The organism is Halomonas sp. 328 (genome assembly GCF_015645095.1).
GTDB lineage: Bacteria > Pseudomonadota > Gammaproteobacteria > Pseudomonadales > Halomonadaceae > Bisbaumannia.
The window spans coordinates 1-186,640 of sequence record NZ_JADOTW010000002.1 but is presented as its reverse complement, the minus strand read 5'-3'; the positions used below and the strand labels follow the sequence as shown (position 1 = coordinate 186,640).

The window sequence follows — 186,640 nt, the reverse complement described above, 5'->3', positions numbered from 1 at the left end:
CTGCGGGCGATATCGCTCGGCACAGCCGAGCTCCCACAAAAACCGCGGTGGCGGCTTGAGGGGCAACATGGAGGCTCACACTCTAGGTTAGGTGGCCTCTGCCACGGGGCGTGGCGCTGGGGGTGTAGGAGTTCGGGTTCCCCCGAACGATTGGGCGACGCAGTCGCCCTTGGTGGCAGCCAAGGCCTTCCAGATCGCCCTGCGGGCGATATCGCTCGGCACAGCCGAGCTCCCACAAAAACCGCGGTGGCGGCTTGAGGGGCAACATGGAGGCTCCCACTCTAGGTTAGGTGGCCTCTGCCACGGGGCGTGGCGCTGGGGTTGTGGGAGTTCGGGTTCCCCCGAACGATTGGGCGACGCAGTCGCCCTTGGTGGCAGCCAAGGCCTTCCAGATCGCCCTGCGGGCGATATCGCTCGGAACCGGGACGCCGGACCGCCGAGCTCCCACAATGGTGGAGACAAACTCCCACAGCAGGACCAGTTGAATCTGGTCTAATCAGGAGGTGCCATGGATCGGCCACCCCATAGTCATTCCCTCCGCAAGGGCCGCCACTCTGTTCCCGGCCAATGGTATCTGGTGACCTTTGCCACCCAAGAGCGCCAGCCGATATTCCTCGACCCTCCTGCGGCCCACCTGGCCTGCCAATCCTTCTATGCCGAGAGCGTCAGCCGAGAGGCCAGCACGTTAAGCTTCGTGGTAATGCCTGACCATGTTCACTGGCTACTTCGCCTCGACGGCCAGCTATCCGAGGCGGTACGAATCTACAAGGCCAGGGTCTCCGCCGGGCTGGGGCAGAAGATCTGGCAACCCGGCTTTCATGACCGGGCGCTGCGCCGTGAAGCGGATCTCAAGCCCGCCGCCCGCTACCTGGTGGCGAACCCCATCCGTGCAGGCCTGGTCGAGTATATCGGCGACTACCCCTACTGGGATGCCATCTGGCTTTGAACTATGCCAGCCGGGATAGCCCCTGGGACTGGGAGAGCCTCTGGTGCTAGGAGAAACTCTGGTGCTGGGAGAAACTCTGGGGTTGTGGGAGTCAGGCTGTGCCGGACGATTGGAGGCCGAAGGACTCCCAAGCGACAAGCGCCAAGGTAAATCGCACTGCTGGGGCGCCTTCGGCGCCATTCGCTCGGAACCGGGACGCCGGACCGCCGAACTCCCACAACATCAGTGGCAATCCCCGTCCCCGGCCCATTCCCGCCATTACCTCAACAGCCAGGAGAGCACCAGCAGCAGCAGCAGGATGCCGGCGACGCCTTGCCAGAAGCGGGCGGGCTCGCCGAGCAGGCCGCCATCGTCGCCCTCGTCGCCGTCGCGGCGGGGTTCGCGCAGCATCACCAGGAATTCGGAGAGGCGCCGGTAGCGCAGGGCGCGCTGGGGGTCGAGGGCGCGGCGCAGGGCGTCGTCGAGGGCCGGGTCGATCTCCGGATTGGCGGTGCGGGCACTGCGGTAGCTGAGCTTCTCCAGGTCGGTGTGGCTGCGCAGCTGGTTGGGAGCCAGGGCATAGGGCAGGCCGCCGGTGAGCAGCCAGTAGATGGTCGAGGCCAGGGCGTACTGGTCGCTGCGCCGGCCGACGTCGGTGTCCAGGGCGTACTCGGGGGCGCTGTGCTCGGAGAGCCCCACCTGGCGGGCCAGCTCCCGGGAGTTGCGGTGGCCGTCGCCCTCGCGCAGGCGGCAGGCGCTGAAGTCGGCCAGCACCACCTGGCCGTGGGGGTCGATCAGGATATTGTCCGGGTGGATGCGCTGGTGCAGCAGGTCACGATGGTGCAGGGCCTGCACCGCCTTGCCCAGTTGGCGGGCGATATCCAGGCGCTGGGAGAGGCTCGCCTGGGGATGGCGTCGCGCCCAGTCGGTGAGGGTCTCGCCGTTGACCAGGGCCATCAGGTAGTAGAGATGGCGGCGCGGCCGGGAGGGCTCCACCACCCGGGCCACGAAGGGCGACTTGACCCGCTCCACCACCCACTGCTGGAGCAGGAAGTGCTCCAGGTAGGCGTTGCGGCTGGAGAGCTCGGGGCTGGGTGCCTTGAGCACCATCTGGCGCTGGCTGGCCTGGTCGCGGACCCGATAGACCCGCGACTGGGCGGTGCGCGACAGCACCGCCTCCACTTCCAGGCCGTCGAGGCGGTCGCCGGGGGAGAGCTCCGGCGGCACCGGCAGGTCGCCATAGACCTTGCCGGGGTGGTCGGTGGTGGCCTCGGGCAGGGCGTCGATGCGCACCAGCTGGAAGCAGAACTGGTCGCCGCCGTAGCCGCGCTCCTGGGCGCGTTCGCTGGCGGCCTGGGCGAGGCGCTCGCAGGCGGCGTCCAGGTCGCTGACGTCGGCACGAATCAGCCGCACATAGTCGGAGGGCATCAGGGTGCCGCGCACCGCCTGGGTGGTAAAGAGGAAGATATCGCCCTGCTTGAGGGGCACCTGCAGGTAGTCGATCTCGATGCTGGGGTCCATGCCCAGGGCCCGGGAAGCGTAGCGGTAGCCCCCCAGGTCGGTGATATGGTCCCGGGAGAGCTGCTCGAACTCGGCGCCGCGCAGCAGGAAGACCAGGGTGTCTCCCATATGGAAGAGGTGCGCCTCGCGCCCCTGGTAGACCATGGCCGAGAGCGAGGAGACGTAGCTGCCGTCCTTGACGTGCTGGCTCTGGGCATAGCACCAGGCGTTCAGCGAGCGCAGCACGCGGATGGCGGAGTACTTGACGCTCCAGTGATCCGGGGTGGAGAAGTAGTCGGCCACCAGGCCACGCACGCTGAGGTCGCCCGCCTGCTTGGCGATGGCGTTGCGAGAGCTGGAATCGCTGATCACCGCCAGGGCCCCCTTGGCCTCCAGCAGGCCGGCATCGGGCACGCGCAACGACATGGAGCTGCGGTGATACCGCCGCTCCGGTGCCACGAAGGCCTGCCCCACGCTGAGCGATAATTGACGATCCAACGGCTCTCTCCTTATTCCCTCGATGCGTCCCCTTTCCCGGGCCGGGAAGGCGGCCCCATCATACACCTTTGGTCGGCACCTCGGCCTGTCAACCAAAGGGGTAGGCCCTGCCATGGTCGGATTGGTAATCGGCGCCGTGGCTTCGTATAATTCGGCGGTTTTCTCTGGCCCCTTCAATCCGCCCACGCAAGGATTCGAGAATGAGCTTCAGCAAGATCCCCGCCGGCAAGGAACTTCCCAACGACGTCTATGTGGCCATCGAGATTCCGGCCCAGCATGCGCCGATCAAGTACGAGATCGACAAGGACCTGGACGCCCTGGTCGTGGATCGCTTCATGGCCACGCCGATGTTCTACCCGGCCAACTACGGTTACATCCCCAACACCCTGGCCGACGACGGCGACCCCCTGGACGCCCTGGTGGTCACCCCGCATCCGGTGCAGCCGGGCAGCGTGATTCGCGCGCGTCCCGTCGGCATCCTCAACATGACCGACGAGGCCGGCGAGGACGCCAAGCTGGTCTGCGTGCCCCACGGCAAGCTGACCACCCTGTATGACGACGTCCAGGAAGTGACCGACCTGCCGGAGCTGCTGCGCCAGCAGATCGCCCACTTCTTCGAGAACTACAAGGACCTCGAGAAGGGCAAGTGGGTCAAGGTGGAATCCTGGGAAGGCGCCGACGCCGCCCGCAAGGCCATCGAAAAGGCCGCCGCCGCCCACGAGAAGGCGTAACGCCCTTGGTGGCACCAGGATCGCCCTTCGGGCGATATCGCTCGGCACAGCCGAGCTCCCACAGTAGCCTGCCGGGTGACCACTGGTTTTGTGGGAGTTCGGGTTCCCCGGACGATTGGGCGACGAAGTCGCCCCTGGGTACCGGCCAGGATCGCCCTGCGGACAAACAAGGGCCGCCCCATTGGGGCGGCCCTTGGCGTTTGGGGGCCTCAGGCTTCCGTCGCGTCCTCGGCTTCGGGCTCGCCGCTTTCTTCCGGGGCCGGCTCGGCGGGCGTCTCCTCGGGCAGCGGCATTGCCTCCTTGGGGGCCGCCTCTTCTTCCGGTACGGCCGCTTCTTCCGTCACCGCCGGTGCGTCCGGCACGGGTGCCTCGACCGGGGCCTCGGGCGCCTCCACCGCCGGGTCGGCGGGGCGCCAGGCCGGCACGCTGACGCCCTCGATGCGGTCCGCCAGTCGACTGGCCAGGTCGCGGGCGCGCACCGTGTAGTTGGCCATCACCAGGGAGTGGTTGGCGAAGATGCCGAAACCGGAGCCGTTGAGCACCAGCGGGCTCCACAGGCGACGCTGGGTCATCTCCAGCTCGCCGATCAGCCGGGTCAGCAGGCCCTGGGCCTCGGCGGCGGCCAGCAGGTCGGCGTAGTCGCGCTCCACGGCGCGCAGGAAGTGCAGCAGCGCCCAGGCCTGGCCACGGGCCTCGAAGAAGTAGTCGTCGACCCGGTACCAGGGGGTCGGGGCGGGCAGCTCGTCCGGGTCGATGGCCAGGTCGCGCAGGGCCTCGCGCTCGCCGACGCTGGCGGAGAGACGCTGGCTCAGGTCATCCAGGCGCACGGCGATGCGCTCCAGCCACAACGCCAGGCCGTCGCCGTCGTCGGCGAAGGCGGCCTCGCCACTGCCCAGCGCCAGCAGATGCTCGCCCAGGGCCTCGACGGCCGCTTCCAGGCGGGTCTCGGTGGCGGGGTAGAGCCAATCGCGACTCTCCCCCATCAGCTGCTCCAGCGCGGTCTCCAGTGGGGCCACCCCCTGCTTCTCGAAGGTGGGCAGCCACTGGGCCAGCTCCCGGGACTGGCGTAGCACGCCATATTCCCAGTTGGGCATGTTGTCGAGCCACAACCCCGGGGGGAAGATGTCGTTGCGCAGGTAGCCGCCGGGCTTCTGGTAGAGGGTCTCCACCACGCCGATCAGGGTCGCGGTGGTCACCGCGCCCCGCGCCGCCGGGCTGGTCGCCGCCTCGGGGTGTTCCGCGGCCACCCGCACCCGCTCGCTGGCCGTGGCCTGTTCCACGTCGAAGGGGGCGGGCTCGCGGCTCCACCAGATGCCCATTGCCAGGGTCACCAGCAGATAGAGCACCAGCAGGACCACCAGGGGCTTCCAGATCCAGCCATACTCGGGACGCTCCAGGGGGCTGGCGCGCCCGGCAACCGCCTTACGCTTACCGAACAGGGGCATGTGTCGACTTCCTTGACTCGCGAAATGGGCGGCACCGCTGCGACGGCGCCGGATGCTGAGTTATAGTAGCAGGCGTCACCCCGGGGTCGAGAGCGCCACCTTGTCCGTCATGCCAACGCCATCGATGCCGGGTGGGGAACTCCACCCTTACCTCAGGGTCGCAGAGGGGCCCAAGCCCCCTGCCTGCAAGGATTTTTTCGAGTCATGATGCGTCGCCTGCTGCCCTCCCTGCTGTTGCTGATGCTGGCCCTGGTGGCCGGCAGCGCCCAGGCCCAATGGTTCTCCTCCGCCCGGGAGAGCGATTTCCTGCCGGTCCACGAGGCCTTCCAGGCCAGTGCCTGGCACGACGACCAGACCCTCTATGTGGGCTTCACCGCCGCCGAGGAGTACTACCTCTACCGCCATCGCTTCGCCGTGGAGAGCGACACCGCGGCCCTGGGCGAGCCCGTCCTGCCCCCCGGCGAGCCGATGAGCGACGAGTTCCTGGGCGACGTCAATGTGTTCTTCGACCGGGTGGTCTTCGAGGTGCCCCTGGAGGCGCCGGTCACTGGCGAACTGCCCTTTACCCTGAGCTTCCAGGGCTGCGCCCTGGCCGGCCTCTGCTACCCGCCGGAGCGCCTGGAGATGACCGCCCTGCCCGGCTCGGCGCCCCCCGCCTTCGCCGACTGGACGGCCGATGGCGACGGCTCGGCCGCCATGTCGGCGGCGGCGGCACCCAGCGGCGTGCAGAGCGCCGACGGCCGTTTCAGCGAGCTGATGGCCAGCGCCAGCCTGCCCCTGGCCCTGGGGCTCTTCTTCCTCGCCGGCCTGGGGCTGACCTTCACGCCCTGCGTGCTGCCGATGATCCCCATCCTGTCGTCGATCATCGTCGGCCAGAACCCGGGGCGCGGCCGCGCCTTCGCGCTCTCCGCCAGCTATGTGGCCGGCATGGCCGCTACCTATGCCCTGGTGGGGGTGCTGATGGGGCTGTTCGGGGCCGGCCTCAACCTGCAGGCGCGGCTGCAGTCGGCGCCGGTGCTGATCACCTTCGCCGCCCTCTTCGTGGGCTTCGCCCTGGCCATGTTCGGGGTCTTCAACCTGCGCATGGCGCCCGCTTTGGCCGGCCGTATCGAGGCCTGGCAGGCCCGCGCCCAGCGCAGCGGCCCCGCCGGCCTGGCGCTGGCCGGCGCCCTCTCGGTGCTGGTGGTCTCGCCCTGCGTCTCGGCGCCTTTGGCCGGCGCCCTGGTGTTCATCTCCACCACCGGCGATGCGGTGATGGGCGGCGCCGCCCTGCTGGCCCTGGCTCTGGGCATGGGGGTGCCGCTGCTGCTGGTGGGCACCTTCGGCACCACCCTGATGCCGCGCAGCGGCGCCTGGATGGAGGGAGTCAAGATCGCCTTCGGCCTGCTGCTGCTGGGGGTGGCCATCTGGCTGATCGAGCGACTGCTGCCGGGCCCCCTGGCGCTGCTGCTGTGGGCGGCCCTGGCGGTGGCGGCGGCGTTGGCCCTGGGCGCCCTGCGCCTGAATAGCCGGGGCTGGGGCCAGCTGCGCCAGGGGGCCGGCATCCTGCTGCTGGCCTGGGGCCTGGCCCTGGTGCTGGGCGCCGCCCAGGGCGGTAGCGACCCGCTGCGCCCCCTGGCGCTGAACGCGCCCCGGGACGGGGGCGTCACCACTGCCAGCCAGCCGGACGCCGTGGTGAATGACCTGGTCGGCCTGGAGCAGGCCCTGGCCAGCGCCGGCAACACGCCGGTGTTCGTCGACTTCACCGCCGACTGGTGCATCTCCTGCAAGCAGATGGAACGCAACGTCTATCCCGCCGCGGAGGTGGCCGAACCCCTCTCGGCCTTCCGGCGCGTTCAGGTGGACGTCACCGAGAGCAACGGCGCCAGCCGCGAGCTGCTGGGGCACTTCGAGCTGTTCGGCCCACCCAGCCTGCTGTTCTTCGCCGGCGGCGAGGAGATTCGCGAGGCACGTATCCAGGGTGAGGTGAAGCGCGGCGAGTTCGCCGGTCATCTCAACCAGCTGCTAACCTGGCTGGAGGGCCGGCGGGGGTAAATGGGGCGAGGCTGCCACCGGGGTGGTAGGTGCCGCACCACCGGTCAACCGCGAACAACCACCCAGTTAACTGCCATCGTCGCCAAACAACCGTTTAAATTCGCGTTTCTGCGGATATCCTAGACAACCTGGTCGTTTTTCGGCAAACTCCGCCAACACGCCTTTTGGCGCGGCAATCGGCGGCAATTTGCTAAACTTTGCCTCGATCCGAACCGTTTTCTCGCAGGTTGACAGCGCCGCTGCGCAGCCTGCCTCAAGCCCTCTCACTACTCCGTTACGAGCGAGACAACCGCATGGATATCCGTAAGGTCAAGAAGCTGATCGAGCTGCTGGAAGAGTCCAATATCAGCGAGATCGAGATCCAGGAAGGCGAGGAGTCCGTCCGCATCAGCCGCCACCCCAATGGCGTGGCCTACCAACCCGCCCCGCAACCCGCGGCCTATGCGCCGCAGGCGCCGGCACCTGCCGCTCCCGCCGCCCCGGCCCCCAGCGAGCCGGCCGCCCCGGCCGCTCCCACCGGCCACACCGTCAACTCGCCCATGGTGGGCACCTTCTACCGTGCCCCGGCACCGGGCGCCAAGCCCTTCGCCGAAGTGGGCCAGACGGTGCGCAAGGGCGAGGCGGTGTGCATCGTCGAAGCGATGAAGATGATGAACCAGATCGAAGCCGACAAGGACGGCGTCATCGAGGCCATTCTGGTGGAAGACGGCGAGCCGGTCGAGTTCGATCAGCCGATGCTGGTCATCGCCTGAGGCCGCGGCCTCGACGCTCTCAACTGACACCACACTACGGGCGGATAACAGATGTTGGACAAGGTACTCATCGCCAACCGCGGCGAGATCGCCCTGCGCGTCCTGCGTGCCTGCAAGGAGCTGGGCATCAAGACCGTGGCGGTGCACTCCAAGGCCGACCAGGAGCTGATGCATGTGCGCCTGGCCGATGAAGCGGTATGCATCGGCCCGGCCCCCTCGGCCCAGTCTTACCTCAATATTCCGGCGCTGATCAGCGCCGCCGAGGTCACCGACGCCAGCGCCATTCACCCCGGCTATGGCTTCCTCTCCGAGAACGCCAACTTCGCCGAGCAGGTGGAGCGTTCCGGCTTCGTCTTCATCGGGCCGCGGGCCGAGACCATTCGCCTGATGGGCGACAAGGTCAGCGCCATCGAGGCGATGAAGAAGGCCGGCGTCCCCACGGTACCCGGTTCCGATGGCCCCCTGCCGGAAGACGAGGCCGAGGTGCTGGCCATCGCCCGGCGCATCGGCTATCCGGTGATCATCAAGGCGGCCGCCGGTGGCGGCGGGCGCGGCATGCGCGTGGTGCATACCGAGGCGCACCTGCTCTCCTCGGTGAGCATCACCCAGACCGAGGCCGCCGCGGCCTTCGGCGACGGCACCGTCTACATGGAGAAGTTCCTCCAGGAGCCGCGCCATGTGGAGGTGCAGGTGCTGGCCGACGGCCAGGGCAACGCCATTCACCTCTATGATCGCGACTGCTCCCTGCAGCGCCGTCACCAGAAGGTGCTGGAGGAGGCCCCCGCGCCGGGCCTCGACCCGGAAGCCCGGGCCCAGGTGCTGGAGGCGTGTCGCCAGGCGTGCCTGACCATCAACTACCGGGGCGCCGGCACCTTCGAGTTCCTCTACGAGAAGGGCCAGTTCTTCTTTATCGAGATGAACACCCGGGTCCAGGTGGAGCATCCGGTCACCGAGCAGGTCACCGGGGTGGATATCGTCAAGGAGCAGCTGCGCATCGCCGCCGGCTTGCCGCTGTCGATCCGCCAGGAGGACGTCAAGCTCAACGGCCACGCCTTCGAGTGCCGGATCAACGCCGAGGATTCCCGCACCTTCATGCCCTCCCCGGGCAAGGTGAGCCTCTACCACCCGCCAGGTGGCCTGGGGGTACGCATGGATTCCCACCTCTACACCGGCTATACGGTACCGCCCCACTACGACTCCCTGATCGGCAAGCTGATCACCTGGGGCGAGGACCGCACCGCGGCCCTGACGCGCATGCGCAATGCCCTGGACGAGTTGCTGGTGGAAGGCATCAAGACCAACACCGACCTGCACAAGGACCTGGTGCGCGACACCCATTTCCAGCAGGGTGGCGTCAATATCCACTACCTGGAGAAGAAGCTGGGTCTCTGATCACGGACTCGGTCGTGTCGACGGGATGGCCCTGGGCCATCCCGTTCGTCGTTTGGGCGCCGTGGCGCCCCTCCCGTATCAACAGGAGACACTGTCATGCCCTGGCTACAACTCAAGGCACGCATCGCCCCGGAACAGGCCGAGACCCTGGAGGAGCTGCTGCTCGCCGAGGGCGCCTCGGCCATCACCCTCCAGGATGCCCATGACGACCCGGTCTTCGAACCGGAACGGGGCACCACGCCGCTGTGGAACGAGACGGTATTGACCGGCCTCTATGACGACCTGGAGGGCATCGACGCCATGCTCGAGCGGGTGCGCCAGGCCTGGAGCCTGGAGGTGCCCGACGAACCCTGCCCGGAGGTGGAGTTCGAGCTGCTCGCCGACCGGGACTGGGAACGGGAGTGGATGGACGGCTTCACGCCGCTGAAGATGGGCCAGCGGCTGTGGATCGTGCCGAGCTGGCACGAGGCCCCGGAACCCGAGGCGGTCAACCTGCTGCTCGACCCGGGCCTGGCCTTCGGCACCGGCACCCACCCCACCACGGCGCTCTGCCTGGAGTGGCTGGACGGGCTGGCACTGGCCGGTGGCCTGGAAGCCCGGGCGGTGCTCGACGTGGGCTGCGGCTCCGGCATCCTGGCCATTGCCGCCCTGAAGCTGGGCGCCAGCCGCGCCGTGGGCACCGATATCGACCCCCAGGCGCTGCAGGCCAGCCGCGACAACGCCGAACGCAACGCCATCGCCGAAGAGCGCCTGATGCTCTGCTACCCGGAGCAGCTCGAGGAGGGCCCCTTCCCGGTGGTGGTGGCCAATATCCTCGCCGGCCCGCTGGTGGAACTGGCCCCCACGATCGCCGGCCAGGTGGCTTCCGGCGGGCAGTTGGTGCTCTCCGGCATCCTCGCCCAGCAGGCCGAGGAGGTGCTGGCCGCCTACGAGGCCCAGGGCCTGGTGATGGAACCGCCGGTGGAGCGGGAAGGCTGGGTACGCCTGGAAGGGCGGCGGCCGGCCTGAAGCGCCCTACGGGCGAATCGCCGAAGCGTCGGACCGGCGCCATCCGCGCTCCCACAATAGGTTGGGTGGTCACAGGCTTTGTCGTGGCCACTGGGGTTGTGGGAGCTTGGGTCCCCCGAGCGATTAGGCGACGAAGTCGCCCTTGGGTGCCGACCGGGATCGCCCTGCGGGCGATATCGCCGAAGCGTCGGACCGGCGCCATCCGCGCTCCCACGGAAACCGGGGAATGCCAATTGCCACCTTCACCCGGGGGCGCCGGCTGGGTATCATAGGCCCCCCTTGAACCGAGCCCCTGTTTTCATGCCCATGAGCCCTGCCCCCTCCCTGCCCGCTATCGGTCCCCACCGGCTGACCAGCCGGGCGATCCTGGCGCCCATGGCCGGGGTCACCGACCGCCCCTTCCGGGCGCTGTGCCGGCGCCTCGGCGCCGGCCTGGTGGTGGGCGAGATGGTCACCTCGGACCCCAGCCTGTGGCATACCCGCAAGTCGCGGCTGCGCATGGACCATCGTGGCGAGCCGGGGCCGCGCAGCGTGCAGATCGCCGGCGGCGATGCCGCCATGCTCGCCGAGGCGGCCCGCCTCAATGCCGAGCGGGGCGCCGAGATCATCGACATCAATATGGGCTGCCCGGCCAAGAAGGTGTGCAACAAGGCCGCGGGCTCGGCGCTGCTGCGCGACGAAGCGCTGGTGGCCGAGATCCTCGAGGCGGTGGTGGCCGCGGTGGACATTCCGGTGACCCTGAAGATCCGTACCGGCTGGTGCGCCGAGAGCAACAACGGGGTGCGGGTGGCCCGCCTCGCCGAGGCCGCCGGCATCCAGGCCCTGGCGGTACATGGCCGCCACCGCCAGCAGCGCTACCAGGGCCAGGCGGAGTACGACACCATCGCCGAGATCAAGTCACGGGTGGCGATTCCGGTCTTCGCCAACGGCGATATCGACTCCGCCACCAAGGCCGCCGAGGTTCTCGACTATACTGGGGCGGATGCGGTGATGGTGGGCCGCGGCGCCCAGGGCAACCCCTGGATCTTCCGCGAGATCGACCACTACCTGGCCCATGGCCAGGAGAGCGCGCCACCGAGCGCCGCCGAGCGCCAGCAGCTGCTCGGCGAGCACCTTGGCGCCTTGCATGACTTCTATGGCGAGGTGATGGGAGTACGCATCGCCCGCAAGCATCTGGGCTGGTATCTGGAGCGCCATGAGCCGGATGACGCCAAGTCCCTGAAGGCGGCCTTCAACCGCCTCGAGACGCCGGGCGCCCAGCACCACTTCGTGAATGAACTCTTCGGCCTCGAGGGCTTGCCCTCGGCCGCCAATGGAACCAGTGCAGCATGACCAGCAGGCAAGCAACGACGCCCGATAATGCGACACGTACGGATCAGGAATCCATGAGCTTCTCCGCCATCGATGGCCGCCCCGCCACGGCGCCCCCCGAGGGGCAGCCCCCGGCGCCGGAACGCCCCCTGCGCGAGGCCGTGGACCTGGCGATGCGCCGCTACTTCGCCCATCTCGATGGCGAGTCGGTCACCGGCCTCTATGCCATGGTGCTCGACGAAGTGGAGGCCCCACTGCTGGCCGCGGTGATGGAGCACGTGAACGGCAACCAGACCCGCGCCTCCGAACTGCTCGGCCTCAATCGCGGCACCCTGCGCAAGAAACTCAAGCAGCACGCCCTGATCTGACCCCTTTTCCTGCGAAGGGAGCCCAATGCGGCTCCCTTCGCTCGTTTTCCAGCCAACTCCGAGAGTGCAAGTCCATGGCCCAATCCGCCTCCCCCTCCGCTCCCTCCACCCTGCCGGTGCGCCGCGCCCTGCTCAGCGTCTCCGACAAGACCGGCATCGTCGACTTCGCCCGTGGCCTGGTCGAGCGTGGCGTGGCGCTGCTCTCCACCGGCGGCACCTTCAAGCTGCTGCGTGACAACGAGATCCCGGTCACCGAGGTATCGGCCCACACCGGCTTCCCCGAGATCATGGACGGCCGGGTCAAGACCCTGCATCCCAAGATCCATGGCGGCATCCTGGGTCGCCGCGGCCAGGACGACGCGGTGATGGCGGAGCACGGCATCGATCCCATCGACATGGTGGTGGTCAACCTCTACCCCTTCGCCCAGACCGTGGCCAAGCCCGACTGCACCCTGGAGGACGCCATCGAGAACATCGATATCGGCGGCCCGACCATGGTTCGCGCCTGCGCCAAGAACCACGCCCATACCGGCATCGTGGTGGATGCCGGCGACTACGCCCGGGTGCTGGCCGACATGGACGCCAATAACGGCGCGGTGAGCCTCGCGACCCGCTTCGACCTGGCGGTCAAGGCCTTCGAGCATACCGCCGGCTACGACGCCGCCATCGCCAACTACCTGGGCCAGCGCGTGGAAGGCGGCGAGGAAGGCTACCCGCGCACCTACAGCGTGCAGTACCGCAAGAAGCAGGCCATGCGCTACGGGGAGAACCCCCACCAGCAGGCCGCCTTCTATGTGGAAGACGACGCCAGCGAGCCCGGCGTGGCTACCGCCCGGAGCCTGCAGGGCAAGGCGCTCTCCTTCAACAACGTGGCCGACACCGACGCCGCCTTCGAGTGCGTCAAGGCCTTCGAGGAGCCGGCCTGCGTGATCGTCAAGCACGCCAACCCCTGCGGCGTGGCCCTCGGCGAAACGCCCCTGGCGGCCTACGAGAAGGCCTTCGCCACCGACCCCACCAGCGCCTTCGGTGGCATCATCGCCTTCAACCGGCCGCTGGATGCCGACACCGCCCGGGCGATCATCGACCGCCAGTTCGTCGAGGTGATCATCGCCCCCGGGGTCGCCGATGCCGCGCGCGAGATCGTCGCCGAGAAGCAGAACGTGCGCCTGCTCGACGTGGCCGCCCACTGGGGCAATACCGCCCTCGCCGCCCACGACTTCAAGCGCGTCAACGGCGGCCTGCTGGTGCAGGATCGCGACCAGGGCATGGTGGAGCGCGACGAGTTGAAGGTGGTGACCCAGCGCGCCCCCAGCGAGCAGGAGCTGCGCGACCTGATGTTCGCCTGGAAGGTGGCCAAGTTCGTCAAGTCCAACGCCATCGTCTACGTCAAGGCCGGCCAGACCATCGGCGTGGGCGCCGGCCAGATGAGCCGCGTCTACTCCGCCAAGATTGCCGGCATCAAGGCCGCCGACGAGGGCCTCTCGGTGCCCGGCTCGGTGATGGCCAGTGACGCCTTCTTCCCCTTCCGCGACGGCATCGACGCCGCGGCCGCGGCAGGCATCACCGCGGTGATCCAGCCCGGTGGTTCCATGCGCGACCAGGAAGTGATCGACGCCGCCAACGAGGCCGGCATTGCCATGGTGTTTACCGGGATGCGCCACTTCCGCCACTAAAGCTGGAAGCTGGAAGCTGGATAGCCGCTTAATGTGAATCGCCCCCATGGCAAGCCATGGGGGCGATTTTTCTTCCAGCCAGCTCACCTTCGTCGGGTGCGCTCGCAGGCTCGCTTACCCGACCTACAACAAGACACCCCCACCGGCAGAACCGGCGGGGGTGTTTTTTCTTCCAGCTTCCAGCTTAAGGCTTCGAGCTCCCGGCGCAGCCGGGCGGCGTTTACCGGCTGGGGTCGATCTCGGTGATGTTCAGGGTGGCGTCGCGCAGCTCGTTGTTACCCCAGACCCCGACCCAGATGTTGTACATGCCACTCTGCGCCTTGGGGAAACTGACCATGGGGTTGAGACCGATGGCGTCGTCATTGCAGTACCAGCGCCCGTCCGGGGCGTTGATCACCAGGGTGGTGTCGGCCCGCGACTCCACATGGATATAGAGCGGCAGGCTCCCGGCCGTGTAGTAGAGATCCACGTCCGGGGCCCCGGCATGCACGTAACCGGTACAGCCACTGCCCAGGCTGGAGGTGACCTGGGTGCTGCCCCCGGCGGAAAGACTGACCCGGTGCGGGTCGGGCATGAAGCCGGCGCTCAGGCTGACCGAGCCATAGGTGGGGTTCGCCTGCCAGTTCAGGTCGTTGGCCTGGGCGGACGCCCCGGCCAGCATCAAAGCGGAGAGGGCCAGACCCCCGATCAGGCCCCGCTTCCCTTGAATCATCGACATTCCATTCTCCCTTTCGCGCCCTGCGACTGGCGCCTTGTCGTTCTGGAGGCGTCGTCCAACGCCTCGTTTATTGTATCCATCCCGCCTTGCCGCGGGACCCGACCCATGATTGATGAAATCGCCGTCGCAGGCAAATATTCCTTGGGAAAGGTCGCCCCCGGCTCAGCCGGCGGAGGGCGGTTCCGCCAGGGAGTCGAGCAGGGCCACCACCGCCTCGGGGGCGAAGTGATATTCCTGCATCAGGGCCTCGAGGCGCTCTTCGAAGCGCCGCTCGTTCTCCTGCTTGCGCTGGGACTGCGCCGAGGCCACCGGCGGCCCGGTGGGAATATCCAGGCGGTGATTGGGGTCATCGAGTTGCTGCAGGGCCTGGGCAAAGGCGTCGTCGAGCTCACGAAACTTGCGCAATTTTTCGCGCTCATCCATGGCGTTGGGTTTCTTTTGCTGTTTCATTCGCGTCTATCGGTGACCGTCGGAAATTCGTAACCCATGGCGCTGGAGTTTGCGCACCACACTGGGCTGACTGATACCCAGGCGCTCGGCCATGGCATAAGTACTCGGCAACTGCGTACACAGCTCGGCCAGGATCTCGCGTTCGAAGCGGGCGAGCGCCTGCTTGAGGCCTTCGCCGTCGGCGAGCCCGGCCGCCCCGGGATCCGGGGAAGAGGAAGCGTCGGCTAGTATAGCGTCTTCCGGGGCTCGGCTGGAACGTTGCGGGGCCAGTGCCCCGGCCTCGATCATCTCGCCGGGCGCCGAGAGCCAGGCCCGCTCCAGCCAGTTCTCCAGCTCGCGTACATTACCCGGCCAGTCGTGCCCCATCAACTCCTGCCAGACCCCGGGAGCCAGCAGCTTGTCGCGTCCGTAGCGCCGATTGAGGCGACCCAGCTGCAGCTCCACCAGGCCGGGGATATCCTCGGGACGCTCGCGCAGCGGCGGCAGGGTGACCGGGATCACATTGAGACGATAGTAGAGGTCGAGGCGGAAGCGCCCCTCCTCCACCCGCTGCCCCAGGTCCTGGTTGGTGGCCACCACCAGTCGGAAGTCGACCCGCCGCGCCCGGGTATCGCCGAGCCGGGTCAGGCTGCCGTCCTGGATCACCTTGAGCAGCTTGGTCTGCATGGCCAGGGGCAACTCGCCGATCTCGTCGAGGAAGAGGGTGCCACCCTGGGCCTGCTCCATCAGCCCCGCCTTGCCCTGGCGGGCGGCGCCACTGAAGGCCCCCGGCTGGTAGCCGAACATCTCCGACTCGAACAGGCTCTCGGGGATGGCCCCGCAGTTGACGTCGATGAAGGGGCCCTCGCGACGACGGCTCCAGCGGTGCAACTGGCGGGCGAAGGCGGTCTTGCCGACCCCGGACTCGCCGAGCATCAGCACGCTGGCGTCGGTGGGGGCGACCCGCTTGAGCAGCAGGGCGATCTCGTGCATCAGCTCGCTGCGAAAGCAGAGTTCGCCCTGGGCCTCGACCGATGTCGGGTCGTCGCCCAGGGAGGCCGCGGCGCTGCGCTTGAGGTGCTCGCTGAAACGCCGTTGCAGCAGTTGGTACTCCTCCTGGAGCCACTGCAGGTCGGTGAGATCCATGGAGCGGCTGATAATGCGCTCCAGCCGACCCTCGACAAACACCGGGTAGGCCTGGGCGATCACCCGGCGTCCGGTGCTGGTGGTCTGCATCACCTGGGCCGGCTTGCCGCTGCGCATCACCTCGAGACTCACCGAAGGCGTCAGGATTCCCTCCGCCTCGAGGCGCTGGACGGTGGTGGCGCAGAGCGCCTCCCGGGACATGCCATAGACCGCCGCGGCCCCGGGACTGACGTCCAGCACCCGGCCCCGGCCATCGACGATAAAGATATGGTCGTTGGCGTTCTCTACCAGGGTAGCGAGTACCCGGGCCTCGATATCGCTCATGCGCCCCTCGCGATTCATTATTGTATCGATCATGCATTTTTGCATCAGAGCGGGGGTCTCAGCAATGTAAAAATGCATCACTTACTTGGAAACCGCCGCCAAATCATGGGCGTACAATCTGGCACGCTTCGTGCAAGAAGCAGAGGGAAGCCATTGCCAGCGTCCCCTTGAGGAGTTTCCATGAGCGAGTTCAACCAGCCCCTGGGCGGTAACGAGATGCCCCGCTTCGGCGGCCCGGCCACCATGATGCGCCTGCCCACCCAGGCCGACGCCAAGGGCCTGGATGCGGCCTTTATCGGCGTGCCCCTGGATATCGGTACCTCCAACCGTCCCGGCGCCCGCCTGGGGCCGCGCCAGATCCGCGACGAGTCGCGCATGCTGCGCCCCTACAACATGGCCACTCGCGCCGCCCCCTTCGATAGCCTGCAGGTGGCGGACATCGGCGACGTGCCGGTCAACACCTTCAACCTGCCGAAGAACCTCGAGATCATCGACGCCTTCTACCAGGAGGTGCTGAGCCACGGCGCCACGCCCCTGACGATGGGCGGCGATCACACCTTCACCCTGCCGATCCTGCGCGCCATCGCCCGCCAGCATGGCCCGGTGGGGCTGATCCATATCGATGCCCACGCCGACGTCAATGACCATATGTTCGGCGAATCCATCGCCCACGGCACGCCGATCCGCCGCGCCCAGGAGGAGGGCCTGCTGGACAGCCAGCGGGTGGTGCAGATCGGCCTGCGTGGCACCGGCTACGCCGCCGACGACTTCGACTGGTGCCGGCGCCAGGGCTTCCGGGTGGTGACCGCCGAGCAGTGCTGGCACAAGTCCCTGGAGCCGCTGATGGCCGAGGTCCGCGAACAGATGGGCGATGGCCCCGTCTATATCAGTTTCGATATCGATGGCCTCGACCCCTCGGTGGCGCCGGGCACCGGCACCGTGGAGATGGGCGGCCTGACCGCGGCCCAGGGCCTGGAGATCGTGCGTGGTGCCTGGGGCCTGAACGTGGTGGGTGGCGACCTGATGGAGGTGGCGCCCCCCTACGACCCCAGCGGCAACACCGCCCTGATGGGTGCGACCCTGCTCTACGAGATGCTCTGCGTGCTGCCCGGCGTGATGCGCCGCGACTGATCCCGGTCACCGGGCCGCATGGCAGCCCCCATGCGGTCCCTCGGCCCGCCAGAGGACGGCGGGCCGACCCCCGGTGACCCACACCGTTCACTAAAACAATCCATGGGGTAACCAACGATGTCCTCCACCCTCGATACCGACGCCACCGCCCGTCCCGGCCTGAGTCGGCGCGGCCTGATGAAATTCCTGATTCCCTCGCTGTTCGGGGTCAGCCTCTTCCTGATTCCCTTCTCGGTGGGCGACACCGTCAATATCGGCATGGGCCTGATGGCCAAGGGCCTCCAGGACCTGCTCAGCGGCTGGCTGCCGGCCATCGCCACCGCCGTGCTCTGCCTCTCGGTCGTGGTCACCCTGCTGGTCAAGCTGACCCGTCCCGCCTGGGCCAGCCAGGGCCTCTGGAACGAGATGTTCGACGTCGGTCCGGTGTGGTTTGCGATGCGCATCCTCGGCGCCGCCTTCGCCGCCATGACCTTCTTCCAGGTGGGCCCGGGCTTTATCATCGCCGGCCACACCGGCGGCGTGATGCTCAACGACCTGGCGCCGGTGCTGCTGACCTTCTTCTTCTTCGCCGCCCTGCTGTTGCCCTTCCTGGTCGACTTCGGCTTCATGGAGTTCATCGGCAGCCTGGTACGCAAGCCCTTCCGAGTGATCTTCCGCCTGCCCGGGCGCAGCGCCATCGATGCCACCGCCTCCTGGATGGGCTCCGGCACCGTCGGGGTGCTGATCACCTCCCAACAGTACGAGAAGGGTTTCTACAATCGCCGCGAGGCGGCAGTGATCGCCACCAACTTCTCCATCGTTTCCATCGCCTTCAGCCTGCTGATCACCAGCTTCGTCGACCTCAACCATATGTTCGTGCAGTTCTACCTGACGGTGGTGGTCTCGGGGCTGATCGCCGCCATCATCGTGCCGCGCCTGCCGCCGCTGTCACGCAAGCCCGACACCTACTATGAGCCGGTGGGCTGCCAGCTGGCCGAGAAGCGCACCGCCGACATGGGCGTCTTCCGCTACAGCCTGACCCGCGCCGTGGAGCGTGCCGAGAAGGCCCCGGGCGCCCGGGAGCTGGTCCGCAACGCCCTGTTCAACGTGGCGGATATCTTCCTGGCCCTGCTGCCCCTGGTGGTGGCCATCGGCACCCTGGCGCTGATCCTCGCCGAGTTCACGCCGATCTTCACCTGGCTCTCCTACCCCATGGTGCCGGTGCTCGAGCTGCTGCGCATTCCCGAGGCCGAGGCCGCCGCCCCGGCGACCCTGGTGGGCTTCGCCGACATGTTCCTGCCGGCGGTACTGGCCACCAGCATCGAGAGCGAGCTGACCCGCTTCGTGGTGGCCTGCCTGTCGCTGACCCAGTTGATCTATATGTCGGAGATCGGCGCCCTGCTGCTCAAGTCGAAGATCCCCCTCAAGCTGTGGGAGCTGTTCGCGATCTTCCTGCTGCGCACCGCCATCACTCTGCCGATCATCGCCTTTATGGCCCATACCTTCTTCTTCTGAGATCACGCCAGGGCCCGGCCTATTCCGGTCGGGCCCCGTGATACGAGGGCTTCCCCATGACCTGTGCCGACCTCCTGATTCGCCTGCTCGGCGAGCGCTACGGCGTCGATACCCTCTTCGGTATCCCCGGCGTGCATACCGTCGAGCTCTACCGCGGCCTCGAGGGCCGCGAGATCCGCCACGTCACCCCGCGCCACGAACAGGGCGCCGGCTTCATGGCCGACGGCTACGCCCGGGCCACCGGCAAGCCCGGGGTCTGCTTGATCATCACCGGCCCCGGCATGACCAACATCGCCACCGCCATGGGCCAGGCGCTGGCCGACTCCATTCCCATGCTGGTGATCTCCAGCGTCAACCGCCGCGACACCCTGGGCCGCGGCCAGGGCCGCTTGCACGAGTTGCCCAGCCAGCAACAGCTGATGGCAGGGGTGGCGCGCTTCAGCCATACCCTGCTCGACCCGAACGCCCTGCCCGAGGTGCTGGCCCGGGCCTTCGCGGTCTTCGACGGCGAGCGTCCCGGCCCGGTGCATCTCGAGATCCCCATCGACCTGTTCGCCGCCGAGGTCACCGAACCGCCCTCCTTCGCCCGGCCGTTGCTCTACCCGGCGGCCCCGGATGCCGAGGGCCTGGCCACCGCCGCCACCTGGCTCAAGCTCGCCGAGCGCCCCCTGGTGCTGCTCGGCGGCGGCTGCGTGGCCGCCCCGGAGGCCGCCCGGGAGCTGGTGACTCGCCTGGATGCCCCCACCGCCACCACGATCAATGCCAAGGGGCTCCTGGGCGCTGACCATCCCCTGGATATCGGCGCCAATACCGCCCTGCCCCCGGTGCGCGAGCTGGCCCGCCACGCCGATGTCATCCTGGCCATCGGCACCGAGCTCGGCGAGACCGATTACGACGTGGTCTTCGATGACGGCTTCGCGCTGACCGGCAAGCTGATTCGCATCGACCTGGACGCCCAGCAGCTGGTGCGCAACCAGTCGCTGGCCCTCGGCCTGGTATCGGATGCCGGCCGCGCCCTGGAAGGACTGCTGGCCCATGTGGCGGCGCCGCTGTGCAAGGATGGCGTGGCCCGGGCCGCCGCCGTGCGCGAGGCCCTGGATCTGGAGCAGGACCCGGCGCTGGCGCCCTTCGTGCCGCTCTGCGCCACCCTCCAGGCGGCCCTGCCCGAGGCGCTGTGGGTCGGCGACTCCACCGCCCCGGTGTATGCCGCCAACCACCTGCTGTCGCTGCCGGCCCCGCGGCGCTACTTCAACGCCTCCACCGGTTACGGCACCCTCGGCTATGGCCTGCCGGCGGCACTCGGCGCCCAGCTCGGTTGCCCCGACCAGCCGGTGATCGCCCTGGTCGGCGACGGCGGGGTGATGTTCACCCTCGCCGAGCTCGCCACCGCCGTGGAGGAGCGCCTGCCGGTGGTGATCCTGCTGTGGCACAACGCCGGCTACGAGGAGATCCGCCGCTACATGGACGCCCACGGCGTCGAGCGCCTCGGCGTGGATATCCAGGCCCCGGACTTCCCGACCCTGGCCCAGGGCTTCGGCTGCCTGGCCACCCGGGTCGGCGATCCCGCCGAGCTCGCCCGAGCCCTGGCGGCCCGCCCCCTGGATGGCCCCCTGCTGATCGAGGTGGACGCCCACGCCTGGCAGCGGGCCCTGAGTGCCTAAGGAGTCATGATGCAACGTCTCGACCAGCAATTTATCGATAACCGCTGGGTGGCCTCCCGGGGCGAGCGCCGCCTGCCGGTGGTCAACCCCACCACGGAGGCCGTGATCGCCGAGGTCACCGCCGGCCACCCGGACGACGTGGAGGCCGCGGTGGCCGCGGCACGCCGCGCCCTGCCCGCCTGGCAGGCGCGCTCCGGGGCCGAGCGGGCGGTCTATCTGGAGGGCTTCGCCGAGGCCCTGACGCGGCGTCGCGAGACGCTGACGCGCCTCTCCAGCACCAATAACGGCAAGGTGCTGGCGGAGGCCGGCATCGACCTGGACGATGCCATCGCCTGCTACCGCTACTACGCCGAGGAGGCGCGCCGCCTGGACGCGCGCCAGGGCCAGGTGGTGCCGCTGGAGATGGCCGGCGTCGAGGCGCGCTGCCACCTGGACCCGGTGGGTGTGGTGGGACTGATCACCCCCTGGAACTTCCCGCTGGTGACCAGCGCCTGGAAGCTCGCCCCGGCGCTGGCCGCCGGCTGTACCGCGGTGCTCAAGCCCTCCGAGGTGACCCCGCTGCCGGAGCAGGTGCTGGCCGAGATCGCCCTGGAAGTGGGCCTGCCCCCCGGGGTGCTCAATCTGCTGCATGGGGATGGCGAAGGCATCGGCGCCCCGCTCTCCGCTCACCCCGGCATCGACAAGGTCTCCTTCACCGGCAGCAACCGGGTCGGCGAGGCGGTGATGCGCGCCGCCGCCGCCGGTACCAAGGGGGTCTCCCTGGAGCTCGGCGGCAAGTCACCGATCCTGGTGATGGAGGACGCGGACCCCGAGCAGGCCGCCGACTGGGTGATGGCCGGCATCTACTTCAATGCCGGCCAGATCTGCTCGGCCACCTCACGACTGCTGGTTCACGAGGCCGTGGCCGAGCCCCTCTACGCGGCCCTGGCGGCGCGCATCGACGCCCTGGTGCTGGGCGACCCCCTGGCCGAGGACAGCGCCATGGGCCCCCTGACCAGCGCCCGCCAGCGTGACGCCGTGCTGGGGTATCTGGCCATCGCCGACCAGGAGGGGCTGAATGCCGTGCGCGACGGTCGCCGCCGAGAGGTGCCCTCCCCCGGCTTCTTCCTGGCGCCGAGCCTCTACCGGGACGTGCCGGTGGAAAGCCGCCTGTGGCAGGAAGAGATCTTCGGCCCGGTGCTCTGCGGGCGCAGCGTGGCCGACGACGAGGAGGCCATCGCACTGGCCAATGCCAGCGACTTCGGCCTGGCCGCCACGGTGATCTGTCAGGACAAGCAACGTGCCGCGGCCATCGCCCGACGCCTGCAGGCCGGCACCACCTGGATCAACAGCGAACAGCTGGTCCTGCCCCAGACCAGTTGGGGTGGGTTCAAGCGCAGCGGCATCGGTCGCGAACTGGGCCCCTGGGGGCTCGCCGCCTACCTGGAAGTCAAACACTGCCTGATACCGGAGTAATCGTTGCGATGCACGTTAGGCACTCTGACGTGTCTGCCTTGAGACCGCTTAGGCGGTCTCTTTTTTTATGGGAAAAAGGTGGGCATATAAAATGCAATCGCCCCGCACAGGGCGGGGCGATCAATGCTCAACTGGCGTATCCCAGCGACTTGGCGATTAGCCTTCGACGCGAACCAGCCAGGACTCGACGGTGTCGTTACCATGGGCCTCTTTCCAGGCCTTGAGGGTCTTGTGGTTACCGCCGCGAGTCTCGACCACTTCACCGGTGGTGGGGTTCTTGTAGATCTTCAGCTTGCGCTTGCGGCGACCACCGGCGGAAGCGCTGGCGGCCGGCGCGGCGGCAGCCTTGGCAGCCGGCTTGGGATCGAGGAGTTCGATCACTTCCTTGGCGCTCTTGTTGAACTCCTGCATCAGGGCCTCGAGCTTGTCCTTGAACTCGAGTTCCGCCTTGAGACGCGGGTCATTCTGCAGTTTATCGAGCTGCTCCTGGAGTGCCTTGAGCTGCTGTTCCTGCTGGAGGTATTCATTAATCAGGGACATGAACTTTCCTTATAAGGGGAGTTTTCGGGATGTGGCGGCCATTAATACCGCATAGCGGCCCCTTTGCCAAGTCTCGCTTTAGTTTTTATAGCATAATCCGGGAGTCTTGAAAAATGCTTCCGCGATAACCAAGGCGGGAGCCAATTAGGCGATGGACGAATCGCGCGCCACCACTTCGTGTGAATAACGACGAATCCCCGAGCCAGCATTTTCAACGCTTATTTACATCGCATCATACGCGACTCGCCGAGGCACCCTGGCAACGCCGGACGCCTTCACCCATGCCAGGCATGACGCCATCGCACCAATGGTGTTAACCTTTTTGTTTTATCGGGTTAACAAAGAGGTCCTTATGTCAGCGTCCCCCCTCTGGCACCCCTATGCCCAGATGCAGACCCAGCCGTTGCCACCGACGGTGGTCGGAGGCCAGGGCGCCCACTTCACCCTGGCCGGTGGCGAGCGGCTGCTGGACGCCACCTGTTCCTGGTGGTGCATGATCCATGGCTATGGCCACCCGCGCCTGGTCAGGGCCATTCAGCAACAGGCCGAGACCCTCTGCCATGTGATGCTCGGCGGCCTGAGCCATGAGCCGGCCCAGCGCCTGGCGGAGGCCCTGGTCCGCATCACGCCGTCGGGGCTCGACCATGTGTTCTTCTCCGACAGCGGCTCGGTGGGCATGGAAGTGGCCATGAAGATGGCGGTGCAGTACCAGGTACTCGAGGGACGCCCGGAAAAGCATCGCATGCTGTCGCTGATGCGCGCCTATCACGGCGATACCAGTGGCTGCATGGCGGTCTGCGATCCCGAGGAGGGGATGCATTCGCTGTTCGCCGGCTTCCTGCCCAGGCACCCCTTCGCCCCGGCCCCCACCGCTCCCTACGACGCCCCCCGGGAGGCGGTGGAAGCGGATATCCGGGCGCTGCGAGCGACCCTGGAGGCCCACCACCACGAGGTGGCGGCGCTACTGATGGAGCCCCTGCTCCAGGCCGCCGGCGGCCTCAACATGACCTCGCCCCACTACCTGAGGGCGGCCAGGGAGCTGTGCGACGAGTTCGACGTGCTGCTGGTCTTCGACGAGGTGGCCACCGGCTTCGGCCGTACCGGGCGGATGTTCGCCGCCGACCATGCCGGGGTAACCCCGGACATCATGGTACTTTCCAAGGGACTGACCGGTGGCTACCTGGGCCATGCGGCGACCCTGGCCAGTGGCCGCGTCTATGACGCCTTCCTCAGCGAGGATCCGAATCACGCCTTTATGCACGGGCCGACCTTTATGGGCAACCCGCTCGCCTGCCGGGTGGCCCTGGAAAGCCTGGCGGTCTTCGAGGAGGAGGATTACCTGGGCAAGATCGCCGATCTCAACGCCATCCTGCGCGAGGAGCTGCTCGATGACGCAGCGCTCAGCGCGCATCCGGCGATCAACGAGGTGCGTGTACTGGGGGCCACGGCGGTCATCGAGGTCCAGGAGGCGGCGAGCCTCCAGGGTGTCCAGGCCTTCGCCCGGGAGCGGGGCGTCTGGCTGCGCCCCTTCGGCCGCTGGCTCTATACCATGCCGGCCTATGTCACCACGGCGGCGGAGATGCGCCGCATCACCGGCGCGATGAAGGGCTGGTTTCTGGAGCGGTAAATGAGGAAGGGCGCCACTCGGCGCCCTTCTCGATGACTCGCTTAAAAGAGCCGGTTCAGGCCGTTCATGGCCGCTACCCGATAGGCCTCGGCCATGGTCGGGTAGTTGAAGGTGGTGCTGACGAAGTACTTGAGGCTGTTGGCCTCGCCCTTCTGCTGCATGATCGCCTGGCCGATATGCACGATCTCCGAGGCCTGGTCGCCAAAGCAGTGGATGCCGAGGATCTCCAGCGTCTCGCGGTGGAAGAGGATCTTCAGCATGCCCACGGTATCGCCGGTGATCTGGGCCCGGGCGGTGTCCTTGAAGAAGGCCTGGGCCACCTCGTAGGGCACCTTGGCCTGGGTCAGCTCGCGCTCGGTCTTGCCCACCGAGCTGATCTCGGGAATGGTGTAGATGCCCGTGGGCACGTCGTCCACTACCCGGAAAGACTGCTCCAGCAGGTCGTCGCTGGCGTTCTTGCCCTGGTCATAGGCGGCGCTGGCCAGGCTCGGCCAGCCGATCACGTCGCCCACCGCATAGATATGCGGAATGGCGGTGCGATAGTGCTCATCCACCGCCAGCTGTCCGCGACCATTGGCCTCCAGGCCGATGCTTTCGAGGCCCAGCTCGTCGGTGTTGCCGGTGCGGCCGTTGGCCCACAGGAAGGCGTCGGCACGCAGCTTCTTGCCTGACTGTAGCTCCACGGTGACCCCGGACTCGTCCCCCTCGATCCTGGCATAGTCCTCGTTATGGCGCACCAGCACGCCATGGTGGCGCAGATGGTAGGAGAGCGCGTCGGAGATCTCGTCGTCCAGGAAGGAGAGCAGGCGGTCGCGGGAATCGATCAGGTCCACCTTGACGCCCAGGCCGGAGAAGATGGAGGCGTATTCGCTGCCGATCACCCCGGCGCCGAAGATGATCAGGGTCCGCGGCGTATGATTGAGCCCGAGGATGGTATCGGAGCAGTAGATCCGCGGGTGCCGGAAGTCGACATCCGCCGGCCGATAGGGGCGCGAGCCGGTGGCGATCACCACCTTCTGGGCATGCAACTCCTCGACGCCCTCGTGATCGTCGCGCACCATCAGGGTGTGCTCGTCCTTGAAACGCGCCACCCCGAAGTAGAGATCGACCCGGTTGCGAGCATAGAAGTTGGTGCGCATCGCCACCTGCTGGTCGATGGTGCGCTGGGAGCGGGCCAGCACCTTGGGAAAGGAGAACCAGCGCGGCTCGCCGATATCCCGGAACATGCGGTTGGTATTGAACGCCATGATCTGCCGAACCTGGTGGCGCAGCGCCTTGGAGGGGATGGTGCCGCGATGGGTGCAGTTGCCCCCTACCGCCGACTGCTTCTCCACCACCGCCACCCGCTTGCCGTGCTTGGCGGCGTTGATGGCGGCGCTCTCCCCCGCCGGACCGGTACCGATTACCACCACGTCGTAGCTATGGACTGCCATGGGTCGTTGGTTCTCCTAAATGGGGGACAGACCCCCATTTCGAATCATTGAAGATGGAAAGAAAAGAAATGGGGGTCTGTCCCCCATTTCCCTAGCGCTTGGTGGCGTCATAGCCCAGGTCGGCGCCGCGGCTCTCGTCGCTGCGACGGCGGGCGCCGGCCTGACGCTTGCGATTCTCTTCCTCACAGACCTCGTCCTTGCCGCCGCAGATATCGCAGCCCTCCTTGAGGCCCAGCTGGTTGAGACCGCCGCAGGAGCCGGCAATGGGCTTGCGACCGAGGATCACGCCGATGGCCATGGCGGCCATCAGCAGCAGCATGAAACCGAATACCAGAACCCAGATCATCATGGGGTGCGTCTCCTATTCTGTCGTCGGACCAAGGCGCGCGGCCATGGCCTCACTGAGTCTTTCACCCGTGGGACTTGTGACAACCCAGGCCCCGGGATGGCTCAGGCCATCGACCCCTGCGGCCCGGCCCCGCCAGGCGAGCGCCAGGGCCGCGAGGGCGCCATCGGCCACCACACTGAGTCGATGGGGCCCATCGGGCTCATGCCAGACCAGGCTGACCAGGGCCTCGTCCTCGAGGGTGAGGCGACGGTCTTCTCCCGGCAGGGCCACGGGCCAGGCACCACGCCCCCGTCGAATGCCGCCGACCTCCACCAGGAAGGTCTCGACCCCTTCCGCGAGCAGTCGCTCGTGGAGGCGATCGACCAGCCAGGCATGCCCCAGCACCGGGGGCCAGGGGGGCGGCGGGCGCGCCCCGGGCAGGCGCCTGGCGCCCTGCCAGCGAGCCTGCGCCTCGACGAAGCGGCTCCAGGCGGCCGCCTGTCGGGCCAATTCACTCTCGATGGCGACCCCTAGCCGGGGCGTATCGAGATCGCCATGGAGAGTGAGATGGTAACCGGTATCGAACACCACGCCTTGCAGGCGCTGTTCGGGAAGGGGACGACCACAGGCGGCAAGCAGCAGGGCCACCGCCAGCAGCCCCCCCAATAACGACAGGGCCGGCCCACGCCGGACCAGCCCTGTCGTCTCTTGGGCAGAGCCCTCGATCATCCGCCGAAGTCGTCGAGCAGGATGTTCTCGGGTTCGACCCCCAGGTCCAGCAGCATCTTGATCACCGAGGCGTTCATCATGGGCGGACCGCACATGTAGTACTCGCAATCCTCGGGCGCCGGGTGATCCTTGAGGTAGTTCTCGTAGAGCACATTATGGATAAAGCCGGTGGGGCCTTCCCAGTTGTCCTCGGGGAGCGGATCCGACAACGCCAGGTGCCACTCGAAGTTGTCGAACTCCTCGGCCAGCTGGTCGTACTCGTCGTTGTAGAAGGTCTCGCGCCAGGAGCGCGCACCGTACCAGAACGAGATCTTGCGCTTGGACTTGAGGCGCTTGAGCTGGTCGAAGATATGGCTGCGCATCGGCGCCATGCCGGCACCACCGCCGACGAAGACCATCTCGGCATCGGTGTCCCTGGCGAAGAACTCGCCGAAGGGCCCCATCACGGTCACCTTGTCACCCGGCTTCATGTTGAAGACATAGGTGGACATGATGCCCGGCGGGTGGTTGGTGCCGGGAGGCGGTGTGGCGATCCGGATATTGAACTTGAGAATGCCCTTCTCTTCCGGGTAGTTCGCCATGGAGTAGGCGCGGATGGTCTCCTCGGTGTTCTTGTGGGAGATCTTGAACAGATCGAACTTCTCCCAGTCACCGCGGTACTCCTCCTCGATATCGAAGTCGGAGAACTTGATATCGTAGGGGGGCGCCACCAGCTGCACGTAACCACCGGCGCGGAAGTCGACGTTCTCGCCCTCGGGGAGCTTGAGGTTGAGCTCCTTGATAAAGGTGGCCACGTTGGGGTTGGCGATGACCTCGCACTCCCACTTCTTGACGCCGAAGACCTCTTCCGGCACCTCGACCTTCATGTCCTGCTTCACCGGCACCTGACAGGAGAGCCGCCAGCCCTCCTTCTTCTCGCGCATGGTGAAGTGGGACTCCTCGGTGGGCAGGATGGCGCCACCGCCATCCTCCACGCGGCACTTGCACTGGGCGCAGGAGCCGCCGCCGCCACAGGCGGAAGAGAGGAAGATGCCATTGGCGGCCAGGGTATCGAGCAGCTTGCCCCCGGCCTGGGTGGTGATGGTGTGTTCGGGGTCGCCATTGACCTCGATCTGGACATCACCGGTACTGACGAGCTTGCTGCGCGCGGCCAGGATCACCCCAGTCAGACTGATGACGACCAAGGTGAACATGAACACACCGAGCAAGATGACTGTTGTATCAACCATGTCGGTTTCCTATTGCTAGTCGTTGCCTGATCGGTCGCTTACAGGGAGATCCCGGAGAAGGACATGAAGCCCAGGGACATCAGACCCACGGTGATGAAGGTGATGCCCAGGCCCTGCAGTCCGCCCGGCACGTCGCTGTACTTGAGCTTCTCGCGCAGCCCCGCCAGGGCGGTGATGGCGAGCGCCCAGCCAACCCCGGAGCCCAGGCCATAGACCACGGACTCGCCGAAGTTGTAGTTACGCTCGACCATGAACAGCACGCCACCGAGGATGGCGCAGTTCACGGTGATCAGCGGCAGGAAGACGCCGAGGGCGTTGTAGAGCACCGGTACGTACTTGTCGAGGAACATCTCGAGGATCTGCACCAGGGCGGCGATCACGCCGATGTAGCTGAGCAGGCCCAGGAACGACAGGTCGATATTCTCGGCCCCGCTGATGCCGGTCCAGGTGAGCGCCCCTTCGGCCAGCAGGCCGTTGTAGATGACGTTGTTCACCGGCACGGCAATGGTCAGTACCACGATGACCGCGATGCCCAGGCCGAAGGCCGCGGAGACCTTCTTGGACACGGCCAGGAAGGTACACATGCCGAGGAAGAAGGCCAGGGCCAGGTTCTCGACGAAGACCGAGGCCACGAACAGGCTGATATAGTGTTCCATTTACACGGCCTCCTTCGGTTCGGTGTTGTGCTTCATCTTGAACTCGTTGTCCTCGACCTGCTCCGGATTGAGCGAACGGATCGCCCAGATGGTCAGCCCGATGATGAAGAACGCCGACGGCGGCAGCAGCAGCAGGCCGTTGGGCACGTACCAGCCCCCATCCTGCACCGGTTGCAGCACGGTGAAGCCGAACACGCTGCCGGAACCGAACAGCTCACGGAAGAAGCCGACGATCATCAGGATCACGCCATAGCCCAGGCCGTTGCCGACACCGTCGAGGAACGACAGCCCCGGGCTGTTCTGCATGGCGAAACCTTCCGCCCGGCCCATGATGATGCAGTTGGTGATGATCAGGCCGACGAACACCGAGAGCTGCTTGGACATCTCGTAGGCGAACGCCTTGAGGATCTGATCCACCACGATCACCAGGGAGGCGATGATGGTCATCTGCACGATGATTCGAATCGACGACGGAATGTGGTTCCGGATCAGCGACACGAACAGGTTGGAGAAGGCACAGACGAAGATGACCGCCAGGGTCATCACCAGCGAGACGCTCATGCTGGTGGTTACCGCCAGCGCCGAACAGATACCCAGTACCTGCAGGGCGATGGGGTTATTCTTGAACAAGGGCGTCGTCATGACGCCTTTCGGAGTGGTATCCGCCATGATCAGGCTCCTTCCGCTTCGAGTTCGACGTCGGCTTGCTCGGCGTCGCCCTGGTCCACGCCGGCACGGAACTTGGCCAGGTACTCACCGAAGCCTTCCGGGCTCAGCCAGAACTGCAGCATGTTGGTGACGCCATTGGCGGTGAGGGTCGCGCCGGAGAGGCCATCGACCTCATGCTCGCCGCTGCCACTGCCCTTGGCCACGCGAATGGCTGGGGTCAGGCTGCCTTCTTCGTCGAAGACCCGCTTGCCTTCCCACTGGGCCTGCCAGCGCGGGTTGTTCACCTCGGCACCCAGACCCGGGGTCTCGCTGTGCTCGTAGTAGGTGATGCCCACGATGGTGTTGCCGTCGCCTTCCACGGAGAGGAAGCCGCGCATCAGGCCCCACAGCCCCTGGCCACGGATGGGCAGGATGATCTGCTCGGGCTGGTCGGGATCGCCCACCAGGTAGACGGTGGCGAAGTTCTCGACGCGGGACAGGCCGGCCGGATCACGCTCGCCGGACAGGGTCCGCGAGGCCGCCGGATCACGCCGCGCCTCGAAGCCGTCGAAGGTCGCCGGGTCGTGCTGATCGGAGTACTCGCCGGTGCGCAGGTCGACGACCCGCGGGGTGATCCCGCCGAAGGCCGCTTCCACATCCATGCCGGGCTCATAGAGATTGGCCACGTTGAGGATGTTGGTCTTGCGGTCCAGTTCCTGGTTGAGCTGCTGCATGGGCCGCAGGGCTACCGCCGCGGTGGAGACGATCACCGAGCAGACGATGCACAGCGCGAACGCGACCGTCAGGATCTTCTTGATGCTGTTATTGCTGGTTGCCGCCATCAGGCACTCTCCTCGGCCACGGCGCCGGTACGTTGCAGACGACGCTTGATATTGGCCTGGACAAAGAAATGGTCGATCAGCGGGGCGAACAGGTTAGCGAAGAGGATCGCCAGCATGATGCCCTCGGGGAAGGCCGGGTTCACCACACGGATCAGCACGGTCATGATGCCGATCAGCACGCCGAACAGCAGGCGTCCCTGGTTGGTCATGGAGGCCGACACCGGGTCGGTGGCCATGAACACCATGCCGAAGGCGAAGCCGCCCACCACCAGGTGCCAGTACCAGGGCATGGCGAACATGGGGTTGGTGTCGGAGCCGATCAGGTTGAAGAGCGCACTGGTGGCCACCATGCCGAGGAAGACCCCGAGCATGATTCGCCAGGAGGCGATCTTGGTCCATAGCAAGACCGCGGCCCCGATGAAGATCGCCAGGGTCGAGACCTCGCCCACCGAGCCCGGCATGAAGCCGATGAAGGCATCCCACCAGCTGTACTGGCTGGACAGGGCCGCCATGCCGTCCTGGAAGGCGATGGAGAGCGCGGTGGCGCCGGTAAAGCCGTCGGCGGCCACCCAGACCGCGTCCCCGGAGATCTGCGCCGGGTAGGCGAAGTAGAGGAAGGCACGGCCGGTCAGCGCCGGGTTGAGGAAGTTCTTGCCGGTACCGCCGAAGATCTCCTTGCCGATCACCACGCCGAAGGTGATGCCGAGCGCCACCTGCCACAGGGGAATGGTGGCCGGCAGGATCAGGGCATAGAGCACGGAGGTGACGAAGAAGCCCTCGTTGACCTCGTGACCGCGCTTGACGGCGAAGAGCACTTCCCAGAAGCCACCCACGGCGAAGGTCACCAGGTAGATGGGCAGGAAGTAGGTCGCGCCGAGCACGAAGTTGGACCACAGGCTGCCGGCATCATGACCGCCGGCCAGGGTCATCAGGATGGCTTCGCGCCAGCCGCCCATGGAGGCGTAGCCGTCGGCGATGGCCAGGTTGGCCTGCCAGCCCGCCGCCCACATGCCGAAGAACATGGCCGGGAAGGTGCACAGCCACACCGTGATCATGATGCGCTTGAGGTCGATGCCGTCACGCACATGAGCGGTGGTCTTGGCCACGCTGGGCGGGGAGTAGAAGATGGTGTCCACCGCCTCGTAGAGGGGATAGTACTTCTCGTACTTGCCGCCCTTGTGGAAGTGCGGCTCGAGGTTGTCGAGTGTCTGTCGGATACCCATCATCAAGCCTCTTTCTCGATCGTGGTGAGGTTATCGCGCAGGATGGGACCGTATTCGTACTTGCCGGGGCACACATAGGTGCACAGGGCGAGGTCCTCTTCATCGAGCTCCAGACAACCGAGCTGCATGCCGACTTCGATGTCACCGACGATCAGCGTGCGCAGCAGTTGGGTGGGCAGGATATCCAGCGGCATCACCTGCTCGTAGGCACCCACCGGCACCATGGCCCGTTCGGAGCCGTTGGTGGAGGTGGTCGGCGCGTAGTCCTTGAGCCCCAGGAACTTGGACAGGTAGATGCCCATCACCGAATGGCGATTGGCGCCCAGTGACATCCAGCCCATGAAGACGCGCTTGTTGCCCTCTTCGAGGAGGCTGACCTGGTTGTGGAAGCGACCCAGGTAGCGCAGGCTGCCCTCGGCGGTGAAGCCGGAGAAGACCGAGCCGGAGATCACGCGGCTACCTTCCGGATCGACCACCTCGCCGGCCAGCAGTTCCTCGGTGCTGGCCCCGACGCGGGTACGCAGCAGCCGCGGCTTCTCGGCGCGGGGACCACCCACGGCGACCACTCGAGCGGTGTCCAGCTTGCCTTCCGCGAACAGCTTGCCGAAAGCGATCACGTCCTGATAGCCGATATGCCAGACCCGCTTGTGCAGGCTGACCGGCGACAGGTAGTGGATATGGGTCCCCACCAGGCCGGCGGGATGAGGGCCGGCGAAGCTTTCCACCTGGACACCGGCGACATCGCTACCCGGCACCTTGGCACCCGGTGCCGTGCACAGATAGACCTTGCCTTCGGTCAGGCGCTTCAGCACCTTGAGCCCCTGCTCGAAGGCCTCCGGCTGCTCGTTGATGATCAGCGCCGGATCGCCGCTCAGCGGGTGGGTATCGATGGCGGTGACGAAGATATCCGCCGGCACGGCATCCAGTGCCGGGGTACGCGAGAAGGGCCGGGTCCGCAGTGCGGTCCACAGGCCGGCGGCATTGAGCTGCTCGACCACCGCCTCACGATCCAGGCGCTCCAGGGCCTCGGCCCCGTGCGCGGTGAAGGCTTCCGCCTCCTCGCTGCCCTCGTCGACCTTGATCACCACCGAGAGCAGGCGACGCTTCTCGCCGCGATTGATGGCGATCACTTCCCCGGCCGCCGGCGCGGTGAAGCGGATGCCGTCGATCTTCTTGTCGGTGAAGAGCAGCTGGCCCAGCTTGACTCTGTCCCCCTCCCGGACCTCCATGGTCGGCTTCATGCCGACATAGTCGGTGCCCAGGACTGCCACGTGACGCACCGGCCGCGCATCCTCGATACGCTGCTCGGGCGCCCCCGTGATGGGGAGATCCAGGCCTCGTTTGACTTCGATCATAGTCTCGCCCAGTTTCGGATCTGATGTTCAGGAAAGGGGTTCGGCAGACGTGCATGACACCGGATAGCCGGGCATTGCGCCCCACCCGGTCCTAGCCACGGCTTACGAATTCTTTTCTTATCAGAAGGTTAGCAGTTCGGCCCGAACGTGGCAGGCCGTCCCAAAAACGCGAGCATTATAAAGAGATATACGTCGAAAGGCCACATGCCCTAAGTCGCAAATAGGCGGCATCGGGTCGTCGCCGATGCGGAGAAGAGGCGGGAAAGGCAGTCGCCCCGAACGGGGCGACCGGAGGCTGCGACTTTAGTCGCAGCCCTGGCGCATCAGGGGGATACCATCGCGGGGCGCGTCAATCGCGGCGCTCACGATGCCCATGAGTCACGGTTCGCTTCAATCACGGTCCTTGGGGAAGACCAGGAAGCTGACGTTGGACATGTGCTGCAGGATGCGCACCACCTGGCAGCTGTAGCCGAACTCGTTGTCGTACCAGGCGTAGACCACGGCATTGTTGCCGTCGACGATGGTCGCCTTGGCGTCGACGATACCGGCGTGGCGGTTGCCGACGAAGTCGGAGGAGACGACTTCCGGGGAGTCGACATAGTCGATCTGCTTCTGCATCGGCGAGTGCAGGGCCATGCGACGCAGGTAGTCGTTGAGGGCCTCGGCGTCGGTTTCCTGGTGCAGGCGCAGGTTGAGGATCGCCATGGAGACGTTGGGGGTCGGCACGCGGATGGCGTTGCCGGTCAGCTTGCCGGCCAGCTCCGGCAGCGCCTTGGCCACGGCCTTGGCGGCACCGGTCTCGGTCAACACCATGTTGAGCGGCGCGCTGCGGCCACGGCGATCGCCCTTGTGGTAGTTGTCGATCAGGTTCTGGTCGTTGGTGTAGGCGTGGACGGTCTCCACGTGGCCATGCTCGACGCCATAGTGGTCGTTGAGGGCCTTGAGCACCGGCACGATGGCATTGGTGGTGCAGGAGGCGGCGGAGACGATGCGGTCATCGGCGGTGATATCGCCGTGGTTGACGCCATAGACGATGTTCTTGATGTCGCCCTTGCCCGGGGCGGTCAGCAGCGCCTTGGCGGCGCCCTTGCAGGCCAGGTGCTGACTCAGGCCATCCTCGTCGCGCCAGATGCCGGTGTTGTCCACCACGATGGCGTTGTCGATGCCGTAGGCGGTGTAGTCGATCTCGCTGGGCGAGTCGGCGTAGATCACCTTGATGACGTTGCCGTTGGCGGTGATGGTACGGGCTTCCTCATCGACACTGAGGGTGCCGGAGAAGGGCCCATGCACGGAGTCGCGACGCAGCAGGCTGGCACGCTTCTCCAGGTCCTTGGCGATATCGCCACGACCACGCACCACGATGGCCCGCAGGCGCAGCATATTGCCGCCACCGGCCTTCTCGATCAGGATGCGTGCCAGCAGGCGACCGATGCGCCCGAAGCCGTAGAGCACCACGTCCTTGGGTTCGCCGGTGCTGCCGTTGCCGCCATGGCCATCGACGATCTCGGCCAGCTCACGCTTGAGGAAGGCCACCACGTCGGTCTCGCCGGAATGCTTGAAGGCCACCGCCAGCTTGCCGATGTCGACGTGGGCCGGCCCCAGGTTGAGGTCGACCATGGCCTTGACCAGCGGGTAGGTATCCTGGACGCTGAGCTCGGTGCCCTCGACCTTCTTGACGAAGCGGTGATCCTTGAGGATGCGGATCACGCTCTGGTTGATCAGCGAGCGCCCGAACAGCGAGGAGACGATATTGTACTGGCGATAGAGCTTGCCCAGCAGCGGGATCATCTCCTCGGCAAGGGCTTCGTTGCTCTGCCATTCCTCAAAGACGGTGTCGAGCTTTTGCTGAGTCACGGGGGCCTCTCTTGGTTACGGCTTGGGGGCATCGGCGGCGCGCCTGATCGCTGGCACGCCGCGAAACTGGCACGAACTCGCGTGCATAAACTTTTGTTATTATCCCGGGCCAACGGCAATGCAGCAATTGCTGGATGGTCGCAGCCGTTGTAGGGCAATTACAGAAACCGCCCCTTGACTACAAGCGTGATATCGGCGTGCCACCGCCTTCCTGGCTGTCGACACCTTCTCAACCCGGACCGGACCGACACGACCCATGGCCCACTTCTCGCCCCTCGATCCGCCCCAGCCCAGCGGGGCCCGCGACACCCTCTACTGGCAGGCCCCCCAGGGCAGCGCCCAGGCCCTGGCCCTGGCGCGACTGGCCGACGCGGCCCCGCTGTTGGTGATTACCGCCGACACCGCCGCGGCCCAACGCCTGGAGGAGGAGCTCGGTTTCTTCGCCGAGGTGCCGGTGATGCCCTTCCCGGACTGGGAGATCCTGCCCTACGACGCCTTCTCACCCCACCAGGACATCGTCTCGGCCCGGCTGCGCACCCTGCGCCGGCTGCAGCAGGTCGAACAGGGCATCGTGGTGGTGTCGATCAACACCCTGATGCAGCGCCTGCCGCCCAGCGACTATGTGGCCGGACGGGTGCTGAGCCTCGAGGTGGGTCAGCGACTCGACCGGGAAGGTTTCCGGGAGACCCTCTCCCGGGCCGGGTACCGGGCGGTGGAGACCGTCTATGAGCCGGGCGAATATGCCCTGCGCGGCGCCCTGATCGATCTCTTCCCGATGGGCAGCGAGGCACCGCTGCGCATCGACCTCTTCGATGACGAGATCGACACCCTGCGCCACTTCGACCCGGACACCCAGCGCAGCCAGGAGAAGATCGATGCCGTGGAGCTGCTGCCGGCCCACGAATACGCCCTGACGCGGAGCGCCATCGCCTGCTTCCGGGAAGGCTTCGAGACGCTGTTCGACGTGGACCCGCGCCAGTGTCCGCTCTACGTGGATGCCCTCAAGGGCATCCCCTCCCCCGGCCTGGAGCAGTACCTGCCGCTGTTCTTCGAGGAAACCGCGAGCCTCTTCGACCACCTGGCCGAGGGCACCCGCGTCGCCCTGCTGCCCCAGGTGTTCGAGGCCGCCGAGCACCACTGGGCGGCCATCGAGAGTCGCTTCGAGAACCTCGGCGTCGACCCCAGCCGCCCCTTGCTGCCCCCCCATCGCGCCTTTATCCCGGTGGCCGAGCTGTTTGCCGCCATCAAGGCGCGGCCCCGGGTCGCCCTGGTGGAGGACGACGCCCACCCGCACGCCCGGACGGCAATGACCCAGGCGCTCCCCGGCGTGGCCATCGATAATCGCGCCCAGCACCCCCTGGCCGCCCTGACCCGCTTCCTCGACGACCAGGCCGGCACGCGGGTCTTGCTGGTGGCGGAATCCCGGGGCCGTCGCGAGGCCCTGGAGGAGCTGCTGGCCCCGCTGCACCTGACGCTGCCGCACCTGGCGGGCTGGCGGGGCTTCCTGGAGGCGGAGAGCCGCCTGGCGATCACCGAAGGCGGGCTGGCCAGCGGCCTCTGGCTCGACGAGGGCATCGCCGTGCTCACCGAGACCGAGCTGTTCGGTGAGGTGGTGCGCCAGAGCCGGCGCCGCGAGAAGGCCACCGACGACAACGAGCTGGCGGTGCGCCACCTGGCGGAGCTCAAGCCCGGCGCCCCGGTGGTCCACCAGACCCATGGCGTGGGTCGCTACCTGGGCCTGGAGACCCTGGAAGCCGGCGGCCAGGCCGCGGAGTTCCTGGCCCTCGAGTATGCCGATGGCGCCCGGCTCTATGTGCCGGTGGACAGCCTGCACCTGATCGCCCGCTATGCGGGGGCCAGCGACGAGGGGGCCCCGCTGCACCGGCTGGGCTCCGAGCAGTGGGAGAAGGCACGCCGCAAGGCCGCCGAGAAGATTCGCGACACCGCCGCCGAACTGCTCGATGTCTACGCGCGCCGTGAGGCCCGGGAGGGCTTCGCCTGCGACTTCCCCGCCGAGGAGTATGCCCGCTTCGCCGCCAGCTTCCCCTTCGAGGAGACCCCGGACCAGCGCGAGGCGATCCGCTCGGTGATCGGCGACATGACCTCGCCGCGCCCCATGGACCGGGTGGTATGCGGCGACGTGGGCTTCGGCAAGACCGAGGTGGCCATGCGCGCCGCCTTCCTGGCGGTGCATTCGGGCCGCCAGGTGGTGGTGCTGGTGCCCACCACCCTGCTGGCCCAGCAACACTTCGAGAATTTCCGCGACCGCTTCGCCGACACCGCGGTGCAGGTGGAACTGATCTCGCGCTTCACCGGCGGCAAGGGCCAGGCCGAGGCCCTGGCACGCATCCAGGAAGGCCGCGCCGATATCGTCATCGGCACCCACAAGCTGCTCGCCAAGTCGATGAAACTGCCCAAGATGGGGCTGCTGATCATCGACGAGGAGCATCGCTTCGGGGTCGCCCAGAAGGAGCGCCTGAAGAGCCTGCGCGCCGAGGTGGATATCCTCACCCTGACCGCCACGCCGATCCCGCGCACCCTGAACATGGCCATGAGCGGGATCCGCGATCTCTCCATCATCGCCACCCCGCCGGCACGGCGGCTGTCGGTGAAGACCTTCGTTCAGCAGCGTAACGAACCGGTGATCAAGGAGGCCCTGCTGCGGGAGATCCTGCGCGGCGGCCAAGTCTACTTCCTCCACAACGAGGTCAAGACCATCGAGAGCGCCGCCGAGAAGGTCCGCGAGCTGGTACCGGAGGCGCGGGTCGCGGTGGCCCATGGCCAACTGCCGGAGCGCTCCCTGGAACGGGTGATGTCGGATTTCTACCACAAGCGCTTCAATGTGCTGGTCTGCTCCACCATCATCGAGACCGGCATCGACGTGCCCACCGCCAATACCATCGTCATCGAGCGCGCCGACAAGTTCGGCCTGGCCCAGCTGCATCAGCTGCGCGGCCGGGTCGGCCGCAGCCACCACCAGGCCTACGCCTACCTGCTGACCCCGCCGCCCAAGGCGATGACCCGCGATGCCCTCAAGCGCCTGGAGGCGATCGGCGCCGCCGAGGACCTGGGCGCCGGCTTCACCCTGGCCAGCCACGACATGGAGATCCGCGGCGCCGGCGAGCTGCTCGGTGACGAACAGAGCGGCCAGATGGAGACCATCGGCTATAGTTTGTATATGCAGATGCTCGACCGGGCGGTGAAGGCGATCAAGGCGGGCAAGACACCCAATATCGAGGCCCCCCTGGACGATGGCGTCGAGGTGAGCCTCAACCTGCCGGCGCTGATCCCCGACGACTACATGGCAGATGTGCAGCAGCGGCTGATCATGTATAAACGCATTGCCAGCGCCGCGGACGAGGCCGAGCTCAAGGAGCTGCGGGTGGAGTTGATCGACCGCTTCGGCCTGCTGCCGGCGCCACTCAAGACGCTGCTGCGTCAGACGACCCTGCGCCAGCGGGCCGAGCGGCTGGGCATTCGCCGCCTGGAGGCGGGCGCGACCCGCGGGCGGGTGATCTTCGCCCCGGAGACCCGGGTCGACCCCATGACCCTGGTGGGGCTGATCCAGCGCGATCCGCGCCACTATCGCCTGGAAGGCGCCGACACCCTGCGCTTCGAGGCGGCCATGGAAGACGAAGCGGCCCGCTTCGCCGCGCTGGAGAGCCTGCTCGAGACGCTGAATCGCAAGTCACAAGCCGCATAACCCGGGGCGGCCAGGAAGGCTGCCCATGATGGCAAAGCATAGGAATTGACCATGAGACCGTTATACCGGGGCCTTGCCCCCCTCTCCCTCTCCCTGGCGCTGGTCGTGCCCGCCCTCGCCTGGGCCGATGAGCTGCCCCGCGGGCACTACGCCCTTCCCGAACAGGGCGATGTGATCGGCGAGGTGCGCACCATCACCGCCGCCGAAGAGGACACCCTGCTGGATATCGCCCGGCGCCATAACCTCGGCTTCGACGAGATCCAGCGCGCCAACCCGGAGGTCAGCCTGTGGTATCCCGGCGAGGGCACCGAAGTGGTGCTGCCGTCCCGGTTCGTGCTGCCGGATGCCCCCCGGGAAGGCATCGTCATCAACCTCTCGGAGCTGCGCCTCTACTACTATCCGGCCAATGATCCGGGTCGCGTCGAAACCTACCCGATCAGCGTGGGCCGTGACGGCTTCGCCACCCCGGTGGGCGTGACCCGCACCACCGTCAAGGTCAAGGACCCGGCCTGGTCGCCGCCCCGCTCCATGCGCGAGGAGGCCGCCGCCCGGGGCGAGCCGGCCCCGTCCATCGTGCCGCCGGGGCCCGACAACCCCCTGGGACGCCATGCCATCCTGCTGGGCCTGCCCAGCTACCTGATCCATGGCACCAACCAGCCGGACGGCGTCGGCATGCGGGTCAGCCGCGGCTGCATCCGCATGTTCCCGGAGGATATCGAGAGCCTCTACGAGCGCGTGCCCAACGGCACCCGGGTCAATATCATCGACCAGCCCTTCAAGGCGGGCTGGGATGGCGACACCCTGATGGTGCAGGCCTATCCGGCCCTGGAGGAGAACGAGGCGAGCTTCGAGCCGGTGCTCAATGCCCTGGAGGTGCTGAGCCGCGCCTTCGGCGACGAGGAGCCGCCCGTCGACTATGCACAGCTGCGCCAGGCGGTGGAACAGCCCAGCGGCCAGCCGGTTGCCGTGCTCAGGGAGGCCGAAGCGGTGCCCGCGCTTCCCGAAGCGGAACCCAGCCTGGAGGGGATCTACGAGGTCGTGGAAGTGGCCTTCCACTGATCTGCCCGGCCCCATCCATCGGCCCCGCCTCGGCGGGGCCGAATCATTCAGGGTGGCGCTCCCCCTCAACGGGTCAGGGAGTCGGCCTGACGCCGCAGCAGCGACTCCAATGGCTCGGCGTCGCCCAGCAGGGGGCCACTGCCCCACTGATAGCCCAAGCCACGCACACTGCTCAACCGATCGGCATTGTCGAGGCCGGTCACGATGACCCTGACGCCCAGCATCACCGCCGTCTCGCGAATCCCCTTGAGCAGCAACAGCGCCCGTTGATTGGCGGGCAGGCCCCGCGCCAGCTCCCCGGGCAGCCGCAGCACGGTGATGGGCAGGCGCAGCAGGGCCAGCAGCTCGACCCCCTCCTGGTCCCCGTCGATGGAGAGCCCCACCCCCAGCTCACGCAGCCGGTGCAGGCTCTGCAGGGCCACATCACTGGGCGGTAACGCCAGCTCATCCACGCAAAGCTCGACGCTGCCGAGCGGCACACCCCGCTCCTCGCAGCGCGCCTCCAGCCAATCGCTGAAGAGCGGCGACTCCAGGTGCTGGGCGCTGATCGGGAAACTCCAGCTCAACCCCGGCCCCGGCGACTGTTCGCTCAACTGGCGCAGGCCGACGCTGAGCAGGTAGCGCTCGACCCCGAGGATGTCCTGGTTCATACGGGCCAGGGGACGCCAGGTAGCCGGCGCGATGACGCCCCAGCGGGGGTGCCGCCACTCGAGCTGAAAACTGCCACCGGCGAGTTGCCGATTGCCCAGCCGATAGAAGGGAGTCACCCGAACCTGGAACTGCTCCGCGGCATGCCGGACGCCACGGCCAAGCTCGTCGAGCAGGGCCGCCTGCTGGCTGGCCGCGTCCAGCTCACCGGGGCGAAACCAGCAGGGGCGACGCTCTCCCTCACGCAATACCCGATCCGCCGCACAGGCCGCCGCCTGCAGCAGGCCTGGCGGGCTATCCCCCTCCCCCAGGCTCTCGACCACCCCGAGTCGCGGCAGCAGCAGATGCCGCTCGCCGCCCAGCTCGATGCTGTCGTTGAGCCCCCGCTGCAAACGCTCCATGAACAGCCGTGCCTGGGGCCCGTCGGTAAAGAAGGTCATTACCGCGAAGGCGCCGCCCTCGAGGCGGGCCAGATAGGCCTGCCCCCCCACCAGCTTGCGCAGGCGCTGGGCCAGGGCGGGCAGGAGTCGGTTCGCCAGGGTAAGGTCTTCGGACGCCTCCAGCTGGGCCAGTCGATCGAAGCCGATCCAGCACAGCTGGAAGCGGTAGTCCTGCTCGAGGTAGCGGTTCATGCGCGCCGCCAGGGCCGGCCACTCGGGGAGCCGGGTGCGTTCATCCAGTTGCAGCTGGCGTCGGCGTCGACGACGTCGCACTTCTGCCCAGCCGGCCGCGAGCAACAGCACCAGGGCCAGTACCCCGGCCCCCACCGCCACGCCGACGAACCAGCCACCCCGACGCTGGCGCTCCGCCAGGGCCTCGCTCATGCCGAAGATGGCAACCCCCTGACCGGCGGCCCGTTGGCGCTGGGTGTAGTGAACACGAGGCGTGGCGGGAGCGGCGAGGACGCTGCCCCCCTCCTCGTCCAGGGCGTCCAGCAGTTGGCCGGCCGCCGCCGCTGCGTCGACGATGATGCCACCGAGACAGCCGGCCTCCAGCCAGGCCGGATCCAGGCACCAGAGGCGCCATCCCTGACGGCGCAGTACCTCGGCGCGGCGTCGTACCTCGGGCGAGGGAGGCGCGACCAGGAAGCCCACATCGCGCACGACGTCGCCGGAAGCCAGGCGCCGCTCGGCCCAGGGCAAGGCATCACGACTCAACGTCTCCCAGCGCAACCGGTGGCCGGCCCGCTCCAGGCTCCCGGCCACGGATGCCGAGAGTGTTGTCGCGGCGGCCTCGCTCTCGACCCACAGCGCCAGCGGCGCCTGCTCCAGATGAGCCACCCAGGCGAGGCCGCGCCGTAGTGCCGGCCCCAGGTCGACCCGGGGAATACCCCGCTCGGCGAGCCAGTCGTGATGCTCGGGATCGAAGGCCCCATAAGCCACCACGTCCGTCGCCCCTAAGGTATCGGCATGGCGCCGATAGAAGGCCACCGCGGGATCATGCAGCAGGACAAGCCTCGGGGACGGCATGCCGCGGGCCAACGCCAGGGTCTGCTCCGCCGGCAGGCCCCGCCCCCCCTGGTGACGCAGGTAGGCCACTTCCGCATGATGGCCACTCGCCTCGATCTCGTCGATCAGCGCCTGTACCAGGGGAGCATCCTGGCGATGCCCGGGACTGCCCGGGGCGATCACCAGGGTCTGGTGAGCAGCCAGGGCCTGACCGGCTCCGCCGAGGAGCAGCCAAAATGCCAGCGACGAGAGCAGGCGCCTGAAGCTCATAGGCGGATACTCGAAGTGGAGGTGATCGTATCCAGATGAGGAATGGAGAAGGGAATACCGGGAAGCTTCAGTTGGGGAAGCGATAGATCATCGATCTTGATCTGCAGGCATACCTCCAGCACGCGGCCTATCAACGCCGGTGATCCATTGCATAGATCGGCCAACTCCCCGGCCCCAACGCCTCGCTCAAGCAGAACTTCTTCGATCACACCCTCGATATCATCGATATCGGGTAGCCCACCCTCATCGCGCTCTAGCGAGACCACCGCCCGGGCCGCTTCGGCACTGACACTGTGCAGATTCTGCATCCCTACGAAGATAATGCTGTAGCTGACGATGGCATAAAAGATCATCAAAAACAGCGGAAAAACAATCACGAATTCGATCGCCACTGCCCCGTCCTGCTTGCCACGCCCCGTGATCTTTTTCATAGCACCAGCTCCGCTCCACCAACGCTACCGGGTTGAAAATCGATAATGCGGACGTCCGCTTCTCCAACACTTAGGCCAAGAAGGGAGAAAATGGGAGAGATAACAGAATCGACCAGATCAGATATCACTGGAGAAAGGGCATCGATTAACTCTTCAGCACTAACATCAATCTCAATAAACCAGACTTTGACTTTCAAATCAACATCACCCAACGAAGAGACCAGCGCATCTGCAAGGTCGCCACCATTGTTCGCTGAGGTAAAGGCAACCTCCTTGACACCAGCCCCTCCACCATAATCCCAGCCCACCGACGCCGGAGAGGGTGTCATTTCATAACCTGACCAGCTATCTACTTCACCCTCATCCATCCATGAAGCCAGTGACGAAGAGCTAGATAAAAGAGAAAGTCCGACATTTATTCTTGTTCCAACCGGCTGGTGATAGGCAGCCACCTCCAAATCTGCCTCCTGTTCCGAATAATCCACCCGGGCGTTGTCTACGCCCGCCCTTGCTCCGCCAGCAACAGCCTCGATCATCAAGTCCACCGTTGCTAGAGCGGATATTCCAATGCTTGTCGCTAGACCAAGCTTTACCTGGCCGGTTGACGCCTCGGTGACCCACTCGCCATCGCAGTCATAGAGACTGCCATTCGAACATCCAATCGGACCTACCGCAATTTGTGGGGGTTCAATAACTCGAAGCTCGGCCGACACTCCACCTAAACCTCCAAGGCTAACCCCAAGGTCTTCGACATTAATAAAGGCACCATCACCGACAAAAGCCATCACCTCCAGCAATGAGGCAAGACTGACCTGGGCATTCAATGCCTCGCTGCTTGCAGTCGGATCCAAAGCAACAATATCCGCCAATTCAACTTCAGACAAACCAAGGCCAACGAATTGGTTCAATGCATCCTGAAAAAGGCTAACAGACAAGCCAATGGCATTATCATCACCTCTAACGACAGCATCCAGCTGCTCAAGGCTAGCCAGCTCACTTAACTTGAGAGCAACGCCCTGGAGCAAACCATCTCCGGTCCCAACATCGGCCGCCAGATCAATCAGATCAAGCAGTGAAATTGAGGTATTGGCCAACCCCTGATATCCGGCGGCATCCAGCCTAAAATCCTCTCCAAATAACGCACCTAGCAGCCCATCGCCCTCCGTGGAGAGCAGCCGCGAACCAATCGAAAAAGAAACGATATCCTCTCGAGGCTTTTGTTGAGCCGTGGCCTGCGCAACCAAAGGCACATCATCGCTTCCCATCAAGGCGGGAATCAGGCTTGCCGAGGTTTTTAAGGACACGGTGACCTGAATCGCCTGGCGAGCGGCCACACCACTGAGTTCCCCGGAGAGGGTTTCACATGAAATAATCCCATTTTCGACAGGGTGAAACTCTCGCCTATTGTTTCTTAGGCATAGGCCACCGCCCTGCGCACCAACAATATACGAATCTTTGCCCTCGCCACTGATGACGACACTGCGGCTGGCGCCTGAATTGTTCGCTACTGCATCGACTGCCGCGGCCGTCAGTTCATCGTCGGTGAGATGGGCGATCGAAAGCTCGGAGCGTCCAGCCACCTCCAGCGCCGCCAGATCGGCGATACGTTGGAGATTCCGCTTCTCCATATAGAGCCGTCCGGTATCCAGGGCCAAGGCGATACAACTGATCATCAGCAGCAACACGAAGGCCGCCATCAAACCGATGGCCCCGCGCTGGCGACGGGGGCCCGCTTCCCTGCGGTAGAAGCTCATGGTCGTGTCCCGTTACTGACCGGAGAAGCGGGTATCGATATAGCGCTCGGGAATCGGGTGGGAGAAGCTCTCCACATAGCGCCGATAGATGCGCGCCTGGACATCCCCCGAGACGTGCTGGCGGTGCGGCGAGGCGAGTTGCTGGCTGCGCTGCAGTTCCAGCATGCCCTGTACCGAACGGGAACCGGCGGTCACGCGCGGCGCCGACTCCTGACTCCGCCCGTGGGATTCGCCCCGGGAATCCGCGGTCGTCCCCTGAGCCAGTGCCGAGCCGCCCAGCCCCAGGCCGAGCATCACCAGACAGGAGGCGGAAATCTTGATGAATCCATTCATATGAGCAACCCCTTGCGTACGCTGTTGCGTATCGTCAGTCATTGGTTTCCATCTGGCGCAGCTGCGCCAGCAGGGCGCCATCCACGCCATAGCGACGCGCCATGCGCTGGGCCTCGTCCGGACGCCCCTCCTGCATCAGGCTGAGCACCAGGTTGGTGGCCGCATTGCGCTGGCCTTCATCGAGCTCGAGAGCGGTCAGGAACTGCCGACGCGCCCCGGGATGATCGCCGCCCAGCAGCAGCAGATAGCCCAGGTCATTGCGGATCCGGGCATCCGCGGGTCGACGGTCGCGAGCCTGCTGCATCAGCGACAGGGCCTCGTCGAGGACGCCGCGGTTGGCCGCGTTCAGGGCCAGCCCCCGATAGGCATCCGCCGCCAGGCAGGTACGGCGCAACTCCTCGTAGACCCGGTCCGCCAGGGCGCGCTCGTCGATGCGCCGCAGCGCCTCGGCCCGCAGCAGCTTGGCATCCGGATAGTCGAAACCGTAGGTATCGAGATAGGCCAGGGCGGCCCGAGGACGCTCGTCATCGAGCTGTTGGCGAATCATCGCCAGTTGGACACCCACCTCGCCGCCATAACGCTCGCCGCAGGAGCCCCGTGCCTCCTGGCGTGACTCGTTGGGCGTGCGGGCGTCCGAGACCAGCGTGGTGGTGGTGGTGCAGCCCCCCAGCAGCAGCGCCACGGCGAGGGGCAATAGGCGAGAAAGGTAGCGTCGTTTGCACATCTTTTTTAGTTCCCCAGGGCGTCGAATAGCCCACCCAGATTGACCACCGCCGGCCCGGCCAGCACGATCAGCAGCGCCGGAAAGAGAAACAGCATCATCACCAGCGACATCTTGCCGGAGAGCTTGGTGACCACCTCCTGGATACGGGTGCGACGGCGGTCCCGAATCAGGGCGCTGAGCGTCATCAGCGACTGGCGCGCCCCGCCCCCGGAGGCCGATACCTGGGCCAACAGCTTGAGCAGGTCCTGGAGCCCCTCGCAACACTGCACCTCCGCCAACGCCTCCAGGACCTCCTCCCGGGCCTGGCCGGCCTCGATGCGCTGCAAGGCCAGGCGCAGCTCGCGCACCGATTCCGGGGCGATGGGCGCCAGGTTGATGATCAGGCTTCGCAATACCCCTTCCAGGGTCATGCCGGCATCCCAGAGCATGCGAGTGACCTGGACCACCATCTCCACCTCCTCCTCGAGGCGAGCGGTGCGCCGGGCCCGGGCGGCCTTGATCCACCACCACCCCATGACGCCGGCCAACAGGCCGAAGGCGATGCCACTGAGGGCGACCCGCACCCCGGGCTGCCCCTGCTGCCAGCCGTAGAGGGAACCACAGGCCACCGCCCCCAGCACCACCAGGAGTACCGCCCCCATGACCTGTACCTGGGCGCGCGTGCCGATGAATCCCGCCTGGCGCAGGAGCAGCGCCAGCTCGGCCAACCAGGGCCGCCGGCTGGCCTGCTTGCGCCACAGGCTGCGCCCTCCCCCCAGCAGACGCGACTCCAGATACGCATGATGGCGCTGCATGGCGTGCTGTCCGGCCGCGTCCGGCATCGCCTCCCGCTCCTCTTCATGGGGGCTCCAACTCGGCTCCAGCCGCTCCTCATGCGACTGGGCCAGTTCACGGCGTGCCGCCAACCAGCAGATCCAGGCCGCGAGAATCAGGGTCAAGGCCCCCAGTATCAGAAACAGTCCCATCCGCGTACCCCTGCTTTTATTACGGCGCCTGTCTCGACGCTCTATCAATGACTACTATCAATGACTAGACGGAGCGCAACATCCGCCAGAGGGTGAAACAGCCCCCCAGCTCCAGCCCCAGGGCGATCCACAGGGCCATCTGGCCGCCGGGACTCTCCAGCATGGGGGCCAGGAACTCCGGATTGCTGGCCAGCATGAAGCCGGCCAGGGCCACCGGCATCCCGGCCAGCACGACGGCCGTGACCCGGGTCTCGCCGGTCAGGGCCTTGAGCTCTCGACGCCCCCGCTCCTGCTGCCGCAGCAACTCGACGAAGCTGCCGAGGATCTCCTTGAGGCTGCCCCCATGCACCTGATTGACCTCCACCGCCGTGGCCAGCAGGTCGAACTCGTGGATCTTGAGCAGCTGTGACTCGCGCTGCAGGCCTTCGTGGAGCTCCATGCCCAGGTCCCGACGCACGGCAATCCGGCTCAGGGCATCCCGCAGCGGCATGGGCACGCGCTCCACATTGCGGCGGAAGGCGATTTCCAGGGTGGCGCCGACCCCGATTTCACGCACCACCTGCTCCATGAAGTTGGGCAACTGGTCGCGGATCTTCTGCCGCAGGTACTGAGCCCGCAGGCCGAGCCCGAGGTTGATCACCACCAGTCCACCCAGCACCAGGAGCGCGCCGAGGCGATGGCCGAACATCAGCAGGACCCCGACGATGATCAACAGCAGCAGGCCACCCAGTAGGATCAAGCCGCGATCACCGAGATGAACCCCCGATGCCAGCAGGTGGTCCAGCACCACTTCCTTGAGGGAATCGCGGGGCAGGCGTCGCCGGCGGCTCGGCAAGGATTCGCTACCCAGGGTCTTGTCGCTCTGACGTTCGGCGCTCTTCCACAGTAGCCAGGCGGCCGCCAGCAGCAGCGCCATGGTGATCCCCCACAACTGCCAGGGAGTCATAGCGGCTCCTCGATCCGCTTGTACCAGTCGATCTCCAGGCCCACCTCACGGTCATCCCGGTGGTAGAGGCGCTTCAGGGCCACCTGACCCGCCTGGAGGCCCTGGATCTGCTGTACCTCCACCACATGGCGGTGGCCGCTGGCGTCCCGGGTGATATGCACCACCAGGTCCAGGGCCGTGGCGATGATCTGGTTGACCAGGCCATCGGTGCCCTCGAAGCCCGCCAGGCGCACCATCATCTGTAGGCGGACCAGGGCATCCCGAGCCGAGTTGGCATGCACCGTGCTCATCGAGCCCAGGTGGCCGGTGTTCATGGCCTGTAGCATATCCAGGGCCTCGTCGCTCCGGCTCTCGCCGAGGATGACCCGGTCGGGCCGCATGCGCAGAGCATTCTTGACCAGCTGCCGGGCGGTCACCTCGCCCTCCCCCTCGCTGTTGGGCGCCCGTGTCTCGAGGCGGACCACATGGCTGTTGCCGAGTTGCAGTTCGGCGGCATCCTCGATGGTCACCACCCGCTCGTGATGGGGGATCTCGCGACTGAGGATATTCAACAGGGTGGTCTTGCCGGACCCGGTGGCGCCGCTGATCAGGATATTGCGGCGCTCCCTCACCGCCTGCTGCAGCATCGCCATCAGCGGGGCGGTCAGGGCATCGCTGGCGATCAGGTCCTCGGCGGTCAGCGCCTCGCGGCGGAACTTGCGGATCGAGACGCAGGGGCCATCGAGGGCCAGCGGCGGGATGATCACGTTGACCCGGGAACCATCCGGCAGGCGCGCATCGACCATGGGGCTCGACTCATCCAGGCGCCGCCCCAGTGGCGCCAGCATGCGCCGCACCACGCGCAGCACATGGGCATCATTGAGGAAGCGCTCCGGCACCTGGCTCAGGATGCCATCCCGTTCCACGAAGATGCGTCTTGGGCCATTGATCAGGATATCGGAGATGCCGTCATCCCGGAGCAGCGGCTGCAGGGGACCGAAGCCGGTCAGCTCGTGCAGCACTTCCCGGGTCAAGGGCTCCAGGGCCTGGGGCAAGAGCCTGAGCTGCCGGGCATCGAGGTACTCGCGCACCATGCCCTCGACACGCATCAGCATCACCGTGGGCTCGTCGTCCAGCAGGCCGTTATCGTCCTCGAGACGCTCGACCACCGCCCGATGCAGATCATTCTTGAGGGCGGGGTCGTTGGCATCCACCAGGGTGCGCTGCGCCTCACCGCGACCTCGCTGAAATTGCTTTATCGGCATATCGAAGCCCCGTTAGCGTGAGAAGCCGACCTCGCCGAGACGCTCGATTTCCCGGGCATCCTGCGGATCGAAGAGCAGCTCGAGGAAGGTGGGATCGTAGCGGCGCAGGGTATCGCCGGGCAGGTCCTCGAAGGTGGTTCCCGCCGCCATCGGCGCCACCAGGTGCGGCGTGACGATCATGATCAGTTCCTTCTCGTCGCGCTCGAAGCGGGTCGAGCGGAAGAAGGCGCCGAGTACCGGGATATCGCCGAGCCCGGGGATCTTGTCGACGTTCTGCAGGGTGTTGTTGCTGACCAGGCCGCTGATGATAAAGCTCTCGCCATTGCCCAACTGGATGGTGGTGTCGGTACGACGCACGTTGAGCGCCGGCACCTGGACCCCACCGGACTGGATGCTGCGGGTAAAGTCGAGTTCGCTGACCTCCGGGGCCACCTTGAGCATGATGCGATTCTCGTCGAGCACCGTGGGGGTCAGTTGCAGGCGAATCCCGAACTCCTTGAACTCCACCATCACCTCGCCATCGCGGCTACGCGCCGGGAAGGGGAACTCGCCGCCGGCCAGGAAGGTGGCGCTCTGTCCGGAGAGGGTCACCAGGCTGGGCTCGGCCAGGGTATAGGCGAAGCCGTTGCGGTTGAGTGCGCTGATGGCGCCGAGAATGCCGCGATTGGCATTGCCGCTGATAATGGAGAAGCCATCGGTCATGGGCGCCACCAGGCTGCCGTCATTGATAAAGGCCGTGGCGCTGCCGGTATTGCCGATGGCGAACTGGGTATTGCCACCGTTATCGCGTCCCAGGAAGAAGCCGGCGGACTGCAGGCGACGGCGGTTGACCTCGATCACGCGGATATCGGCCTGTACCTGCAGGGGCCCCACCTGGCGGCTGGCATCCACCAGCGGCTGGTCCTCGAAGCGCTCTCGGGCCTGGGCATGGCGATCCAGGCTCGCCGTGTCGCCGATCATCCGCGGCACGCCGGAGGCCTGGCTGAGCTGATACTCCCCCTCCAGCCCCAGGGCGGCACTGGGTGCGACCTCGAGGCGATAGAGACGCGGCTCGTTGGCCCCCTCGAACCAGACCCTCAGCGAGGTCGCGCCGGTAGCCAGACCAGTGATCAACAGCTCACGGTCGCTGGCCAGTTGCGCGCTGGCGATCTGTCCCGAGCCGATGGCGGTGCGCGCCACGACCCGGGGCAGATGCAGCCGCTGCTGATCCCCCACCACCAGGCCGACGATCCGGTCACTGGGAGGCGTCACATCCGCCTGGGCAACCAGGGCGACCAGCAGGGTCGCGAGCAGGAAAATCAGGCGGGAGAAAGCAGCATATGCCGTCGAACTAGACATGCATTGACATCCTATAGGCATGAATTGATGCCGAAAAAATCATCGGGATGGATCAGTGCCCGGGCACCTGCACGACCCGGGTCTCGCCGCCCACGTGCTGGATCACCTGGCGCCCGCCGTTGGTGCGGGAGCGTGGCGCTCGTGACGGCGCCGCCGCGGGCTCACGCTCGGCCTCGCCATCGATCCGGGTCAACTCCCGGAACAGCACGACGGGGCCCAACGCCTCGGTCTCGGTCGCGGCTTCCAGGGAGGCACGCCTCAGCCCGGGCAGCCCCTCGGGCAAGCGCCCATTGTCGACCCCGGACGCCAGGCCCTCGGCCCGTTCGCTGGCACCGATCACTGCCAGGCGCAGACGACCGGTGGTCTCCGCCAGCAGCAGCCGGGGGGCCTGCTCCTCGTCCAGGGCCAGTACCGCGGTACGCCCGCTACGCTGCGGCCCCCGGTCATTATCGGCCGGCATGCCGCGCAGTTCGGCACCGAAGCTCAGCACTTCCACGTCGCGGAACAGCCGGCGCGCCAGTTGGGCGCGCTCCGAATCGTTGGTCTGGGCATAGTAGAAGACATCGACACGATCCCCCGGGGCGATAAAGCCACCGCCGCCGATCACCTCATCGATGCTCACCGCCAGGGCACGCTTGCCGGGGGGCACCGCCTCGGCCAACAGCCCGCCGAGGGTGAAGTGCTCGGGACGCAGGATATCGCCGGGGGCCAGGGGGCGGGTCAGCACCCGCCCCTCCACCTCGGAGAGGTCGGCGAAGCTCTCCGCCACCGCCACCGGGTAGTCGACACGGCGCAGCAACGGATCCCCCGCCTCGGGACGCGCCTCGAGGCGGGTACCGATCTCGAGGCGCTTGGCGGCAGTCAGGACGGGAAAGCCGGGGGTAACCGCCTCCTGGGAAGGCGCCTCCACCACCGGGGCCGGCTCCATGGCCGGCGGGAGATCACGGGTCAGCTGCCAACCGGCGAAGGCCAGGCCGATGGCAATCGCCACCAACACGGCGGCGATACCCTTAAGCAGATTGGGGGACATACGCAATTCCCTGCGAAGGATTTATTTTTATTACTCGATAGCCTCTTTCAACTCAGTAAAAATTCCACTGATCGCCGTACTAATCGGGTCAATAAAAACGACAATAGCAATTACAATCATTGCCGCAATCACCACATACTCGATGGCGCTAGCCCCCCGCTGCTTACGGAATTTCGGGCGATTAAGCCGCATGGCCACGGCGCCGCGTTGCGTTAGTTCGGTGCTCTTCTCGATCAGCTTGTTCATGGTTATCACTCCCTGCGTTAACCAATGCCCCTTGTTATCGAGGCTTTTACTTTCTCGGCCACCCTAAGGTGGTGCTTTACACGACGCTCCGCCAGGCCGAAGTGAAACGAAGCGTCAACGTAGCCCGGCGAGGCACCGCCGGGCCATCCTCACTAGCCGCCCAGGTTCCAGCTGATCCGGGCATTGATGCGACCGTCGCGGCTGTCGGTATCCAGGTCCCGGTCACCGATGGGCTGGGCATACTCGATGCCCAGGCGGTAGAGGCTGCCCTGACTCAGCTCGACCCCCGCCACCGCCGAGGCGATCTCATGCTCGGTATCCCGCTCGTTGAAGCGCGTGCGAGCACCATCCACCAGCAGGTAGGGTTCCACCGAGCCGATCCAGTCGCCGGCCACCGGCTGCAGATAACGCAGCTCGATCTCGCCGGCGATGCCGTAGTCGCCTTCCGCCTGGCTATCACCATAGCCGCGACCGAAGCGGTTGCCGCCATAGTTGCCCTGCTCCGGCGATGGCAGGGTATCATTGGACCAGAAACCGGCGACCCGGCTGGTCAGCCGCCAGCGAGGCGCCAACTGCTCCACCCAGCGGGCCTGGCTGCCCAGGCGGGTAAAGTGCAGCTCCTCCGGCTGATTGACCGAGGTGACAGCGCTACTCAGACGATTGCGATTACCGCCCAGGTCGACCCCCTGGCGAAGATCACCGCGCCACTCGAGGAGGCGCTCCTGACTGGCCCGCTGGATACGGGTATTGAGCTCCAGGGCAGAGAAATTGAGGCGACGCTCGAGCAGGGCCTGTTCTTCCTCGATGAACAGCGACCGCTGGTGGTGGTGGTCCACCTGCCCCCCCAGGAACCACTGGAACTGACGGGACAGGTGCAAGGGGTAGTCGAGCCCGACACGATAGCGCTCGGTGACCTTCTCCTCGCGGGCCTGCTGGTTGCCCAGCAGGCTGACGCCGGTCGCCTCCTCGGTCTCGAAGCGACTGGCCGCCAGGCTCAGGCGCAGGCCATCGGTGCCCAGTTCCTGCTGGTACTCGGCGGCATAGAACTCGTCGTCGCTATCGATGGGCAACAGGGCCGCCAGCGACAAGCGCTCGGCGTAACGGGTATTGGATTGCAGCGTGAGGTTGGCCAGCACCTGGAAGTCATCTTCATCACCGCCCTGCAGTGACAGGCCGCCATCCAGGGCCCGCATGCCGCGCTCCTCCACCCGCAGGGTAGTACCGCCACTCGGCGTGCGCGGCACCGGCGCATTGATCGCCAGCTGCGCCCCGGGAATGCGCTCCATCAGGGCGGTATAGCGCTCGAAGGTAGCCCGGGTCAGCGGGCGTTCATCGACGATGCGCTCGGCGAGGCGCTGCACGCGGCTGGCCACGGAGGCCTTGTCGATGGCGATCTCGGTTCGGGCGATATAGCCCTCGACCACCACCACGGTGACGACGCCATTGCGAAAGTTATTATCCGGCAGGTAGGCATAAGAGAGCGGGTAGCCCGCCTCCTGGTAGCGCCGTGTGATCGCTTCGACGGCATCGATCAGCTCGCCTACCGACACGCGCTGGCCCAGCATGGGACTCATGCCACTGGCGAGATCGTCGAGCTCGAAGACGGTGCCGCCACGGAAGTCGAGATGGGACACCGGCACCTGGGTCTCGCGACTGATGGCCCCTGCCACCTGCGGCAGGGAGACCTGCGTCGCGCTGCGCCGGGCCTCGGCGTCGCGCATCTGCTCCAGGCCGGGCACCTGAGTCGGCTGGTTTTCATCCACCAGTGACGGGGAGTCACTGCCATGGGCCGTGAAGGCCAGCCCCATCAGGCCGGCCGCCGTGAGGGCGAGAAGCGGAGATCGTGCTGAATTGGCAGCGCTTCGTTGCGCTAGCCCCTTGATTGCGTTCATATATCCTTTCCCTGGACCAGTGGCGCTCTTCGGCACCTACTATAATTATTCTTCGTCTCGATTGTAAGTTAGCTCTACCAAAGAATAGCGACTCACACCAGTCTAAGCATTAAAGAAACGTTAATTCATTCACCCTGAATTCAGGACCCGTGGGCACCGGCGGGCAATTCACCCTCCGGTGCCCAGGACGTCTTACTGGTCGCTGCCGCTGGTCGAACCACCCAGCAGGCCACCGGTCAGGCCATCCACGGTGCCGAGCACGCCACCGAGCAGACCATCGCCGCCACCGAGCAGACCGCCTTCCTCGCTGCCGCCAAGCAGGCCACCGGTCAGGCCGTCCACGGTGCCGGTCACTCCGCCCAGCAGACCACCATCGCTACCGAGCAGGCCGCCTTCGCCACCCAGCAGGCCGCCTTCGCCGCCCAGCAGGCCACCGGTCAGGCCATCCACGGCGCCGGTCACTCCGCCCAGCAGACCACCATCGCCACCGAGCAGACCGCCTTCGCCGCCCAGCAGGCCACCGGTCAGGCCGTCCACGGTACCGGTCACTCCGCCCAGCAGACCACCATCGCTACCGAGCAGACCACCATCGCCTCCCAGCAGGCCACCGGTCAGGCCGTCCACGGTACCGGTCACTCCGCCCAGCAGACCACCATCGCCACCGAGCAGACCGCCTTCGCCGCCCAGCAGACCACCATCACCACCGAGCAGACCACCCTCACCGCCCAGCAGCCCATCACCCAAGAGGCCGCCGTCACCGCCAAGCAGGCCTCCATCCAGCAACCCAGACGCTTCCCCGGTCGTCAGCAGGCCACCCGTGTCGGCCACCAGCTGCCCTACGCCACCCAGGGTCCCCCCGAGCCCCCCCAGCAGCGGATCCTTGCCGCCCAGGGTATCGCCCAGCATGACCACGACACCGCCTACTTCGTTAAGCAGGTCATTGGCCACCGGACCGACCACCAGGGCATCCCCAAGCTGCTGGGTCGTCCCCTCCACGGAGAGCAGCACCGGACGCACCACTCCCGTCAGCTCAGAAGTCAGGCCGGCCAGGTGACCATTCTCATCGGTGAGGGTCAGCGTCAGGGAGTCACCAAGGACAGAGACCGTGCCCCCCAGGTCCCCCACCGTCTTGCCGAGGGTGGACACCAGCCCCGTGGCTTCATCCACTTGCATCAAGACAGGCAGGGTATTGAGCGCAGTCACGGTATCCCCCAGGGCCCCCACGGCCCGACCGGTATCGCCCAGGGTACCGGTAACGCCGCCCAGGGTGGTGCCCAGGGCATTGTCATTGGTGGCATAACTGCCCAACCCATCCCGCAAGCCGCTGGCCAGGCTATTCACCCCGGTACCGAGGTGCACCAGGACTTCCCCGGTGCCATCGGTCACCGCACCGACCAACGGCAATTCCTGCTGGCTGATCCCTTCGCCGAGCACGGTCACGGTACCGCCGACCCCTTCGCTGGCATCGGCGGTGTCCTGAACCATCATTTCCAGCACGGTCAGGCCAGCCTGATCGCCATCGTCGCCGCCGCCGTTGTCGCCGCCGTTGTCACCGCCGTTGTCGCCGCCGTTGTCGCCGCCGTTGTCGCCGCCGTTGTCGCCGCCGTTGTCGCCGCCGTTGTCGCCGCCGTTGTCACCGCCGTTGTCGCCGCCGTTGTCGCCGCCGTTGTCGCCGCCGTTGTCGCCGCCGTTGTCGCCGCCGTTGTCGCCGCCGTTATCACCGCCGTTATCGCCGCCGTTGTCACCGCCGTTATCGCCGCCGTTATCGCCGCCGTTATCGCCGCCGTTGTCACCGCCGTTGTCGCCGCCGTTGTCACCGCCGTTATCGCCGCCGTTGTCACCGCCGTTATCGCCCCCATCAGAAATACCACTACCACCCGAGGGCAGCGTCAGGGTCGAACTCCCGCTGCAGCCAGCCATGGAAATAGCAGCGACGAGCACGGCCAGGGGAAATAGACGAGTTCCTTTCATATTCATGGCACTTTTCCTTTGAATGATATCCCTATTCTTCGCCGGACAAATCACGAGCCCGACCTAACACAATCACAAATTATCGTTAATTATTCTCTTGAAGAAAAATCAGAGATCTCCTACAAACGGTAGCGGCAACCGCCTAAGCGCATTACCGCCAATAGACTGACAGTGGCAAGGCATCTCACGACAGGCTATCGAAGGCGCTTCGCCGGAGAAGAGGGATCAGTTCGGAAGAGACAAAAGAAGCGGTGGCGGAATAACTCCGCCACCGCCCCTATTACTGCTGCCCCCCGAGCAGCCCCCCACCAAGCAGGCCACCACCAAGCAGGCCGCCACCGAGCAAGCCGCCTTCCACACTTCCTTCGGCACCTCCTTCCACGCCACCGCTCACACTACCGGTAACGCCGCCCAGCAGACCGCCGGTCAGGCCATCCACGGTGCCGGTGACACCACCCAGCAGGCCGCCGTCGCCGCCGAGCAGGCCACTCTCACCGCCCAGCAGGCCGCCGGTCAGGCCATCCACGGTGCCGGTGACACCACCCAGCAGGCCGCCGTCGCCGCCGAGCAGGCCACTCTCACCGCCCAGCAGGCCGCCAGTCAGGCCATCCACGGTACCGGTGACACCACCCAGTAGACCGCCGTTGCCGCCCAGCAGGCCGCCAGTCAGGCCATCCACGGCGCCGCCATCACTTCCGACCAGCCCGCCCAGCAGGCCATCATTTCCACCGAGCAGGCCACCCTCACCGCCCAGCAGACCGCCGGTCAGGCCATCCACGGTACCGGTGACACCACCCAGCAAGCCAGCATCACCGCCCAGCAGGCCACCCTCGCCGCCCAGCAGGCCGCCTGTCAGACCGCCCTCGCCGTCGAGCAGTCCAGCGGTCAAGCCGCCGAGCAGGCCACCGTCGTTGCCCAGGAGACCACCGATCAGCCCGGCCTCACTGCCCAGCAGACCGCCATCACCGCCAAGCAGCCCATCGAGCAGCCCTCCTCCCAGAAGATCGCCGCCCTCGCCACCAGTCAGCAGCCCACCGAGATCACCCACCAGGTTACCGGCCCCGGTTACCGTGCCACCCAGGCCGGCGAGCCGCGGATCCTTGCCACCCAGGGCACCACCGAGACCGACGACGACACCACCCACCTGGCCAAGCAGGTCATTGGCTACCGGCCCCACGATCAGGGCATCCCCCAGGTGTTGAGTCGTGCCTTCCACGGAAACCAGTACCGGACGAACTACCGCGCTCAGCTCGCTGGTCAAACCGGCCAGATGGCCATCGTCATCGGTCAGAGTCAGGGTCAATACATCACCGACGCTGGTGACGGTTGCCCCCAGATCACCAACGGTCTTGCCCAAGGTAGTGACCAGGCCGGTGGCCGCATCGACCTGCATCAGCACCGGCAGCTCATTGAGCCCCTCGACGGTACTTCCCAGGGCGCCCACGGCCCGGCCGGTATCGGAGACGGTACCGGTGGCACCGGCCAGGGTCGTCCCCAGGGCATTGTCATTCTCGGTAAAGCTGCCCAGGCCGTCTCTCAGGCCCGTGGAGAGGCTGTTGACGCCATCCCCCAGATGTACCAGCACCTGCCCCGTTCCATCGGTGACCCCACCGATCAGGGGTACCTCCTGCTGACTCAAGCCTTCGCCGAGCACCACGACGGTATCACCCAGCCCCTGAGTCACATCACCGGTATCTTGGACGACCTGCTCGACGCTACCACCGGCCACCTGGCCGTTATCGCCGCCGTTGCCGTTATCGCCGCCATTGCCATTGTCGCCGCCGTTGCCCCCGCCATTGTCGCCATTGCCGGCGCTATCGTTGCCGCCTCCCGGAACGGTCAGGGAGGTGCTGCCGCTACAACCGGCAAGGGAGATGGCGGCGACCAGGGCGGCCAGAGGAAGAAGACGAATTCCCTTCGTACGCATAACACTATCCTCACAGTTTCATTATTGGGATGACTTCTGTGAATTAAGCGTATGCCGACACCGCGCCAGTCAGAAAGGCACGGGACAAGAAGTTGAGACATGGCTTACACGCCACGGAGAGGAGGGATTACATCATCCCTCGCCATCAGGTCATGGAATTCTTCTCGTTTTAACTATCCAATAGAAACAAATAACTTGCTTTGCAGTTCCAGCAATTTTACCGCCACTCTCAAGCCTCTTGATCATGGCACTCACCGGCCGCCGAAAATAACATCGAAGTAAATAAAAAGAGATGAATAGGCGCCGAGCATCTTGAAAAAACAAACTCAGGGATCCTATTGTGCTCGATAACAAGGCGAGTTCCGAGATTCGTGCTGCCGAACTCTGGCTGGACGACACCACGACCCAAGCGCGCAGCATCGCCGAGCTGGCCACTTACCTGGGCTATTCCGAGTCGCATATCCGGCGCCACTTTCTCCGCTGCTTCGGCATGGGACCGGCCCGCTATCGCAACACCCTTCGCCTGGAGCGGGCGGCCAGCCTGCTGCTTCGCACCTCCAGGCGAGTCATCGATATCGCCGAAAGCTGCGGCTTTCGCAGCCATGCCATCTTCAGCCGCGCCTTTCATCACCACTTCGGCACCAGCCCCACCCGGTTTCGTCGCCGCCATGGCCGTCCCACCATCCTTCCGAAGGCATCGCGCCTTGACGTCCGCGTCACGACATGCCCGACCATATCCCTGTGGTCCATACGCCATTACGGGTATCCCGCACCACAGTCGCTACCCCAGCTGTGGGAGCGCCACCGAAGCCACCACGCCTGGGGCATGCGCCCCCTCCCGGACGGCATTGCCCTTCTGCTCCCGGATGACCCCGCCATTACCCCGAGGCATCGTCAACGCATCGACATCGGGTTCCAGGGCACCACGGCCTGGCCCCCGAGCCCCTACCACCGGCGCCTCACCTGCCCGGAGACCCTGGCCGCCTCGCTGACCTTCGATGACCTGTCGCTCTTGCCCAGCCTGCATGCCTACCTGCTCGACCATTGGCTGCCCGACCAGTCGCTGGACTATACTGCCGCCCCCGCGCGCGTCATCCGAGACGAGCGGCATCAGCGCTTCGATCTGCTCTTGCCGCTCGGACAGGGCAGCCCCTGATTCATCAGGGCCATACATAAAACAGGGCCCCCGGCCGAAGCCGGGGGCCCTGATCAGACAAGATGCCTGAAGCAACGCACCGGGATGCCAGTGCCCTGCTGGTACAAGCATTACTTGTACATGGAGCGCTCGAACATGCGGTTCATCTCTTCGCGGTTCTGCTGAGACATCTGCAGGGCCGCTTGAGCGTCACGCTGAGCCTGGTTGGCGGTGTTCTGCGCCTGGGTGGCGATGCTGCGAGCCTCGGCTGCGTCGGCCTGAGCGGACTCGGCAGTCATGCGCACTTCTTCCAGGGCGCTGGTGGATGCACAGCCGGCCAGGATGGCCAGGGAGGCTGCAGCAGCGGTCAGCTTCAGAGTGCTCTTGAGGGTCATAACGTTCTCCTTGAGGGTCTTCCTTGGTTTAGCCCGGGTCGGACAAGGTCCAATCCCTTGGGCAGGTCTGCTTGCCACCGAAGCGAGCCGTCTCGCCTTCCACTTCGGCCAGCGTGACCGCAACGGCCAAGCCGTCTTAGTCAAACGCTGTTTTATTATAGACGTAGTGCCTTTGTCTACTACAGAAGTTCTTGGTTTCACGATCCTTAGCCTAGCGGATCACCACCCGTGTGCCAATGTCGACCAGTTGCGACAGGCGCTCGATCTGCTCATTGGTCACCGCCACGCACCCCTGGGTCCAGTGGAACTGCCGGTGAACATCGGGATCCCCCTGTCCCAAGCCATGAATGCCGATATAGCCCCCCAGGATGGTGTCCTGGGGCGGACGGCCATGGCGTCGCAAATAGGCGAAATAGTCATCATATTCCGCCTGACTCATCACCCCGGCGTTCAGGGCGTCCCGGGCATGCCAGGGGGTCGGGTAGTCGAGCCCCATGAAGATATGGAAGGGGCTCTCGAAGTTGAAGCGATCGATACGAAACTCCCCGGTCGGCGTGCGACGATCGCCCCGGGTGCGGATGGGTGCCGCACCAGCGCGACCCAGGGAGACCGGCTGCATCCGTTCCAGCTCCCGGTGCCCGCGGTAGACATAGAGGGTGGAGCTGCGGTCATCCACCAGCAGCCATAGCTCGTTGTCATGGCGTGGCGCGAAACGCTCCTCCAGATCGACCAGATTGGCCTGTGCCAGGGAAGCGGCAAGAGTGAACAACAAGGTGACGCCCAAGCAAGAAAAGAGGTGACGCATCCTGATATCTCGATCAATGACCCAATACCCGAGCCCCCATGGCCGGGCCGACGACTCGCCTATCCTACCACCCCGGTGGCTCGGGTCACGCCTCTTTACACGCCCCGAACCGCGTGCGCGTCAACGTGGTGTCAACACCTGGCGACCACCGATCCGACGGGCTGATTGCTCCCCGAATACGACAGCGCCTCCGTCGCCGGGACAAGGGCGTCGGAGGCGCGACCACAAGGGGCGATCAATGCAGGGTGGCGGGCATCTCGTCGGACGCCTCTTCGCCCTCTTCCATCAGATGACTGCGCGAGAGCGCATGGTCGATCATCTCCTGGGCCACCTCGAAACGGGCACGGCGCAGCAGCTCGGCGGCCTCCTCGGAGAAGCGGATCCTCACCAGAGGCTCGCCCTCTCCCTCAGCGCTGCGCAGCACGATCTCGCCATCGGCGAGCTCGACGATTTCCAGGACTGCGGTCTCGGACACCCGAACCTCCTCGATTCAATGGCAATAGAAAGCGGCCATGGCAAGTTCCATGGCCGCTATCGTCAATGGCTAGCCTAACATCGTGGCCCGGCAGCGGCCAGCGGCAATCGCCCCGGGCCAAGGGGGTAGCCTCGGCTCAGCCGAACAGGCCCTGGCTCCTCAGGTAGTCGTCGTAGCTGCCGCTGAAGTCGGTGATGCCCGCCTCGCTCATGTCGAGGATACGGGTGGCCAGGGAGGAGACGAACTCCCGGTCGTGACTGACGAAGATCAGGGTCCCCGGGTAGTGCTCCAGGGCCAGGTTGAGGGCCTCGATGGACTCCATGTCCAGGTGGTTGGTGGGCTCGTCCATCAGCAGCACATTGGGGCGGGTCAGGGTCAGCTTGCCGAACAGCATGCGCCCCTGCTCGCCCCCTGAGATCACCTTGACCGACTTGCCGATATCGTCGCTGGAGAAGAGCATGCGCCCCAGCGCCCCGCGAATCACCTGCTCGCCGCCATCGGTCCACTGGGCCATCCACTCGAAGAGGGTGGCGTCATGGGCAAAGTCGGCGGCGTGGTCCTGGGCGAAATGACCGAGTTCGGCGCTGTCGGTCCACTTCACGCTGCCGGCCAGCGGCGAAAGCTCCCCGGCCAGGGTCCTGAGCAGGGTGGTCTTGCCGATGCCGTTGGGACCGATGATAGCGATGCGCTCGCCGGCCTCGACGGTCATGCCGAAGCGCTCGAACAGCGGCGCCTCGCCGGGGTAGCCCTGGGTGACCCCCTCCACATTGACCGCGTTGCGGTGGATCTTGCGGGCCTGCTCGAAGCGGATAAAGGGGCTGACCCGGCTCGACGGCTTGATCTCCTCGAGCTTGATCTTGTCAATCTGGCGCGCCCGGGAGGTGGCCTGCTTGGCCTTGGAGGCGTTGGCCGAGAAGCGACTGACGAACTGCTGCAGCTCGGCGATCTGCGCCTTCTTCTTGGCGTTGTCGGCGTGCTGGCGCTCGCGGGCGGCGGTGGCCGCGGTCATGTAGTCGTCGTAGTTGCCCGGGAACAGCTTGATCTCGCCGTAGTCCAGGTCCGCCATATGGGTGCAGACGCTATTCAGGAAGTGGCGGTCGTGGGAAATGATGATCATGGTGCTGTTGCGCGCGGTCAGCACCCCCTCCAGCCAGCGGATGGTGTTGATGTCCAGGTGGTTGGTGGGCTCGTCGAGCAGCAGCACATCGGGGTCGGCGAACAGCGCCTGGGCCAGCAGCACGCGCAGCTTCCAGCCCGGCGCCACCTCGCTCATGGGGCCCGAGTGCTGTTCCAGCGGAATCCCCAGCCCCAGCAGCAGTTCCCCGGCGCGAGCCTCGGCGGTATAGCCGTCGAGCTCGGCGAAGCGCACCTCCAGGTCGGCCACCGCCATGCCATCTTCCTCGCTCATCTCGGGCAGCGCATAGATGCGCTCCCGCTCGGCGGCCACCTGGGCGAGCTCGGCGTTGCCCATGATCACGGTGTCGATGACCCGCTCGTTCTCGTAGGCGAACTGATCCTGGCGCAGCTTGCCGAGCCGGGCCCCCGACTCGACCATCACCTGGCCCGAGGAGGGCTCCAGGTCGCCACCGAGGATCTTCATGAAGGTGGACTTGCCGCAGCCGTTGGCGCCGATCAGGCCGTAGCGATGGCCATTGCCGAACTTGATGGAGACGTTCTCGAACAGGGGCTTGGCCCCGAACTGCATGGTGATATTGGCGGTGGAGATCAAGGATAAGGGTCCGGTCGGTACATAGAAGAGGCGCGATTGTACCGGTTATGGCCGCCCGACACACCGGGGCCCTGCACCGTCGCCCGGTGGCGGGCGACGGTGCCTAGGGGTCAGGCCCGCTCGAAAGACACGCCCATCAGCAGTGAATAGAGCACCGGCACCACGCAGAGGGTAATCAACGCCGCCGCCCACAGGCCGAAGATGATGGCGATCGCCATGGGGGCCCAGAGGAGCCCGCCGCCCAGCCACAGGGGCAGCAGGCCACCGCTGGTGGTCAGGGTCGACATGACCACCGGGCGCAGGCGCCGCCGCCCCGCCTCCAGGATCGCCTCCTGGGGCGATCCCTGCCGGCGTTCCAGGTCGATGCGATCGATCAGCACGATGGCGTTGTTGATGACGATGCCGGCCAGCGACACCACCCCGAGGAAGGTCATGATGCCGAAGTGGGAGCCGGTGATCGTCAGGCCCAGGATCACGCCGATCAATGACAGCGGAATGGTCGCCAGGATGATCAGCGGCCGGCGCAGGGAGTTGAACTGCACCACCAGCAACAGCAGGATCACCATGGCGCCAATCGGCAGCTTCTCGGCAATGGAGTCGGTGGCCACCCGAGAGGACTCCACCTCGCCGCCAAACTCGAAGAAGACCCCGTTCGGCCACCGGGCCTGCTCGGCCTCGAGCCAGGGGCGCAGCTCCGCGGCCACGCCGGCAGCGGTCACCCCTGGCGCCAGCTCCGCCTCCACCGAGATCGTGCGAAAGCGATCCCGGCGCAGGATGCGTGCCGGCCCCCAGTCGAGTTCGACCTCGGCCACCTGGGCCAGGGGCACCCCTACCCCACCACCGGCGGGCAGCACGGTCACCCCCTCCAGGTCATCCGGGGTGCGCGCTTCGCCGCGCTCGTTACGCAGCTGAATCGGCACCAGGGTATCGCCATCCCGGAAGGTGCCCACGGTGAGCCCGGAGAGTGCCGTCTGCAGGCTCAGGGCCACGTCCCGCTCGGTGACGCCGGCACGCAGCGCCCGGGCCGGATCGACCTCGATGCGCAGCCGCTTGGTCCAGTCACCCCAGTCGTCGCGCACCTGGCGGGTGCCCGGCACCTCGACCAGCCGCTGACGCACCTCCTCGGCGATACGCCTCAAGGTCTGCTCATCCTGACCGGAAATGCGCACCGCGAGCGGCACCGTCACCGGCGGGCCGAAGCTGGTCGCCTTGACGCTGGCCTGCAGGTCGGGAAAGCGCTCCACGAGCCAGCCATCCAGCCGCTCGATCACCTCCTCCACCGCCTGCCAGCGATTGGCTTGCAGCAGCATGAAAGCGTATTCGGGGCTCGGCGGCTCGGGGGCGTGATTGATGATATAGCGATCGCCGCCGAAGCCGATAAAGCTGCCCCAGCGCTCGACCCCGTCCCGCGCCCAGCCACCCTGGCCATCGCCCTCGGCGGCAAGCGCCTCGCCCAGGAACGCCTCGATCTCCTCCACCACCGCCTGGGTACGCTCGATGGGCGCCGAGAAGGGCAGGCGCAGCTCCACGGTGACGATGGTGCGTTCCGCCTGGGGGAAGAAGATCTTCGGCAGCGGCCCGAAGCCGAGCCAGGCCAGCCCCAGCAGCGCCCCCACCCCCAGCAGGGTCAAGGCCCGGTGGCGCAAGAGCGCGAGCAGCAGCCGGCGATAGCCCCCATAGACCCGCTCGCTCAGCCGCGCCGCCAGCCCCGGGGGCGCGGCCTCGGCGGCCTCGTCCCCGGCGGGCTTGACGCGAATAAAGGCCACGCAGAGCAGCGGAATCATGGTCAGCGAGAGCAGCCAGGAGGAGAGCAGCGTGATGGTCACCACCTGGAAGAGCGAGCGGGTGTACTCCCCCACGTCGGAGACCGCCAAAAACTGGGGCAGGAAGGCCGCCGCCGTGGTCAAGGAGGCGGTCAGCAGGGGGAAGCGCAGCTGCCGGGCGGAGTCCAGGGCGGCCTGGCGCACCGTCTTGCCCTCCCGGGCCGCCACCTGGATCGACTCCACCATGACGATGGCGTTATCCACCAGCATCCCCAGGGCAATGATCAGGGCCCCCAGGGACACCTGATCGAGGCCAATATCGAAGAGCCCCATCAGGGCCAGGCAGGCCAGTATCGCCGAGGGCACCAGGCTCGCCACGATCAGCCCGGTACGCAGCCCCAGGAAGAGCAGCATCACCACACAGACCAGGGCCACCGCCTGGAGCAGGTTGATCAGGAACTCGTTGATGCGCTCCTCGACCCGATCCGGCTGATTGGCCAGCACCTCGAAGGTGAGCCCCAGGGGCAGCTCCCGCTCGAAGCGCGCGACCGTCGCCTCGACCTGCTCGCCGAGGCCGAGAATATTGCCCCCTTCGCGCATGGCGATGGCAATGGCCAGCCCCTGGACGCCCCCGGCGTGATAGCGGGTCATGGGCGGATCCGCATACCCGTGGCGCACTTCCATCAGCGACCCCAGCGGCACCAGGGTGCCATCGGGCAGCGGCAGCAGGGCCTGACGAATGTCATCGAGTCGGGTGAAGTTGCCGGTGGGCTCGAGCACCAGGCGCTCGTCGCCGGTGCGGATCGCCCCGCCAGGCAGCACGATATTGCGGGCGGCGAGCAGCTGCGCCAGCCCCTGGGGGGAGACGCCGAGCTCCGCCAGCCGCGCCTCGCGGTAGTCGAGGAAGATCCGCTCCTCGGCGTAGCCATGAATAGTGACCTTGGCCACATCATCGAGCCTCAGCAGGCGGTCGCGCAGGTCATCGGCGACCGCCTTGAGCTCCGCCGGCTCAAAGCCCTCGCCAGTCAGCGAGAGCATGATGCCAAAGACATCGCCGAACTCGTCGTTGATGATCGGCGCCATGGCCTCATCGGGGAGCCGGCCGCGGGTATCCCCCACCTTGCGACGCAGCTTGTCCCAACCGGCCTGGACATCCCGAACCTCCGGGCGCAGCTCCACGCGGATAATCGAGACCCCGGCCCGGGAGGTACTCTCCACATGGTCGAGCTCCGGCATCTCCATGATGGCGGCCTCCAGCGGGTCGGTGACCAGCTGTTCGACCCGCTCCGGGGTGGCCCCGGGCAGGTAGGTGACCACCTGGGCCACCCGCACTGTTACCGCCGGATCCTCGGCCCGGGAGAGGGAGAAGTAGCTGATCACCGCCCCCAGCAGCACCACCAGAAGCCCGGCGATGGTCACCCGGTTGTAGCGCAGTGCCGCTTCGGTCAGGCTCACGGCGCCACCTCCCCACCGTCCGCGTCCTCGATCAGGCGAACCCGCAGGCCGTCATGGAGCCGGCTCATGCCCGCCACGATCAGCGCCTCGCCGGCGGCGAGGCCCTCGGTCACCGCCAGACGCTCCCCCCGACGCTCTCCCAGGGTGACCGGGCGCCGCCGCACCCAGGCCTCCCCGGCGGCCTCCCGCGAGGCCTCGGCCACATAGACGAAATGGCCATCCAGGTCCCGCTGCACCGCCACCATCGGCACCCAGAGCCCGGCCCGGGCCGCCACCGGCACCCCCAGCTCGGCGGACATCCCCGGGCGCAGCCGTGACCGGCTGGCCTCGGGCAACTCGCCCAGGGTCACCCGCAACGGCCAAGTGGCCTGACGCGGATCTACCGGCAGGCCGATCTCGGAGACCAGCCCGCTCAGGGTCAACTCGAGCAGTGGCAGATGCACCCGCACCGGAGCGCCTGGCACCACCCCATCGAGCAGATCCTCGGAGAGGGCGGCACGCACCTCCAGCTCATCCCCACAGGCGAGCACCAGCACCGGCTGGCCCGGAGCGACGTTCTCGCCGGCCTCCACCAGGCGGCTGGCCACTCGGCACTCGCCGGGGGCCTCCAGGCGAGCGAAGGCCAGCTGGCGCTCGGCCAGGGCCAGGGCATCACGCCCGCTCTGGCGCTGGGCCCGGGCCGTCTCCACCTGGGCCCGGGCGGCATCCAGATCCCGCGCCGGGGCGCTGCCCGCCTCATAGAGTCGGCGGGCACGCTGCCACTGGGCCTCCGCATTGGCCGCCGCCGCCTCGGCACCGGCCAGGGCCGCCCGGGCCCGATCACGCTGCAGGCGCAAGTCGGTCGCATCCAGGCGCGCCAGCGGCTGCCCAGGGGCGACCGTCTCCCCCACCGCCACCTGATACGCCTCGAGCTGGCCCGCCACACGAAAGCTGAGTCGCCGGTTGGCGGCGGCCTCCAGCCGGGCGGGAAGCTCACGCTCGGCCACGGCGCCATTCTCCTCCAGGATCAGGGTTCGCACCGGGCGCAGGGGCGCCTCCTCCAGCGGCTCGTCGCCACACCCCGCCAGCACCAGGGCCAGCAGTGCCACACAGGCGCCGCGCATCCTCATCGGTTCTCTCCTTGAGTGTCGCGCCAAGAGGCGCCTCCCAGCAGGCGCTCACGCGCCTCTGCCTCCATGGGCCCCGGGGTCATTCCCAGGGCCCGCTGTAAATGCACCAGGGCCTGCAGGGCCTGCCACCGGGCCTCCGCCGCCGCCAACCCCGCCTGACGAGCGCTGGTGCGGGCATCCAGCAGGGCGACCTGGGAGAGCGCCCCTTCGCGCCAGCCGGCTTCGGCCAGTCGCAGCGCCGTCTCGGCATGGGCCTGGGCATCCTCACGCAGGGCGATACGCCGCCAGGCCGCCGCCAGCTCGACGCTCGATGCCCGCAGCCGGGCCTCCAGGCCCAGGCGCGCCTCGGCATCCTCCAGGGCGACCTGGGTCAGGCGTGCCGCGGCGCGATCCTGCTCGATGCGACGCTGCCCCCCGGCATAGAGCGGCAGCCGCGCGGAGACACCGAGGCTCCATTGATCCTGCCCGGTCTCAGGCAGCCGGATGCCCAGGGCCTCGGCCTGCCCCACTACTCCCTGTACCTGAGGGTGGCTGGACTCCCAGGGGGCCCGCTCACCCTCACCGTCCCGGGCCAGCTCCGTGGTGTAGCGCGCCTCGAGACCCACCTGGGGCAGCCAGAAGGCGCGACGCCGAGAGCTCAGCTCGCGCTGTGCCGCTCGGCGCAAGGCCCCCAGGGCCTCGAGTTCCCGAGACGCCGCCAGGGCCTCGCCGACCAGGCGATCCTGCCAGGCGGCGAGGCTCGCGGGAGAGTCCAGCACCGCCGCGAAACGCGCGTCGCCGCCCAGCCACTCGGGGCGATCGAGGTCCGGTGCCGCCGGCGCCAGGGGGGCGTCGGGGTCACGCCCCAGTTGCCGATTCAGGACCAGCTGCAGGCGGGCCTGATCGGCCTGTACCCGCTCGAGGCGCTCTCGAGCCTGAGCCAGCTCCGCCTCGAAACGCGCCACCTCGCCCTGGCCCAGGGCGCCGGCCGCCGCGCTGCGCTGGGCCTGATCCCGCAGCGCCCGGGCCAAGCCCAGGTCCGCCTCGAGCACCTCATGGCTGGCGTCGAGGCGCAGCAGGGAAAGAAAGTCGCGGGCCACCTGGAGGGCCAGGTCCAGGCTCTCCGCCTCGAGCTCCGCCCGGCGGGCCCGGTCGAGCTGCTCGGCAATGGCGATGGCGGCCAGGGCAGGCTCGGAAAAGAGCAGCTGCTCGAGCACCGCACCGCCGCTGACCCGGCGCTCGGGCTCCTGGCCCAGGGCCGACCGGGCCCGGGTGTCGTCGATCACCCGGCCGGTGGCCTCTAGATAGAGACTGGGACGATAACGGGCGCCAGCCAGGGCCCCCTCGTAGGCCGCCACCGCCACCTCCTGGCGGGACGCCGCCAGCCCCAGGTTATCGGTCAGGGCCAGGGCCACGGCATGATCCAGGCCCAGCCCTTTATGCGCCTGGCCGCCCCTGGCCTCCACCAGGTGCGCCTCGCTCAACAGGGAGAAACTCGGCGCCCAATCGAGGACGGCGGCGGTATCGAGGTTCAGCCAGATGCGCCCCAACACGGGGCGAGAGTCGAGGGGCTCGGGGCGTCGGCCGCTGGCCAGGTCATCCAGGCGCAGCGCCAAACGGCGCAGGTAGGCCGGGTGATCCAGGGCCCCGGGGGAGGAAAGCAAGGCGCCATGGGTCACCTGGCGGGCATCGGTCAGGGCCAGGGCGGCCACCCCCGCGTCCCGCAACTGGGCAAAGAGCCGTCGTTGGGCGACATCGTCATGGCCCGGCAAGGCCAATACCAGGGCGACCTGAGCCCCCGCCAGGGTGGCATCGGGCAAGCCCGCGCCATCGGCGAGGGCAACGGGAGAGAGGCTCTTGTCCTGGGCGACGGCCTGGGCCGCCAGGGCGGCATGGGCCGCCTCCAGGGTATCGGCGGGGCCGATCAGCAGCACCCGGGAGGCCGTGGCCAGGGGCGGCAATGTCCAGGGGGCGCTAGCCGTGAGGAAGTCCGGGGTTTCCAGAGCCTCCAGCCCAGGGAGGCTGACGCCGCCAGGGGCTGCGACCAGGCGCGACGGCTGGCGGCCCGCCGCCAGCCGCTCGAGCTCCTGGCCGAGGGCGGGAAAGTCCGCCTCACCGCCGGGTAGCAGCCGCGGCGACACGGCAAGCGACGCCGCCAGGGCCAGGGAAGGCGCCAGCAGCACCAGCAGGGGAAGGATGAACAGACGCGTCCATGCGGTGACGTTCATAACGCTCGGCCGGTTGCTAAGAGACCCGACCGATTATAAGGAGACGCCAACGGGAATAAACAGTTGTTTTAATTTTTCCGGCGGCTTACCACTCTTGACTGGTCTCGCGTAGGGCGGGCAGCAGCGCCTTGAACGCCTTGAGACAGCCGGCGAGCTCCTGGGCCAGGGGCACCCCGGCGCTGACCGCGATCAGTTGGCTGGACGCCTCCCGGCGGGCCGCCCCTTCGACCCCATGCAGGGCCTCGAGGCGTGCCAGGAGCCGCGCCAGCCAGCTATCGGGGGCCTCGGCCAGGGCACGCAGCTGGGCCAGCTCCGCCACCGGGGCCGCGTCGGCACCGAGCAGCGCCCGCCAGTCGTGGTGGGGAAGGCGGGCATGCTCGGTGACCTCCCGAAGCAGCGAGTTCAGCGCCAGCTCCAGGGTCACCAGGGCGCCCTCCTCCAAGGCACGGCGCCGGGCATCGCCATGCTCATCGGCCGCGGCCGGCGGCTGCGTCAGCAGCAGTTCGGCCTGATAGAGCAATTGATTGGTACGTCCCGCTGGGGTCATTGACTTGTCACTCCCGATAAAAGGTTCATCACACTTTGGCGTGAACCCTATCGTGGGAGCGCGGCGATCCGGCGTCCCGGTTCGGCCGGCCCGACGCCTCGGCGATATCGCCCGAAGGGCGATCAAGGCGCCTGACGGCGCCAATCGTTCGGTCGAGCCGAACTCCCACAATAGCAAGCTGGAGCCTTCTCAGGCCGTGGCTTCACGCTGATCTGCGAAGAACCCAATAAAAACGGCCTTGCCGCGCTTTTCGGCCAGGGTCATTTGCGCTTGTCCTCTACCTGCCACTTGCCTCCTTCGAAGGTCGCCTTCCAGCCGCTGGCCTTGCCGTTCTCCTCGGTCATCACGTACTGGCTCTTGGTCTTGCGCGAGAAGCGGATCTGCGCCGGGCGACCATCCGGGTCCTCGCTGGGGGCCTTGAGCAGGAAGTGGTACTTCTCGGGGAGCGCCTCGGCATGGGCCTTGAGCTCGCTGACCAGCGGCGGGCGAGTCTCGCGATTCTTGGGGAACTGGCTGGCGGCCAGGAAGAGGCCACTGGCGCCGTCGCGCAGCACATAGTGGTCATCGACCTTCTGGCAGGCCAGCTCCGGCATGGGGATGGGATCCATCTTCGGCGGCGCCACCTCGCCGCTCTTGAGCAGCTTGCGGGTGTTCTTGCACTCGCTGTTGGTGCAACCGAAGTACTTGCCGAAGCGCCCGCTCTTGAGCTGCATTTCCGAGCCGCACTTGTCGCACTCGATCACCGGCCCCTCATAGCCCTTGATGCGGAACTTGCCCTGCTCCACCTCGTAGCCGTCGCAGTCCGGGCTATTGCCGCAGATATGCAGCTTGCGGGTCTCGTCGATCAGGTAGCTGTCCATGGCGGTGCCGCACTTGGGGCAGCGGTGCTTGGCACGCAGCGCCTCGGTTTCGGCCTCCTCGTCGGCGTCGGCGGCCACCGCCTCCTCGCCGGGAATCAGGTCGATGGTGGTCTTGCAGCGCTCCTTGGGTGGCAGGTTATAGCCGGAGCAACCCAGGAAGACCCCGGTGGAAGCGGTGCGGATCTGCATCTTGCGGCCGCAGCTGGGGCAGTCGATATCGGTGGGCACCGGCTGGTTGGGACGCATGCCATCGTCGCTCTCGGCCCGCTCCAGCTGACGCTTGAAGTCGGCATAGAAGGCGTCCAGCAGCTCTCGCCAGTTGCGCTCACCCTCGGCCACCTGGTCGAGGCTATCCTCCATCCGCGCGGTAAAGGAGAAATCCATCAGGTCGCGGAAGGACTCGGCCAGGCGATCGGTGACGATATCGCCGAGCTTCTCGGCGTAGAAGCGGCGGTTCTCCAGCTTGACGTAGCCGCGCTCCTGGATGGTGGAGATGATTGCCGCATAGGTGGAGGGACGACCGATGCCGCGCTTCTCCAGCTCGCGCACCAGGCTCGCCTCGGTGAAGCGCGCCGGGGGCTTGGTGAAGTGCTGCAGGGGGTCCAGGCTCACCAGCTCCAGCGGCGTGCCCTCGGCCAGGTCCGGCAGCGACTGGTCCTCCTGCTTGCCGGCGGGCTTCATGACCCGGGTATAGCCGTCGAACTTGAGCACCCGCCCCTTGGCCTTGAGCTCATAGCCCTGGGTCTCGACGGTCAGGGTGCTGGAGAGGTACTCCGCCGGGGTCATCTGGCAGGCCACGAACTGGCGCCAGATCAGCTCGTAGAGCCGCTCGGCGTCGCGCTCCATGCCGGCCAGGTCGCTGGCCTTGCGGGTCACCTCGGAGGGACGGATCGCCTCGTGGGCCTCCTGGGCGCCCTCCTTGCTGGAGTAGCGGTTGGGCGACTCGGGCAGGTAGCGTGCCCCGAACTCCTCGGCAATATAGTCGCGGGCACTGGCCACCGCATCCTGGGAGAGGTTGGTGGAGTCGGTCCGCATATAGGTGATATAGCCCGCCTCGTAGAGGCGCTGGGCCAGGGTCATGGTCTTCTTCACCGAGAAGCCCAGTCGCCCGCTGGCGGCCTGCTGCAGGGTCGAGGTAATAAAGGGGGCATTGGGCTTGGAGCGGGTCGGCTTGTCTTCCCGACCGGTGATCGCCAGGCTCGCCGTTTTCAGCGCGGCGATGCGCTTCAGGGTCTCCGTCTCGGAGGTGGGACGGAAGGTCTTGCCGTCCTGGCGCACCAGCTCGAAGCGGATCGGCGCCTGGCCGGCGGCGGCCAGGTCGGCATGCACGTCCCAGAACTCCTCCGGGACGAAGGCGCGGATCTCCCGCTCCCGCTCGACGATCAGGCGCACCGCCACCGACTGCACGCGCCCGGCGGAGAGGCCCCGGGCCACCTTGTTCCAGAGCAGTGGCGAGACCATGAAGCCCACCACCCGATCGAGGAAGCGCCGCGCCTGCTGGGCCTCGACGCGCTCCATCTGCAGCTTGCCGGGGTCCTTGAAGGCCTCCTGGATAGCGTTCTTGGTGATCTCGTTGAACACCACCCGCTTGTAGCGGGACGCGTCGCCACCGATGGTCTCCTTGAGGTGCCAGGCGATGGCCTCCCCCTCGCGATCCAAATCGGTCGCGAGGTAGACGGCATCGGCCTTCTCGGCCTGTTTCTTGAGCTCGGCGACCACCTTCTCCTTGCCGGGCAGTATCTCATAATGGGCCTCCCAGCCGTGCTCCGGGTCGATGCCCATGCGCCGAATCAGCTGATCCCAGGCCTTGCGCTTCTTGTAGGCAGCCTTCTCCTCCGGCGACATCTTGCGGGTCGCCGCCGCCTGGCGGGCGCGCTCCTTGGGATCCGTGGCACCCTTGCCGGAGCCGCTGGTCGGCAGGTCACGAATATGCCCCACGCTCGACTTAACGACGAAATCGTTGCCGAGATACTTATTGATCGTCTTGGCCTTGGCCGGTGACTCGACGATGACCAGTGACTTGCCCATAGTGCTCCACTTTCTATGTGCCCGAGACCGAAGGGTCCCGGCATCGATCCCTCGCCGAAGGGCTCTTCGACGGAAAAATGCGCTTACCCTACCCCAGCCGGCCCCTTCACGCCAGGCCCGCCGCTTTCTGAACCTAGCCCTCGACTCCGGGCCAGGCAAGCGGTGGGCGGCGTCATCTCGCCGTCATGAATTCGTTACAAACTCCCTCGACATGAACTCGAGAGGCCCTTTTCACCAGGCGTCGAGCATGGTCTACTGTGATGTAGTAAAATCACTACATCACAATCATCGAGAACAACGGAGGTCCCGGCCATCGCGCCAAGGCCTCATTCCACGCTGATTCCAGAGGAGTCCTACCATGTCGATCGCCCATTCCCCCCTGCGCCGCACCAAGATCGTCGCCACCCTGGGTCCCGCCAGCGACCGGGAAGGCGTCCTCGAGGCGATGATCCAGGCCGGCGTCGACGTGGTGCGCCTCAACTTCTCCCACGGCACCGCCGAGGATCACCGCCGCCGCCTGCAGGCGGTGCGCGAGATCGCCGACCGTCTGGGCAAGAGCGTCGCCGCCCTCGGCGACCTCCAGGGCCCCAAGATCCGCATCGCCCGCTTCAGCGAGGGTGCCGTGACCCTCGACGAGGGCCAGGCCTTCGTCCTCGACATGGCCATGGACACCGAGGCGGGCACCGCCGAGCGGGTCGGCTGCGACTACAAGGCCCTGGCCGAGGACGTATCGGTTGGCGACGTCCTGCTCCTCGACGACGGCCGCCTGGTGCTGGAAGTGACCCGCATCGACGGCCCCGAGGTGCACACCACCGTCAGCGTCGGCGGGCGCCTGTCCAATAACAAGGGCATCAACAAGCAGGGCGGCGGCCTCTCCGCCGCGGCCCTCACCGACAAGGACAAGGCCGACCTCAAGACCGCCATCGATATCGGCGTCGACTACCTGGCGGTGTCCTTTCCGCGCAGCGCCGCCGACATGCAGGAGGCCCGCGAACTGCTCGGCGAGGCCGGCAAGGAGATCGGCCTGGTGGCCAAGGTGGAGCGCGCCGAGGCGGTGGCCGACCCGGAGACCCTGGACGGCATCATCCGCGCCTCCGAGGCGGTGATGGTGGCCCGCGGCGACCTGGGGGTGGAGATCGGCGACGCCCAGCTGATCGGCGTGCAGAAGCGCATCATCAGCCGCGCCCGCAAGCTCAACCGGGCGGTGATCACCGCGACCCAGATGATGGAGTCGATGATCAGCGCGCCCCTGCCCACCCGCGCCGAGGTGTTCGACGTGGCCAATGCGGTGCTCGACGGCACCGACGCGGTGATGCTCTCCGCCGAGACCGCCGCCGGCGACTACCCGGTGGAGACCATCGAGGCGATGGATCGCCTGTGCCTGGGCGCCGAGCGCGAGCGCACCGCCCAGGAGTCGGGCCACCGCATCCACGAGGGCTTCTCGAAGATCGACGAGACGGTGGCCCTGTCGGCCATGTATGCCGCCAACCACCTGGCCGGGGTGGCCGCCATCGCCTGCATGACGTCCACCGGTTACACGCCGCTGATCGCCTCGCGCATCCGCTCCGGCCTGCCCATCGTCGGCCTGGCCCACAGTCCCATCGCCCAGCGGCGCATGGCCCTCTATCGGGGCGTGGTCTCGGTGCTCTTCGACACCCGCGCCATGGAGGCCACCGAACTCAATGCCCGCGCCCTGGACGAGCTCCAGGCCCGCGGCATCGCCGGTCCCGGCGATCAGGTGATCCTTACCCGCGGCGACCATATGAACGCCCACGGCGGCACCAATACCCTGAAGATCCTGTCAGTCCAGTAAGCGAGCGAGAGGAGGTCCCATGAGCGAATCCCGTCCCCGCCAGGTGCACCGCCGCCGGCTACCCGAACGCAAGCGCATCGCCCTGATCGCCCACGACGGCAAGAAGGAGGAGCTGCTGGCCTGGGCCGGGCGCTGGCGCGACACCCTGGCCCAACATGAGCTCTTGGGCACCGGCACCACCGCCCGCCGGGTCGCCGAGCGGCTGGACCTCGAGGTCGAAGGCGTCATGAGCGGCCCCCTGGGGGGCGACCAGCAGATCGGCGCGCGCATCACCGAGCAGCGCCTGGACCTGCTGGTGTTCTTCTGGGACCCCTTCGCCCCCCAGCCCCACGACCCGGACGTCAAGGCACTGCTGCGCCTGGCGGCGCTGTGGAACGTGCCGGTGGCCTGCAATATGGCCAGCGCCGACTTCCTGCTGAGCTCACCGCGGCTAGCCGAGGCGGTCGATATCGAGATTCCCGATGCCGACGGCTGGATCAGCTCGCGAAGCTAAGGAACGCCCGCCACGGCGGCGTAACGCAATACGAAGGGCGCCCAGTGGCGCCCTTCGCTGGTTTCACGGCAGCCATACCGTCGAATCACGCCTCGGCGACGATCTCCACCAGCACCTCCCCCGGGGTGACCCGGTCGCCCTTGGCCACATGCACCGCCTCGACCCGCCCGGCCAGACGCGCATGCACCTCGGTCTCCATCTTCATCGCCTCGGTGATCAGGATCGCCTGCCCCTCCTCGACCCGCTGACCGACGCCCACCAACACCTCGACGATGGTCCCCGGCATGGCGGTGGTCACATGCCCCGCGCCGGAGGCTCGGGCGCGGGGCGCGGCGGTCGGCGCCGGCTGACTGGCCCGGGGCTCGAAGATCACCGCCTCGGGCATGCCGTCCAGGCTCAGGTAGACCTGGCGGCGCCCGCCCACGTCGCGCCCCACCCCGGTGATCTGCACCTCGTAGGATTCGCCGTGCACATCGATCACGAAGTCGGTGGGCGGTGCCTCCGCTACCGGGCGACGTGCCGCGCCCCCCTCCTCCAGCGGCTCGGGCACCAGGCTGCCCTCCCGGCGCCCGACCAGGAAGTCGCGGCCGATATCGGGAAAGAGGGCGAAGGTGAGCAGGTCCTCCTCGGACTCGGCCAGGTCACCGATGGCCTCCCGCAATCGCGGCAGCTCGGGGGGCAACTGATCCGCCGGGCGGCCCTGAGCCACGGGCTGGTTGCCCACGGCGCGGCTGCGCAGGGCCTCGTCCACCGGCCCCGGCGCCCGCCCATAGCCTCCCAGCAGGTAGCGCTTCACCTCGTTGGTGATCGCCCTGTAGCGCTCACCGCTGAGCACGTTCATCACCGCCTGGCTGGCGACGATCTGGGAATTGGGCGTCACCAGCGGCGGATAGCCCAGCTCGGCGCGCACCCGGGGGATCTCCTCGAACACCTCCTGGATCCGCGACAGGGCATTCTGCTCGCGCAGCTGGTTGGCCAGGTTGGACATCATGCCGCCGGGGATCTGGTTGAGCTGCACACCGATATCCTCCCGGGTGAACTCGCTCTCGAAGCGGGCATATTGGGCGCGCGCCTCGCGCAGGGCATCACCGACCCGGCGAATCGCCGCCAGATCCAGACCGGTGTCCTGGGGCGTGCCCTGCAGGGCCGCTACCAGCGCCTCGCTGGCCGGGTGACTGGTGCCACCGGCGAAGGCGCCGCTGCAGGTATCCAGGTGGCGACAGCCGGCCTCCACCGCCTTGAGGTGACACATGGCGGCGAGCCCCGAGGTGGCGTGGGTATGCAGGTGCACCGGCACCTCCAGGGCATCGACCAGGGCCGCCACCAGCTCGTAGGTGGCGTAGGGGGTGAGCAGCCCCGCCATGTCCTTGATGGCGATGGAGTCGGCGCCCATGGCCACCAGTTGCTTGGCATCCGCGACGAAGCTGGCCCGATCGTGGACCGGGCTCACCGTGTAGCAGAGCGCCGCCTGGGCATGCTTGCCGCTGGCCTTGACCGCGGCCAGGGGCACCTCCAGGTTGCGGAAGTCGTTCAGGGAGTCGAAGAGGCGGAAGATATCGATGCCCCCCGCCGCGGCCCGGGCCACGAAGGCCTCCACCACGTCGTCGGCATAGTGGCGATAGCCCACCAGGTTCTGGCCCCGCAGCAGCATCTGCAATGGCGTCCTGGGCAGCGCCGCCTTCAAGCGGTGCAGCCGCTCCCAGGGATCCTCCTTGAGAAAGCGCACGCAGGCATCGAAGGTCGCCCCGCCCCACACCTCCAGGGCGTGGTAACCGATGGCATCCAGTTCGGGACAGGCCGGCAGCATGTCCTCGGTGCGCAGGCGGGTGGCAATCAGCGACTGGTGGCCGTCGCGCAGCACCACTTCGGTGAGCCGTACCGGGTCGTTCGATTCACTCATTCTCTGTAGGTCCTTAGAGGCCGGCATGGGCGGCGATGGCGGCGGCGATCACCAGGGCCACCTCCTCCGGATGGCGTTTGCTCGAGTAGTCGAGCAGCTCCGGGTGGGCGGCCAGGAAGCCGGTGTCGAAGTGCCCTTCGCGCAGCGCCGGGTGACGCAGTATCTCTTCGTAATAGGCCGCCGTGGTCTTGATGCCCTGTAGGCGCATGTCATCCAGGGCGCGTACCGCCCGATTGAGGGTCTCCTCCCAGGTCATGCCCCAGACGATCAGCTTCAGGCAGAGGGTATCGAAGTGGGGCGGCACCCGGTAGCCGGTATGGATGGCGGTGTCGACCCGCACCCCGGGGCCGCCGGGGGCATAGTAGCGGGTGATGCGCCCGAAGGAGGGCAGGAAGTCGTTCTTGGGGTCCTCGGCATTGATGCGGCACTGGATGGCATAGCCGTGGTGGCGGATATCCTCCTGGCGGAAGGCCAGCTTGTGGCCGGCGGCGAGGCGGATCTGCTCGCGGACGATATCCACCCCGGTGACCGCCTCGGTGACGGTGTGCTCCACCTGGATGCGCGGGTTCATCTCCATGAAATAGATCTCGTTGCCACGCACCAGAAATTCCACGGTGCCGGCGTTCTCGAAGCCCACCGCGGTGGCCGCCTGGATCGCCAGCTCGCCCATGTAGGCCCGCTGCTCCGGGGTCAGCCGCGGACTGGGGGCCACCTCGATCAGCTTGCGATTACGCCGCTGCAACGAACAGTCCCGCTCGAAGAGGTGGATCACCCCACCATGCCGGTCGGCGAGCACCTGCACCTCGATATGCTGGGCCGCGGCGATGCACTTCTCCAGGTAGAGCTCGGTCTCGCCGCTCTCCTCGGGCAGGGTTTCCCAGGCCCGGGTCAGCTGGACGGCGTCATCACAGCGGCGCAGGCCGCGTCCGCCGCCGCCGCGCAGGGTCTTGAGCATCACCGGGTAACCCAGGCCATCGGCCAGCGCCCGGGCCTCGTCGAGGCCGGTCAGGGCCGCCATGGCACCGGGGGTGATGGGGATACCGGCGCCATGCATGACGCCCCGCGCCGCCACCTTGTCGCCGAGGGCGGCAATGGCCTCGCTGTCGGGCCCGATGAAGACGATGCCCGCCTCGGTGCAGATTCGGGCGAACTCGGCATTCTCGGCCAGGAAGCCGTAACCGGGGTGGATGGCGTCACAGCCGGTCTCCCGGGCCAGGTCCACCAGGCGCCGCGGATCCAGGTAGCCGGCCAGGGGGTCGTCGCCGACGAAGTAGGCCTCGTCGGCGCGCTTCACGTGCAGGGCGAAGCGGTCCGGCTCGGTATAGATGGCCACCGAGCGAATGCCCATCTCGGCACAGGCCCGCTCGATGCGCACTGCGATCTCGCCGCGATTGGCAATCAACAACTTCGTGAACACGAGGCCTCCAGGGTTGCGTCCATGACGGGCATGGGGAAGACTGTGCCCGCGGCCAGGCCGAGTCCAGGGCCCCGGCCCAACCCTTTAACCTAGCCGGGCCGGAACCAATAGAAAAGCCGTATTTTTTTTGCCAACCTATAAGTCAGGACTTATAGCTAGCGGAAGCGCAACCATGTCACGTCCCAGTCTGCTCAACCGCCTGACCTTTCGTCAGCTGCAGGTGTTCCAGGCGGTCTACCGCCAGCAGTCCTATTCCCGCGCGGCGGAGCAGCTCGGCTTGACGCAACCGGCGGTCAGCGCCCAGATTCGCCAGCTCGAGCAGGTGCTGGAACAACCGCTGTTCAAGTATGCCGGCAAGACCCTGCATATCCTGCCCGCCGCCGACGCCCTCTCGGCCTCGGTACAGGCGATCTTCGGCCAGGTCTCGAGCCTGCAGATGGAGCTCTCGGAGCTGGCCGGCACCATTCGCGGCGAGCTCAACCTGGCGGCGGTCTCCACCGCCCAGTATGTGGTGCCGCATATCCTGGCGCGCTTTCGCGCCCGCTACCCGGAGGTTCAGGTACGGCTGCGGGTGTGCAACCGCGGCCAGGCCCTGGAGCGCCTGGCGGAGCGCCGCGACGACCTGGTGATCATGGGCATGGTGCCCAGCGACCCCAACCTGGCCTTTATGCCGATCCTCGACAACGAGCTGATACCGGTGGTCTGGCCGGGCCACCCCCTGCTCGCCGCCAAGGCACCGACCCTCGACGATTTCGCCCACCACTATGTGCTGATGCGCGAACCGGGCTCCGGGGCACGCACGGCCTTCGAGGAGTTCGCCGCCCGGGAGCGGGTCTCGCTCTCGCATACCATCGAGCTGGGCACCAACGAGGCGATCAAGCAGGGGGTCATGGCGCACCTGGGAGTGGCGGTGCTGCCGCGCCTGGCGGTGCAGCTGGAGATCGCCTCGGGACTGCTCGCCTCACCGCGCCTGCCGGGCTTCCCGCTGCGCCGCTCCTGGTGCACGGTACACCCCAAGGACAGGCCCCCCTCCCCGGTCACCGAACTCTTCCTGCGCTTCGTGCGGGAGATCCTGCCGGAGCTCAACACCCATTTCCAGGCCCCCCTGACGCCCATGCCGGGCCACGACGTCGCCTGCCTGCCGCTGAAATCCTGATGCGCCTTAGAGGGTGTTTACAAATGTCACGAGCGATGGCCAGGTAAGGCGAAATCAGTCGAAAAAGCGGAGTTTACGAGGGGGTAAATGAGCATTTTGAGACTGATTTCAACGCCGCATGGCCTAGCGCAGTAGTTTGTAAACACCCTCTTATCGTGGACGCCTAAGTGGCCGGCCTGTGCCAGTTCGGCGCGGCTGTGGTAAATTACCGGCCTGCAATCCATCGGGTCACCGGCCCGCCCAGCTTGGTCCCACCCCGGGCGACCAGCGGCGCAGCGCCCGGCCCTGGCAGCCGCCCAGCGGAGGAGCTCACCCCTTATGAACGACGACACCTCGAAACCGATCTCCAGCGGCGCCAAGTTCCGCACCGAGCACGGCTTCACCGCCATCAAGGACGGCATCAAGCAGCGCCGCCAGGAGGGCGAGGGCCCCGACCTGGGGCGCAAGCCCAAGTGGCTGCGCGCCCAGATCCCCGGCGGCGAGCGTTTCGAGGCGGTCAAACGCAACGTCAGCGAGCACCGCCTGAGCACCGTCTGCGCCGAGTCCCACTGCCCCAACATGGGCGAGTGCTGGAGCAATGGCACGGCGACCATCATGCTGATGGGCTCGGTATGTACCCGCGCCTGCCGCTTCTGCGCCGTGGACACCGGCAACCCCAAGGGCTGGCTGGACGCCGAGGAACCGGCCAATACCGCCGAGTCAGTGGAACTGATGGGGCTGCGCTATATCGTGCTGACCTCGGTGGATCGCGACGACCTGGAGGACGGTGGCGCCTCCCACTATGCGGCCTGTATCCGTGCCATCAAGGCCAACACCCCCGAGGTGGTGGTGGAAGCCTTGACCCCGGACTTCGACGGCGTCCACGCCGCCATCGAGCAGGTGGTGGACTCGGGCCTGGAGGTCTTCGCCCAGAACGTCGAGACCGTGGAACGCCTCACCGAGCGGGTCCGCGATCCCCGCGCCGGCTACCGCAAGACCCTGGACGTGCTGGCCCATGCCAAGCGCCACAAGCCCGAGGTACTCACCAAGACCAGCCTGATGCTGGGTCTCGGCGAGACCGAGGAGGAGATCCTCGCCACCTTCGACGACCTGCGAGAGATCGGCGTGGATATCGTTACCCTGGGCCAGTACCTGCGCCCGACCCGCAACCACCTGCCGGTGGAGCGCTACGTCACCCCCGAGGAGTTCGAGCGCTACCGCCGGATCGGCCTGGAGAAGGGCTTTATGGAGGTGGCCTCGGGCCCGCTGGTGCGCTCCAGCTACCGCGCCGACCGGGTGTTCGAGAAAAACAACCTGGGCCTGGCCGCCCCCGCCGAGGTACCCGGGCAGACCCCCGATCCCAATCGGATCGAGGCGGTCAACGTGGGGTAACGCTGGAAGCTGGAAGCTGGAAGCTGGAAGCTGGAAGATAGCCTGAGCTGAATATGGCCAGTGACAAGGAAAGTCCTTGTCACTGGCTTTTTTCGATCTGGCAAGGGCCTAGGCGGAGTCCAGGGTCCTGCCCAGTTCGCTGGCCAGACAAAAGGCCAGGCGCTCCCCCACCGTCGCCACGTCCGGACAGTCGTCCACCAGATCCGCCAGGCGGGTCATGGCCATGCCGGCGTAACCGCAGGGGTTGATGCGCTGGAAGGGCGAGAGATCGCCGTCGACGTTCAGCGCCACGCCGTGGAAACTGCTGCCGCGGCGGATCCTCAGCCCCAGGGAGGCGATCTTGTCATCGCCCACATAGACGCCGGGGGCATCGGGGCGCGCCCGGGCCTCGACGCCCAGCTCGGCGAGCAGGGCAATCACCGCCTGCTCCAGGGCCGTCACCAGGTCGCGCACGCCGAGGCCGGCGCGACGCACATCGATCAACGGATAGAGCACCACCTGTCCCGGCCCGTGATAGGTGACCTGGCCACCCCGATCACTCTGCACCACGGGAATGTCCCCGGGCATCAGCAGATGCTCGGGCTTGCCCGCCCGCCCCTGGGTAAAGACCGGGTCGTGCTCCACCAGCCAGAACTGGTCGGGGGTCTCGGCGTCGCGCCGGTCGGTGAAGTCGCGCATCGCCTGCCACACCGGCTCATAGGGGCGTCGGCCGAGGCGATGAAATTCGATGGACGGCAGCAGGGCCGGAGTGGACGCCATCACACCACCATATGCACGCGGCCGGTGGCCTTGAGGGCGGTGAACAGGCGCTGCAGGTGGGCCTCGCCTTCGGCGGTGATGGTCAGGCGCACCGACTGGAAGCGGCCGTTGCGGCTGTCCACCACCTGAATGCTGGTGCGGTCGAAGCCCGGTGCATGGGTCTCGACGATGGCCACCACGGTCGCGCGAAAGTCGTCGGCGGCGTCGCCGACGATCTTCAGCGGGTAGTCACAGGGGAATTCGACCTTGGGACGCGCCGCGCCGCCAGGGGCCTGGCGCAGGTCACGCAGGGAGTTGTCGCTCATGAGGAATACTCGACGCAAGTCATGTCCGAGTATTCTACTCAACCTATCCCCTGCCACCAAGGGAGCGTTGAGGCAGGGCTATCGCAGTTAACACGCTTTCACGGGGCTAACCTGAGGACAGGCCATCGCGGGGCGCTGTGAACCCCTCCCTGGGCGCTACCGATGCCATCCCTGGCATAGGACCCCCGCTCCGGCCTGTCCCCAGCGCCCCTTAGCCATTTCCATCGGGGGCGGTGGGGCTCAGGAACTCAAGGATCAGCTAAAGAAACCGCTGATAAACTGGCGAATGGCGTCCAGCAGGCGCTTGAACAAGCCGCCCTGCTCCACCGGCTCCAGGGCCACCAGGGGGCGTTCGGCCACCACCTCGTCGCCCAGTACCACCTGGAGAGTACCGACCCGCTCGCCGGCGGCCACCGGGGCATTGATGGCGTCGGGCAGGCTCAGCCGGGCATTGAGGCCCTCGTTGCGCGCACGGGGCACGGTGGCCCACAGCGCGCCGTCGACACCCAGGCTCAGCTCATCCACCTCGCCACCCCAGATGCGCGGGGTAGCGACGACCTCATCCTCCTCATACACCTTGAGGGTCTCGTAATAGCGGAAGCCGTAGCTGAGCAGCTTCTGGGTCTCCTGGGCCCGTGCCTCTTCGGAGGCGGTGCCCATCACCACCGAGATCAGCCGCATGCCATCACGCTCGGCGGAAGCGACCAGGCAGTAGCCGGCCTCGCTGGTGTGGCCGGTCTTGAGGCCATCCACCGAAGGATCGCGCCACAGCAGGCGATTGCGATTGGGCTGACGAATGCCGTTATAGGTGAAGTAGCGCTCCGAGTAGACCGCGTAGTGCTCGGGGTAGTCGTTGATGATGTAGCGGGAGAGCAGCGCCATGTCTCGGGCCGAAGAGTAGTGATCGGCATCCGGCAGGCCGGTGGCATTGACGAAGTTGGTGTTGTGCATGCCCAGGCGGGTAGCGTGCTGGTTCATCAGGTCGGCGAAGGGACGCTCGCCACCGGCCAGGTGCTCGGCCACGGCGACGCTGGCATCGTTGCCGGACTGGATGATGATGCCGTAGAGCAGATCATGGATGGAGACCTGGGTCCCCACCTCGACGAACATCTTCGAGCCCCCGGTGCGCCAGGCGCGCTCGCTGATGGTCACCGGATCCTCCATGGCGATATTGCCCTGATCGAGCTCCCGCTCCACCAGGTAGGCGGTCATCAGCTTGGTGAGGCTGGCCGGCGGCAGGCGCTCGTCGGCGTTGTGCTCCACCAGCACCTCGCCGCTGTTGGCATCCATCAGGATCCAGGAGCTGGCGGCCAGTTGGGGCGGGGCCGGAATCATGGTCTGGGGCGTCGGCTGCTGGGCCTGGGCCGACAGGCTCAGGGTAGCGACACAGAGCAACAGGGTGCCGAGCAGGCGCCGCAGCGGCAAACGAAGTGACAACTGGCTCATAGGGCGATATCTCATCGATAAATACATGGGGAAGACAATCGTTACTCTTGGCGAATCAGCAGGGTCTGGGCGAAGCCGGCCCGACGCAGGGCATCGCGCAGCGGGTCGAGGCGCCCGGCATCGGCCACCGGCCCCACCTGGACCCGGTGGATGCCGGCCTGGCTCTCCACCCGCACCGGGTGCCCCAGCTCGGCCTCGAGGCGGGCCTTGAGTTCCTGGGCATTGCCCGACGAGCCAAGGGCGGCCACCTGCAGAAAGAGAGGCTCGCCGGGCACCGCCTGCTCACCTGACGGGGCCTGGGTCGCCGGGGCAGGCTCGACCGATGCGCTCGCTGGGCGGGGCTCGGTCGGGCCGCGCTCGGTCGGCGTCGCCCGGGGCGCGGTCGACTGGCCATTCCGGGCCAACCACTCCTCGGGGTCGATGGCCTCCACCGTGACCCGGCCGGTACCGGCGTCGAGGATCCCCAGGCGCGCCGCGGCGGCATAGGAGAGATCGATCTCGCGATCCTCATGGAAGGGGCCGCGATCATTGATTCGCACGATCACCGACTGGCCATTGACCTGGCTGGTGACCCGGGCATAGGTGGGCAGCGGCAGCGAGCGGTGGGCGGCGCTCATCTTGTACATGTCGTAGATTTCGCCATTGGAGGTGGCGTAGCCGTGAAACTTCTCCCCATACCAGGAAGCGATACCGGAGCGTCGATAGCCTCGGGCGTCATCCAGCACCCGATAGCTCTGGCCCCACACCTGATAGGGGGAGCGATTGCCGCCCCGGGAACGAGGTTCGATCCGCGGCACCGCATCCGGCACATCGGAGACGTCCGGGGGCAACTCCGGATAGGCATCGCTGGCCCGGGCGTAGCGTCCGGTGGCGGTCTCGGTGGCACTCGCCGCGGCGTCGCCGGGCGCCGGGGCACTGCTGCCCCCCCCGCCACTGGCACAGCCCGCCAGCAGTGCCGCGATCGCCAGCAGGCTCAGGGGAGTGACCTTCATGCGTCCTCCTCCCGGGCCGCGGCGATGGCCTCGGCCAGCTCGGTGACCGCCATGGCATAGAGATGGCTATGGTTGTAGCGGGTGATCACATAGAAGTTATGGTGCCCCAGGCGATAGCGGTAATGGATATCGCCGGCCTCATCCTGGTAGTCCAGGGCCAGGGGAATCACCCGGGCGTCCTCGTCGTAGGCACCATTCATCGGCCCGATCCCAACCGAAGCGAGGCGACCCAGCTCGGCATAGGGAGGCCGGGTCCGGTTGAAGTCGATACCATCCGGGAGCGCTTCCGGTCCCTCGGCGTCGGCGTAGATCGGCTCGCCCGGGCGCCAGCGGTGCTCGGCGAAGTAGTTGGCGACGCTGCCGATGGCATCGACCGGGTTGAACCAGAGGTCGCGAATGCCATCGCCGTCGAAGTCCACCGCATAGGCGCGATAACTGGTGGGAATGAATTGGGGGTAACCCATGGCACCGGCATAGGACCCCATCATCTCGCCGGGCTCGACGCCCTGCTCATGGGTGATCTCCAGGAAGGCGGCCAGCTCGCCGCGGAAGAAGTCGCCGCGCCGTGGATGGTGGAAGGCCAGGGTCGCCAGGGAATCGAGCACCCGGTGGCGCCCCTTGAACTGGCCGAAGCGGGTCTCGACGCCGATGATGGCGGCGATGACCTCCGGGGGCACGCCGAACTCCGACTCGGCGCGGGCGAAGGCCTCATGATGGGCGTCGATAAAGTCGACCCCTTCGGCGACCCGCTCCGGCTGCATGAAGATGGCACGGTACTCGTCCCAGCGCAGGCGACGCTCGGCGGCGCCGGCCATGGCATCCAGCACGCTCTGCTGGAAGACCGCGGCCCGCAATTGCTCGTTGAGCCACTCTGCCGGAATCTCCCGGGCGCTCAGCTCCGCCACCAGCGCCGCCACCCCGTCGTGCTCGGCGGGATCGAAGTCGGCGGCCTGGGCCGGTAGCATCACTCCCAGCCCCAGGCTCAACAGCCAGGCCGAGCCGGCTTTCACTCGCTTCATCGTCTCTCCTCTCCCTGGTATGCCGCCACTATCTGGGCAGTAGCCGACGGTGGGCCTGAATGGCCATGAGAATACCGAAACCGGCCAGCAAGGTCACGCTGGAGGTACCGCCATAGCTGACCAGTGGCAGGGGCACCCCGACCACCGGCAGGATCCCGCTGACCATGCCCACGTTGACGAACACATAGATAAAGAAGGTCAGCACGATACTGCCGGCCAGCAGGCGTCCGAAGCTGTCCTGGGCGGTGTTGGCCAGCCATAGGCCGCGACCGATGATCAGCAGGTAGAGCACCAGCACCGTCAGCATGCCCACCAGGCCGAACTCCTCGCCCAGCACCGCGACGATAAAGTCGGTGTGGCGCTCGGGCAGGAATTCCAGCTGCGACTGGGTGCCCCCGAGCCAGCCCTTGCCGGTGAGGCCGCCGCTACCGATGGCGGTGGTCGACTGGATGATGTTCCAGCCCGCGCCCAGCGGATCGCTCTCCGGATTGAGGAAGGTCAGCACCCGCTGGCGCTGGTAGTTGTGCATGTTCATCCACAGCAGCGGCAAGGCGGCGGCGGCCAACGCCCCCATGGCCAGGATAAAGCGCCAGGAGAGTCCCGCCAGCAGGATCACGAAGACGCCCGAGCAGGCCACCAGCAAGGAGGTGCCCAGGTCCGGCTGGCGGGCGATCAGCAACACCGGCAGCGCCAGCAGGACGCCACACACCAGCAGGTCTTGCCAGCGCGGCGGCAGCGGACGGCGGCACAGGTAGGCGGCCACCATCATCGGCATGGCCAGTTTCATCAGCTCCGACGGCTGGAAACGCATCACCCCGGGGATTACCAGCCAGCGCTTGGCGCCCATGCCGATATCCCCCATGATCTCCACGGCGATCAGCATCAGGAGTCCGCCGCCATAGACCACGGGCGCCCAGCGCATCAGGCTGGCCGGCGACAGCCGCGCCAGCAGCAGCATCACCACCAGGGCGGCGACGAAGCGGGTCGCCTGGGCCTGGACCACCGGCAGGCGCTGGCCGCTGGCACTGAAGAGCACCATCAGGCCACCCCCCATCAGCACCAGCAACAACGCCAGCAGCCAGGGGTCCAGGTGCAACCGGGTCCACACCGACTTGCGTCGCGAGATACCACTCTGCGGGGGACGCACCGGACGCGAACGCCACGGCGCCAGCTGTTCGAATCGATTCATATCAGTTTCCGGCCACCCTGCCGTTGTCGCTCTCGATACGCTCGCGCAACTCCTCCACCTCGGGGGCCTCCTCCTCCAGCAACCAGGCGTCGGTCATGGCGCGGGCCAGGTGCGCCGCATGGGTACTCCCGCCGCCGGCGTTCTCGACGATCACCGAGACCGCGATCCGCGGCTCCTCCAGGGGCGCGAAGGCCATGAAGAGGGCGTGGTCACGCAGCCGCTCGGCGAGTTCCTCGGCGTTGTAACGCTGATCCTGCCCCAGGGAGAAGACCTGGGCGGTCCCCGACTTGCCCCCCATGCGGTACTCCAGGCCGACGCCGGTGCGGCGTGCCGTGCCCTCATGGCCGGTCAGCACCTTTTCCATGCCGGAGAAGACCCGGTCCCACCACTGGTCATTCTCGAGGTGAACCGATTCCGGTGCGGGGGCCATGACCACCGGCTCGTCCCCCACCGCCCGGGCCAGGTGCGGCGTGATCCACTCACCACGGTTGGCCAGCACGGCGGTGGCGGTGGCCAGCTGCAGGGGCGTGACCATCCAGTAGCCCTGGCCGATGCCCACCGAGAGGGTCTCGCCGGGGTACCAGGGCTGGTTGAAGCGTCCCCGCTTCCACTCCCGGGAGGGCATCAGGGCAGCGCTCTCGCCGAAGACGTCGTGCCCGACCCGCTGGCCGAAGCCGAAGCGCGTCATGTGCATATGCAGGCGATCGATCCCCAGCTCATGGGCCAACTGGTAGTAGTAGGTGTTGTTGGAGACGGCGATGGAACGCTCCATGTCGACCCGCCCATGCCCCCAGCGCAGCCAGTTGCGGTAGCGCCGGGTATCATTGGGCAACTGGTAGTAGCCGGGGTCACGCACCACGGTATCCGGGGTGATCACCCCTTCCGCCAGGCCAGCCAGGGCCAGGAAGGGCTTGATGGTAGAGCCCGGCGGGTACTGGCCACGGATGGCGCGATTGAACAGCGGCAGGTCGATATCGTCCTGCAATGCCCGGTAGGAAGCGGTATCGATACCGGTGACGAACTGGTTGCTGTCGAAACCGGGGGCGGAGACCATGGCGAGGATCTCGCCACTGGCCGGCTCGATGGCAACGATGGAGCCACGGCGACCATCGAGCAGTTCATAGGCCAGGGTCTGCAGTTCCTTGTCGAGGGTCAGGGTCAGGTTCTGCCCGGGCACCGGGTCACTCCGCCCCAACTCCCGCAATACCCGCCCTCGGGCATTGGTCTCCACCTGACGCAGCCCCGCCTGGCCATGCAGCAGGCTCTCGTACTGGCGTTCCACCCCGGTCTTGCCGATGAAGTGGGTGCCCGCGTAGTTGCCGGTGTCCAGGGTCTGCAGCTCTTCGGCATTGATGCGCCCCACATAGCCCAGGGCGTGGGCCATGATCTCGGCATCCGGGTAGTAGCGCAGCAGTTGCGCCTCTACCTCGACGCCGGGCAGGCGGTGGCGATTGACCGCCAGGCGAGCGATCTGCACTTCGTCCAGGTCACTCATCAGCAGCGCCGGCTGGAAGGGCCGCTGACGCTGTCGGGAGCGCTCGCGGAAGGCCTCCACTTCATCCTCCGGCAACTCGAGCAACTCCACCAACAGCGCCAGTGTCGCCTCCAGGTCCTCGACCCGCTCGCGCACCAGGGTCAGGTTGTAGGTGGGGCGATTCTCGGCCAGCAGCACGCCGTTGCGGTCATAGATCAGCCCACGGGTCGGAGGCAGCGGTTCGACCCGCACCCGGTTCTTCTCCGAGCGGGTGATATAGACCTCGTGCTGCACCACCTGCAGGTAGGCCAGGCGACCCATCAGGGTGGCGGTCAGGGCCACCACCAGGAAGGCCGCCAGCAGCGAGCGCCAGCGGAAGATGCGCACTTCCTGCTCGGGGTTCTTCAGCGCCTGGCGAGAATTACGCATGAATAAGGCTCGGCGACATGAACTCGCTCAACGGTGATAGGGGTGGCCGACCAGCAGGGTCCAGGCCCGGTAGAGCTGCTCGGCGAGCAGGATGCGCACCAGGGGGTGCGGCAGGGTCAGCGGCGACAGCGACCAGCGCTGGTCGGCACTCGCGGAGAGTCCCGGTTCCAGGCCGTCGGGGCCACCCACCAGCAGAGCCACGTCGCGGCCCTCCAGGCGCCACCCCTCAGCCTCCCGGGCCAGCTGCTCGGTGCTCCAGGGCTTGCCTCCCACCTCGAGCGCCACCCGGTGCTCGTTGCCCCTGAGGCGCTCGCGAATGCGTTCCGCCTCCTGGGCCACGGCCCGGGCCGGGTCGCTGTTCTTGCCCCGGGCGCCCGGAGCGATCTCGACGATCTCCAGGGCGAAGTCCCGCGGCAGGCGCTTGCGATACTCGGCCACCCCGGCCTCCACCCAGGCGGGCATGCGATTGCCCACCGCCACCAGCTTGATCTTCACACCGCGCCCCCGCGGCGCTCCCCGTCGGCGGGCAGGTCGGCCCAGAGTCGCTCCAGGTCGTAGAGGCGACGGGTCTCCGGCAACATCACGTGCACCACCAGGTCACCCAGGTCCACCAGCACCCAGTCGTCTCCGGCACGGCCCTCGGTACCCAGGGGCTGGAGCCCCGCGGCCTTGGCCTTTTCCACCACGTTATTGGCCAGCGCCGCCACATGGCGGTTGGAGGTGCCGCTGGCCACCAGCATCAGGTCGGTGACACTGGTCAGGTTGGAGACATCCAGCAGGGTGATGTCCTGGGCCTTGAGCTCTTCCAGGGCATCCACCACCAGGGTCTTGAGGGAGTCGATATGCATAGCGCCTCGTGTCATGACAGGAGTCTAAAACGCCATTCTATCGCGTCTCGCCGTCGGGAGCAGCGCCATCGCCACGATAAAGGCCACGGGATTCAATATGCCGGCGTACCGGTTCGGGCAGCAGGTAGCGCACCGAACGCCCCTCGGCCAGGCGGCGACGGATGCCGGTGGCGGAGATCGCCAGCCGGGTCGGTAGCGACAGACGCAATAGCCGGCCGCGGGACGCCGCCATCAGGGCCGCGACGGAGGTCACCTCGCGACCGGCCAGCAGGGCCCGCAGCGGTGGCGGCAAGGGAGCATCGTGGTCGGGGCGCTCGATCACCACCACATGGGCCTGGGCGAAGAGCCCCTCGGGGTCTCGCCACTCGGCCAGCTTGAGGAAGGCGTCGTGGCCCACCGCCATGATCAACCGAGCCCGCTCGCCGAGTTCGGCGCGCAGGCTGGCCAGGGTATCCACCGAATAGGAGGGGCCGTCGCGGCGCAGCTCGCGGTCGTCGGCCACCAGCCCCGGCGTGTCGCCGATGCCCAGGCGCAGCATGGCCAGGCGCTCGCGGCTTGAGACCCCGGGGGCGGCGCGATGGGGGGGCAGATGAGCCGGGATCATCTGCACGCGATCGAGACCCAGCACCTCGCGCAGCTCCACGGCGCTGCGCAGATGCCCCAGATGCACCGGATCGAAGGTGCCGCCCAGCATGGCCACCGCCGGGGCGGCGGTCGGATCACCCTCAGCCACGGATATGGCCATCCCCCAGCACCACGTACTTGCGGGTGGTCAGCCCCTCCAGCCCCACCGGGCCCCGGGCATGCAGCTTGTCGGTGGAGATGCCGATCTCCGCGCCCAGGCCATACTCGAAGCCATCGGCGAAGCGGGTAGACGCATTGACCATCACCGAGCTGGAATCGACCTCGGCGAGGAAGCGCCGTGCCAGGCCATAGTTCTCGGTGACGATGGCATCGGTGTGGTGGGAACCGTAGCGATCGATATGCGCCATGGCCTCGTCGACGCCATCCACCACGCGGATCGCCAGGACCGGGGCCAGGTACTCGGCGGCCCAGTCCGCCTCCTCGGCGGCCACCAGTTGGTCGGCGATGGCGCGGCTGCGCTCGCAGCCGCGCAGCTCCACGCCATGGTCGGCATAGGCGGTCACCAGTTGGGGCAGCAGGACCTCGGCGATGGGCGCGTCCAGCAGCAGGGTTTCCATGGTGTTGCAGGTACCATAGCGCTGGGTCTTGGCATTGACGGCGATGGCCAGGGCCTTGTCGAGATCGGCGCTGGCGTCCACATAGACGTGGCAGACCCCGTCCAGGTGCTTGATCACCGGCACCCGCGCCTCGGCGGAGATGCGGGCGATCAGCGACTTGCCGCCGCGGGGAATGATCACGTCGACGAACTCCGGCATGGCGATCAAGCGGCCCACCGCGGCGCGATCCGTGGTGGCCACCACCTGCACGGCGGCGTCCGGCAGGCCGGCCTCGGCCAGGCCGGCGCGCAGGCAGGCGGCGATGGCGGCATTGCTGTCACGGGCCTCGGAACCACCGCGCAGGATGCAGGCGTTGCCCGACTTGAGACACAGGCTGGCCGCTTCCACCGTGACGTTGGGCCGGGATTCATAGATGATACCGATCACCCCCAGGGGCACCCGCATCTGCCCCACCTGGATGCCGCTGGGCCGGGCGCGCAGGCCATCGATCTCGCCCACCGGGTCGGGCAGGGCCGCGACCTGCCGCAGGCCCTCGATCATGGCGTCCAGACGCGCCTCATCGAGGGCCAGGCGATCGAGCAGGGCCGCGTCCAGGCCGTTCTCGCGCCCCCGGGCCAGGTCACGGGCATTGGCTTCCAGCAGGCGCTCCCGGGCCCCGTCGAGGTGGCGGGCAATGGCCTCGAGGGCGGCATTCTTGCGTCCGGTGGTTTCGCTGCGCATCCGGGCGGCGGCCTGGCGGGCGGCCTGACCGAGCTCGGTCATGTAGGCGTCGACATCGTTGATTTCGGCGTCGAGCACCGCGACTTCGTTGACCTGGGGGGCGTGACGTGACATGCCTTTGGGTATCTCCTGAAAAGGGGACGAGATAACGATCTCCCGCAGGGCCGGGGACGTATCGATAATCATCAAGCAGGGAACCAATATAAGTCACCATGGATAGCAAGTACAAAGCCCGACTCTTCCGCACCACCCTGGTCGGGGGTGCCCTGTTGCTTGGCTGGCAGGCGAGCCTGGCCAATGACACGACCGCGACGGTGCTGCTCGGCCTCGGCGGCCTCTGGCTGCTGGCCACCAGCCTGCTCCAGGAGCAGAGCCTGCGCTGGCCGGCATTGCTGCCCTGGCAACTGGTGCCTGGCAGCCTGCTGGCGGCCCTGCTGTGGGTCGACCCCGGCCGCTACGGTGCCTGGCTATGGCTGTGGGCGATCCTGGTGATGCTGCCCCAGCCCGCCTGGCTGCTACCGGTACAGGGCGGGCTGGCAGCGCTCAGCTGGTGGCGGATCCAGCAGGACCTGATCCCCGAGCAGGGCCTGCTGGTGGGCCTGCTGCTGGGGGCCGTGGTGCTGCTGGGCCTGGGCCGCGCCCTCTACCTGCGCCCGCTGTGGCAGGGCGTCAGTCGACGTCAGCGCCTGCTGCCCGGGGCCCGGCTCTGGACCCGGCCGCAACTGGTGCGTGATCTCTACCGGGAGCGACTGCGCTGCGAACGCAAGGATTACCATGCCGAACTGCTATTGCTGCATACCAAGGCCCGCCACTGCTGGCCCCTGGCACGCTGGCTGGTGGCCCAACTGGAACCGGACGAGAACGTCTATCGGCTCGACCGACGCACCCTGGCCACCCTGCTGATCAGCCGCGATGCCGGGGAGGGCGAGCGGCGGCGCAACGCCCTGCTCGAGACACTCTCCTGGCCGCTCAAGGCGCGCGCCATCGATCTCGGCGGCCGCCATGTCCTGAGCCTGGAGCAACGCGCCCTGGCACGCCAGGCCGAGGCGCTGGTGATCCTGTCCCCACCGAAGGCCGTCGATCATGCCTAGCCTCCTGCCCGAGGAAGAGAAACTCTGGCCCTCGCGCCTCTTCGCCCTGGTCTATGCCGCCGGCGCGGTACTGATGGCCGGTTATGCCCTGTGGCACTACCTGATGGGGGACTATGGCCTGATCCCCCTGCCAGCGCTGCTCAGCCTGCTGCTGGTGGGCGCTACCCTGTTGCGCCTGAGCCACCACCCCCAGCGTTACCTCTCGGCCTATCTGGTGCTGATCAGCGCCTACCTGCTGATCGCCGTGGAGGTCGCCAAGCTGGAGGGGGGCGCCGGCCTGTGGCTCGGCCTGCCACCGGTACTGGCCTTCCTGGTGTTGCCGCCGGCCTCGGCCATCCTGCTCAATGTCCTGCTGGGTGGCCTGTGGCTGGTGCTGCTGGTCAACCCGGAGCAGGCCGGCGACCTGGCCATGGCCTATCTGGTGCTGACCCTGCTGGGCGCCCTGGCCGGCGGCGAGCAGGCCCGCCAGCGTGAGTTGCTGGAGGCCACGCGTCCCCACGATGACGAATGCGAGGCGCTACGTGCCAGCGCCATTCGCGAATGCCTGGCCCAGGAGTTCTACCGCGCCCGGCGACTCGATCATCGCCTCAGCGTCCTGGTCATCCACCTGCCGCAGCTGGATAACCCGGGGGACGCCTTCGGCGGCCTGACTCGCCGGGAGTGCTTGCAACGCTTTACCGAGGTCACGCAACATAGCTGCCGCGCCCCGGATCAGTTGGGTCGCCTGAGCGATTCCCTGTTCTGGCTGCTGCTGCCGGATACCGGCCAGAATGGCGCCCTGATGGTGCGCCAGCGCCTGCTGGATGCCCTGGAGCGGATCACCCTGCCCGACGGGGCGGGCCTCTCCCTGCGAATGGCCCTGTGTGCCCCCCACGACACGGAGAGCCTGGCCACCTTCGAGCAACGCCTGGAGCTCAAGGCGCATCTGCTGATGGAGTCGACCACTTGAACCTTGCCGACTGGCTCTACCAACTCACCCCCTCCCCCGGGCTTCTGCTGCTGATCATCGGCACCATCGCCCTGCTGGAGAGCCTGGCCCTGGTGGGCCTGATCGTTCCCGGGGTGGTGCTGATCACCGCCGCCGCCTCCCTGGCCGGCCATATGGCGTTGCCGGCGCCCTGGATATTGCTGGCCGCCTTCATCGGCGCGGTGATCGGTGACGCCTTGAGCTTCGCCCTGGGCTATACCCAACGTGAACGGGTGCCGCGCCTGTGGCCCTTCAATCGCCACCCGGAGTGGCTGGCCCGAGGCGCGCGCTTCTTCCAGCGCTATGGCGCCCTGTCGGTGGTCTTCGCGCGCTTCGTCGGGCCGGTGCGCCCCGTCGTGCCGCTGATCGCCGGCATCCTGCATATGTCGCCCTGGGCCTTCGCCTGGGCCAACCTGGTCTCGGCCCTGCTCTGGGCCCCGGCCTATGTGCTGCCCGGCTATCTGCTCGGGCGTACCTGGCAACAACTGCTGATGATTCCCCCCGGGACCCAGCAGTGGCTGCTGTGGCTGGCCATCATCGTGGCGGGGGCAGCGCTCGGCTTCAGCTGGCTGCGCCATCAACTGGCCCGGGAGGGGCGCCTCTATCGGGGGCTCGCCCGCCTGGCCCGGGGCAGCAGCGGCCGGCGGCGGCTCTGGCAACTGATGCGCGCCCCGCATCCCCGTGGCGAAGTCCCCCTGGCCTCCCTCAGCCTGCTGATGGTCAGTCTGGTGGCACTCTGCCTGTGGAGTCTCTGGGTGCTGGAGGCCCGTGGCCCCCTGCCCATGGACAGCGAGATCCACGCCCTCTTCGCCGCCCTCGACTGGCCCTGGCTCGAGAAGACGGGGCAGTGGCTGGCCCGGGTCGGCGACGCCTACGGCATCCTGGCCCTGGCCCTGCCCTGGCTGCTGTGGCTGCTCTGGGCCCGGCATCTGTCTGCCTTCCTGCACCTGGCCCTGGGGTTGGGTGGCATCGCCGTCGCCAACACCCTCTTCAAGCACTTGGGCGGCCGTGCCCGTCCCGAGACTCCGGACTACCTGAGCGGTTCCCTGGCCTACCCCAGCGCCCATACCTCCACCGCCGTGGTGCTGTTCGGCCTGGCTGCCGCCTTCGCCGCCCAGGAGTTACCGCCCCGGCACCGCGCCTGGCTCTACTGGCTGGCGATCCTCGCCTGCGTGCCCATGGCCCTGTCACGGCTGGCCATCGGCGTGCACTGGGCCAGCGACCTGGTGGGCGGCGCCCTGCTGGGGCTGGTGGCCTGCGCCCTGGTGCGGCTGAGCTACCAGCGCTTCTCCCACCGCCCCCTCTCTCCGGCGCCCTGGCCGGCGCTGGTGATCCTCTCGCTAGTATTGCTGGCAGCCAGGCTGGCCTGGCTGCCGCCCACGTAAGCTGGAAGCTGGAAGCTGGAAGCTGGAAAACAGCCTGTCCCCGCCACCTCCGGGGTCAAGGGTTTTCTTCTAGCTTCCAGCTTATGGCTTAAAGCTACGGACGCAGTCCGGGAGCCGGCTTAGCCCAGTGCCAGCCAGGCACCCACGCCGATCATCAGCACCCCGGCCAGGCGGTTGAGCAGACGCACCTTGCCGCGCTCGCCCAGCAGGCGCCGGGCGCCGCGCCCGCCGCTGGCATAGAGCAGCAGGCAGGCGAACTCGATGGCCAGGATCATCGCCACCAGCACCGCCAGCTGCGGCCCCAGGGGGCGCCCGGCATCCAGGAAGGGGGGCAGCAGGGCGACGAAGAAGGCCCAGCCCTTGGGGTTGGCCACGGCGGTGACCAGCCCCTGGGCGAAGAGCTGGCGGCGCGAGGCCCGCGGAGCCGACACCTCACCGGTGGGAATCGCCATCCGCCCCCGGGAGCGCCATAGCTGCATGCCCAGATAGGCCAGGTAGGCGCCACCCAGCCACTTGAAGAGAGCGAAGGCCTCGGGATAGCGCAGCATCAGGGTCGCCACCCCGGCGCCGGCGGCGACCGCCACCAGCCCCACCCCCAGCAGCTCGCCGGCCATCATCCACAGGGTGCGTTTGACCCCCTGGGTCATGCCCAGCACCATGGCCAGGGTCATGCACAGCCCCGGGGTCAACGACACGAAAAAGAACGTCGGCACGAACACCGACAGCTGAGTTAGACCGATCATCGCCACCTCCCTGTCAAATTAACCCGGCCGAACCCCGCGGTCGCTGCCCGGCGCTTCCAGATTCCACTCCCTGGCACCGGGCTCACGGCGACGCCGGGTCCCCCCAGCGGGGCATGAGCCGGTGCTCGATGCCCAGCTGGTTGAGGATCCGCGCCACGATGAAGTCGATCAGGTCTTCCACCGTCCTGGGCTGGTGGTAAAAGCCCGGTGCCGCCGGCAGGATCACCGCCCCCAGGCGGGTCAGGCCGAGCATATGTTCGAGATGGATCGCCGAGAGCGGTGCCTCCCGGGGCACCAGGATCAACTGGCGACGCTCCTTGAGGGCCACGTCGGCGGCGCGCTCGATCAGATTATTGCTGGCCCCCGTGGCCACCGCCGAGAGGGTGCCCGTGGAGCAGGGGCAGATCACCATCGCCGAGGGCGCCCCGGAACCGGAGGCGACCGGCGCCATCCAGTCCTCCCGGGCGAAGCAGCGGATCTGCCCGGAAGCGGCGCCCGACCGCTCGCTCAGCGCCTCGGCCAGGCGCTCGGGCTGAGCCGGCAACCGGACCTCGGTCTCGGTGCTGATCACCAGGTGAGCGGCCTTGGAAATCATCACCCAGACCTCGCGATTGGCCGCCACCAGGGCCTCGATCAGGCGCAGGCCATACTGGGCACCGGAGGCGCCGGTCAGGGCCACGGTGACCGGCGGACCGAAAGCAGGCTCAACCATGGGCCACCTCCAGGGCGGCCAGCAGCTTGTCGTGAATGCCGCCGAAGCCGCCGTTGGACATCACCACGATGCGATCGCCGGGACGCGCCTCGGCCACCAGGGCACGGACCAGGGTCTCGATCTCCGCCTCGATGCGCGCCGGCACCGGGCTGGCGGCCACGACTTCGTCCAGCGACCAGTCGAGCCCCGCCGGCTGGTACCACCAGACCGCATCGGCCTCGGCAACGCTGTCGCCGAGGCGGGCCCGGAGGCTGCCCAGGCGCATGGTATTGGAGCGCGGCTCGATCACCGCCAGCAGGCGTCCCTCGCCGCCGGCGGCCCTGAGCCCGCCCAGGGTGGCGGCGATGGCGGTGGGGTGATGGGCGAAATCATCGATCACCCGGATACCGCCCACCTCGCCGCGCAGTTCCTGGCGCCGCCGCGGGGTCTCGAAGCGCGACAGGGCCGCCGCGCCGCGGGCCAGGTCCAGGCCGCACTCGTGGGCCGCGGCCAACGCCGCCAGGGCATTGCGGGCGTTGTACTCGCCCGTCAGCGACCACTCCACCACGGCATCTTCCTCGCCATGAATCACCCGGAAGCGGCTGGCATCCGGATGCTCGAGCACCAGCCGCCAGTCGCTGGCCGCCTCGGCACCGAAGCGCACCACCGGGCTCCAGCTCCCCATCGCCAGCACCCGCGCCAGGGCCGGGGCGTTATCGGCCACCAGCAGCCGCCCCTTGCCGGGGACGGTACGCACCAGGTGGTGGAACTGCCGCTCGATGGCGGCCAGGTCGGGGAAGATATCCGCGTGGTCATACTCCAGGTTGCCCAGCACGGCGATCGCGGGACGGTAGTGAACGAACTTGGAGCGCTTGTCGAAGAAGGCGGTATCGTATTCGTCGGCCTCGACCACGAAGGGTGCGCCTGGGGCGCCGAGTCGCGCCGAGACGCCGAAGTTGCGTGGCACGCCGCCGATCAGGAACCCCGGGGAGAGACCGGCGCTCTCCAGCAGCCAGGCGGTCAGGCTCGCAGTGGTGGTCTTGCCGTGAGTGCCCGCCACGGCGATCACCCGACGCCCGGGCAGGACATGCTCGGCCAGCCACTGGGGGCCGGAGACATAGGGCAGGCTGGCATTCAGCACCGCCTCCACCTCCGGGTTGCCCCGGGACAGGGCGTTGCCGATCACCACCAGGTCCGGCGCCGGCGTGAGATTCTCTTCCGCGTAGCCCTCCTGCAGGGTGATTCCCGCCGCCGCGAGCTGGGTGCTCATGGGCGGGTAGACGTTGGCGTCGGAACCGCTGACGTCATGTCCCAGCTCTCGCGCCAGCAGGGCCAGACTGCCCATGAAGGTGCCACAGATTCCGATGATATGCAGATGCATCCCGAGCCTCCTTGACGATGGCGGGAGACTAGCATGGGCCCGAAATCGCCACCAGCGAGGCAGTCGACCCCGCACGTCAATGGCCGAGGGGCGCTGGGGACAGGTCGGAGCGGGGGTTTTTTGCCAGGGATGGCAAAAGTAGCGCCCAGGGAGGGGGTCACAGCGCCCCGCGACGGCCTATCCCCAGGGTAGCCCCGAGCCCTTATGCACTGAGCATGCTGGCTGCAGTCGCCCTCCGCCGACCCAGTCTGCGGATGCAGCCAACGCCACTTTCGACTAAGATAGGCCCCCGACTTTACCCCCTTATGACGATCAGCCCCCAGGAGCGAAGCTGCCCCCATGGCCACGCACAATGCCTTCTATGCCCAGTCCGGTGGCGTCACCGCCGTTATCAACGCCAGCGCCTGTGGCGTGATCGAGGCCTGCCGCCGCCACGACGACCGCATCGGCAAGGTCTACGCCGGACACAACGGCATCATCGGCGCCCTCACCGAGGACCTGATCGACGTGTCCCAGGAGTCCGACGAGGCCATCGCGGCGCTGCGCCATACCCCCGGCGGCGCCTTCGGCTCCTGCCGCTACAAGCTCAAGGATATCGAGACCCACCGCGCCCAGTACGAGCGCCTGATCGAGGTCTTCAAGGCCCACGATATCCGCTACTTCTTCTATAACGGCGGCGGCGACAGCGCCGACACCTGCCTCAAGGTCTCCCAGCTTTCCGAGAAACTCGGCTACCCGCTGACCGCCATCCACGTGCCCAAGACCGTGGACAACGACCTGCCGATCACCGACAACTCCCCCGGCTTCGGCAGCGTGGCCAAGTACATCGCCACCTCCACCCGGGAGGCGGCCCTGGATATCGCCTCCATGTGCGCCACCTCCACCAAGGTGTTCGTCCTCGAGGTGATGGGGCGCCACGCCGGCTGGATCGCCGCTGCCGGCGCCCTGGCCGGCAACGGCGAGGGCGAACCGCCCCACCTGGTGATCTTCCCCGAGGTGGCCTTCGACCGGGAGGCGGTGATGGCCCGGGTCGACGAGGCGGTGCACAAGTACGGCTACTGCGTGATCGTGGTCTCCGAGGGCGCCCACTACGGCGACGGCACCTTCCTCGCCGACTCCGGCAACACCGACGCCTTCGGTCACCGCCAGCTGGGCGGCGTGGCGCCGACGCTCGCCGGCATGATCAAGCAGGACCTGGGCTACAAGTACCACTGGGCCGTGGCCGACTACCTGCAGCGGGCCGCCCGTCACCTGGCCTCCAAGACCGACGTGGATCAGGCCTATGCGGTGGGCAAGCATGCCGTCGAGCTGGCCCTGGCCGGCAAGAACGCCATGATGCCGGCCATCAAGCGCGTCTCCGACAGCCCCTATGAGTGGGCCATCGAGGCCGCGCCCCTGGCCGAGATCGCCAACCGCGAGAAGTTCATGCCCAAGGAGTTCATTCGCGAGGATGGCTTCGGTATCACCGAGGCATGCCGCCGCTACCTGTCGCCGCTGATCCAGGGTGAAGACTTCCCGCCCTTCGAGAACGGCCTGCCCAAGGTGGCCAAGCTGAAGCTGGCCAAGGTCGAGCGCCGCCTGCCCGACTTCACCCTCTGATTTTCCCCTGAACCAGGAGGCGCCCCGCCATGCTCGCCGAGCTTCCCCCCAGCGTATTGTGGCCCCTGGCGGCGGTGCTGGGGCTCTGCCTGGGCAGCTTCCTCAATGTGGTGGTCGCGCGCCTGCCGGTGATGCTGATGCAGGGCTGGCGGGCCGAGGCCCGGGAGGCCCTGGAGCTGGAACCGGAGGAGGACGAGCGAATCGGCCTGGCCCGGCCCGCCTCCCGCTGCCCCGGCTGCGGGGCGGGCATCGCCTGGCATGACAATATCCCCCTGCTGGGTTACCTGAAGCGCCGCGGGCGCTGTGCCGACTGCGGCATGCGCATCAGCCCCCAGTACCCGCTGGTGGAGCTGGCCGGCGGGGCCCTGGCCCTGGCGGTGGTGGTCCTGCACGGCGCAGACCTGGCGGCCCTGTTCGTGCTCGGCGCCTGCCTGGCCCTGCTGGCCCTGGCGGCGATCGACTTCCGCACCCAACTGCTCCCGGACGTGATCACCCTGCCCCTGCTCTGGGCGGGGCTGCTCTATCAATTGCTGTTCCAGCCCTTGATGCTCTCCAGCGCGGTGATCGGCGCCATGGCCGGCTACCTGTCGCTGTGGAGCTTCTACTGGCTGTTCAAGCTGATCACCGGCAAGGAGGGCATGGGCTATGGCGACTTCAAGCTGCTGGCGGCACTGGGGGCCTGGCTGGGCTGGCAGTTCCTGCCGCTGCTGCTGATCCTCTCCGCCGGCATCGGGGCCATCATCGGCATCGCCGTGCAACTGGCCCTGCCGCGGCTGCGCGGTGCCCCCCTGCCCTTCGGCCCCTTCCTGGCCCTGGCCGGCTGGGTGACCCTGCTGTTCGGCGCCCCCCTGCTGGCCTTCTATCAGGGCCTGACCGGGCTATAACTTGCCGGGCCATCAAGCGCCCCTAATCAAGCGCCCCTAAGGAGAGCCCCATGAGCCTGACCATCGGCGTCACCGGCGGCATCGCCTCCGGCAAGTCCACCGTGGCCCGCGCCTTCGCCGAACTCGGCATCCCCTGGGTGGATGCCGACGATATCGCCCGAGAGGTGGTGGCGCCCGGCGAGCCCGCCCTGGCCGCCATCGCCGAGCGCTACGGCGAGCGGGTACTGGACGAGGCCGGCGGCCTGAATCGCCGGGCCCTGCGCGAGATCGTCTTCGCCGACCCCGAGGAGCGGCGCTGGCTGGAGGCCCAGACCCATCCGCGCATTCGTGAGCGCCTGGAGGCGCGCCTGGCCGAGATGGCCGCCGGCCCCGCCCCCTACCACCTGCTGGTCTCGCCGCTGCTCTTCGAGTCAGGGCAGGCGGCCCTGGTGGATCGCTGCCTGGTGATCGACGTGCCGGAGGCGGAGCAGCTCCGCCGCACCGCCAGTCGCGATGGCGTGGACGAGCGCCAGGCCAGGGCCATCGTCGCCGCCCAGCTGGACCGCCAGGCACGCCTGGCACGGGCCGACGATATCATCGACAATAGCGGTGACGAGGCGGCCCTGGCAGGCCAGGTCGAGGCCCTGGATCGCCGCTACCGCCGGCTGGCCGAGACGTCTCGCTAGGTTTTGTACGAAAAGTCGGCGAGCGCAGACCGTTTTCGTACAGAGCCTAAGCCGCCATTCGCAAGACCGGAGTATTCCCATGAGTCAGACCGCCCCCCTGGAAGTGCCCTGCCCCACCTGCCACAAGGCCGTGGCCTGGGTCGAGGCCAATGCCTATCGCCCCTTCTGCAGCGAGCGCTGCAAGCTGATCGATCTGGGCGCCTGGGCCGACGGCAGCCATCGCATCGCCGGCGAGCCCGCCATGGACGAGACCGAAATCGACGAGATGGTGCTGCGCGCCGAGCGTGACGCCGGCCTGACGCCCTGATGGCCCCCGAGTATCGGTTGCTGGCCGAACTCGAGGCGGCCTTCGATCAACTGATCGATCGCCTCGAGGCGCTGGTGTCGGTCTACGCCCAGGCGCCCCGCGCGGCCTGGGTCATGGGCACGGAAGGGGCCGCCCCCCAGGCCGATGCCGACTGGCTGCGTCGCGCCCTGCTCGACTTCTGGTATCAGGATGGCCAGGATGGGCGCGCCACCCGCAGCTATGTGGGCCTGGTGGCCGCCGATGCGGCGCTGATGAGTGCCGTCCGGGAGGCTAATGCCGCCAAGGCGACCTTCGCCGCCCTGCTGCGCCAGATCCGCGCCGAGGCCGCGGGTCTGATCCCCGAACTCAAGGCGGTGCTGCCCTTCCGCCATCCGGCCCTGCATGACCACCTGCGTGGCCAGGGCCTGGCGCGACTGCACCTGAAGCAGTGCTGGCGAGCCATCCCGCTGGCCGAGGCCCCCCTGGCCCGGGTGCGCCTGGCCTGGTATCGCAGCGGCCGCTCCATCAAGCGACTGACGGTGCGCGAGGCGGAGGCCTTGCTGCTCGGCCTCGACCAGGAGGCGCCCCATGTGCGGATCCAACGGCGCCACCTGGCCGGCCTCCCCGACGCTGAGCCCCTGGCCCAGGTCCAGGAGCAGGCGCCGCTGATGCGGGCCAACCTCTTCTATCGCGAGCCGCTGCCGGATGGCCGATGCCGACGGGCCATGAACGTGGCCCTGCCGCTCTTCGTACCGAGCCCGGATGGCCGCCTGCCCGATCACAATACGCCCCCCGAGGCTCCGCCGGCCGCCCGCACCCGGGCCCTGCGCAGTGATGCCCGCCTGGAGAGCGAGCCCTTCCTGCCCAGCCTGCGGGTCTACCGTTATCGGGACGCCTGACTCAGGGGATCACCAGGAGCGGGAGATGCAGCGGGCCTAGCCAGTCGGGCTCTTCCGCCAGCAAGGCAGTCAGCTGCCCACGCCGCAGCAGCAGCCCCCCCCGCCGCTCCCCGGCCAGCCGCCGGGCCAATTCCCTGGCCGAGACCGGGGCCAGCCTCTCGACGCGATCGAAGAGTGGCCCGGCCGTCAGCCAGTCGAGCAGCTCGCTCGGCGCCGGCTCCCCCAGGGTCCGCAAGGCCCCCGGCGCCATGACCGGGGCGTCGTTCCAGATCAGTACCGCGCAGGGCGCCTCCAGCAGCAGGCGTCGACAGGTGGAGCCCAGGGGGCGCCCCCAGCGGGCCGACAGCCCGGCCCGCCCCAGGACCAGCAGATCGGCGGCCCGGGCCAGGCGTTGCACCTCCGCCACCACCGCCCCCTGCCCCACCGCCAGGGAGTGGGGCAGCGCCTGCCCCGCCAGGGATTGCCGCAGGGCCGCCTGGATCCTCGCCAACCGACAGGCCTGGCCCAGGGCCATGTCTGCCGGCGTGAAGCCGCGAATCGCCCCGGAGCGAGCTCCCACCTCGCGGGTGAAGGGCAGGGCCGCGCACTGGGCCAGCTCCGGCTCCTCCACATAAAGGGCCAGCAGTTCCGCCTCGCGGCTGGCGGCCAGGGCCACCGCCGCCGGCAAGGCGGCGACGCTGGCTGGCGAGGCATCGAGTAGGGCCAATACCCTCAAGGGAACCTCAGCCGTCATGACCGTTCGCCTCCTTGCCGGACCCCTCGCTATCGCCATTCGCCTTGCCCTGGCGCTTCAGGGCCTGATGGAAGGCGTCGAGCCGCGCCACCACCCGGGCATTGAGGCTCGCCTCCGGAAAGGCGCCCTCGGCGTCGGCCTCCCCGGGATCGAGACCGGTCAGCAGCGCCAGGGCCTCGTCCAGGTGGGTGATGGCATAGAGGAAGAAGCGCCCCTCGGCCATCGCCTCACGCACCTCGGCATCGAGCATCAGGTGGGGCACATTGGCCGCCGGCAGGATCACTCCCTGCCCCGCCAGGCCCGCCTCCCGGCATACCGCGAAGAAGCCTTCGACCTTCTCGTTGACGCCCCCCACCGCCTGCACCTCACCATGCTGGTTGATGGACCCGGTGACGGCCAGGGACTGCCTGAGGGGCACGTCGGCGATCGCCGAGACCAGCACGCAGGCCTCGGCCACCGAGGCACTGTCGCCCTCGATACCGCCATAGGACTGCTCGAAGGCGAGGCTCGCCGAGAGCGATAGTGCCCCTTGGGGCGCATAGCGATGCGCCAGCCAGCGGGAGAGGATCATCACCGCCTTGGTATGGAGGCGCCCGCCGAGCTTCGCCTCCCGCTCGATATCCACCACCTGCCCCGCCCCGGGACGCGCCGTGGCGGTGATGCGGCTGGGCTGACCGAAGGCGAAGCCCCCCAGCTGCAGCACCGACAGGCCATTGACCTGGCCGACCACCTCGCCGTCGGTGGCGATCATCACGGTACCGCGCTGGATACGCTCCTGGCTCAGCTCATGGACACGCCCGGCGCGTCGCCGCTGCTGCACCACCGCCTGCTCCACATGGCCACGGGTGATCAAGGTCGCCTCGCCGGCCCAGTGGGCGGCCTCGGCCAGCAGATCCTTGAGGGGACGGGCCTGGGCCATCAGGCGCTGCTGGTCGCCGGCCAGGCGCGCGGCCCGCTCGATCACCGCCGCCACTCCCGAAGGCGCCAGGGGCGCCAAGCCGACCTCCCCCGCCAGGGTGGCGATCAGCCGGGCATACTCCTCGAGGAAGGCGTCGTCCCAAGGCAGCTCGTCGTCGAGATCCGCCTGCACCTTGAACAGCTCCAGGAACTCCGGGTCGTGTTCGCTGAGCAGGTAGTAAAACTGGCGTTCGCCACACAGCACCACCTTGACCTCCAGCGGAATCGGTTCCGGCTCCAGGGTCACGGTGCTGATCAGGCCATAGGCCTGCTCCAGGGACTCGGTACGAATCTCGCCGGCACGCAGCGCCCGCTTGAGGGTGTCCCAGGCCCCCGGCTGCTGCAGCAGGGCCCGGGCATCCAGCACCAGGTAACCGCCATTGGCCCGGTGCAAGGCACCGGCCCGTATCAAGGAGAAGTCGGTCAGCAGGGTGCCCTGATGCACATGATGTTCGATGCGGCCCACCAGGTGCTGGTGACTGGGCAGGTCCACCTGCACCACCGGTGCCCCTTCGCAGGGGCCGTTGTCGACCAGCAGGTTGAGCTGGCAGCGACTGAAGATCGCCTCCGGGGGAATCTCCGGGTCCTCCTCCAGGAAGACTTCCAGATGCAGCAACAACGCCTCGCGCATCGCCGAGAAATGCGCGATCACCCCCTCCTGCTCCCGATAGCGCGCCTCCAGCTCTTCCAGGGGGGCGGCGATCACCGACTGCAGCATCTCCTCATTCAGGGTCTGGGTCTGCTGGCGCAGCTCGTGGGCCAGGCGCGGCATCTGGCGGATCGCCTGCTGCAGCTTGCGCTGAAGGATCTCCACCGTGCCCTCGAGACGCTCCCGATCCTCCTTGGGCAGCTTCTCGTAGGCCTCGGGACTCATCATGCCTTCCCCCTCGGCGGGAGCGAGGCTGAAGCCATTGGGGGTGGAGAGCAGCACGATATCGTGCTCCCTGGCCTCGCGGCGCACCGTCTCGATCAGGTCACGCTGGCGCTCGCTCATCGCCTGCTTCAGCTCCTGCAGGCGATTCTGGTACTCGTCGCTGTCGAAGATGGCCGGTATCGCTACCCGCAACTCCTCCACCAGCTGTTCGATATCGCCCCGCAAGACCCGCCCCATGCCCGCCGGCAAACGGAGCTGGCGAGGCGTGGAGGGGTCGTCGAAATTGTGCAGGTAGCAACAGTCCGATGGCACCTCGCCTCGGGCCGAGCGGGCCTGAAGATAGGGCAGCACCAGCTGGCGAGCCAGGTGCTCCGCCTCGCCCAGCACGAAGAGATTGAACCCTCGCGGACGCATGGCCGCACCGAAATCCAGGGCCTCGCTGGCGCGGCGATGGCCGCTCAAGGGGTCCAGGGAGTCAAGCTCCGCGGTGGAGTGAAACGCGAACCGTGACTCGGGACAGGCTCGAAAGACCTGAGCCACCTCCAGGGGTTGCAGCATGAGACGTCTCCTTGGTTACTCGCAGAGTATGGAGCAACCGGCCAGCCGGCGCCTTGATGGGCATCAAACGCCCAGACACGAAAACGCCGCCCCGGAGGGCGGCGTTTCGTCAAGCCAGAGTGGCTGGGACAAGCGCTAGGGCTTAGTCCTGACCCATCTGCTGCTTGATCAGGTCGCCGATGGTGGTCGGGCCACCCGCGTCGACGTCCTGCTCGCGCAGCTTCTTGAGGTTCTGGCGAGTATCTTCCTGATCCTTGGCCTTGATGGACAGGCTGATCTGACGGTTCTTGCGATCGACACCGATGATACGGGCCTCGACGCTGTCACCCTCGCTCAGGGCGTTGCGGGCATCCTCGACGCGATCGGCGCTGATCTCGGAGGCCTTGAGCACCGCCACCACGTCGGTGGCCAGCTCGACCTGGGCTTCCTTGGCATCGACCTCGACCACGCGGCCGGTGACGATGGTGCCCTTGTCGTTGACCGCCAGGAACTCGGCGACCGGATCGGTATCCAGCTGCTTGATACCCAGGGAGATGCGCTCGCGCTCCGGATCGATGGAGAGGATCACGGCCTCGGCTTCGTCGCCCTTCTTGAAGGAGCGCACGGCCTCTTCGCCGGACTCGGTCCAGGAGATGTCGGAGAGGTGCACCAGACCATCGATGCCGCCTTCCAGGCCGATGAAGATACCGAAGTCGGTGATCGACTTGATGGTACCGGCCACACGGTCGCCCTTGTTGTAACGGCCGCTGAAGTCTTCCCACGGGTTGGTGGTGCACTGCTTGATACCCAGGGAGATACGACGACGCTCCTCGTCGATATCCAGCACCATGACATCCACTTCGTCGCCGATGTTGACGACCTTGGACGGGTGGATGTTCTTGTTGGTCCAGTCCATTTCGGAGACGTGGACCAGACCCTCGACGCCCTCTTCCAGCTCGGCGAAGCAGCCGTAGTCGGTGAGGTTGGTGACGCGGGCGGTGACCTTGGTGTTCTCCGGGTAACGATCCTTGATGTTGACCCAGGGATCTTCGCCCAGCTGCTTCAGGCCCAGGGAGACGCGGTTGCGCTCGCGGTCGAACTTCAGCACCTTGACGTTGATCTCGTCGCCCACGGCAACGATCTCGGACGGATGCTTGATGCGCTTCCAGGCCATGTCGGTGATGTGCAGCAGGCCGTCGACGCCACCCAGGTCCACGAAGGCACCGTAGTCGGTGAGGTTCTTGACGATACCCTTGATCTGCTGGCCTTCCTGGAGGGTGGCGAGCAGGGCTTCACGCTCGGCGCTGTTCTCGGCTTCGAGAACGGCACGGCGGGACACGACGACGTTGTTGCGCTTCGGATCGAGCTTGATGACCTTGAAGTCGAGCTCTTTGTTCTCCAGGTGAGCGGTATCGCGCACCGGGCGAACGTCGACCAGGGAACCCGGCAGGAAGGCGCGGATGGAGGCGACGTCGACGGTGAAACCACCCTTGACCTTGCCGTTGATCACGCCCTTGACGATCTCGTCCTTCTCGAAGGCGGCTTCCAGTTCCTTCCACGCTTCGGCACGCTTGGCCTTCTCGCGGGACAGGCGGGTTTCGCCGAAGCCATCTTCGACGGCTTCCAGGGCGACCTTGACTTCGTCGCCGATGGCGATGGTCAGTTCGCCATTCTCGTCGCGGAATTGCGCGGCGGGAATCTGACCTTCGGACTTCAGGCCGGCATTGACGGTGATCCAGTCACCTTCGATGTCGACGACGGACGCCAGGACGATGGCGCCCGGCTCCATGTTGATGTCCTGGAGTGACTGTTCAAACAGTTCGGCAAAGCTTTCGCTCATGATGTTCCTACATGATCAACGGGTTAGCGGGGTTACCGCCCTCTCCGCACCACCAGCGAGTGCGGGCCTACTACCAAGATCCCCCGGGGATGTTAGCGCTGGTTGGACCTGGCCAGGCTTACCGTCTTAGCTGCCTGACCATGCCATGACATCTAACCGAGGGGCCGCAAGGGATCGTCAGGCATTCGGCGCCAGGCCCCGCTGGGCCAGCAGCTCGATCAGCCGATCCACCACTTCCGGTATCGTCAGGCGCGTGGTGTCAAGCGTGATGGCATCATCTGCCGGCTTGAGCGGTGCCACGCTGCGCTGCGTATCGCGCGCATCGCGTGCCTGAATTTCCTTCAAAAGACTCGTAAGATTAGCACTCAGGCCGGCCTCTCGCAACTGAAGGTAGCGGCGCTGGGCACGCTCCTCCGCCGAGGCGGTGAGGAAGATCTTCAGCGGGGCATCGAGAAACACCACCGTGCCCATGTCGCGGCCATCCGCCACCAGGCCGGGAGCCTGGCGGAAGTCGCGCTGGCGCTGCAGCAGCGCCTCGCGAACCCGTGGCAGCGCCGCCACCTGGGAGGCCGCATCGCCCACCGCTTCGGTGCGGATCTCGCCGCTCACCTCGTCGCCGTCGAGGATCACCCGCACGCCGCTGTCGCCGGGCAGGAAGCTGACGTCGAGGCCGGCGGCCAGGCTCGCCAGGGCCGCCTCGTCGTCCAGGGCCAAGTCGCGGCGAAGCGCCGCCAGGGCGGTGAGGCGATAGAGGGCGCCGGAGTCGAGCAGGTGCCAGCCCAGGCGCTCGGCGATCAAGCGGCTGATGGTGCCCTTGCCGGCGCCGCCGGGGCCGTCGATGGTCAGGACCGGGGCCGTCATGCGCCCTCCTCGTCCACCTGCAGGCCGACCCGGCCGGCCAGCTCGACGAAGCCGGGGAAAGAGGTCGCCACGTTGGCGCAGTCATCGATCTCGATGGGGGCACTGGCACGCAGCCCCGCCACGGTGAAGGCCATGGCGATGCGGTGGTCGCCCAGGCTGTCGATGCGTCCGCCACCGTAGTTGGCGCCCTGCGGCTTGCCGCCGACGATATCGATGCCGTCGGCGACCACGGTGTGCTCGACCCCCAGCACCGCCAGGCCATCGGCCATGGCCTGGATGCGGTCGGACTCCTTGACCCGCAGTTCCTCGGCGCCACGCAACCGAGTCACGCCCTCGGCATTGGCGGCGGCGATAAACAGCGCCGGGAACTCGTCGATGGCCAGCGGCACCTGTTCCACGGGGATATCGATGCCCTTGAGGGGCGCATAGCGCACGCGAATATCCGCCACCGGCTCGCCACCCACCTCGCGCTGGTTGGAGAGCTCGAGATCGGCCCCCATCAGCGTCAGGATATTGATCACGCCGATCCGGGTCGGGTTGATGCCCACGTGCTCGAGCACCAGGTCCGAGCCGGGGGTAATGGCCGCCGCCACCAGGAAGAAGGTGGCCGAGGAGATGTCCGAGGGCACGTCGATGGGGCCGGCACTCAGCTTGCCGCCGCCGCTGAGCCAGCAGGTGTCGCCGTCACGTGCCACGCCGTAGCCGAAGCCGTTGAGCATGCGCTCGGTGTGGTCGCGGGTCGGCGCCGGCTCGCGAACCCGGGTCTCGCCCTCGGCGTAGAGGCCGGCGAGCAGCAGGCAGGACTTCACCTGGGCGCTGGCCATGGGCATATCGTAGCGGATGCCCTTGAGCGGCTTGCCGCCATGAATGCGCAGCGGCGGGCGGCCGCCCTCGGCGGTATCGATCTCGGCACCCATCTGACGCAGCGGGTCGGCCACCCGGCCCATGGGGCGCTTGGTAAGGGAGGCATCGCCGGTCAGCTCGCTGTCGAAGGCCTGGCCGGCCAGCAGCCCGGCGAAGAGCCGCATGGCGGTGCCGGAGTTGCCCACATAGAGAGGTCCCGCCGGCGCCTTGAGGCCGTGCATGCCCACCCCGTGGATGGTCACCCGGCCCTGATGGGGGCCCTCGATGGCCACGCCCATTTCACGGAAGGCCTGCAGGGTGGCCAGGCTGTCCTCGCCCTCGAGGAAGCCCTTCACTTCGGTCACCCCCTCGGCCAGGGCGCCGAGCATGATGGAGCGGTGGGAGATCGACTTGTCGCCGGGGACGCGGATGCGCCCGGCCACCTGACCACCGGGGGCGACCCGGTAGCGTACGTTGTTATGTTCCATGGTCGGGTAGTACCTGGTCTGATTCAGCAGGGTATCGAAATAGTGTCGTGCGTGGCTGGCCCGATCGAAGGTGGCCAGCATGGCATCGCCGTCGCCGGCGCTCACCGCCTGTCGCAGCCGGGCCAGGCCCGCCTCGAAGTCGTCCAGGGCCGCCAGCACCGCCTCGCGGTTGGCGGTGAAGATATCGCGCCACATCACCGGGTCGCTGCCGGCGATGCGGGTAAAGTCGCGAAAGCCCCCGGCGGCGTAGCGGAAGATCTCCAGGCGCTCGTCCTGGCGAGCCAGGGTGTCCACCAGCGAGAAGGCCAGCAGATGCGGCAGGTGACTGGTGCGGGCCAGCACCTGGTCGTGGCGCTCCACCGGCATCTCCAGCACCTCGGCCTCACAGGCATCCCACAGGGCACGCACCCGGGCCAGGGCCGCGGCATCGGTCTCCGCCGAGGGGGTGAGGATCACCTTGTGATGACGATAGAGATCCGGGTTGGCCGCCGCCACGCCGCTCTTCTCGGACCCGGCAATGGGATGGCCCAGCACCAGGGAGGGCGGCAGGCGCCCAAGGGCCCGCCGGGCGGCGTCGCGGATCGCCACCTTGCTGCTGCCCACGTCGGTGATCACCGTGGCATCGAGGCGCTCGCCGAGCCCCCGGCCCAGGGCCGCCAGCACCGACTCCATGGCCAGCACCGGCACCGCCAGCACCACCAGGGAGACGCCCGGCAGCAGGGGCGCGAGCTCGGTGTCGCCGCCATCGATGATGCCCATGGCCACGCCCCGGGCGATCTCGTCGGCGTCGCGGTCGCAGGCGAGGATCTCGCCGCGGAAGCCACGCGCCTTGAGGGCGGCGGCCAGGGAGCCGCCGATCAACCCCAGGCCGACGATCAGCAGGCGCGACTCCTCGAGCCGCGCGGCATCACGCATCGCCATGCCTAGAGGACACCCGTGGGGTAGGAGCCCAGCACCTTGAGCTCGGCGGCGCGCAACTGCACCTCCTCGAGCACCGCGGCGACCCGCGGCTCGTCACGATGCCCCTTGAAATCGATGAAGAAGACGTAGTTCCACACCCCGCTGCGCGAGGGCCGGGTCTCCAGGCGGGTCAGGTCGATCTGATGGCGATGGAAGGGCTCCAGCAGGTCGTGCAGGGCCCCCGGCTGGTTGCGCATGGCCACCACGATGGAGGTCTTGTCGTCGCCGGAGAGCGGCACGTCCTGATTGCCGATCACCAGGAAGCGGGTGGAGTTGTCCGGGCGGTCCTCGATCTTCTCGGCGATGCGCTCCAGGCCGTAGAGCTTGGCCGCCATGTCGCCGGCGATGGCCGCGCTGTGCCACTCGGTCTTGATCAGCTTGGCCGCCTCGGCATTGGAGGCCACCGGCACCCGCTCGGCGCCCGGGTAATGGGCGTCCAGCCACTTGCGGCACTGGGCGAAGGACTGGGGGTGGGAGTAGATGCGGCTCACCTTGTCCTGGCGGGTGTTGCTGGAGACCAGCAGGTGGTGATGGATGCGCAACACCACCTCGCCGCAGATGCGAATCGAGGAGTCGACGAAGGAATCGAGGGTGTGATTGATCACCCCCTCGGTGGAGTTCTCCACCGGCACCACGCCGTAGTTGGCGGCACCCGCCTCCACCTCGCGGAACACCTCGTCGATGGCTGCCATGGGCAGGCTGACGGCGCTGTCACCGAAGTGCTTGAGGGCCGCCTGCTGGGTAAAGGTGCCCTCGGGACCGAGGTAGGCCACCTTGATGGGCTGCTCGAGGGCCAGGCAGGCGGACATGATCTCGCGGAACAGCCGCGCCATCTCCTCGCTGTCCAGGGGGCCCGGGTTGAGCTCCATGATGCGCCGCAGCACCTGAGCCTCCCGCTCGGGGCGGTAGAAGACCGCCTTGGGATCCTCGGCGCTCTTGACCTGGGCCACCTGCTGGGCGGCCTGGGCGCGCTCGCTGATCAGCCGCAGGATATCGTTGTCCAGGCTATCGATGCGCTGGCGCAGCGCATCGAGATCGATGGGGGTATCACTCATGGGTGGTTCCCTTCTTATCGGGTCAATGGGGGACAGGCCCCCATTTCTTTAGCTTACCGCTTACCGCGGGGCTTAGCCCCGGCGCTTCTCGAAATCGGCCATGAAAGCCACCAGGGCATCCACCGCCGCCTCGGGCACGGCGTTATAGAGGCTGGCGCGCATGCCACCCACGCTGCGGTGGCCCTTGAGGTTGAGCAGCCCGGCCGCCTCGGCCTCGGCCAGGAAGGCGCCATTGAGGGCGTCGTCGGCCAGCACGAAGGGCACGTTCATCCGCGAGCGATTCGCCGGGGCGATGGGGTTGGAGTAGAAGTCGCTGGCGTCGATGGCCCCATAGAGCTTGGCCGCCTTGCGGGCGTTGATCGCGGCCATGGCCTCGAGGCCGCCCACGTCTTCCTTGAGCCACTGGAACACCAGACCCGCCAGGTACCAGGCGTAGCTCGGCGGGGTGTTGTACATGGAGCCGTTCTCGGCCATCAGCCGGTAGTTGAACATGCTGGGCGTCTGCGGGAGGGCGCGATCCAGCAGGTCGTCACGGACGATCACCAGGGTCAGGCCGGCGGGACCGATATTCTTCTGGGCCCCGGCATAGATGACACCGAATTTCGACACCTCCAGCGGCTCGGAGAGGATGCTGGAGGACATATCGCAGACCACCGGCACCGGCGCCTCGGGGATATAGTCGAAGGCCAGGCCACCGATGGTCTCGTTGGCGGTGTAGTGCAGGTAGGCGGCGTCCTCGGAGAGGGCGATCTCCGCCTGGCGCGGCACCGCACTCAGGCCCTTGTCGCTCTCGGCGGCGATATGGGCGCTGGCCAGGTGGCGCGCCTCGGCGATCGCCTTCTTGCCCCAGATCCCGGTATAGAGGTAGTTGGGGGTGCCGCCCCGGCCCAGCAGGTTATAGGGCAGCATGGCGAACTGCATGGAAGCGCCGCCCTGCAGGAAGAGCACGCGGTAATTGTCGGGGATGGCCAGCAACTGGCGCAGGTCGCGCTCGGCGGCCTCGGCGATAGCCACGAACTCATCGCTGCGGTGACTCATCTCCATCACCGAGAGGCCACGCCCCTGGTAGTCGAGCAGTTCATCGCGGGCCCGCTCCAGCACCGCGGTGGGCAGGGCCGCCGGCCCGGCGCAGAAATTGAAATGGCGTGTCATCGGTGTTTGGCAATGGGGGACAGACCCCCATTTTCTCCCTGTATTAGCTGTCTTCACCGTCACCGGCACCGAAATGGGGGTCTGTCCCCGCTTCGTCGCCCGCTTCGTCGCTTGGCGCGGCGCCCTCCTCCGAAGCCAAGGCATCTTCTGCCGGCGCTTCGCTCTCTTCCGGCTCGTCCACCCGTACCGTCTTGACCAGCTTTTCTCCCTCGCCGAGGCGAATCAGCATCACCCCCTGAGTATTACGGGAGGTGGTGGAGACCTCCTCGACTCGAGTCCGCACCAGGGTGCCGCGATCGGTGATCAGCATCATCTCGTCGGCGGAGTAGACCTGCATGGCGGCCACCAGGGCCCCGTTGCGCTCGCTGGTCTGCATGGCGATCACGCCCTGGCCACCGCGACCGCGCAGCGGGAACTCCTCCAGGCGGGTACGCTTGCCGTAGCCATTCTCGGAGGCAGTGAGGATGTAGATCTGGCCACCATTGCCGTTGACGGGGGTGACCTCCTCGCCTGCCTCGGCATCGGCTTCATTATCCGCCTCGGCATCGATCTGCTGGCTCTGCGGGATGATCAGGCTGATCACCTCGGCGCCGTCGGCGAGGCGCATGCCACGCACCCCCCGGGCGGTGCGGCCCATGGCCCGCACCGTGGTCTCCTCGAAGCGAATCGCCTTGCCATTGGAGGAGAGCAGCATGGCGTGGTCGCTGCCGCTGGTGATGGCGGCACCCACCAGGCGGTCGCCCTCTTCCAGGTCGATGGCGATCAGGCCGACGCTGCGCGGCCGCGAGAACTGCTCGAGGCTGGTGCGCTTGACGGTACCGCGAGCGGTGGCGAAGAAGATATAGCTCTCCGGGTCGTAGTCGCGCACCGGCAGGATGGCGTTGATCGACTCGCCCTCCTCCAGCGGCAGCATATTGACCAGCGGCTTGCCCCGGGAGCCGCGACTGGCCGCCGGCATCTCGTAGACCTTGAGCCAGTAGACCTTGCCGCGGTTGGAGAACAGCAGCACGGTGTCGTGGGTGGAGGCCACCAGCAGGTGCTCGATGACGTCCTCGTCCTTCATGGCGGTGGCGGACTTGCCGCGGCCGCCGCGACGCTGGGCCTGGTAGTCGGAGAGCGGCTGGGTCTTGGCATAGCCGGAGCGGGACACGGTGACCACCATGTCCTCCTCGGCGATCAGGTCTTCGATGGAGAGGTCCAGGTGGCTGGCCTGGATCTCGGTGCGACGCGGGTCGGCGAACTGCTCGCGCACCGCGGCCAGCTCCTCGCGGATCACCTCCAGCAGGCGCTCGCTGGAGGCCAGGATCGCCGTCAGCTCGGCGATCTTCTCGAGGATGCTCAGGTACTCGTCGAGGAGCTTCTCGGTTTCCAGGCCGGTGAGGCGATGCAGGCGCAGCTCGAGGATCGCCTGGGCCTGGCCCGGCGAGAGGCGGTATTCGCCGCCGGTGGGACTCAGGCCGAAGCCCTCGCCGAGCTCCTCCGGCTTGCAGGAGGTGGCCCCGGCGCGCTCCAGCATGGCGGTCACCTGCCCCGGCTGCCAGGTCTTGGCGAGCAGCTTCTCCTTGGCCTCGGTGGCGCTCGGCGAGGCCTTGATCAGCTCGATCACCTCGTCGATATTGGAGATGGCCACCGCCAGGCCCTCGAGGATATGGCCGCGCTCGCGGGCCTTCTTCAATTCGAAGAGGGTGCGCCGGGTCACCACCTCGCGGCGGTGACGAATAAAGGCCTCGAGGATCTCCTTGAGGTTGAGGATCTTCGGCTGGCCGTCTTCCAGGGCCACCATATTGATGCCGAAGACGTTCTGCAGCTGGGTCTGGGCGAAGAGATTGTTGACCACCACCTCGCCGGACTCGCCCCGCTTGACCTCGATGACGACGCGCAGACCGTCCTTGTCGGACTCGTCGCGCAGTTCGGCGATGCCCTCGATCTTCTTGTCCTTGACCAGCTCGGCGATCTTCTCGATCAGCCGCGCCTTGTTCACCTGGTAGGGCAGCTCGGTGATGATGATATGGTCACGACCGCTCTTGTCGTCATGCTCGATGGTGTGCAGGGCACGCACGTAGATGCGCCCGCGGCCGGTACGATAGGCCTCGAGGATGCCGGCGCGGCCGTTGATGATGGCGCCGGTGGGGAAATCGGGACCGGGGATATACTCCATCAGGTCGTCGACGCTGAGGGTGTAGTCGTCGATCAACGCCAGGCAGGCGTCGATGACCTCGCCCATGTTGTGGGGCGGGATATTGGTGGCCATGCCCACGGCGATACCGGAGGAGCCGTTGACCAGCAGGTTGGGCACCTTGGTGGGCAGCACCTCGGGGATGCGCTCGGTGCCGTCGTAGTTGTCGACCCAGTCGACGGTGTCCTTCTCCAGGTCGGCCAGCAGCTCGTGGGCCAGGCGCGCCATGCGCACCTCGGTGTAACGCATGGCGGCGGCACTGTCGCCGTCGATGGAACCGAAGTTGCCCTGGCCATCCACCAGCACATGGCGCATCGAGAAGTCCTGGGCCATGCGCACGATGGTGTCGTAGACGGCACTGTCACCGTGGGGGTGATACTTACCGATGACGTCACCGACCACACGGGCGGACTTCTTGTAGGCCTTGTTCCAGTCGTTGCCGAGCTCGTTCATGGCGAACAAGACCCGGCGGTGCACCGGCTTGAGGCCATCGCGCACGTCCGGCAGCGCCCGGCCGATGATCACGCTCATGGCGTAATCGAGGTACGACTGCTTCAGTTCGTCCTCGATATTGACTGGCAGAATCTCTCTGGCGATCTCACCCATGGGTCGTCGAATCCTTGTACTGCGACAGATTGGCGCGACGGCGATAGCGTCGTGACAGCAGGGGCGGAGTATACCACCGCCCCACCCTCAAGGGCAGCGGGGCGGTCGGGACAGGACGCCAGAGCGCCTATAACGCGAAAGGGATTAATCGAGGGTATCGGGATCGACCACCAGCGGCGCCAGGACCTCGCGCAGCATCCCTTCGATAGGCAGGGCCCGCTGGCTGGCGTCATCCAATAGCACGAAGGTCAGGCCAGGGTATCGGGATCGACCACCAGTGGCGCCAGGACCTCGCGCAGCGCCCCTTCGATAGGCAGGGCCCGCTGGCTGGCGACATCTAGAGAAGCACGAAGGTCAGGCCAGGGTATCGGGATCAACCACCAGCGGCGCCAGGACCTCGCGCAGCACCCCTTCGATGGGCAGGGCCCGCTGGCTGGCGACATCCAATAGCACGAAGGTCAGGGTGGCCTCGACCACCAGGCCGCCATCGTCGCGCCGCAGGATACGCTGGCGCATCCTGGCGCTGCGCCCGCCGAGCTCGGCCAGCACCGTCTGCACCTCCAGGTCATCGCCGGCCACCGCCGCGCGGCGATAGTCGATATTGAGATTGACCGCCACCAGCGCCACCTCCCCCGGGGCGAACCACTTGGCCACTTCGGGGCGCTCGTCGAAATAGGCCCAACGGCCCTCCTCGAGGAACTCCAGGTAGCGGGCATTGTTGACGTGGCCATAGCCGTCCAGGTGGTAGCCGCGTACGCGCAGCCGAGTCGAGGTCAGAGAAGGCGTCATCGAGGGCTCCTTGGGGTTGTGATCGGGACCAACACCTCGAGTGTAGGGACCCGCAAGGGCACAATCAAACGAAGGTTTGAAACAAGCGAAACCCCACCGCTGCGCTGGTACCCACCGCCGCCTTTGGCCATAATAGGCCTCCTTTTTTGTCCAGGACTGGCTATGTGGTTCAAGCACTTGCATCTCTATCGACTGCATGACACCGAGGTCATCCCGCTGGAAGCCCTGGAGGAGCGGCTCGCCGAGCAGGCCTTCCGTCCCCTGGGCGGTAGCGAGGCGACCCGACTGGGGTGGCGTACCCCGGGCGGGCGCACCAGCCCCCGTTTCGTGCATGAGGTGCAGGGCCATCGTCTGCTCTCGGCGCTGCGCCAGGAGCGGGTACTGCCCAGCGCCGTGGTCCGCGAGGAGGTCGAGGAGCGCGCCGCCGATCGCGAGGCCGCCGAGGGCCGCCCCCTGCCCCGCCGCGAGCGTCAGGCCATCAAGGAGCAGGTCTACGAAGAGTTCCTGCCCCGCGCCTTCGTGCGCAGCCAGCGCCTCGACCTGTGGTGGGATACCCGTGGCGGCCTGATCGGCATCAATGCCAGCTCCCGCAAGCGCGCCGAGGAGATCCTCGACCTGCTGCGCCAGACCCTGGGCAGCCTCAAGGTCACCCCGCTGGCCACCCAGATGCTGCCGATCCGCGCCATGACCGCCTGGCTCAGCGATGCCGACCAGCGCCCCGAGGGACTGATCCTCGGCGACCAGGTGGAGCTCAAGTCCAAGGACGAGGGCGTGGTCCGGGCCCGGCAGATGGACCTGGACAGCGACGAGATCAAGCAGTTGCTGGAGAACGACCGCCAGGTGACGCGCCTCGCCCTGGAGGTGGAGGGCCAGCTTGCCTGGACCCTGCACGATGACCTGGCCCTGAAGTCGCTGCGTTTCGCCGATGCGGTGATCGATGAGGCGGCCCAGGCGGACGATGGCGACGACGCCATCCTGCGCCTGGAGACCGACTTCGCCCTGATGGCCCAGACCCTCGCCCCGGTCATCGCCCAACTGACCCGCTGGCTGGGCGGTGAAGCCAGCGCCCAGGAGAGCGGCAGCCCCGCCCTGGCCCAACAATAATGAGCGTGTGATAGCCCCGTGACACAAGCATCGATCGATACCCCGGATCCCTTCGCCGAGATTCGCCCCTACCACGACGACGAGGTCGCCGAGGTCCTGGCGCGCCTGGCCCGCGACCCGGAGCTGCTCGACGCCCTGACCCAGTTCAAGCTGCCGCGCCTGGCCCGCTTCGCTCCCGGCCTGGCGCGCGCCCTGGCCAGCTTCGTCGTGCGCCGCGAGGTCCGTGGCGTGACCAGCGTGCGCGACTTCCAGATGCGCATCGCCGGTTACATGCAGCGCATGATCCGTACCACTACCGACGCCTTCGAGGTCACCGGCCTGGAGGCCCTGGATAGCGACACCGCCTACCTGTTCATCGGCAACCATCGGGACATCTCCCTGGACCCGGCCTTCGTCAATTACGCCCTCTACCTGGCCGGGCGCAACACGGTACGCATCGCCATCGGCGACAACCTGCTGCAGAAGCCCTATGTCAGCGACCTGATGCGCCTCAACAAGAGCTTTATCGTGCCACGCAGCGCCCGGGGCAAGCGCGCCATGCTGGCCGCCTACCAGCAGCTCTCCGCCTACATCCGCCACTCCATCGTCGAGGACAATCACTCCATCTGGATGGCCCAGCGGGAGGGCCGCGCCAAGGACGGCATCGACCGGGCCGACCCGGCGATCGTCAAGATGCTGACCATGGCGAGCCGTCAGCGGGACAAGGGCGTGGGCATCGGCGAGGCGATCCGCGAACTGCGCCTGGTGCCGGTGTCGATCAGCTACGAGTACGACCCCTGCGACCTGCAGAAGGCCCGCGAACTGCATGCCCTGCACACCGAGGGGCGCTACGAGAAGGTCCAGTACGAGGATATCCGCTCTATCGTCGCCGGCATCACCGGCCCCAAGGGGCGCATCCGGCTACACTTCGGGACACCCCTCGGCCAGGGGGTGGAACTCGACTCTCCCGAGGCGGTGGCCACCGAGATCGACCGCCAGGTGCTGGCCGGCTACCACCTCTTCCCCAGCCACTACCTGGCCCTGGAGGCCAGCACGGCGATCGACGAGAGCGTACGCAAGGAGCTGCTCGACCTCAGCGACGTCACCGAGGCGGATCGCCAACGCTTCGCGGCACGCCTGGCCGAGGTACCGGAGCCGCTGCGCGACTGGTGGCTGGCCCAGTACGCCAACCCGGTGCTCAATCGCGCCGGCAAGCTGTAAACCCGGCAAACTGCGCAGGATTTCGACCATGGCTCATGCCCACCACTCCCACCTCACGCCGGCCGACAAGGGGCGCGAAGCCCGCCGGGTCACCCTGGTGGGCGCCTTCTTCGACGGCCTGCTGGGCCTGCTCAAGGTGGTGGTGGGCTTTCTGGTCGGATCCGCGGCCCTGGTGGCCGATGGTATCCACTCCTTCTCCGACCTGGTCACCGACGGCTTCGTGCTGGCCGCCACCTATTTCGGCCACCAGGCCCCGGACCGCAACCACCCCTATGGCCATGGCCGCATCGAGACCCTGGCCACCCTGTGGCTGGGCAGCGTGCTGATCTTCGTGGCCGGCGGCATCGCCTGGGCCAGCGCGGTACGGCTCTTTACCGGCACGCCGATCCCCGCCCCGGGCCTCTGGGCGATCCTGCTGGCGGTGGTCGCCCTGGGCATCAAGGAGTGGCTCTACCACTACACCCTGCGCACCGCCCGTCGCATCGGTTCCAAGCTGCTGGAAGCCAACGCCTGGCACTCGCGCACCGACGCCCTCTCCACCGTGGTGGTGCTGGTGGGCCTGATCGGCGCCCAGCTCGGCCATGGCTGGCTGGATGCCGTGGCCGCGGTGCTGGTGGCCCTGCTGGTGGGCAAGATCGGCGGGCGTCTGCTGTGGGAGTCCAGCCAGGAACTGATCGACACCGCCCTGCCGGAGTCCGAGCAGGCGGCGATGCGCCAGGAGGGGCAGCGGGTCCCCGGCGTCCACGGCATCCACGACCTGCGCACCCGCACCGTGGGCGGCAACGTGCTGCTCGACCTGCATATCGTGGTGCCGCCCCGGGTCACCGTCTCCGAGGCCCACGAGATCGGCAACGAGGTGAGTCGCCGATTGCGCCAGGCCTTCCCCGACCTGCACGACGTGACCTTCCATATCGACCCCGAGGATGACCAGGGCATGCTGGCTCATAGCCATCAGCCGGGCCTGCCGCTGCGCAGCGAAGTGGAAGCCCAGCTGGCCGAGGCCTGGGACGGGGAGGCCTGCTGGCAGCGCCGGGTGGCCCTGGACCTGCATTACCTGGATAACCGCATCGATATTTCGCTGTATATTGCCGAAGCCCCGGCAGATATGGCCCTGGATGCGCTGGCCGACAAGCTGCGGCGTGACGCCGCCCACCTGCCCTGGCTCGGCCTCCTGCGTCTCTGGGTGGGCCCCGGCGAGGCCGCCTAGCCCCTCTCTTCTCTCCCCCTCTCCGCGTGACCTGCTTGCCTGGCCTGCTAGACTGGTAACATTCTGAAACATAATGTTGCCCCGGGTGCCGCCATGAGCCCATGCCCACCGGTCACGACCCCGCTGACCCGCCGCCGCTTCCTGGCGGTGGGAGGCGGCGTGCTGCTGGCCGGCCTGCTGGGCTTTTCCCCCTCCGAGGCACGCCTGGATGCCTCACGCCTCAGGGAGAGCATGCAGCGACTCTATGGTAACCGCGGCCTAGAGGCCCTGGAGGCCTGGTTGGCCCTGCTGCGACAGCTGGAAGGGGCCCCCCTCGATACCCAGCTTCGCGAGGTCAATCAGTTCTTCAACCGGCGCATTCGCTGGGTCGACGATATCGATAACTGGGGCGCCGAGGATCACTGGGCCACGCCCCTGGAGACCCTGGGCCAGGGCCAGGGGGACTGCGAGGACTACTCGATCGCCAAGTACATCACCCTCAAGCAGTTAGGGGTGCCCGGCGACAGATTGCGCATGATCTATGTGCGGGCACGGCTCGGTCGCAGCAGCATCACCCAGGCGCATATGGTGCTGGGCTATTACGCGACCCCCGGGGCGGAGCCATTGATCCTCGACAACCTGGTGCCCTCCATTACCCCGGCCGGCCAGCGGGTCGACCTGGACCCGGTGTTCAGCTTCAACAGCCAGGGCCTGTGGGTCGGCGACTCGCCGGCCTCACGGGCCGATCCCGTCGCCCGCCTCTCCCGCTGGCGCAGCGTCCTGGCACGCATGGAGGAGCAAGGCTTCCTATGACGCCCTCTCCCTCCCCCCAAGGCCTATCGGCTAACGAGGTGCTCCCATGTCACTGATCAAGCAGCTCTGGCTTATCGTCGGTCTGGTGCTACTGCTGGCTTTCGGCGGCAGCCTGATCATCGGGCTCACCGCCACCCGGCACTATATCGAGCAGGAAGTGCGCATCAAGAACGCCGACAACGCCAATGCCCTGGCACTGAGCATGTCCCAGCTCGACAAGGACCCCGTGATCATCGAGCTACTGCTGGCGGCCCAGTTCGACACCGGCCATTACCGCCGGATCAGCCTGGAGAGCGCCACCGGCGAGCCGATCGTGCACCGCGAGGCCGACGAGCATGTCGATGACCTGCCTCGCTGGTTCGTGGAACTGGTGCGCTTCGAGGTGCCTCCCGGTCGCGCCGTGGTTCAGGACGGCTGGCGACAGTACGGCACCCTGACCCTGGCCAGCCAGCATAGCTATGCCTACCACACCCTATGGCGCAGCAGCCTGCGCCTGACCGCCTGGTTCCTGCTGGCGGGCCTGTTCAGCGCCCTGCTCGCCTGGTGGATCGTGCGTGGCATCCAGCGCCCCCTGCGGGCCACGGTGGACCAGGCCCAGGAGATCGGCGAACGTCGCTTCACCACCCGCCCGGAGCCACGCACCCGGGAGCTGCGTGATGTGACCTCGGCCATGAACCGGCTCTCCCTCCAGGTGAGAGAGATGCTGACCGAGGAGGGTGAAAAGCTCGACCGCCTGCGCCACCGCCTGCAGCTCGACCCCCTGACCCAGCTGACCAACCGCGAGCATTTCATGCAGCAGCTACAGGTCAGCCTGGAGAGCGAACGCCGCCGCGCCCACGGCTACCTCGCCCTGGTCCGGGTGGGTGAGCTGGCCACCTTCAACGAGCGGCTGGGGCATGCCCGGGTCGATGGTTTGCTGAAGGAGCTGGGCCAGGCCCTCAAGCGCATGACCGATGGCGAGGAAGGCGCCTACTGTGGTCGCCTCAATGGCAGCGACTTCGCCCTGATGCTGCCCTGGGAGGATGATGCCCATGCCATGGCCAAACGCCTGGCCGATAGCCTCCACCCCCTGGCCGATGCCGCCGAGGGCATTCCCCTGCCCATGGCCATCGTCCGCCTGACCCCGGACAGCCAGCGGGCCGAACTGCTCAGCCGCCTGGATGCCGGCATCGCCGAGGCCGAGGCCCGGGGAGCCAGATCTCATGTCATCGATAGCTGCGAATCCCAGCCGCCGCTGTTCACCAGTCATGAGCAGTGGCGCCAGGCCCTGAGCGCCGCCCTCGATGACGGCGTCTACCTGGCCCACTACCCGGTGCTGAGCCCCGAGGGGGAACTGCTCCACCACGAGTGCCCCTCTCGGCTGCGCCTCCTGGGGCATTGGCGGGGGCCAAGCCTCTTCATGCCCTGGATTCGCCGCCTGGCGCTGCACGCCCGGCTCGACCTGGCCGTGGTCACCCAGGCCTTGCGCGAGATCGATCGGGATGGTCTGCCGCGGGGTATCCACCTGTCACTGGAGGGCATCAGTGACAGCCATCTGATCGGTCAACTTCAGCGGCTGCTCTCCACTCATGCCGAGGCCAGCCGAGCGCTGTGGCTGGAGCTGCCCCAGGTGGCGGTGGAACACCGCCTGGAGCGGGTCCGCGACCTCTGCCAGGCACTCCGCCCCCATGGCTGCCCAATCGGCCTGGAACACGCCGGCGCCGGCCTGGCGCGGCTCGCCGACCTTCAGGATCTGGGGCTTGGCTATATCAAGCTGGACGTGAGCCTGGTGGGAGGCATCGACGGCAGCCAGGAACGCCAGACCATCGTGCGCGGCATGGTGACCCTATGCCGCTCGCTGGGCATCCTGGCCATCGCCGAGGGGGTCGCCACCCACGCGGAGCGGGATACCCTGGTCGAGATCGGCGTCCATGGCCTGACCGGACCGGGCATCCGTGACCCGCGCCACGAGCTGGAGGACGATAGCGACGGTTGAACGTCGATCAGATGACGCCATCCTCCTCATCATCCAGCAGATTGACGCTATTGATCCGGCGACGCAGCGACTGCCGGGTCAACAGCTTGTCCCGGGCCGCATCGGGCAGGTCGGTGAAGCTGATCACCCCCTTCTCCATCAGCACCTGGATCAGGTCCTCCAGCACCCGGACCAGCTCCAGGTCCGAGGCCTGCATGGGATCCCGGGCGGTCTCCCGGCCCAGGAAGCGATCCAGCTCGGGATCGTCCCCGGGCAGCCACTCCCGGCACTCGGGGGTCGCCTCCCGGCTGACCCTGCGCAAGGCCCCCGTCTCATCCCGGCTCACGTACATGGCACCCTCCTCGCCCAAGCGTATCTTGACTTCAGCATAACCCAATATAAAAAAAACCGTGCCCGCAAGGCGGGCACGGCGGTGGGTGGATGCGATCGAGTCGGCTCAATCGATATTCAGCTGGCCATTGTTGAGCATTTCATCCACCAAGGTTGCGCTGAATTCCACCCCCTTGAGGATAATGGTCTGGTCGACTTTGCTCTCGTCGAAGTTACCGTCGGTAAAGCCGCCACTGGTACTGATATGCAGCACGGTATCGTCACCATCGGCCTCGGCATGCAGGTAGTTGGCCAGAGTGACCTCGGTAGCACCATCGAGCAAGTCGCCGATATCCAGCCGATCCGCCTCCCCGCTCCCGGTATAGCCATCGATCAGGTCGAGGGTGAAGTCCATCACCAGATCCACGGCGGGATCCCCCTCGCTTCCTTGGTCGTTGAGCTGCCACTGGAAGGTATCGGCACCCAGACCACCCCAGAGCACATCGTTGCCGGCTCCGCCGATCAGGGTGTCGTTGCCATCACCACCAATCAAGGTATCGTCACCGGCGCCACCGTCGAGGATCACGCCTCCATCACCGGCGACCAGCAGGTCGTTGTCGTCTCCACCGATCAGCTCATCGCCGCCACTGGTACCGTCGATATAGACCTTGCCATCGCCAGACCCCTCCAGCACCGTGCTGTCACCCTCCCCCACGATGACTTCGGTATCCGCATCGATGGTCACGGAGAAGCTCTCGGTCACGCTGTCGCCATCACCATCGACCACCTCCACGGTAAAGGCCAGGGTCTGATCATCCGGCAGGATGCTGATTGAGGTCTCGGTGCCATAGAGGCGAGCTGCATCACCACTCAGATGGTCGATCTGTATTGCATGGAACTCATCGACCCCGGCAATCAAGCTACTATCGATCTCTACGCTGCCAAAGTGGTCACCACCGATATTCTGCGAGGTGACGGTCTCTTCGAACACATGGAGGATGTTTCCCTCCTCGTCATAGAGGGTGAAGCGGAAAGTCGAAGAGCCCGGGTTCTGATAGCGGAACGTCAGGGTTATCGCATCGATGGACTTCTTGTCATCATTTAGGTCGGGGGAGGTATTGGGATCACCATCCTTATCCCCCTCGAAGAACTCCAGCCGCAGCATATCATCGGGGTTGAATAGGTTATTACCCACCCCAATGCCCTGTTGACTGGGGTTAATATTTCCACTCCCAGTAAAGCGAATATCGGTCTCCAGCTCCTGACCATCGAGAACCTGCTCGGCCCATAGTTCCGTAAAGTTCCCCGGTAGCTGCTGATTCAGCTCGAGGGTCTCCGTAGTAGTCGGGTTGGGCGTCACCAGGTTAAAGTCGTAGGTACCGTCGACCCAAACCGTCAGCTCGAAGAAGACCTCATCGTCATCGCCAAAGATGGCGGTCAGCTTCTCGCCTAGATACTCTCCGTCCTCCCCGAATAGATCTTCCCTGACAAGCTCTACTCCCTCCAGCTCTGTCGTCAGGAGGACATTGATTCCACTGTCAATGATATTGCTATCCGCCAAGAGCCCATCGGCTCCGGCATCGAAGCTCCATAGCCCGGTAAAGGTATTGGCCACATTGACGATATCCAGGCTATTCACGAAGTGAATGACCGGGCCATCATCCAGGAACACCACCAGGGCACCGACTTCCGCCGTGGCAGTCGTGGTGTCGCCATCCCCATCGGTGGCGGTCACCACCGCATAGACCAGGCCATCCAGGTCCACGGCGTCATTGGGATCGGTCTCGTCCGGGTGATGCAGCGAGGCGTAGAGCACCACGTTGAGGTGGCCGTCTTCGTCCAGAGCCACCACGAAGACCACCGCGCCATCGGGATTGGGCTCGCCACCACCATCGGCCACTCGACCGACAATGGCCCCACCTTCTTCGAACAGATAAATCTTGGTGCCGTCGGTGGTCATCAGTCCGGAGTCGACCCCGCTGGTAACCACCTCGGCGTCGGCGTCGCTGGCATCATACAACGCCAGACCGAAGGCCAGGCCGCCCCCAGCGGCTTCACCATCAGCACCGAAGTCCACCATGGCGGTGACAACGGCGCTGCCGCTGCGGGCATACTGGGCGTCACCGAAGTCGACGTCCGCCAGGGCCTCACCATCGAAGCCGGCAAACAGCAGTTGGATCGCCTCGGGCAGATCTCCAAAGGCCAGCTCATCGGCTTGATCACCGGCACTTTCATCGATGGTGGCACTACCATCCTGATCGACAATGATCTCTTCGACTGTCGGACCGTCATCGACGAAGGTGATCACCGCGCCGATCTCGGCACCGCCGCTGGCGGTGTCGCCGTCGCCGTCGGTGATCTCCACCGTGGCGGTGATCAGCCCGGCCAGGCTCAGGGTATCGCTGTGCTCGCCGTCGCTGTCGTCACCGGCCACCGGGTGCGCCAGGGCCACGTACTGGGTCACCGTGATGCTGCCGTCGGCGTTGATCTCCACCGTGAAGGCGACATTGGTACCGTCGTACTGGCCCTCGATCACCGTATCGGACACCGCGACCAAGGTGATGGCATGCCCACCGACCGTGGTGGTCAACTCGGTGCTGCCATCGCCGCTCAGCGCCAGGCCATAGACGATGCTGTCATCCTCGGCGGGACCATCGGCCCCGAACAGGGCGGTGAAGTCGAGGACCGCCCCGCCACTGGTGGCAATGATCGGACCGCCCGCGAAGTTCTCGCCGGCATCGGTCTCGTCGAGCAGCACCGCCACCTCATCGGCCAGGACCACGTCCTCCAGCACCGGGCCGTCATCGACGAAGGTGATCACCGCGCCGATCTCGGCACCGCCGCTGGCGGTGTCGCCGTCGCCGTCGGTGATCTCCACCGTGGCGGTGATCAGCCCGGCCAGGCTCAGGGTATCGCTGTGCTCGCCGTCGCTGTCGTCACCGGCCACCGGGTGCGCCAGGGCCACGTACTGGGTCACCGTGATGCTGCCGTCGGCGTTGATCTCCACCGTGAAGGCGACATTGGTACCGTCGTACTGGCCCTCGATCACCGTATCGGACACCGCGACCAAAGTGATGGCATGCCCACCGACCGTGGTGGTCAACTCGGTGCTGCCATCGCCGCTCAGCGCCAGGCCATAGACGATGCTGTCATCCTCGGCGGGACCATCGGCCCCGAACAGGGCGGTGAAGTCGAGGACCGCCCCGCCACTGGTGGCAATGATCGGACCGCCCGCGAAGTTCTCACCGGCGTCGGTCTCGTCGAGCAGCACCGCCACGTCATCGGCCAGGGCCACGTCCTCCAGCACCGGCACATCATCGAAGAAGGTCACCACCAGGTTGCCCTGGGCCGAGTCGCCATCGCTATCCAGCACGGTAAAGGTCAGCGTGGTCTGGACGCTTTCGTCGCCTTCGGTACCGGGCTCGGTATGCAGCACATTGGTCAGCAGGGTAAGGGTGTACTCGCCAGTGACGGGATTCACCGTCAGCTCGAACAGGTCGGTGCCATCGCGATCACCGCCCTCGATGGTGGCAGTCAGGGTATTGCCGCTCCAGCTATAGACCACCAGCTCGGTGCCGATGGTGGCGGTAGTGCCCGCCATGGCGGCGAAGTTAATGCCGCCGATACCATCCAGCCCGAAATCGAAGTTCAGGGTGCCCTCGAAGAAGGATCCCCCCTCGATTAAAAGATTCTCGTCGAAGAGCTCGGCCTCGGAGCTACCCGCGGAAGGGAAGAAGTTCTCCTCTTCGAGCAATTGCGGCTCGCCGAGCCCGCCCTCGGGGCCTCCGGCCAGACCGAAGCCGTATTGAAAGCTCAGCGGATCCACGCCTTCGGTGATCCGCGCCAGGCGCACGAAGCCATGGCCGCCACCGGCGGCATCACCGGCACCGGCGCCCGCGGCGGTATCCTCGAGGATATCCAGCAGGTCGATATCGTCGTCCTCTAGAGCCGCCAGCAAGGCCTCGACCTCATCGTCCTGGACGCTGGCCTGTTCGGCATCCACCTCGACACCGGGGACCAGCTCGGCCTGCATCAGCACTTCCTGACCGGGCTCGATCACCACCAGGCCGGCCTCGCCGCCCCCGAAGTCAAGATCGACGCTGCCGTCATCGGAAGTGACCACCACTTCGCCTTCCTGGAGCACGTCGCCGGGACGCAGCTCACGAAGGTTGCCCTCGGCGTCCCGCGCCCAGGCCTGTCCGGTTACCGAGAGAACGACTGCGATGCTCATGGCGTATCCCCTTCCTTAGCCATCGATGAGTGCCCGGAGCGCACAGCGGCTCCACAAGGCTGGCCGACAGCGGTCGGCACTTATCTCAAGGCTAGGAGAGGAGGAAGAGGCGGAGTATTGGACCGTGGTACAGGGTAACCAAATGTTTCCCTATGTTTCCTGAGCAGGACCTCAGGTGGTCTCCAGATGCCCGGAGAGCTTGAGGATCAGCTGCATGCGATCGCGCACACCGAGCTTGCGGAAGGCGGCCCCCAGGTGCGCCTTGACGGTACGCTCGGTGATCTCGAGCCCCCGGGCCACCTCCTTGTTGGTGTGGCCGGCGGCCACCGCCAGCACCACGTCCCGCTCCCGGGAGGTCAGCTCGGCCAGTACGCTGGCCTGATCCGCCAGGCCGCCGCCCAGGGCACGGAAGGTCGCGCCCACCACCTCGCTGAGCAGCTCCGGTCCCACCCAGAGCCCATGATGCATGGTGACCAGGGCCACCTCATGCAGCAACTCCACGGAGCCCAGCGCATGAGCGTAGCCACGAGCCCCGGCGCCCAGGGCCTGGAAGGCCTCTTCCTTGCAGGGTAGCCAGGAGAGTACCACGCAGATCACCCCCTGCTTCGCCAGGGTCTCCACCACCGGGAGCCAGCCATCGTTATCGCCGAGGACCCAGGCATGATCGCCCTGGCCGAGGCGACTCACCGCCTCCTCGGCCGTTAGCGTCCAGCCATCGGGAAAGGCGTGTTGCCAGCGCGGCAGGGGCGAGCGCCCCGAGACCACCAGAACATGTCGCATGGTCAGCGCTCCGTCATTGCATTGCCCATCCCGCGCAGCACCGGCTTGAGCAGGTACTCCATGATGGTGCGCTGTCCGGTGCGGATATCGACCTGGGCGGTCATGCCGGGAATGATCGGCATCTCCGGTGCCAGGGTCGCCTCCTGGGTGCGCACCCGGACCAGGTAGAAGGTGTTGCCGTTGTCATCGGTGATGGTATCGGCGCTGATATGCTCCAGTTGGGCATCGAGCCCGCCAAAGATGGTGAAATCGTAGGCGGTCAGCTTGATAAAGGCCTCCTGCCCGGGCCGCAGGAAGGCGATATCCTGGGGGGCGATGCGTGCCTCCACCAACAGCTGATCATCGGTTGGCACGATCTCCACCACGTCCTGGCCGGGTTGGGCCACCCCGCCCAGGGTGGTGATATTGAGGCGCTGCACGATCCCCGCGACCGGCGCACGCAGCTCCGCCAGGCGTACCCGGTCCTCGAGGCCGGTGCTACTCTCCTGCAGGGCCGAGAGCTCACCCATGGTCTGGGCCAGTTCGTTACGCCATTCGCCGCGGCGCTCAAGGGTGATCTCGCGAAGTTGCGCCTGGGCCTCTTCCACGCCCGCTTCGAGACGCGAGACCTGGGCACTGGCCTGGCTACGCTCGCCGCTGGCCCGGGAGACCTCCCGGCGCAGCCGGATCACCTCCACCTCGGAGACCGCCCCGCTCTGCAGCAGCGGCTGGGTCATGTTGAGCTCCTGGCTGGCCAGCCCCAGGTCCCGCGATGCGGCATTGAAACGCGCCCGGGCCTCGTTCAACTCTTCGCGGCGCTGGGTCAGGCGCTCGCGGACGATGCTCTCCTGCTCGCGCAGTTCGGCCCTTCGCCCCTCATAGAGCTCCCGCTCTCGCTCCACCAGGTCGGGGGCCTGGGCCACCAACTCGGGGGAAGGACGATAGATATCGTCGGCCACCAGGGCGCGCAGCCGTTCCGCCCGTGCCTGCAGGGCCCAGACCCGGGCCTGGTTCTCGCGGAAGCTCGAGGCATAGCGGGTCGGATCGATGCGCATCAGGAGCTGGCCGGCCTCCACCCGCTGCCCCTCGGCCACCAGGATCTCCTGCACCACGCCCCCGTCGTAGGACTGCACCCGTTGCAGTTGAGATGAGGGAATGATGCGCCCGTCGCCCTTGGTCACTTCATCGATCTGTGCCAGGGTCGCCCAGATCACCAGCCCCACCAGTGCCATTACCACCAGATAGAGGAAGGCCCGGGCCCGCAGCGGCTCCTGCTGCATGCGTGCCCAGTCGGCGTCGCTGGCCCAGTCCCGATTGAGGTGAGCCGAGGAGACCCAGCGCGAGAAGAGGCGATCGATCAGCGGCCGGAAGGGCTTGCCGCCGCCCTCGCTGAGACGCCCGATCCGCTCGAAACCACGCTGCTCCAGGGTCGGCTTGCGCTCTGCCATCAGCGTGCCCTCCCGATCTGTCCGCTACGCAGGGCGGCCACCACCTTATCCTTGGGCCCATCCGCCACCACCTTGCCGGCATCGATGACGATGATGCGCTCCACCAGCGCCAGCAGCGAGGTGCGATGAGTCACCACCACCAGGGTCTTGTGCTCCGCCAGGCTGGCGAGGCGCTGCTTGAAGGCCTCCTCGCTGGCGTGATCCATGGCGCTGCTGGGCTCATCCAGCAGCAGAATGGCGGGATCCATCACCATCGCCCGGGCGATGGCCACGCTCTGACGCTGGCCGCCGGAGAGCGACTCGCCACGCTCCCCCACCGGCATATCCAGCCCCAGGGGATGACGATTGACCAGCTCGGTGAGCCCCGCCACCTCCAGGGCCTGCTGCAATGCCTCGTCGCTCACCCCTTCGCTGCCGCCTCCGGCGATGATGTTGTCGCGCAGGCTGCCGAAGAAGAGGCTGACGTCCTGGGGCACGTAGCCGATATGCCGACGCAGGTCCATGGGATCCCACTGGCGGATATCCACCCCATCCACGCTGACGGCCCCCGCGGTAGGCTGGTAGAGCCCCAGGATCAGCTTGTCCAGGGTCGACTTGCCGGAGCCGATGCGTCCCAGCAGGGCGACCTTCTCACCGGCTCCGATCTTCAACGAGACGTCACGCAGCGCCTCCTGGGCCTCCTCCGGGTAACGGAAGCTCACCTTGTCGAAGGCGATCTCACCACGAATCACCGGGCGGCTGATCAGGTGGCGGCCTTCCTCGCGCTCCTGGGGCTTCTCCATCACCTGATCGAGGCCCGCCAGGGCGGTGGAGGACTGGTGATACTGCGCCAACAGGGAAGCCGCCTGGCTGATCGGCGCCATGGCGCGGGACGACAACAGATAGGCGGCGATCAACCCGCCCTGGCTCAACTCCCCGGCGATGATCAGGTAGACCCCGATGATGATCACCGACACCGCCACCGTATGCTGTGCCCAGAGGGCCACGCTGGACACCGAACTGCTCAGCAGCCGCAGTTGCGCCGAGGTCCGCGACAGGAAGGCCGTGGTCTTCTCCCATAGCCCCTGAATCCGCCCCTCGGCGCGCAGCGCCTTGACGGTCTCCAGGTTGGAGACCGACTCCACCAGGCTGGCATTGCGCTGGGCACTGACCCGCCAGGTGGTCTCGGATAGCTCGTGCATGCGACTCTGGGCGGCCAGTGCATAGAGCAGCACGAAGAGCGCGCCGATGGCAATGGGGATCACCAGGGGCACGCCGATGATCGCCACGATGCCGGCGAAGAGCAGCACGAAGGGCAGGTCCACCAGGGCCACCACGGTGGCGGAGCCGATAAAGCCGCGCACCGCCTCGAAGGAGTGCAGGGTCGCGGCGAAGGAACCGGTGGAGGCCGGTCGTGCCTCCATGCGCATGCCCAGGACCCGCTCCATGATGCTGCTGGAGAGCTTGACGTCGGCGCGGCTGGCGGCCAGGTCGACGAAGGCACTGCGCATCAGGCGCAGCGCCAGGTCGAAGCAGAGCACCACGAAGACCCCCGCCGCCAGGGCCCAGAGGGTCTCGGTGGCCTGGTTGGGCACCACCCGGTCGTAGACATTGAGCACGAACAGCGGCATGGCCACGGCGAAGAGGTTGATCAGTACCGAACCCACCAGCACGTCACGGTAGAGGCGTCGATTCTCGGCGATCACCCCCCAGAACCAATGCCGGGCGCGCAACCGCTTGACCTCCGGCCCCCGGGCATCGAAACGGAAACTGGGGCGGGCGTAGATGGCTCGACCACTATAGCGCGCCTCCAGTTCGTCGAGGCCGACTGGCGTGGCGGCCTCCCCCAGTTCGGGGAAGATCACCTCGGCGCGCCGCGCCTTCACGTCCAGGGAGACCAGCACGCAGGCCCGGTGGGGCTCGAGCATCAGGATCACCGGAAACAGGGCTGGATTGAGCCGCACCAGGGCACAGCGGGCCTGGCGCGCCGCCAGCCCCGCCCGCTTGGCCGCCCGCGGGAAGACCCCGGGGGTCAGCTCGCCGTTCTCCAACGGCAGGCCGGCCACCAGGGCCTCGGTCACGACCTCGTGGTCGTGGGCACGCGCCACGACCCTGAGACATTCGGCCAGATCGCCTCCGGCGAAACGGAACCACTTCTCGTCACTGGTCACGGCTGATCCCTACTCAAGTTGCGGCGAAGCCTCTCCCTGTCTGCCGATCCTTCGGCTACTCGTCGAGGCGCTCCAGGGTGATCTCGACCCGGCGGTTGGCGCGCCGGCCTTCCACCGTGGCATTGGTGGCCACCGGCTGGCGAGAGCCATAGCCGCGGGTCTCCATCAGGCTAGCCGGAATCCCCTGGCTGGCCAGGTAGCCGGCCACGCTGTCGGCGCGTCGCTGGGAGAGCGGGTCATTGATGGCATCGGTGCCGGTGATATCCGCATGGCCGGCGATAAAGACCCGCCGCAGGTCGCTGCGTCCGCGAATCTGCGATGCCAGGCGATCCAGCTCGCCGCGGGCCGCCGGGCTCAGCTCGGCACTGTTGATGGCGAAGAGGGTATCCGCGGAGAGGGTCACGTCCGGCGCCCGGGTCGGCGCCGGCACGCTCATGCCGGCCACCAGATCATCCAGGCTGTAGCTGGTGGGTGCCTGTACCGGACAGATGTCTGCGGGGCTCAGGCTGATGCCATCGCTGCCCAGGTCGGCCAGGCTCGGCATATCGGCGCGGGTGATCCCCAGGGCCGGCAACAGGCTGCCCATGGAAGCCAGGGTCCGGGCATGGGCCAGGGCCAGGTCATAGCGGGCATTGGCATAGGCGCGGCTGGCCTCGAAGTACTCGTTCTCGGAGTCGAGCACATCGAGCAGGGTGCGCTGGCCGATATCGAACTGTTGCTGGTAGGCGCCGCGGACCCGGTCGATGGACTGACGGTGCTGGTTCAGATGATTCATCTGCTCGCGCAGGCGACGGGTATCGTTGTAGGCGATCTGGGTGGTCTGGCGCACATTGGTGCACTCCAGGTCTCTCAGGTCCATGGACTGCTCGAGCAGGTCGCTGGTACGCCGGAACTCCGCCAGGTCGCTGCCGCCGCGGAAGAGGTTGATGCTCGCCACCAGTTCCACCACGGTATGATCGCGACGCCCCGCCACATCGCTCAGGTTGTTGTTGCCATGGCGGGCACGGAAGTCGAGGCGCGGATGGAAGCCGGAACGGGCCCCCTCGCGCTCGGCGCGAGCCGCGGCGATGTTCTCGATGGCGGCATGAAAGTTGGGATTGCCCTGGTAGGCCATCTCTACCGCTTCGGCCACCGAGGGCGGCATGCGGTCATCCAGGCTCGGCGCCGGGGCCAGGTTCTCCGCCGGCAGCTCGCCGACGATGCGCAGATAGCGGGCACTGACGTCGTGCAAGTTGGAGGCCTCGGTAAGCAGGTTGGACTCGGCCAGCGCCAGGCGCCCACTGATCTGTTGCAAATCGACGCCACGCCCGGCCCCGGTGCGCACCCGGTCCTCGATCTGGTTGAAGACCCGCAGGTGCTCGCCGTAATTGTCCCGGGCCAGGGAGACCAGCTCACGGAAGCGCTGAACATCGAGATAGGCGCGGGTCGCCTCCAGGGCCACCTCCTCGCTGGCGCCCAGCAGTTCGTAGTAGCGCACCAGCTTGGCACGATCGAGCTGTTCCACGGCGCTGCGGGTGGCGAAACCGTCATAGAGCATCTGGGTCAGGGAGATCTCGACGAAGTCCGACGAGAAGCTGCCGCGTCCATCTCCCTCGCGGGCTTCACGGCCGACACCACCGACCAGGTCGACGCTGGGGAAGTAGTTGCCCCGGGCCACCCCGACCTCGTTCATTGCCGCCTGGAAACCGTTCCAGCTGGCCTGCACCTCCGGATTGGTATTGATGGCCCGCTGGGCCACCTCGGTAAGGTTGCCCGCCGTGCTCTGGGCCAGGGCGGCGGTGGTCGCGCCGCTCAGGCAGGCCGCCCCGACGGCCAGCACCAGGCGTTTTATTGGAGTCCCTTGAATCGACATGAAGGTATTCATGATCGCCCCTCGTGCATCAACGCATCTGCTAGTGGTGGAGTGATGATGCGGCTTACCTCCCGAGGCATATCCATGCTTCGGGAGGCAGGCACTTTTTGTAAACTAACGTAACGCTATTTGCACTCTAGTCGATGGAATTCAGCTCCGCCAAGAAAATGCGCCGCCATGATTCCACGCCTGGCAGCACTCGCCAGCCGCGGCCGAGGCCCGATGAACACTGACGCCATCGATGCGCCATGGTATGGTTAAGCGGTGATTTCCGCGCTTAAGGAGCGTACCCCCATGTCGGCCTCTGAAATTCAAAAGACTCGTGTCATCAATGAGCTACGCAGCTTTATCAAGAAGCTGCTGGAGGACCCCAAGATCCTCGAGCAATCGCTGGTCGTGGCCCGCAAGCACCTCGGCGAGGGCAACGACAAGGACGTGATGGCGCGCATCGCCAACGAGATCTCCGACACCACCAGCGTGCATATCCCCGAGGATCCCAGCGAACACTCGGAAGCGGACAAGCTCTACCTGGAGCTGCTCAAGGAAGTGATCAACGAAGAGCAGGCTCTCTACTAAGGGACGAGGACGGACGATGCGCTTTGCGATCTATGGCAGTGGCGGCGTGGGCGGCTACTTCGGAGGCCGCCTCGCCGAGGCCGGCGAGGACGTCCACTTTATCGCCCGCGGCGACCACCTGGCGGCCATGCGCCGCGATGGACTCAAGGTGTTGAGCCCCCAGGGCGACGTCCTGATCGCGCCGGTCCAGGCCAGCGCGGATCCCGCCGAGGTCGGTCCCGTGGACTGCGTGCTGGTGGCGGTCAAGGCCTGGCAGGTCGCCGAGATCGCCGAGGCCATGGCGCCCCTGGTGGGCCCCGAGACCCTGCTGCTGCCCCTGGAGAATGGCGTGGAGGCCAGCGACCACCTCGCCGAGCGCTGGGGCCGGCAGCGGGTGCTGGGCGGGCTCTGCGGCATCCTCGCCTATCGCGAGGCTCCCGGAGTGGTTCGCCACGCCGGGGTCGACCCCTTCCTGCGCTTCGGCGAGCTGGACAACCGCCCCAGCGAGCGTACCCGGCGCCTCAAGGCGATCTTCGATGCCACCCGGGGCGTTAGCGCCGAGATTCCCGATGACATCCAGGCGGCCATCTGGAGCAAGTTCCTGTTCATCTGTGCCATGAGCGGCGTGGGGGCGGTCACCCGGGCGCCCATCGGCATCAGCCGCACCCAGCCGGAGAGCCGCCGGTTACTGGAAGCGGTGATGGAGGAGATCTGCGCCGTGGCCAAGGCCCGGGGCGTTCGCCTGCACCGCGATGCGGTGAGCCGCGCCATGAAGTTTATCGACAGCATGCCGGAGAGCAGTACCGCCTCCATGCAGCGCGATATCATCCGTGGCCTGCCCTCGGAGCTCGACTCCCAGAACGGCGCCGTGGTCCGCCTGGGCCGCGCCACCGGCGTCGCCACGCCGGTCAACGAGGCCATTCATGCGGCCCTGCTGCCCCAGGAGCGACGCGCCCGGGGCGAGCTGAGTTTCTGAGCGCCCCGCCTCACTCCCGACGATAGCGCCCCACCAGGCGATTCATGCCCAGCAGGTGGGGCTCGATCCGTGCCAGCAACTCGTCCAGGCGCATCCCCGCCGGCAGGTCCAGGTCCACGTCCAGGGCCAGTACCCAGAAGTAGTAGTGGTGGTCCCCATGCCCCTCCGGCGGCATGGGGCCGCCATAGCCCGGCAGGCCGAAATCATTGACGCCGGGGGTGCCCGCCGTACTGCCTTCCGCCAGATGCGTCGTCTCCGCCGGCAGGTTATAGAGCACCCAGTGCACGAAGCCGTAGCCGCCATGCTGGACCAGGGGCGCGTCCGGGTCGTGGCAGAACACGGCGAAGGCGCGGGTGCCCTTGGGCACCTCTTCCCAAAGCAGGGCGGGCGAGACATCCTCCCCCTCGCCGCTATGCTGACGGGGAATCGCCTGGCCGGGGCCGAAGGCGGGACTGCTCAGGGTCAGGGAAGAAATGGCAAAGGGCATGGCAAGTACCTCCGCTAGCGAATGGTGTCATCAGCATCGCCGTCCTGGCGATCGCCATCAAGGCCGAGGAATCTGATAGGCTGCCAGCATTCCCTGCCAGAGGAGTGATGTCATGGCCAAGACCGCCTCTACCATGATCGATCTGGGCAGTGCCCTGCCCGACTTCCGCCTCGCCGACCCCGAGGGCGAAATCACCAGCCGCGACGACTTCCTCGGCCGACCGCTGCTGGTGGCCTTTATCTGCAACCACTGCCCCTTTGTCCGCCATATCGCCGATGCCTTCGCCGAGCTGGCACGAGAGTCCCAGGCCAAGGGGCTCGGCGTGGTGGCCATCAACAGCAACGACTTCCACGCCTACCCGGACGATGACCCCGAATCGATGCGCGAAGAGGCCCGCGCCCGGGGCTATGACTTCCCCTACCTGGTGGATGATACCCAGGCGGTGGCCCGGGCCTTCCAGGCCGCCTGCACCCCGGACTTTTTCCTCTTCGACGCCGAGCATCGCCTGGCCTACCGCGGCCAGTTCGATGACAGTCGCCCGGGCCAGGAAACCCCGGTGACCGGCGCCGACCTGCGTGCCGCCATCGAAGCGGTGCTGGCGGGCCGGACACCGAGCCCCGACCAGCGCCCCTCCCTGGGCTGCAATATCAAATGGAAGGCCGAAGCGTGAACGCCTGGGGGCGCCTGACTGCCCCCCGGGAAGCGAGGCCTGTGACACCTGACCGAGTTGCAACAGGTGTCACGTCACAACTGTGACGGCCCGACGCCTCATGCTCTTGACAGTCTTGAGATAACCCACTGTCAATAAAGGCATCGACCGAATCCTGGCGGGCTGCTTCCGGCTGGCATGCCACTTGCCTATCTCCACTCTGGATGCACCGAACGCGGGTATCCATTGGCAACGAGATAATAGATAACAAGGAGTCATGCCATGTCCTGCAAGCTGCCCCTCAAGTGCGGCACCCTATCGCTTCTGCTGGCCAGTCAGATGGCCCTCGCCGATCTCCCCGGCATGCGCGGCACCCAGCACTTCGGCTTTACCGTACCCGACCGCCAGGCCGCGGTGGATTTCTTCGTCGATGTCATCGGCTGCGAGGCCTTCTTCACCATCGGCCCCTTCGGTCCCTTCGATGATGACTGGATGAACGAGAACCTGGATGTCCACCCCCAGGCGACCATTCCGGCGGCTCATCTGGTGCGCTGCGGCAATGGCACCAACCTGGAGATCTTCGAATACACGGCCCCGGATCAGCGCCTCGAGCAGCCCCGCAACAGCGATATCGGGGGCCACCATATCGCCTTCTATGTGGATGACATGGACGCCGCCGTCGCCTATCTGGAGGAGCGGGAAGTCGAAGTTCTGGGACAGCCCAAGACCTTTAACGAAGGTCCCATGGAGGGCCTGACCTGGGTCTACTTCATGGCGCCCTGGGGCATGCAACTCGAGCTGGTCAGCACGCCCTATGGCATGGGGTATGAAACCGAGATGCCAAGCCGTCTCTGGGATCCACGTCACTGATCTCAACGACATCCAGCGCCGCCGACTTCGGCGGCGCTTTTCCTTTCCCTGAGCACAACGCCGCTGGCAAATCGCCTGTTGAAGGCGCACCCTGGCCACTAAGACGCCGCCATGGCAACACTCCCACGCCACCCATAGGGACACCCCATGACCTCCGTCCTGCTGCTGGTCGATGTGCAGAATATCTACTACACCACCCGCCAGGCCTATCGGCGCCACTTCGACTACAACGCCTTCTGGGCCCAGGCCACCCGCGGGCGTCGCGTCACCCGGGCCATCGCCTACGCCATCGACCGGGGCGACGAGAAGCAGCGCCAGTTCCAGAACATCCTCCGAGCCATCGGCTTCGAGGTGCGCTTGAAGCCCTTTATTCAGCGCGCCGACGGCTCCGCCAAGGGCGACTGGGACGTGGGCATCACCCTGGATGCGATGCTTCATGCCGAAGAGGCCGAGGTGGTGGTGCTGGCCTCCGGGGATGGCGACTTCGCCTTGCTGGTGGATCACCTGCGCCAGGCCCGGGGCAAGACGGTGGAGGTGTATGGGGTGCCGCCCTTGACCGCCCAGGCCCTGGTCCAGTCGGCGAGCCGCTTCGTGCCCATCGAGGCATCGCTGCTGCTGGGCTCACCCGGCCGCTGAGTCGCCCCGGCGGCGAACAAAAAATTCCCGGCGAATCCGTCCCGCAAACCGAAAAAATCCCCATCGGTGCGCCCGAGCCTCTCTGCTATCGTCAGCAGGGAATTCACCCGACCCAGGAAGCACGCCGATGCACGACACCCCCTCCCCCGAGGCCATTCCCGCCACCATGGCCGCCATGGTGCTCACCGGCCATGGCGACGTGGACAAGCTGGTCTATCGCGACGACGTCCCCGTGCCCACGCCGGGGCCGGGCGAGGTACTGGTGCGTGTCACCGCTACTGCCAAGAACAACACCGACCGCAAGGCCCGCGAGGGACTCTACCCCACCAAGGAGAAGGGCGACGTCACGTCGTTTGCCATGGGCGGCGAGCCGACCCTGACCTTCCCACGCATCCAGGGCGCCGATATCGCCGGGCGCGTGGTGGCGGTGGGCGACGGCGTCGACGCCGGGCGGATCGGCGAGCGCGGCCTGCTCGACTTCAACCTCTATGCCGATGCCCGACGCGACATCAACCTGACCCCCGACTACTACGGTCACGGCGCCGACGGCGGCTATGCCGAATACGTGGCCGTGCCGTCGGACCAGTTCCACCACGTCGCCAACCCGGAGCTGCGTGATGCGGAACTCGCCGCCATGGGCATGTGCTCCTACCAGACCGCCTACCATATGATGACCTCGGCCAAGGTCGCCGCCGGCGAGCGGGTGCTGGTGAGCGGCGCCAGCGGCGGCGTGGGCACGGCGCTGATCCAGCTGTGCCGGATCGTGGGGGCGATTCCCTATGCGGTGAGCCAGCCGGAGAAGGCCGAGGCGCTCCTGGCCCTGGGCGCCGAGGCGGTGATCGACCGGGGCGACCTGGAGAGCTTCGTCGAGCGGGTACTCGCCACCACCGGCGGCGCCCCCATCGATGCGGTAATGGACCTGGTGGGCGGCGAGATGACCGACCGCTTTATCGACACCATGATCCAGGACATGAGGGCCCGCACCAGCTACCCGCGGCTCTCCATTGCCGGGGCCAGCGGCGGCAACCTCTCCGAGATCATGTGGACACGCATCTACCTCTACCAGGTGCAGATCTTCGGCGTGTCCCACGGCACCCGGGAGGAGGCCGAGCAGTTGATCGCCTGGATCCGCGAGGGCCGGCTCAAGCCGGTGCTGCATGGCGCCTTCCCGCTCTCCGAGCTGCACGCCGCCGAACGCTACTTCGTCAACCGCGGCAGCAACTTCCTCGGCAAGATCGTGATCGTCCCCGACGCTCAGTGGGACGAGCACGGCGCCCCCTTCGCCCTGACGTCCTCCGCCGCCACCTCGACCCAGGAGCCCAGCGCATGAGCCGCCCGCTGACCTTCCAGATGATGGATACCCATGCCGGCGGCGACGTCAGCCGCATCGTGCTGGGCGGCATCACGCCCCTGCCCGGCGCCACGGTGCGCGAGCAGATGCACTACCTGCGCGACGACGCCGACGGCCTGCGCCAGCTGCTGCTCTTCGAGCCCTACGGCATCCCCGAGATGTCGGTGGACCTGATCGTGCCGGCCACCGACCCGGAGGCGGCGGCGGGCTATATCATCATGGAGGTGATGGGCTACCCCATCTATTCCGGCTCCAACACCATCTGCACCGCCACGGCGGTGCTGGAGGCGGGGATCGTGCCCAAGCGCGAGGGCGTCCAGCGTTTCAAGCTGGAGGCGCCGGCGGGCCTGGTCTCCATCGAGGCCAGGGTGGAGAACGGCGTGGTGGAGGCGATCACCTGCGAGGGGCTGCCCAGCTACATCGACACCCACCGGGCGTCGATCCATGTACCGGATCTGGGTGACGTCACCTACTCGGTGGCCTATAGCGGCGGCTTCTACGCCCTGGTGGAAGCCGCCGAGCTGGGCTTCGACCTGACCCGCGACGAGGAGCGCCGGCTTGCCGACTGCGCCCACAAGATCGTCGAGGCGATCCAGGCCGAGCGAGGCTTCTCCCACTACACCCTGGGCGACGTGGGGCCCCTGCCCTTCCTGCACTTCATGGGCCCGGTAGAACGGGTCGCCGACGACTTCTACCGCTCCCGCTCCGCCACCTATGTGCACCCGGGGGTGATCTGCCGCAGCACCACCGGCACCGGCACCTCGGCGCGCCTGGCGCTGATGCACCACGAGGGACGCATCCAGCCCGGCGACCGCCTGGAGACGGTCTCCCTGCGCGAGACCGGCTTTATCGGCACCTTCACCGGCACCCATCGGGAAGGCGCGCACCAGGTGGTGGAGAACACCATCACCGGCAAGGGCTATGTGCTGGGCCATACCGAAGTGGTGGTCAACGACGACGACCCCCTGGTGGAGTGCGCCGGCCTGCGCCATATTCTGGAGGATGATCGGTCGGATAGCCGACAGGAGGCGCCATGAGCCTGCCCATCCGCGGTATCGACCACCTGGTGCTGCGCATCCGCGACGAGAAGTCCATGCTGGCCTTCTATATCGAGGCATTGGGGTGTGAGCTGGAGAAGCGCCAGGACGAGCTTGGCCTGATCCAGCTGCGCGCCGGCGACGCCCTGATCGACCTGGTTCCCGTGGACGGCCCCCTGGGCCGCCACGGCGGGCCGGCCCCGGGGCGCGAGGGCCATAACCTGGACCACTTCTGCCTGCGCCTCGCCCCCTTCGACGAAACGGCGATCCGGGCGCATCTCGCCGCCCATGGCATCGAGGCCGGCGAGACCCAGCGCCGCTACGGCGCCGAGGGGTACGGCCCCTCGATCTACCTGCAGGACCCGGAAGGCAATACCGTCGAACTCAAGGGGCCGCCCGAGGACTAGCGGCGTCCGCCCCCGCCCCGCGCTTCCTTGCCCGTCCTTGCGCGCAAGGCGGCATCGAAAGCCCGCCGCGCCCAGTCGGCGGCCAGCGCCTCGTCCTCGAAGATCGCCACCGGGGCCTGATAATAGGACATCTGCACCGGTCGCCCGCCCTTGACGTAGACGAAGGGCTCGAGCCCCTGCGCCTCGAAGTCGCCCAGGCTCTGGGCATCCACCTTCAGGTAGAGGGTCTCGTCGGCCACCAGGGCGAACATCAGGCCATCGTGGTAGAGGCCATAGCCACCGAACATTCGCCGCACCGTGATCGGCCCAAAGGCGACGAAGACGTCCCCAAGGTAGTCGGTATAGTCGCTCATGGCGCATCATCTCCTAGGCCTCCTCGGCCAGCCGCGCCAGCAGCCCGGGCAGTGCCGCCTCGACCCGCGCCTCCGGCAGCAGTTGACCAAGGGCGATATGGCTGGCCGGCGAGAAGCGCTCGGGATCACCGATGGCGGCCTGGAAGGCGTTGACCACGCCGACCAGGGCCTCCGGCGTCTCCCCCACCTGCATGGCGCCATGGGCCAGCATCGCCATGTCGCGACAACCCCGCACCCGCCGCCAGCGCTGGGCGGTCCCCACCAGCTTGCGCTCGCCGATGCGCACATTGAAGCGCCCGTCGCAGTAGGCCCCCGGGGCCGCTCCCAGGTTAGCCTCGGCCACGCCCAGCTCACTCAACCAGTCGCACCAGGGCATTCCCAGACGCCGGTAGCCCCACTCCAGGTGGGCGGCGGAGCCGGTGACCCGGCAGCGTAGCGCCAGGGCCACGTTGATCACCGCCGGACATTGCGGCACCGGGGTGCCACCGGTGGAGCGGAACGCGATCGGCCAGCCCTGGGCCGCGAGCGCCGCCCGGGCCTCGGGAAAGCCCGCCAGGCGTTCGTGGCGGCGCGGCATCACCAGGGCCCGGTCGTGGGGCGACCAGGCCACCAGGCCGAAGTCGCCCTCGCCGTGACAGATCGACTCCAGCAGCGCCTCCTCCAGGGCCAGGCCCTCCGCCACGCTGGGACGGTGCAGGGTCTGGGAGTCGCGCTCCAGGGGCAAGGCGTGGGTCATGGGCCGGGCTCCATCTCAGAGTTCAGGGTCGAAGGCATCGCTGGCGAGCCCCTCGATACGCGCGCAGAGGGCATCGAGGAAGGCCGCCGCCGGCGCCCCATTGACGGCGCGATGGTCGAAGGTCAGCGACAGGCCGATCACCTCCACGGCGCGCCAGCCGTCCGAGTCTGGCACGGCCCGGGACTCCACACCACCGATGCCGAGGATCGCCACCTGGGGCAGGTTGAGCAACGGCGTGAAGTGGTGCACCCGGGAGCGCCCCAGGTTGGTGACGGTAAAGGTCGCGCCGGTGAGCGCCTTGACGCCGAGCCCGCCGTTGCGGGCCTGTTCGGTGAGCGTCCGCCGCGCCTCGGGCAACTCGCCCAGGCGCAGGGCCTGGGCATCGAACAGCGCCGGGGCCACCAGCAGGTCGTCGGGCAGCGGAATCGCCAGGCCCAGGTGCACCGCGGTATGCCGGGTGATGCAGTTCTCCTCCAGGGTGGCATTGAGGGCCGGGAAGTCGCCCAGGGTCTGGACGGTCAGGCGCAGCAGCAGGTCCTGTAGCGAGGGAACCGGCAGTCCAGCCTCTCGACAATGTCGCCGCAGCGCCTGCAGGGCATCCAGGCGAGCACTGGCATGATGGGTCAGCTGGGCCGACTGCTGCAGGCTCTGCAGCATCTTCGAGGCGATCATGCCGCGCATGCCGCGCAGCTTGATCGGGGCCGTGGCACCATCCGCCCCCGAAGGGGCGGACACTTGGGTTTCTGGAGTCTCCAGTCTCATCTCCAGCCTCCTTAGGCTTCCAGGGTGGCGATCAGGGTGCCCTTGCTCACCACCTCGTCCTCTTCCTTGGCGATGCTGAGTCGCCCAGAGACCGGCGCCTCGATCTCGTACTGGGCCTTCTCCACCATTACCTCGGCGACCAGGTCACCCTGGGCGACCTCGGCCCCGTCATTGACCAGCCAGGCGGTGATCACGCCTTCGGTGTCGCCCTCCCAGAGGTCCGCGGGTACGGTGATATCGGTCGTCATAGGGGTCTCTCCTCAGTGTTCGTTCAGCATCTGGTGGAAGGCGGCGACGATCTTGTCGGCATTGGGCAGGGCCCACTGCTCCATGGTCGGCGCGAAGGGAATGGGAATGTCCGGGTAGGCCACCCGCTTGGGGGCGGCGCGCAGGCGGCAGCCCGGGTGTTCGGCCACGCTGGCGATGATCTCGCCGCTGACCCCATAGCTGTGGTAGTCCTCGTCCACCACGATCAGGCGTCCGGTCTTGGCGACCGACTCGCGCACCGTCTCGCGATCCAGCGGCACCAGGCTGCGCAGGTCGATCACCTCGGCGGAGAAGCCCTCCTCCTCCAGGGCCTGGGCGGCGCGCAGGCAGTGGTGCACGCCGGCGCCGAGGCTGACCAGGGTCAGGTCCTGTCCCTCCCGGGCCACCGCGGCCTTGCCGATCTCCACGGTATAGGCCTCCTCGGGCACCGCCACGGTGGCGCCCTTTTCGGTCCCCAGCCAGCCCATGCCCTGCAGTGCCTTGTGGTACATGAAGACCACCGGGTTGTCGTCGCGGATCGCCGCGGTCATCAGCCCCTTGGCGTCATAGGCGTTGCTCGGCACCACCACCTTCATGCCCGGCAGGTGGGCGAAGGTGCCGTAGAGGCACTGGGAGTGCTGGCCGGCATCGGAGTAGCCACCGCCGGTGGAGGTCATCAGCACCATCGGCACCGGGACCTTGCCGCCGGAAAAGTAGGTGTTCTTGGCCATCAGGTTGTAGATGGCGTCCATGCACACCCCGAAGAAGTCGACGAACATCAGCTCGACGATGGGACGCATGCCGTCGGAGGCGGCGCCCACGGCGGCGCCGATAAAGGCGGTCTCGGAGATCGGCGTATCGCGGATGCGCTCCGGGCCGAACTCATCGAAGAGGCCCCGGGTGTTGCCGAAGACCCCGCCGAGGGGCCCCACGTCCTCACCCATCACGAAGACCCGCGGGTCGGCGCGCATCTCCTGGGCGGTGGCCTCGGCCATGGCCCGGGCCATGGTCAGCTTGCGGCTGGCGCTCTTGGTTACAGTAGTCATGGTCGTGCTCCCGGTTAGACGAAGACGGTTTCCAGCGCCGCTTCGGGCGGCAGGAAGTCGCTCTGCTGGGCAAAGCGAATCGCCGCCTCGACCCGCTCGTGGGCCTCGGCCACCAGGGCGGCATCGGCTGCCTCGTCGAGCACCCCGGCCTCGAGCAGGGCCGCGCGGTAGCGGGGAATGGGATCGGTGAGGCCGGCCTTCTCGCCCTTGGGCCGGTAGTCCTCGCCGTCGCCCATGAAGTGGCCGGCCAGGCGCACCGTCTCGATCTCGATCAGGCTCGGACCCAGCCCCTCCCGGGCCCGGGCGATGGCCTCGCCCGCCGCGGCATAGACGCCCTCCACGTCGTTGTCGGCCACGTGATGGCCAGGCATCCCATAGGCGGCGGCGCGGGTGGCGTTGCGCGGCACGGCGGTGGAGGCCTGCTTGGCCACCGAGATGCCCCAGGCGTTGTCCTCGATAACGAAGACCACCGGCAGCTGCCACACCGCCGCCAAGTTCAGCGCCTCGTGGAAGGCGCCCTGGTTGGCGGCCCCCTCCCCCATAAAGGCCACCGCCACCCCGGGCTTGCCCTGCATCTGGCGGGAGAGCGCCGCCCCCACCGCCGGGCCCAGGCCCTCGCCGATGATCCCCGAACAGGAGAAGTTCACCGCGCCATCGAAGAGGTGCATATGGCCGCCGCGGCCACCGGAAAGCCCGGTGGCCTTGCCGAAGATCTCGGCGACCATGGCATCGAGATCGACCCCCTTGGCCACGGCGATATGGTGGGGCCGGTGGGTGGCGGTGACGATGTCGTCCGCCGTCAGATGGGCGCAGACCCCCACGGCGCAGGGCTCCTGGCCATTGGAGAGGTGCATCTCTCCAGGAATGGGGCCCTTGGCCATGTTGAAGACCGGGGTCTTGCCTTCCATATAGAGCGCCTCGATGCGCTCCTCGAGATAGCGGCTCAGCACCATGTTCCGGTACATCCAGCGCCGCTGGTCGGCTGTCGGTTGCATGGATATTTCTCCTCTTAGAGTTCGCCGCGTGACATGCGCTCGGCAATGTATTCGGCTTGACGAATCGTCAAGGCAACGATGGTCAGGGTGGGGTTTTCCGTGGCACTGCTGGTGAATTGGCTGCCGTCGGAGATAAACAAGTTGTCGATATCGTGGGACTGACCCCACTGATTGACGACGCCATCGCGGGCATTGGTATGCATGCGATTGGTGCCCATGTTGTGGCTGGCCGGATAGGGCGGCAGGTCATTCACATGGTGCGCACCGATGGCCGTAAACAGCGCCTTGGACATCCGGTAGGCGTGGTCGCGCATGCGCGTATCGTTGTCATGATCCGCCTTGTGCACCACCGGCACCGGCAAGCCGTACGGATCCTTCTCGGTGGGATGCAGGGTGATGCGATTGGACTCCAGGGCGAGGTCTTCCCCGCAGATCCAGAAGCCCGCCATCCGGCTGTAGTTCTCCATGGACTGGGCGAACTGCCGTCCCCAGCCATTGGCTGCCCCCGGATCCAGGAACGCCGCCATAAAGGGCAGCCCCAGATGCAGGGCCTCCAGCTCGTAGCCACCGACATGACCGCGGGAGGGGTCGTTGTCTTCCCACTCCTTGACGATGCCGGGCACCACGGTGCTGCGCTCCATATGCACCGGATGATCGAACTCCGCATAGGAGCCTCCGGTGACATGGGTCATGTAGTTCTTGCCCACCTGGCCCGAGGAGTTGGCCAGCCCATCGGGGAACAGACTGGAGGCGGAGTTGAGCAGGAGACGCGGCGACTCGATGGAATTGGCCGCCACGGCGACGATGCGCGCCTTCTGGAACTGCACTTCCCCATCGGCGTCGGCATAGAGCACGCCGGTCGCCTTGCCGTCCCGGTCATGCTCGATTCTCAGGGCCATGCAGTTGGGCCTGACCTCCACCTTGCCGGTGGCTTCGGCCCTGGGAATCTCCGTATACATGGTCGACCACTTGGCACCGAAGCGGCAGCCCTGCATGCAGAAGCCGGTGACCTGACAGGGCGCCCGCCCGTCGAAGGGCAGCGTATTGATCGCCAGGTGCGCCTGCTCGCAGCGAGCGCCGATGCGATTGGCCCCCGCTTCGATGACCTGATAATGGGTGCTCTTGCCATGAAAAGGCATGCCGGTCGCCTCGGTGCCGCATACCCCCATTTTTCGTTCCGCCAGGGCGTAATAGGGCTCGAGGTCCTGCAGGGACAGCGGCCAATCCTCCACATTGGCGCCGGCGATGGCGCCGTTGAGCGTTTTCATCTTGAACTCGTGTTCCTGAAAACGCATGGCCACCCCGGCCCAGTGAATGGTCGCCCCCCCCACGCCCTTGACGATCCAGGCGGGCAGGTTGGGAAAGTCCTCGGCCAGGCGTGACGGCCCCACCAGATTACGCTGGTCGAGCCAGCTGATCTTATTGAACATCCCCCATTCGTCGTTCTCGATATCCTCCATGGTGAAGCGCTTGCCGGCCTCCAGCACCACAGAACGGATGCCCTTTTGCGCCAGTTCATTGGCCAGGGTGCCTCCCCCGGCCCCGGAGCCGATGATCACCACCAGACTGTCGTCATTCAGATCAAATTGCCTGCTCATAGCCTTTGCCCTTCTCTTGTTCGCATCGCACCGTCACCCGCGCCCGCTCACAGCCAGTCCGGCGTGGCATCGAAGCCGCGGTGGCGGTAGCCACCCTGTTCCCAGGAGGAGCCTCCATAACCGAACAGGGGCCACAGGTCCGGGTTGTTGTAGATCCCCATCAGGAGGTTGCCCTTGACCTGCGCGAAGAACGGCGTGTGCTGAATCTCCTGCAGCAAGGTTTCACGTTCGGCGCCATCCTCGATCCCGGCATAATCGCTGCCATGGGCGGCCCGGGCGCGCCGGTCCAGGTCGTCGAGCCCCGTGGCGACTGCATCGCGCTGCTCCTCCAGCAAGGAGGAGAGGGACTCCAGGTAGTAACGATCCTCGATCGCCTCATGGGGGTAGATATCGCGGCCCAGGCGCAGCAGGCGCCCCGCCAGGTCGGGCTCGGCCAGGGCCCAGCGCGGCCACAGGCCGGTGGCGCCTAGCGCCAGGCCACCGGCGGCCAGGGCCCCGGTCAGGGAGAGAAAACGGCGACGGCTCAGCGTCACCCGGGGAGAAGCGGTCATGGCGTGACTCCTCGTCTTGTTATTGGCGGGTTCACCGCAGCGGCGAACACACCCATGCCATGGCAGCTTTCGTGCCAACCTGGCCAAGAAGAGGGCTAACTATTTGATGAAAATGAAAAATACAGGAAGGATGATGAGCTGAAGGGACGCCCAAGGCGTAACGCCAGGGCGAACGGGTGTGACAGTTGTCCCGGCATCCCCCGTTACAGGTGTAACGACGCTCGACCAAGGTCGTATCTCGACGGTTGCCTCCCCCCCTTACCTTGAAGAGACAACAACGATACCCCTAGAGGCACGTCATGACCGCCAGCCTGAGCCAACGCCAGCATGTCGAGACCATCCTCGAGACCCTGAACCGCCCCGGAGGCCAGGGAGAAGCGGCCATTATCGAGCGCTCCTGGCGGCGCTGCATCGACCGCTATGGCCTCGATCCGGCCCGCCCCACCCCGGCCCGCTACGTGCCTGGCGCCACCCTGCGCGAGCATCAGGATCAGGCCGACGACCTGCTCCAGGTGGCCCGGGCCGGGGTCGAGCAGCTCTATCGTCAGGTGGCGCCACTCGGCTATGTGGTGCTGCTCACCGACGCCCGGGGCATCGCCGTGCAGTTCCTTGGCGCCAAGGCCGACCAACGCGAACACCAGCGCACCGGCCTCTTCCTGGGGGCCGACTGGAGCGAGTCCCATGCCGGCACCTGTGCGGTGGGCACCTGCATCCACGAGCGCACGGCGCTGACCTGCCACCATAGCGATCACTTCAGCGCCCACCATATCCAGCTGACCTGCACGGCAGCACCGATCTTCGACCCCCATGGCCGCCTGCTGGCAGTGCTCGATATCTCCGCCTATCAATCACCGGTCACCAAGGACTCCCAGACCTTCGCCCTGCAACTGGTGAAATACACCGCCAAGATGATCGAGGATGCCTATTTCCTGCAGCGTTATAGCGACCACGCCATCGTCTGCCTGGACCGCTCCCGGGAATTCGTGCAGATCAATCGCCGCTACCTGTTGGCCATCGAGGAGGACGGCAGCCTGGTGGCAGCCAATACCGCCGGGCGCAAGCTGCTTCGCCACCACGAGTTGCCCCTGCCCGAGGGCGGCGAGGCGCGCCCCTTCAAGGCCTGGAATATTCAAGACCTGCTCGACGCCCAGGTCGATCAGGTGCTGGCCATTCCCCAGCACAGCGACGATCGGGTCCAGGCCTTTCATACCCGGCGCCACCGGGAAATCCACTTCGCCACCCTGATCGAGCCACCGCGCCGCTCCCGCGGGGCCGCCGCCCCAGCCCGGGACACCAGCCTAGCGCCCCTGGAAGCCCTGGCGGACGATGACCCCAGCATGCGCGATACCCTGACCCGGGCCGCCCGGCTGCGCAACGAGCCGATCAATATCCTGGTGATGGGCGAGACCGGCACCGGCAAGGAGCGCATGGCCCGGGCCCTGCACGAATCGAGCCGACGCCATGACCGCCCCTTCGTGGCCATCAACTGCGCCGCGGTACCGGAATCGCTGATCGAGAGCGAGCTGTTCGGCCATGAGGCCGGCAGCTTCACCGGTGCCCGCAGCCAGGGCATGAAGGGCCTGATAGCCCAGGCCGACGGCGGCACCCTCTTCCTCGACGAGATCGGCGACATGCCGCTGCAGCTGCAGACCCGGCTGCTGCGGGTGCTGGCCGAGCAGGAGGTGCTGCCCATCGGCGCCAATCGCCCCATCAAGGTCGACCTGCGGGTCGTCGCCGCCACCCACCGGGACCTGCGCGAACTGATCGCCGCCGGACGCTTCCGCGAGGACCTCTACTACCGCCTGAACGGCGCCAGCCTGCGCCTGCCGCCCTTGCGCGAACGGGCCGACAAGGGTTACCTGATCCGCCGGATCTTCGCCGAGCTCAACCACGAACGCGGCGGCCGGGCAAGGCTGCGCGGCGATGCCATGAGCGCCCTGCTCGCCTACCCTTGGCCGGGCAATATCCGCGAGCTGCACAACGCCCTACGCTATGCCCTGGCCACCGGCGACGGCGAGGAAGTGGTGGTCGGCGACCTGCCGGAGGAGTGCCTGCATGGCCAGCTCGCCCACCCCGGCGCCAGCCGGCCGACACCGGCCATCGGCGACCCCGGCCAGCCAACGGCAGCGGCACCGCGCCCGCTGGAGCAGGATCTGCTCTATCGGGCCCTGTGCCGCCACCAGTGGAATGTCAGCGCCGTGGCCCGAGAGCTGGGACTGTCGCGCCCCACCATCTACCGGCGCATGAAACGCCTGGGTATCGTGCCGCCTAATCAGCAGAACCCGCGAATGCCGGGCTGAACCACCCTCGCTCAGGCCGGCTCGGCAATGGGCCGCCCCACGCTGAGTGACTCGATCAGCTCGGCGGGGAACTCGCGGAAGGCGGCGTCCGCCTGGACACCCAGGCCATCGAGGATACGGGTAAAGAAGGCCCGCGCCGCCACCACGGCGACGATATCGAAGATCTCGTCGTCGCCAAGGCCGTGCCCCCGCAGGGTGGCAATATCCTCGGCAGTCACCGCCGGGGCCCGGCAGGCCACCTTGGCGGCGAAGGCCATCATGGCCCGCTCCGCCTCGCTCAGGACCGCCGCCTCGCCCCTCGCCACCGCCAGGGCCGCCGTCCTGCCCAGCAGTCCCGACAGCTCCTGGGCATGGGCCAGGGCGCAATAGGTATTGCCCAGGGCCCGGGCAGCGGCCAGGGTCACCAGCTCGAAGCGGCGTGGCGCCATCGGCCGGCGAATGGTCGCCTGCAAGGCCGCCCAGCGACTCATCACCTCGGGCCGATGACTGAACACCCGGGCATAGTTGGGCAGGAAACCGTAGTGGGCCTGCTGGCGGCGGTACATGGCCGCCACCTCCTCCGAGGCCTGGTCGGGAGCAATCGTCTCGAGATAGCTCATGGTCGTGTCTCCTGTGGTCGTAGAGGGAAAAGGCGTTCAGGCCGTGGCCGGGCGCGGATGCAGCCAGGCCGGCAGCAGGCGATCGGGCTCGATCTCGGCCGCGGCATCGTAGTCGACGCCGCAGGCGGTAAGCCGCTCGCCCAGGCCGCCGTCGCGCCAGGCCGCGAAGAGCTCGCCACAGCCGCCGAGCCACTCGCCGCCGATGGCGATCTGCGGAATGGTGAGCGCCCCGGTGCGCCGGGCCAGCACCGGGCGCAGCCGCACACCCAGGTCATCGACCCGGCAGGCGGGGCCATCCAGGTCGACGCTCACAACCTCGACACCCAGGCCCTCGAAGAGCCGACGCGCCGCCCAGCAGAACTCGCACCAGGCCAGGGCGAACATCACCACCGGTGCCTCGGCCAGGCGCGCGTCGACGAAGCGTTCCGCCTCGCCATCCAGGGTCGCCACTGGCTCGGCCACCGGCGCCAGCCCGGGGCGATCGAAGCGATAGCCCGGGGTGGAGCGCGACAGGGCCAGTTCCTCCTCGTTCATCTCCTCCTCGATGCCCGCGAACAGCGGCGTGGACTGATAGCGCTCGCCGGTATCCGGCAGCATGCAGACGATATGGCTGCCGGGGGGCGCGCGGCGCGCCACCGCCAGGGCCGCGGCCAGGGTGGCGCCGCCGGAGATGCCGGCGAAGATCCCCTCCTTGCGGGCCAGGTCTCGGGCCAGGCGCAGCGCCGCCTCGCCGGCCACCGGTACCACCTCGTCCACCAGGCCATCGCTCACCGCCTGCTGGGTCAGCGCCGAGATGAAGTCGGGGCTCCAGCCCTGCATCAGGTGGGGGCGGAAGCGCGGGTGACTGGCCCCGGTCGGCTGGGCCTCGCCGCTGCCCAGCAGCGGGGCATTGTCCGGCTCGGCCACCACCACCCGAATGCGCGGATCGGCGGCCTTGAGGGTGCGGGCCACGCCCTTGAGGGTGCCGCCGGTGCCGAAGCCGGTGACCCAGGCGTAGAGGGGCTCGTCGGTGAAGTCGTCGAGTAGCTCCCGGGCCGTGGTGCGGCTATGCACCTCGGCATTGGCCTCGTTCTCGAACTGGCGACACAGGAAGTAGCCATGGGCCTCGGCCAGTTCGATCGCCTTGGCCAGCATGCCGCTGCCCTTCTCGGCGGCCGGGGTCAGCACCACCCGGGCGCCCAGGAAGCGCAACAACCGGCGCCGCTCCAGGCTGAAGCTCTCGGCCATGGTCACCACCAGCGGATAGCCCTTGCGGGCACACACCATGGCCAGGCCGATGCCGGTGTTGCCACTGGTGGCCTCGATCACCGTCTGGCCGGGGCGAAGCGCGCCGCTGCGCTCGGCGGCCTCGATCACCGCCAGCGCCATGCGGTCCTTCACCGAGCCCATGGGGTTGAAGGCCTCCACCTTCACGTGAACGTTGATGTCCGGCGGCGCGAGCCGGGCGAGGCGCACCAGCGGGGTGCGACCGATGGTCTCCAGGATGCTGGCGTAGCGGGTCATGGCGGGTCTCCTAGGCGCGATGGGGTCATGACCAGAGCCTGGCCGCCGGCCGGGGAAGCGGGCGTGGTAGCCAGCGTGGTTTTTATGGCCCGCGGCGTGGAAAACGCCGGCCAGACGCCGGGGCTATACTTCTGGGGATACCCCACCGGGGCGTGAGACGATGGCGCTGACCCTCAACCTGCTCGGCGAACTCGAAGTGATTCGAGACGGGCAGCCGTTGCCGTTGCCGCCCTCGAAGAAGACCCGCGCCCTGCTCGCCTATCTCGCCCTGCAGCGCCGCGCCTTGAGCCGCGAGCATCTCTGCGCCCTGCTCTGGGAACTGCCCGACGACCCGCGGGGCTCGCTGCGCTGGAGCCTCTCCAAGCTGCGCCGCCTGGTGGATACGCCGGGCCGGACGCGCCTCCAGGCCGACCACCTGAGCGTCGGCCTGGAGACCGCCGACATCGATATCGACGTAGCCCGGCTGCACGCCCTGCATGCCCGAGGCCTGGAACAAGCGGATACCCCCGAGCTCGAGACCGCCGCCGCCCGCTATCGCGGCCCCTTCCTGGAGGGGCTGGAGCTGGACGACTTCCACGACTTCCACGGCTGGTGCCTGGCCGAGCGGGAAACGGCCATGCGCGCCCAGGCGGCGCTGCTGGCGGCCCTGGTCGAGCGCCTGGGCGAGACACCGGAGCGCGCCCTGCCCCAGGCCCATGCCTGGGTGCGCCTGGCCCCCTTCGACGAGACGGCCCGAGCCCACCTGATCCGGCTGCTGCTGGCCCTGCATCGGCCGAAGGAGGCCGAGCAGCAGCTGCAACTGGGCATGCGATTGATCCGCGAGGCGGGCCTGCCAGACAGCGGCGAGCTGCTGCGGGCCTGGCGAGCCCCGCGACAGGCCGTCCCACCACCGCTCGAGACGCCCCCGCCGGCCTCATCCGTTCTCGACGCGACCCCGCCCCTTCAGGGGGCCCCCCTGGAGGTGCTGCGCTGGGCGGCCCTGCTCGCCCCCGACCTGGACCCGGCGACCCTGGGCCGGGTCGCGGAGCTCGAGACCAACCGCCTCGGTGCCGCCCTGGAGATCGCCGAGCGCCATGGGTGGCTGACCACCACCGAAGAGGGGCTGCGCTTCACGCGCCCCGAGCTGGCCGAGGAACTCTGTGCCGCCATCTCACCCGCCCGGCGCCAATCGATGCACCGACGCCTCGCCGAATGGCTGGCCGAGTCGCCCCTCTACGATCTCGACCAGGCCACCCGGCTCGCCCACCATGCCCAGGCCAGCGGCGATGCCGAGCTGGCCGCCCGGGCGATGATCGCCGCCGGCCGGCTCTGCCTGCGCCTGTTCGCCAATCAGCAGGCCCAGCACTTCGCCCAGCGCGGCCTGGCGCTCGCCGGCGAGGTCGCCGGTACCAAGGGCGACTGCCTGGCCCTGGAGCTCCACGATATCCTCTACAGCGCGGCGCCCCTGGCGGACTGGGAGGCCGGCGCCGGCGAGGTGGTGGCCCTGGCCGAGCGGGCCCTGGAGCACGGCGCCCTGGCCCATGCCCGGCTCGGCTACCAACTCGCCAGCCATATTCGCTGGGCCCACGGCCAGTGGTCGGGGGCCCACCAGGAGACCCTGCAGGCCGAGCGGGTGACCCGCTGCGCCGACGACCGCGAACAGATCATCGCCATGGCCGAGACGGCCCGCTGCCTGGCGATGCTGGAACGCGACCTGGAGCAGGCCACGACGATGCTGGCCCAGGCCCGCGAGCTGGCCGCCCGGCACCACCTCCACCACCCCGCCCTGCCCCTGGCCGAAGGGCTGCTCTGCCTCCACGCCGACCGCTTCGACGCGGCCGAGGCGCACCTCAATGACGCCCGCACCCTGTGCAAGGCCACGGGGGACCGCCTCGGAGAATTCCAGGCCCAGGAGTCCCTGCTGCTGATCGACCTGGAGCGCGACGACTTCCCCCGGGCCCGGCAGCGCAGCGGCGAGCTGTGCGCCCTCGGCGAGCGCCTGCGCGATGGCAGCGAGGCGCCCTTCGCCGCCGCCGCCGCCGCCGAGGCACTGTGCCACTACGCCCTGGAGGATGACGCCGGCCCCTTCGGCGTCGCCCTGGTGTCGCTGCGCCACGCCGATGCCCGACATCGCCTGGCGGTGCTGCTGCTCCAGGCGGCACGCCTCGACCTGGCCCGGGGACGCCGCGAGACGGCCGCCGCCCGGGCCGCCGAGGCCCTCGAACATGCCCGGGTCCTGGAGCGCCCCACCGAGCAGTTGCTGGCCCAGGCCCTGCTCGCCGAGGCGGCGCACCGGGCCGGCGATAGGGAGGCCGGGCACCGGCACGCCCAGGCGGCCGAGGCACTGTCCCGGGGGCCGGTGGCCGGCTGGGCACGGCGCCGCTACCGGACGCTGCACGATGCCCCGGCCGCGGAGGACGAGGCATGATCGACGTCTTCCTGGAGCAGCGCCTCGACCGCCCCGTCGAGTCGGCCCTGGTGCGCTCCCTGTCCCTCGCCGCCCAGGACTGCTTCGACCGGCACCGGGTCGCCTGGCAGGGGAGCCTACTGGCCCGGGACGGCCGCCACCTGCTCTGCCACTTTCGTGCTCCGGACCTGGAATCGGCCCGCATCGGCCTGCGCCGGGCCGGGGCCGACGTCGGCTCGCTGTGGGCCGGCACCCTGCACGATGCCCCCGGCCTCGAGGCCGCGGCGCTGGCGGGGGCCAACGTGGTGGTGGAGCGCCGCTTCGCCGCCCCGGTCAGCGTCGCGGCGATCCAGGCCCTGGAGGACGCCGGGGCCGCCTGCCTGCAGCATCACCGGGTGCGCTTCCTGCGCACCCTCTGCGCCGCAGATCATCGGCGCATGCACTGCCTCTACCACGCCCCGGACGCCGAGTCGGTACGCCTGGCCCAGCACCAGGCCGGCATGCCGGTGACGCGGATCTGGGCCTGCCGGCGCATCGTGCCGCCCGCTTCCACGCCCGCGCCCTGAAATACCACGGCCTCTCCCACGCTGGGTCCCACGTGGTCCGTCCAGGCTCGTAGCTGACCACCCAAGACTGGTCACACAACGACAACCAAGGAGAGACCCCATGCAGCCCGCTACCCCCATCATCGACCAGACCATCGACAACGGCGTCAACGTCACCGCCCTGCTCGAGGCCCGCGAGGCCCTGGCCCAGGCCCCCGAGGCCGCCCGCTTCACCTGGCGCGCCCACTGCGACTGGGTCCGCGGCACCCATAGCCGGACAACGGTGGAGAGCTATCACGGCCTCTGCGAAGAGCAGCGTCACAAGAGCCGATTCACCTTCGAGGTGGATCACCCCAAGGTGTTCGCCGCCGAGGACCAGGGCCCCACCCCAGTCGAGTACGTGCTGGTCGGCCTGGCCGGCTGTCTCACCGCCGGGATCGCCGCCGTGGCCCAGAACCGTGGCATCCAGCTGCGCTCGGTCAAGGCACGCGTCGAGGGCAGCATGGACATCCAGGGCATCCTGGGTATGGACCCCGAGGTGCGCAACGGCTTCGACGACGTCCGGGTGATCTACGAGATCGATGCCGACGCCAGCCGCACGGAAATCGAGGCGCTGGTCGCCCAGTCCCAGAAGCGTTCGGCGGTCTACGACCTGCTCACCAATCCCACCCAGGTCCGGGTGGAGGTGGCATGATCGCCGGGCGTTCACGCCCGCCGCATCGCCCGGCCCGCGCCGTGACCGTCCTGGTCATCGGCGCGGGACACGCCGGGCTCGCCATGGGCCACCATCTGGCGCGGCGCGGCATCGACCATGCGATCCTGGAGCGCGGCGAGGTGGCCCACGCCTGGCGACACCAGCGCTGGGACTCGCTGCACCTGCTCACTCCCAACTGGGAGTGCCGGCTCCCCGGGCAGGCCTACGCGGGCCCCGATCCCGACGGCTACCTGAGCATGCCGGCGCTGATCGCCTTCCTCGACGGCTATGCCCGGCGGCTCGCCTCGCCGATCCACACCGGCACCCGGGTGACGGCGGTGCAGGCCACGGACGACGGCTACCGGGTGGAGACCGACCGCGGAGCCTGGCGCTGCCGGGCGCTGGTGATGGCCACCGGCGCCTGCCAGGTGCCAGTGGTGCCCGCCCTGGCCGAGGCCCTGCCGCCCTGGATCGAGAGCCTCTCCGCGCTAGCCTATCGCCGCCCGGACCGACTCCCGCCCGGCGGCGTGCTGGTGGTGGGCGCCTCGGCCAGCGGCGTGCAGCTGGCCGACGAGCTCCAGCGCAGCGGCCGGCCGGTGACCCTGGCGATGGGCGAGCACCTGCGCCTGCCGCGCCGCTACCGCGGTCGCGATATCGAGTGGTGGCTGGATGCCGCCGGCCTGCTCGATCAGCGTTTCCACGAGGTGGAGGACATCCAGCGGGCGCGGCGTACCCCCTCGCCCCAGCTGGTGGGCGGCCCTGCGCCCCGCGACCTGGACCTCAACGCCCTGAGCGCGAACGGTATACGCCTGGTGGGCCGCCTGGTGGGGCTTGCCGGCAGCCGGCTGCAGTTCGCCGGCTCCCTGGCCATGCACGCCGCCTCGGCGGACCTCAAGCTGGGCCGGCTGCTCGACAACCTGGACGCCTGAGCGCTGGCCCACGGCTGGCACGACGGCCTGCCCGCCCCCGAGCGCCCGGCGCCCACCCGGCTGCCGGCGCGGCCCTGCCTGGGCCTCGACCTGGCCGCCGGCGAGATCAAGACGGTGCTCTGGGCCACCGGCTTCCGGCCTGACTTCTCCTGGCTGCGGGTCCCGGTGTTCGACGCCAGGGGGCGCCTGAAGCACCACGGCGGAATCGTCGCAGCCCCGGGGCTCTACGTCCTGGGCCTGCCCTTCCTGCGCCGACGCAAGTCGGCCAGCCTCTACGGCGCCGATGACGACGCCCGCGAGCTCAGCGGCCACCTGGCCGCCTGGCTGGCCACCCACGGCAGGCGGGCCTCCCTTACCGCCTGAGCGCCGGCTCGAGCCACTATACTGGCTGGCGAGGGCACCTCACCCGGCCCGGCGGGCCCCGCCGGGCCGGGGCTTCCTTGACGAGGGCGCACCATGCTGGACATCCGCTTGCTGGGCGAGCAGCGGGTCCTGGCCGCGGGGACGCCGGTCGAGACCCTGCACTCGGCGAAGGCCCTGGGCCTGCTGGCCTATCTGGCCCTGCATGCCGGTGCGCCACAACGCCGCCAGCACCTGGCCGGGCTCTTCTGGCCCGACTCCAGCGAGGCCCAGGCCCGCACCAACCTGCGCCGCGAGCTGCATCAACTGCGTGCCGCCCTGCCCGACCCGGAGCGCTACCTCGCTACGGATGCCACCAGCCTGTGCTGGCGGGAGGCGGCGCCCTGCCGCCTCGACCTGCTCGCCTTCCAGCGCGCCGCGGAGGAGGCCGAGGCCGCCGAGGACCCCGACGCCCTCCTGGCCGCCGCCCGGCGGGCGCTGGATGCCTATGGCGGCGAGCTGCTCCCCGACCTCTACGACGACTGGGTGCTCGAGGCGCGGGAACGGCTGCACCGCCGCTGCGTCGCCCTGCTCGACCGCCTGGTCACCGCCCTGGCCGAGCGGGACCCGGCGGCGGCAATCGCTCAGGCCCGCCGAAGGGTCGAACTCGAACCCCTCGAGGAGTCGGGCTACCGGACCCTGATGCATCTGCAGGCCCGTGCCGGCGACCGGGCCATGGCGCTGGACACCGGCCGACGCTGTGCCGAGATCCTGGCCCGCACCCTGGGAGTCGAACCCTCCGCCGCCACCCGGGCACTCTGTGCCGAGCTCACCGCTCCCGAGGCCCCATCCACGACCGAGGCCCCAGACGCAGCCGAGGCGACAGCGCGGCACCGGGCGCCGCCGCTGATCGGTCGGGACGCCGAGCTGGCCGCCCTCGAGGCCGCCTGGACCCGGGTCGCCCAGGGCCCGCGGGCGGTCGCCATCGCCGGGGAGGCCGGGGTCGGCAAGACGCGCCTGGCGGCGGAGCTCACCCAGGCCCTACGGCGGCGGGGCGAGCCGGTGTTGCAGGCGCGCTGTTTTCCCTCCCGGGTCCGCCTGGCGCTGGCGCCGGTGGCCGAATGGCTACGCGGCGCGGCACTGCGCCCGGGCCTCGAGCAGTTGGCGCCGGTCTGGCGCCAGGAGGTCGGCCGGCTGGTACCCGAGCTGGCCGGCGCCCCGCCCCCCTCTCCAGCGCCCCTGGCCGACGCCTGGCAGCGTCGCCAGTTCTTCGAGGGCCTGGTGCGCGCCATCCTGGCCGTCGGACGCCCCACCCTGCTGGTGCTCGACGACCTCCAGTGGTGCGACCGGGAGACCCTGGCCTGGCTCGAGGCCCTGCTGCATCTCGAGCCCAGTGCCCCCCTGCTGCTGATCGCCACCCTGCGCAGCGAGGAGCTCGACGACAACCCCGAGCTGCTCGCCTGCTGCCGGCGGCTTCAGGCCCAGGGTCTGTGGCAGCGCCTCGAACTCGACCCCCTGACGGCCGACCAGACCCTCGAGCTCGCCGCGGCCCTGCACGAGGCGCCGCTGGACGCCGCGGCCGCCCGCCGCCTGCACACCCGCACCGGCGGCTTCCCGCTGTTCGTCGTCGAGTCGCTGCGCCAAGGGGGCGCGGCCCCATCGCGGATCGAGGCGATCCTCGATTCGCGCCTCGCCCGTCTGAGCCCCGCCGCAGAGGAACTGCTCGGCCTCGCCGCCGCCCTGGGACGGGATCTCTCCCTGGAGCTGCTGGCCGCCGCCAGCGAACTGGACGAAGCCAGCCTCCAGGAGGCCCTGGACGAGCTCTGGCAGCGACGGCTGCTGCGTGAGCACTCGCCCGCCACCTACGACATCGCCCACGACCTGCTCCGCGATGCCGCCCGTCGCCGGCTCAGTCCGCCGCACCGCCGCCTCTTGCACCGTCGCCTGGCCCTCGCCCTGGCGCAGGGCCCGGCCGGTGAGCGGCCCGACGCGGCGGCGCTGATCGCCGAGCAGTTCGAGGCCGGCGGCCTGCCGGAACGGGCCCTCCACTACCACGCCCGGGCCGCCGAGGCCGCCACGGCGCTGTTCGCCCTGGACGACGCCATCGGCCACTACGAGCGGGCACTGGAACTGCTGACCGCCCGGCCGGCGGGCGAGGTCCGCGACCGCCAGGAGCTGGCGCTGTGCGAGGCCATGATCCCGCCGCTGGCCAGCCTGCACGGCTATGCGGCGCCGCGGGTCGGCGCGGTCATCGAGCGCAGCGTCGCCCTCGGCGAGCGGCTCGGCGAGGCGACGGAGGCCGCCCGTGGCCGAGCCGCCCTGTGCTGGCACCGCTTCGTCCAAGGGCGGATGCGGGAGGCCGTCCTCCTGGGAGAGGGCCTGGCCTCCTCGACGGCACCGGCCGGCTGGCACGCCCAGGCCCTGGCACTGCCACTCTTCGCCCTGGGCCGCCACCGCGAGGCGCTGGCCTGCCTCGACCGGCTCGGCGAGACGCCAGCCGCGGATGACCGCTCCCTGTTCGGGTTTCGCGCCGGGGTGCTGCTGCACGGCGCCCGGGCCCACCTCCACTGGCTGCTGGGCCAGAGCGGGGCCGCGGCGGCAAGCGCCGCCGCGGCCCTCCAACTGGCCGACGCCTCGGGCCACCCCTTCGAGGCGGCGATCGCCCACGGCTATGCGGCGATCACCCATCACCTGCTCGGTGACCCCGAGGCCACCGACGAGCACGCCGCCCGGGTGCGGCGCCTGAGCACCCGTTACGGCTTCGCCTACTACGGCGAATGGGGGCGTATCCTGGCCGGCCGCCTGACCGGCGGGGCGACGGGCGAAGCCCTTATCCGCCAGGGCATCGAACGGCTGCGCCAGCAGCATGCCGGCGCCCGCCTGCCGTTCTGGCTGGCCCAGCTCGCCGAGGTGCTCGCCGGGATGGGCCGCCCGGAGGAGGCCCTGCGGGTCCTGGGCGAAGCGCGGGCCTGGGCCGAGGCCCAGGGCGACCGCTGGTGGCTGGCCGAGCTGTGGCGACTGGAGGCGACCCTCGGCCCCGGCGAGGCGGCCGGCGCCGGGCTAGAGCGAGCCCTGGCCACCGCCACCGAGCAGGGCGCCCTGGCCCTGCAGCTGCGTGCCGCCCTCGACCTGGCATGCCGCGGCCACGCCAGGGAGGACGGCGACATGGCCCTCCCGCGCCTCGCCGTCCTGAGGGCCCGGGCCAGCGGCTGCAACCCCCACGAGCTCGCCGCCGTCGACGCCCTGCTCGGCTGATCACGGCCTCCCCCTCTCTCCACGAACACCCTTCACGAACGCCCGCCCCGTCGCCGCGAACGCTAAGCGAACGCCCGGCAAACGCCGGGCGGTCCATCCTCTAGACGTTGACTCACCGCGATCAGGAGGCATCCCATGGATCAGCCAGACCTTCCCCAGGCCGCCCTCGAGGCCCTTCAGGGCGCCATGCGCGGCCGGCTGCTGCGCCCCGGCCAGGAGGGCTACGCGACGGCGCGTGCCGTCTGGAACGGCATGATCGACCGCCACCCCGGGGCCATCGCCCGCTGCGTCGACGTCGCCGACGTCATGGCGGCGGTGCGCACGGCGAGCGAATACGACCTGCCGCTGGCCGTGCGGGGCGGCGGCCACAGTGCCAGCGGCCAGGCCCTCTGCGACGGTGGCCTGGTGATCGACCTCTCGGCCCTGCGCGGCGTGCGGGTCGAGCCCGACGAGCGCAGCGTCCTGGTGGCGGGGGGCTGCACCCTGGGCGACGTCGATCACGCCACCCACCCCTTCGGGCTAGCCACCCCCTTCGGCATCATTTCCACCAGCGGCGTCGGCGGCCTCAGCCTGGGCGGCGGCCACGGCTACCTCACCCGCCAGTACGGCCTGACCATCGACAACCTGCTGGCCGCGGACCTGGTGCTGGCCGACGGCCGTTTCGTGACCGCCAGCGCCGACACCCACCCGGAGCTGTTCTGGGCCCTGCGCGGCGGCGGCGGCAACTTCGGGGTGGTCACCGCCTTCCGCTTCCGCTGCCATCCGGTGGCCCGGGTCATCGCCGGCCCGACCTTCTACGACCTGGAGGCCACCGGCGAGGTGCTGCGCTGGTTCCGGGAATTCATACCCACCGCACCGGAGAGCCTCAACGGCTTCTTCCTGGTCGGCACCGTGCCCCCGGCACCGCCCTTCCCGGAGGCCCTGCATGGCCGTCACGTCTGCGGCATCGTCTGGTGCTACAGCGGCGACCTGGCGGCGGCCGATGCCGTCCTGGCGCCGGTGCGCGCCTTCGGCAAGCCGCTGCTGGACGGCCTCCACGAGGTGCCCTTCCCGGCCCTGCAATCGGTCTTCGACCCCCTCTACCCGCCCGGCCTGCACTCCTACTGGCGGGGCGACTTCTTCAACACACTCAGCGACGAGGCGATCGCCGTCCATGAGCGCTTCGCCGAGGTGCCCACCCCGCTCTCCACCATGCACCTCTACCCCATCGATGGGGCGCCCCAGCGGGTGAGACCCGACGAGACCGCCTTCCACTTCCGGGAGGCCAACTGGAGCGCGGCGATCGTCGGCATCGATCCCGACCCGGCCAACGCCGACCGCATCCGCGACTGGGTAGTGAGCTACTGGGAGGCCCTGCACCCCAGCTCGGCCGGCGGCGCCTACGTGAACTTCATGATGGACGAGGGCCACGACCGGGTCCGTGCCACCTACGGCGCGAACTATGCGCGCCTGGCGCGCCTCAAGGCGCGCTACGACCCCCACAACCGCTTTTGCCACAACCACAACATCCCGCCGGCCGACCCGGCGTGATCCCCCCGACGAGACGAAGGAGCACCGCCATGAAACCCCAAGCCCCCCATCCCCTGCCCCTCGCCGGCCTGCCCCTCGCTGGCCTGATCATCGGCGCCCTGGCACTGGCCCTCCCGCCGCTCGCCGCAGGCGACGGCCCACCGCCCATCGCCGTGCAGGAGCTGACCCAGCGCAGCGCCATCATCGACGAGGTGGGTATCCAGATCACCCTGACCGTCGAGGGCCGGGACCCGCAGCTCCTGGAGCTGCCCGAGCCCGGTCGGGTCGCCATCGCCGAGATCACCGTCCAGCCGGGGGCCGCCTTCCCCTGGCACAGCCACCCCGGCCCGGTGATCGCCACCCTCAAGCAGGGCACCCTGGTCTATGTCTATGCCGACGACTGCGTCGAACGCCCCTATGCGGCGGGCGAGCTGTTCATCGACCCGGGGTTCGACAACATCCACCGCGCCTTCAACCCCAGCGACGAGGAGGTCGCCGTGGTGGTGGCCACCTTCCTCAACGCCCCCGAGGGCGAGCACGGCCAGGGCCTGACCCTGCCCCGGGAACCCGAGGGAAGCTGCCCCGGCCTGCCGACCGCCAGCGCCCACTAAGTCACTCATCGACTAAACCACCCGGCCCCGGCGCCCAACGACGCCAGGGCCGGTATCGGCTGTCACCGCACTCGCCACTCAGGCCACGACACGAGCCACGCTCTTCAAGGCTTTGTCTGAAAAGTCGGCGAGCGAAGGTCAGACAAAGCAAAAATCGGCGAAAAGACGAACCGGGCTCGCGTGCGAGTTTACGGGGTGTAAATGAGCACTTTGATCGGACTCGCGCACGAGCCGATTTTTAACGCCGTATGGCCGAGCGCAGCCAGTTTTCGGGCATAGCCTAGACTGCCAATCGAGGGGAGAGAAATGGGCATGATGATGGTGAGAGGCGTTGGCGCCTTCCTGCTGATCACGGGGCTGATCGCCGCCCTGCTGGCGAGTCACGGCGCCATGAACCGAGGCTACGAGGCGCTGCTGGCCCTGGGCGATATCGCCGCGGGCAGCGAAGCCAGCCGACTGAAGGCGCGCACCCCGGACCCCGTTCGGGAGGAGCTGACCTATGCGGTCGACGGGCGCGGGTACCGGGCGGATCTCTACCGCCCGGACGAGCCGCGCCGCGGCGCCCTGATCCTGGTCCACGGCTTCACCGACGCGGGACGTCGCGATCCCCGCCTGATCGAGTTCGCCATGACCCTCTCCCGCCTGGGCTTCACGGTGATGGTGCCGGAGCTGGAGGGGCTAAAGCGGTTCTCCGTCAGCACCCGGGAGGTGGAGGCCATCGCCGATGCCATTCGCCATCTCACGCAGACGGAACCGGCGGCGAGGTCGACCACCGCCCTGGCCGCCATCAGCCTGGCGGTGGGGCCGGCGCTGGTCGCCGCCAAGCAGGCGGATACCGCCGACCGGGTCCGCTTCCTGATCGCCCTGGGGGGCTACTATGACCTGACCGACATGCTGCGCTATGTCACCACCGGAGAGGATCAGGGCGGCGCCGGGCGGGCGGCCCCGCCGCCGCAGCGGGAGGGACGCTGGGCGGTGCTGCTGAGCCAGCTGCACTGGCTGGAGGACGAGAATGACCGGGCAGCCCTCGCCGCCATCGCCAGGCGCAAGCTGGAGGACCCCGATGCCCCGGTGCAGACCGAGGTGTGCCAACTAGGCCCCCAGGCGCAGGCGGCCTACGAGCTGGTGACCAATGAGGATCCCGAGCGGGTGGAGGCGCTGGTCGCACGGCTGCCGCCGCCCCTGCTGGAGGAGTACCAGGCGCTGGACCTGTCGGCACGGGATCTCGACAAGCTGCAGGCACGGCTGGTGCTGATTCATGGCCCCCATGACCGGGTGATTCCGGTCAGCCACAGTCGGCGCCTGCGGGATGCCCTGCCGGCATATCAGGCTCGACTCTTCGAGGCCGGCGGGCTCGAACACGTGGCGGTCTCCCCGGGCTGGCGAGACGGCTGGGGCCTATGGCGAGCCACCATTCACCTGCTGGCCCTGGGAGAACAGGAATAAGATCTCCTTGCGGCAAACACGCCAGGGGCGCCATCGGGCAGTACGGCCCCGAGGCACCCCCGGTCTCCGGCACTTTCACTCCCCGGCCGGCTTGCGCGCCGTAATGGTCCAGGAGCTGGAGCCCATGACGATCTTGCCGTCCTGCTCATAGGGGGCCAGGGCCTGGCGCAGTGCCTCCTCGATTTCCGGGCGCTGCCGCTCGGCCGCCTCCCCCGCCTCGCGGAACACCTCGCCGGCCGGTCCCAGGGCAAGCTGGAAGCGCATGGCGTTCTCCACCGAGTCCCCCACCTCGACGGGGCCGTCGTTGCGGGTGAAGTCGATCGCCTCGAAGCCGGCGATCTCCAACTGCTGGCCGACCACCTCGGGGTTGGCCATGGAGAAGGGGCCCGGGCCGCAGGTGCGGGCATCCTCACCGGGGGGCGGCAGGAAGTCCAGCACCACCTGCTTGGGCAGGCCCAGCCAGGGGTTGTCCTCGATCTGGCGCCAGACGATAAACATCAGCTCGCCGCCCGGTTTCAGGGCCTTGTGCACATTGCGCATGGCCGGCACCGGATGTTCGAAGAACATCATGCCGAAGCGCGAGAAGCAGAGATCGAACTCGGGCTCGAAGGGGTAGCGCTCCACGTCGGCCGACACGAAGGTGACGTTGTCGACGCCCGCCTCGGCGGCCCGTCGCCGGGCATCGGCAAGAAACTGCTCGACGCAATCCAGGCCCAGTACCTCGCCGCCTGGACCGGTCTTGCGGGCCAGGGCAATGGCCGTGTCGCCCCAGCCACACCCCACGTCGACGACGCGGCTGCCCGGCGCCAGGGAGAGGAGTTCGAGGGGGATCCGGCTATGGTAGCTCAGGCCATTCATCAGGATATTCTGGAAACGATCGAACTTCTCGGCCAGGGTGTCGTTCCAGAACTCGACATACTCGCTGGCCGCGGTTGGGGTCCGGTTCATGGCACACCTCCGCGTGGTCGCCATGGGATTGCGGCACCTCGGTGCCGGCATGCCGTAGCGGGATACCGACTCGAGATCCCGCCGCGTACCTACCAGTTGTAGCAGTGATGGCGCGCCCCGGCAGGGTCCGGAGTCGATCGGAGTGGGTTCACGAAGCGAGTCGAGGCCCGGCCTCGAAACGGCGACGCCCGGGGCAGGGCCCGGGCGTCACTGGTATTAGTGCGTCGCGTCATCATACATGCAGGATCTCCTCCTTCAGCGAGTAGGTGATGCCCAGCACCTCCTGGCGGGTCTGGGCGTCGATACCCTGGCGCTCGAGCGCCTCCTGGATATCGTCCATCACCGCCATGTACTCGGCCTCGCCGATATTCATGCCGCGGTGCGCCTCGAGCATGGTCTTGCCGCGATACTCGGCGGGGCCACCGCTGCCCGCGGAGAGGAAGTCACGCAGGTGTCCCTTGAGCTCCTCGAAGTGCTCGGGATCGTCCTGTGAGGGAAGGTAACGGGCCCGGATGGCCGGGTTCTGCAAATGCGTCTCGACGATATCGTCGACCAGGGCGGCGATGCCCCGCTCGCCGCCCAGGCGCTCATAGAGGCTTGTGGTTGTCATCTGACACCTCCCGGGCCGGCCAGGATGCCGACCCTTGCCACGAGTGAGGAACGGCCTCGGGCCGTTCGGAACAGACCGGTCGGTCCAATCTCGGCGCCAGAAAAGCCCCTCAGCGAGTCGCGGCCGAGAAGTAGAAGTCGAGCATGGCCCCGAGGGGGCCGGGATCCCGGCGCAGACGGCTGCGCAGGGCGGCGCCTTCCCAGCAATCCAGCAAGCGATCCGCCAGCTCGCGGGGATCCTGCGCCGCCGCCAGCTCGCCCCGCTGGCGTGCCTCCTCCAGGCAAACGGCGATCCGCTCGGCGATCAGGTTGAAGCAGCCCTCGATCTTGTGGCGGAAGGTGTCGCTGACCCCGGAGAGCTCCTGGCCCAGGCCGCCCAGCAGGCACCCCAGGTAGCCTTCCCGGCGGTACTTCTCCCGGGACAGCTCGAAGAACAGGCGCACCCGCTCCAGGGGCGGCAAGTCGCGATTGCCCAGGCTCATCTCCAGGCCCTGGTGGACCTCCTGCATATAGCGATCCACCACCCGCAGGGCGAAATCCTCCTTGCTGCGGAAATGGTGGTAGAAGGAGCCCTTGGGCACTCCCGTCTCCGCCAGCAGGGCCTGGATGCCCAGGTCGTGGTAACCGTGTTCCAGCAACATGGCGAGTCCCGCCTCGAGCAATCGCTCCTGGGTCGTCATCGACGACGTCTCCTGGTGATTCGTCCCTCCGACCGAAGCCGAGCACTGCCGGCACGCCTCGTGCCGTCTGACTCAGCCGACTCGGGCTAGACCGACCGGTCTGTTTTTCAGTATGGCTCAGCCCGACCCGCCGTCAAGCTCACGGGACTGTCTCAGGCGTTATGGACCACCCGCCCCAGCTCGCTCAGGTCATAGCCTCCCAGGGTCGCCGCCCGCTCGGCGAAGCGCGGCTCCCGGGCGAAGGCCAATAGGCGCTGGATCGGCGCCTCGAAGTAGTCCCGGCGGCGCATCAGCAGGTCGAAGGGCTCCCAGTGCAGGGACAGGAAATCCACGCCCTGGCGCCGCGCCGCCGCCGCCACCCCCAGGCCGGCATCGGCCTCTCCCTGACGCACCGCCAGGGCCAGGTCGTCCTCGCTCAGGGCCAGATGGGGCGCGAAGGTCACGGCCTGGACGTCCACTCCCTCACGGGCCAGCAGATAGCGCAGCAGCCGTTCGGCCCCGGCATCCGGCTGACGCCGGGCCACCACCACCCCGGGCCGGGCCAGGTCCGCCAGGCCGCGAACGGCGAGTGGATTGCCCGGGGCGAGCAGGAGCCCCTGGTAGCGCCGCGCCCAGCGCAATACCACCAGGTCGCCCATGGCGCCCAGGCCGAGGCGCGCCGGATCATTGTAAGCGCCGCTCTCGGGGTCGAGCAGATGCACTCCGGCCAACATGGCGTCGCCCTCGGCCAGGCGCCGTACCCCGTCGCCGCTGCCATGGCAGAGCAGCGCCAGATCACAGCCACTCTCGCGCACCGCCCACTCCAGCAGAGGATCCTGGCTACCGGCCAGCACCGGGGGGGCCGCGCGACGACCGGCGCGATCCCCCTCCAGGTGATGCATCAGCCACAGGTCCAGGCTATGGCGGGGAAACAGCAGCTTGCCGGTGACCCGGGTACAGGGGATCACCCCCTGGGCGGCCAGATCATAGAGCTTGCGTTCTTTCAGCCTCAGATAAGCCGCCGCCTCGGCAGTGGTCAGATAGGTCGCCTTGGATTCCATCCGCTCTCCCCCGGGGTGTCTCCATCGCGCCCCTGGCGGTCGTAATGACGCCAGAGGTCGTCGTCTCACTGCATTATCCTGCATATTTTCCAGCATAGGATGCATCAACGCGAATTAATGCAGAAGATGCGAGGAAACCCCAGGGGAACATGATGCCCACTTCCGACTCCGCCTTTATCACCGCCCTGCACCTGGTGCTCGACCTGGATCCGACGCTGCTGGCCATCGTCGCCCTGTCGCTGCAGGTATCGCTGGCGGCGGTGCTGATCGCCGCCCTGGTCGGCCTGCCCCTGGGCGCGGCCCTGGCATTATGGCGCTTTCCCGGCCGCGGCCTGGTGATCGTGGTGCTCAATGCACTGATGGGCCTGCCCCCGGTGGTGGCGGGCCTGGCGGTCTACCTGCTGCTCTCCCGGGCCGGCCCCCTGGGCCAGTTTGGCCTGCTCTTTACCCCCGGCGCCATGGTGATCGCCCAGGTGGTGCTGATCCTGCCGATCATCGCCGCCCTGACCCGACAGCAGATCGAGGAGCTCCACGGCGAGTATGCCGAACAGCTGGCCTCCCTGGGGCTGTCCCGGCCGAGGCGCATACCCACCCTGCTGTGGGACGCCCGCTTCGGCCTGCTGACCGTGATCCTGGCCGGCTTCGGTCGCGCCAGCGCCGAGGTCGGCGCGGTGATGATGGTGGGCGGCAATATCGATGGCGTGACCCGGGTCATGACCACCGCCATCGTGCTAGAAACCGGCAAGGGCAACCTGGCCCTGGCCCTGGGCCTGGGCCTGGTGCTGCTGGTACTGGTGACCCTGATCAACGGCGCCGCCCATCTGCTGGGCGAGACGGCGCGGAGGCGGCTGGGATGAATGACCTGAGCCATACGGGCATTATCAGCCCACTCACCTTCGAGGCGGTCAGCGTCAGCCACCGTGGCCAGCCACTGCTGCACCCACTCGACCTGCGCCTGAGCGGCTGCCGGCGCACCCTGGTGATGGGCCCCAATGGCGCCGGCAAGAGCCTGCTGCTGCGCCTGGCCCATGGCCTGCTGCCCCCCAGCGGCGGGCGGATTCGCTGGGAGGGGAGCACGCCGCGCCAGGCCATGGTGTTTCAGCGCCCGGTGCTGTTGCGCCGCTCGGCACTGGCCAACCTCACCTATGCCCTGGCGGTCAACGGCACGCCAAGGCGCCAACGTCAGGCGCTGGCCATGGAGGCCCTGGATCACTTCGGCCTGGCGAGCCTGGCCCGGCGCCCCGCCCGGGTGCTCTCCGGCGGCGAGCAGCAACGCCTGGCCCTGGCCCGGGCCTGGCTACTGCGTCCCCAGGTGCTGTTCCTCGACGAGCCCACCGCGGCCCTGGATCCGGCCGCCATCAAGGCGGTAGAGGCGGCGGTGCTCGACTTCCACCGACGCGGCACCCGGATCGTCATGACCAGTCACGACCTGCATCAGGCCCGCCGCCTGGCCGACGAGGTGATCCTGCTCAATGGTGGCCGGCTGGTCGAGCAGAGCGACGCCGCCACCTTCTTCCGCGAGCCTCGCAGCGACGAGGGCCGTGCCTTCCTGCGCGGCGAGCGGGTCTGGTAATCACTTTTATCAAGGAGGCTCCCATGACGCCACGCCCATTTCTCGCGGCCCTGGCCCTGATGGGAGTCGCCCTCGACGCCCAGGCCAGCGAGCCCTACCTGACCCTGGCCTCCACCACTTCCACCGAGCAGTCGGGACTCTTCGCCGAGCTGCTGCCGGCCTTCCAGGCGGCGACCGGCATTCGGGTGCGGGTGGTGGCCGTGGGCACCGGCCAGGCCTTCGAGATCGCCCGACGCGGCGACGCCGACGCCCTGCTGGTCCACGATGCCCAGGCCGAAGAGGCCTTCGTGGCCGAGGGCTATGGCAGCGAGCGAGCCGATGTGATGGTCAACGACTTCGTGCTAATCGGCCCCGCCGGGGGGCCGGCCGGTGCCGACCCCGCCGGGGTCGCGGAGGCCGAGAGCATCCTCGATGCCCTGGCGCGGATCGCCGAGGCCGAGGCACCCTTCGCCTCCCGGGGCGACGACAGCGGCACCCACCGCGCCGAGCGGCGCCTCTGGGAGGCCGCCGAGATCACCCCCACCGCCCCCTGGTATCGCGAGCTGGGCAGCGGCATGGGCCCCACTCTCAACACCGCCGCCGCCATGGGCGCCTATGTGCTGGCCGACCGCGCCACCTGGGCGGCCTTCGCCAACCGCCAGGAGCTGGCCCTGCTCTTCGAGGGCGATGAGCGCCTCTTCAACCAGTACGGCAGCGTGGTGATCGACGCCGAACGCCACTCCCACCTCAAGCACAACCTGGCCGCCCAGTGGCACGCCTGGCTGCTCTCCGACGAGGGCCAGCAGGCCATCGCCGACTTCACCGTCGACGGCCAGCCGCTGTTCTTCCCCAACGCGGAGTAGGCCCCCACGGCGGCGCCTGTTCAGGGCGCCGCCTCCAGCCGTTCCAGCAACCCCGCCAGCTCATTGCACACGAAGCGCGGCTCCACGCACTCGCCCAGGTGCCCCTCGGCGAAGCGCAGGAAACCCAGCGCCGCGTGGGAGAGCCGGCGATCGCGGCGTACGATGAATTGCCAGTGGCTCTCCAGCGGCAGCCCCGCCACCGGCAGGATCACCAGGTCGGGGTGCTCCGGCGGCAGCACATGCTCGGAGAGCACGGCGAGGCCCATGCCGGAGGCCACCCCGACGCGAATCGCCTCGTTGCTGGCCATCTGCAGGGTCGCCCCGAGCGTCAGGCCCTGTTCCTGGAGCCAGCTGTCGAAGAGCATGCGGGTGGCCGAGCCCGGCTCGCGCAGCAGCATGCGCTCGCCGAGCAGCTCGCTCATCGCCACTCGCTCGCGCCCGGCCAGGCGGTGGCCCCGGGGCGCCACCGCCACCAGGGGGTTGCGCAGGAAGCGTCCCGCCACTGCGTGGGCCAATGAGGGCGGATGGCTGAACACATAGAGGTCGTCCTCCTGGCGCTCGAAGCGGGTCAACATCTGCCGGCGGTTACCGATATGCACGGTCATGTCGACCTCGGGAAAGGCCCGGCTGTAGGGACCCATCAGCCGCGGCAGCACGTACTGGGCAGTATTGACCAGGGCGATGGAGAAGCGCCCCCGCTCGCCGCCACGCAGGGCGTCCAGGTAGTCGCCGAAGTCATCGAAGCGCCCCAGCACCTCGCGGCTGGCCCGGTAGAGTTCGGCGCCGGCTTCGGTGGGCGAGAGCCGCCCCTGGCGACTCGCAAGCAAAGGCTCACCCACCGCCTCGGCCAGGCGCTTGAGCTGCTGGGAGACGGTGGGCTGGGTCAGGTGCAGGCGTCGCGCCGCCTCGCTGACCGAGCCGCTGCTGACCACCGCCGCATAGACCTGCAACAGGCGAAAGGTCAGATGACGACTATTCATGGCGCACCTCGTTCGTTGATGCCATAGATGATTATCTATATTTAATCACTTAAATCTTAATTGGTATCCATACCCTAGCCTACGCACAATGCGCCGCGTTTTCCTTTCGCGAGACGAGATGCTCCCATGCCCGATATCGTGGTGATGTTCTTCCTCCTCGGCCTGCTGGCCGGGGTGGTGAAGTCCGACCTGACCATCCCCAAGGCCGCCTACGACACCCTGAGCCTGCTGCTGATGCTGACCATCGGCCTCAAGGGGGGCATGGCCCTCTACGGCAACCTGGGCTGGTCCATCGTGCCGGAGCTGGCCGCGGTGGCGGCCCTCGGTGCCCTGATCCCCCTGGCGCTGATGCCGGTGCTGCGCCGCCTGGTGCGCCTCTCCCCCGCCGACAGCGCCAGCATCGCCGCCCACTATGGCTCGGTAAGCGCCGGCACCTTCGCCGTGGCGCTGGCCTTCGCCGAGGGCCGCGGCCTGCCGATCGGCGCCGAGGTCACCCTCTATCTGGTGATGATGGAGTTGCCGGCGATCATGGTGGCCATCGCCCTCTATCGCCGCCACGCGGGCAGCGACTCCGGCGAAGCGCTGCAGGGCATCTGGCACGAGACCCTGACCAACCGCGGGGTGATCCTGCTGGCCGGCGGCGCGGTGATCGGCGCCATGTATGGCCCCATGCAGGGCGCCAACGTCACCGAGCTCTTCACCAACGCCTTCCACGCCGTGCTCGCCCTCTTCCTGCTGCAGATGGGCCTGACCGCCGCCGACACCCTGAGGCCCATCCCCTGGTTCCACTGGCGCCTGCTGACCTTCGCCCTGATCGCCCCCCTGGTCCTCTCGCTGACCGGCCTGGCCGTGGGCCTGGCGCTGGGGCTGCCCACCGGCTCGTTGCTGATCCTCACCGCACTGGCCGCCAGCGCCTCCTATATCGCCGCCCCGGCGGCCATGCGCACCGCCATCCCCAAGGCCAATATCGGCCTGGCGATGCTCGCCTCCCTGGGCTTTACCTTCCCCCTCAACGTCATCCTCGGCATCCCCCTCTACTATCAGCTGGTGCATGCCCTGGGCGGCTGATCCGACCCGGCCTTCCTACCACTGACGACCCGGCGCCCCGCGGGGCGCCTTTCGCCTTGGCGGCCCACCGGGGCCAGCCGCTACGCTGAAGACGACATCCCGGCCACGCTGACGACGCCCGGTCCGTCTGCGACCTTGGTATAGCCGATTTGCACTTTACGTTAACGTAAACCTTGCCTAGTCTAGAGCCATTCAAACGCCCCTTTGGCTGAGCCCCTTCGATCCCGGAGACCCATCATGCAGACGCCCTTCCAGCCCCTCGACTTCGGCCTCGACGACGAACTCAACATGCTGCGCGATCAGGTGAATGCCTTCGCCCGGGACGAGATCGCCCCCCGCGCCGCCGAAATCGACGAGAAGAACGAATTCCCCAACGACCTGTGGCGCAAGTTCGGCGACATGGGCCTGCTCGGCATCACCGTGCCGGACGAGGACGGCGGCAGCGGCATGGGCTACCTGGCCCACTGCATCGCCATGGAGGAGATCTCCCGGGCCAGCGCCTCGGTGGGCCTCTCCTATGGCGCCCACTCCAACCTCTGCGTCAACCAGATCAAGCTCAACGGCTCGGCCGAGCAGAAGGCCAGGTACCTGCCCGGGCTGATCAGCGGCGAACACGTCGGCGCCCTGGCCATGTCCGAGCCGGGGGCCGGCTCCGACGTGGTCTCCATGAAGCTGCGCGCCCGCCAGGAGGGCGACAAGTACATCCTCAACGGTAACAAGATGTGGATCACCAACGGCCCCGACGCCGATGTGCTGGTGGTCTACGCCAAGACCGACCCGGACGCCGGTTCCAAGGGCATTACCGCCTTTATCATCGAGAAGGGGTTCAAGGGTTTCTCCACCGCCCAGAAGCTCGACAAGCTGGGCATGCGCGGCTCCAACACCTGCGAGCTGGTGTTCCAGGACTGCGAGGTGCCGGCCGAGAACGTGCTGGGCGAGGTCAACAAGGGCGTGCGGGTGCTGATGAGCGGCCTCGACTTCGAGCGCACCGTGCTGGCCGCCGGTCCCATCGGCATCATGCAGGCCGCCATGGACATCGTGGTGCCCTACCTCCACGAGCGGAAGCAGTTCGGCCAGGCGATCGGCGAATTCCAGCTGGTACAGGGCAAGGTGGCCGACATGTACACCACCCTCAATGCCTGCCGCGCCTACCTCTATGCGGTGGCGGCGGCCTGCGACCGCGGCCAGACCTCCCGCAAGGACGCCGCCGGGGTGATCCTCTACTGTGCCGAGAAGGCCACCCAGGTGGCACTGGACGCCATCCAGCTGCTCGGCGGCAACGGCTATATCAACGAGTACCCGACGGGCCGCCTGCTGCGCGACGCCAAGCTCTACGAGATCGGCGCGGGAACGAGTGAAATTCGCCGCATGCTGATCGGCCGCGAACTCTTCACCGAGTCCGCCTAACCGCCACCGGCCCAGGTCATCGAACACAAGGATCGGCTATGAGCATCCTGAACACCCAGATCAATCCGCGCAGCGAGGCCTTCCAGGCCAACGAAGCGGCCATGCGCCACGAGGTGATGACGCTGCGCGAACTGACCGCGGCGATCAGTCAGGGCGGCGGCGACAAGGCCCGGGCCCGCCACGAGTCCCGCGGCAAGCTGTTCGTGCGCGATCGCATCGACCACCTGATCGACGAGGGCTCGCCCTTCCTCGAGTTTTCGGCGCTGGCCGCCTATCGGGTCTACGAGAGCGAGGTGCCCGCCGCCGGCGTGGTCACCGGCATCGGCCGGGTCTCGGGGGTCGAGTGCGTGATCGTCGCCAACGACGCCACCGTCAAGGGCGGCACCTACTACCCGCTCACCGTCAAGAAGCACCTGCGCGCCCAGGAGATCGCCCGCAAGCATCGCCTGCCCTGTATCTACCTGGTCGATTCCGGCGGTGCCTTCCTGCCCCGCCAGGACGAGGTGTTCCCGGACCGCGACCACTTCGGGCGCATCTTCTACAACCAGGCGACGCTCTCCGCCGAGGGCATCCCGCAGATCGCCGTGGTGATGGGCTCCTGCACCGCCGGCGGCGCCTATGTGCCGGCCATGGCCGACGAGTCGATCATCGTCAAGCAGCAGGGCACCATCTTCCTGGGTGGCCCGCCGCTGGTGAAGGCCGCCACCGGCGAGACCATCAGCGCCGAGGACCTGGGCGGCGCCGATGTCCACGCCAAGCTGAGCGGCGTGGCCGACCACTACGCCGAGAACGACGCCCACGCCCTGCAGCTGGCCCGGGCCTGCGTGTCGCGGCTCAACTGGCAGAAGCGCGGCCGGCTCAAGCTGCAGGAGCCCAAGCCCCCACGCCTCGACCCGGCGGAGCTCTACGGCATCGTCGGCACCGACCTCAAGAAGCCCTTCGACGTGCGCGAGGTGATCGGGCGCATCGTCGACGACTCCGCCTTCGACGAGTTCAAGCGCTACTACGGCGACACCCTGGTCACCGGCTTCGCCCATATCCACGGCCACCCGGTGGGCATCGTCGCCAACAACGGCGTGCTCTTCTCCGAGTCCGCCGTCAAGGGCGCGCACTTTATCGAGCTGTGTGCGCAGAGAAAAATACCGTTGATTTTCCTGCAAAATATCACCGGCTTTATGGTCGGCTCCAAGTACGAGCACGAGGGCATCGCCAAGCACGGCGCCAAGCTGGTCACCGCCGTGGCCTGCGCCAGGGTGCCCAAGTTCACCGTGCTGATCGGCGGCAGCTTCGGCGCCGGCAACTACGGCATGTGCGGCCGCGCCTATGACCCCAACCTGCTGTTTATGTGGCCCAACGCGCGCATCTCGGTGATGGGCGGGGAGCAGGCCGCGGGCGTGCTGGCCCAGGTCAAGCGCGAGCAGCTCGAACGGGAAGGCCAGGCGTGGAGCGCGGAAGACGAGGAGGCCTTCAAGCGGCCCACCCGGGAGCAGTACGAGCACCAGGGCCACCCCACCTACGCCAGCGCCCGGCTGTGGGACGACGGCGTGATCGACCCGGCCCAGACCCGCGACGTGCTGGGCCTATCCCTGGCCGCGGCCATGAACGCCGAGATCGAGGACACCAAATTCGGCGTCTTCCGGATGTAGTCCCCTTGCTACGCAAGGGAGCTGGAAGCTCGAAGCTATAAGCTGGAAGTCTCCTCCACACGCCCTGGAGGAAAACTCCCGGGGTTTCTTCCAGCTTCAAGCTTCCGGCTTCAAGCTCTAATTACGAGGTCTGCTATGTCAGAGACACCCTGCTCCAGCCTGACCCTCGATGCCCGCGGCGTGGCCTGGCTGACGCTGAACCGCCCCGCGGTGCACAACGCCTTCGACGACGGCCTGATCAAAGAGCTCAATGGCCACCTGGCGCACCTGCACGAGGCCGCCACCCGCGGCGAGGTGCGGGTGGTGGTGCTGGGGTCCGAGGGCAAGAGCTTCTCCGCCGGGGCCGACCTGGGCTGGATGAAGCGCATGGTCGAGTACGACGTCGAGGGCAACCTGGCCGACTCCCGCAAGCTCTCGCAGCTGATGCACGGCCTCGACACCCTGCCCTGCCCCACCGTCTGTCGGGTGCAGGGGGCCGCCTTCGGCGGCGCCGTGGGGCTGGCCGCCTGCTGCGATATCGTCATCGCCTCCGAGAAGGCCAGGTTCTGCCTCTCCGAGGTGAAGATCGGCCTCTCGCCGGCGGTGATCAGTCCCTATGTGCAGCGTGCCCTGGGCCCGCGCCAGATGCGCCGCTACGCCCTGACCGCCGAGGTCATGGACGCCGCCACCGCCCAGGCCCTGGGCCTGGCGCACCAGGTGGTGGCCCCCGAGTCACTCGATGCCGCCGTGACCGCCATGCTCGATACCCTGCTGGCCGGCTCGCCCCAGGCCCAGCGCGCCACCAAGGCGCTGCTCGGCGTGGTGGCCCGGGAGCCCGACTCTGAGGCCACCCGCGAGCACACCTGCCGGGTGATCAGCGAACTTCGCGTCAGCCCCGAAGGCCAGGAAGGGCTGGCCAGCTTCTTCGACAAGCGCGCCCCGCGCTGGACGCCCCATAAGGACAACGCCTCATGAGCCTCTCTCGCTTCGATACCCTGCTCGTGGCCAACCGCGGCGAGATCGCCTGCCGGGTGATGCGCACCGCACGCGCCATGGGCCTGCGCACCATCGCCGTCTACTCCGACGCCGACGCCAATGCCCGCCATGTCCGCGAGGCCGACGAGGCCGTGCGCCTGGGCCCCGCCGCCGCCCGCGACAGCTACCTCAAGGTCGAGGCGGTGATCGAGGCGGCCCGGCGCACCGGCGCCGGCGCCATTCACCCCGGCTATGGCTTCCTCTCCGAGAACGGCCCTTTCGTCGAGGCCCTCGACACCGCCGGCATCACCTTCGTCGGCCCACCCGCCTCGGCCATCGCCGCCATGGGCGACAAGTCCGCCGCCAAGGCGCGCATGCAGGCCGCCGGCGTGCCCCTGGTGCCCGGCTACCACGGCGACGACCAGGATGACGCCCTGCTCAAGGCCGAGGCCGACAAGATCGGCTACCCGGTGCTGCTCAAGGCCAGCGCCGGCGGTGGCGGCAAGGGCATGCGGGTGGTGGAATCCGCCGCCGCCTTCCAGGCCGCCCTGGACGGCTGCCGCCGCGAGTCCCGCGCCGCCTTCGGCGACGACCGCATGCTGATCGAGAAGTACCTGACCCAGCCCCGCCACGTGGAGGTGCAGGTGTTCTGCGACAGCCACGGCGGCGCCGTCTACCTCTTCGAGCGGGACTGCTCGGTGCAGCGCCGCCACCAGAAGGTGCTGGAAGAGGCCCCGGCCCCGGGCATGACCGCCTCGCTGCGTCGCGAGATGGGCGAGGCCGCGGTGCGCGCCGCCAAGGAGATCGGCTATGTGGGCGCCGGCACGGTCGAATTTCTCCTCGATGCGGATGGCTCCTTCTACTTTATGGAGATGAACACCCGCCTGCAGGTGGAGCACCCGGTCACCGAGATGATCACCGGCCAGGACCTGGTCGAGTGGCAACTGCGGGTGGCCATGGGCGAGCGGCTGCCGCTGGCCCAGGACGAACTGACCCTCAGCGGCCATAGCTTCGAGGCGCGCCTCTACGCCGAGGACCCGGCCCAGGACTTCCTGCCCGCCACCGGGCGGCTGACCCGCTTCGCCCTGGACCTGGCAGGGGCCGGCCTCGATCCGGTTCGCGTGCGCCTGGACAGCGGCGTGGAGAGCGGTGACGAAGTCTCCATGCACTACGACCCCATGCTCGCCAAGCTGATCGTCCATGGCGGCGACCGGGATCAGGCCCTGGCCACCCTCAACCGGGCCCTGGCCGCACTCGACGTGCAAGGCGTGGTCACCAACCGTGGCTTCCTGCAGCGCCTGGCCGGCCACCCGGCCTTCAAGGCCTGCGAGCTGGACACCCGCTTTATCGAACGTCACGAAGCCAGCCTCTTCGCCCCCCAGGCCTACCGGGTGGAGGAGTACGCCGGCGCCGCCCTGATCGGCCTCGACCAGTTGGCCCGGGAGTACGAGAGCCGCTCCCCCTGGGACCGCCACGACGGCTTCCGCCTCAACGCCCCCCACACCATCCGGCTCGCCCTCGGCGACCCCGCCGACGCCAACGACAGCGAGGCCGTCCCGGTGGTGGTGGAAGGCCGCCGCGAGGGCGACGCCGACGCCTGGCAGCTGACCATCGGCGGAGAGACCCTCACCGCGCGCCTCGAGCGCCTGGCCGGCGACGCCGTGGCGGTGACCCTGAACGGCCACCGCCGCCGCCTCCAGGCCCGGCTGGTAGATAACAGCCTGGTGGTGATGGCCGACCCCCAGGGCGAGACCCGCCTGCACTGGCGGCGCATCGACGGCATTGATCACGGCCACCACGAGGCGGAATCGACCCTCACCGCGCCCATGCACGGCACCGTGGTCGCGCTGCTGGTGGAACCCGGCCAGGCGGTGGAGAAAGGCATGCCGCTGATGGTCATGGAAGCGATGAAGATGGAACACACCCTGACCGCCCCCGCCGACGGCCAGGTGGAAAGCTTCCACTTCGCCGCCGGCGACACCGTCGGCCAGGGCGATGTGCTGCTCGAATTTGCCGCTCAGGAGTGATACCGCGCCGAGCGCCAAGCGCTTCGATAGGTATCGTCGCCTGGTAGGAGCCCGCTTCAGCGGGCGAAGGGCGCCGCAGACGCCTGACCTTATCAGGCACCAAGGCAAGCGGCGCCGGGGACAGGTCGAAGAGGGGGGCCTATGCCATGGATGGCATCGGTAGCGCCCAGGGAGGGGTTCACAGCGCCCCGATGAGTCCTGTCCTCGGGTAAGCCGCGGCTCGTAGGCAGATTATCGGCTCCTCGTGAGCAAGACAGGAGAAGACTCATGGCATTTCCCACTCAGGTGCGCCTGGTCGAGGTCGGCCCCCGGGACGGCCTCCAGAACGAGGCCGAGCCCATCGCCACGGCCACCAAGCTGGCGTTGATCGACCGACTCGGCGCGGCGGGCCTGACCCATATCGAGGCGGCCAGCTTCGTCTCCCCCAAGTGGGTGCCGCAGATGGCCGATCACCGGGAGGTGATGCTGGGCCTGACCCGCCGCCCCGGCGTCGTCTACTCGGCGCTGACCCCCAACCTCAAGGGGCTGGAAGCGGCCCTGGCGTGCGGCACCGAGGAGGTCGCGGTGTTCGGCGCCGCCTCCGAGGCCTTCTCCCAGAAGAACATCAACTGCTCGGTGGCCGAATCGCTGGAGCGCTTCGCCCCGGTGCTGGCTCGTGCCCAGGAAGCCGGCGTGCGGGTGCGCGGCTACGTCTCCTGCGTGCTCGGCTGCCCCTACGAGGGCGAGATCGCCCCCGCCAGGGTCGCCGAGGTCAGCAAGGCACTGCTCGACATGGGCTGCTACGAGATCTCGCTGGGCGACACCATCGGCGTCGGCACCCCGCTCAAGGCCAAGCGCATGCTCGAGGCCGTGGCCAGGGAAGTCCCCATGGCGAAGCTCGCCGCCCACTTCCATGACACCTACGGCCAGGCGATTGCCAACCTTTACGCCGTGCTGGAGGAAGGCGTGGCGGTCATCGACAGCTCGGTGGCGGGCCTGGGGGGCTGCCCCTACGCGAAAGGCGCCTCCGGCAATGTGGCCAGCGAAGACGTGGTCTACCTGCTCCAGGGCCTCGGCATCGAGACCGGCATCGACCTCGACAAGCTGGCCGCCACCGGCACCTGGATCACCCAGGCCATCGGCCGCCCCAACCGCGCCAAGGTGGGCGTGGCCCTGGCCGCCAAGTAATCACACGACACAAGGACGCGCCCCCGAGCCGGTCAGCCGGCTCGGGGGCGTTGGCGTTCTCGGCCGCCCTCGTCGGCCATCAGCGCTCCAGCCGGGGCTCCAGCTATGTCTCCAGCTGTGTCTCCAGATAGTCCAGCAGCGCCTGGAGGCTGTGCAGCCCCGCGTAATCGCTCTCGGGAATGCTCACCCCCAGGCGCTGGTGCAGCGCCGTCAGCAGGTTCAAGGCATCCATGGAATCGAGGTCGTACTCGTCCCGCAGCCGGGCCCGGTCATCGAAGTGGGCCGTGTCGATGTCCGGGGCGATGGTGGTTAGCTCCTCGAGCACGAGGGCACGCAGCTGATCTCTGTTCACAGGGCCTCCGGGTGTTGCAGTTGGGCATCGATCTCATTGAGAAACTGGGCCCCCAGGTGGCCATCGCAGACGCGGTGGTCGGCGGCCAGGCTGACATCCACCGCCAGGCGCACCGCCAGCAGCTCGTCCACCGCCATGGGGCGCCGGCGCGGGGAGCCGAAGCCGATCATCGCCACCTGAGGGGGATGAATCACCCCATAGACGGTATCCACGCCACGCTCGCCCAGCGCCGTTACCGTGGCCGTGGGGCTGCCGATCTCGGAGGCCCGCAGGCCGCCGCGGCGGGCGCGCTGCACCAGGTCCTGCAGCCGCGTCATCAGCGTCGGCAGGTCCAGGGTCGCGGCATCGGCCAGGGCCGGGGCGATCAGGCCGCCGCCGCGCAGGTGAATGGCCATGCCCAGGTCGACCCGCTCGGCGCCCTGGAAACCCTGCTCGCCGTAATGGCCATTGAGATCCGGATAGCGCACCAGGGCCCGGGCGGTCGCCTTCATCAGCAGGGCGGACATCAGCAACCGGGCCTCCGGGGGCCGCTCCCGGTTGTAGTCGGTAAGCCAGCGCTCGGCGGCGTGCAGATCCACGGTGGTGGCCAGGTAGTAGTGAGGGATCTCGCGCTTGGCACGGCTCATGGTGGCGGCGATGGCGCGGCGCATCTCGTCAGGGTCGAAGCCGCCCCGGGTCACGGGACGGGGCACACCGCCGGCGACCTGCTCGAGATCGCGCAGCACGATGGCCCCCTCGGGCCCGCTGCCACCGAGGGAGGTCAGCGCCACGCCGAGCTCCCTCGCCCGGCGCCGGGCGGCCGGCGAGGCCATGACCCGGCCGTCTGCCGCCACCGGTGCCGTGGCGGGCGCGGCGACCGGCTCAGGGCGCGGGGGCGGCGCCGTGGCGGGTGCGACAACCGGCTCAGGGCGTGGGGGCGGCGCCGTGGCGGGAGCCGCCCCCTCGGCGGTGGGCGTTGCCACAGCGGCAGGAGCCTCAGTGGCAGGAATCTCGGCGGCGGGAATCTCGGCAGCGGGAATCTCGGTGATTATCCGCTCGCCGCTGCCGATGCGGGCCAGGGGCGTGCCCACCGGCACCTTGGTGTCCGGCGCCACATAGCAGGCCTCCACCACGCCGCTTTCGAACACCTCCACATCGATGGCGCCCTTGGCGGTCTCCACCACGGCGACCACCTGCCCTTTCGTCACCCGGTCGCCCGGCGCCACCTGCCACGCCACCAGGGTGCCCGCCTCCATGTCGGCACCCAGCGAAGGCATCAGGAAATCGCTCATGGAGCGGCCCCCAGGGCCCGGCGGGCCGCGGCCAGGATATCCGCCACCTGGGGCAGCGCGGCATGCTCCAGATGCTGCGGGTAGGGAATGGGGATCTCGTCGCTGCAGACCCGCTCGATGGGGGCATCCAGCGACCAGAAGGCCTGCTCGGCGAGAATGGCGGCGAGTTCGCCGGCCAGGCTGCCGGTCTTCCATCCTTCGTCGACGATCACCGCCCGGTGGGTGCGGCCCACCGAGTCGAGCAGCGTCGCCGTGTCCAAGGGGCGCAAAACACGCAGATCCACCACCTCGGCCTCGATGCCCTCCTCGGCCAGGGCCTCGGCCGCCTCCAGGGTCTTGGGCAGGCTGCCGCCGTAGGTGATCAGGCTGAGATCGCGCCCCGGGCGGCGAATGGCGGCGCGTTCGATATCCACCCCCTGGGGGCAAGGGGCCAGCTCCCCTTCCCGGTTATAGAGCATCACATGCTCGAAGATCAGCACCGGGTTGGGGTCCTGCAGCGCCGCCCAGAGCATATAGCGGGCATCCTCCAGGGTGCCGGGGGCCAGCACCCTGAGCCCCGGCACATGGGCATACCAGTGCTCCAGGCTGTGGGAGTGCTGGGCGGCCACCTGGCGGCCGGCGCCGGTGGCCATGCGAATCACCAGGGGCACGGCGAACTCGCCGCCGGACATGTGCAGCAGGGTCGCCGCCGTATTGACGATCTGATCCATGGCCAGCAGGCTGAAGTTCACCGTCATGATCTCGACGATGGGGCGCGCCTCCCCCAGCGCCGCGCCGATGCCGGCCCCGGTGAAACCGTTCTCGGCCAGCGGGGTATCGCGAATGCGCTCGGGGCCGAAGCGCTCCAGCAGGCCACGGCTGACCGCATAGCAGCCGCCGTAGTGGCCGATGTCCTCGCCCATCAGGAAGACCCGCGGGTCGTGCTCCAGGGCCTCGATCAGCCCGAGCCGGAAGGCCTCGCGGAAACTCATCGCCTGCGGCGCGGCCTCGGCGGCGGGCGGCGGCACCGGCGCCTCCCCTGCCTCGCGCAGCACATGCTCGAAACGACTGGCCTCGGGCTCCCACTCCGCCGCCTCGGCGAAGGCCACGGCCCGCTCCACCTCGTCGGCGATCTCGGCCTCGAGTGCGGCAAGCTCCTCCTCGCGCAGAAGCCCCGACTGCTGCATCCAGTCCGATAGCCGCGGGATGGGGTCGCGCTGCTTCCACTCCTCCACCTCGGCCTTGTCCCGATAGAGCTCCGGGTCGAACATCGAATGGGCCCGGAAACGGTAGGTGCGGCACTCCAGAAAGCGCGGCCCGTCCCCTGAACGCAGCGCCGCCAGCAGCCGCGCGCTGGCCGACTCCACCCGGGCGATGTCCATGCCATCGACGCACTCCGCGGGCACCCCCAGCGCCTCGGCCTTGCGATGAATCTCGGTCTGGGCGTGGGCATAACGCAGCGCCGTGCCCATGGCATAGAGGTTGTTCTCGCAGACGAAGAGCACCGGCAACTGCCAGAGCGCCGCCAGGTTGAGGCTCTCGTAGAAGGCCCCCTCGGCGGCGGCGCCGTCGCCGAAGAAACAGACGGTGACCCGGTGTCGCCCGGCGAGCTTGTCGGCCAGGGCCAGGCCGACCGCCAGCGGCAGGCCACCGGCGACGATGGCATTGCCGCCGACGAAGCGGGCGGCGGCATCGAAGAGGTGCATGGAACCGCCCCGCCCCATGCTGCAACCGGCCTGCTTGCCATACATCTCGGCCATCACCCGCTCCATGGGAATGCGGTTGAGCAGCGCATGGCCGTGCTCCCGATAGGTGGAGACCACCGCATCGTCGGGGGCAAGCCCATGCATCACCCCGGTGCCCACCGCCTCCTCGCCGATGCAGACATGCAGGAAGCCGCGAATCTTCTCCTGGGTATAGAGCTCCACGCAGCGCTCCTCGAAGCGGCGGATGCGCAGCATCTGGCGCAACAGATCGAACAGGTGCGCCCGTGATAGGCGTGGCTTGTCGGCGATGTTCATTCCCGGCCTCCTTCCAGCGTCGAGGTGTCGCCTTCCGGCAGCCCCAGCTCCCGGGCGCGCAGCAGGCGCCGCATGATCTTGCCGCTGCGGGTGCTGGGCAAACGGTCGCGAAACTCCACCTGGCGGGGCGCCACCGCCGGTCCCAGGCGCTTGCGGGCCAGGGCCAGGATCTCCTTGCGCAGGGCCTCGTCGGGGGCATGGCCGGGCTTGAGGGAGACGAAGGCCTTGACCGTTTCGCCGGCGACCTCGTCGGGCACGCCGATCACCCCGGCCTCGGCCACCGCCGGGTGCTCCATCAGCACGCTCTCCACCTCGAAGGGGCCGATCAGGTGCCCGGAGGACTTGATCACATCATCGGCCCGGCCGATGAACCAGTAGTAGCCCTCGGCATCGCGACGGGCCAGGTCGCCGGTAAGGTACCAGGCCCCGGCGAAGCACTGGCGGTAGCGGGCCTTTTCGTGGAGGTAGCCGCGAAACATCGAGGGCCAGGGGGTCTTGAGCACCAGCTCGCCGGTTTCGTCCGGGGTCTCGATCAGCTCGATGCCAGCGCCGGTGCGCCGGGCCACCCCCGCCTCGATGCCCGGCATGGGCCGGCCCATGGAGCCGGGCTTGATCGGCAGGCTGGCGAAGTTGGCGATCATGATGCCGCCGGTCTCGGTCTGCCACCAGTTATCGTGGAAGGGCAGCCCTAGGGTCGCTCGGCCCCAGTGCACCGCCTCCGGGTTCAGGGGCTCGCCGACGCTGGCCAGGAAGCGCAGGCTCGAGAGATCATGGCGGCGCGCCAGCTCCGGCCCCACCCGCATCAGCATGCGAATGGCGGTGGGGGCGGTGTACCAGACCGCCACCTTCTGCTCCTGGAGGATGCGGTACCAGCGCTCGGCGTCGAACTCCTCCTCGTCCACCACCAGGGTCACGCCATTGGTCAGCGGCGCGATGATCCCGTAGGAGGTGCCGGTGACCCAGCCCGGGTCGGCGGTGCACCAGTAGATATCGCCGGGGTGCAGGTCGAGGGCGTAGTGGCCAGTGACATGATGGGCCACCACCGCCTCATGCACATGAATGGCCCCCTTGGGCCGCCCCGTGGTGCCGCTGGTGAAGTGCAGCAGCGCCGGATCCTCCGGCGCCATGGGCCGGGTCGCGTAGTCCGGCGACTGCGCGTCCAGGGCCGGGCCCACCGCCAGGGTGCCCGGCGGCGCCTCCTCCACCTCGCCGATCAACAGCACCTGCTTGACCGAGAGCGTCAGGTGCAGCCAGTCGGCCAGCTTGCGGCGATAGAGACGCTCGGTGGTGACGATCACCACGGGCTCGCCGATCTCCACCCGGGAGCGGATCGGCTCCGGCCCGAAGGCGGAGAAGAGCGGCGTGAAGACGCCGCCGAGCTTTAGCGTGCCCAGGGCGGCGGCGTAGAGGTCGGGGATGCGATGGGCCAGGCAGTAGACGCCATCGCCGGGCTTGACCCCCAGGGATGCCAGGAGGTTGGCGAAGCGATTGGCCCGCTCGGTGAGGGCGCGATAGCTGATATCGACCGCCTCCCCCTCCCGGGGCAGGAAGCGGATCGCCGCCTGCTCGGCGGTGGGGGTATCGAGATGACGATCCAGCGCCGCGTGGGCGATATTGATGCCGCCACCCGGCATGGCGGGAAGCCAGGTGCGGGCGTCGTGCCAGTCGAACGACGCCCGGGCGGCGGCGTAATCGGGAAGCGTCGGGGTCAGGCGCATCGGCCACCTCCACGGGTCGTGGTGCAAGAGCCAGTCAGGCGCCTCTCCTTGCCCAAACGACGCGGCGTTGGCGGGCCCGGCTCGGCGTTACTCCAGCGTAGTACGCTTCTTCGCCCCCTCTCCATGATGAAGGTCAAGAGCGCCCATGATGAAGGTCAAGGGCCGCGCCCCAAACGCAAAACCCCCGAGCCGGATCACCGACTCGGGGGTTTGCAGGGTCTCGCCAGCACGGCGGGGGGATCACTCCGCGATAATGCGATCCCGCCCGGCCTGCTTGGCACGATAGAGCCGCCGGTCCGCCGTTTCCACCAGCCAGGCCGGGGTCACCTCTTCCGAGGGCAGCGCCGTGGCCACCCCCATGCTGACGGTCACGAAGCGCGAGACCTGGGAGGCCGGGTGCGCAATGGCCGCCTCGGCGATCAATGCCCGGCAGCGCTGCGCCACCCGCAGGGCGGCGTCGTGATCCGTCTCCGGCAGCACCAGGGCAAACTCCTCGCCGCCGAATCGCGCCAAGAGGTCCCGCGGCCGCAGGGCCGAGGCGCCGAGGATCTGCGCCACCTGCCGCAGGCAGTCGTCGCCCGCCAGGTGGCCATGGCAGTCGTTGAACTGCTTGAAGCAGTCGATATCCAGCATGATCAACGACAGCGGCTGGCCGCCGCGCCGCCCGCTCGCCCACTCCGTCTCCAGCACGGCATCGAGCCGGCGCCGATTGGCCGCGCCGGTCAGGCCATCCTGGAAGGAGAGCGCCTCGAGCTCCTGCTGAACGCGCAACAGCGCTTCCTCGGTCTTCTTGCGCTCGCTGATATCGAACATAAAGCCGATCAGCGCCTCCACCTGGCCCTCGGCATCGCGCACCACATGCACCACGTCGCGAATCCACACGTAGCTGCCGTCCGCCTTCAGGGCACGGTAGTCCGCCTCATGATCGACCCCCGCCTTGGACTGGGCGACGCAGAAGTTCACGACCCGCTCCCGATCCTCCGGGTGCATGCGCTCGACCCAGTCGTCGATGCTGACCCAGCTTCCCTGGGGCCAGCCCAGCAAGCGCTCGATCTGGGGGCCGATATAGGCAAAGCGCAGGCCATCCCAATCGATCTTCCAGGGAATGGCCTGGGTCGACTCCAGCAGCGTCTTGTAGACGGCGGGGTCGACATTCATCGCTGCGGCATCATCACTCATGGCGCCTCCAACGAGCGGCTATCAAGTGGCCCGATGGAGACCTTCTCGAAGCCCTGGCGACTGAACAGCTCGATCGCCGACCTGAGGATGCGCCCCCGGGATCGCGCCTTGTGGTTTACCGAGTAGGGCATGGCGACCTCAGACTCCCCCGCTGAATATTACCTTGATCATATCAAGCCCGGTGCTAGCGTGGCATAACCCCAAGCTGCTCAATACCTTACCATGCAATCACCGCTAGTCATCACCGGCATGGGCATGATCAGTCCCCTCGGTGCGTCGTCAAGGCGGGCTGGGAGCGCCTCCTCGCCGGCCGCGTCGAGCGCCCTCAGCCCGCCGCGGCGAAATGCGCCATCTGGTCGGCATGCGCCTTGATGAAGGCCGGGCGGGCGGTGGCCCGCGCGACATAGCCTCGACAGGCCGGGGAGTCCGCCAGCCCATCGAACCGGTCGATGAGGCGCAGCACATCCGCCATGGCGATATCGGCGATGGAGAAGCTCCCGGCCAGCCATTCGCGCCCGCCCAGGAGCGACTCCAGGTGCTGGAGCCGGGACGCCAGGAACCTCTCCAGCGCCTGCCTGCCCGCGGTGTCCTCGGTATCGCCGGTGAACCGGTACAACGACCAGGGCAGGCTCGCCATCTCGACCGAGTTGAGCGCCGCGAACAACCACTCGATAACCTCGCCGCGACGGCGCGGGTCGGCGGGCATCAGCGCGTCACTGCGCCCGCCCAGATGCAGCAGGATCGCACCGCTCTCGAAGATCGAGCGGTCGCCATCGGTCAACCAGGGTACCTGCCCGAAGGGTTGATGGCGGTAATGCTCGGCCTCCCGGGAGCGAAACGGCACGCTCTCGACGCGATAGGGCAAGCCGGCCTCTTCCAGCGCCCAGCGCACCCGCAGGTCGCGCACATAGCCCCGCGGCATCTCGGGGACCCAATCGAAGGTGGTGAGGATCAGGTCGGTCATTCGGCACTCCTTCTGAGGACGGCATGGGTGACCCTGTCGGTCGCCACCCGCTCCACGCACCGATAACCGAGGGCGCGCATGTCGATATCGGCGAACAGACGCTCCCCTGCGCCGAGCAGAACAGGCGCGATGGCAAGATGGAGTTCGTCGACCAATCGTGCGCTCAGGTACTGTTGAATCGTGGCCACGCCGCCGCCGAGGCGCACATCCCTGTCCCCGGCGGCTTCGCGGGCGCGCTCCAGGGCCTCATGGATGCCTTCCGTGACGAAGTGAAACGTCGTGCCGCCGGCCATCTCGATGGGGTCGCGAGCATGATGCGTCAGCACGAAGACCGGCGCGTGAAACGGCGGGGTGTCCCCCCACCACCCCTTCCACGCCTGGTCCTGCCAGGGGCCGCGCTCGGGGCCGAACATATGGCGCCCCATGATCCAGGCGCCGACGTTCTCGAAGCCGCGGGCCACCAAGTCGTCGTCTATCCCGGTTTCACCGCTTTCATTACCCAGCACGCGCCGCTGGAAGGTCGCCGTCGCGAACTGCCAATCCTGATTCTCCAGGCCGTTGAGGCCCATCGGGTGCTCCAGGCTCTGCTCCGGGCCGGCGGCAAACCCATCGAGCGACAGGCCGAAGCATGACACGCGTAGCTGACTCATCGCGATCTCCTGAACGAGGGCAATACACGAACAGTAGTCGAGCGAGACCCTGGGATCTCGACATCCCAGCAAGTAGGAAAACAGTCGGCCGGTACGCCAAAACACCGCGCCCCGGGCCAGGTGAGCTGGCCCGGGGCGCTGCGTGTGGCTGTGATGCCTGAGTGACTTACCCCGCCCCCCCTGCCCTGGCGGCGCGATGCGCGTGCAGTTTCTTGTAGCTCTCGATCAGCCGCTGGTGCTTCTCCAGGCCCTCCAGCTCCATGCTGGTGGGGGTCAGGCCGTGGAAGCGCACGCTGCCGTTCACCGAGCCGACCACCGCCTCCATGGTTTCCTCGCCGAACATGCGGCGCAAGTTATAGAGGAAGTCATCGAGCTCCAGCTCGTCATCCAGGACGATCTCCAGCACCGCGCTCACCGCCTGGTAGAAGAGCCCGCGCTCGACGGTGTTGTCGTTGAACTGCTGGAACATCTCGACCCGCTCCAGGGCCTCCTCGTGCTGGCCCAAGGCCAGGTTGATCAGCAGCTTCAGTTCGAGAATGGTCAGCTGGCCCCAGACGGTATTCTCGTCGAACTCGATACCGATCAGGGTGATGATATCGATGTGCTCGTCGAGCTGGCTCTCCTCCAGGCGCTCGAGCAGGTCGGCCAGTTGGTCGTCGTTCAGGCGGTGGAGATTGAGGATATCCTCCCGGTACTCGAGCGCCTTGTTGGTGTTGTCCCAGATCAGGTCCTCCACCGGATAGACCTCGGAGAAATCCGGCACCAGGATGCGGCACACCGGCGCGCCTAGGTCCTCATGGACAGCCATGTAGGCCTCCTTGCCCAGCTCTTCGAGGATGCCGAACAGGCCAGCGGCCTCCTCCTCGTTGCTGCCCGAGAAGTCCCACTCGACGAACTCCACGTCCGCCTTGCTGCTGAAGAAGCGCCAGGAGATCACCCCGGAGGAGTCAATAAAATGCTCGACGAAGTTATTGGGCTCGGTCACCGCCAGGGAGCTGAAGGTAGGCGGCATGAAATCGTTCAGCCCCTCGAAGCTGCGCCCCTGCAGCAGCTCGGTAAGGCTGCGCTCGAGGGCCACCTCGAAGCTCGGGTGGGCGCCGAAGGAGGCGAAGACCCCGCCGGTCTTGGGGTTCATCAGGGTCACGCACATCACCGGGAACTGGCCGCCCAGGGAGGCATCCTTGACCAGCACCGGGAAGCCCTGGGCCTCCAGCGCCTCGATGCCCTCGAGGATCGCCGGGTACTGCTTCAGCACCTCCAGGGGCACGTCAGGCAGGGTGATCTCCTCCTCGATGATCTGGCGCTTCACCGCCCGCTCGAAGATCTCCGAGAGGCACTGCACCTGGGCCTCGGGCAGGGTGTTGCCCGCGCTCATGCCGTTGCTGAGGTAGAGGTTCTCGATCAGGTTGGAGGGGAAGTAGACCGTTTCGCCATCCGACTGACGCACGAAGGGCAGCGAGACGATGCCCCGCTCCGCCTTGCCGGAGTTGGTGTCGATCAGGTGCGAGCCGCGCAGCTCGCCGTCCGGGTCGTAGATCTCGCGGGTGTAGTCGTCGAGGATCGCCTCCGGTAGCTCGTCGTTCGGCCCCGGCTGGAACCACCGCTCGTTGGGGTAGTGAACGAAGTCGCTATTGGCGATCTCCTCGCCGAAGAACTGATCGTTATAGAAGAAGTTGCAGCTCAAGCGCTCGATGAATTCGCCCAGCGCCGAGCACAGCGCGCTCTCCTTGGTGGCGCCCTTGCCGTTGGTAAAGCACATCGGCGAGGCGGCATCGCGGATATGCAGCGACCACACATGGGGCACGATATTGCGCCAGGAGGCGATCTCGATCTTCATGCCGAGATCGGCGAGGATCTTGGTCATATTGGCGATGGTCTGCTCCAGCGGCAGATCCTTGCCCTCGATCCAGGTGCTGCCCTCGCCTTTCGCATCACCCGACGGCTTGCCCAGCAGCAAGGCCTGGGCATCCTCGTCCAGGTTCTCCACCACCTCGAGTTGGAATTCCGGACCGGTCTGCACCACCTTCTTCACGGTGCAACGGTCGATGGAGCGCAGGATGCCCTCGCGATCCTTGTCGGAAATGGACTCCGGCAGCTCGATCTGGATCTTGAAGATCTGCTTGTAGCGATTCTCCGGGTCGACGATATTGTTGTGCGCCAGGCGGATATTCTCGGTGGGAATATCCCGCGCATTGCAGTAGACCTTGACGAAATAGGCCGCGCACATCGCCGACGACGCCAGGAAGTAGTCGAAGGGCCCCGGGGCCGAGCCGTCGCCCTTGTAGCGGATCGGCTGGTCGGAGATGACGGTGAAGTCGTCGAACTTCGCCTCCAGCCGGAGGTTATCGAGATAATTGACCTTAATTTCCATTGACAAAGCACCGGATCTATGAATGTCGGCGGGCCCCGAGGGCGCGTAACCTGCCATTATCCAGCTTTTCCCGCCACCCGTCTCGGGGGGCTGGCTAAAAATTCACCGGCGCCCCGCCGACCACGATCAAGCCTCCCGCCACCGGGCCGCTGCCTCCGCCAAACACCAGGCTGCCTGGCTGCCACGCGACTCACACCTCGATGGAATACTTGAGATCCCGTGCCTCGTCACCGGTCATGCCACGAAAGCCCCAGCAGTGCGCCGGCTGCTCCTTGATCGTCACTTCGATATCCGCGGGGGCGATACCCAGCTCCGACTCAATCTCTCTGAACAGCGCCTTGATCAGTGCCTTCTGCGTCTCCACGGTACGCCCCTGCATCATATTGATCTCGATGACCGTATAGGCGGGCGTCCTGCCACCCGGGTAATAGAAATCCTCGGCATCCATCGGCATAAAGCGGTGCGCCCGCTTGTCCTCCGGCATGCCCAGCACGGACCGCATGCAGCCGTGAATCACCTCGGACAGCCGGGCCTTGAGCGGATTGAGGTATTCCTTGATTCCATAGACGACGATCATAATCCCGCCTTATTCACGAAGGTACCGAATCGCGCGTTATGACCCCATGGCTTGTCGGCTGCGCTTGCCACCAGCAGCGGTTGTCGCCTGAAGGGCACTCCACTTATTTCTTCCGAGCAGCCTTGATGGGCTCTTTTATATCGTTCAGGCATAGATGATGGCCATCCAGGCAGCCGTGCTCGCCGGCCATCATTATGATCAGGGAAAACGCATGAAAAAACCTACACCGCGAGAATGTCCGCCAGATAGGCCTCATCCAGCGCGGCTTTCTTCTGCTTCCGCCGGATTCCGCCTTTGAAACGCTTCTCTCCCTTGAGGTAATTCAAGG

156 protein-coding genes are annotated in these 186,640 nt (G+C 67.7%); 61 read left to right on the top strand and 95 right to left on the bottom strand.

Going from position 1 to position 186,640, the window contains the following annotated elements; translation table 11 throughout:
- Positions 1-508: 508 nt before the first annotated feature.
- Complete coding sequence (locus IHD13_RS01665) at positions 509-946, top strand: REP-associated tyrosine transposase (RefSeq protein ID WP_195859295.1); 438 nt, start codon at positions 509-511, stop codon at positions 944-946.
- Between the two features lie 258 nt (positions 947-1,204).
- On the opposite strand, the gene IHD13_RS01660 is transcribed toward IHD13_RS01665, so the two are convergent.
- Complete coding sequence (locus IHD13_RS01660; RefSeq protein ID WP_442786556.1) at positions 1,205-2,923, bottom strand: protein kinase domain-containing protein; 1,719 nt, start codon at positions 2,921-2,923, stop codon at positions 1,205-1,207.
- Positions 2,924-3,123: 200 nt separating this feature from the next.
- On the opposite strand from IHD13_RS01660, the gene ppa reads away from it, so the two are divergent.
- The gene (gene ppa / locus IHD13_RS01655) at positions 3,124-3,654 is read left to right on the top strand and encodes an inorganic diphosphatase (protein ID WP_195859293.1); all 531 of its coding nucleotides are present in this window, start codon (positions 3,124-3,126) and stop codon (positions 3,652-3,654) included.
- A 209-nt stretch (positions 3,655-3,863) separates the two neighbouring features.
- Here ppa and IHD13_RS01650 read toward each other — a convergent pair whose 3' ends face one another.
- Positions 3,864-5,099 (bottom strand): DUF2333 family protein, encoded by a 1,236-nt coding sequence (locus tag IHD13_RS01650; protein WP_195859292.1) that lies wholly within the window; start codon positions 5,097-5,099, stop codon positions 3,864-3,866.
- Positions 5,100-5,306: 207 nt separating this feature from the next.
- Between IHD13_RS01650 and dsbD the strand changes: the two genes are divergently transcribed.
- The 7 genes from dsbD to purH all read left to right on the top strand — a co-directional run bounded on the left by dsbD (position 5,307) and on the right by purH (position 13,637).
- Positions 5,307-7,133 (top strand): protein-disulfide reductase DsbD, encoded by a 1,827-nt coding sequence (gene dsbD / locus IHD13_RS01645; protein WP_195859305.1) that lies wholly within the window; start codon positions 5,307-5,309, stop codon positions 7,131-7,133.
- A gap of 293 nt (positions 7,134-7,426) precedes the next feature.
- Complete coding sequence (accB, locus tag IHD13_RS01640; RefSeq protein WP_195859291.1) at positions 7,427-7,885, top strand: acetyl-CoA carboxylase biotin carboxyl carrier protein; 459 nt, start codon at positions 7,427-7,429, stop codon at positions 7,883-7,885.
- A 51-nt stretch (positions 7,886-7,936) separates the two neighbouring features.
- A complete protein-coding gene (accC, locus tag IHD13_RS01635; protein ID WP_195859290.1) occupies positions 7,937-9,277 on the top strand; it encodes an acetyl-CoA carboxylase biotin carboxylase subunit in 1,341 nt (446 codons plus the stop codon).
- Between the two features lie 96 nt (positions 9,278-9,373).
- The gene (gene prmA, locus IHD13_RS01630; protein ID WP_195859289.1) at positions 9,374-10,285 is read left to right on the top strand and encodes a 50S ribosomal protein L11 methyltransferase; all 912 of its coding nucleotides are present in this window, start codon (positions 9,374-9,376) and stop codon (positions 10,283-10,285) included.
- A 300-nt stretch (positions 10,286-10,585) separates the two neighbouring features.
- Entirely contained in the window at positions 10,586-11,617 is a 1,032-nt protein-coding gene (gene dusB, locus IHD13_RS01625) for a tRNA dihydrouridine synthase DusB (protein WP_230086058.1), read from the top strand.
- A gap of 53 nt (positions 11,618-11,670) precedes the next feature.
- Positions 11,671-11,964, top strand: a complete 294-nt coding sequence (gene fis / locus IHD13_RS01620) for a DNA-binding transcriptional regulator Fis (RefSeq protein WP_230086057.1) — start codon at positions 11,671-11,673, stop codon at positions 11,962-11,964.
- 74 nt (positions 11,965-12,038) lie between these two features.
- The gene (purH, locus tag IHD13_RS01615) at positions 12,039-13,637 is read left to right on the top strand and encodes a bifunctional phosphoribosylaminoimidazolecarboxamide formyltransferase/IMP cyclohydrolase (RefSeq protein ID WP_195859287.1); all 1,599 of its coding nucleotides are present in this window, start codon (positions 12,039-12,041) and stop codon (positions 13,635-13,637) included.
- Positions 13,638-13,857: 220 nt separating this feature from the next.
- Here the strand turns inward: purH and IHD13_RS01610 are convergent, their stop codons facing one another.
- The 3 genes from IHD13_RS01610 to IHD13_RS01600 all read right to left on the bottom strand — a co-directional run bounded on the left by IHD13_RS01610 (position 13,858) and on the right by IHD13_RS01600 (position 16,254).
- The gene (locus IHD13_RS01610) at positions 13,858-14,355 is read right to left on the bottom strand and encodes a hypothetical protein (protein WP_230086056.1); all 498 of its coding nucleotides are present in this window, start codon (positions 14,353-14,355) and stop codon (positions 13,858-13,860) included.
- 162 nt (positions 14,356-14,517) lie between these two features.
- Complete coding sequence (locus tag IHD13_RS01605; RefSeq protein WP_230086055.1) at positions 14,518-14,778, bottom strand: hypothetical protein; 261 nt, start codon at positions 14,776-14,778, stop codon at positions 14,518-14,520.
- Between the two features lie 33 nt (positions 14,779-14,811).
- Positions 14,812-16,254 carry a sigma-54 interaction domain-containing protein gene (locus IHD13_RS01600; protein ID WP_195859302.1) on the bottom strand — a complete coding sequence of 481 codons (1,443 nt, stop codon included), beginning with the start codon at positions 16,252-16,254 and terminating at the stop codon, positions 14,812-14,814.
- Positions 16,255-16,434: 180 nt separating this feature from the next.
- On the opposite strand from IHD13_RS01600, the gene speB reads away from it, so the two are divergent.
- The 4 genes from speB (at position 16,435) to IHD13_RS01580 (ending at position 21,995) form a co-directional block, all read left to right on the top strand.
- Positions 16,435-17,385: an agmatinase gene (gene speB / locus IHD13_RS01595; protein WP_195859285.1), complete on the top strand. Its 951-nt coding sequence runs from the start codon at positions 16,435-16,437 to the stop codon at positions 17,383-17,385.
- 117 nt (positions 17,386-17,502) lie between these two features.
- Complete coding sequence (locus IHD13_RS01590) at positions 17,503-18,879, top strand: YjiH family protein (RefSeq protein ID WP_195859284.1); 1,377 nt, start codon at positions 17,503-17,505, stop codon at positions 18,877-18,879.
- Between the two features lie 56 nt (positions 18,880-18,935).
- Positions 18,936-20,540: a 5-guanidino-2-oxopentanoate decarboxylase gene (locus IHD13_RS01585; RefSeq protein ID WP_195859283.1), complete on the top strand. Its 1,605-nt coding sequence runs from the start codon at positions 18,936-18,938 to the stop codon at positions 20,538-20,540.
- Between the two features lie 9 nt (positions 20,541-20,549).
- Entirely contained in the window at positions 20,550-21,995 is a 1,446-nt protein-coding gene (locus tag IHD13_RS01580) for an aldehyde dehydrogenase family protein (RefSeq protein WP_195859282.1), read from the top strand.
- 156 nt (positions 21,996-22,151) lie between these two features.
- Here IHD13_RS01580 and IHD13_RS01575 read toward each other — a convergent pair whose 3' ends face one another.
- Positions 22,152-22,535, bottom strand: a complete 384-nt coding sequence (locus tag IHD13_RS01575) for a histone-like nucleoid-structuring protein, MvaT/MvaU family (RefSeq protein ID WP_195859281.1) — start codon at positions 22,533-22,535, stop codon at positions 22,152-22,154.
- Positions 22,536-22,887: 352 nt separating this feature from the next.
- Here IHD13_RS01575 and bioA point away from each other — a divergent pair, with 352 nt between their 5' ends.
- The gene (gene bioA / locus IHD13_RS01570) at positions 22,888-24,162 is read left to right on the top strand and encodes an adenosylmethionine--8-amino-7-oxononanoate transaminase (protein WP_195859280.1); all 1,275 of its coding nucleotides are present in this window, start codon (positions 22,888-22,890) and stop codon (positions 24,160-24,162) included.
- Positions 24,163-24,203: 41 nt separating this feature from the next.
- Here bioA and sthA read toward each other — a convergent pair whose 3' ends face one another.
- The 10 genes from sthA to IHD13_RS01520 all read right to left on the bottom strand — a co-directional run bounded on the left by sthA (position 24,204) and on the right by IHD13_RS01520 (position 34,459).
- Positions 24,204-25,595, bottom strand: a complete 1,392-nt coding sequence (gene sthA, locus IHD13_RS01565) for a Si-specific NAD(P)(+) transhydrogenase (RefSeq protein ID WP_195859279.1) — start codon at positions 25,593-25,595, stop codon at positions 24,204-24,206.
- 91 nt (positions 25,596-25,686) lie between these two features.
- A complete protein-coding gene (nqrM, locus tag IHD13_RS01560) occupies positions 25,687-25,944 on the bottom strand; it encodes a (Na+)-NQR maturation NqrM (RefSeq protein WP_195859278.1) in 258 nt (85 codons plus the stop codon).
- Between the two features lie 12 nt (positions 25,945-25,956).
- Positions 25,957-26,652 carry a hypothetical protein gene (locus tag IHD13_RS01555; protein ID WP_195859277.1) on the bottom strand — a complete coding sequence of 232 codons (696 nt, stop codon included), beginning with the start codon at positions 26,650-26,652 and terminating at the stop codon, positions 25,957-25,959.
- Positions 26,649-27,881 carry an NADH:ubiquinone reductase (Na(+)-transporting) subunit F gene (nqrF, locus tag IHD13_RS01550; protein ID WP_195859276.1) on the bottom strand — a complete coding sequence of 411 codons (1,233 nt, stop codon included), beginning with the start codon at positions 27,879-27,881 and terminating at the stop codon, positions 26,649-26,651. The genes IHD13_RS01555 and nqrF overlap by 4 nt, the downstream gene beginning before the upstream one ends.
- A 38-nt stretch (positions 27,882-27,919) precedes the next feature.
- Positions 27,920-28,537, bottom strand: coding sequence for an NADH:ubiquinone reductase (Na(+)-transporting) subunit E (gene nqrE, locus IHD13_RS01545; RefSeq protein ID WP_195859275.1), 618 nt, complete (start codon positions 28,535-28,537; stop codon positions 27,920-27,922).
- Positions 28,538-29,206, bottom strand: a complete 669-nt coding sequence (locus IHD13_RS01540; RefSeq protein ID WP_195859274.1) for an NADH:ubiquinone reductase (Na(+)-transporting) subunit D — start codon at positions 29,204-29,206, stop codon at positions 28,538-28,540.
- A 2-nt stretch (positions 29,207-29,208) separates the two neighbouring features.
- Positions 29,209-30,027: a Na(+)-translocating NADH-quinone reductase subunit C gene (locus IHD13_RS01535; RefSeq protein WP_195859273.1), complete on the bottom strand. Its 819-nt coding sequence runs from the start codon at positions 30,025-30,027 to the stop codon at positions 29,209-29,211.
- Entirely contained in the window at positions 30,027-31,253 is a 1,227-nt protein-coding gene (locus tag IHD13_RS01530) for an NADH:ubiquinone reductase (Na(+)-transporting) subunit B (protein ID WP_195859272.1), read from the bottom strand. The genes IHD13_RS01535 and IHD13_RS01530 overlap by 1 nt, the downstream gene beginning before the upstream one ends.
- Positions 31,253-32,605 carry a Na(+)-translocating NADH-quinone reductase subunit A gene (locus tag IHD13_RS01525; RefSeq protein ID WP_195859271.1) on the bottom strand — a complete coding sequence of 451 codons (1,353 nt, stop codon included), beginning with the start codon at positions 32,603-32,605 and terminating at the stop codon, positions 31,253-31,255. Before IHD13_RS01525 ends, IHD13_RS01530 begins: the two co-directional genes overlap by 1 nt.
- A gap of 390 nt (positions 32,606-32,995) precedes the next feature.
- Positions 32,996-34,459, bottom strand: coding sequence for a glyceraldehyde-3-phosphate dehydrogenase (locus IHD13_RS01520; RefSeq protein ID WP_195859270.1), 1,464 nt, complete (start codon positions 34,457-34,459; stop codon positions 32,996-32,998).
- 256 nt (positions 34,460-34,715) lie between these two features.
- Between IHD13_RS01520 and mfd the strand changes: the two genes are divergently transcribed.
- The gene (mfd, locus tag IHD13_RS01515; RefSeq protein WP_195859269.1) at positions 34,716-38,162 is read left to right on the top strand and encodes a transcription-repair coupling factor; all 3,447 of its coding nucleotides are present in this window, start codon (positions 34,716-34,718) and stop codon (positions 38,160-38,162) included.
- 51 nt (positions 38,163-38,213) lie between these two features.
- A complete protein-coding gene (locus IHD13_RS01510; RefSeq protein ID WP_195859268.1) occupies positions 38,214-39,221 on the top strand; it encodes a L,D-transpeptidase family protein in 1,008 nt (335 codons plus the stop codon).
- Positions 39,222-39,286: 65 nt separating this feature from the next.
- Here the strand turns inward: IHD13_RS01510 and IHD13_RS01505 are convergent, their stop codons facing one another.
- The 14 genes from IHD13_RS01505 to IHD13_RS01440 all read right to left on the bottom strand — a co-directional run bounded on the left by IHD13_RS01505 (position 39,287) and on the right by IHD13_RS01440 (position 56,388).
- Complete coding sequence (locus IHD13_RS01505; protein WP_195859267.1) at positions 39,287-41,587, bottom strand: EAL domain-containing protein; 2,301 nt, start codon at positions 41,585-41,587, stop codon at positions 39,287-39,289.
- A complete protein-coding gene (locus IHD13_RS01500) occupies positions 41,584-42,018 on the bottom strand; it encodes a TadE/TadG family type IV pilus assembly protein (RefSeq protein ID WP_195859266.1) in 435 nt (144 codons plus the stop codon). Before IHD13_RS01500 ends, IHD13_RS01505 begins: the two co-directional genes overlap by 4 nt.
- Positions 42,015-43,772, bottom strand: a complete 1,758-nt coding sequence (locus IHD13_RS01495; protein ID WP_195859265.1) for a pilus assembly protein TadG-related protein — start codon at positions 43,770-43,772, stop codon at positions 42,015-42,017. Before IHD13_RS01495 ends, IHD13_RS01500 begins: the two co-directional genes overlap by 4 nt.
- A 12-nt stretch (positions 43,773-43,784) precedes the next feature.
- A complete protein-coding gene (locus IHD13_RS01490; RefSeq protein WP_230086054.1) occupies positions 43,785-44,105 on the bottom strand; it encodes a DUF3613 domain-containing protein in 321 nt (106 codons plus the stop codon).
- 34 nt (positions 44,106-44,139) lie between these two features.
- Positions 44,140-44,829, bottom strand: coding sequence for a hypothetical protein (locus IHD13_RS01485; protein ID WP_195859264.1), 690 nt, complete (start codon positions 44,827-44,829; stop codon positions 44,140-44,142).
- 5 nt (positions 44,830-44,834) lie between these two features.
- Entirely contained in the window at positions 44,835-45,794 is a 960-nt protein-coding gene (locus IHD13_RS01480; protein WP_195859263.1) for a type II secretion system F family protein, read from the bottom strand.
- A 64-nt stretch (positions 45,795-45,858) separates the two neighbouring features.
- Positions 45,859-46,740, bottom strand: coding sequence for a type II secretion system F family protein (locus tag IHD13_RS01475; protein WP_195859262.1), 882 nt, complete (start codon positions 46,738-46,740; stop codon positions 45,859-45,861).
- The gene (locus tag IHD13_RS01470; protein ID WP_195859261.1) at positions 46,737-47,984 is read right to left on the bottom strand and encodes a CpaF family protein; all 1,248 of its coding nucleotides are present in this window, start codon (positions 47,982-47,984) and stop codon (positions 46,737-46,739) included. The genes IHD13_RS01475 and IHD13_RS01470 overlap by 4 nt, the downstream gene beginning before the upstream one ends.
- Positions 47,985-47,996: 12 nt before the next feature.
- Positions 47,997-49,322, bottom strand: a complete 1,326-nt coding sequence (locus tag IHD13_RS01465; RefSeq protein ID WP_195859260.1) for a type II and III secretion system protein family protein — start codon at positions 49,320-49,322, stop codon at positions 47,997-47,999.
- 52 nt (positions 49,323-49,374) lie between these two features.
- A complete protein-coding gene (gene cpaB, locus IHD13_RS01460; protein WP_195859259.1) occupies positions 49,375-50,352 on the bottom strand; it encodes a Flp pilus assembly protein CpaB in 978 nt (325 codons plus the stop codon).
- 30 nt (positions 50,353-50,382) lie between these two features.
- Positions 50,383-50,598 (bottom strand): Flp family type IVb pilin, encoded by a 216-nt coding sequence (locus IHD13_RS01455; RefSeq protein ID WP_230086053.1) that lies wholly within the window; start codon positions 50,596-50,598, stop codon positions 50,383-50,385.
- Positions 50,599-50,750: 152 nt separating this feature from the next.
- Positions 50,751-52,406 carry a ShlB/FhaC/HecB family hemolysin secretion/activation protein gene (locus IHD13_RS01450; RefSeq protein WP_230086052.1) on the bottom strand — a complete coding sequence of 552 codons (1,656 nt, stop codon included), beginning with the start codon at positions 52,404-52,406 and terminating at the stop codon, positions 50,751-50,753.
- Between the two features lie 276 nt (positions 52,407-52,682).
- On the bottom strand, positions 52,683-54,467 hold the full coding sequence (locus IHD13_RS01445; protein ID WP_195859258.1) for a collagen-like triple helix repeat-containing protein: 1,785 nt from the start codon (positions 54,465-54,467) through the stop codon (positions 52,683-52,685).
- Positions 54,468-54,741: 274 nt separating this feature from the next.
- On the bottom strand, positions 54,742-56,388 hold the full coding sequence (locus IHD13_RS01440) for a collagen-like triple helix repeat-containing protein (protein ID WP_195859257.1): 1,647 nt from the start codon (positions 56,386-56,388) through the stop codon (positions 54,742-54,744).
- A 340-nt stretch (positions 56,389-56,728) separates the two neighbouring features.
- Between IHD13_RS01440 and IHD13_RS01435 the strand changes: the two genes are divergently transcribed.
- Positions 56,729-57,544, top strand: a complete 816-nt coding sequence (locus tag IHD13_RS01435; protein ID WP_195859256.1) for a helix-turn-helix domain-containing protein — start codon at positions 56,729-56,731, stop codon at positions 57,542-57,544.
- A gap of 110 nt (positions 57,545-57,654) precedes the next feature.
- On the opposite strand, the gene IHD13_RS01430 is transcribed toward IHD13_RS01435, so the two are convergent.
- The 9 genes from IHD13_RS01430 to topA all read right to left on the bottom strand — a co-directional run bounded on the left by IHD13_RS01430 (position 57,655) and on the right by topA (position 70,896).
- Positions 57,655-57,918 carry an Lpp/OprI family alanine-zipper lipoprotein gene (locus tag IHD13_RS01430; RefSeq protein WP_195859255.1) on the bottom strand — a complete coding sequence of 88 codons (264 nt, stop codon included), beginning with the start codon at positions 57,916-57,918 and terminating at the stop codon, positions 57,655-57,657.
- Between the two features lie 211 nt (positions 57,919-58,129).
- A complete protein-coding gene (locus tag IHD13_RS01425) occupies positions 58,130-58,690 on the bottom strand; it encodes a L,D-transpeptidase family protein (protein ID WP_230086051.1) in 561 nt (186 codons plus the stop codon).
- 268 nt (positions 58,691-58,958) lie between these two features.
- Positions 58,959-59,198 carry a hypothetical protein gene (locus tag IHD13_RS01420; RefSeq protein ID WP_195859253.1) on the bottom strand — a complete coding sequence of 80 codons (240 nt, stop codon included), beginning with the start codon at positions 59,196-59,198 and terminating at the stop codon, positions 58,959-58,961.
- A 136-nt stretch (positions 59,199-59,334) separates the two neighbouring features.
- Positions 59,335-60,927, bottom strand: a complete 1,593-nt coding sequence (locus IHD13_RS01415; RefSeq protein ID WP_195859252.1) for an ABC-F family ATPase — start codon at positions 60,925-60,927, stop codon at positions 59,335-59,337.
- A 110-nt stretch (positions 60,928-61,037) separates the two neighbouring features.
- Positions 61,038-64,145 carry an efflux RND transporter permease subunit gene (locus IHD13_RS01410; protein WP_195859251.1) on the bottom strand — a complete coding sequence of 1,036 codons (3,108 nt, stop codon included), beginning with the start codon at positions 64,143-64,145 and terminating at the stop codon, positions 61,038-61,040.
- On the bottom strand, positions 64,142-65,254 hold the full coding sequence (locus IHD13_RS01405; protein ID WP_195859250.1) for an efflux RND transporter periplasmic adaptor subunit: 1,113 nt from the start codon (positions 65,252-65,254) through the stop codon (positions 64,142-64,144). Before IHD13_RS01405 ends, IHD13_RS01410 begins: the two co-directional genes overlap by 4 nt.
- Positions 65,251-67,461 carry a TolC family protein gene (locus IHD13_RS01400; RefSeq protein ID WP_195859249.1) on the bottom strand — a complete coding sequence of 737 codons (2,211 nt, stop codon included), beginning with the start codon at positions 67,459-67,461 and terminating at the stop codon, positions 65,251-65,253. The genes IHD13_RS01405 and IHD13_RS01400 overlap by 4 nt, the downstream gene beginning before the upstream one ends.
- An 85-nt stretch (positions 67,462-67,546) precedes the next feature.
- Positions 67,547-68,008 (bottom strand): DUF6586 family protein, encoded by a 462-nt coding sequence (locus IHD13_RS01395; protein WP_195859248.1) that lies wholly within the window; start codon positions 68,006-68,008, stop codon positions 67,547-67,549.
- A gap of 260 nt (positions 68,009-68,268) precedes the next feature.
- The gene (gene topA / locus IHD13_RS01390; RefSeq protein ID WP_195859247.1) at positions 68,269-70,896 is read right to left on the bottom strand and encodes a type I DNA topoisomerase; all 2,628 of its coding nucleotides are present in this window, start codon (positions 70,894-70,896) and stop codon (positions 68,269-68,271) included.
- Between the two features lie 358 nt (positions 70,897-71,254).
- Here topA and pyk point away from each other — a divergent pair, with 358 nt between their 5' ends.
- Positions 71,255-72,709, top strand: a complete 1,455-nt coding sequence (pyk, locus tag IHD13_RS01385) for a pyruvate kinase (RefSeq protein WP_195859246.1) — start codon at positions 71,255-71,257, stop codon at positions 72,707-72,709.
- 19 nt (positions 72,710-72,728) lie between these two features.
- Positions 72,729-73,202, top strand: coding sequence for a methylglyoxal synthase (locus IHD13_RS01380; protein ID WP_195859245.1), 474 nt, complete (start codon positions 72,729-72,731; stop codon positions 73,200-73,202).
- An 85-nt stretch (positions 73,203-73,287) separates the two neighbouring features.
- Here the strand turns inward: IHD13_RS01380 and oadA are convergent, their stop codons facing one another.
- Together oadA and IHD13_RS01370 are read right to left on the bottom strand one after the other, a co-directional pair.
- Positions 73,288-75,102 (bottom strand): sodium-extruding oxaloacetate decarboxylase subunit alpha, encoded by a 1,815-nt coding sequence (gene oadA / locus IHD13_RS01375; protein WP_195859244.1) that lies wholly within the window; start codon positions 75,100-75,102, stop codon positions 73,288-73,290.
- Positions 75,103-75,115: 13 nt separating this feature from the next.
- The gene (locus IHD13_RS01370) at positions 75,116-76,519 is read right to left on the bottom strand and encodes an acetyl-CoA carboxylase biotin carboxylase subunit (protein WP_195859243.1); all 1,404 of its coding nucleotides are present in this window, start codon (positions 76,517-76,519) and stop codon (positions 75,116-75,118) included.
- A 172-nt stretch (positions 76,520-76,691) separates the two neighbouring features.
- Here IHD13_RS01370 and IHD13_RS01365 point away from each other — a divergent pair, with 172 nt between their 5' ends.
- Entirely contained in the window at positions 76,692-77,675 is a 984-nt protein-coding gene (locus tag IHD13_RS01365) for a LysR family transcriptional regulator (RefSeq protein WP_195859242.1), read from the top strand.
- 318 nt (positions 77,676-77,993) lie between these two features.
- Positions 77,994-79,046: a lipoyl synthase gene (gene lipA / locus IHD13_RS01360; RefSeq protein ID WP_195859241.1), complete on the top strand. Its 1,053-nt coding sequence runs from the start codon at positions 77,994-77,996 to the stop codon at positions 79,044-79,046.
- A 108-nt stretch (positions 79,047-79,154) separates the two neighbouring features.
- Here lipA and lipB read toward each other — a convergent pair whose 3' ends face one another.
- From lipB to IHD13_RS01305, 11 genes are all read right to left on the bottom strand, one after another.
- A complete protein-coding gene (gene lipB, locus IHD13_RS01355; RefSeq protein WP_195859240.1) occupies positions 79,155-79,805 on the bottom strand; it encodes a lipoyl(octanoyl) transferase LipB in 651 nt (216 codons plus the stop codon).
- Positions 79,805-80,110 (bottom strand): HP0495 family protein, encoded by a 306-nt coding sequence (locus IHD13_RS01350; protein WP_195859239.1) that lies wholly within the window; start codon positions 80,108-80,110, stop codon positions 79,805-79,807. Before IHD13_RS01350 ends, lipB begins: the two co-directional genes overlap by 1 nt.
- A gap of 255 nt (positions 80,111-80,365) precedes the next feature.
- On the bottom strand, positions 80,366-81,556 hold the full coding sequence (locus tag IHD13_RS01345) for a D-alanyl-D-alanine carboxypeptidase family protein (protein WP_195859238.1): 1,191 nt from the start codon (positions 81,554-81,556) through the stop codon (positions 80,366-80,368).
- 41 nt (positions 81,557-81,597) lie between these two features.
- Complete coding sequence (locus tag IHD13_RS01340; RefSeq protein WP_195859237.1) at positions 81,598-82,548, bottom strand: septal ring lytic transglycosylase RlpA family protein; 951 nt, start codon at positions 82,546-82,548, stop codon at positions 81,598-81,600.
- A complete protein-coding gene (gene mltB / locus IHD13_RS01335) occupies positions 82,545-83,567 on the bottom strand; it encodes a lytic murein transglycosylase B (RefSeq protein WP_195859236.1) in 1,023 nt (340 codons plus the stop codon). Before mltB ends, IHD13_RS01340 begins: the two co-directional genes overlap by 4 nt.
- 28 nt (positions 83,568-83,595) lie before the next feature.
- Positions 83,596-84,756, bottom strand: a complete 1,161-nt coding sequence (gene rodA, locus IHD13_RS01330; RefSeq protein WP_195859235.1) for a rod shape-determining protein RodA — start codon at positions 84,754-84,756, stop codon at positions 83,596-83,598.
- 1 nt (position 84,757) lies between these two features.
- A complete protein-coding gene (mrdA, locus tag IHD13_RS01325) occupies positions 84,758-86,659 on the bottom strand; it encodes a penicillin-binding protein 2 (protein WP_195859234.1) in 1,902 nt (633 codons plus the stop codon).
- Between the two features lie 27 nt (positions 86,660-86,686).
- The gene (gene rlmH / locus IHD13_RS01320) at positions 86,687-87,154 is read right to left on the bottom strand and encodes a 23S rRNA (pseudouridine(1915)-N(3))-methyltransferase RlmH (protein WP_195859233.1); all 468 of its coding nucleotides are present in this window, start codon (positions 87,152-87,154) and stop codon (positions 86,687-86,689) included.
- Positions 87,151-87,507: a ribosome silencing factor gene (gene rsfS, locus IHD13_RS01315; protein ID WP_195859232.1), complete on the bottom strand. Its 357-nt coding sequence runs from the start codon at positions 87,505-87,507 to the stop codon at positions 87,151-87,153. Before rsfS ends, rlmH begins: the two co-directional genes overlap by 4 nt.
- A 37-nt stretch (positions 87,508-87,544) precedes the next feature.
- Complete coding sequence (nadD, locus tag IHD13_RS01310; RefSeq protein ID WP_195859231.1) at positions 87,545-88,252, bottom strand: nicotinate-nucleotide adenylyltransferase; 708 nt, start codon at positions 88,250-88,252, stop codon at positions 87,545-87,547.
- Positions 88,233-89,543 carry a glutamate-5-semialdehyde dehydrogenase gene (locus IHD13_RS01305; protein ID WP_195859230.1) on the bottom strand — a complete coding sequence of 437 codons (1,311 nt, stop codon included), beginning with the start codon at positions 89,541-89,543 and terminating at the stop codon, positions 88,233-88,235. The genes nadD and IHD13_RS01305 overlap by 20 nt, the downstream gene beginning before the upstream one ends.
- A gap of 98 nt (positions 89,544-89,641) precedes the next feature.
- On the opposite strand from IHD13_RS01305, the gene IHD13_RS01300 reads away from it, so the two are divergent.
- From IHD13_RS01300 to IHD13_RS01290, 3 genes are read left to right on the top strand one after another with little or no spacing between them, the layout of a single operon-like run.
- Complete coding sequence (locus IHD13_RS01300) at positions 89,642-90,520, top strand: hypothetical protein (RefSeq protein WP_195859229.1); 879 nt, start codon at positions 89,642-89,644, stop codon at positions 90,518-90,520.
- The gene (locus IHD13_RS01295; protein WP_195859228.1) at positions 90,513-91,469 is read left to right on the top strand and encodes a GGDEF domain-containing protein; all 957 of its coding nucleotides are present in this window, start codon (positions 90,513-90,515) and stop codon (positions 91,467-91,469) included. The genes IHD13_RS01300 and IHD13_RS01295 overlap by 8 nt, the downstream gene beginning before the upstream one ends.
- Entirely contained in the window at positions 91,466-92,872 is a 1,407-nt protein-coding gene (locus IHD13_RS01290; protein WP_195859227.1) for a bifunctional DedA family/phosphatase PAP2 family protein, read from the top strand. The genes IHD13_RS01295 and IHD13_RS01290 overlap by 4 nt, the downstream gene beginning before the upstream one ends.
- A gap of 119 nt (positions 92,873-92,991) precedes the next feature.
- Here IHD13_RS01290 and IHD13_RS01285 read toward each other — a convergent pair whose 3' ends face one another.
- The 3 genes from IHD13_RS01285 to mpl all read right to left on the bottom strand — a co-directional run bounded on the left by IHD13_RS01285 (position 92,992) and on the right by mpl (position 95,687).
- Positions 92,992-93,615, bottom strand: coding sequence for a LysE family translocator (locus IHD13_RS01285; RefSeq protein WP_195859226.1), 624 nt, complete (start codon positions 93,613-93,615; stop codon positions 92,992-92,994).
- Between the two features lie 82 nt (positions 93,616-93,697).
- Positions 93,698-94,327 (bottom strand): flavin prenyltransferase UbiX, encoded by a 630-nt coding sequence (locus IHD13_RS01280; protein WP_195859225.1) that lies wholly within the window; start codon positions 94,325-94,327, stop codon positions 93,698-93,700.
- Positions 94,320-95,687: a UDP-N-acetylmuramate:L-alanyl-gamma-D-glutamyl-meso-diaminopimelate ligase gene (gene mpl, locus IHD13_RS01275; protein ID WP_195859224.1), complete on the bottom strand. Its 1,368-nt coding sequence runs from the start codon at positions 95,685-95,687 to the stop codon at positions 94,320-94,322. The genes IHD13_RS01280 and mpl overlap by 8 nt, the downstream gene beginning before the upstream one ends.
- 339 nt (positions 95,688-96,026) lie before the next feature.
- Between mpl and IHD13_RS01270 the strand changes: the two genes are divergently transcribed.
- The 5 genes from IHD13_RS01270 (at position 96,027) to IHD13_RS01250 (ending at position 100,020) form a co-directional block, all read left to right on the top strand.
- Positions 96,027-97,286, top strand: coding sequence for a 6-phosphofructokinase (locus tag IHD13_RS01270; protein WP_195859223.1), 1,260 nt, complete (start codon positions 96,027-96,029; stop codon positions 97,284-97,286).
- 29 nt (positions 97,287-97,315) lie between these two features.
- On the top strand, positions 97,316-98,170 hold the full coding sequence (locus tag IHD13_RS01265) for a prepilin peptidase (RefSeq protein WP_195859222.1): 855 nt from the start codon (positions 97,316-97,318) through the stop codon (positions 98,168-98,170).
- Positions 98,171-98,220: 50 nt separating this feature from the next.
- Positions 98,221-98,835, top strand: coding sequence for a dephospho-CoA kinase (gene coaE, locus IHD13_RS01260; RefSeq protein WP_195859221.1), 615 nt, complete (start codon positions 98,221-98,223; stop codon positions 98,833-98,835).
- Positions 98,836-98,914: 79 nt separating this feature from the next.
- Positions 98,915-99,142: a DNA gyrase inhibitor YacG gene (gene yacG / locus IHD13_RS01255; protein WP_195859220.1), complete on the top strand. Its 228-nt coding sequence runs from the start codon at positions 98,915-98,917 to the stop codon at positions 99,140-99,142.
- Positions 99,142-100,020, top strand: a complete 879-nt coding sequence (locus IHD13_RS01250; RefSeq protein ID WP_195859219.1) for a DNA replication terminus site-binding protein — start codon at positions 99,142-99,144, stop codon at positions 100,018-100,020. Before yacG ends, IHD13_RS01250 begins: the two co-directional genes overlap by 1 nt.
- A 1-nt stretch (position 100,021) precedes the next feature.
- Here IHD13_RS01250 and IHD13_RS01245 read toward each other — a convergent pair whose 3' ends face one another.
- From IHD13_RS01245 to IHD13_RS01205, 9 genes are all read right to left on the bottom strand, one after another.
- A complete protein-coding gene (locus IHD13_RS01245) occupies positions 100,022-100,753 on the bottom strand; it encodes a universal stress protein (protein WP_195859218.1) in 732 nt (243 codons plus the stop codon).
- Positions 100,743-103,142 (bottom strand): Lon protease family protein, encoded by a 2,400-nt coding sequence (locus IHD13_RS01240; protein WP_195859217.1) that lies wholly within the window; start codon positions 103,140-103,142, stop codon positions 100,743-100,745. The genes IHD13_RS01245 and IHD13_RS01240 overlap by 11 nt, the downstream gene beginning before the upstream one ends.
- Positions 103,143-103,284: 142 nt before the next feature.
- Positions 103,285-104,961 carry a 30S ribosomal protein S1 gene (gene rpsA / locus IHD13_RS01235; protein WP_195859216.1) on the bottom strand — a complete coding sequence of 559 codons (1,677 nt, stop codon included), beginning with the start codon at positions 104,959-104,961 and terminating at the stop codon, positions 103,285-103,287.
- A 177-nt stretch (positions 104,962-105,138) separates the two neighbouring features.
- Entirely contained in the window at positions 105,139-105,822 is a 684-nt protein-coding gene (gene cmk / locus IHD13_RS01230) for a (d)CMP kinase (RefSeq protein WP_195859215.1), read from the bottom strand.
- Positions 105,819-108,074, bottom strand: coding sequence for a bifunctional prephenate dehydrogenase/3-phosphoshikimate 1-carboxyvinyltransferase (locus tag IHD13_RS01225; protein ID WP_195859214.1), 2,256 nt, complete (start codon positions 108,072-108,074; stop codon positions 105,819-105,821). The genes cmk and IHD13_RS01225 overlap by 4 nt, the downstream gene beginning before the upstream one ends.
- Before the next feature lie 2 nt (positions 108,075-108,076).
- Entirely contained in the window at positions 108,077-109,168 is a 1,092-nt protein-coding gene (pheA, locus tag IHD13_RS01220; protein WP_195859213.1) for a prephenate dehydratase, read from the bottom strand.
- A 72-nt stretch (positions 109,169-109,240) separates the two neighbouring features.
- Positions 109,241-110,320 (bottom strand): 3-phosphoserine/phosphohydroxythreonine transaminase, encoded by a 1,080-nt coding sequence (gene serC / locus IHD13_RS01215; RefSeq protein WP_195859212.1) that lies wholly within the window; start codon positions 110,318-110,320, stop codon positions 109,241-109,243.
- 43 nt (positions 110,321-110,363) lie between these two features.
- Positions 110,364-113,102 carry a DNA gyrase subunit A gene (gene gyrA / locus IHD13_RS01210; protein ID WP_195859211.1) on the bottom strand — a complete coding sequence of 913 codons (2,739 nt, stop codon included), beginning with the start codon at positions 113,100-113,102 and terminating at the stop codon, positions 110,364-110,366.
- 354 nt (positions 113,103-113,456) lie between these two features.
- Positions 113,457-113,891: an acyl-CoA thioesterase gene (locus IHD13_RS01205; protein ID WP_195859210.1), complete on the bottom strand. Its 435-nt coding sequence runs from the start codon at positions 113,889-113,891 to the stop codon at positions 113,457-113,459.
- 162 nt (positions 113,892-114,053) lie between these two features.
- Here IHD13_RS01205 and IHD13_RS01200 point away from each other — a divergent pair, with 162 nt between their 5' ends.
- The 5 genes from IHD13_RS01200 (at position 114,054) to IHD13_RS01180 (ending at position 120,169) form a co-directional block, all read left to right on the top strand.
- Complete coding sequence (locus IHD13_RS01200; RefSeq protein ID WP_195859209.1) at positions 114,054-114,995, top strand: recombination-associated protein RdgC; 942 nt, start codon at positions 114,054-114,056, stop codon at positions 114,993-114,995.
- Between the two features lie 18 nt (positions 114,996-115,013).
- Complete coding sequence (locus IHD13_RS01195; RefSeq protein WP_195859208.1) at positions 115,014-116,195, top strand: 1-acyl-sn-glycerol-3-phosphate acyltransferase; 1,182 nt, start codon at positions 115,014-115,016, stop codon at positions 116,193-116,195.
- Between the two features lie 28 nt (positions 116,196-116,223).
- Entirely contained in the window at positions 116,224-117,402 is a 1,179-nt protein-coding gene (locus tag IHD13_RS01190; RefSeq protein WP_195859207.1) for a cation diffusion facilitator family transporter, read from the top strand.
- 93 nt (positions 117,403-117,495) lie between these two features.
- Complete coding sequence (locus IHD13_RS01185; RefSeq protein WP_195859206.1) at positions 117,496-118,194, top strand: transglutaminase-like cysteine peptidase; 699 nt, start codon at positions 117,496-117,498, stop codon at positions 118,192-118,194.
- 46 nt (positions 118,195-118,240) lie between these two features.
- The gene (locus IHD13_RS01180; protein ID WP_195859205.1) at positions 118,241-120,169 is read left to right on the top strand and encodes an EAL domain-containing protein; all 1,929 of its coding nucleotides are present in this window, start codon (positions 118,241-118,243) and stop codon (positions 120,167-120,169) included.
- A 7-nt stretch (positions 120,170-120,176) separates the two neighbouring features.
- Here IHD13_RS01180 and IHD13_RS01175 read toward each other — a convergent pair whose 3' ends face one another.
- The 6 genes from IHD13_RS01175 to IHD13_RS01150 form a co-directional block, all read right to left on the bottom strand.
- The gene (locus IHD13_RS01175) at positions 120,177-120,500 is read right to left on the bottom strand and encodes a tryptophan synthase subunit beta like protein (protein WP_195859204.1); all 324 of its coding nucleotides are present in this window, start codon (positions 120,498-120,500) and stop codon (positions 120,177-120,179) included.
- 105 nt (positions 120,501-120,605) lie between these two features.
- Positions 120,606-124,709 (bottom strand): retention module-containing protein, encoded by a 4,104-nt coding sequence (locus IHD13_RS18390; protein ID WP_195859203.1) that lies wholly within the window; start codon positions 124,707-124,709, stop codon positions 120,606-120,608.
- A gap of 171 nt (positions 124,710-124,880) precedes the next feature.
- Complete coding sequence (locus IHD13_RS01165) at positions 124,881-125,489, bottom strand: response regulator transcription factor (protein WP_195859202.1); 609 nt, start codon at positions 125,487-125,489, stop codon at positions 124,881-124,883.
- Between the two features lie 2 nt (positions 125,490-125,491).
- Positions 125,492-126,916 carry an HlyD family type I secretion periplasmic adaptor subunit gene (locus IHD13_RS01160; protein WP_195859201.1) on the bottom strand — a complete coding sequence of 475 codons (1,425 nt, stop codon included), beginning with the start codon at positions 126,914-126,916 and terminating at the stop codon, positions 125,492-125,494.
- Positions 126,916-129,066 (bottom strand): type I secretion system permease/ATPase, encoded by a 2,151-nt coding sequence (locus IHD13_RS01155; RefSeq protein WP_326838296.1) that lies wholly within the window; start codon positions 129,064-129,066, stop codon positions 126,916-126,918. The genes IHD13_RS01160 and IHD13_RS01155 overlap by 1 nt, the downstream gene beginning before the upstream one ends.
- A 55-nt stretch (positions 129,067-129,121) precedes the next feature.
- Complete coding sequence (locus tag IHD13_RS01150) at positions 129,122-130,930, bottom strand: TolC family outer membrane protein (protein WP_195859200.1); 1,809 nt, start codon at positions 130,928-130,930, stop codon at positions 129,122-129,124.
- A gap of 282 nt (positions 130,931-131,212) precedes the next feature.
- Here IHD13_RS01150 and IHD13_RS01145 point away from each other — a divergent pair, with 282 nt between their 5' ends.
- Both IHD13_RS01145 and IHD13_RS01140 read left to right on the top strand, forming a co-directional pair.
- On the top strand, positions 131,213-131,494 hold the full coding sequence (locus IHD13_RS01145; RefSeq protein WP_195859199.1) for a hypothetical protein: 282 nt from the start codon (positions 131,213-131,215) through the stop codon (positions 131,492-131,494).
- Between the two features lie 16 nt (positions 131,495-131,510).
- Positions 131,511-132,449: a 2-dehydropantoate 2-reductase gene (locus IHD13_RS01140; protein WP_195859198.1), complete on the top strand. Its 939-nt coding sequence runs from the start codon at positions 131,511-131,513 to the stop codon at positions 132,447-132,449.
- A gap of 10 nt (positions 132,450-132,459) precedes the next feature.
- Here the strand turns inward: IHD13_RS01140 and IHD13_RS01135 are convergent, their stop codons facing one another.
- Positions 132,460-132,936: a YbhB/YbcL family Raf kinase inhibitor-like protein gene (locus IHD13_RS01135; protein WP_195859197.1), complete on the bottom strand. Its 477-nt coding sequence runs from the start codon at positions 132,934-132,936 to the stop codon at positions 132,460-132,462.
- Between the two features lie 112 nt (positions 132,937-133,048).
- Between IHD13_RS01135 and IHD13_RS01130 the strand changes: the two genes are divergently transcribed.
- From IHD13_RS01130 to IHD13_RS01105, 6 genes are all read left to right on the top strand, one after another.
- Complete coding sequence (locus tag IHD13_RS01130) at positions 133,049-133,606, top strand: thioredoxin family protein (RefSeq protein ID WP_195859196.1); 558 nt, start codon at positions 133,049-133,051, stop codon at positions 133,604-133,606.
- Positions 133,607-133,867: 261 nt separating this feature from the next.
- A complete protein-coding gene (locus IHD13_RS01125) occupies positions 133,868-134,455 on the top strand; it encodes a VOC family protein (RefSeq protein ID WP_195859195.1) in 588 nt (195 codons plus the stop codon).
- A 147-nt stretch (positions 134,456-134,602) separates the two neighbouring features.
- On the top strand, positions 134,603-135,091 hold the full coding sequence (locus IHD13_RS01120; protein WP_195859194.1) for a LabA-like NYN domain-containing protein: 489 nt from the start codon (positions 134,603-134,605) through the stop codon (positions 135,089-135,091).
- A gap of 127 nt (positions 135,092-135,218) precedes the next feature.
- Entirely contained in the window at positions 135,219-136,421 is a 1,203-nt protein-coding gene (locus IHD13_RS01115; protein WP_230086050.1) for a zinc-binding dehydrogenase, read from the top strand.
- Positions 136,418-137,479 carry a proline racemase family protein gene (locus tag IHD13_RS01110; protein WP_195859193.1) on the top strand — a complete coding sequence of 354 codons (1,062 nt, stop codon included), beginning with the start codon at positions 136,418-136,420 and terminating at the stop codon, positions 137,477-137,479. The genes IHD13_RS01115 and IHD13_RS01110 overlap by 4 nt, the downstream gene beginning before the upstream one ends.
- Positions 137,476-137,886, top strand: coding sequence for a VOC family protein (locus IHD13_RS01105; protein ID WP_195859192.1), 411 nt, complete (start codon positions 137,476-137,478; stop codon positions 137,884-137,886). Before IHD13_RS01110 ends, IHD13_RS01105 begins: the two co-directional genes overlap by 4 nt.
- Here IHD13_RS01105 and IHD13_RS01100 read toward each other — a convergent pair.
- Genes IHD13_RS01100 through IHD13_RS01065 form a run of 8 tightly spaced genes read right to left on the bottom strand, consistent with a single transcriptional unit; the run spans position 137,883 to position 144,173 of the window.
- Positions 137,883-138,239, bottom strand: coding sequence for a TfoX/Sxy family protein (locus IHD13_RS01100; protein WP_195859191.1), 357 nt, complete (start codon positions 138,237-138,239; stop codon positions 137,883-137,885). The two genes, IHD13_RS01105 and IHD13_RS01100, sit on opposite strands and share 4 nt — an antisense overlap.
- Before the next feature lie 13 nt (positions 138,240-138,252).
- Complete coding sequence (locus IHD13_RS01095) at positions 138,253-138,975, bottom strand: lipoate--protein ligase family protein (RefSeq protein WP_195859190.1); 723 nt, start codon at positions 138,973-138,975, stop codon at positions 138,253-138,255.
- 15 nt (positions 138,976-138,990) lie between these two features.
- Positions 138,991-139,737, bottom strand: coding sequence for a 2-oxo acid dehydrogenase subunit E2 (locus IHD13_RS01090; protein WP_195859189.1), 747 nt, complete (start codon positions 139,735-139,737; stop codon positions 138,991-138,993).
- Positions 139,738-139,748: 11 nt separating this feature from the next.
- On the bottom strand, positions 139,749-139,985 hold the full coding sequence (locus IHD13_RS01085; protein ID WP_195859188.1) for a biotin/lipoyl-containing protein: 237 nt from the start codon (positions 139,983-139,985) through the stop codon (positions 139,749-139,751).
- Between the two features lie 12 nt (positions 139,986-139,997).
- Positions 139,998-141,029 carry an alpha-ketoacid dehydrogenase subunit beta gene (locus tag IHD13_RS01080; RefSeq protein WP_195859187.1) on the bottom strand — a complete coding sequence of 344 codons (1,032 nt, stop codon included), beginning with the start codon at positions 141,027-141,029 and terminating at the stop codon, positions 139,998-140,000.
- A 14-nt stretch (positions 141,030-141,043) separates the two neighbouring features.
- On the bottom strand, positions 141,044-142,024 hold the full coding sequence (locus tag IHD13_RS01075; protein ID WP_195859186.1) for a thiamine pyrophosphate-dependent dehydrogenase E1 component subunit alpha: 981 nt from the start codon (positions 142,022-142,024) through the stop codon (positions 141,044-141,046).
- Positions 142,025-142,038: 14 nt separating this feature from the next.
- Entirely contained in the window at positions 142,039-143,622 is a 1,584-nt protein-coding gene (locus IHD13_RS01070) for a GMC family oxidoreductase (RefSeq protein WP_195859185.1), read from the bottom strand.
- A 47-nt stretch (positions 143,623-143,669) separates the two neighbouring features.
- A complete protein-coding gene (locus tag IHD13_RS01065; RefSeq protein ID WP_195859184.1) occupies positions 143,670-144,173 on the bottom strand; it encodes a gluconate 2-dehydrogenase subunit 3 family protein in 504 nt (167 codons plus the stop codon).
- Between the two features lie 299 nt (positions 144,174-144,472).
- Here IHD13_RS01065 and IHD13_RS01060 point away from each other — a divergent pair, with 299 nt between their 5' ends.
- Positions 144,473-146,473 (top strand): sigma-54-dependent Fis family transcriptional regulator, encoded by a 2,001-nt coding sequence (locus IHD13_RS01060; RefSeq protein ID WP_195859183.1) that lies wholly within the window; start codon positions 144,473-144,475, stop codon positions 146,471-146,473.
- Between the two features lie 11 nt (positions 146,474-146,484).
- Here IHD13_RS01060 and IHD13_RS01055 read toward each other — a convergent pair whose 3' ends face one another.
- Both IHD13_RS01055 and IHD13_RS01050 read right to left on the bottom strand, forming a co-directional pair.
- Positions 146,485-147,072 (bottom strand): peroxidase-related enzyme, encoded by a 588-nt coding sequence (locus tag IHD13_RS01055; RefSeq protein WP_195859182.1) that lies wholly within the window; start codon positions 147,070-147,072, stop codon positions 146,485-146,487.
- A 36-nt stretch (positions 147,073-147,108) separates the two neighbouring features.
- Positions 147,109-148,575, bottom strand: coding sequence for a pyridoxal-phosphate dependent enzyme (locus tag IHD13_RS01050; protein WP_195859181.1), 1,467 nt, complete (start codon positions 148,573-148,575; stop codon positions 147,109-147,111).
- Positions 148,576-148,735: 160 nt separating this feature from the next.
- Here IHD13_RS01050 and IHD13_RS18385 point away from each other — a divergent pair, with 160 nt between their 5' ends.
- From IHD13_RS18385 to IHD13_RS01010, 9 genes are all read left to right on the top strand, one after another.
- Positions 148,736-150,982, top strand: coding sequence for a BTAD domain-containing putative transcriptional regulator (locus tag IHD13_RS18385; protein WP_195859180.1), 2,247 nt, complete (start codon positions 148,736-148,738; stop codon positions 150,980-150,982).
- The gene (locus tag IHD13_RS01040; RefSeq protein WP_195859179.1) at positions 150,979-151,527 is read left to right on the top strand and encodes a nickel-binding protein; all 549 of its coding nucleotides are present in this window, start codon (positions 150,979-150,981) and stop codon (positions 151,525-151,527) included. The genes IHD13_RS18385 and IHD13_RS01040 overlap by 4 nt, the downstream gene beginning before the upstream one ends.
- A 100-nt stretch (positions 151,528-151,627) precedes the next feature.
- On the top strand, positions 151,628-152,200 hold the full coding sequence (locus tag IHD13_RS01035) for an OsmC family protein (protein WP_195859178.1): 573 nt from the start codon (positions 151,628-151,630) through the stop codon (positions 152,198-152,200).
- The gene (locus tag IHD13_RS01030; RefSeq protein ID WP_230086049.1) at positions 152,197-153,129 is read left to right on the top strand and encodes an NAD(P)-binding domain-containing protein; all 933 of its coding nucleotides are present in this window, start codon (positions 152,197-152,199) and stop codon (positions 153,127-153,129) included. Before IHD13_RS01035 ends, IHD13_RS01030 begins: the two co-directional genes overlap by 4 nt.
- Before the next feature lie 114 nt (positions 153,130-153,243).
- Positions 153,244-153,492, top strand: a complete 249-nt coding sequence (locus IHD13_RS18065) for a hypothetical protein (RefSeq protein ID WP_230086048.1) — start codon at positions 153,244-153,246, stop codon at positions 153,490-153,492.
- A 93-nt stretch (positions 153,493-153,585) separates the two neighbouring features.
- Entirely contained in the window at positions 153,586-156,723 is a 3,138-nt protein-coding gene (locus tag IHD13_RS01025) for an ATP-binding protein (protein ID WP_195859177.1), read from the top strand.
- A gap of 135 nt (positions 156,724-156,858) precedes the next feature.
- Positions 156,859-158,253, top strand: coding sequence for an FAD-binding oxidoreductase (locus IHD13_RS01020; protein ID WP_195859176.1), 1,395 nt, complete (start codon positions 156,859-156,861; stop codon positions 158,251-158,253).
- A gap of 29 nt (positions 158,254-158,282) precedes the next feature.
- Positions 158,283-158,843, top strand: coding sequence for a cupin domain-containing protein (locus IHD13_RS01015; RefSeq protein WP_195859175.1), 561 nt, complete (start codon positions 158,283-158,285; stop codon positions 158,841-158,843).
- A 312-nt stretch (positions 158,844-159,155) separates the two neighbouring features.
- Positions 159,156-160,289 (top strand): alpha/beta hydrolase family protein, encoded by a 1,134-nt coding sequence (locus IHD13_RS01010; protein WP_195859174.1) that lies wholly within the window; start codon positions 159,156-159,158, stop codon positions 160,287-160,289.
- A 75-nt stretch (positions 160,290-160,364) separates the two neighbouring features.
- Here IHD13_RS01010 and IHD13_RS01005 read toward each other — a convergent pair whose 3' ends face one another.
- From IHD13_RS01005 to IHD13_RS00990, 4 genes are all read right to left on the bottom strand, one after another.
- The gene (locus tag IHD13_RS01005; RefSeq protein WP_195859173.1) at positions 160,365-161,237 is read right to left on the bottom strand and encodes a class I SAM-dependent methyltransferase; all 873 of its coding nucleotides are present in this window, start codon (positions 161,235-161,237) and stop codon (positions 160,365-160,367) included.
- 232 nt (positions 161,238-161,469) lie between these two features.
- On the bottom strand, positions 161,470-161,847 hold the full coding sequence (locus IHD13_RS01000) for a group I truncated hemoglobin (RefSeq protein WP_195859172.1): 378 nt from the start codon (positions 161,845-161,847) through the stop codon (positions 161,470-161,472).
- 109 nt (positions 161,848-161,956) lie between these two features.
- Positions 161,957-162,526 (bottom strand): TetR/AcrR family transcriptional regulator, encoded by a 570-nt coding sequence (locus IHD13_RS00995; protein WP_195859171.1) that lies wholly within the window; start codon positions 162,524-162,526, stop codon positions 161,957-161,959.
- A gap of 152 nt (positions 162,527-162,678) precedes the next feature.
- Positions 162,679-163,566, bottom strand: coding sequence for a helix-turn-helix transcriptional regulator (locus IHD13_RS00990; RefSeq protein ID WP_195859170.1), 888 nt, complete (start codon positions 163,564-163,566; stop codon positions 162,679-162,681).
- Positions 163,567-163,715: 149 nt separating this feature from the next.
- Here IHD13_RS00990 and IHD13_RS00985 point away from each other — a divergent pair, with 149 nt between their 5' ends.
- From IHD13_RS00985 to IHD13_RS00975, 3 genes are read left to right on the top strand one after another with little or no spacing between them, the layout of a single operon-like run.
- The gene (locus IHD13_RS00985) at positions 163,716-164,423 is read left to right on the top strand and encodes an ABC transporter permease (protein WP_230086047.1); all 708 of its coding nucleotides are present in this window, start codon (positions 163,716-163,718) and stop codon (positions 164,421-164,423) included.
- Positions 164,420-165,139 carry an energy-coupling factor ABC transporter ATP-binding protein gene (locus IHD13_RS00980; RefSeq protein ID WP_195859169.1) on the top strand — a complete coding sequence of 240 codons (720 nt, stop codon included), beginning with the start codon at positions 164,420-164,422 and terminating at the stop codon, positions 165,137-165,139. Before IHD13_RS00985 ends, IHD13_RS00980 begins: the two co-directional genes overlap by 4 nt.
- Positions 165,140-165,162: 23 nt before the next feature.
- Complete coding sequence (locus tag IHD13_RS00975; RefSeq protein WP_195859168.1) at positions 165,163-165,981, top strand: substrate-binding domain-containing protein; 819 nt, start codon at positions 165,163-165,165, stop codon at positions 165,979-165,981.
- Between the two features lie 20 nt (positions 165,982-166,001).
- On the opposite strand, the gene IHD13_RS00970 is transcribed toward IHD13_RS00975, so the two are convergent.
- Positions 166,002-166,961, bottom strand: a complete 960-nt coding sequence (locus IHD13_RS00970) for a LysR family transcriptional regulator (protein WP_195859167.1) — start codon at positions 166,959-166,961, stop codon at positions 166,002-166,004.
- A 126-nt stretch (positions 166,962-167,087) separates the two neighbouring features.
- Between IHD13_RS00970 and IHD13_RS00965 the strand changes: the two genes are divergently transcribed.
- The 6 genes from IHD13_RS00965 (at position 167,088) to IHD13_RS00940 (ending at position 175,230) form a co-directional block, all read left to right on the top strand.
- Positions 167,088-168,029 (top strand): sodium-dependent bicarbonate transport family permease, encoded by a 942-nt coding sequence (locus IHD13_RS00965; protein ID WP_195859166.1) that lies wholly within the window; start codon positions 167,088-167,090, stop codon positions 168,027-168,029.
- Between the two features lie 237 nt (positions 168,030-168,266).
- The gene (locus IHD13_RS00960; RefSeq protein ID WP_195859165.1) at positions 168,267-169,436 is read left to right on the top strand and encodes an isovaleryl-CoA dehydrogenase; all 1,170 of its coding nucleotides are present in this window, start codon (positions 168,267-168,269) and stop codon (positions 169,434-169,436) included.
- 38 nt (positions 169,437-169,474) lie between these two features.
- Positions 169,475-171,082, top strand: coding sequence for a carboxyl transferase domain-containing protein (locus IHD13_RS00955; RefSeq protein WP_195859164.1), 1,608 nt, complete (start codon positions 169,475-169,477; stop codon positions 171,080-171,082).
- Between the two features lie 135 nt (positions 171,083-171,217).
- Entirely contained in the window at positions 171,218-172,036 is an 819-nt protein-coding gene (locus IHD13_RS00950) for an enoyl-CoA hydratase-related protein (RefSeq protein WP_195859163.1), read from the top strand.
- Positions 172,033-174,063 carry an acetyl/propionyl/methylcrotonyl-CoA carboxylase subunit alpha gene (locus tag IHD13_RS00945; protein ID WP_195859162.1) on the top strand — a complete coding sequence of 677 codons (2,031 nt, stop codon included), beginning with the start codon at positions 172,033-172,035 and terminating at the stop codon, positions 174,061-174,063. The genes IHD13_RS00950 and IHD13_RS00945 overlap by 4 nt, the downstream gene beginning before the upstream one ends.
- A gap of 267 nt (positions 174,064-174,330) precedes the next feature.
- Positions 174,331-175,230 carry a hydroxymethylglutaryl-CoA lyase gene (locus tag IHD13_RS00940; protein ID WP_195859161.1) on the top strand — a complete coding sequence of 300 codons (900 nt, stop codon included), beginning with the start codon at positions 174,331-174,333 and terminating at the stop codon, positions 175,228-175,230.
- A 103-nt stretch (positions 175,231-175,333) separates the two neighbouring features.
- On the opposite strand, the gene IHD13_RS00935 is transcribed toward IHD13_RS00940, so the two are convergent.
- The 9 genes from IHD13_RS00935 to IHD13_RS00895 all read right to left on the bottom strand — a co-directional run bounded on the left by IHD13_RS00935 (position 175,334) and on the right by IHD13_RS00895 (position 186,312).
- Positions 175,334-175,582, bottom strand: a complete 249-nt coding sequence (locus IHD13_RS00935) for an acyl carrier protein (protein ID WP_195859160.1) — start codon at positions 175,580-175,582, stop codon at positions 175,334-175,336.
- On the bottom strand, positions 175,579-176,853 hold the full coding sequence (locus tag IHD13_RS00930; RefSeq protein ID WP_195859159.1) for a dihydrolipoamide acetyltransferase family protein: 1,275 nt from the start codon (positions 176,851-176,853) through the stop codon (positions 175,579-175,581). Before IHD13_RS00930 ends, IHD13_RS00935 begins: the two co-directional genes overlap by 4 nt.
- The gene (gene pdhA / locus IHD13_RS00925; protein WP_195859158.1) at positions 176,850-178,853 is read right to left on the bottom strand and encodes a pyruvate dehydrogenase (acetyl-transferring) E1 component subunit alpha; all 2,004 of its coding nucleotides are present in this window, start codon (positions 178,851-178,853) and stop codon (positions 176,850-176,852) included. Before pdhA ends, IHD13_RS00930 begins: the two co-directional genes overlap by 4 nt.
- The gene (gene acsA / locus IHD13_RS00920) at positions 178,850-180,571 is read right to left on the bottom strand and encodes an acetate--CoA ligase (RefSeq protein ID WP_195859157.1); all 1,722 of its coding nucleotides are present in this window, start codon (positions 180,569-180,571) and stop codon (positions 178,850-178,852) included. The genes pdhA and acsA overlap by 4 nt, the downstream gene beginning before the upstream one ends.
- A gap of 240 nt (positions 180,572-180,811) precedes the next feature.
- A complete protein-coding gene (locus tag IHD13_RS00915; protein ID WP_195859156.1) occupies positions 180,812-181,750 on the bottom strand; it encodes a GGDEF domain-containing protein in 939 nt (312 codons plus the stop codon).
- A 325-nt stretch (positions 181,751-182,075) separates the two neighbouring features.
- Complete coding sequence (locus IHD13_RS00910; RefSeq protein ID WP_195859155.1) at positions 182,076-182,714, bottom strand: glutathione S-transferase family protein; 639 nt, start codon at positions 182,712-182,714, stop codon at positions 182,076-182,078.
- Positions 182,711-183,364, bottom strand: coding sequence for a dihydrofolate reductase family protein (locus tag IHD13_RS00905; RefSeq protein WP_195859154.1), 654 nt, complete (start codon positions 183,362-183,364; stop codon positions 182,711-182,713). Before IHD13_RS00905 ends, IHD13_RS00910 begins: the two co-directional genes overlap by 4 nt.
- Positions 183,365-183,530: 166 nt before the next feature.
- Complete coding sequence (locus IHD13_RS00900) at positions 183,531-185,735, bottom strand: OsmC domain/YcaO domain-containing protein (RefSeq protein WP_195859153.1); 2,205 nt, start codon at positions 185,733-185,735, stop codon at positions 183,531-183,533.
- Positions 185,736-185,925: 190 nt separating this feature from the next.
- On the bottom strand, positions 185,926-186,312 hold the full coding sequence (locus IHD13_RS00895; protein WP_195859152.1) for a tautomerase family protein: 387 nt from the start codon (positions 186,310-186,312) through the stop codon (positions 185,926-185,928).
- Positions 186,313-186,640: the final 328 nt, after the last annotated feature.

Coding starts and splice junctions, on each gene's coding strand:
- IHD13_RS01070 (WP_195859185.1), bottom strand. CDS start 143,622: ATGAGCAGGCAATTTGATCTGAATGACGACAGTCTGGTGGTGATCATC.
- IHD13_RS01065 (WP_195859184.1), bottom strand. CDS start 144,173: ATGACCGCTTCTCCCCGGGTGACGCTGAGCCGTCGCCGTTTTCTCTCC.
- pheA (WP_195859213.1), bottom strand. CDS start 109,168: ATGAGTGATACCCCCATCGATCTCGATGCGCTGCGCCAGCGCATCGAT.
- IHD13_RS01100 (WP_195859191.1), bottom strand. CDS start 138,239: ATGAGCGACTATACCGACTACCTTGGGGACGTCTTCGTCGCCTTTGGG.
- IHD13_RS01105 (WP_195859192.1), top strand. CDS start 137,476: ATGAGCCTGCCCATCCGCGGTATCGACCACCTGGTGCTGCGCATCCGC.
- nqrF (WP_195859276.1), bottom strand. CDS start 27,881: ATGGTTGATACAACAGTCATCTTGCTCGGTGTGTTCATGTTCACCTTG.
- IHD13_RS01180 (WP_195859205.1), top strand. CDS start 118,241: ATGTCACTGATCAAGCAGCTCTGGCTTATCGTCGGTCTGGTGCTACTG.
- IHD13_RS00930 (WP_195859159.1), bottom strand. CDS start 176,853: ATGAGCGATTTCCTGATGCCTTCGCTGGGTGCCGACATGGAGGCGGGC.
- IHD13_RS01305 (WP_195859230.1), bottom strand. CDS start 89,543: ATGTCACGTCACGCCCCCCAGGTCAACGAAGTCGCGGTGCTCGACGCC.
- IHD13_RS01380 (WP_195859245.1), top strand. CDS start 72,729: ATGAGCGAATCCCGTCCCCGCCAGGTGCACCGCCGCCGGCTACCCGAA.
- IHD13_RS01485 (WP_195859264.1), bottom strand. CDS start 44,829: ATGTGCAAACGACGCTACCTTTCTCGCCTATTGCCCCTCGCCGTGGCG.
- rsfS (WP_195859232.1), bottom strand. CDS start 87,507: ATGCATATCGACTCCCTCAAGACCCTGGTGGTGGATGCCCTGGAAGAG.
- IHD13_RS01150 (WP_195859200.1), bottom strand. CDS start 130,930: ATGAATACCTTCATGTCGATTCAAGGGACTCCAATAAAACGCCTGGTG.
- IHD13_RS01050 (WP_195859181.1), bottom strand. CDS start 148,575: ATGACCCGCTACGCCAGCATCCTGGAGACCATCGGTCGCACCCCGCTG.
- IHD13_RS01060 (WP_195859183.1), top strand. CDS start 144,473: ATGACCGCCAGCCTGAGCCAACGCCAGCATGTCGAGACCATCCTCGAG.
- IHD13_RS01250 (WP_195859219.1), top strand. CDS start 99,142: ATGGCCCCCGAGTATCGGTTGCTGGCCGAACTCGAGGCGGCCTTCGAT.
- IHD13_RS01510 (WP_195859268.1), top strand. CDS start 38,214: ATGAGACCGTTATACCGGGGCCTTGCCCCCCTCTCCCTCTCCCTGGCG.
- serC (WP_195859212.1), bottom strand. CDS start 110,320: ATGACACGCCATTTCAATTTCTGCGCCGGGCCGGCGGCCCTGCCCACC.
- IHD13_RS01135 (WP_195859197.1), bottom strand. CDS start 132,936: ATGCCCTTTGCCATTTCTTCCCTGACCCTGAGCAGTCCCGCCTTCGGC.
- IHD13_RS01535 (WP_195859273.1), bottom strand. CDS start 30,027: ATGGCGGCAACCAGCAATAACAGCATCAAGAAGATCCTGACGGTCGCG.
- IHD13_RS01665 (WP_195859295.1), top strand. CDS start 509: ATGGATCGGCCACCCCATAGTCATTCCCTCCGCAAGGGCCGCCACTCT.
- IHD13_RS01175 (WP_195859204.1), bottom strand. CDS start 120,500: ATGTACGTGAGCCGGGATGAGACGGGGGCCTTGCGCAGGGTCAGCCGG.
- IHD13_RS01295 (WP_195859228.1), top strand. CDS start 90,513: ATGCCTAGCCTCCTGCCCGAGGAAGAGAAACTCTGGCCCTCGCGCCTC.
- IHD13_RS01440 (WP_195859257.1), bottom strand. CDS start 56,388: ATGCGTACGAAGGGAATTCGTCTTCTTCCTCTGGCCGCCCTGGTCGCC.
- rodA (WP_195859235.1), bottom strand. CDS start 84,756: ATGAATCGATTCGAACAGCTGGCGCCGTGGCGTTCGCGTCCGGTGCGT.
- fis (WP_230086057.1), top strand. CDS start 11,671: ATGAGCTTCTCCGCCATCGATGGCCGCCCCGCCACGGCGCCCCCCGAG.
- IHD13_RS01165 (WP_195859202.1), bottom strand. CDS start 125,489: ATGCGACATGTTCTGGTGGTCTCGGGGCGCTCGCCCCTGCCGCGCTGG.
- pyk (WP_195859246.1), top strand. CDS start 71,255: ATGTCGATCGCCCATTCCCCCCTGCGCCGCACCAAGATCGTCGCCACC.
- IHD13_RS00980 (WP_195859169.1), top strand. CDS start 164,420: ATGAATGACCTGAGCCATACGGGCATTATCAGCCCACTCACCTTCGAG.
- IHD13_RS01470 (WP_195859261.1), bottom strand. CDS start 47,984: ATGCCGATAAAGCAATTTCAGCGAGGTCGCGGTGAGGCGCAGCGCACC.
- IHD13_RS01285 (WP_195859226.1), bottom strand. CDS start 93,615: ATGATCGGTCTAACTCAGCTGTCGGTGTTCGTGCCGACGTTCTTTTTC.
- IHD13_RS00895 (WP_195859152.1), bottom strand. CDS start 186,312: ATGATCGTCGTCTATGGAATCAAGGAATACCTCAATCCGCTCAAGGCC.
- IHD13_RS00915 (WP_195859156.1), bottom strand. CDS start 181,750: ATGAGTGATGATGCCGCAGCGATGAATGTCGACCCCGCCGTCTACAAG.
- pdhA (WP_195859158.1), bottom strand. CDS start 178,853: ATGAACATCGCCGACAAGCCACGCCTATCACGGGCGCACCTGTTCGAT.
- IHD13_RS01115 (WP_230086050.1), top strand. CDS start 135,219: ATGCACGACACCCCCTCCCCCGAGGCCATTCCCGCCACCATGGCCGCC.
- IHD13_RS01505 (WP_195859267.1), bottom strand. CDS start 41,587: ATGAGCTTCAGGCGCCTGCTCTCGTCGCTGGCATTTTGGCTGCTCCTC.
- nqrE (WP_195859275.1), bottom strand. CDS start 28,537: ATGGAACACTATATCAGCCTGTTCGTGGCCTCGGTCTTCGTCGAGAAC.
- IHD13_RS01075 (WP_195859186.1), bottom strand. CDS start 142,024: ATGCAACCGACAGCCGACCAGCGGCGCTGGATGTACCGGAACATGGTG.
- IHD13_RS01300 (WP_195859229.1), top strand. CDS start 89,642: ATGGATAGCAAGTACAAAGCCCGACTCTTCCGCACCACCCTGGTCGGG.
- IHD13_RS00995 (WP_195859171.1), bottom strand. CDS start 162,526: ATGACGACCCAGGAGCGATTGCTCGAGGCGGGACTCGCCATGTTGCTG.
- IHD13_RS01585 (WP_195859283.1), top strand. CDS start 18,936: ATGACCTGTGCCGACCTCCTGATTCGCCTGCTCGGCGAGCGCTACGGC.
- purH (WP_195859287.1), top strand. CDS start 12,039: ATGGCCCAATCCGCCTCCCCCTCCGCTCCCTCCACCCTGCCGGTGCGC.
- rpsA (WP_195859216.1), bottom strand. CDS start 104,961: ATGAGCGAAAGCTTTGCCGAACTGTTTGAACAGTCACTCCAGGACATC.
- IHD13_RS01540 (WP_195859274.1), bottom strand. CDS start 29,206: ATGGCGGATACCACTCCGAAAGGCGTCATGACGACGCCCTTGTTCAAG.
- IHD13_RS01080 (WP_195859187.1), bottom strand. CDS start 141,029: ATGACTACTGTAACCAAGAGCGCCAGCCGCAAGCTGACCATGGCCCGG.
- accB (WP_195859291.1), top strand. CDS start 7,427: ATGGATATCCGTAAGGTCAAGAAGCTGATCGAGCTGCTGGAAGAGTCC.
- IHD13_RS01025 (WP_195859177.1), top strand. CDS start 153,586: ATGCTGGACATCCGCTTGCTGGGCGAGCAGCGGGTCCTGGCCGCGGGG.
- IHD13_RS01205 (WP_195859210.1), bottom strand. CDS start 113,891: ATGACGCCTTCTCTGACCTCGACTCGGCTGCGCGTACGCGGCTACCAC.
- IHD13_RS01120 (WP_195859194.1), top strand. CDS start 134,603: ATGACCTCCGTCCTGCTGCTGGTCGATGTGCAGAATATCTACTACACC.
- accC (WP_195859290.1), top strand. CDS start 7,937: ATGTTGGACAAGGTACTCATCGCCAACCGCGGCGAGATCGCCCTGCGC.
- yacG (WP_195859220.1), top strand. CDS start 98,915: ATGAGTCAGACCGCCCCCCTGGAAGTGCCCTGCCCCACCTGCCACAAG.
- mpl (WP_195859224.1), bottom strand. CDS start 95,687: ATGCATCTGCATATCATCGGAATCTGTGGCACCTTCATGGGCAGTCTG.
- IHD13_RS01605 (WP_230086055.1), bottom strand. CDS start 14,778: ATGGATGAGCGCGAAAAATTGCGCAAGTTTCGTGAGCTCGACGACGCC.
- lipB (WP_195859240.1), bottom strand. CDS start 79,805: ATGGCGTCCACTCCGGCCCTGCTGCCGTCCATCGAATTTCATCGCCTC.
- IHD13_RS01450 (WP_230086052.1), bottom strand. CDS start 52,406: ATGGGGCTGGCCTTCACGGCCCATGGCAGTGACTCCCCGTCACTGGTG.
- IHD13_RS01495 (WP_195859265.1), bottom strand. CDS start 43,772: ATGAGCTTCTACCGCAGGGAAGCGGGCCCCCGTCGCCAGCGCGGGGCC.
- IHD13_RS18385 (WP_195859180.1), top strand. CDS start 148,736: ATGGCGCTGACCCTCAACCTGCTCGGCGAACTCGAAGTGATTCGAGAC.
- IHD13_RS00965 (WP_195859166.1), top strand. CDS start 167,088: ATGCCCGATATCGTGGTGATGTTCTTCCTCCTCGGCCTGCTGGCCGGG.
- acsA (WP_195859157.1), bottom strand. CDS start 180,571: ATGCGCCTGACCCCGACGCTTCCCGATTACGCCGCCGCCCGGGCGTCG.
- IHD13_RS00985 (WP_230086047.1), top strand. CDS start 163,716: ATGATGCCCACTTCCGACTCCGCCTTTATCACCGCCCTGCACCTGGTG.
- IHD13_RS01400 (WP_195859249.1), bottom strand. CDS start 67,461: ATGAACGTCACCGCATGGACGCGTCTGTTCATCCTTCCCCTGCTGGTG.
- IHD13_RS01040 (WP_195859179.1), top strand. CDS start 150,979: ATGATCGACGTCTTCCTGGAGCAGCGCCTCGACCGCCCCGTCGAGTCG.
- IHD13_RS01395 (WP_195859248.1), bottom strand. CDS start 68,008: ATGACCCCAGCGGGACGTACCAATCAATTGCTCTATCAGGCCGAACTG.
- IHD13_RS01130 (WP_195859196.1), top strand. CDS start 133,049: ATGGCCAAGACCGCCTCTACCATGATCGATCTGGGCAGTGCCCTGCCC.
- IHD13_RS00950 (WP_195859163.1), top strand. CDS start 171,218: ATGTCAGAGACACCCTGCTCCAGCCTGACCCTCGATGCCCGCGGCGTG.
- IHD13_RS01575 (WP_195859281.1), bottom strand. CDS start 22,535: ATGTCCCTGATTAATGAATACCTCCAGCAGGAACAGCAGCTCAAGGCA.
- IHD13_RS01555 (WP_195859277.1), bottom strand. CDS start 26,652: ATGATCGAGGGCTCTGCCCAAGAGACGACAGGGCTGGTCCGGCGTGGG.
- IHD13_RS01465 (WP_195859260.1), bottom strand. CDS start 49,322: ATGTCTAGTTCGACGGCATATGCTGCTTTCTCCCGCCTGATTTTCCTG.
- cmk (WP_195859215.1), bottom strand. CDS start 105,822: ATGACGGCCCCGGTCCTGACCATCGACGGCCCCGGCGGCGCCGGCAAG.
- IHD13_RS01405 (WP_195859250.1), bottom strand. CDS start 65,254: ATGAGGATGCGCGGCGCCTGTGTGGCACTGCTGGCCCTGGTGCTGGCG.
- IHD13_RS01055 (WP_195859182.1), bottom strand. CDS start 147,072: ATGAGCTATCTCGAGACGATTGCTCCCGACCAGGCCTCGGAGGAGGTG.
- gyrA (WP_195859211.1), bottom strand. CDS start 113,102: ATGGGTGAGATCGCCAGAGAGATTCTGCCAGTCAATATCGAGGACGAA.
- IHD13_RS01350 (WP_195859239.1), bottom strand. CDS start 80,110: ATGAGCGACAACTCCCTGCGTGACCTGCGCCAGGCCCCTGGCGGCGCG.
- IHD13_RS01140 (WP_195859198.1), top strand. CDS start 131,511: ATGCGCTTTGCGATCTATGGCAGTGGCGGCGTGGGCGGCTACTTCGGA.
- IHD13_RS00955 (WP_195859164.1), top strand. CDS start 169,475: ATGAGCATCCTGAACACCCAGATCAATCCGCGCAGCGAGGCCTTCCAG.
- IHD13_RS01265 (WP_195859222.1), top strand. CDS start 97,316: ATGCTCGCCGAGCTTCCCCCCAGCGTATTGTGGCCCCTGGCGGCGGTG.
- nqrM (WP_195859278.1), bottom strand. CDS start 25,944: ATGATGATCTGGGTTCTGGTATTCGGTTTCATGCTGCTGCTGATGGCC.
- IHD13_RS01010 (WP_195859174.1), top strand. CDS start 159,156: ATGATGATGGTGAGAGGCGTTGGCGCCTTCCTGCTGATCACGGGGCTG.
- IHD13_RS01530 (WP_195859272.1), bottom strand. CDS start 31,253: ATGATGGGTATCCGACAGACACTCGACAACCTCGAGCCGCACTTCCAC.
- IHD13_RS00905 (WP_195859154.1), bottom strand. CDS start 183,364: ATGAGTCAGCTACGCGTGTCATGCTTCGGCCTGTCGCTCGATGGGTTT.
- speB (WP_195859285.1), top strand. CDS start 16,435: ATGAGCGAGTTCAACCAGCCCCTGGGCGGTAACGAGATGCCCCGCTTC.
- nadD (WP_195859231.1), bottom strand. CDS start 88,252: ATGGCCATATCCGTGGCTGAGGGTGATCCGACCGCCGCCCCGGCGGTG.
- IHD13_RS01185 (WP_195859206.1), top strand. CDS start 117,496: ATGAGCCCATGCCCACCGGTCACGACCCCGCTGACCCGCCGCCGCTTC.
- prmA (WP_195859289.1), top strand. CDS start 9,374: ATGCCCTGGCTACAACTCAAGGCACGCATCGCCCCGGAACAGGCCGAG.
- IHD13_RS01015 (WP_195859175.1), top strand. CDS start 158,283: ATGAAACCCCAAGCCCCCCATCCCCTGCCCCTCGCCGGCCTGCCCCTC.
- IHD13_RS01225 (WP_195859214.1), bottom strand. CDS start 108,074: ATGGCGATGCGTGATGCCGCGCGGCTCGAGGAGTCGCGCCTGCTGATC.
- IHD13_RS01020 (WP_195859176.1), top strand. CDS start 156,859: ATGGATCAGCCAGACCTTCCCCAGGCCGCCCTCGAGGCCCTTCAGGGC.
- IHD13_RS01110 (WP_195859193.1), top strand. CDS start 136,418: ATGAGCCGCCCGCTGACCTTCCAGATGATGGATACCCATGCCGGCGGC.
- mrdA (WP_195859234.1), bottom strand. CDS start 86,659: ATGCGTAATTCTCGCCAGGCGCTGAAGAACCCCGAGCAGGAAGTGCGC.
- cpaB (WP_195859259.1), bottom strand. CDS start 50,352: ATGTCCCCCAATCTGCTTAAGGGTATCGCCGCCGTGTTGGTGGCGATT.
- IHD13_RS00990 (WP_195859170.1), bottom strand. CDS start 163,566: ATGGAATCCAAGGCGACCTATCTGACCACTGCCGAGGCGGCGGCTTAT.
- IHD13_RS01245 (WP_195859218.1), bottom strand. CDS start 100,753: ATGACGGCTGAGGTTCCCTTGAGGGTATTGGCCCTACTCGATGCCTCG.
- IHD13_RS00970 (WP_195859167.1), bottom strand. CDS start 166,961: ATGAATAGTCGTCATCTGACCTTTCGCCTGTTGCAGGTCTATGCGGCG.
- IHD13_RS01035 (WP_195859178.1), top strand. CDS start 151,628: ATGCAGCCCGCTACCCCCATCATCGACCAGACCATCGACAACGGCGTC.
- IHD13_RS00940 (WP_195859161.1), top strand. CDS start 174,331: ATGGCATTTCCCACTCAGGTGCGCCTGGTCGAGGTCGGCCCCCGGGAC.
- IHD13_RS00910 (WP_195859155.1), bottom strand. CDS start 182,714: ATGACCGACCTGATCCTCACCACCTTCGATTGGGTCCCCGAGATGCCG.
- ppa (WP_195859293.1), top strand. CDS start 3,124: ATGAGCTTCAGCAAGATCCCCGCCGGCAAGGAACTTCCCAACGACGTC.
- IHD13_RS01580 (WP_195859282.1), top strand. CDS start 20,550: ATGCAACGTCTCGACCAGCAATTTATCGATAACCGCTGGGTGGCCTCC.
- IHD13_RS00975 (WP_195859168.1), top strand. CDS start 165,163: ATGACGCCACGCCCATTTCTCGCGGCCCTGGCCCTGATGGGAGTCGCC.
- IHD13_RS00945 (WP_195859162.1), top strand. CDS start 172,033: ATGAGCCTCTCTCGCTTCGATACCCTGCTCGTGGCCAACCGCGGCGAG.
- IHD13_RS01000 (WP_195859172.1), bottom strand. CDS start 161,847: ATGACAACCACAAGCCTCTATGAGCGCCTGGGCGGCGAGCGGGGCATC.
- bioA (WP_195859280.1), top strand. CDS start 22,888: ATGTCAGCGTCCCCCCTCTGGCACCCCTATGCCCAGATGCAGACCCAG.
- IHD13_RS01340 (WP_195859237.1), bottom strand. CDS start 82,548: ATGAAGGTCACTCCCCTGAGCCTGCTGGCGATCGCGGCACTGCTGGCG.
- IHD13_RS01095 (WP_195859190.1), bottom strand. CDS start 138,975: ATGACCCACGCCTTGCCCCTGGAGCGCGACTCCCAGACCCTGCACCGT.
- IHD13_RS01125 (WP_195859195.1), top strand. CDS start 133,868: ATGTCCTGCAAGCTGCCCCTCAAGTGCGGCACCCTATCGCTTCTGCTG.
- IHD13_RS01610 (WP_230086056.1), bottom strand. CDS start 14,355: ATGTCGATGATTCAAGGGAAGCGGGGCCTGATCGGGGGTCTGGCCCTC.
- IHD13_RS00900 (WP_195859153.1), bottom strand. CDS start 185,735: ATGGAAATTAAGGTCAATTATCTCGATAACCTCCGGCTGGAGGCGAAG.
- IHD13_RS01030 (WP_230086049.1), top strand. CDS start 152,197: ATGATCGCCGGGCGTTCACGCCCGCCGCATCGCCCGGCCCGCGCCGTG.
- mltB (WP_195859236.1), bottom strand. CDS start 83,567: ATGAAGCGAGTGAAAGCCGGCTCGGCCTGGCTGTTGAGCCTGGGGCTG.
- IHD13_RS01345 (WP_195859238.1), bottom strand. CDS start 81,556: ATGAGCCAGTTGTCACTTCGTTTGCCGCTGCGGCGCCTGCTCGGCACC.
- IHD13_RS01200 (WP_195859209.1), top strand. CDS start 114,054: ATGTGGTTCAAGCACTTGCATCTCTATCGACTGCATGACACCGAGGTC.
- dusB (WP_230086058.1), top strand. CDS start 10,586: ATGCCCATGAGCCCTGCCCCCTCCCTGCCCGCTATCGGTCCCCACCGG.
- oadA (WP_195859244.1), bottom strand. CDS start 75,102: ATGAGTGAATCGAACGACCCGGTACGGCTCACCGAAGTGGTGCTGCGC.
- sthA (WP_195859279.1), bottom strand. CDS start 25,595: ATGGCAGTCCATAGCTACGACGTGGTGGTAATCGGTACCGGTCCGGCG.
- IHD13_RS01145 (WP_195859199.1), top strand. CDS start 131,213: ATGTCGGCCTCTGAAATTCAAAAGACTCGTGTCATCAATGAGCTACGC.
- IHD13_RS01160 (WP_195859201.1), bottom strand. CDS start 126,916: ATGGCAGAGCGCAAGCCGACCCTGGAGCAGCGTGGTTTCGAGCGGATC.
- IHD13_RS01490 (WP_230086054.1), bottom strand. CDS start 44,105: ATGAATGGATTCATCAAGATTTCCGCCTCCTGTCTGGTGATGCTCGGC.
- IHD13_RS01525 (WP_195859271.1), bottom strand. CDS start 32,605: ATGATCGAAGTCAAACGAGGCCTGGATCTCCCCATCACGGGGGCGCCC.
- IHD13_RS01365 (WP_195859242.1), top strand. CDS start 76,692: ATGTCACGTCCCAGTCTGCTCAACCGCCTGACCTTTCGTCAGCTGCAG.
- coaE (WP_195859221.1), top strand. CDS start 98,221: ATGAGCCTGACCATCGGCGTCACCGGCGGCATCGCCTCCGGCAAGTCC.
- IHD13_RS01430 (WP_195859255.1), bottom strand. CDS start 57,918: ATGACCCTCAAGAGCACTCTGAAGCTGACCGCTGCTGCAGCCTCCCTG.
- IHD13_RS01240 (WP_195859217.1), bottom strand. CDS start 103,142: ATGCTGCAACCCCTGGAGGTGGCTCAGGTCTTTCGAGCCTGTCCCGAG.
- IHD13_RS01190 (WP_195859207.1), top strand. CDS start 116,224: ATGGCTCATGCCCACCACTCCCACCTCACGCCGGCCGACAAGGGGCGC.
- IHD13_RS01455 (WP_230086053.1), bottom strand. CDS start 50,598: ATGAACAAGCTGATCGAGAAGAGCACCGAACTAACGCAACGCGGCGCC.
- IHD13_RS01085 (WP_195859188.1), bottom strand. CDS start 139,985: ATGACGACCGATATCACCGTACCCGCGGACCTCTGGGAGGGCGACACC.
- IHD13_RS00960 (WP_195859165.1), top strand. CDS start 168,267: ATGCAGACGCCCTTCCAGCCCCTCGACTTCGGCCTCGACGACGAACTC.
- IHD13_RS18390 (WP_195859203.1), bottom strand. CDS start 124,709: ATGAGCATCGCAGTCGTTCTCTCGGTAACCGGACAGGCCTGGGCGCGG.
- IHD13_RS01475 (WP_195859262.1), bottom strand. CDS start 46,740: ATGACTCCCTGGCAGTTGTGGGGGATCACCATGGCGCTGCTGCTGGCG.
- IHD13_RS01650 (WP_195859292.1), bottom strand. CDS start 5,099: ATGCCCCTGTTCGGTAAGCGTAAGGCGGTTGCCGGGCGCGCCAGCCCC.
- IHD13_RS01590 (WP_195859284.1), top strand. CDS start 17,503: ATGTCCTCCACCCTCGATACCGACGCCACCGCCCGTCCCGGCCTGAGT.
- IHD13_RS01280 (WP_195859225.1), bottom strand. CDS start 94,327: ATGGTTGAGCCTGCTTTCGGTCCGCCGGTCACCGTGGCCCTGACCGGC.
- mfd (WP_195859269.1), top strand. CDS start 34,716: ATGGCCCACTTCTCGCCCCTCGATCCGCCCCAGCCCAGCGGGGCCCGC.
- IHD13_RS01005 (WP_195859173.1), bottom strand. CDS start 161,237: ATGAACCGGACCCCAACCGCGGCCAGCGAGTATGTCGAGTTCTGGAAC.
- IHD13_RS01270 (WP_195859223.1), top strand. CDS start 96,027: ATGGCCACGCACAATGCCTTCTATGCCCAGTCCGGTGGCGTCACCGCC.
- lipA (WP_195859241.1), top strand. CDS start 77,994: ATGAACGACGACACCTCGAAACCGATCTCCAGCGGCGCCAAGTTCCGC.
- IHD13_RS01090 (WP_195859189.1), bottom strand. CDS start 139,737: ATGAGACTGGAGACTCCAGAAACCCAAGTGTCCGCCCCTTCGGGGGCG.
- IHD13_RS01500 (WP_195859266.1), bottom strand. CDS start 42,018: ATGAAAAAGATCACGGGGCGTGGCAAGCAGGACGGGGCAGTGGCGATC.
- IHD13_RS01445 (WP_195859258.1), bottom strand. CDS start 54,467: ATGAATATGAAAGGAACTCGTCTATTTCCCCTGGCCGTGCTCGTCGCT.
- IHD13_RS01480 (WP_195859263.1), bottom strand. CDS start 45,794: ATGGGACTGTTTCTGATACTGGGGGCCTTGACCCTGATTCTCGCGGCC.
- topA (WP_195859247.1), bottom strand. CDS start 70,896: ATGGGCAAGTCACTGGTCATCGTCGAGTCACCGGCCAAGGCCAAGACG.
- dsbD (WP_195859305.1), top strand. CDS start 5,307: ATGCGTCGCCTGCTGCCCTCCCTGCTGTTGCTGATGCTGGCCCTGGTG.
- IHD13_RS01600 (WP_195859302.1), bottom strand. CDS start 16,254: ATGAGCGATATCGAGGCCCGGGTACTCGCTACCCTGGTAGAGAACGCC.